The following is a 230,686-nucleotide window of genomic DNA, read 5'->3' on the forward strand; positions in this document are numbered from 1 at the left end:
AGTTGCACCAGCAGCGGATGGTCGGCCAGGTGGGTCTGGATGATCACTCGGCCCGGCTCTTCAGCCCGGCCGGCGCGGCCGGCGACCTGGACGATCAGCTGCGCCATGCGCTCGCTGGCGCGGAAGTCGCCGGAGAACAACCCGCCGTCGGCATCCAGAATCGACACCAGCGTCACCCGTGGAAAGTGGTGCCCTTTGGCAAGCATCTGCGTGCCGACCAGAATGCACGGCTGGCCTTTCTGGATGGTGGCGAACAGCTGATTCATCGCGTCCTTGCGCGACGTACTGTCGCGATCGACCCGCAGCACCGGCACGTCCGGGAACAGAATCGCCAAACGCTCTTCGGCGCGCTCGGTGCCCGCGCCCACGGGCCGCAGATCGACCTTGCCGCATTTCGGGCAGTGCCGGGGCACGCGTTCGACGTAGCCGCAATGGTGGCAGCGCAGCTCGCCGGAGCGCTGGTGCACAGTCATCCGCGCATCGCAGCGCTGACACTCGGACATCCAGCCGCAATCGTGGCAAAGCAAGGTCGGGGCAAAACCGCGACGGTTGAGAAAGACCAATACTTGCTGGCCGGCGGCCAGGGTCTGACCGATGGCTTGCTGCATCGGCCCGGAAATGCCGCTGTCCAGTGGACGGCTTTTCACATCCAGGCGCAGGAAACGCGGCTGCTTGGCGCCACCTGCACGCTCGTTCAAGCGTAGGAGACCGTAACGACCGGTGTAGGCGTTATGCAGGCTTTCCAGCGAAGGCGTGGCGGAGCCGAGGACAATCGGGATGTTTTCCTGCCGCGCACGGACCAGCGCCAGGTCGCGAGCGTGGTAGCGCAGGCCCTCCTGCTGTTTATAGGAGCCGTCGTGCTCTTCGTCGATGATGATCAGGCCGGGGTTTTTCATCGGCGTGAACAGCGCCGAACGGGTGCCGATAATAATGTCGGCATCGCCGTCCCGGGCCGCGAGCCAGGCTTCCAGGCGTTCGCGATCATTGACCGCCGAGTGGATCAGCGCGATGCGCGCATTGAAGCGCTGCTCGAAGCGCGCCAGGGTCTGCGGCCCGAGGTTGATCTCCGGGATCAGCACCAGCGCTTGCTTGCCGGCTTCGAGGGTTTCGCGGATCAACTGCAAATAGACTTCGGTCTTGCCACTGCCGGTGACGCCGGCCAGCAGGAACGCGTGATAGCTGTCGAACCCGGCGCGGATCGCCTCGTAGGCTGCGCGCTGTTCCGGGTTGAGCGGAAGTTCCGGTTGCGCCAGCCAGCGTTCGTGGCGGGCGTCGGGGGCGTGTTTGCGGATTTCGACTTGCACCAGGTCTTTGGCCAGCAACAGGTCGAGGCTGTCCTTGCTCAGCATCAATTTGCTCAGCAACTGATGAGCGACACCGTGGGGGTGCTGGGCCAGCGTGGCCAGGGCTTCACGCTGACGCGGAGCGCGGGCGATGCGCGGATCATCCAGGCTGGCGCCGGGGGCGGCGGACCAGAAGCGCTCTTGGCGGGCTTCGGCCAGTTCGCCCTGGCGCAGCAGCACCGGCAGCGCCCAGCTCAAGGTATCGCCGAGGCTGTGCTGGTAATACTGGGACGTCCACAGGCACAGCTTGAACAGCGCCGGTGGCAGCGGCGGCGTGGTATCGAGCAGGGCGATGGCCGGCTTGAGCTTTTCCACCGGCACTTCGCTGGTGTCGGTGACCTCCACCAGAATGCCGATCATCTCCCGCCGGCCGAACGGCACCCGCAGGCGCATGCCCGGCTGCAACTGGGCGCGCAGGACCCCGGCCGGGGCACGGTAATCGAACAGGCGGCGCAGGGGCGAGGGCAGGGCGAGGCGCAGAATGGCGTCGGGCACGCGAAGGTTTTCTCGATGATGGGGCGGTGAAGAAGGCAGGGAGCCTAGCAGACGGTCGGTAGAAGGGACAGCTTGCGTGATTGCAAAGGTCTGGTAGAATCCGCGGCCTAATTACGTGCGGTATTCAACAATAGTGTTGAGTGGCGGCACGCTAGCCTGAGGAATACACCATGAAAGCCGATATCCATCCAGCGTACGAAACCATTGCAGTCACTTGCAGCTGCGGCAACAAGTTCGAAACCCGTTCGAACCTGTGCAAGCCACTGGGTACTGACGTATGCAACGAGTGCCACCCGTTCTACACCGGTAAGCAGAAGACTCTGGATACTGGCGGCCGTGTACAGCGCTTCGCAGACCGTTTCGGTGCCTTCGGCAAGAAACCTGCTGCTGCAGAGTAAGGTTCAAAGGCCTTATGGGCTTTTCCTTGCTAATGAAAAAGGCGTCCCTTGTGGGCGCCTTTTTTGTGTCTGCGATTTGGCTTTCCGGCGCCCAGGCCTTTTGCCCTGCGCCGAGCGGTTTGACGCCTGTTGCCGTGCAACGGGTGGTGGACGGCGACACCCTGCGCCTGCGCGATGGCCGCAGCGTGCGCATGATCGGCCTGAACACCCCGGAACTGGGCAAGCAAGGCCGAAGCGACGAACCCTTCGCCGTGGCGGCGCGCAAACGCCTCGAAGCGTTGGTGGCTGCCAGCAAGGGCCGGGTCGGTTTGCTGCCGGGTAAAGAGGGCAAGGATCGCTACGGTCGCACATTGGCCCATGTCTACAGTGCCGACGGCGCCAGTCTCGAGGCGCAAATGCTCGCCGAAGGTCTCGGTTTTCAGGTGGCGATCGCGCCGAATGTCGATTTGGTGAGTTGCCAGCAGGCGGCGGAACGCGCGGCCCGGCAGGCGGGTCGCGGGCTATGGCGGCAATCGCCTGTACTGAAAGCGGATCAGATCAAGGCGTCCGGTTTTGCGCTGCTCAGCGGTCGTGTGAGCAAGGTTCAGCGCAATCGCGGCGGGGTTTGGATCGAGTTGCAGGATTCAGTTGTATTGCGCGTTGCACCCAATGTGCTGGGGCGGTTCGATGTGGCCGCGCTGGAACGTCTGAAGGGCAAGCAGATCGAGGCGCGTGGCTGGGTGCTGGACCGTTCGCGTCGGGGCGGACTCGAAAAAGGCCAGGCGCGATGGCTTTTACCTTTGAGTGATCCGGCTATGCTTCAAGCAGGACGCCGATAAAAAATTGTAGACATTTTTTGATGGGATTGTGAACAGTCAACCCCTTGTGTTCCGTGGCTCTTGGCCCAAAGTCGTAGGCCCGGGCGCTTGACAGGGGTGACTGGTCAGTCTTGTAGGGACTTTGCGACACGCGTATCCTCGGCGGTCCGTCTGTCCAACAGTAAAAAGCGGAATGCCCACATGTCTGATTTGAAAACTGCCGCTCTCGAATATCACGCCCATCCTCGTCCAGGGAAGCTGAGTGTCGAGCTCACCAAGGCCACCGCTACCGCCCGCGACCTGTCGCTGGCCTACAGCCCCGGCGTAGCCGAACCAGTACGCGAAATCGCCCGCGATCCTGAACTGGCCTACAAATACACCGGCAAAGGCAACCTGGTTGCAGTCATTTCCGATGGCACCGCGATTCTCGGCCTGGGTAACCTCGGCCCATTGGCTTCCAAGCCTGTGATGGAAGGCAAAGGCGTGCTGTTCAAGCGCTTCGCCGGCATCGACGTGTTCGACATCGAAGTCGACTCCGAAAGCCCGCAAGCCTTCATCGACACCGTCAAGCGTATCTCCATCACCTTCGGTGGCATCAACCTGGAAGACATCAAGGCACCTGAGTGCTTTGAGATCGAACGTGCCCTGATCGAGCAGTGCGACATTCCAGTGTTCCACGATGACCAGCACGGCACCGCGATCGTTACCGCGGCCGGCATGATCAACGCCCTAGAAATCGCTGGCAAAACCCTGGCCGACGCCAAGATCGTCTGCCTGGGCGCCGGTGCGGCCGCCATCTCCTGCATGAAATTGCTGGTGAGCATGGGCGCCAACATCGAAAACATCTTCATGGTTGACCGTACCGGTGTGATCCACTCCGGCCGTGACGACCTGAACCAGTACAAGGCTGTGTTCGCTCACGCGACTGAAAAACGCACCCTGGCTGACGCCCTGACCGGTGCAGACGTGTTCGTCGGCCTGTCCGGCCCGAACCTGCTGAGCGCCGAAGGCCTGAAGTCCATGGCGGCCAACCCGATCGTGTTCGCGTGCTCCAACCCTGATCCGGAAATCGCCCCGGAACTGGCTCACGCCACCCGTGATGACGTGATCATGGCGACCGGCCGTTCGGACTACCCGAACCAGGTCAACAACGTACTGGGCTTCCCGTTCATCTTCCGTGGTGCCCTGGACGTTCGCGCCAAGCGCATCAACGAAGAAATGAAAGTGGCTGCGGCCAACGCCCTGCGTGAACTGGCCAAGCTGCCGGTTCCTCAGGAAGTGTGCGACGCCTACGGCGGCATCAAGCTGGAATTCGGTCGTGAGTACATCATCCCGAAACCAATGGACGCCCGCCTGATCACCGTGATCTCCGATGCCGTGGCCAAAGCCGCTATCGAGACCGGCGTAGCGACCCTGCCGTATCCGAAGAACTACCCGCTGAAAAGCGTGGATGACGTGTTCAACGGATAAGAGCAGCGCCCATAAAAAACCCAGCCTAGTGCTGGGTTTTTTATGGGCTTCAAGTGACAAGCTACAAGCTGCAAGTCAAAAGCGGCGCGCATGGCTCTTGCTTCTTCTTGCCGCTTAAAGCTTGCCGCTTGTAGCTGTTTTGATCGTTCCCACGCGCAGCAAAGGAATGCAGCCCGGGACGCTCCGCGTCCCTTCTCACAGCCGAACGCGGAGCGTCCGTTGAGGCATTCCCACGCGGAGCGAGGGAACGATCATCGCAGCGCCCATAAAAAACCCAGCCTAGTGCTGGGTTTTTTATGGGCTTCAAGTGGCAAGCTACAAGCTGCAAGTTAAAAGCGGTGCGCATGGCTCTTGCTTCTTCTTACCGCTTAAAGCTTGCCGCTTGTAGCTGTTTCTCTAGAACAAATCGATCGGCGCCGCTTCGTCCGCCGGCAACGGGCTGCCCGGCGCGGTGCCGTTGCCCAGTTCGCTGGCCGTCGGTGGCGTGTCTTCGGCCTTGAACAGCTCGAAGTAGGCCCCAGGCGTGCTTGGCGTGGCCGCACGGCCGCTGACCGGGTCGACCCGCAGGCTGAGGATGCCTTCCGGCTCCGCTTGCGTGTGTGGCGGCTTATCCTTGAGCGCGGCAGCCATGTAGTTCATCCAGATCGGCAGCGCGACGGTGCCGCCGAACTCTCTGCGACCGAGGCTCTCGGGTTGGTCGAAACCGGTCCAGACCGTGGTCACGTAATCGGCGTTGTAACCGGAGAACCAGGCGTCCTTGGATTCGTTGGTCGTACCGGTCTTGCCTGCGATGTCGGAGCGGCCCAAAGCCAGTGCGCGACGGCCGGTGCCACGCTTGATCACGTCCTCCAGCATGCTGTTGAGAATGAACGTGGTGCGGCCATCGACGATACGTTCGGCCAGGGCCGGGGTTTGCGGCACCGTAGCGGGAGCGGTCGTGGCCTCGCCAGGAGGCGGGTTGACCGTGAACGTCTGGGCGACCGGTGCGGCGATGCCACTGGTCGCCGCATCGCCCTTAGGCACGCTCGGCGGATTGGCGACGAACAGCGTGTCGCCGTTGCGGCTTTCGATCTTGTCGATGATGTACGGCGTGATCTTGTAGCCGCCGTTGGCGAACGTGCTCCAGCCGGTGGCGATTTCCATCGGCGTGAGGGTCGCGGTGCCGAGGGCCAGGGACAGGTTGCGTGGCAGGTCCTGCTTGTTGAAGCCGAACTTGCTGATGTAATCGATGGTGCGATCAACGCCCAAGGCCTGCAGCAGACGGATCGACACCAGGTTACGCGACTTGTACAGGCCTTCGCGCAAGCGGATCGGGCCGAGGAAGGTGTTGGTGTCGTTCTTCGGACGCCAGACCTTGTCCAGGTACTCGTCGACAAACACGATCGGCGCATCGTTCACCAGGGTGGCGGCGGTGTAGCCGTTATCCAGGGCGGCACTGTAGACGAACGGTTTGAAGCTCGAGCCCGGCTGACGCTTGGCTTGCAAGGCGCGGTTGTAGTTGCTCTGCTCGAAAGCGAAGCCGCCGACCAGCGAGCGAATTGCGCCGTTCTGCGGATCCAGGGAAACCAAGGCGCCCTGTGCCTGCGGGATCTGGCTGAACTTCAGTGAGTTGTCCGGCTGGCGCTGCACACGAATCAGGTCGCCGACTTGGGCCACGTCCGCCGGCTGCTTCGGATTGGCACCCATGCTGTTGGTGTTGAGGAATGGCCGTGCCCATTTCATGGTGTCCCAACTGACGTGCTCGTCGCCGGTGCGGGTCATCACTTGCAGGCCATTCTTGTCGACCTGGGTAACGATGGCCGGCTCCAGGCTGCTGATGGTGCGCTGCTTGGTCAGTTCGGTGGCCCAGGCTTCGCGGGTCTTGCCCGGCAGGCGCGACTCGGGACCACGATAGCCGTGACGCTGGTCGTAGGTCATCAAGCCTTCGTGGAGCGCGGTGTTGGCCATTTCCTGCAAGTTGCTCGGCACCGTGGTGGTGACGCGGAAACCTTCGGTGTAGGCGTCGCTGCCATAGCGGCCGACCATTTCGGCGCGGGCCATTTCAGCGATGTACGGCGCATTCACTTCCGGGGTCGGCACGTGATAGCTGGCGTTCAGCGGTTCGTTGATCGCGGTGGTGTAGTCGGCTTCGGTGATTTTCCCGAGCTTGTACATGCGCCCCAGGATCCAGTCGCGACGCTCCTTGCTGCGGGCCGGGTTGGCCAACGGGTTGAAGCGCGACGGGGCTTTGGGCAGACCGGCGATCATCGCCATCTGCGCCAGGCTCACATCACGGATCGATTTGCCGTAGTAAACCTGCGCGGCGGCCTCGATGCCGTAGGCGCGGTTGCCCAGGTAGATCTTGTTGACGTACAACTCAAGGATTTCGTCCTTGGTCAACTGCCGTTCAATCTGCAAGGCCAGGAGGATTTCAGTGGTTTTGCGCGAGAAGCTGCGTTCGCTGGTCAGGAAGAAGTTCTTCGCGACCTGCATGGTAATGGTGCTGCCGCCGGACTGGATGTGGCCGCTTTTGACCAATTGGGTCGCCGCACGCATCAGGCTGCTCGGGTCGACGCCATAGTGGTTGGCGAAGTTATCGTCTTCAGCACTTAGTAACGCATTGATGAAATTGGGGGGAATGTCGGCGAACCGGATCGGCGTGCGGCGCATTTCGCCGAATTCTGCAATCAACTTGTTATCGCTGCTGTATACCCGTAGAGGAATCTGCAACTGAATGCTTCTCAGCGCCTCCACGGACGGCAAACCCGGACTAAGGTAAAGATAGGCGCCACTGAGACCTAAAAGCAGTCCGCAGAAAACGGCGACGATGGACCAACCGAAAAATTTCAGCAGACGAATCAAGGCGTTTGGACATCCAGGGTAAAGAATGAATTTGGCGTCAGGGTCTCGACTACACAGAGAACGACCCGCGCGGGCAGTAAAAGCGGAAAAAATCGCTGGGCATTATAAGCATTTTTCCGCCGGGGGCGTCATTGGCGCTTCTGTCAAGACGCAGTGATTGAACGCAATGCACATTACAGAGTCCGTAACTCACGGATAGTCATAGGGAATTGGTAGTGCTAGGACTCTTCAATAAAAAGACCAGAACGCTTCTGGGGATCGACATCAGCTCCACGTCGGTGAAGCTTCTGGAGCTGAGCCGCCAGGGCGATCGCTACCGGGTCGAGGCCTATGCGGTCGAACCGCTGCCGGCCAGCGCCGTCATCGAAAAAAACATCGCCGAGCTCGAAGGCGTGGGCCAGGCCCTGTCTCGCGTGCTGCTCAAGGCCCGCACCGGGATCCGCAATGTCGCCGTGGCCGTGGCCGGTTCGGCGGTGATCACCAAGACCATCGAGATGGATGCCGGGCTGTCCGACGACGAGATGGAAAACCAGCTCAAGATCGAGGCCGATCAATACATTCCTTACCCTTTGGACGAGGTCGCCATCGACTTCGAAGTCCAGAATGTGTCGGTGCGCAACCCCGAACGGGTCAATGTTTTGCTTGCCGCCTGTCGAAAAGAAAACGTCGAGGTCCGTGAGGCTGCCCTGGCCCTGGCCGGGTTGACCGCCAAGGTCGTGGACGTCGAAGCCTACGCCCTGGAGCGCTCCTTTGGCCTGCTGGCGCCCCAGCTCGCTTCCAATCAAGAGCGTCCGACCGTTGCGGTGGTGGACATCGGCGCGACCATGACCACCCTGAGCGTGCTGCACAACGGCCGGATCATCTACACCCGCGAACAATTGTTCGGCGGTCGCCAACTCACCGAAGAGATCCAGCGCCGTTACGGCCTGACGGTCGAGCAGGCCGGGCTGGCGAAGAAACAGGGCGGCTTGCCGGACGACTACGTCAGCGAGGTGTTGCAACCGTTCCGCGAAGCGTTGGTGCAGCAGGTCTCCCGTTCATTGCAGTTTTTCTTTGCGTCCGGCCAGTACAACGCGGTCGACTATATTCTGCTGGCCGGCGGCACGGCCTCGGTGCCCGGGCTCGATCGGTTGATCGAACAACGACTGGGCACCCCGACCCAGGTCGCCAACCCGTTCGCCGACATGTCGCTGAGCAGCAAGGTCAACGCCGGCGCCCTGGCCAGCGATGCGCCGGCCTTGATGATTGCCTGCGGTCTGGCCCTCAGGAGTTTCGACTGATGGCGCGGATCAACCTTTTACCCTGGCGTGAAGAGCTGCGCGAAGAGCGCCGAAAGCGCTTTCTGCTGACGTTGGTGGGCGTGCTGGTCGGTTCGGTGGGCCTGGTCCTGATTGCCAACCAGGTTTTCAGCAGCGCCATCAGCCAGCAAATGGCCCGCAACGATTACCTCGGCAAACAGATCGCCGTGGTCGATGAGCGGATCAAGCAAATCAGCGACCTCAAGGCCCGCCGCCAGCAACTGGTGGAGCGCATGCGCATCATCCAGGACCTGCAGGGCAACCGGCAGATCAGCGGGCGTATCTTCGAGCAGTTGGCGCGTACCCTGCCGGACGGCGTGTATTTCACCGAAGTGAAAATGCAAGGCAAGAGCCTGGCCATTACCGGCGCGGCCGAGTCGAACAACAAGGTCTCGGAGCTGATGCGCAATCTCGATGCCTCGGACTGGTTCGACGCGCCAAGCCTGACCGAGGTCAAGGCGACGACCGCCGGTCAGTTGGACCAGGCCAACGTCTTTCAGTTGACCGTGCGTCAGACCCGACCAGTCTCGATGGAGGCCGCTAAATGACGCCATCGGAATGGTTCGAAGGGCTGCGCAAGATCGACATCAATGATCTGGACACCAACAACATCGGCTCCTGGCCACCGGCAATCAAGGCGTTGGCGGGCATCCTGCTGATGGTTCTGGTGTTGGCGCTGGGCTACAACTTCTTCATCAGCGACCAGCAAAACGAGCTCGATCTCAAGCGCACGGAAGAGTCGACGCTCAAGGAGCAATTCGCCAGCAAGGCCAGTATGGCGGCGAACCTCGAGCTCTATACCCAGCAGATGAAGGAGATGGAGAACTCCTTTGGTGTACTGTTGCGCCAACTGCCCAGCGACACCGAAGTCCCCGGTTTGCTGGAGGACATCACCCGTACCGGCCTGGGCAGCGGTCTGGAATTCGAAGAAATCAAGTTGCTGCCGGAAGTCACCCAGCAGTTCTACATTGAATTGCCGATCCAGATCACCGTCACCGGCGCCTATCACGACCTGGCCACGTTCGTCAGTGGCGTGGCCGGCCTGCCGCGCATCGTCACCCTGCATGACTTTGACCTGGCGCCGGCCAATCCTGACGGCGGGACGAAGCTGCGCATGAGCATCCTCGCCAAGACCTACCGCTACAACGACAAGGGGCTGCAAAAATGAGCCCGTTGCGTTGTTTTTCGATGGGGGTGTTGTTGGCGGGGCTGGCCGGTTGCGGCGGCGACAATGGCTTCGGCGACCTGGACGCGTACCTGAACGAAGTGCGCCTGCGTCCGCCGGGCAAGATTGAACCAACGCCGACATTCCGGTCTTACCCCACGTTCACGTACAGCGCGGCGAACCTGCGCAGTCCGTTTTCCCGGCAGGTCAGGGTTGACCTGGCGGGCCAGAAGCACGGTTCACGCAACGTCAAGCCCGACCCCAATCGGGTCAAGCAATACCTCGAAGGTTTCAACATCGAGCAGTTTGAAATGGTCGGCACCATCTCCAATGCCTCCGGCTCCTTTGCGCTGCTGCGCGGGGCGGGCGGTGTGCATCGGTTGAAAGTCGGCGATTACCTGGGGCGTAACGATGGACGGATCGTCGCCATCAGCGGCTCGCAAGTCGATGTGGTCGAAATCGTTCCCGACGGCGAAGGCGCCTGGCTGGAACGACCACGGACCATCCCTTTGAAAGAGCACTCATAGTGGAACTCGAACAATGAACAGGATTTTCTCAACCCTCGGTATTTCGCTATGGATAGCGCTGCTGTCGCCGATGGTACAAGCGGCCAACCTCAATGCGCTGGATGTCGCTGCGCTGCCGGGTGACCGCGTCGAGTTGAAGTTGACCTTCGACGGACCACCGCCGCCGCCCCATGGCTACACCACGGAGCAACCGGCGCGCATTGCGCTGGATTTGCCGGGCGTGGTCAGCAAACTGGCCAGCAAGAATCGCGACCTGGGTGGCGGTAACGCCCGCACTGCCACGGTGGTGGAGGCCAAGGACCGGACGCGATTGATCATCAACCTGACCCAACTGGCGCCGTACAGCTCCCGGGTTGAAGGCAACAATCTGTTCGTGGTCGTTGGGCAAGGCGCCAAAAGCGCGGCAACCAAGCCTGTCGCGCCGCGCGTCGCCACCGCAACGCCGGCCCCGGCGAAAACCTACGCGCCGGTGGGCAAGGCCATCCGTGGCGTGGACTTTCAGCGCGGCACCCAGGGTGAAGGCAATGTGGTGATCGATTTGTCGGACCCCTCCATTGCCCCGGACATCCAGGAGCGCGACGGCAAGATCCTCCTCGGTTTCGCCAGGACCCAATTGCCCGAGCGATTGCGCGTGCGTCTCGACGTCAAGGATTTCGCCACCCCGGTGCAATTCGTCAACGCCAGTGCCACGGGCGACCGCGCCGTGATCAGTGTTGAACCCAGCGGCGCCTTCGAGTATTCGACCTACCAGACCGACAACAAGCTGACCGTCAGCATCCGTGCGGTCACTGCCGACGACTTGCAGAAGCGCAATGCTGAACGTTTTGCCTACACCGGTGAAAAGCTTTCGCTGAACTTCCAGGACATCGATGTGCGCTCAGTGCTGCAACTGATCGCCGACTTCACCAATCTCAACCTGGTGGCCAGCGACACGGTGCAGGGCGGCATTACCTTGCGCCTGCAGAACGTGCCGTGGGATCAGGCGCTGGACCTGGTGCTGAAAACCAAAGGCCTGGACAAGCGCAAGATCGGTAACGTGTTGCTGGTCGCGCCGGCCGATGAAATCGCCGCGCGGGAGCGTCAGGAGCTGGAGTCGCAGAAACAGATCGCCGAACTGGCGCCACTGCGTCGGGAGCTGTTGCAGGTCAACTACGCCAAGGCCGCGGACATCGCCAAGCTGTTCACCTCGGTGACCAGTGCCGATGCGAAAGTCGACGAGCGCGGTTCGATCACCGTCGACGAGCGGACCAACAACATCATCGCCTACCAGACCCAGGATCGCCTCGACGAGCTCCGGCGCATCGTCGCGCAACTGGATATCCCGGTGCGCCAGGTGATGATTGAGGCGCGGATCGTCGAAGCCAACGTCGATTACGACAAGAGCCTGGGCGTGCGCTGGGGTGGGTCGGTCCAGAACAAGGGCAACTGGAACACGTCGGGTGTCAGCAACGGCACCGGCGGGTCGGCCACCATTGGTACGCCTGGCGGCACGAACACCAACTCGTCGTTCGTCGACATGGGGACGGCGGCCAACACCTCGGGGCTCGGCATCGCGTTCATCACCGACAACGTGCTGCTCGATCTTGAGCTGACGGCGATGGAGAAGACCGGCAACGGCGAAATCGTCTCGCAGCCCAAGGTGGTTACGTCCGACAAGGAGACCGCGAAAATCCTCAAGGGCACCGAGATTCCCTATCAGGAAGCCAGCTCCAGTGGCGCGACTTCGGTGTCGTTCAAGGAGGCGTCGCTGTCCCTGGAAGTGACGCCGCAAATCACCCCGGACAACCGCATCATCATGGAGGTCAAGGTCACCAAGGATGAGCCGGACTATCTGAACAAGCTCAACGATGTCCCGCCGATCAAGAAAAACGAAGTCAACGCCAAAGTGCTGGTCAACGATGGCGAGACCATCGTCATTGGCGGGGTTTTCTCAAATACTCAGAGCAAGGTTGTAGATAAGGTGCCATTTCTGGGCGATGTGCCGTATCTTGGCCGCCTTTTCCGGCGTGACGTGGTTTCGGAGAAAAAATCCGAGCTGCTGGTATTTCTCACTCCGCGTATCATGAACAACCAGGCGATTGCTGTGAGTCATTGATTCTGTGCGAAATTTGATTCTTGTTGGACCGATGGGGGCTGGAAAAAGCACCATCGGCCGGTTGCTGGCCAAAGAGCTGCGCCTGCCATTCAAAGATTCCGACAAGGAAATTGAATTGCGCACGGGCGCCAATATCCCGTGGATCTTCGATAAAGAGGGCGAGCCCGGCTTTCGTGATCGCGAGCAAGCGATGATCGAAGAGCTGTGCGCCTGCGACGGCGTCGTGCTGGCGACCGGCGGCGGTGCCGTGATGCGCGAAGCCAATCGTCGGGCCCTGCATGCCGGGGGGCGCGTGGTTTATCTGCACGCCTCCGTCGAGCAGCAAGTTGGCCGCACCTCCCGCGATCGCAATCGTCCGCTGTTGCGCACCGCCGATCCGGCCAAGACCCTGCGCGACCTGCTGACGATCCGCGATCCGCTTTATCGGGAAATCGCCGATCTGGTGGTGGAAACCGATGAGCGGCCGCCGCGAATGGTCGTGCTAGACATCCTCGAACGCTTGCAGCAACTTCCGCCCCGTTAAAGCGCGGCGCGAAATGCGCTATCCTCGGCGTCCTGTCATGGCCGCCCAAGGTTGTGGCGGATGGCTATCAAATGGCGTCACACCAGCAGGCGCCGCGCACATTCGTTAACTCAAGGCAGGACGCCTGATTCCATCTTCACTGTGGGGACACATGCAGACACTCAAGGTCGATCTAGGCGAGCGCAGCTACCCGATTCATATTGGCGAAGGTTTGTTGGATCAGCCCGAATTGCTGGCCCCGCACGTTCGCGGACGGCAAGTGGCAATCATTTCCAATGAGACCGTGGCGCCGCTCTATCTCGAACGTCTGACCAAAAGCCTCGCACAGTTTTCAGTTGTCTCGGTGGTGCTGCCCGACGGCGAAGCCTTCAAGACCTGGGAAACCCTGCAACTGATTTTCGACGGTCTGTTGACCGCCCGGCACGACCGCCGCACCACGGTGATCGCCCTCGGTGGCGGCGTGATCGGTGACATGGCCGGTTTTGCTGCCGCCTGCTACCAGCGCGGCGTGGACTTCATCCAGGTGCCGACCACGCTGCTGTCGCAAGTCGACTCGTCGGTGGGCGGCAAGACCGGGATCAACCATCCTCTGGGCAAAAACATGGTCGGCGCCTTCTATCAGCCCAATGTGGTGCTGATCGATACCGCGACGCTCAATACCTTGCCGGCTCGCGAACTGTCTGCGGGCCTCGCCGAAGTTATCAAGTACGGGCTGATCTGCGATGAGCCGTTCCTGACCTGGCTCGAAGAAAACGTCGATCGCCTGCGCGCCCTGGATCAGGTCGCCCTGACATACGCCATCAAGCGCTCCTGCGAGGCCAAGGCTGAAGTGGTAGGCGCCGACGAAAAGGAAACCGGCGTGCGCGCCACGTTGAACCTGGGTCACACCTTCGGCCACGCCATCGAAACCCACATGGGCTATGGTGTGTGGCTACATGGTGAGGCGGTCGCTGCTGGCACCGTAATGGCGCTGGAAATGTCCGCGCGCCTGGGCTGGATCAGCGAACAGGAGCGAGATCGCGGTATTCGCCTGTTCCAGCGTGCCGGCCTGCCGGTCGTCCCGCCCGAAGAGATGACCGAAGCCGATTTTCTCGAACACATGGCAATTGACAAGAAAGTGATCGACGGTCGTTTGCGCCTGGTGCTGCTGCGCCACATGGGCGAAGCAGTGGTGACCGACGATTATCCGAAAGAGGTTCTACAGGCCACGCTGGGAGCGGATTACCGCGCCCTGGCTCAGCTTAAAGGTTAATAAGATCCCGATGACTAGTTTGCATGCCGACGAGGCTTTCCTCGGCCATTTCCAGTTAAGTCATGACCCTTTTGCTCCACGGGTGCCTGGCTTCAAATTTTTCCCGGCCCAGCGCAAACCGGTGCTGGGGCAACTGCATCACCTGGCGCGTTACAGCCAGTTGCTGCTGGTGGTCACTGGCCCGCAAGGCAGCGGCAAGACCCTGTTGCGCCAGGCCCTGGTGGCCAGCACCAACAAGCAGTCCGTGCAAAGCGTGGTGGTTTCCGCCCGTGGCGCCGGTGATGCCGCCGGTGTGCTGCGCCAGGTTGCCCAGGCGCTGAACGTGGCCCAGGCCGAGATCAACGCGATCCTGGCCCAGGTGGTGCAACTGGCTCTCACCGGGCAAGAAGTCTACTTGCTGGTGGATGACGCCGAGCAACTCGACGAGTCCGCGCTCGAAGCCTTGATGGCCCTGGCCGCCGGTGCACCAGAGGGTCGCCCTCATGTGTTCCTGTTCGGCGAGTCGTCGCTGATTGCGCAACTGGAGGCGTTGAGCCTCGAGGAAGAGCGCTTCCACGTCATCGAATTGCAGCCCTACACCGAAGAAGAAACCCGCGAATACCTGGATCAGCGTCTCGAAGGCGCCGGTCGGGGTATCGAACTTTTCACCGCGGATCAGATCTCTGATATTCACGAAAGCTCCGACGGTTGGCCTGGCAATATCAACCAGGTCGCCCGCGATGCGATGATCGAAGCCATGATTGCCAGCCGCACAGCGGTGAAGCGTCCAAGTATGGGGTTCAACATGCCGAAGAAACACGTATTGGCGATTTCCGCCGTAGTCGTGGTCGCGGTAGCCGCCGCCTGGTTGATGCCGGGCCGCAGCAAGACACCGACCACCGGCGCACCGGCCAACGAACAGGCCCAACTGCCACTGGGCACGCCAAAACCTAACGCTGCCGGGGGCGCGCCTTCGGTAGAGTTCGCCGGTAACACGCAGCCGATGCCGTTGCCGCTCGTCGGCCAGCAGCAACCGGTCATGCGCAGCCCACTGGCCGAAGCGGCCGGTGGTATCACTGAAGGCGACGACGGCGTGCCGGTCGAAGGCTCCAGCGCCACGCCGCCAACCGTGACCACCATCGCACCGCCGACCGGCATCCAGCCTGGCCCTGCACCGACGCCTGCCGCCAAACCGGCGCCGGCACCGACCCAGGTCGCTACCGCCAAGCCTGCGCCAGCGGCCAAGCCGGCTCCAGCGCCGGCCAAGCCCGTAGTTGCCGCCAAACCGGCCGAGAAGCCGGTTACCGTCGCTAAAGCCGCCGGCGGCACCTGGTACGCCGGGCAGCCGACGAGCAACTACGTGGTGCAGATCCTCGGCACCAGCTCCGAAACCGCTGCACAATCCTTCGTCAAGGAGCAGGGCGGCGAGTACCGTTATTTCAAGAAAGTGCTGAACGGCAAACCGCTTTACGTCATCACCTACGGCAACTTCGCCAACCGCGATGCAGCCGTTACCGCCATCAAGGCCTTGCCAGCGAAGGTTCAGGCTGGTAAACCTTGGCCTCGCTCCGTCGCCAGCGTCCAACAGGAACTGGCTACAGCTCGCTGATGATTCGGCGGCCTTACCCAGGCCGCCTCTCCCGGCACCTCAAAATTTTCCGCAAGTAGCATGCTGCCCCAGAGGCCGCGTGCCTTGTGGTGTCTGCGTTACAGTAGTCTTTGAGTCGTTGCGGTCAAAATTAAAAAAGTTTTGACTAGCACAGCAGATCGCTTTAAACCTTTCACAAATGCGACATAGATTTGCGACAGTTCGTCGTCAAATTTGTGAGCGTCTGTGTCGCTGTGTACAATGACCACCCTTTTGCCCCCGCTAAGCTGGCGTACGTTCGGCGCGGAATGCAAGTGGTTGAATTGAAAAGAAATTTGCCTCGAAAAGAGGCAGCCTGGTGAGAAAGTGTCTATGAAAGCAGGTCTGTACCAACCAGATGAATTCAAGGATAACTGCGGTTTTGGCCTGATAGCCCATATGCAGGGCGAGCCCAGTCATACCCTTTTGCAAACGGCCATTGAGGCCCTGACCTGCATGACCCACCGCGGTGGGATCAACGCCGACGGCAAGACCGGTGACGGATGCGGCTTGCTGATTCAAAAGCCGGACGTGTTCCTGCGAGCCATTGCCCAGGAAACCTTCGGCGTCGAACTGCCCAAGCAATATGCCGTGGGCATGGTCTTCTTCAACCAGGACCCGGTCAAAGCCGAAGCCGCTCGCGAAAACATGAACCGCGAGATCCTTGCGGCCGGCCTGACCCTCGTCGGCTGGCGCAAAGTGCCGATCGACACCAGCGTCCTCGGCCGCCTGGCCCTGGAGCGCCTGCCGCAGATCGAACAGGTGTACATCGGCGGTGAAGGCCTGAGCGATCAGGACATGGCGATCAAGCTGTTCACTTCCCGTCGTCGCTCGTCCGTGGCCAACGCCGCCGACGCCGATCACTACATCTGCAGCTTTTCGCACAAGACCATTATTTATAAAGGCCTGATGATGCCGGCGGACTTGACCGCCTTCTATCCAGACCTCAGCGACCAGCGCCTGCAAACCTCGATCTGCGTGTTCCACCAGCGCTTCTCGACCAATACCCTGCCGAAATGGCCGCTGGCGCAGCCGTTCCGCTTCCTCGCCCACAACGGCGAGATCAACACCATCACCGGTAACCGCAACTGGGCCGTGGCCCGTCGCACCAAGTTCACCAACGACTTGATGGACCTGGAAGAACTCGGCCCACTGGTCAACCGTGTCGGTTCTGACTCCTCGAGCATGGACAACATGCTCGAGCTGATGGTCACTGGCGGCATCGACCTGTTCCGTGGCGTGCGGATGATCATTCCGCCTGCGTGGCAGAACGTCGAAACCATGGACCCGGACCTGCGGGCGTTCTACGAATACAACTCGATGCACATGGAACCGTGGGACGGCCCGGCCGGCGTAGTAATGACCGACGGTCGTTACGCGGTGTGCCTGCTCGACCGTAACGGTCTGCGCCCGGCGCGTTGGGTCACCACCAAGAACGGTTTCATCACCCTGGCCTCGGAAATCGGTGTCTGGAACTACCAGCCTGAAGACGTGATCGCCAAGGGCCGTGTAGGCCCGGGCCAGATCTTTGCCGTGGACACCGAAACCGGTCAGATCCTCGACACCGATGCGATCGACAACCGCTTGAAGTCCCGTCATCCGTACAAGCAATGGCTGCGCAAGAATGCCCTGCGCATCCAGGCGACCATGGAAGACAACGACCACGGTTCGGCGTTCTACGACGTCGACCAGCTCAAGCAGTACATGAAGATGTATCAGGTCACGTTCGAAGAGCGCGACCAGGTGCTGCGTCCGCTCGGCGAGCAAGGCTACGAAGCCGTGGGCTCGATGGGCGACGATACGCCGATGGCCGTGCTGTCCCAGCGCGTGCGCACGCCGTACGACTATTTCCGCCAGCAGTTCGCCCAGGTGACCAACCCGCCGATCGACCCGCTGCGTGAAGCCATCGTCATGTCGCTGGAGATCTGCCTCGGTGCCGAGCGCAACATCTTCCAAGAGTCGCCGGAACACGCCTCGCGCGTGATCCTCAGCTCGCCGGTGATTTCCCCGGCCAAGTGGCGCTCGCTGATGAACCTCGATCGTCCGGGCTTCGAGCGCGCGATCATCGATCTGAACTACGACGAAAGCGTCGGCCTCGAAGCGGCGATCCGCAACGTTGCCGATCAGGCTGAAGAAGCCGTGCGTTCCGGCCGTACCCAGGTGGTGCTGAGTGACCGGCACATTGCCCCGGGCAAGTTGCCGATCCACGCTTCGCTCGCCACCGGCGCGGTGCATCACCGCCTGACCGAAAAAGGCCTGCGCTGCGACTCCAACATCCTCGTGGAAACCGCCACCGCTCGCGACCCGCATCACTTCGCGGTCCTGATCGGTTTCGGCGCCTCAGCGGTCTATCCGTTCCTGGCCTACGAAGTGCTGGGCGACCTGATCCGTACCGGTGAAGTACTGGGCGACCTCTACGAGGTGTTCAAGAACTACCGCAAAGGCATCACCAAAGGCCTGCTGAAGATCCTGTCGAAGATGGGCATCTCGACCATCACTTCGTACCGCGGTGCGCAGTTGTTCGAAGCCATTGGCCTGTCCGAAGAAGTCTGCGAACTGAGCTTCCGTGGCGTGCCGAGCCGCATCAAGGGTGCGCGTTTCGTCGACATCGAAGCCGAGCAGAAAGCCTTGGCCGCCGAAGCCTGGAGCCCGCGCAAGCCTATCCAACAGGGCGGTTTGCTGAAATTCGTCCACGGTGGCGAATATCACGCTTACAACCCGGACGTGGTCAGCACCCTGCAAGCCGCTGTGCAGCAGGGCGACTACAGCAAGTTCAAGGAATACACGGCGCTGGTGGACAACCGTCCGGTGTCGATGATCCGCGACCTGTTCAAGGTGAAGACCCTGGACACGGCGCTGGACATCAGCGAGATCGAACCGCTGGAATCGGTGCTCAAGCGCTTCGACTCCGCTGGCATCTCGTTGGGCGCCCTGTCGCCTGAGGCTCACGAAGCCCTGGCCGAAGCCATGAACCGCCTCGGTGCGCGTTCCAACTCCGGCGAAGGCGGCGAAGACCCGGCGCGCTACGGCACCATCAAGAGCTCGAAAATCAAGCAGGTTGCGACTGGCCGTTTCGGTGTGACCCCGGAATACCTGGTCAACGCTGAAGTGCTGCAGATCAAAGTCGCCCAGGGCGCCAAGCCCGGCGAAGGTGGTCAGCTGCCAGGGGGCAAGGTCAACGGTCTGATCGCCAAGCTGCGTTACGCAGTGCCGGGCGTGACCCTGATTTCGCCGCCACCGCACCACGACATCTACTCGATCGAAGACTTGTCGCAGCTGATTTTTGACCTGAAACAAGTCAACCCGAAGGCTTTGGTCTCGGTGAAGCTGGTGGCAGAAGCGGGCGTTGGCACCATCGCTGCCGGTGTGGCCAAGGCCTACGCGGACTTGATCACCATCTCCGGCTACGACGGCGGCACCGGTGCATCGCCACTGACCTCGATCAAATACGCGGGCGCGCCGTGGGAACTCGGCCTGGCCGAAACCCACCAGACCCTGCGTGGCAATGACCTGCGTGGCAAAGTCCGGGTACAAACCGACGGCGGCCTGAAAACCGGCCTCGACGTGATCAAGGCTGCGATCCTCGGCGCCGAAAGCTTCGGCTTCGGCACCGCGCCAATGATCGCCCTGGGCTGCAAATACCTGCGCATCTGCCACCTGAACAACTGCGCCACCGGCGTCGCGACTCAGAACGAGAAGCTGCGCAAGGATCACTACATCGGCACCGTCGACATGGTGGTGAATTTCTTCACCTACGTCGCCGAAGAAACCCGTGAGTGGCTGGCCAAGCTGGGCGTGCGCTCCCTCGAAGAGCTGATCGGTCGTACCGATCTGCTGGAAATCCTCGAAGGCCAGACCGCCAAGCAGCAACACTTGGACCTGACCCCGTTGCTGGGCAGCGATCACATCCCGGCAGACAAGCCTCAGTTCTGCCAGGTCGAGCGCAACCCGCCATTCGACAAAGGCCTGCTGGCCGAGAAAATGGTCGACATGGCCACTTCGGCGATCAACGACAAGAGCGGCGCTGATTTCGAGCTGAATATCTGCAACTGCGACCGTTCGATCGGCGCGCGGATCTCCGGTGAAATCGCCCGCAAGCACGGCAACCAAGGCATGGCGAACGCGCCGATCACCTTCCGCTTCAAAGGGACGGCCGGTCAGAGCTTCGGTGTGTGGAACGCCGGCGGCCTGAACATGTACCTGGAAGGCGACGCCAACGACTACGTCGGCAAAGGCATGACCGGTGGCAAGCTGGTCATCGTTCCGCCGAAGGGCAGCGTCTACAAGACCCAGGACAGTGCGATCATCGGCAACACCTGCCTGTACGGCGCCACCGGCGGCAAGCTGTTTGCCGCTGGCACCGCAGGCGAGCGTTTCGCCGTGCGTAACTCCGGTGCCCACACCGTGGTGGAAGGCACTGGCGATCATTGCTGCGAGTACATGACCGGTGGTTTCGTCTGCGTTCTGGGCAAGACCGGTTACAACTTCGGCTCAGGCATGACCGGCGGTTTCGCCTACGTGCTCGACCAGGACAACTCCTTCGTTGACCGGGTCAACCACGAACTGGTGGAAATCCAGCGGATCAGCGGCGAAGCGATGGAAGCCTATCGCAGCCACCTGCAACGCGTGCTGGACGAATACGTCGCGGAAACCGACAGCGAATGGGGTCGTAACCTCGCTGAAAACCTCGATGACTATCTGCGTCGTTTCTGGCTCGTCAAACCTAAGGCGGCGAGCTTGAAGTCGCTGCTCTCCAGTACGCGGGCAAGTCCGCAGTAATCGACGTAGCTGCAAGCGGCAAGCTTCAAGCCGCAAGCGAACAGCAGTGCGCGATGTGCCTGCAGAGTGATTTTTTGCAGCTTCAAGCTTGTAGCTTGACGCTGCTGTTATGAGGTTTTGAAGATGGCCGAACGTCTCAGCAACGACTTCCAATTCATCGATGTCGGGCGCAAAGATCCGAAGAAGAAACTGTTGCGTCAACGCAAGAAAGAGTTCGTGGAAATCTACGAACCCTTCAAACCCCAGCATTCGGCCGATCAGGCCCACCGCTGCCTGGGTTGCGGTAACCCGTATTGCGAATGGAAGTGCCCGGTGCACAACTTCATTCCCAACTGGCTGAAACTGGTGGCCGAGGGCAACATCCTCCAGGCCGCCGAGCTGTCGCACCAGACCAACACCCTGCCGGAAGTCTGCGGTCGGGTGTGCCCCCAGGATCGTCTGTGCGAGGGTGCCTGCACCCTCAACGACGGCTTCGGCGCGGTGACCATCGGTTCGGTCGAGAAGTACATCACCGACACCGCGTTCGCCATGGGCTGGCGCCCGGACATGTCCAAGGTCAAGCCGACCGGCAAGCGTGTCGCAATCATCGGTGCCGGCCCTGCTGGCCTGGGCTGTGCCGACGTGCTGGTGCGCGGCGGCGTGACCCCGGTGGTGTTCGACAAGAACCCGGAAATCGGCGGTCTGCTGACCTTCGGCATCCCCGAGTTCAAGCTGGAAAAGACCGTGTTGAGCAATCGCCGCGAAGTCTTCACCGGCATGGGCATCGAGTTCCGCCTCAACACCGAAGTGGGCAAGGACGTGACCATCGAGCAACTGCTCGCCGAATACGATGCCGTGTTCATGGGCATGGGCACCTACACCTACATGAAGGGCGGCTTTGCCGGTGAGGACCTGCCGGGCGTGCACGACGCGCTCGACTTCCTGATCGCCAACGTCAACCGCAACCTGGGCTTTGAAAAGTCGCCGGAAGATTTCGTCGACATGAAAGGCAAGAAGGTCGTGGTGCTGGGCGGCGGCGACACGGCGATGGACTGCAACCGCACGTCGATCCGCCAGGGCGCCAAGTCGGTGACCTGTGCGTATCGTCGCGACGAAGCGAACATGCCGGGCTCGCGCAAAGAGGTGAAGAACGCCAAGGAAGAAGGCGTGAAATTCCTCTACAACCGCCAGCCGATCGCCATCGTCGGTGAAGACCGCGTCGAAGGCGTGAAAGTGGTCGAGACCCGTCTCGGCGAACCGGACGCCCGTGGCCGTCGCAGCCCCGAGCCGATCCCGGGTTCCGAAGAGATCATCCCGGCGGATGCCGTGGTCATCGCGTTCGGTTTCCGTCCAAGCCCGGCGTCGTGGTTCGAACAATTCGAGATCCAGACCGACAGCCAGGGCCGCGTCGTGGCCCCGGAGCAAGGTCAATACAAGCACCAGACCAGCAACCCGAAAATCTTCGCCGGTGGCGACATGGTTCGCGGGTCTGACCTGGTGGTGACGGCGATCTTCGAAGGCCGCAATGCCGCCGAAGGGATCCTGGATTACCTGGGCGTCTGACGACGCCAGCGGCAAGCTACAAGCTACAAGCTGCAAGTCAGAAGCAACGGCGCTTTTAGACTTGCGGCTTGTAGCTTGCCGCTTGTGGCTGTCTTTCTGCGTCGCGCTCTGAGAAAATGCCCGCACTTTTTTTCCGGATGCCGACATGACTGCCCTGAAGAACGACCGTTTCCTTCGCGCCCTGCTCAAGCAACCCGTAGACGTCACACCGGTATGGATGATGCGTCAGGCCGGTCGCTACCTGCCGGAATACCGCGCCAGCCGCGCCAAGGCCGGTGACTTCATGAGCCTGTGCATGAACCCGGAGTTCGCTTGCGAAGTCACGATGCAACCGCTCGACCGCTACCCGCAACTGGACGCGGCGATCCTCTTCTCCGACATCCTCACCATCCCCGACGCCATGGGCCAAGGCCTGTACTTTGAAACCGGTGAAGGCCCACGCTTCAAGAAAGTCGTCAGCACGATGGCCGACATCGAAGCCCTGCCGATCCCGGATCCGCACAAAGACCTTGGCTACGTGATGGACGCGGTCAGCACCATCCGCCGCGAACTGAACGGCCGCGTGCCGCTGATCGGCTTCTCCGGCAGCCCATGGACCCTGGCCACCTACATGGTCGAAGGCGGCTCGTCGAAAGACTACCGCAAGACCAAAACCATGCTCTACGACAACCCGCAAGCCCTGCACTTGTTGCTGGACAAGCTGGCTCAGTCGGTCACCAGCTACCTCAACGGCCAGATCATGGCCGGCGCCCAAGCGGTGCAGATCTTCGATAGCTGGGGCGGCAACCTCTCGGCGGCGGCGTACCAGGAATTCTCCCTGGCCTACATGCGCAAGATCGTCAGTGGCCTGATCCGCGAACACGAAGGCCGCAAAGTGCCGGTCATCCTGTTCACCAAGGGCGGGGGGCTGTGGCTGGAAAGCATCGCCGACGCTGGCGCTGACGCATTGGGCCTGGACTGGACCTGCGACATCGGCAACGCCCGCGACCGCGTCGGCAACAAAGTCGCCCTGCAAGGCAACATGGACCCGACCGTGCTCTACGCCAAGCCAGAAGCCATCCGCACCGAAGTCGGCCGCATCCTCGCCAGCTATGGCAAGGGCAGTGGCCACGTGTTCAACCTGGGTCATGGCATCACCCCGGAAGTTGATCCGGAGCATGCGGGCGCGTTCCTGCGCGCGGTGCATGAATTGTCGGCGCAGTATCACGAGTGATCGTTGCCCGATAGCGAAAACGCCCGGCTTGTGCCGGGCGTTTTTTTTGTGTCGGTTTTTAGTGGCCGAGGAGTTGTTCGGCGTAGCGGGCGATGATGTGGTCGAAAGGTTTTTGATCGCAGATGTCGGTTGATCGAATCGCAGTGACGAGACGGTTGAGGTCTTCTTCACTGGCCTGCGTGGTGAATTCTTCATCGAACAGCAGCCGGATGGTGTTCTGACGCCGATTGTTCAGGTAGGCAATATCCAGCGCCAACACTTCAATCATCTTCGATGCGGGGAGGTCTTCAGAGTCTGTTGGTTGGATTTCACCAGTTCTCAGATACCGGAAGCGCAGCTCACATCGTTCATCCATTGGAGAGATATGCAGCGCTTCGTCAAACCAGTTGCCCTTGCGATGGCCGCAGTGCAACGGGTTACCGGGTTTTGTTTCGCGCAGGCAAGAGGCGTGGAGATTTTGATACTCCAGGGCCAGTTCTTCGAAGTGCTCTTGTGGCTTGAAATGTTCGATATGACTGTTGGACGCCTCTATTTCTCTACCGCAGTAGCAACAGAAGAATCCTTGTTCGGTTAACAAGTTGTTGTGAAGGTCGCGCTTTTGCGGGTTTTGCAGGGTTGGGTAAGTTGGAGTCCACTCATCATTTGCCGAGTTTTTCCATTCTGTAAATGAAGCAGGTTCAGTTCCTTTGAGCACTCGCTTCATTTTCCGAGGATCTCCTTGCGCCTCATCAGCGCTTCGGCGCCCGCAAACTCTGGGAGGTCAGGGGCTTTTTTCTTCAGCGTCTCAAGTTGGATTTTTGCTTTTTTGAGGTCGTTGTCTTCCAGCGTGGAAAACAGCTCAGAGAGCAGTTTTTCAATTTCGGGCTCGCGCTGAGTAACACCCATGACTTCCTCCAGAACACTGCTGGAATCCAGGCCATAGGTGACCCGTGGGTGGGAGGCGTCGCCATGGTTTAGCACGATCACTTCTTCGGGTTTCAGGCTGCCGATGATTTGAGGGGAGTGGCTGGCGGCGATGAACTGGACTTTAGGGAAGGCTTCTTTCAATGCCGGAACAATGTTGCGCTGCCAGGCTGGATGAAGGTGGATATCCAGCTCATCGATGATGACCACGCCTGAAGTGTTTTTCAGTACGTCCTTACCCATGTGTGGGTTGAGGATGCACATGCGGCGGGCGATATCGGCGAAGAGAGCGACCATCCCGCGTTGGCCGTCACTCAGTTCGTTAAAGGGAATGGTTTTTTGGTCGTCGATATCGATCAACAGGCTTTGCAGTCTTAGGTCGTAGCGTAAGTTTCGCGCTTTGGGTACTGCAAACTTGATAGCACTATTGACCCATGCGAGTTCGTCTTCGAAATCTACCGAGACAGGTTTTGCATCAAGCAGATTTTGCATCCGCTCAAGCGTCTTACCGATCAACCAACTTTCGAAATCGCGAAGATCGGCGACAGCGTCGAACCAGTTTATGTATCCGTCGAAACGCGATACTCGATGTTGTGCGGCGAACTCAGCAGTTACCCCCGCACCTTGCCAGCGACGATCGGACCGGTAGAAAGCGAGTACGGGTAAATCGACCTGAATAGCCAAGTTGATTTTTTGAAGTACTTTGTCTTTTTCAGCGTCGAAAATGGAATCGACCAGGTGTGGAAGGGCTTCCCCATCACGTTTCATCACCCATTCTGTTGCTTCGAACACGTCACCCATGCCGTGCACAAGTAATGGAAATTTGCGTTCGTACCGGCTTCGGCCATCAAAACGATCTATGACAAAACGTATGTCTTCATTTTTTAGGGAGGTCTGGCTAGGTTTCATCGCATTGCCGAATTCGATGAATGAAACTGCCACCGCCTGCAACAACGAAGTCTTCCCACTCCCATTAACCCCCACCACCAGATTGAAACCCGGCTGAAAGTCGAAAGTGGCATCTTCGTAGCAACGAAAATTCTGAATGTGAAGACGGTCCAGGCGCATTCTGGCTTCCCTTTACCAAGACTGACGAATGCCGTCAGTGTACCTTGGCTCGCGATTACCGCTAGGGCGCAGTTGTGGCTAGACCTGTGCGGTGCCTGGCAGCGGCGGCAACTTCGCCAGCTTCAACGCTACCAACAACGCAATCACCAGCAACCCGCCAATAAACAACCCGATCCCGTTCCACCCGCCGAGGTGCCAGAACACCCCACCCGCCGTCCCCGCAATACTCGACCCGGCGTAATAGCTGAACAGATACAGCGAAGAAGCCTGCCCCTTGGCCTTGATCGCCCGCCGCCCAATCCAGCTGCTGGCCACCGAATGCGCGCCGAAGAAGCCGAAGGTGAAGATCAGCATGCCAATGATCACCAGTGGCAGCGGTGTAAACAGGGTCAGCGCCAAGCCTGCGAGCATCAAGGTGATCGTTGCCCACAGCACCTTACGGCGGCCCAGTTTGTCGGCTAAGGAACCGATCTTCGCCGAGCTGTAAATCCCCGACAGGTACACCACCGACAGCAGCCCGACAAAGGCCTGGTCCATGTTGTAAGGCGCGGCCAGCAGGCGATAGCCGATGTAGTTGAACAGCGTGACGAACGCGCCCATCAGCACAAAAGCCTCAAGGAACAGCAGCGGCAGGCCGGCGTCGCGAAAGTGCATGGTGAAGCCGTCGAGCAGGCTGCGCGGGTGCATCGAGCGAGCGCGGAAGTTGCGTGATTCGGGCAGGATCTTCCAGAACACAGCCGCCGCGATCAGCGCCAGACCGCCGATCACCAACATCGCCGTGTGCCAGCTGACGAAGTCGATCAAAACGCCAGTGATCAAGCGTCCAGACATCCCGCCAATCGCGTTACCGCCAATGTACAAACCCATGGCCAAGCCAATGTGCTGCGGATGAATCTCCTCGCTCAGGTAAGTCATGGCGACCGCCGCCAGACCGCTCAACGACAACCCGATCAACGCCCGCATGATCAACACGCCTTCCCAGCTCGGCATCATCGCGCTGGCCATGGTGCACAGGGCGGCGGCGAACAACGCGGTCACCATCACCGGCTTGCGCCCGACCCGGTCGGAAATCGGGCCGGTGATCAACAGACCAATCGCGAGCATGCCGGTGGCCACCGACAGGACCAGGCTGCTCTGGGCCGCGTTGATCGAGTACTCGTGGGACAGCAGCGGCATCATCGGCTGCACGCAATACAGCAGGGCGAACGTCGCGAAGCCGCCGCAGAACAGCGCCAGCACCGTGCGCATGAACATCGGCGTGCCTTTTTCGATGTAGATCTCGTTCAGCTCGGCGACGACATCGTCCAGCGCAGTGGGCGTAACTTCATGGGCGAGTGGGGCGACAGCAGTTTTCACTTCGGACCTCGGGAGGGCGCAGCCGGTCAGGCAATGGAAAAAAGCATATAGCTGCCTAACGATTCAATCCAATATATTATTCGACCTGTTTAAAACGTTTTACGACCTAATGGAGTTTTCATGGAATTGCGCCATTTGCGCTACTTCATCGCCGTCGCCGAAGAACTGCACTTCGGCCGCGCCGCCCAGGTGTTGGGCATCTCCCAACCGCCCTTGAGCCAGCAAATTCAGGCACTGGAAGCCGAGGTTGGCGCACGCCTGTTCGAGCGGACCAATCGTCGGGTCGAACTCAGCGAGGCCGGTCGGCTGTTTCTGGAAGAGGCGCGGCTGGTATTGGCCCAGGTCGATAAAGCTGCGGATGTCGCCCGTCGAGCGCAACTCGGTGAACTGGGCGAGTTGAAAATCGGCTTCACCTCCTCGGCGCCGTTCAACTCAACCATTCCCCAAGCGATTTTCTCGTTTCGCCAGCGCTTTCCCGCTGTGCATCTGAACTTGCGGGAGATGAGCAGCACCCAAGTCGCCGACGCGTTAGTGGATGAGTCAATCGAGATCGGAATCATGCGACCGCTCGGGTTGCCGGATTCCCTCAGTGTGGTGGAACTGATGCGCGAGCCCCTGGTGGCGGTGCTCAGTTCCAAGCATCCATTGGCGAACGACAGCGAAGAAGGCCTGTTTCTGTCAGCCCTTGCCCTCGAACCTTTCGTCTTTTTCCCACGCAGTTATGGCAGTGGTCTGTACGCCCAGCTACTCAGCCTGGCGCGAGATGCCGGGTTTAGCCCGCACTTTGCCCAAGAGGCTGGCGAGGCGATGACCATCATTGGGTTGGTAGCGGCGGGGTTGGGTGTGTCGGTACTGCCGGCGTCGTACCAGCGGATGCGGATTGATGGCGTGGTGTATCGACCGTTGCTGGATCCGGAAGCGGTGTCGGCGGTGTGGCTGGTGCAGCGCAAGGATCAGAAATCGCCGATGGCGAAGGCGTTTGTGGAGTTGTTGACGAGGAAGGTGGAGCCCCTGAAATCGTGATGCCCTCTGTGGGACATTTCCGAAGCTATGTTCCGGAAGACTACAACGCCTTGCGGCGGAGCTTACGACAGGCTCAGAATCCGCCGGCTTGTACGCTTTGGGGGCCATCGGTAACTTGATTCGCATCACTGCTCATCAGTGATCGGGTTTAGTAGCTCGTGGTTACACGAAGCGTAATTGCGTTCCAGACAGTCAGGTATTTTCCATGCCTGTGCTTGATGGTAGCTGTACGCAGGGCGCTCTCGGGCGCGCCGGTTTCGTGTCTCCCCGGTCTACTAACCTGCGTTCAGCTGCCACCCTTTTGTTTAGTAGCAATTCGGTGACGGCTCCACTTTTTTGGAGACCGAATTATGTTCAAGGACACACCAAACCCGCCGGATGGTCATTCGGCATCTCTCGACACGTCCCCGGACGCAGAAACGCTCAATCAGTCCGCCGATAACGTAGCGCCCCTCTACAAGCGACAACCCAGCAACATCGTTTTCATCGCGCCCGAAGTCGACAACCGGACCTTGCTGGAATACGCGAGTGAATCGCTGGCATCGGCGAATGTCATGGCGAGTGATTTCGTGAGATTTCTGGAGGGATCGCAGTGCAACACACTGCTTGGGATTCAGCAGTCGATCATGTTGGGAGAGCTGGCGGTCAACCGGGTGCTGGACAACTTCGACTCACCTTGAAAACGACAGAGATGATCGTTCCCACGCTCCTGCGTGGGAATGCCTCAATGGACGCTCTGCGTCCGCATCGGCAGGGACGCGGAGCGTCCCGGGCTGCATTCCCACGCAGAGCGTGGGAACGATCAATCAACGGCGAACCCGAAAGGGGCTTGTGAGACTCTGAGGATCCTGGGTAACCAGCCATCGCAGAGCCAGACAGGTGAAGGGCGATGACAAGCCGACCTGTTTGCGAAGGGGCGCCGAAAGGCGCCCTTTGTCATTGTGGCGAGAGAACTTGCTCCCGCATGAGTGCGCAGCGCTCACAAAGATCAGCCATCATCGCCAGACGACACAATACCAACCCTGTAGGAACTGGCGCAGCCTGCGATCTTTGACGATGATCGTTCCCACGCTCCTGCGTGGGAATGCCTCAATGGACGCTCCGCGTCCGCCTCGGCAGGGACGCGGAGCGTCCCGGGCTGCATTCCCACGCAGAGCGTGGGAACGATCAACAAGCCAGCTGATCCCGAAGTCCTGGCAGGAGCAAAACCCATGACAGAACAATTCACTCGTTGGGATTCTGCCGAGTACCTCAAGACCGAAGAGGACATGGCTAACTATTTGAATGCTTGCGTGGAGGAAGCCGGGGGTGATCCTGCTTTCATCGCCAAGGCTATCGGGACTGTCGCTCGTGCTCGTGGTATGAATCAGGATTCTCAGAAAAAAACGGGCGGCCTCGTCAGGTCGCCCGTTTCTATCCTAGGCAGAGACTTGCATCTGCAATCGTCGCCCGATCACATCCATCAAATCGCAGCCATCGCGCAATGACGTCACCAATACCCGCGCCAGCTCGCTATGAATACCTTCGTTAAACGCGATGTTCTCCAATAGCTGAGTTGCGGTGCGGATGCGGTAGGCCGCTGTTTCGTGCAATACGTCCAGCGGTGCTTGTGTATCGATCACCAGCGACGCGATGGTGCAGTCGATGCCGGTGATGGGCATGTATCTATCCATGACAAAAAACCTCCAGTTGGAAAAAGTACGCGATAGCTCAGGCGTTGCTGGTGGGTGGAGGATCGCGTAGCTCTTTGGGCAACTCCAGGAGGTCCAATGCTCGGTTAACCAACAACTCGGCCATCGCGGCCAGTTGCTGGATGGCCAGCGCCACATTGCGGCGAGAGCTTTCCAGTTCGTCGGCCAGATCGGTGCTCATGACGTTCAGGGATGCCAGAGTTTCACAGGCGTGACAGAGCAGAGTCTCCTTGTCGACGGTTGGGAGGATGGCAAAGACATGGCTGACCGGATCGGGGCGGTTGGGATTGCGCAGGCGTGCGCTGACCAGGGGCTCGGTGATTTCGGAGAGTTTGGATAAATCGATGTTTTCGCTGTTTGAACTGTTGGGCGATTCAGTATCGTTGGGATCTTTCCTTTTCATGCAGGCGCTCCTTACAAGTTAAAGAGGTATAAGTCTCATGTTGTTGGTGGAGACTTGGTTGATCACTGTACTCAAGTTGGCGCGGCGGTAAAGTCATTATTATAAAATTTATTAAGCTTAATCAGAAAAGTTAACATCTGTTTAGCTAAATGATTAATTTCGGTTGCTTGGCGCTTACCTCATGCTGTGCATGGTTTGTATTCAAGCGGAATTGGGTTGTTGCGCTTTGTTTAACTTGGCTCATTTGGTTGTCGTCTTTTCTGTAAGAGAATTCCTACATTTGGCCATTAATTACGATTGTGAAATATTAGCTAACGGTTTTTCTTGTGCTTTTATGACATTGTTTTTGTGTGAGAGGCTATATATGTAGGCTCTGGCCTTGCAAAACAGGTCATCATAAATGCTAGGCTAGGGCTCGTAGTTTTTTATAACTATAAGTAGTGGTATGTTTCCCATGTATAAAAAAGAAAAATCAGAAACGTTGAAAAACAATGTCAGGTACTTGATAAAAAGTCGTGGAGAGACGCAAATATCTTTGTGCAATGCAAGTGGTTTAACTCGGACCACAATATATAATATATTGGAGGGGCGAGTAGTTAATGTGCAGCAATCCACAATTCGGAAGATTTCTGACTTTTTCGGAGTTTCGTATAAAGAAATTGAAAGTGTTGATTTTGAAGAAAGAGAAGTAGTGGAGAGTAATATTTCCTTGGAAGGGAATATGAATCCGGCTGCAGTCCCTGTCATAAAGGAAAGTCTACTGATTCAAAGTCTAGATAAAAGAATCGGTGAGTTGGCAACTACTTGTCCTTTAACCTACTATTTTGGAGTTGGCTGCAATTTGATAGGTGTGCTTCTGGAAAACGAAATTGATGGGGTGAATGAATCAGGTGACTTGTTGATAGTAAAAAAAGGACTGTCGAGCGGTGATAGAGATAAGCTGTTCTATGACAAAACGACAAGGAAGCTATTTATATCCAACCAGTGCTTTTTAACTTCTGATGTTATCGTTGTTGGGGAGGTTATAGAGGAACGGTTCAATGGTTAGCGTTAGTGAGTTAGAAAATAGCAAGTATAAGTTGTTGGGTTTTGAGAATAACAAAAGTCTTGCTGTAATTATGGTTGTTTCTACTGGGAAGGTTATAAAGGTAAAGTTGGGTGAGGTGTTGAAAAGCGAAATATTGGATAATTTAAACAGGGCAGAAATAAAAAGCATATATAAGAAGTTTTATTCCCGTGGAGACGTATTGACTGCGTATGAAATAGCAGATCGCCATGAAAGATCGTGGGTTTTGTATGTAGGGCTAAATTTATTACTTTTTACGCTTTACATTTTTGCTAATGTCGCTGCGGCAAAGCTTGTCTATTTGAAACAATTTGATATTGTCGTTACTCCGGGAGTATTTCTTTATCCGTTAACTTTTTTAGTGGTCGATTTGTTAAACGAGTTTTATGGATTCAGGCTTGCAAGAAAAGCTATATTGTTTGCGTTTGCCAGTAACGCTTTTATAGTTTTACTGTTGACTGTCACTAGCTATCTCCCAGGACTTCCTGGGTGGAAGTTAGATGCGCCTTATGGAGAGGTGATTACTTACTTCTCTTCCGTGTTGGTAGCATCTTCCATATCTTTTCTTTGCTCCGAATATATTAATTCTTATTTACTTTGCAAGATAAAAGAGCTCACAAACTCCAGATTTCTTTTTCTACGGGTTTTTTTGAGTTCGTTTTTTGCGGTAATAATAGATAGCTTTATTTTTTGCTTTATCGCATTTTATGGGGCTATGCAAAGCGCCGAAATACTGAATATAATTTATGTGCAGATAGCCATAAAAATGTGTTTTGCTGTTTTTAATATATTGCCAGCGTATGGAGCAAGAAGTTTGTTTAAAAAGCATATTGCTGGATCTCCTTCGGTATAGTAAGTGAGGGTTGGGGTGAATCCCTCACTTTAGTGGGGGCATTATTTCAATTGAAGTTTGCCTTTTAAACTATTCATCGTATTTGTCTTGTTGGCCAGGAAATCATTCAGGCCGTTCAGGCGAAGAGTGCATGCGCTACAACTGGTACAACCGCTTCCTTTTAATCCGTTGTAACAAGTAAGCGTATCGTCATAAATCAGGTCGAGCTGATTGTAATACTCTGCCAAGGCCCAGATTTCCGATTTGTTTAGCCACATGAGTGGGTTTTCAAAGCGCAGTCTATAGTCCAGCCCCAAATCAACAGATTTATTTAAGGAGCTTATAAAATCATCTCGGCAGTCTGGATAGTCGGAGAAGTCTGCCCCGCAAATTCCTGTGATTAAAGTCTGGGCGCCAACTTGATACGCATAAATAGAAGCCAGTGTTAAAAATAGAATATTTCGACCAGGTACAAAGGTATTTGGCAGGCCGTCCCCAGAGCTAGAGCTCGTTGGTACTGGAATGTTATCTCGAGTCAGGCTACTAACCGCCAACTCATTTAATAATGCCGCATCGAGAACCTTGTGCACTGTTACGCCAAGTTTTTCTGATAGTTGAAGTGCAACTTCAATTTCCGCCCGATGCCGCTGTCCATAATCAAACGTGATGCAATGTATTTCATCGTAGTTTGGCAAGGCGTGGATCAAGCAGGTCGTAGAGTCTTGGCCGCCGCTAAAAACAATTACTGCCTTTCTGGTCATATTTTCATCCCTGGAATATCCCGGCAGATCGCCGGGGCCTTGACCCTACCGGGAAGCTCAAGGTCTCGCTGTGGGATGTTTCTGAAATCGTGGACGGTGCTTTCCCTGTTTCATTTTTTTACCGGGATGGAAGCTAGCGAGATGTTCGTCCCACGTCCTTGCGTGGAAATGCCTCGATAGACGCTCCGCGTCCGCATCGGCAAGGGACGCGGAGCGTCCCGGGCTGCATTCCCACGCAGAGCGTGGGAACGATCAACGCTCCGCGTCCGATCAAAACGGGCTCAAAAAAAAGGCGCCTGAAAAGGCGCCCTTTGTCGTTTCTGGCCTTACTGAACCTTCACCAAATCCCCTTTCAACGCAACACCGGCCATGATCGCGCCGGCGTGGCACTCATAGTTCTTGGCGTCTTTACGCTCATTGCTTTTGTAGAAACTCACGATGTTGGTCACCGCATTGGCGCCGGCGCTTTTGGCCGCCTCGTGCAGGCTGATGATGGCCGATTGCGCGACCCATTCGCAGGCCACGGTGTCGGTCTTGTTGAAGGCGTTGGTTTTCTTGTTGGTCACCGAGCCCGCAGTGAGGACGGTGACGTTGCCGGCCGGATTGTTGCCCGCCAGGTAGAACTTCACGCTGCCATCGATTTTGCCGGTGCGGGTGGCTTCGGCGACGGCTTTGTCGAAGGGCAGGTACACGGCGGTGTCACGGGCCTGGCTGATGGCCGGCAGGGCGCAGATCAGCAGGGTGGCGGCGGTAGCGAGTTTCTTGAAGTGCATGGAGGTCTCCTTGACCCGGATTAGTTCGGTTACGACCAGCGGCGGAAGATCAGCGAAGTGTTGACGCCGCCGAAGGCAAAGTTGTTGTTCATCACGTATTGGTTGCTCATCTGCCGGAACTCGCCGCGCAGGTAGTCGAGCTTGCCGCAGTGCGGGTCGATCTCGTCGAGGTTGAAGGTGTGCACGTACAGGTCGCGATTGAGCATTTCGATGCTGAACCAGGACTCCAGCGCACCGCAGGCACCCAACGTGTGACCGAGGAAGCTTTTCTGCGAACTGATCGGCATGTGTTCACCGAACAGCGCACTGGTGGCCAGTGTTTCGGCAATGTCGCCCTGTTCTGTAGCCGTGCCGTGACCGTTCACGTAGCCGATGTCCGACGGCTGCAAACCGGCATCTTCCAGCGCCAGTTCCATCGCGCGGCGCATGGTCACCTGCTCGGGACGGGTGGTGTGCTGGCCGTCGGCGTTGCTGCCGAAACCGACGAGTTCGGCATGGATGTGCGCGCCACGGGCCAGGGCGTGTTCCAGCTCTTCGAGGACCAGCATGCCGCCGCCTTCACCGATCACCAGGCCATCGCGGCCCTTGTCGTACGGACGTGGGCTGGTTTGCGGCGCGTCGTTTTTCAGGCTGGTGGCGTAGAGCGCGTCGAAGACCATGGCTTCGGTCGGGCACAGTTCTTCGGCGCCGCCGGCGAGCATCAGCGGCAGGCGCCCGAACTTGATCGATTCGTAGGCGTAGCCGATGCCCTGGCTGCCGCTGGTGCAGGCGCTGGAGGTCGGGATCAGCCGGCCGGTGAGGCCGAAGAAGATGCTGATATTCGCTGCCGTGGTGTGCGGCATCATCCGCACGTAGGAGTTGGCGTTCAGGCCTTCGGCCACCGAGTTGAGCAGCATGTTGCCGAATGCCTTGATCTCGTCGGTGCTGCCGGTGGACGAACCACAAGCGACGCCCATGCGCCCGTCCTTGATCGATTCGTCGCCCAACAGCCCGGCGTCGGCCAGCGCTTGCTCAGCAGCACCCACAGCCAGGCGCGAAACGCGCCCCATGCTGCGCAGTTGCTTGCGGGTCCAGTGGCTCGGGACTTTGAAATCATCGATGGGGCCAGCCAGGCGCGTGTTGAGTTCAGTGAAGCGATCCCACTCGTCCATGCGGCGAATGCCGCTGCGGTTGGCCGCGAAGTTGCCGGCGATGGTGTCCCAATCGCTGCCCAGTGAAGTAATGCCGGCCATGCCGGTGACGACGACGCGCTTCATCAGCACAGGCCTCCATTGACGGCCAGAACCTGGCGGGTGATGTACGAGGCTTCCGCCGACATCAGGAAATTCACGGCGCCGGCCACCTCTTCGGGGGTGCCCATGCGTTGTGCGGGGATCATTTTCATCAGTTCTTCCACCGGCACGTTTTCGTCGAGCATGGCGGTGTCGATCAGGCCGGGTGCGACACAGTTGACGGTAATCTTGCGCTTGCCCAGTTCGATCGCCAACGCTTTCGCCGCGCCGATCAACCCGGCCTTGGAGGCGCTGTAGTTGACCTGGCCACGGTTGCCGATCAAGCCGGACACCGACGTGATGCACACAATCCGCCCGGCGGCGCGACGACGAATCATCGGCATCATCACCGGGTGCAACACGTTGTAGAAACCGTCGAGGTTGGTGCGCATCACCACGTCCCAATCATCCTCGCTCAGGGCCGGAAAAGCACCGTCACGGGTCAGCCCGGCGTTGAGCACCACGCCGTAATAGGCACCATGGGCTTCGACATCGGCTTCGAGAATGGCTTTGCAACTGGCGCGGTCGGACACGTCGAATTGCAGCACGCGGGCATTACGGCCCAACGCCTGAATTTCGCCTTGAACAGCGATCGCCTCGGCCATGCCGCTGCGGCAATGCAGCACGATGTCATGCCCGGCCTGGGCCAGGCGCAAGGCGATGGCGCGGCCGATGCCACGGCTGGAGCCGGTGACCAGTACGAATTCAGTCATCACTCGACTCCTTGGATTTCTTGAAGGTATTGCGCCGCTTGCGGCGGGCGGTACACGTTGAGCCGGGCGGTGGCGTGGATGCCGGGCGCGTTGATGTGGCATTCGAACACGCCCATGCCGCTGTCGTCTTCCAGCGAGCGTAGGCCGTGGATGGTCAGCTCGGTGCCGGCGGGGAAGTGTTCGACGTTGCATTCGAATTTGCGGGTGCCGAGCAAAAAGCCCAGCTCCACCGCATCGCCACGGGCCCGGGCATGGCAACCGGCGTAGGCGGCGACGCTCTGGGCCATCAGTTCGATGCCGACCCAGGCCGGCAGGCTGCCGTCGGGGCGGTTGAACAGGCCATTGGGCTTGACGGTGAGGCGAGTGTGAATCTGCTCGTCATCGAACGACAGGATCTGCTCGATGAGGATCATGTCGCCAGCGTGAGGCAGCAGTTCGGCGAGCGGCCAGGCAATCATGGGGCGTCTCCGATAATCAGGCTGACGTTATTGCCACCGAAGGCAAACGAATTGCTCATCAGGTAGCGGGGTGCAATGGACGCCAGGCGATGGGCCGGCGTCACCCAGTTCAATGGCGGCAAGTCGGGGTCGGGCTGGCCGTCCCAGAGGTGTGGTGGTAGGGCGTGCTCGGGGTTGTCCGCGCTCAGGCTCAACCAGCAGAACGCCGCTTCCAGGGCCCCGGCGGCGCCGAGGGTGTGGCCGGTCATCGGTTTGGTCGACGAACAGGGCACGCCGTCCGGGAACAGCGCAGCGACCGCCAGGCTTTCCATGGCGTCGTTGTGCTGGGTGGCGGTGCCGTGCAGGTTCAGGTAGCTGATTTGCGACGGTTGCAGAGCGGCGCGGCTCAAGGCCTTGCGCATGGCTTGCTGGGCGCCACGGCCGGTGGGTTCTGGCGCAGAAATATGGTGCGCGTCGGAGCTGGCGCCGCTGCCGAGCAGGGCAATCGATGGGCCGTCGCCCGCTTGCTTGCTCATCAAGAACAGCACCGCCGCTTCACCAATGTTGATGCCGTTGCGGTTGGCCGAGAACGGGTTGCAGCGCTGCTCGGACACCGCTTCCAGGGCCGAAAAACCATTGAGGGTCAGTGTGCACAAACTGTCGACGCCGCCGCACAGCACGGCATCGCACAACCCCAGGTCGAGCAGGCGCTGGGCACTCATCAAGGCCCGGGCGCTGGAGGTGCACGCGGTGGAAATCACATAGGCCGGGCCGCTCAATTGCAGCCAGTCGGCCAGGAAATTCGCCGGTGCGCCGAGTTCCTGCTGCCGATAATCGTAGTCGGCGGGGAATTCATGCTCACGGATGTAATGCGCCAACCCGCGACTGGCTTCGTCGATGCCCGAGGTGCTGGTGCCCAATACGATGCCGATGCGGTCATGGCCGTAGGTCTGGATCGCTTGCTCGATGTCCGGGCGAATTTGCAGCGCCGCTTCCAGCAGCAGTTGATTGTTGCGGCTGCGCTGGTCGGCCAGTTCCGGGGGAATCGGCGCGAGTTCGCCCTGCACCGCGGCCACCGGCAATGAACGTCCCGTCACCCAGCCCGCCTCGCTGCGCATGCCGGAGCAATCGCCGGCAAACAGGTTGCGCGCGACTTCCCGTTTGTCGTGACCCAGGGCGCAGATCACCCCCAAGGCGTTCAACCAGGCAGTCATGGCGTGTCCCCGTTCAGCGGCGTGACTTGGTATTTCGGGCCTTTGGGCAGGTTCAATTCAAAGCTCATCGGGCGTGAATATCGGACGTCCCAGCGCTCGGGCAAGGTTCGTTGCGCGCCATGCTGCCAGGCGACGGGATAGTTGCTCTGCAACTCACCTTCCGGCGTCAACGCAAACAACAATGCGGCGAACAGTTCCCGGGCTTCCGGGTTCGGCGGCAGCAGACCGTCGGCCTGCCAGGCGCCGTCGATCAGCTTCTGCCGGGCCTGGGGAATGCCCAGTAAATCCATCATCGACCAACGCAGGGCCGGGCCTTCTTGCTGAATCACCAACACCCAGTCCTGACGCTGGTCCGCCGCCAGACGCTGGATATGCAATTGCAGCGGCAGCGCCAGGCTCGGGCTGTGCTCGGGCAGCGGGGCGCGGCTGGCGCAGGCGCTCAGCAGCAGGACACAACCCAGGAGCAGGAAACGAATCAGTGAGAATCTCTGTGGCGAGGGGGCTTGCCCCCGTTCGGCTGCGCAGCAGTCGTGAAACCATTGCATGCGGTTAACCAGACATTTTGCGGTTGCAGGTTTTGGGGCCGCTTCGCAGCCCAACGAGGGTAAGCCCCCTCGCCACAAAAGCCCTTCAGTTGCGCCAGACATCACACAGCACCTTCAAGCGGCTTGCGCGCCACCACATTGACCAGGGTTTCTTCCCGTTGGCCAAAGGGCTTGGGCTTGCGCAAACCAAAGCGTTCAAGCAAACCGAAATCCTTGGCGCGGCTCCACCACAGGTACGGATAAGACACATTCTGCGGGCCGAATTCGAAACCCTGCTGGCGAATCATCTCCAGATACCCGGCCGCACTCTTTTGCACGTGCATCGGATGCCGGAACAGCCAGCGAATCACCCACGTATCAATGTAAGCCTCGGTGGACTCGGCGAACAGCAGATAGCCGCCGGGCTTGAGTACGCGATAGAACTCGGCCAACGCCTGGTCCTGCTCCACCAGATGATGAAAGGTCTGGTGGCAGAACAGCAGGTCGACACTGGCGTCCGGTACGTTGAGCGTCGCGCAATCGCTGCCGATCAGTTCCACGCTCATACCCTGGCGCGCCGCTTCTTCACCGCTGAGGTTCAGGCTGTGCGGATCGGCATCCACACCGATCAGACGCTGGGGCGCAAAGGTCTGGCGCAGGTACTGGAACGACTTGCCCTGGCCGCAACCGGCATCCAGCAACACCGGGTGGCTGGGTGGCGACTCGCTGAACAAACCGCGCAAATCATTGATTGCCACCCGCAGCACATGGTGCTGCCAGGTATGGCTACGCAGGAACCAGAAACCGAATTTGGTTTCCTCGACGTAGTTGTCGCTCAGGTAGCTCATGTGGCTTCCCGTGCGCAAATTTCCGAAATCACCTTCAACCGGCGTTTCGCTTCGCTGACGAACGGGTTGCGTTCATCCCAGGCGTAACCGGCGAGGATCGAGGCGATCATGCGGCGGATATCGGTGGAGCTGCCGTCGTGGAAAATCACGTCCTGGAAGGTGCCGGCGTACCAGCCTTCGACGTAGCAACGGAAGGTGTCGACGCCGCGTTTCAGCGGGTCGGCGAACTCGGTCTGCCAGTCGACGCTTTCGCCCTGCAATTGCCGATGCAATACACCGGCGGCCATGCTCGCCGAGCGCATGGCGATGGTCACGCCGGAGGAGAACACCGGGTCGAGGAATTCCGCCGCGTTGCCCAGTAGTGCAAAGCCTGGACCATGGAGGGTTTTGACGTTGGCCGAGTAGCCGCCGATGGTGCGTGCCGGGGTGTCCCACACGGCATTGTTCAGCACACCGGAAAGGCTTGGGGTTTCGGCGATAAAGCCGCGCAGGCACTCGTCGAGATCATCGGTGCGGCCTTCGAAATGTTCGGCCGCCGCCACCACGCCCACCGAGCAACGGCCGTTGCTGAACGGGATGGTCCAGAACCAGATATCGCGATGGATCGGGTGGGTGGTGACGAGGATCTTGGTGCGGTCGAAGTTCGGGTGGTCGATGTGGTCTTCGACGTGGGTGAACACCGCTTGGCGCACCGGGAAGTTCGACGGCGCTTCGAGGTCAAGCAAGCGCGGCAACACCCGGCCGTAGCCGCTGGCATCCAGCACGAAATCGGCTTCGACACGGTACTCGCTGCCATCCTCGCGCAGCACCGTCAGCTGCGGTTTCGCCAGGCTGAAATCGGCGCTGACGATGGCTTCGCCATAGCGCAATTCCACGCCTTGCAGCGCCGCTTGATCGGCCAGCAGCTTGTCGAAATCGGCGCGTTGCACCTGGAAGGTGGTCGGCTTGCCGTTGCTGAACGTGTCACCAAAATCGAAGGCACTGTACTGCTCGCCCCAGGCGAATGCGGCACCGGTTTTGAGCTGGAACCCGGCGGCGTTTACCGCGTCGAGCATGCCGGCTTCTTCGACGAAATCCAGGCAGTGGGACAGCAGGCTTTCACCGATGGAAAAGCGTGGGAAATGCTGGCGCTCGATCACCAATACATCGTGACCCTTGCGCTTGAGCAGCGCGGCGGCGATGGCGCCCGAAGGCCCGGCCCCGATGACCACTACCTGACGATGTTCCATTTCAACGATTGGCACGTGGACTCCTTGCCGGGGTGGCGATAATCAGCGGGATTCGATGCATGCCGGCCAGTGCCGGCAGCAGTGTTGCGATCAGGCCCATCAGCATCAGCGCAAAGTACAGCGCCGGGCTGATGAGGTGTTGTTGCAGCAGCAGGTTGAGAAAGACGATCTCGCTCAACCCGCGAATATTCAGCAGCAGGCTTTCGCGCCAGCGACTGGCGCCATCCACCGAAACGCCGGCCCAGCCCAGACCCAGCCAGTTGCCCAGCAGTTTGCTGGCAATCGGCAACAGCAACAGCGCGGCCAGTGGCAACCAACCGAGGCTGGCCATGGCGGCGTGCACATCGATCTGCACGATGCCGAATGTGAGGATCAGCGGGATGGCGATCCAGGTCTGCAAACGATTCATCCACAGCGCCGGCAACGGCAACACCAGCGGTATTTTGAGCGCGGCCATGCACAGCAAATAGCCGATGCCGAAAATCAGCGCGTTGAGCTTGAAGTGCTCGGCCACCACCAGCAGCGCGAAGAAGCCGCCGCTGTACAACAACGGTTGGCGCAAACCGAGCAAGCGCAACAGCACCGGCAAACAGGCGCCGGCCAAGGGCAGCAACAGACTACTCAGATGCAGGCTGCCCTGGGCGAAGCCGAACAGCGTCCAGCAGGTGAGGTCGATCAGGATCGCGGTCTGCACCAGGCGCCGGGTGGCGTCGGGCGGGTAGTTGATGTGTCGCAGGTAGAGGTACAACACCGGGATCGCGGTGATGGCGAAAACCAAACCGACGGCCAGCGAGCTGATCCACGCTTGCGGCGGCAACAGCCACACCGCCGTCGCCAACCCGCAGGCGAACGGCAGGCAGAAACTCGGCAGGGCGATTTTCAGGCTCTGGCGATCCAGCTTCAGGTCGATCACGTCGCTGAGAATGTGCCCCAGCAAGAGCGCGAAACTCAGGCTGTAGAGGTTTTTCAGCCACACCGGGGAAATCAGCGCGGCGCCGCTGAGCTGCCAGCCCGGTTCGATCCAGAAATACATCAGCAGCGGCAGGCCGAACGTCGCCAGCAGCAACTGGCTGACAATCGGGATCAAGCCGAAATGCCGACCGACGCGGGTGGCCACGGCGAACATCCCCAGGGCCATGGCCCAAAACAGCGCGATCATCATGCTGTTGGCTCCGCGACTGCCACGGCGTGGGTCTGACGGCCCGCCCATGGTGCGAGGATGAAGCTGAACGCCAGGCCGAGGCTCACCGACAGGCCGAAGTTGCTCACCGCCGGTGTGCTGGACACCGCCAGCAAACCGAACGACAGCCACGTGGTCAGCGCCGCCAGCAAGGTGCCCAGCAGGCTCACCGCGGCGCCGCCGACCTGTTCGCGCATGAGGATCGCGTAATCGACGCTGATCGCCGTGACCAGCAGCAGGCCAAACAGGCTGAACAGGGTCAGCGGCTGGCCGAGCCAACCGAGGCTGGCCAGGCTGCACAGTGCGGCGAGCAGCGGCAGGGCGACGATTCTCAAGGCGCCGATGAGGCCGAACGGCAGGATCAGCACCAGCACGATCAATACGCAGGAGGCGAGTTTCAATTCCGCCGCGCTGATCTGGGTTTCAGCGAACACCTTATTCAGTTCGCCCAGACGATCCACCAGTTCCACCCCCGGCAAGTCCAGGGCCTGGACCCGCAGCAGCGACGGATTGTTCAAGCCTTGCAGGCTGACCATGGCCGCTACGCCACCGTCATCGGTCGGCCCCAGCCACAGGGTGCGATAAGGCTCGGCCAGCGGCCCAACCAGGGCTGCGTCGATGTCTTCGGTGGGCAGCGCCTGTAACTTCGTCAACTCGGCTTGCAACGCCTCGACCGGTACACCGACGTCGAGCAACGGTTGCCAGAACTGCGGCAGTTTGGTCAGCGCGTCGCGCATTTGCTTCTGTTCGCTCGGCTGGCTGACCAATTGGTTGAGGGACAGGAAACCCTGGAGCTTGTCGAGGTTGACCAGTTGCTCCAGGCGATCACCGAGGGCGGCCTGGCGTTCGAGCAATTCTTGCTGGTTGGCGGCGCGGATCAGGAAAAACTGGCTGGTGGGCTGGTAGCCGGTGATGCGCGCGATGGCTTGCGCTTCGTCGGTCAAGTGCTGCGGCATGCCGACCCATTGGCGAATGTCGTTCTTGGTGCTGAGCTGCAACAGACCGCCGATACAGAAGGCGGTCAGCAGGGCCAGCAACACCGGCGTGCGGGCACGCTGGAGCATCGCTTCGCGCAGGTTCACCAAAAATTCGGCCACCCGCAACGGCCATTGCGCCGGACGCAGGTCAGAACCCTTGAGCAGCGCCGGCAACAGGCACACCGCCGACAGGTAGGCACCGAGCAGGCCGGCGGCGGAGAACACAGCGATTTGCGTCAACGCCGGGAACGGTGTCCAGGCCAGGGCGAGGTAGCCGATGCAACTGGTGATCAGGCTCAGGGTCAACCCCGGCAGGGTCAGGCGCAGGGCCGGCCAACTGTTCCAGGGTTTCAGGCTCCAGCTCTTGGACAGGTAGTGCAGCGGGTAATCGACGGCGACGCCGATCAGGCTCGAACCGAGTACCAGCGTCATCACATGCATATGGCCGAACAGCGCCACGCACGCCACGCCACCGAACAACATGCCCACCAATACCGGGACAAACGCGAGCAACACGCGCAAACGCCGGAAGGCCAGCAACAGCAGCAACAGAATGCCCAACGTGGCGCCGCCACCGACCCAGGTCATCTCCCGGCTCGCTTGTTGCTGACCGTTGGCCGCATAGAGCAAGCCACTGGCGGCGAGCAATTGCACGTCGCCCTGGGCGGCTTCTTCGCGACTGTGTTTGAGCAGGTCGGCCACTTGCAGCGGCAGGTTCATGTCAAAGGCGTTGCCGGTGGTGCGCGCGCGCAGCAGCACCCAACTCTTGCCGTCGGCATCGGCGATCAAGGCGCCGCTGCCGATGTCCAGTTGCACCGCGCCATGTTGTGGCTGGCTGTTCTGGATGCGCCCGGTCAGGCCCAGCCAGTCGTCCTGGCTCGGCACCAGGCTGAAACCGGTGAAGGGGTCGAACAGCGCTTGCACCCGTTGCTGGATAAAGGCGTCGGGATGTTTGATCAGTTGTTGCCGATCCGCGTCCGCGAGCATCGCCAGCCGGCCTTGCAGCAGTTGCGTGCGCAGGGCGGGCAAGTCGGCTTGCAGGGTCCACTGGACCTTTTCGAACAGGCCGCTGGCCTGCCACTGTTCGCCGAGTTTCTGCGCCATGGCCACCGCGTGCTGGCGATCGGTGTGGCCGACCAGTACCAGCATTTCGCGGTTCAGCGGTTCTTGCATGCGTTGTTCGGCGCGCAGTTCCAGCGCGTCCGGCGCCGTGCCGGGCACCAGTTCCATCAGATTGGCCGACAGCGGGGCGCCGTCACGCCATTGCCAACCGGCGAGTGCGAACACCGCCAGCAGCAGGATCAGGAACAGCCGTGGGAGCCTCCGTTCACTCGGCAAAATCATGTTGCTCCGCATCGCTTAACGGTTGGGCGCTGGTGCTGTCCTGCATGCGCATGAGGGTGCTGTCGCCCTGGGTTTCGAGCAGTTCGATGCTGTTGACCAGTTCGCCGCCGTCGATGTTGATCTGGTTGAACACCTGCTTGAGCAGCATCGAGCGCGGGGTCAGGGTCAGCTTCCATTTCTGGGCGTCGCCACTCAGCGACAGCTCGAAATCCCGTTGCAGACCGCTGCTGTCGCCTTGCAACACGGCGAGGAACAAACGGTTCTGCTCCGCGCCCGCGCTCTTGCCCGGCAGCAACTGCCAGCCGTTGGCATCCCGCCGGGCGATACCCTTGGCGGTGATGCGGTAATCCTGTTGCAGCGGGGTTTTCAGCAGCCACAGCAAGCCGTGGTTTTTCGCGAGGACGAAGCTGCCCTTGCTGACCAGCGGCTGCGGCAGCGCGCGCAGGTGTTTTTCCTGGATGAAGTGGCCGTGGATCACGTCGGGTTTGGCCAGTTGATCGCTGAGCTGTTGCAGGTCGAAGGCATTGGCGAGTGACGACAATCCGAGCAGCGCTAACGCGCCGAGGCATTTGAAAATGGTGTTCATGGCAGCATCCTTTCGACAGCATCGGTGAAGACTTTCGGCGAGGCCAATTGCATCTCGCGGCTGCTCATGTCGACGGCGACCTGCACGGTGCTGGCGCGGGTCAGGCGTTCGCCGGTTTGCTGATCGCTGATCAGATAGTTGATCTTCAACCGGTTCTCCCACTCCACCAGACTGGCGCGCACGTTGAGCGTCTGGCCGAACACCGCGCCGCGCACATAACGCAGTTGCAGGTCGATCACCGGCCAGGCAAAACCCGACTCGACCATCGCGGTGTAGTTGTGGCCGAGCTTGTCCAGCAGTGCACACCGGGCAACTTCCAGGTATTTGACGTAATGGCCGTGCCAGACCACGTGCATGGTGTCTACGTCGAAGAACGGCACGAGGATTTCCGTATCGGCGTGAAGCACTCCCTTGCTACGCATGCAGCCTCCAGTGTTGCTCGGCGATTCGTTTCAGGCACAGCCGCAGTTCGCCTTCCAGGGCGCGGTCTTCGATGACCGGCGGGAAGTCCTTGGCCAGTTCCTCGTGCATCGCCGCCAGGGACGGCGGCAGGGGGCGTGCGTCCTCGGCCTGGCCACGCAGCCACACGCCTTGATTAGCCGCGAGCAGGGTCGCGGCGGCGACTTGTTCGGTCAGCTCCAGCACCCGAACGGCATCGCGGGCGGCGATGGTGCCCATGCTCACTTTGTCCTGGTTATGGCACTCGGTGGAGCGCGAGAACACGCTGGCCGGCATCGTATTTTTCAGCGCTTCGGCGGTCCAGGCGCTGGTGCCGATCTGCACGGCTTTGAAGCCATGGTTGAGCATCGCGCGGTCGGCACTGGCGCCGGACAGGTTGCTCGGCAAACCGTGGTTGTAACGCTCGTCCACCAGCAGCGCGAGTTGCCGATCCAGCAAGTCGGCGACGTTGGCCACCAGGGTTTTCAGGCTGTCCATGGCGAACGCGATATGGCCGCCGTAGAAGTGCCCGCCGTGCAGCACGCGCTCGGCTTCGGCGTCGATGATCGGGTTGTCGTTGGCGCTGTTGAGCTCGATCTCGATGAACGACCGCAGCCAGTTCAGGCTGTCGGCCAACACCCCGAGCACATGGGGTGCGCAACGCAGGGAATAGCGGTCTTGCAGGCGATGCAGCGGCGCGGTCGGCGCGTCGATCGCCAGATCCTTGCGCAACCACGCGGCGACTTGCATCTGCCCCGGATGCGGCTTGGCGGCGAACAGGCGCTCGTCGAAATGCTCAGGATTGCCTTGCAGCGCGACCACGTTCATCGCGGTGATGCGCGTGGCCAGTTGCAGCAGGTAATCGGCGCGGGCGAAGGCCAGGCAGGCGATGCCGGTCATTACGGCGGTGCCGTTCATCAACGCCAGGGCTTCTTTGGGGCGCAACACCAGCGGCGTCCAGCCCAGTTCACGATGCACATCGGCAGCTTCGCGACGTTCGCCACGGAACATCACTTCGCGCTCGCCGGACAAGGTCGCGGCGACGTAGGACAGCGGCGTCAAATCACCGCTGGCGCCCACCGAGCCTTCTTCCGGGATCAGCGGCAGGATGTCGTGTTCGAGGAAGGCTTGCAGGCGTTCCAGCAGTTCCACGCGCACCCCGGACACGCCGTGGCACAGCGACTGCAAACGCGCCGCGAGTACGGCGCGGGTCGCTTGGGCGTCGAGCAGTTTGCCCAGGCCGCAGCCGTGGAACGTGTACAGATGACGCGGTAGCGCTTCGACGTGATGCAGCGGCACCGCGACCACGCAGGAATCACCGTAACCGGTGGTCACGCCATAGATCACGCCTTCCTTGTCCAGCAGGGAATCGAGGAATCGCGCGCCTTTGGCGATGCGCTCGCGAAATTCAGGGTCGCCCTGCAGCTGCGTCGGCGCCTGACGATTGGCCAGGGCCAGCACGTCTTCGATGCGCAAAGGGAGTTCGCCGAAGGTTACCGGCTCAAGCGTTGGCGTCGTCATCGGTCTTCCAGAAAGGGTAAAAGTTGAACCATTGTTGTGGCGCTTCAAGGCAATAGTGACCCAAGCGTTCGGCGTAGCGGGAAGCCCACTGATGAATGACCTGTTCGCGGTCGCTGCGCTTCCACTCCACAGCCTCGGCGAAGGGTTCGAGGCTTAGTCGGTAGGCGCCCGTCGGTTGCTTGAGGCACAGCAACAGATTGACCTTGCACTTGAGCAGACCGGCCAGCAGCCAAGGGCCCTGGGGGAACGCCGCCGGATGCCCGAGGAAGTCCACGATCACGCGACGCCCGCCATGCAGCGGCACGCGGTCGCCGGCAATCGCCAGCCACTCGCCGCGCTCCAGGCGTTCGTGCAGTTGCAGCATGATCACCGGGTCCAGTTCGCTGACCTGAATCAGCCGCAAATTGGTCGCCCCGGCTTCGCCGAGCAGGCGGTTGAACTGCTCGGCGTGCTTGGTGTGCACCAGCACGTTCATGGTGACTTGTTCGCCGATCTCCGCCAGCGCACGGCAGACCTCAAGATTGCCCAGGTGCGCGCCCACCAGCATCTGCCCACGGGCGCCGCGCAGTTGGGTGCGCAACAGCGCCGGGTCGTCGATTTCGATCTGCTGGATGCTCAGCTTGCCGTTCCACACGTCGAGCTTGTCGAGCATGGAATCGGCGAAGGCCATGAACTGGCCGAAGACCCGCCAATGGGTCGGGCGCAACGCTGGGCGCGCGCTGAAGTCGGCGAGGCGTTGCTGGTATTGCCAGGCGCTTTTGCGCGCGCTGCGGCCGAACAGGAAAAAGTACAAAACGATGCCGTACAGCAACGGGCTCAACAGCCGCCGACCGAGCACTTTGGCGCAGACAGCGGTGAATTTCATCAGCCAGAAACTGCCGCGCTCCTGGCGGTCGGCCCAATGCTTTTTATCCGCGTCAGTGCTCATGCCCGCCACCGTCGCCAGAGGATCACCGGAGCACGCAGCAACATGCCGAAGAACAGCCGGGTGTGCATGCTCGAAATCAAAACGTTGTCGTGGAACAGGCGAAAGTGCGAAACGCCATCCAGCGGGTAATGGACCTTGGTTTGCAGCCACTGCATCGGCAGGTTTTGCCAGGCCAGCCGCACCAGAATGTCCGAGTCGAAATCCATGCGCTTGCCGATCTTCGCCGAACTGATCAGCGCCAGGGTCGGTGGCAAGGGATAGACGCGGAACCCGCACATCGAATCGCGGATCTGCAACGACAAGGTGTTGATCCACACCATCACGTGGGTCAGGTAGCGCGCATACAAACGACCCTTGGGCACGCTGGCGTCGTACAGCGGATAACCGCAGATCACCGCGTCCGGGTGGGCGCGGGACAGTTCGATGAAAGCGGCGACGTCGGTCAGGTCATGCTGGCCGTCGGCGTCCACTTGCAAGGCGTGGCTGAAGCCCAGGCGCGAGGCTTCGCGCAAACCGGTCATGACCGCGCCGCCCTTGCCTTGATTGACGGTGAGGCGGATCAGATAGACGTTGTCCCGCAGCGCCAGTTGATCGAGCACCTTGGCGCAGGCCGGGGTGCTGGCGTCGTCCACCAGAATGCACGGCAAACCTTTGGCGAGCAGGGCATCGACCACCGTGGTGATGGCGGTTTCGTGGTTGTAGACCGGGATGATGGCGCAGGGGTTATGCATCCGCTGCCTCCAGCACAATCCGCCCGCTGGAGCAGGTGGCGGTGTCATTGCGGAAGGTGAAATACAACTTGCTGCGCACCGGGTCGAACCGCAGGTGCAGCTGGATTTCATCGCCCGGACGCACCAGTTGCTGGAATTTCAGCACTTCCATGCCGGCGAAACTGGCCGGCAGGTCCATCAGCTGTTGACCCAGGCTCAGCGCCCAATCCACCTGCACCACGCCGGGCAATACCGGCGCCTGGGGAAAGTGCCCGCTGAAGTAGGCGAGGTCCGGTGGCACAGCCAGTTGCAGGCTCCATTCGCCGTCGGTTTCGACCTGTTCCAGCACCTCCGGTCCCTTGGGACGCGGTGCCAGTAGCAGCGCTTCGACCTCGGCCTGAGGCAGTTTGCCTTGGGCGTTCAGTGGCAGTTGCCGCAGCAAGCGCCAGCGCCGAGGCAAGGCCAGGGCTTCGCAATGCTGGCTCAGGTGCTGACGCAGTTCTTGGGTGAGGGTTCGCCGCCCCTGATTGCGCAGGGCATGCAGCCCTTTTTGGCTGAGCACCAGCAGCGCACCCAGTGAGGCGCGGTTTTCCTGGACCACCCCGAGGCGCGCTTCGGCGACCCAGTCGTGGGCCATCAGCGCCTGTTCCAGCATCGGTAGCGAGATACGTTTTTCTTCCAGTTTGACGATGCGGTCCAGCCGTCCCAACAGTTCGAAACGGCCATCGGCGGCGATCCGCGCAGCGTCGGCGGTGTGTTCGACGTGGTCGACGGGCAAGTAGGGCGAGGCGATCAGCAGCGCGCCGTCGCTGTCCTGGCTCAGCAGCACGTCGGCGAACGGCTGCCACAGGTCTTGCCCCTGACGCCAGGCAATGCCACCGGTTTCCGAGCTGCCAAGGATCTCCGTCGGCCATTGCTGCAAGCGCTCGAACAGGCTTTGTGCAGCCTCGGCGGGCAGGGCGCCACCGGAGGAAAACACTCGGCGCACCGCGCTCAGGGCGGGCCAGTCGAGGTTGTCACCCATGCGCTTGAGCAGCGCCGGGCTGGCGACCCAGGCGAACACCGGGTGTTCGCGGCTGGCGCGCTGCAAGTCTTCCGGGAAGGCCAGTTGCTTGCGCACGAACGGCCGCCCGGCGCACAGCGGCCACAGCACCCGGAACAGCAAACCGTAAATGTGTTGGGTGCCGACACTGCCGATGATGCAGGCCGGGCCGAGGTCAGCGCCCCACAGCTGTTCCAGGGCTTGGACTTCATTGGCCAGCTGGCGCAGGGTTTTGTCGATGCGCTTGGGTTCGCCACTGGAGCCGGAGGTACACAGGCTGAGCTGGCAGCGATCCAGATCCAGCGCGGCGGCGGGCATTGGCGAATGCTGATAGTCGTCAAGGTGCGCATCGTCGGCCTGATCGGTCAGCCACAGATCGACTTCGCTCGACCAGCGCTGGCGCGTCTGGGCTTGCAGATCGGCCGGCAGCAGCACGCTGACCCCGGCACGCCAGGCGCCCAGCAGGGCAATCGCCAGCTCGGCGCCATCTTCAAGGTGCACGGCAATGCGCTGCACGCCCTGGGCTTGCAGGCCGGCGGCGAGGCTCAGGGCCTGTTCGCACAGTTGCGCGTGATTCAGCGCCGGTTCGGCCGTCATGGCACGTTCCGGCTGAGCCTTGAGCAGCAAATGCTCAAGTGTTATCCAATTCATGGGTGGCCTCGTACCCGTTGTCGTATCAGCCATTCAATGGCAAACATCAGGCCGATCAATCCATAGGAGATCAGGCCGGTGTACAACATCCACCAACTCAGCGGCGCCCAGAGGGTCAGCGCGGCGGCGCACAATCCGTTGCAAAGAAAAAACACGCTCCAGGCCACCGTGACCTGGCGGGTATAAACGATTGCCTTGGCCGGCAGTTGCGGTTCACGCAGACGGGCCAGGCGTTCAGCCATGGGCGGGCCATATTTCAGGCTCAGCCCGAACAGCGCGAGCATGAAGCCACTGATCAGCACCGGATACCAACGCAGCAGTTCCGGGCTATCGAACACCGCCAGCAGCAGGCAAAACACGATGGCGATAATGGCCATCCATCGACTGCCCGGGCGCCGCACGCCGGTCAGCGCACGCGCCAGCCACAGGCTGCCCAGCAGCAAGCCAAACTGCCACGGGGCAAAGTGCTCCATGCCGAAATACACCGCAAAGGGGTACAGCAGGCCCGCCAGCAGCAGGCCGAGGCCGATCAATCGGCTCATGCGGCCGGTTGAACCAGACGGTAGACCGCCTCGACCACGTCACTGACGGTACGCACCGATTTGAATTCTTCGGCGGCGATTTTCTTGCCGGTCTGGCGCTTGATGTGGTCGATCAGGTCGACGGCGTCGATGCTGTCGATTTCCAAGTCCTGATACAGGTTGGATTCCAGGCTGACACGCGCTGGGTCCAGCTCGAAGAGTTCGACCAGGGCATCGCGCAGGGTGTTGAAAATGTCGTCACGAGTTTGCATGGTCCGGTCTCAAGCTGCCTGTTTTGCAGTGACGAACGCCGCAAGGCTCGCCACGTTGGTGAAGTGATTACGGGTGTCCTTGGCGTCGGCGTCGATCTTGATGCCGTACTTTTTCTGGATCGCCAGGCCGAGTTCCAGGGCGTCTACCGAGTCCAGGCCCAGGCCTTCGCCAAACAGGGTCTGGTCGTCGCCGATGTCGTCGATGCTGATGTCTTCGAGGCCCAGGGCGTCGATGATCAGTAGTTTTATGTCACGGTGCAGATCGCTCATCTTCGGCGAGCTCCTTAATAAAGTAGTGATGCAGATAGTCGTTGAGCTTGCGCGAAGCCTGCGGGGGAGCGCCTTGCGCGGCGAAGGCTTGTGGGTCTATATCGGCACCCACACGGAAACTGAAGTGCACGCGACGTTTTGGTATCCGATACCAGGGCTCGGCCTTGGTCAATGTGCTCGGGCTGACCTTGATGATCACCGGGGTGAGGATTTTCGCACCGCGCAGGGCAATGGCCGCGGCACCCCGATGAAAGGCTGGCGCCTGGCCGGGTTGGGTGCGCGTGCCTTCGGGGAAAATGATCAGGGTCTGGCCGCTTTTGAGGGCATCGGCCGCGGCGTCGAGCATGTCCATGCTGCCATCGTTGCTGATGTATTCGGTGCTGCGCAGTGGACCGCGGGTAAAGGGGTTCTCCCAGAGGCTTTTTTTGACCACGCAGTTGGCGTGGCGCACCAGGCCGATCAGGAACACCACGTCAATCAGCGACGGGTGGTTGGCGATGATCATCTGCCCCGCACGGCCGAGTTTTTCCGCACCCTGGATGTCGTAGGTCAGCACTCCTGCACGGGCCATGAACCGGACAAAAAACCAGAAACAGCGACTGACGGTTTTGCGCGCCCGCAGCCGATGGGCCTGGGCATCGCCGGGCAGGCAGCCGAGCAGCGGAAAAACCAGCAGCCGCAGGCACAGCCCGCCCAACCCGAACAGGGTGAAGCTCACGGCGGTGGCCAGCAGGCGCCAGTAATAGGCGTCGCGGTTTTTATCGGCTACAGGTTGCGTTGCCAGGTCCATACACGATTTTTCCAGGCATGTTGGCAGGTTGACTGCTGGCCGAGCAGGGTACGCAATAGATTCAGGGCATGGGGCCAGTGAGCGTTGGACAGTGCATCCGGGTTGCTGTTCAGGGACAGCTGCCAGTCGGTGCCGGGGGTGAGCAGCAGACCGACCGCATAAGGGAAGGGCACATCGTCGATCCAGGCCGAGTAGGCCTTGGGCGGTTGTTCTTCAGTAACCACCAGCAGAACGGCGGGCGCGCCCTCGGAAAGTAGCGCCGCGGCCTCAAGCATGCCGTGTTCAAGGCCGTCGCCAGCGGCGGCCAGGGCCGTCATCTCGCTGGTTTCGCCGCGCATGATCGACCACAGACCGATGACCGCGTTATGCACAGACAGGCTGAATTGGGTCGGTGACAGCGGCTGATCGGCCGCCAGGTCACTGAGAATGTCGAAGGTGCGCGGGGTTTCGCCGTGACGGGAAATAAAGACCAACGGTAGGTCCTGCCGACCATCGGCCAACGGCCAGCCCACACTAAAGGCCATCCGCGCCAGGCGACTGAGTCGACGACGCTGCATGGCCGGCAGGAACGACACATCGGGGGCGGCATCGCTGCATGGGAGTGCGACCGGTTGTCGGCTCCAGGCCTGCCAATCGTCCACGCTTTCGAGCCCAGGGGCCCATGCGCGCCATTGGGCGATGTTGAAGTTGATCACAAAGATTCATCCCGCCCCTGCGGGCTTTCCTTGACGGGCCGGTCGCAAAATCCACAGCCGACCTGACGTGGCGCTTAACGCCGAGTGGCGCGCATTATCCCGGTGCGGCCGGCGTGTAGCAAATACTGGTTACAGTTTGCGCAAACAAATGTACCGCTTGGTTCGTGAAAAAGCTGTCGTTTGGCCATTATCCACGTTGCGGCAAGCAAGTCTGTCGTCCCTGTCTGCAATCAACCGACGAGTTCGCGGCTTTTTCGCCAGGGGATTACGTCTGACTGTGTAGTCCCCTTGCCCGCGAGGTAGCTAAGCAGCGCTTTGGACAACTACACTCGGTCATTCTTTGGTACACGGAGGTTTTGACATGCGGCGCGTGGTGTTCAATCAGAAAGGCGGTGTGGGTAAATCCAGCATCGCCTGCAATCTGGCAGCGGTCAGTGCCAGCGAGGGCTATCGCACCCTGTTGGTGGATCTCGATGCCCAGGCCAACTCCACTCAGTACCTGACCGGCCTCACCGGCAATGACATCCCCATGGGCATTGCCGATTTCTTCAAGCAGACCCTGTCTTCCGGGCCGTTCTCGAAGAAAAACCAGGTGGATATCTACGAAACTCCGTTCGATAACCTCCACGTCATCACCGCCACCGCCGAACTGGCCGACTTGCAGCCCAAGCTTGAGGCCAAACACAAGATCAACAAGTTGCGCAAACTGCTGGATGAGTTGAGCGAAGACTACGACCGGATCTACCTCGACACCCCGCCGGCGCTGAACTTCTATGCGGTGTCGGCGTTGATTGCCGCTGATCGGGTGCTGATCCCGTTTGATTGCGACAGCTTTTCACGTCAGGCGCTGTACGGCCTGCTGGCGGAAATCGAAGAGTTGAAGGAAGACCACAACGAGGGGCTGGAAGTCGAAGGCATTGTGGTCAATCAGTTCCAGGCCCGTGCGAGCCTGCCTCAGCAAATCCTCGACGAACTGATCGCCGAAGGCCTGCCGGTGCTGCCGGTGTACCTGGGCAGCTCGGTTCGCATGCGTGAATCGCACCAGGCCAATACGCCGCTGATCCACCTCGACCCGCGGCACAAGCTGACGCAGCAGTTTGTCGAGTTGCACAATTTGCTGGAAAACGCCTGACTGCCCTTTGTAGGAGCGTGGCTTGCCCGCGAAGAGGGTTTAACATTCAACGCTGTCGTTGAATGTCAGTTCGCCTTCGCGGGCAAGCCACGCTCCTACGGTTTCGCGGTGTTTTCGAGATCTCGTTCAAATCCCCTGGCTACGCAACCAGCTCATCAACTGCGGCAACGGAAACGCCCCGCTCTGGCGCGCCACTTCCCGGCCGTTCTTGAACAGAATCAGGCTCGGAATCGAACGAATCCCCAACTGCGCCGACAACTGCTGATTCGCCTCACTATCAAGCTTGGCCAATCGACACTTCCCCGCCAACTGCCCCGCCGCCTGTTCAAACACCGGCGCAAACGACTTGCACGGCCCACACCACTCCGCCCACACGTCCACCAGCAACGGCAGATCACCCTTGATCTGGCTGGCGTAATCGCCTTGCTTCAATTCGAAAGGCTTGCTCAGCAACACCCCGGCCTTGCAGCGCCCGCATTTCGGATGATCGCTGAGGCGCTCGGCGGGGATGCGGTTGAGGCCGTTGCAGTGGGGGCAGGGGATTAGCAGTGGCTCGGTCATGCGCGCGGCTCCGCAAAAATCGATAAGAAGCAGGGTAGATGGTGGCGCGCGGGCGAATATCAAGTTGCCTGAGAGATCCACTACCGTGGACTGGCGCACTCAGACTGGCAATGAGGTCCAGGGCTGGTGCGCGAAATCAGCGGTATTGTATGAACGGCGCGGTGTCTGGCAGCAACGAGCCCAGGATGCTGAGGAAGCGATCCAGCAGGTGTTCCGGCAGATGCACATCGAACCTGTCATTGCGGTCCGCCTGACACGCGACAACCCGGTTGTTTGGGCGATCGATCAGCACTCGCTGATACGAACTCCAGGGCAGCGAGATCTCCGAGCGCGCCTCAATGTCCAGCCCTAGCCAGTGGTGGATGCTGTAGTGGTGGACGGTCTTGCGGCGACCCATCATGACCCACAAGTAGCCCATGATCAGCAGCCAGGCCACGCCAAAGACGCTGTTGAACAGCACGGATTTCCCCCATGGCCGGGTGGGCCGAAGTGGCTTTCATACAGGCTGTTGGCCAGAACGACGATTCCTGGCAGAACAAGTACCGACATGGCGATATTCCATGCTCCGGTCGGCCGGGTCTGGACCTTGACCGACCAGCTCATCAGTGGGGGTGTGGTCGAATACGGGTCGTGGGTGGCGAAGTCCTTTTCGCCAGAGGGGATCATCACGACGACGGGCCGTCCTTGCGTGATTGAAACAATATCTGCCATTTATCGCTGGTGTCGACAATGGAGTACTGGTTATTGCAGGTGAGGATGACCCCGATTTTTTTGCAGAACACGACCTCGACAATGTTGTCCTTGGTCGTGCAGGCGGTAATGTCTTCGAGCGGCATAAATACTTCTGCACCTTGTATCGCGTAATGCACCTCGCCCCCCGGGTGCATCTGGTAGCCCCATCCGCCTAACGGCCCGCGTAGTTGATAAACCGCAGCTTTCGCGCCTTGCGCGGTGGCCAGTTTGTGCAGCGGCAGTTGCGTGACGCCGACCCAATCAACATAAAACCTGGCGGGACCACCAAGAAATGCGAGCGCGGCTCTTTCTTCGTCGCTTAGTTGACGAACCGGCACGGCGTTCCTGATTACGCTTCGGGTCGTTAGGGCCAAGGAAAAATACTCCCAGGCAATGGGAGTCACCTTGAGCAGCACGATCACTCCAAAACCCAGGATCAGCAGCCCTTCAAGATCGCTTTTGCTGATCACACCAATACCTCATCCTGCTGCGGGGTGTTACAGAAAGGCACGGGAACGTCCTTGTCGTGAAATTTCACGGGTTTACTGGAAAGGGATCAGTCGAAATTCATGAAGCAATCGTGCTCGGCGTAATGCCCGATTGCTTTGAGCAGTTCGGAGTCTGTCACTGACGGTTTGTGATGCAACGCGCTCATCACCACATCCTCCAGTAGTTCGTCGCTGAACCAGAACTCCAGCCCTTGGTGGACGACAAAGTCCGGGTAAATTTCTTCGTCGTTGTCGGTGATCTGGGGAAAGGCGTCGATCACGCACAAGGTCTGCAAGGTGATGGTGCTGGAGTGCTGAGCGCCATAGACACAGAAATGCAGGGTTTTTTCCTGTTTTCTGAGTATCGCGATCAGTTCGCCGACGCTGAGATGCTGTTGGTAATGCATGGAACGTCCCTGTTCATTGAGTAAGCGTTTACCTGATGGATCTCACGACGAACAACTGATCTCCAGATGCTTGCCCCACTCCGGCGGCCGCTCGGCGTAGCTTTCCATCCCGGCTTGCTCCTCGAACGGGTTGCTCAGCACCGCATGCAGGCGACGAACTTGCGAGTAGTCACCGCTCTCCGCCGCATCGATGGCCTTCTGCGCCAGGTAGTTGCGCAGGATGTACAGCGGATTAACCGCATGCATCCGAACCCGGCGCTGTTCTTGATCAAGCGGTCCTTCGCGGCCAACCCGGGCCACATACTGCTCGCCCCAGGCATCAAAGCCCTTGATGTCGACGAAGTCATCACGCAAGCGAGCGACGGCCAACTCGGCTGATTCATCGCCCAGACGACGGAAGAACAGCGTGTAATCAACGCCACTGTTCTGCATCAATTGCAGCAGACGCTCCAGCAGTTTCTGATCGTCATCTTCAGCGGTGGTCAGGCCGAGGCGGCGGCGCATCAGGTCGAGGTAGTGAGCCTGGTACAGCGGCAGGTACAGGCCGAGGGTTTCGCGCAGGGCGTCGACGCTGATGAACGGCGTCAGGGCCTGGGCGAGGGCGCTGAGGTTCCACTGGCCGATCGGCACCTGGTTGCTGAAGGAGTAGCGGCCCTGGTCGTCGGAGTGGTTGCAGATGAAGTTGGCGTCGAAGTCGTCGAGGAAGGCGAACGGGCCGAAGTCGAAGGTGATGCCGAGGATCGACATGTTGTCGGTGTTCATCACCCCGTGGCAGAAGCCGTAGGCCTGCCATTTGGCGATGAGTTCGGCGTTGCGCTCGACGATTTCGCGGAACATCGCCAGGTAGGGTTCCGGCTGCTCCAGGCATTCGGGGAAGTGCATGGCCAGCACGTGTTCGCCGAGGGCCTTTTGCTGTTCGGGGCGCTTGGTGTAGTAGAAATATTCGAAATGGCCGAAGCGCACGTGGCTCGGCGACAGGCGCAGGACCATGGCCGCGCGTTCCTGTTTCTCGCGCCATACCGGCGTATCGGAGCCGATCACGCACAGGGCGCGGGTGGTCGGAATGTTCAGGGCATGCAGCGCTTCGGAGGCGAGAAACTCGCGGATCGATGAACGCAGTACCGCCCGTCCATCGCCCATCCGAGAGTACGGCGTCTGACCGGCGCCCTTGAGGTGCAAGTCCCAGTGCTCGCCCGCTTCGTTGTACACCTCGCCCAGCAACAAACCGCGACCATCGCCCAGTTGCGGGTTGTAGGAACCGAATTGATGCCCGGAATAGACCATCGCCCGGGGTTCGGCTTCGGCCCAGAGCTTGTGCCCGCCAAACAGTTCGGCGAACACCGGCGTCTCGGCCACGGCCGGGTCCAGGTCCAGCAGCGCCATGGCGGCGGGGCTGGCGACCACCAGTCGCGGCGCAGCGATGGGCTCGGGCAGCACGTGGGTTGAGAACGCATCGCCCAGGCGGGCGAAACGATTGTCGAAGGTCAGTTCGTCGAGGGCTTTCAACGGCCATCTCCAGCAGAATGTCCGAGCATTCTGCTAGGGATAAGACGGTTAGTCGAGTTTGGTCGGAGGCGGCTCTTGTTCCGGAACGTCGGGCGTGGACTCAAGGGGCGCGTCACGGGGCGCTTCGCGGGAGATGATACTTTTGTTCTCTTCCTCGACCGGTACCAACTTGTATTCCTGGCCGTGAAGGTTCTTCAGGTACACCTCCATCTGCCGGAACGAGATGTTGATGTGCTGCTTTTTGAACTCGCGGTTGATGAAGCGGTTGACCTCATCGAGCACCGGGTTCCGGTCGCCGAGGTCGCGCACGTGCATGCGCAACTCGTGGTCGAGGGTGCTTTCGCCGAAGTTCAGGAAGTACACGTGTGGCTCGGGTTCCTTGAGCACTCGCGGGTTTTCCCGGGCGGCTTGCAGCAACAAGGCTTTGACCAGGTCCAGGTCCGAGCCGTAGTCGACGCCGAGCTTGAGGGTCACCCGGGTGATGGTGTCGGTCAGGGACCAGTTGATCAGTTGCCCGGTGATGAACGTCTTGTTCGGGACAATGATGTCCTTGCGGTCGAAGTCGGTAATGGTCGTGGCACGAATGCGGATCTTGCTCACCGTGCCGGACAGGTTGCCAATGGTGATGGTGTCGCCGATCCGCACCGGGCGTTCGAACAGGATCATGATGCCGGAGATGAAGTTGGCGAAAATCTCCTGCATCCCGAAACCGATACCCAGCGAGAGCGCGGCCACCAGCCACTGCAATTTGTCCCAGCTGACGCCGAGGGTGGACAGGGTGGAGACGAAACCAACGCCGGCGATCACGTAGGACAGCAAGGTGGTGGTGGCGTAGGCGCTGCCCTGGGCCAGGTTCAGCTTTGACAGCACCAACACTTCCAGCAGCCCGGGCAAGTTGCGCGCCAGGGCGAAGGTGATGCCGATGATGATCAGCGCGCCGAGCAAGTCGCCGATGCTGATCGGCACCATGCTCAAGTTGGCGCCCGTGCCGCTGGTGTATTCGTAGAGGGTTACGTTGTCGAGGTACGAGAACACCGAAATCAGGTCCGACCAGACCCAATACAGCGCCGCGATGAAGCCGGCCAGCAGCGCCAGGCGAATCAGGCGCAGCGACTGTTCGTTGACCTTTTCGATGTCCAGCGTCGGCTCTTCGATCACCGCTTCGCCTTCGCCAGCCTCTTTCGCCGCCTGGCGTTTGGCCAGGGCACGCTGATACGCCAGGCGCCGCGCCGCCACACTCAGGCCGCGCACGAACGTGGCTTCGATCACCAGCCAGAACATCAGCAGGTACAAGGTGTTGATCAACCGGTCACTGAGTTTCAGCGCGGTGTAGTAGTAGCCGAAGCACACGGCGACGAACAACGCGACCGGCAGGACGGTGAAAATAATCCCCACGGCCTTGCGGAACAGCGACGCGCTCTCATGGGTCGGGCTGCTGATCAGCAAGCGACCGAGCAGCCAGGCCATCAACGCGTAACAGGTCAGCACCACCGGCATGCCCAGCACGTCATCGGCCAGTGCCGCCGGTTGCAATTCGGCGACGGCCACCACCGCAACCAGAGCCATCACGACCAGCCCGAGACGCCGGACCCAGCCTTGCAGGAATTCGACCTGGGGCTTTTCCCAGCGGAAATGCAATTCGGCCACGCCACCCGGCGCGAGGATCCGGTAGGCGGTGTAGAACACCAGCCAGGCCTGGCCCATTTGCAGGAGTGCCGCGCCCATATTGGCGTTCTGCCCACGGGCGTCGATCTGCAAGGCCAGGCCACACAAGGCCAGGCCCAGCGCCACCGGCATCGCCAGCAGGATATTGATCAGGATCGCCTGGGGCGTATGCCACTGGCTGTCACGCTTGAAGTGGCCGATGTCCTGGTGAACCTTGTTCAGGCGGGCATACAGACTCTTGCGGCGCCACAGCAGGGCACCGATCAGCAACACCAGGGGCAGGAACAGCAGCGGTCGCTGAACCAGGCCATCGCTCAATTCGCTCAGGCTCGAGGTCCATGGCAGCGTGGTGACTTGCCGTTGCAGACGCTCCGGCACGGCGTGCATCCATTCCAGGTCCAGCGGTTTGTTGCTGGGGATCCAGAACATCTGCTCGTCGAGGGTCGCCCGCAGGCTTTGCGCGGTGCTGAGCAATTGTTTCTGGTTGAGTTGCAGGGTGATCGATTCGTTGAGTACCGCGCTCAATTCCCGGTTCAGGCGTTCCAGCAGGTCGGCACGGGTATTGGCCAGCTCCAGCAGGTTCTTGCGTAACTGCGGGGTGACTTGCTCCGGCGGTTGGGTAGCCAGCAGGTTGTCGACATAGGTCGCCGGGTTGCTGAGCAGTTCGCGCTGTTGGCTGACTTCAAATTGATACAGACGAATGTCGGCGATCTGGTCCGCCAGGTCGCGGTCGAGCTTGAGGCGCGGCAGGGCCTGTTTCTGTTTATAGAGAATCTTCGACAGCAGCAGGCTGCCCTTGAGCACGTTGATCTGCTCGTCCAGGGCCGAATCGCTCTGGGTCACACTGTCCAGCTGTTGCTTGGTTTGCAGGTTTTGCTGGGTGACTTCGTTGAGGCGATCGGTGCTTTTGAGCAGGTAGTCCGAGAGCTTGAGGTTGGCCGCGCTTTCGGTGGCCAGGAGGCTGCTGCTGCCGGACTTCTGCGCTTCGATGGACTGTTGGGTCACCGTCTCTTGGGACTGGGCCAGGCGCTTCTGGTTGATCAGGGTTTGCAGTTCCTGGATTTCCTGATCCTGGCGCGCGACTTTTTCCGAGAGCAAGTCGTGCTGGCTGTTGCCCAGATCCTGCAACTGGCTGTTGCCGGCCAGTTCCTGGCGGCGCAGCGGGATCAGCGCGTTGAGCGCCGCGAGTTCGGCGTTGAGCTGGTCACGCTGCTCGATGCTCAAGGCCTTGCCGTTATCTTTGCCGGCCTTGAGGATGTTGTTGATCTGCTGGATACGCGTCTGGCTGCCGGCGATCTCCGCCTGGGCGCGCTCGGGGCGGGTCTGGGCGGTGATGATCAGGCTGTTGGCGTCGGCCAGGGCTTTTTGCAGATTGCCTTGTTGGGTGGAACGCTCGGTCAGCATCTGTTCGAGTTGCTGGATCGACGAATTGGCGTAGCGTTGCTCGATCGGCACGACCTTGGTGCCCTTGAGCCGGGCCAGTTCGCGCTGGTTTTCGATGTTCTGCTTGGGCGCCGTGGCCAATTGCTGCTTCAGATCGATCAGTTTCTGATCGTAATCGCGCTTGCTGTTGAGCTGGGTCAGCGTGCTCTGCAGGATGTTTTGCAGCGCCTTTTGATCGGCTTCCGGCAGTTTGCGCTCGGCGATCCGGTCCAGGCTGCCCTGCACGGCTTCGCTGGACGGCGGTTCCGCCGCTTGCAAGGTACCGACGGAGAGACTCAAGCCCAGCAGGGCAATGGCAAACAAAGAGCGCAGGGTTGGCATAGAGACCGATCGATCAGGTGAAAAGAATGGCAGTTTAGAGGAAGAGTCCGGGACCCGGGCGACTTCCTTCGGGGAATCTGACGCCCACTTTGCCGATCTTGTTCCCTTCCATGACCGCGACCGTCCAAATGGTGTTGTTCCACTCCACCTGGTCGCCCACGACCGGTGCACCGCCGACCTTCTGGGCAATGAAGCGGCCCAGGGACATGTCCGGATCGATGCCTTCGACTTTCAACCCGTACAGCGCAGCAACCGCGGCCAACTGGGCGTCTCCTTCGAGCACGAAGTCGCCGAAGAAACGCAAATCGAGGCCCCGTTGCGGCGCCTGGCTGAAGAGTTTTCCGAGGGCCGTCAAGTTGTGTTCATGGCCGATCACGCAGAGCAAATCGTCGACTTCCAGCACCGTACTACCCGACGGATGGAGCAGTTGCTGGCCACGAAACAGCGCCGCGATACGGGTGCCTTCGGGCATTTTCAGTTCACGAAGGGGCGAGCCGATGCACCATTTCTCGGCGCCGAGGCGGTAAACGAACAGCTCCCACTCGCTGGTGACGTGAACTTCCAGCGCCGAGCGGGAGATCGGTGCCGGCTCCGGTGGGACGGTTACCTTCAGCAGTTTGGCGACCCACGGCAGGCTTGTGCCCTGTACCAGCAGCGACACCAGCACGATAAAGAACGCGAGGTTGAAATACAGCTGGGCGTGCGGCAGCCCGGCCATCAGCGGGAACACCGCCAGAATGATCGGCACCGCGCCGCGCAGGCCGACCCAGGAAATGAAGGCTTTTTCGCGACCATGGAAGGCTTTGAACGGCAGCAGGCCGACCATCACCGACAGCGGCCGCGCGAACAGGATCATCCACAGCGCCAGGCCCAAAGCGGGCAGGGCGATCGGCAGCAAGTCGTGGGGCGTGACCAGCAGGCCCAGCACCAGGAACATGCCGATCTGCGCCAGCCATGCCATGCCGTCGAGCATGTGCAGAATGCCGTGGCGGCTGCGCACCGGGCGGTTGCCGATCACCAGCCCGCACAGGTAAACGGCGAGGAAGCCGCTGCCGTGCAAGGCGTTGGTCAGGGCGAACACCAGCAGGCCGCCGGCAATCACCAGGATCGGGTAGAGGCCGTTGGCCAGGTTGATGCGGTTCACCAGTTGCAGCATGACCCAGCCGCCGCCCAAACCGATCACGCCGCCGATGCCGAATTCACGCACCAGATGACCGAGCAGGCTCCAGTGCAGGCCGGTCTGGCCACTGGCGAGCATGTCGATCAGGGTCACGGTGAGGAACACCGCCATCGGGTCGTTGCTGCCGGATTCGATTTCGAGGCTGGCGGTCACCCGTTCGTTCAGGCCCTTGCCGCCCAGCAGCGAAAATACCGCTGCGGCGTCGGTAGAGCCGACGATGGCGCCGATCAGCAAGCCCTGGATGATGTTCAGGTTGAACAGCCACGCCGCGGCCATGCCGGTCAGCCCGGTGGTGATCAACACCCCGACCGTGGCCAGCGACAGCGCCGGCCACAACGCCACGCGGAAACTGGAGACCCGGGTGCGCAAGCCACCGTCGAGCAGGATCACCGCCAACGCCAGGTTGCCGACCAGATAAGCCGTGGGGTAGTTATCGAAAATAATGCCGCCGCCGTCGACGCCAGCAACCATGCCCACGGCCAGGATAATCACCAGAATCGGGATACCGAGGCGGGACGAAAGGGAACTCACCAGAATGCTTGCACCTACCAGCAACGCGCCGATCAAGAACAGGCTGTTGATGGCCGTCGCATTCAAAGGCAATACTCCAGAAAGCTGAAAGGCGGACAAACTGACCATGCAGTCTGCGTGCCAGCGATTCTAACCTGTTGAAATGTGATGCTGTCAAAAAGGTTTTGACGGTGTGGTGTCGATCGTTGCCACGCTCTGCGTGGGAATGCCTCAACGGACGCTCCGCGTTCGGCTCTCGATGGGACGCGGAGCGTCCCGGGCTGCATTCCCACGCAGAGCGCGGGAACGATCAATCAAAAGATCGCAGCCCGGCGTACGTCCTGTAAGAGCTGCCGAAGCCTGCGATCTTTTGCTCTTGACGGATTACAGGCTAAACCGCCCAACCATGTTGTTCAGGTCCAGCGCCAACCGCGACAGTTCATTGCTCGCCGCACTGGTCTGATTCGCCCCGGTCGCCGATTGCACCGACAGATCGCGAATGTTCACCAGGTTGCGGTCAACCTCGCGAGCCACCTGCGCCTGCTCTTCGGCCGCGCTGGCGATCACCAGGTTGCGCTCGTTGATCTCGACAATCGCACTGTTGATCGTGTCCAGCGACATCCCGGCACCACGGGCAATGTTCAACGTCGACTCGGCGCGCTCGGTGCTGTTACGCATCGAATCCACCGCGTGTTCGGTGCCGCTCTGGATGCTGCCGATCATGCGTTCGATTTCGCTGGTGGACTGCTGGGTACGGTGCGCCAAGGCACGAACCTCATCCGCCACCACCGCAAAACCACGCCCGGCTTCACCGGCACGGGCCGCTTCGATCGCGGCGTTCAGGGCTAGCAAGTTGGTCTGGTCGGCCAAGCCACGAATCACGTCCAGCACTTTGCCGATGTCGCGGGATTCGTTGGCCAGATCGCCGATCAGGGTCGCGGTGCTCTGCACATCGGCGCTCATGCGTTCGATGGCGCTGACGGTTTCCTGCACCAGGTCACGGCCGTCACCGGCGGAAGTGGTGGCGTTTTTCGAGGCTTCGGACGTGCTCACCGCGTTGCGCGCGACTTCTTCCACAGCGCTGGTCATTTCATTGACTGCGGTGGCGGCCTGTTCGATTTCGTTGTTCTGCTGGGTCAGGCCACGGGCGCTTTCGTCGGTGACGCTGTTCAGCTCTTCAGCGGCGGAGGCCAATTGCGTGGCCGAGCCGGAAATCCGCTGCAGGGTATCGCGCAGCTTGTCCTGCATTTTCGACATGGCCGCCAGCAAGCGACCGGCTTCGTCTTCGCCATCGACCGTAATCGGACGTGTCAGGTTGCCCTCAGCAATTTCTTCCGCAGCGCTCAAGGCGTTGGCGATGGGCTTGGTGATGCTGTTGGTCAGCAGCCAGGCGAACAGCAGGGTCAGGCCGGTGGCGATCACCAGCAGTGTGATCACCAGGTTAAACGACGACGAATACTGATCGCTCGCCCCTTGATCGGTCGCGGCAATCTGCTGGGTATTGATCTCCAGCAGCTTCGCCAGGGCATTGTTGACCGCTTCAGAGTTGGCCAGCAGTTCGGTGTTGAGCATGCTGCGCAACTCATCGATCTGGTTGTTGCGCGACAGGCTCTTCATCCGGTCTTCGAGTTGACGGTACTGCGCCAGCAACTGCACGTACTGATCATAAGCCGCACGTTCCTGCGGGCCGTCGATCAACGGTTCGTAAACCCGCTGGGCGTCGCGGATCTGCTGGTTACGCACGTCGAACAGGTCCATGGTTTTCTGCTGCACGTCCGGTTCGCGGTTGATCAGCAAACGGTAGGACAGCACGCGCAGGCGCAGGGTCAGTTGGGTGAACTCGTCCAGGCTCTTGATGCTCGGCACGCTGGCGTTGGCGATGTCTTCGCCGGCCGAGCGGATCTTGCTCATCTGGTTCAGGGCGAACACACCCAGAATCAGCATCAGGGCGCCAATCAGGGCAAAACCGAGGAACGCGCGCGGCGCGATATTCATATTACGAAGGGACATGGTGTTTACCGTGAAAGGCGCATCCGTGCGGGGCTGAGACTGCTGTATGAGTGACTTATCGGTTCTACGACTAAAGTCTTGAGCCCCTGCGCGTATTTGTCGCACGCGGGCTGCGGCGACGAAGTGCAGGAACCAGATCCGCCAATCACAGTCTTTAAAGCTCGCGAGCAAGGTTGCCCGCCAGGAAAATCAAGGCCTTGCGCCCCAATAACCCTGGCATCCGTGGTGACTTTTCTTTATCGTACGCGCCCTTTGAAAAAGCTTGGAAAATCAAAATGTTGGAAGCATCCCTGAGTCAATTGGAACAACTGGTCAGCGACCTGGTGCAACAGAACCAGACTCTGCTCGGCACCAACCAGACCCTGAGCGCCGAACTGGCCCAGGCCAAGGATGAAAACGAAAGCCTGCAACTGAGCCTGATGGAACAGGAAGAGAAACAAGGCGCCACCGCCGCCCGCATCCAGGCCCTGGTCGAGCGCGTCAGCGCCGGCCCTGTCAGCGCATGAATCAGGGCGCCGCAGGGGTAAAAGTCGTCTCGATCCTGGGGGAGGACTATTCGATCAAGGCGCCGGCCGGGGAAGAGCAAACCCTGCTGGACGCCGCCATGATGTTGAAGGCTGCCCTGGCCGACACCAAACGCAAATACCCGACGTTGATCGGTGATCGTTTGCTGGTGCTGGCGGCGATGAATCTGTGCTCCCAGCAGATCGAAATGAAAAAGCAGCACCAGCAGGAACTCGACCGTTACCAAGAGCAAGTCAGCGCCACGGTTGAAGTAATCGCCAAGACGATCAATCAGGCCTGATCGGTTTGCGCACAACCAAAGAATAAAATTGTCGTTTGCGTTGTATACAATCGGCACGGCTGTTGCAGTGTTTCAGCCTCTTATTCTTTGGGGGTGCTCCATGCAGTTCTGGCGACGCAGTATTCAATGGCAGTTGATCCTGAGTATGGGCACCGCCCTGCTGGTCAGTATTCTGATCGTGGTTGGCGTTTATACCTTGGTGGTCAACCGTCTCGCCCAGAGCTATCTGGTCGAACAGGCGCTGCCGTCGAGCATCGAAGCGATGCGCAACGACATCGAACGCATCCTCGTGCAACCCCTCACCGCCGCCAAGGACATCGCCAGCAACAGCATGGTGCGCGACTGGTTGGCCGGGGGTGAAAACAGTGCCCAGACCGACACCTTCGTGAAGTACCTGGAAGGCATCCGCGCCGAGCACAAGGCCTTTACCGCACTGATCGTCGGCACGGCGTCCAACCACTACCTCACGGAAAAAGGCCTGGACCGCACCCTCAGCCGCTCCAACCCGAAAGACGCCTGGTTCTACACATTCCTCGACAGCAACCAGCCGCGCACCCTCAATATCGATAACGACACCGCGACCGGAGAATTGGCGCTGTTCATCGACCTCAAGGTCGAGCAGGCCGGTAAAGTCGTGGGCGTTGCGGGCTTGGGGCTGAGCATGAAAGAGCTGTCGGAGCTGATCCACAACTTCAACTTCGGGGAGCGCGGCAAGGTCTACCTCGTGCGTTCCGACGGTTTGATCCAGGTTCATCCCGAGGCGCAGTTCAGTGGCAAGCGCACGTTGGCCGAGCAAATTGGTGGCCCGGCGGCCCAAGCGGTGATGGGTCAAAAAGTTGCCACCAACAGCAGTTTTGTCCGCGATGGCGAAGATTTTCTGGCATTGAGCCTGCCGCTGCGGGATCTCGGATGGACCCTGGTGGCCGAAGTGCCTCAGTCGCAGATCTACGCCGAAGCCCGCCACGCGATGTGGACCAGCAGCGCAATCGGCCTGGCGGTGGCGCTGGTGTGCCTGATGCTGGTGGTGTTGCTGGCCCGTGGCTTGGTGCGACCGATTCGTCAGGTAACAGCGGCACTGGTGGCCATCGGTAGCGGTGGTGGAGATTTGACCCACCGGTTAGATTCCAGCCGCGCCGATGAACTGGGCGACCTGGCCCGGGGCTTCAACCGCTTCCTGGAAAGTCAGCGCGAGATGATCGGCGAAGTCTTGACCACCAGCGAACGTCTGCGCACCGCCGTCGGCCAAGTGGCGAAGGTGGTGGACAACACCGCCGAGCGTTCCGGGCGTCAGCAGGAAATGACCGACATGGTGGCCACCGCTGTCCACGAAATGGGCCTGACCGTGCAGGAAATCGCCCAGAACGCCGGCAACGCGGCAGTGGCATCGCAAAGCGCTCGCGATGAAGCGCTGCAGGCGCGGGAAGTGGTCGGTGGTTCGATCCGGCATATAGAAAGCATGTCCGATGAAATCGGTGTCGCGGCCACGGCGGTGGGCGAGTTGGCGCATCAGGTGGCGTCTATCGATCAAGTGCTGGCGGTGATTCGCGGGATTTCCGAGCAGACCAACCTGTTGGCGCTCAATGCTGCGATTGAAGCGGCGCGGGCCGGGGACATGGGGCGCGGCTTTGCGGTGGTGGCGGATGAAGTGCGCACGTTAGCCAGACGTACACAGTCGTCCACCGACGAGATTCAGCAGATGATCGGCAGCCTCAAGCAGGGCGCGGAAAACGCCGTGTCGTCGATGCATTCGGGGCAAGCCGCGACCGGCACCGGCGTCGAATCGAGCCAGCGTACCGGGACCTCGTTGACGGCGATTACCGGGCAGATCGAGCGCATCAGCGACATGAACCATCAGGTGGCGACGGCGACCGAAGAGCAGTCCGCCGTTACCGAAGAAATCAACCGCAACGTGCAGGGCATTTCCGACCTGGCACGGGCGACGGCGGGGGAGGTCAGGGCGTGTCGCGAGGATTGTCAGACGTTGCAGCGCTTGGCGGATGATTTGGCGCGGCAGATGGGTGGGTTCAAACTCACCTGACTGATCGTTCCCACGCCGAATGATCGTTCCCACGCTCCGCGTGGGAATGCCTCCTGTGACGCTCCGCGTCACGCTTTTAATGGGACGCGGAGCGTCCCGGGCTGCATTCCCACGCAGAGCGTGGGAACGATCGGCCGGTGTCAGAACCATTCATCCTGCATGCTCAGACACACATCATCCCGCGCCTCCAGAATCGCCAACTCATGGTGACAACCCGGCACTTCCCACGTCAGGAAATACCGCGCGGCCTGCAACTTGCCCTTATAGAAGCTCACATCCGCCGCATTACCCTTGGCCAGCCCTTCCTCGGCGCGAATCGCCTGCTCCAGCCAGCGCCAGCCAATCACCGTGTGACCGAACACTTTCAGGTACAGCGCCGAGTTCGCCAGGCTGCTGTTGACCTTGCCCTGGCCCAGATCCGTCAGCAGGCCGATGGTCACGGTTTGCAGGCGTGCAACCAGTTTTTCCAACGGCTCACGCAGCGCAGTCAGGGATTCGTGGGCTTGGGCGCGCTCGGCGGTGTGGGCGATCAGGCGAATCAATTGCTTGAGGCCAGCACCACCGTTTTGCGCGAGTTTGCGCCCCAGCAAGTCCAGGGACTGTATGCCGTGGGTGCCTTCATGGATCGGGTTCAGACGGTTGTCGCGGTAGTACTGCTCCACCGGGTATTCGCGGGTGTAGCCGTGGCCGCCGAGAATCTGGATCGCCAGTTCGTTGGCCTTCAGGCAAAACTCCGACGGCCAGGATTTGACGATCGGCGTGAGCAAATCCAGCAGTTCATGGGCCTGCTTGCGTGCGTCTTCGGTTTCAAGGGTGGTGGTGTCATCGAACAGCCGCGCCGCGTACAGCCCCAGGTCGAACGAACCTTCGACGTAGGCCTTTTGCGTCAGCAGCATACGTTTGACGTCTGCGTGCTGGATGATCGCCACCGGCGCGGTGTTCGGATCCTTGCTGTCCGGCACCCGGCCCTGCGGCCGCTCGCGGGCGTACTCCAGCGAGTACAGATACCCGGCGTAACCGAGCATCACCGCGCCCATGCCGACGCCAATCCGCGCCTCGTTCATCATCTGGAACATGTAGCTCAAACCGTGGTGCGGCTTGCCCACCAGATAGCCGACACACTCACCGTTATCGCCGAAGTTCAGCGCGGTGGAGGTCGTGCCGCGCCAGCCCATCTTGTGAAACAACCCGGCCAGCAACACGTCATTGCGCTGACCGAGGCTGCCGTCATCGTTGACCAGAAACTTGGGCACGATAAACAGCGAAATCCCCTTCACCCCGGCCGGTGCGTCCGGCAACTTGGCCAGCACCATGTGCACGATGTTTTCCGACAGCGGATGGTCGCCGCCGGAAATGAAGATCTTGTTGCCCTTGAGTCGATAAGTGCCGTCAGACGCCGGCTCGGCCCGTGTACGAATATCCGACAACGACGATCCGGCGTGGGGTTCGGTCAATGCCATGGTGCCGAAGAAGCGACCGTCGATCATCGGTTGCAGGAAGCGCTGCTTCTGTTCCTCGGTGCCGAAACTTTCGATCAGGTTGGCCGCGCCCATGGTCAGGAACGGATACGAGGTCGACGCCGCATTGGCGGATTGGAAGTGGGCAAAACAGGCTTGGGACAGCAGCGTAGGCAGTTGCATGCCGCCGGCGTCGAAACTTCGCGCGGCGTTGAGGAAACCAGCCTCGAGGAACGCATCCACCGCCGGTTTCACCTCAGGAATCAGAATCGCCTGACCGTTCTCATAGCGCGGCTCGTTCTCGTCGCCCTTACGATTGTGCGGGGCGAAGAACTTCTCGGCGATGTTGCGGGCGGTGCCGATGGCGGCGTCGAACGTCTCGCGATTGTGCTCGGCGAACCGCTCACGCTGGGTCAGGCCCTCGGCATCGAGGACTTCGTACAGCTCAAAAGCCAGATTGCGGGAACTGAGCAACGTCTCGGACATGTCGGCCTACCTTTAAAAAAGTATGCCGCAGTCTAGGTTGGCTTATAAAAATGGGGAAGGAAGATAGATGGGGGTGATGGGGCGGCACAAGTTACAAGCTTCAAGCTGCAAGTAAAAGCAGTTTGCTTCTACTTGCAGCTTGCAGCTTATAACTTGCCGCTGCTGCTTAGCCGATGGTCATCAAGCTGGCATTGCCTCCAGCAGCAGCCGTGTTAACGCTCAACGCCCGCTCGATCACCAACCGCTCCAGCGCAATGTTGGTCTCGCCCTGGGACAACCCGTGAACCCCGACAATCGCCCCGGCACGCTTGGCCACTTGCTGGCACACCGCACGCAACTGATCGGAATGGCCATGATGCAGGACCGCATCAAACACCACTTCGTCCTTGTTCCAGTCGGAAACCAGCTTGATCCGCGCCTGAACTTCCTTCGGCAAACGTGCGAACAAGGCCTTGGTCAAGTCAGCTTCCGGCCAGACCGCCGAACCGCCCACCGCCAATACCGCCGCCAGTTGCGTCAGCAGATCGCCTTCGACTTCCGCCAGGCACAGCACGTGTTCGCGCGGCAGGATGGCGTAGCTGTTGCGCTCGCCGGTCGGGCCAGCGAGGACGCGGGTGATCCCGCTTTGCGATTGCGCGGCGAACTGCACGCACAAGGTGCTCAGGTCGGCAAACTTGTGGCTGTCGGCCCAGGTTTGCAGGGCGGTCAGCGGCTTGCTCATGGCATCACGCAAACGCACATCCGGCGCCGCGATAGCGTCACCGCGAGCGAAGGATTGTTCGATCGCATCCGTAGGACGGGTCGACAACAGACGGTACAGGTACAGCGGGCCACCGGCCTTCGGCCCCGTGCCCGACAAACCTTCGCCACCGAACGGCTGCACGCCAACCACAGCGCCAACGATGTTGCGGTTTACGTAGACGTTACCGGCATTGACGTTGTCGATCACCTTGGCGATGGTCTCGTCGATCCGGGTGTGCACGCCCAGGGTCAGGCCGTAGCCGGACGCATTGATCTGGCCGATCAGTTGGTCGATGTCTTTGCGCTTGTAGCGAACCACGTGCAGCACCGGGCCGAAGATCTCCCGTTGCAGTTCGTCGAAGCTTTCCAGCTCGATCAGCGTCGGCATCACGAAGGTGCCGCGTTTGACTTCTTCGGCATCGGCGATAGCCACCTGGTACACGTTGCGACCTTTGTCGCGCATGGCCTGGATGTGCTTCTCGATGCCGGCCTTGGCTTCGGCGTCGATCACCGGGCCGATGTCCACGGACAGGCGCTCCGGGTTGCCGAGACGGCATTCAGCCATGGCGCCCTTGAGCATTTCGATGACACGGTCGGCGGAATCTTCCTGCAAGCACAACACACGCAGAGCCGAGCAACGTTGACCGGCACTGTCGAAGGCCGAGGACACCACGTCGATCACAACCTGTTCGGTCAGTGCCGACGAGTCGACAATCATCGCGTTCTGGCCGCCGGTTTCAGCGATCAGCGGAATCGGACGACCCTGTGCATCCAGACGACCGGCGACGTTACGTTGCAGCAAACGCGCGACTTCGGTCGAGCCGGTGAACATCACGCCTTTAACCCGATCGTCACCCACCAGACGGGCACCAACGGTTTCGCCACGGCCAGGCAGCAGTTGCAACACGCCTTCCGGAATACCGGCTTCGAGCAGCAAACGCACGGCTTGAGCCGCCACCAATGGGGTTTGTTCCGCAGGCTTGGCCAGTACCGGGTTGCCGGCGGCGAGGGCAGCAGCCACTTGGCCGCTGAAGATCGCCAGCGGGAAGTTCCACGGGCTGATGCAGACCACCGGACCCAATGGGCGGTGGGCGTCGTTGGTGAAATCGTTGCGTGCCTGCACCGCGTAATAACGCAGGAAGTCCACGGCTTCGCGCACTTCGGCGATGGCGTTGGCGAAGGTCTTGCCGGCTTCGCGAGCCAGCAGGCCCATCAGCGGCTGAATCTCGCCTTCCATCAGATCGGCGGCGCGTTCCAGGATCGCGGCGCGTTCGGCGGGCGGGGTGGCCTGCCAGATTGGGCCAGCATTCAGTGCGCACTGGATCGCGTTGTCGACGTCTTCGACGGTGGCTTCCTGGACATAGCCGACCACGTCACGCAGATCCGACGGGTTCAGGACTGGCGCAGGAGTTTCAGTGCTGGACGTGCAACCGAGCATCGGCGCGGCTTTCCAGCTGTTATGTGCGGTGGCCAGCAGGGCGCAGGACAGCGAAGCCAGACGATGTTCGTTGGCCATGTCGATGCCGCTGGAGTTGGCGCGCTCGGCACCATAAAGGTCGCGGGGCAGCGGGATACGCGGGTGCGGCAGGCCGAAGCCGCCTTCCACCGTCGCCATCTGCTCGATGCTGGCCACGGGATCGGCCACCAACGCCTGGATCGAAATCGACTGATCGGCAATCTGGTTGACGAACGAAGTGTTTGCGCCGTTTTCCAGCAGACGACGTACCAGGTACGCCAGCAGTGTTTCGTGAGTACCGACCGGTGCGTACACGCGGCACGGACGATTCAACTTGCCTTCGGAAACTTTGCCTACAACCTGTTCGTACAGCGGTTCACCCATGCCGTGCAGGCACTGGAACTCGTACTGGCCGGGGTAATAGTTCTGACCGGCAATGTGGTAAATGGCCGACAGGGTGTGGGCGTTGTGCGTGGCGAATTGCGGGTAGATGACTTCCGGCACCGACAGCAATTTGCGCGCACACGCGATGTAGGAAACGTCGGTGTACACCTTGCGGGTGTAGACCGGATAGCCTTCCAGGCCTTCGACTTGGGCGCGCTTGATTTCGCTGTCCCAGTACGCGCCTTTTACCAGGCGGATCATCAGGCGATGACGGCTGCGGCGAGCCAGGTCGATCACGTAATCGATCACGTACGGGCAACGCTTTTGATACGCCTGGATCACGAAACCGATGCCGTTCCAGCCGGTCAATTGCGGCTCGAAGCACAGGCGTTCGAGCAGATCCAGCGACAGCTCGAGGCGGTCGGCTTCTTCGGCGTCGATGTTCAGGCCGATGTCGTATTGCTTGGCCAGCAAAGTCAGCGACAGCAGGCGCGGGTACAACTCGTCCATCACACGCTCGTACTGCGCACGGCTGTAACGCGGGTGCAGGGCCGACAGCTTGATGGAAATGCCCGGGCCTTCATAAATCCCACGACCGTGGGAGGCTTTGCCGATCGAGTGGATGGCTTGTTCGTACGAGGCCAGGTACTTCTGCGCGTCGTGCTCGGTCAGTGCGGCTTCACCCAGCATGTCGTAGGAATAACGGAAGCCCTTGGATTCGAACTTGCTCGCATTGGCCAGGGCTTCGGCGATGGTTTCGCCGGTGACGAACTGCTCGCCCATCAGGCGCATGGCCATGTCGACGCCCTTGCGGATCATCGGCTCGCCGCTCTTGCCGATGATGCGGCTCAGGGACGAAGTCAGGCCGGTTTCGTTGTGGGTGGCGACCAGTTTGCCGGTCAGCAGCAAGCCCCAAGTGGCGGCGTTGACGAACAGCGACGGGCTGTTGCCCAAGTGCGGCTGCCAGTTACCGGTGCTGATCTTGTCCCGGATCAGTGCGTCACGGGTGCCTTTGTCCGGGATACGCAGCAGCGCTTCGGCCAGGCACATCAGCGCCACGCCTTCCTGGGACGACAGGGAAAATTCCTGCAGCAAGCCCTGAACAATCCCGGCACGGCCGCCGGCGCTTTTCTGATTGCGCAGTTTGTCGGCAATCGAGGAGGCGAGTTTGTTGGTGGCTTCGGCCATTGCTGCTGGCAGGCGTGCCTGTTCGATCAGCATCGGCACCACTTCCGGCTCAGGGCGACGGTAAGCGGAAGTGATTGAAGCGCGCAGCACCGATTGCGGCAGGATGCTTTCAGCGAATTCGAGGAAGCACTGATGGGCGTGATCCGTTGGCACATCGACGGCGTCGTCGGCATCCTTGGTCAAACCGCTCAGCTCGGTCAGGGTTGCACCACCCTCGAGTTTTTCCAGGTAATTGAAAATTGCCTGCTTGATCAGCCAGTGCGGCGTGCGATCAATCGAGGTCGCGGCAGCCTTGAGGCGCTCGCGGGTTGGGTCGTCAAGTTTGACCCCAAGGGTGGTGGTAGCCATATTTTTATCCTCATGTTTGCCACGACTGCGTGGCATCAGCTGGCGGCAAGATTAGCTGTGCGCTGGCAGAGGTGCAACCGGGTGCAACCCTTTTTTTGTCGGAATAATAAGCAGCTCGTCAGGAATTAAATTCCGGTACGAACGTGCCGCTTCTGCTTGGTGCTTTTGCTTCTAGTAAATGGCCAGGACTGCTCTAAAAAGGAGCAAAAACTAGGCTTTTTCACGAAAATCCGACTAGGTGCAACTTATTCTCAAGAAATGGGTTGCACCTCATTTGGGTTGTTGAATAGGATTCGCGCCCAAGGTGCAACCGGTCAAAAAAAGACAGGTGCGCCGGCTGATGGCTTTCCTGGGGAAACATCAGTCATAAATGCGCGGGGCTGAAAACCGTCTGAACAAACAGTGTCGTTTGTCGGCGTTTCACACTTCGCCACTACATAAAAACAAAGCCAGGGCAGCATTCGAATGAGCGTAAGCAATCCAACCCTGATCACGTTCGTGATCTACATCGCAGCAATGGTGCTGATCGGCTTCATGGCCTATCGCTCCACCAACAACCTTTCTGACTACATCCTGGGCGGTCGCAGCCTGGGCAGCGTCGTGACCGCGCTTTCCGCCGGCGCTTCCGACATGAGTGGCTGGTTGCTGATGGGCTTGCCCGGCGCCATCTACATGTCCGGCCTGTCCGAAAGCTGGATTGCCATTGGCCTGATCGTCGGTGCCTATTTGAACTGGCTGTTCGTGGCCGGTCGCCTGCGGGTGCAGACCGAGCACAACGGCGACGCGTTGACCCTGCCGGACTACTTCTCCAGCCGTTTCGAAGATAAAAGCGGCCTGCTGCGGATCATCTCCGCCATCGTGATTCTGGTGTTCTTCACCATCTATTGCGCGTCGGGCATCGTGGCCGGTGCCCGTCTGTTCGAAAGCACCTTCGGCATGTCGTACGAAACGGCGCTGTGGGCCGGTGCTGCGGCGACAATTGCCTACACCTTCGTCGGCGGTTTCCTGGCCGTGAGCTGGACCGATACCGTACAAGCGACGCTGATGATCTTCGCGCTGTTGCTGACGCCGGTCATCGTGCTGCTGGCCACCGGTGGCGTTGACACCACGTTCCTGGCGATCGAAGCGCAAGACCCAAGCAACTTCGACATGCTGAAAAACACCTCCTTCATCGGCGTGATTTCGCTGATGGGCTGGGGGCTGGGCTACTTCGGCCAGCCGCACATCCTCGCGCGTTTCATGGCGGCGGATTCGGTCAAGTCGATTACTAAAGCACGCCGCATCTCCATGACCTGGATGATCCTGTGCCTGGGCGGCACCGTCGCGGTAGGCTTCTTTGGCATCGCCTACTTCTCGGCTCACCCTGAGCTGGCCGCGCCGGTAACCGAAAACCACGAACGTGTGTTTATCGAACTGGCAAAAATCCTCTTCAACCCATGGGTTGCCGGTGTGTTGCTGTCGGCCATCCTGGCGGCCGTAATGAGCACCCTGAGCTGCCAGTTGCTGGTGTGCTCCAGCGCGCTGACCGAAGACTTCTACAAAACCTTCCTGCGTAAAACCGCTTCCCAGGTCGAGCTGGTCTGGGTCGGTCGCGCCATGGTGTTGCTGGTTGCCCTGATCGCCATCGCGTTGGCGGCCAACCCGAACAACCGTGTACTGGGGCTGGTCAGCTACGCCTGGGCCGGTTTCGGTGCTGCGTTCGGTCCGGTTGTGTTGATCTCGGTGATCTGGAAAGACATGACCCGCAACGGCGCACTGGCCGGCATTCTGGTCGGTGCAATCACCGTGATTGTCTGGAAACATTTCGAACTGCTGGGTCTGTACGAAATTATCCCGGGCTTCATCTTCGCCAGCCTGGCGATCTACATCGTCAGCAAGCTGGGCGCGCCGACCAAAGGCATGCTGATGCGCTTTGCGGCGGCTGAAGCGGATTTCCGCTTGAACAAGTGATGATTTAACGCCATCGCTTGTAGGAAAGCGGCCCGTCTCCTGTGGAGGCGGGCCGTTTTTTTTTGTTTGCGGGCAAGCCTCGCTCCGACAGGGTTCAGCTCACGATCCAGCGCAATCCTGTAGGAGCGAGGCTTGCCCGCGAAGGCGTCTTCAGCTTCACCACACTGCTTCCGTAGGGAAATGTCTGTAGCTAAATGCACCGATTCTTGAAGGACAATTCCCTAAAAAAGTAGGGAAAATCTGATTTCCCTGCCCTCTGCTCAAACCGCCCTGTTGCTCATGCAGAATCGCCCGCCCTCATTCTGCAGAGACACATCGGATGTTCGCGCCTGCCAATCAACCGCGTTTCACGTTGACCCTCGACGGCGTCCAGAATGAGCTCAAGGTGCTTGAGTTCACCGGCAAGGAAGCCATCAGCCAACCGTTCCGTTTCGACCTGGAACTGGTCAGCGAGCGGCCGGATCTGGAACTGGAAAACCTCCTGCACCGTCAGGCGTTTCTGAGTTTCGATGGGCAAGGTTCCGGCATTCACGGTCAGATCTATCGCATTGGCCAAGGGGATTGCGGTAAACGTCTGACACGCTATCAAGTCAGCCTGGTCCCGCGTCTGACCTACCTCGGTCAGCGCTTCAATCAGCGGATCTTCCAGCACAAAAGCGTGCCGGCGATCATCGCGCAGGTTCTCAAGGACCACGGCATCCAGCGCGATGCCTTCAAGTTTCAACTTGGCAGCGACTACCCCGAGCGCGAGTACTGCGTGCAGTACGCGGAAAGCGACCTGGCGTTCATCCAGCGCCTCTGCGCCGAGATCGGCATTCACTTCCACTTTCAACACAGCCCCGACGGGCATCTGTTGGTGTTCGGCGACGACCAGACCGTGTTCCCGCCGCTGCCCGAACCCACGCTGTACCTGCCCGGCAGCGGCATGGCCGCGAGCGCGCCGGCGATCAAGCGTTTCAACGTGCGTTGGGAAACGCGGACTACAACCGTTACACGCCGGGACTACGACTTCCACAAACCGCGCCTGCAACTCGAAAGCCGTGTCGACAGCGAACAGCTGCCGGTACTGGAGGATTACCACTTCCCCGGTCAATTCACTGATCGCGAATCCGGCAAGCAACTGACCCAGCGAGCCCTGGAGCGCCATGCGGCGGATTACCGTCTGGCGGAAGGTCGCAGCGATCAATCGGCATTGGTTAGCGGACATTTCCTGCAGCTGGCCGAGCATCCGCGTGCCGACTGGAATGTCTTGTGGCTGGTTACGGAAATCGAGCACCAGGGCCGTCAACCGCAAGTGCTTGAGGAGTCCGTCACCGACGACGGCGGATTCCAGGGCTACCGCAATACCTTTCTCGCGACGCCTTGGAGTGCGCCGTTTCGCCCACCGCTGGGGCCGGACAAGCCGCGCATGCTCGGCTATCAACATGCCGTCGTCACCGGTCCGTCCGACAGCGAAATCCATTGCGACGAATATGGCCGCGTCAAAGTCCAGCTCGCCTGGGACCGCGACGGCCAACTCAACGAGCATTCCAGTTGCTGGCTGCGGGTCGCCACCGGTTGGGCGCACGACCGCTACGGCAGCGTATTGATACCCCGCGTCGGCATGGAAGTGCTGGTGGGTTTCATCGACGCCGACGCCGACAAACCCGTGGTGATGGGCTGCCTGCCCAACGCCGCGACCCCCGTGCCGCTGGACCTTCCCGCCGACAAGACCCGCAGCATTTTCCGCAGCCAGAGCAGCCCCGGCGGCGGTGGCTACAACGAGTTGCGCATCGAGGATCGCAAAGGCGCCGAGGAAATTTACCTGCGCGCCCAGCGAAACTGGACTCAGCACGTGTTGAATGATCAACAGGTGCAAGTGGATAACGCCCGCAGCATCGTCGTCACCGGCATCGCCCGGCACGAGCTGAAGGCCGACGAGCAGCGCATCACCCACGGTCAGCGCCAAACCGAAATCCGCCAGGACGACCACCTGCTGGTGACCGGCGACCGCCACATCCGCGTGAACAGCCAGGCCCTCAACGCCAGCCAACAATTCCATGTCCGCGCCGGCCAGCAAGTGGTCATCGACGGCGGCGCCAGCGCAACCATCCAGGCGGGTGGGCAGTGGATCAACATCGGCCCCGGCGGGATTTTCAGCAGCGTGCCGATCCAGGTCGGCGGGGCACCGATGGCGGCCATGGCGGCGGTTGCGAGTTCGCCTGACGTGCCACTGAAACTCGCCGCAGCGCCAGCGGCGTTGCTCAGCGCCGCACAGATTTTCAGCCTGAAAAGTGATGCGCCGTTCTGTGAAGAATGCGAGCGCTGCAAGGAGGGTGTTTGTGCAGCCTGATCACTTGGCTCCTCGCGACTGGCTGGAGCAGCAACCGCTCAAGCCCTCGGAAAAACTCTTCGCCATTTTCAGCAATGCCAGCGCCGCTGAACCATTCGTTGCCTGGCAACGCTCGATCACCGCGCAAGCACCGAGCCCGATCTGGGCTGACACCGTGTATGCCGAGTGGGAACCGGTGATGCCCTTTGTGGGAATCGTTGCCGCTGACAGTGAGTTTTTGGAGTGGGTCGCCACCACCGAGTCTCGCGATTGGGGTTGGTTGGCGGTTTCTTCCGCGAGCCAGGAAGCGCTGGTCGAGCACTTGCGCTCCCTCACGCAAGCGCTGCTGCCCAACGGCGACTCGGTGTTTTTCCGTTTCTGGGATGGGCGTTATCTGCTGCCGATTCTGCAATCCGGCGAAGTCGATGGTGCGCAACTGCTGCCGCTGATCAGTCGTTGCCTGATCAACGGCCAGCCGCTCGAAATCGGTGGACGCGCACTGAAGAGTTCGCAGGTTTTTCCTTGGTGGCAGGTCCCCGAGGCCCTGCTGGAACAACTCGCCACACAGTCTGAAATCACCCGGATCAACAACTTACTGACGTGGCTGAGTGAGGACCGTCGTGATCTGTTCGAAGCTTTTCCCTACAGCGTTTTGCGACACAAGATCGCGAGTTTTCTTGGGGCGCCGTCCCTTCCTGGAGCACCGAAACAAGCCTTGGTGGATTACCTGACGGCGGAGCTGAATTGATGGATCAGATTGTGCGTATCGAGCAGGAGCTCGACAGTTTTCCGAACACCCTTTCCCTCTACCGTGAACAGCTTAAGCATTGGTTCAGCCGGACGGCGGACGCGGCCAGTCATGCGGCTGATTTGCCTTCGTTGATGGGGATGGAGCGGATCGTCCGGTTCGGCAATGCCAGCACCATTGTGGGCAGTGCGGACGACGACTTTATTTCCACCGTTGTGCAGTGTCCGAAGGGCGGAACGCTCGAGATCGAGAGCAAGTTCGAATCGGTTTATGACATCCCTGTAGGAAATATCCAGGTCGATGTGATTGCGGCCGATGGCGGGGAGGTGACGCCGGTCACGCTGGATGAAGACGGTAAAGGGACATTCAGAGGAGAAGAGGGCAAGTTCTACCGTATTCACGTTCACGACGAAGTCACGCCGGAGCAGGTTGAAGATCTCTTCTCTTCCTACGATGGGCTGACGAGGGAGCTGGAAACGTGGCTGCGGGATGAGTGGCAGACGTTTAAACCGAAGTGGTCGGAATCTTCTTCGGCGGCTGTAGGCAATGGACTGCTCGCGGGCAGTTGGGCGGCTATCGAAGGCGTGTGGGACGGTATCAGCCTGCTGTCGGAGATTCTCAAGGATCCCGGAAAGTTTGCCGAGCGGTTGGGCGAGAGCGCCGCAGCGCTGAAGGACCTCGCGCAAACCGCCCCGCACGTTATGGAAAAAGCCCAATTGCTGGCCAGTGACGAGGCAGCGCTGTGCTTGCTGGTGCGCAGTGCCAGCCTCTGGTTGGACATGCTGCCACCGAGCGAAATCGCCGGTAAAACCGCCGAAGCAATGTCGATGATCGTGGTGCAGTTGTTGATCGACATCCTGATCGGCATCGTCCTGACGTTCGCCGGAGCGGTTGCTGGCATCGCCTACTTGACGATGCGTCTGGCGGACCGAGGCGCGCAATTACTCAGTGCCGTGCTGCGTCTGGTGAAGGCGATCTTCACGATCATCAACACCTTCATCAGCTACGTTGACCGCTACAAAAAAATCGCCGCACGAGGCATCGCGGCCGGCATGCAAAAAGGCCGGATGCGGCTGAACTGGCGTGCCCGCCGCAACGCTTCGCTGAAGAAAGACGAACACCACGACGACGCCCCCGACCAAGCGAAAAACCCCAACGGCGACAGCGCCACCTGTGTGCCATCGACCTGCAAAAATGGCTGCCCGGTGTCGATGGTCACTGGCGAAGAACTGCTGACGTTGACCGATGGCACCCTCGACGGTGTGCTGCCGTTCGACTTCACCCGGCTCTACCGCACCAGCGCCGCCGAGATCGACAGCGGCCTCGGTTTCGGCTGGAGCCACAGCCTGGCCCATCGCCTGGAAATCGATGGCGAACACGTCATCTGGATCGACCACGAAAACCGGCGTACGACCTTTCCGCTACCGAGCAGCGAACGCCCGGCCATCCACAACAGCCTGTCGCGCGCGGCGATTTATCTCGGCGAAGAGCCTGAAGAACTGATCCTCGCCCAGGCTGGCGAAGAAACCCGTTTCTACCACTTTCATAACGGTTTTCTGACAGCGATCAGCGACGGGTATGACAACCGGTTGCGCATCACCCGCGACCACCAGGGCCGGATCAAACGCCTCGACAACAGTGCGGGCCGCGCCTTGCTGTTGCGCTATGTGCGGCGCCATTTGATCGCCATCGACTACCAGCAATTCCGCCCGGCGGCCACCCTCGAGGAGGCCTGGCACACCGAGCAAACGCTGGTCAGTTACGACTACGACGAGCGTGGCCGGCTGATCGCCGCCATCAACGCGGCCGGTGACAGCGAGCGCTACGACTACGACGACCATCACGTCATCCTGCAGCGGCAACTGACCGGTGGGGCGAGTTTCTTTTGGGAGTGGGAAAAGTCCGGCAAGGCTGCGCGATGCGTCCGGCATTGGGCGTCGTTTTCGCAGATGGACACGCGGTATGTCTGGGATAACGAAGGCAGTGTCACCGTCAAGAACATCGACGGCAGCGAGGAGGTTTACGTCCACGACGACCGGGCGCGACTGGTGCGCAAGGTCGAACTCGACGGCGGCGAACACCTCAAGTCCTACGACGAACAGGGGCGATTGATTGCCGAGCAAGACCCGCTCGGCGCGATCACCGAATACCGCTACGACGAAGTCGGACGCCTGGTGGCGCTGATTCCGCCGGAAGACGAGCCAACGGCCTACGAGTATCGCAACGGCTTCCTACACGCGCGCTATCGCGGCGACGCAGTGTGGACCTATCGCCGCAATGCCCAGGGCGATGTGACCGAGGCGGTCGATCCGGACGGGCAGGTCACCCATTACTACTACGACGTCCAAGGGCGGTTGCTGACGATCCGCTACCCCGATACCAGTCGGCACATCTTCGTCTGGAATGGTTTGGGGCAACGGGTAGAAGAGACCTTGCCGGGTGGCGGACAGCGAAAGTTTTCCTACGACGTCATGGGGCGGCGGATTACCAGCCAGGACGAACATGGCGCCGTCACCCATTACCAGTGGGACGCCGTTGGCCGACTGATCCAGACGACCCTTCCTACAGGTGCCACTCGCGCCTTCAGTTACAACGCCTACAGTCAGATCACCGCCGAGCAAGACGAACTCGGCCGCATCACCCGTTATGAATACGCCGAAGACCTGCACCTGGTCAGCCGCCGGATCAATCCCGACGGCACGCAGCTGAAATACCGTTACGACAATCCGCAACTTCTGCTGACAGAAATTGAAAACGAATCCGGCGAAAAATATCAGCTGGACTACACCGCCAATGGATTGATCCGACAGGAAACTGGATTCGACGGGCAGCGCACGGCGTATGCCTACGACCTCAATGGCCAACTGCTGGAGAAAACCGAGTTCGGTGATGACGGCTCGCGGTTGGTCACCGGTTACGCGCGGGATTCGGCCGGGCGCCTGTTGGTCAAGACCCTGCCCGATGGCGTCAAGGTCGAGTATCGCTACGACAGCCTCGGGCGCCTGGTCAGCGTCGATGACGGCCACGATCATCCACTGGAATTTTCCTACGACAAACAGGATCGGTTGATCACCGAGCACCAGGGTTGGGGAACGTTGCGTTACAGCTACGACGCCTGCGGCCAACTCAAACGCCTGCGCCTGCCGGACAACAGCAAACTCGACTACCACTACGCCAAGGGCGGTGCGCTGACGGCCATCGACCTCAACGGCGCGCGACTCACCGCTCATCAATTCCATTTCGGTCGTGAGCGTCAGCGCCAGCAAGGTTTGCTGCTCAGCGAATATGCCTACGACGATCAGGGGCGTTTGAAGGCTCACGCTGTCAGCCAACAGCAGCAACCGTTGTATCGCCGCGACTATGCCTACAGCGCCAATGGCAACCTCGACCACATCGCCGACACCCGCCACGGCCAGCGCAGCTATGGTTACGACGCCCTCAACCGCCTGACCCGCGTCCGCCACACCCGCGACGACCCACCGGAAAGCTTCGCCCACGACCCGGCGGGCAACCTGCTGATGCAGGACCGCCCCGGCGCGGCGACCATCAAGGGCAATCGCCTGCTGATGCAGGGCGACCGGCATTACGACTACGACGCTTTCGGCAACCTCATCCGCGAACGCCGTGGTACTGCGCAAAAACGGGTCACCGAATACCGCTACGACTGCCAGCACCGGTTGGTGGGCGTTACGTTGCCCGATGGCAGCTGTGCGAATTATCGCTACGACGCCTTCGGCCGCCGCATCGCCAAAACCGTCGACGGCAAAACCACCGAATTCTTCTGGCAAGGCGACCAAGTCGTCGCCGAAAGCAGCCGCGAACACCACCGCAGCTACGTCTACGAACCCGGCACCTTCCGCCCCTTGGCCATGCTCGACGGCAAAGGCCCGCGCAAAGCCTGCCCGTTCTATTACCAACTCGACCACCTCGGCACCCCGCAGGAACTGACCGACTACAGCGGCGAAATCGTTTGGTCCGCGAAATACAACGCTTACGGCAAAGTCACCCGCCTGACACGCGGGGCCGGCGAACAACTTGAACAGCCGTTGCGGTTTCAAGGGCAGTACTTCGATGCCGAGTCAGGCCTGCACTACAACCGGCATCGGTACTATGATCCGGACATTGGCCGGTACCTGACGCCTGATCCGATCAAGTTGGCGGGTGGGCTGAACCAGTACCAGTACACGCCGAATCCGACGGGGTGGGTTGATCCGTTGGGGTTGAGCTGCCCGCCACCGAAAGCGGCTGGTTGTACAGTGCCGGGTGATACGACTGGCGCTAGGGTTGATGAGGGTGAGCCTGAACTACCGAAGCCCAAGTTAAGTCCGGCGGAGCTTGCCGAGATAGAAATCAAACGTTTGGACACGAGCCAAGGCATGCATATGGTGGGGAAACATAGCCCAGAGGTTCCAGATAACAAATGGAAACAGAGAGCTATTGATGGTACGGACCCCATTACTGGTAGAAGACCCAGGAATCGACGTGGTAATCCAAGCTCCAGATTTATCAGTTGGGAGTTGATGCTGGAGGCTTACACTCTTGCAACAACGAGAACGGAGCGCGGGCTGTCTCAATTCACCGGTATAGACCGAGAGGGCAACAATATTGTCAGAATGATACTTCCGGGTGCAGGGGAAGGGTACATACCAAATGCTAATTCAAAAGAACACCCTGTACGCGTTAGCATGGACCGCTTCGAGATGAAATTCGATGATAAAGGCATACCGTTTACGTTGTATCCAATTAGGTGAGGTGAGTATGTTTGTTGATCTTGGAACTGGGCAGCCATATGTTCCGACACCTTCATATTTTTTGGGGTGTTTCGATATTTATGATCGTGAAGAAACACTTGGAGAGGAGTTGGAGAAATTTAATCCGAATGATCCGGCGGATAGGGAAGAGTTAATACTCAAGTATTGTCTGGTTAGTAATCGTACCTACCGACATCATTTTTTGCTTTATAAATGTTTGGAACAGGCGCTTCAGGACAAAAGCTACGATTTCCAGGCACTTTTTAAGTATGACCCAGAGGCATATTCCTCATTTCCCTATGGGTGGGATGAAATGGAAAATACAAGAGTTTTTTTTGAAGATATTTACCGATTGGCAACTGTCGTATGGAAAGAAGACCTTCAAAGGGCCAGTCTTGAAGATCCAGAGAGTTGGTAAAAAGTCTAGTGATTGTTAGCTTGATTGCTTTTGGCCAGAATTTGCATTTTGGGGGCTGAGACAAATAGTGTTGCGAGACCCATTTTTAGGTGAAGAGTTTCATCCAGGTTTAATGTGGATTATTGGGGTTTTTGATGTTTATGATCGTGAAGAGACGCTAGGTGCGGAGCTTTCAATCTATGATCCTAACAATAGGTGGGATAGGGGCGAGCTGATTAGAAAGTACACATTGAATTTAGGCTATTTGAACTACCGACATAAACTTGTTTTGGTGGAGTCTTTAGCAGAGAAGCTGAATGACAAAAGCTATGACTTCCAAGGTTTGTTCGATATTGATGAAGACGAGGCTGCGAGCTGGCCACGCGGTGAATGGTACGAATTAGAGAATCCTCGTGGTTTTCTTGAACATGTCTATACCTTGGCGCAAGAAGTCTGGAAAGATGAACTGCTTAAGGCAGGGTTGGAAGATCGGTCCACTTGGTGAAGAAATAATTTTGAATTGTTTTGGCAATTTAAAATGGAGTGTTAGATGTCTGATCAAAAACTAACGCGTGGGGTAATTACAGATTGGGCCTATGGGCGCACTGTTATTGATTTGGCTGAAAGTGATTGTGATGGAGACGCTGCGTGCTTTGATAATGCTGTGATGAGGGTGCTAGGGGCCAAAGGCTTATTAGAATTTGCAGCAGATCCAGCGTGCCCGAATAGAAGATATTTTGTAGATAGGTTTGTAACTCTTTTTTTAAGGATCTTTCGTTCGAATGGAAATCTTCCATTTCATTTTTCACGTTTTCTAGGAATTAAGTCCAGAGAGGAATATAGGGCTGAGATGGAAGCGCAAGCGGAAGAGATTTATGATATCTGCTTGGTTTTAGATGGTATGAGGCTTATAAAAGATCCCGCAATACAGGCTCTTTACAAACAGCTTCTTGATTTTAGACATGCCTATACAAGTAGCAATAGCGACTTTTATTACAGAAGCTTGGTAGCGTTGGATTTGGGGCTTTTTGGTGGGGAGACGATGCGTTAAGTTGTTTTATTGGGTGGTGTGTCGTTGGTAGGTCTTTAGTTGTTGCTTTTTGGTAAGAAAGTAAGAGTTTGGATTTTCAATAAAGCTGTGGGGGCTTCAAATGATAGATAAGTATGTTGTGACTGTCCTGGCAGTAAGTCTCGTCGTTGAAGAAGAAGTTTTATTGCTTGTTAATGGTGTGGAAGTTAAATGCTTTGCGAGCTGCTGCTCTGAAAAAATTCAGGTAGGGGGATCCTATGAGGCCGAGTTCGAGATAGTCCTTCCTAATGATGACTTCATTACCGTTGCAGAAAAGCGACCCGACTCACTGATTGAAGTGATAGGCGATGGATTTTCATGCTTTCTATATGGTTATTTGGACGGAAGTGTCTTCCGATCCTTTGTTGATTTTATGGATCAGGAAATCCACTGCGACAATCCAGAGTTTAACGAACAATTCGTAAAGGTCAGGGTGGATAGGATTGATGTTTCTTTCTGATCGACAAACGAATAATTTGAATGATTGAATCTTTTTCGTTTTACTTTGTTTTTTACTAAAATGACAGAATTTCCAGTTTCAGACGGCGTCATTGAAAAAAAAACATGTGGGAGAGAGAGTCTTTTTATAGAGTTTCTAGATTGGCAGGAAGAGCGCTGGATAATTACATTTGAGAATGTTCTGGGGTTTAAATCCGTTGGGGCAGTGGGGGCGGAGATCTCAGAGATGTTTGTGAAGGATGTAACGCCTTTGTCGCAGGAGCTGGCGTTGAACGACCCTGCAAAAGTAGCGTTTAGCTATTGTTTTACTTGTGCTCGCGAGTGGCATGTTGTGTTGACAGTAGTAGCTAACGGGTATGTGGCTGAAAGGCGTGCATAGCTCTGGGAGTAAATAGAGTTTTTCCATTTTTCAATTCAGGCTGTAATTACGAAGATGAAGTGCTTAAAAAGTATGGCGATTGTATTGAATAATCAGCTTCTAAAGATTGCGTTTTTTAGTGGTCATAGAAAAAGAATTGCTGCAATGAAAAATTCGGATAATCATCAAGTGGAAAATTCCGGCTCTGCAACTGAGCAGCAAACCCTTGGTCGCGAACTTCTTTTTGTAAGTAGGGAGTGGAGAGCTGTTCCAAGCTCTAAATTTATAAGCCATAGAGCGCAACTGAATGCTTACAATGAATCGATGACAAGGGAGGCTAGAAAAATGTCTCGTTTTACTGGTGAGGATAGCAAAGGAAATTTGTTAGTAAGAATGGAGGCTGAAAATGTAGGTCAGGGATATGAGCCTAATCCTTTAGATCCAGAAAATCCGCGTTTCATTCCTCAAATGAATGCGTTTGAGATGAAATTCGACTTCGAGACGTTGCAGCCTATAGCGCTTTATCCGATAGAGAAAATCTAATGCTGATGCATCCATTTCTTGAGGTTCCATATAATCCCCTCTTAGGGCATTTCCTCGGCGGGTTTGATATATATGACCGCGAGGAGAGTCTTGGTGTTGAATTGTCGGCATACGATCCAGGCTGCCCTTCGGATAGAGAATTTTTAATATCTAAATTTATTATCAAGCGCTTCGCGGGTTTGAGTTATCGGCACAAATTTGTTTTGTTTTTTGTACTGAGTGAGGCTCTTGACGGTGACTCTAGTGCTTTCTCTAAGATTTTTGAGCATGATCCGAAGGCGCATTCTTTGCTTCCTGTTGGATGGAGTGAAATGATAGATCCAAAGGCGTTTTTTGAAGATATACATCTTAAGCTATCCGAAGCCTGGTGTGATGAATTGTATAAAGCCAGCCAAGAGGATTTTTCGACGTGGTAGGTGAGGAGTATGGCGATAAAGACGGAAGCAATAAGCAGGATTTTGAAGAGTTGTTCCAGTTCTTTGGTTGTTATTTTCATCAAGACTGGATGTGCATGCATAGGACGGCAGATGAAGTAATACAGTCGTTTTTTATGGAGTCGTATGTCGACTCCATATTAGAAGTGCGTGCTCAGATGATGACCCTTTTGTCGTTTGATAAAAACGAAGTCGAACTGCGGCAATTTCTATTGAGTGATATGTGCTGCAGTTACTGTTATTGGCTCGATTGGCCGTCTGGTGAATCTTGGTTGTTACATTTATTGGATTTGTTTGATCGTCAGCTCTTGAGTCTGAAGCCTAATCGTTAGCGAAATTTCCGGACAAGGTCGTCGGAAGTTTCCTTCAGGTCGTGGCGGTTTCCATGAACTGGTGCGATGTGAGATCCGTGGATAGTCTTTGGCTGTCGCTGCGAATGCAGTGGCAGGGTGTAGGAACCCTTAGGTATTCACCGCGCATCTGCGCTGTCGTCTGATTGCGGCACTTAATTCGTGTCCGTAAGATCGTTCGCGGCGGTTGTGCGCGGGACACGCTTCGGCGTGGCTGAGTTTGGTGGGTACCTCAGTTTCCTACTCCCGCGCACGGCTGCCACCCAAGCCCGTAGGAAAGGCCGTTGGTAGCTTCAATCTATCCCCCAAGGTCTAAAAAAAATGAAAACTCTTCACCCCGACCCACCCTACGAAAAACCAGTTCCTCACCCCGACAACCGCTACATGGCACTTACCAGCAATTGCTGCGAAATGCCCACCCTGTTCGTCGATACCCACGCCCCGCTCGATGTTTTGTATGACGCTGCCAACTATCGAATCCGCGCCGTTACCCAGGTGCTGGAAAACCTGTCCATGCGCGATTCAATCGAATGTGAGTCCTTCATCCTCAGTGACTTTGCCTTGCTCTGTGCCATTCCGTTACGGGATGGGTGTGATGTGCTGGATTTGATTGGGCGGCGGTTGCGGGCTCGGTCGCCGGAGTAAGGCTGCGTGATGATCGTTCCCACGCTCCTGCGTGGGAATGCCGCCGGGGACGCTCTGCGTCACCTCGGTGTCCGGCGCGACATCGGTGGTGCAGCTGGAACGCGGAGCGTCCCGGGAGGCATTCCCACGCGGAGCGTGGGAACGATCGTGCGTCGGTGTTTTATGGTGGCTGTGCGCGGGGCGCTTTTTGAGTGCGACGGGTGTCTGACGTCCCGGTCTTCCACACCTGCGTACGGCCACCCCCATGATCGTTCCCACGCTCCTGCGTGGGAATGCAGCCCGTGACGCTCTGCGTCACCTCGGTGTCAGGCGCGACATCGGTGGTGCGGCTGAAACGCGGAGCGTCCCGGGAGGCATTCCCACGCGGAGCGTGGGAACGATCGTGCGTCGGTGTTTTATGGTGGCTGTGCGCGGGGCGCTTTTTGAGTGCGACGGGTGTCTGACGTCCCGGTCTTCCACACCTGCGTACGGCCACCCCCATGATCGTTCCCACGCTCCTGCGTGGGAATGCAGCCCGTGACGCTCTGCGTCACCTCGGTGTCCGGCGCGACATCGGTGGTGCAGCTGGAACGCGGAGCGTCCCGGGAGGCATTCCCACGCGGAGCGTGGGAACGATCGTGCGTCGGTGTTTTATGGTGGCTGTGCGCGGGGCGCTTTTTGAGTGCGACGGGTGTCTGACGTCCCGGTCTTCCACACCTGCGTACGGCCACCCCCATGATCGTTCCCACGCTCCTGCGTGGGAATGCAGCCCGTGACGCTCTGCGTCACCTCGGTATCAGGCGCGACATCGGTGGTGCGGCTGGAACGCGGAGCGTCCCGGGAGGCATTCCCACGCTGGAGCGTGGGAATGATCAGAGTGCGGAATGCCCGCTCGGCCGTGAACCCCTGACGTTCGGCTCGGTACAAGGTAAACTTCCCGGCCTTCGCAGGAGCAATCATGAATTATCGTCACGCCTTCCATGCCGGCAATCACGCCGATGTGTTCAAACACCTGACTTTGACCCGCCTCATCGCCCTGATGTCGCGCAAGGAGCAGCCGTTTGCCTATCTCGACACTCACGCCGGTATTGGTCTGTATGACCTGCAGGGTGATCAGGCGAGTCGTACCGGGGAGTACCTGGAAGGGATCGCGCGGTTGTGGGATCAGCCGGATTTGCCGGCGCTGACCGCCGATTACATGAAGGTGTTGCACGACATGAACCCGGATGGCCAGTTGCGCTATTACCCGGGCTCGCCGGAGTTGGCGCGGCGCCTGACGCGGCCGCAGGATCGGGTGATGCTCAACGAGAAGCACCCCGAGGACGGTTTGCTGCTCAAGGACAACATGGCCGGTGATCGTCGGGTGAAGGTTCACTTGGGCGAAGGCTGGCATGTGCCGCGGGCGATGTTGCCGGTGCAGGAGAAGCGGGCGGTGATGTTGATTGATCCGCCGTTCGAGCAGCTTGATGAGATGCAGCGTTGCGCGGCGTCGCTCAAAGAAGCGGTGGGGCGGATGCGTCAGACCGTGGCGGCGATTTGGTACCCGGTGAAGGACCAGCGTCTGCTGCGTCGTTTCTATCAAGACCTGGCGGGCTCGGGCGCGCCGAAGTTGTTGCGGGTGGAGTTGTTGGTGCATCCGCTGGATACGCCGAACAGCCTGAACGGTTCGGGGTTGGCGATAGCGAATCCGCCGTGGGGGCTGGAAGAGGAATTGCGTGAGTTGTTGCCGTGGTTGTCCCAGAAGTTGGGGCAGACCCAGGGTGGGTGGCAGATGGATTGGCTAATTGCGGAGTAGCAGCGGTAAGTGGCAAGCGGCAAGCGACAAGTAAAAACGGTTAGCGCAGGGCTTTTACTTGAAGCTTGAAGCTTGAAACTTGCCGCTTATAGCTATCTTCAGATCGGGCAAACCACGCCTGTACCGCCAATTCCGCAATACCCTTCAGGGTTTTTGGCCAGGTACTGCTGGTGATACGCCTCGGCGAAGTAGACCGTCGGCGCTTCGTCGATTTCGGTGGTGATGGTGCCTTTGCCAGCCTTGGTCAGTTCAGCCTGGAACACTTGTTCGCTGTGCTTGGCGGCGGCCAACTGATCCGGGTTGGTGGCGTAGATCACCGAGCGGTACTGGGTGCCGATGTCGTTGCCCTGGCGCATGCCCTGAGTCGGGTTGTGCAGTTCCCAGAACATCTTCAGCAATTCTTCGTAGCTGACTTTGGCCGGTTCGTAGACCACCAGGACCACTTCGCTGTGGCCGGTCAGGCCGGAGCAGACTTCTTCATACGTCGGGTTCGGCGTAAAGCCGCCGGCGTAACCCACCACCGTACTGACCACGCCTTCGCGCTGCCAGAATTTGCGTTCAGCGCCCCAGAAGCAGCCCAGGCCGAAAATTGCGAAATCCACATCCATGGCGAACGGGCCCAGCAGCGGCGCGTCGTGGACGAAGTGTTTTTCCGGCAGGTTCATCGGGGTTTCGCGGCCGGGCAGAGCTTGTTCTTTAGTCGGGAGCACGTTTTTGTTCACCAGAATTTCCGAGCGCAAGACCATGATCAGTCCCCTCAGTCAGGTTGAATGTAAATTGTCAGACACTCAGTTTGCCCGAGTGTTTCGCCGCTGTCAGGCGAGAGGACCGCGCGGGTAGCGTTTGAGCTTTTCGATCAGCTCGGAACCCGGGATCGGGCGGTCGAACAGGTAGCCCTGGCCGACGTCGCAACGGTGGCGCCGCAGGAACGCCAACTGCTCGGCGGTCTCGATGCCTTCGGCCACGACCTTGAGTTTCAGGTTGTGGGCCATGGCGATCACCGCGGAGGTGATTTCCATGTCGTCCTGGTTGTCCGGGATCTCGTGGATGAAGCTGCGATCGATCTTGATGATGTCGATCGGGAATTTTTTCAAGTAGCTCAGCGACGAGTAACCGGTGCCGAAGTCGTCCATGGCCAGGGTCAGGCCCAGGCGCTTGAGTTGGTCGAGCTGCAAGTGCGTGTCTTCGGTGGCTTCCAGCAGCAGGCCTTCGGTCAGTTCCAGCTCCAGCAGGTTCGACGGCAGGGCTTCTTCCTTGAGGATGCTGGCGATGGACGCCACCAGGTCCGGGTCGGAGAACTGCTTGGGCGACAGGTTGATTGCCACTTGCAGGTTGCCCAGTCCAGCAGCCGTCAATTGCTTGCTCATGCGGCAGGCCTGGCGGGCGATCCATTTGCCGATCGGAATGATCAGGCCGGTTTCTTCCGCCACGCTGATGAACTGGTCCGGGCGGATCATGCCTTTTTCCGGATGGTTCCAGCGCAGCAAGGCTTCCATGCCCAGCAGGCGACCGCTGCGCAGGCACAGCTTGGGCTGGTAGAACACGTCCAGCTCGTTCTGGGTCAGGGCGCGACGCAGGTTGTTTTCGACAAACAGCTTGTAGCTGGCCTCGGCGTTCAACGCTTCGGTGAACACCTGGACCTGATGTTTACCGTTGGCCTTGGCCTTGTGCAGCGCCAGGCCGGCGTTGCGCATCAAGGTCTGCGGGTCGCGGCCATGCAGCGGCGCGCAGGCCAGGCCCACGGAACCGGTGACGCTGATCAACTGGTTATCGACGAACATCGGCTTGTCGAGGGTCGCCAGCAACTGGTTGGCGACTTGCTGGCCGGCCGAGAGGTCGGTGTTGTCCAGCAGCACGGCAAATTCGTTACTGGCGAAGCGCGCCAGGCTGCCGCTGGAGCTCAGGCTATTGCGCAAGCGCCGGGCGAGGCTGATCAGCAGTTTGTCGCCGGTCTGATGGCCGAGGCTGTCGTTGATCCGCTTGAAGTTGTCGATGTCCACCAGCAACAGGCTGATAGGGGTATCGCTGTCTCGGGCGAAACGTTCATCCAGGTTACGGATAAACGCCGGGCGGTTGCCCAGGTTGGTCAGGTTGTCGGTGTAGGCCAGGCGCTCGATGCGCTGCTGAGCCAGTTTGGTCTGGGTGATGTCTTCGTAGATGCCGATGTAATGGGTCAGTTCGCGGTTGTCGCCATAAACCTTGGAGATCGACAACTGGCCCCAGTACGGTTCGAGGTTTTTGCGCCGGCTCTTGAATTCGCCCTGCCAGCTGTTGCTCTTGGCCAGCGCCGAGGGCGCGTCGAACAACAGTTCGCTGAGGTTCTCCAGCGCCGGCAGTTCCGACAGGCGCTGGCCGTGGACTTCTTCGGTGCTGTATTGGGTGATCGCGGTGAAGCTCGGGTTGACGTACTCGACCACGCCGTCGCAATTGACCAGCAAAAAGGCGTTGGCACTTTGCTCGACCGCACGCTGGAACAGGTGCAGGGCGCTGGTGGCGGTGCGGCGGTTGTGGTTGTTGATGACCTGGGCGAACTGATCCGCCAGCTCACCGGCAAAGGCGATTTCGTCCGATTGCCAGGCGCGGGTGGCGCCGGTCTGCTCCAGGCACAACACGCCGACCACTTGGCCATCGACGCGGATACTGGCGTCGAGCATGGCGTTGACGTCCCGTGGACGCAGGCTTTCGGCCATGTCCCGGGTGCGCGGGTCGCGGATCGCGTTGTGCGCATCGATGGCGCGGCTGGTGTGCAGGGCGTCGAGGTAATCGGGGAAACTGCTGGCGTCGATCGGCTCCGGCATCAGGTATTCCTGAGTGGCGCGGTGATAGGCCGAGATCGGCACCAACGTTGAGCCTTCGAGGTTCCACAGGCTGGCGCAGTCGATTTCGTAGATGTCGCAGGCACAGCGGGTGATCAGTTCGGCGGCTTCTTTCAGGGAATTGCCGGTGCTGTAGCGCTGGCGGGTCAGCAGCAGGATCAAGTCTTGCTGGGCACGCACCCGGTCCAGGTGCTGCAGTTGTTCCTGCTGCGCGCGCTGGTTGAGTTCCAGGGCGATTTGCAGGCGCGAGTTCTGGGTTTCCAGGTCCAGGGCCGGCAGCAGCGGCTCACCGTCGAACAAGCCATCGACGACCAGCAGGTAGCCGCGCAGCAGGTGCCGATTGTGTTGTTTGTAGGCTTCGCCGAGTTCCAGCAGGCTCAAGGTGCCGGCGGCGGTGTGCAGGGTGTAGCGAATCAGGTAATGCGGGCTGTCGGCGAGTTGCAGCTGGATCGCGTCATGCAGTTGATAGCGCGCTTCGGGCTCCATCAGGCTGGCGTAGGGCGAACCTACCAGCGCACACAGCTCCACCGCTGGCAGGCCGAACTGGCGTTCGCAATTGGGATCGAGAAACAGCAACGCCCAGCTCGCTTCATTCAGCCGTTCGAAACGCAGCATGCCGAGCCGCGAGGGCACAGGCAACTGCGTCACTACCTCGGCCACCATACGGCTGGCGGCATCGGGTTGGCTTTTCATGGGAGGGAACTCGCTTCGAATATGCTGATCGCGCCGGGCTCTCGCCCTCTTAACTGTTGCCTGCGGCAAGGTTGCATCATTGCGGCACCGACTGACAAGAGACATGAAGGCCAAGTGCTATAAGAATATGTCGGCAGGAGGGGGGATTTCTCCAGCGCGGGGGTGAAAGTAATCGTTTGGAGCCCTGTGGCGAGCGAGCTTGCTCGCGCTTGAGTGCGCAGCGCTCACAAAAATCCTGAGGCCGCTGCGCAGCCCAGCGCGAACAAGCTCGCTCGCCACGGGATTGCGAATTACCTTAAGGGAATGCTGATGGATTGCAGCAGCCCGCCCTCCCGATCGTGGTAATTGACCCGAATCTGCTCAGCCTCAACCACCAGATGCGCAAAGTTATCCTGGCTGACCACCTTGCTCGTCAGTTCGTGCTGATAGTCCCCGGCGGTTGTTTGCGCCAAAGGCTGATCGAGGATGAACGTCGATTTGTGGGCATACGGCAGCAGCTTGCTGTTGCACAGCGGCGACGAAACGATGGTGTGCACCTCGAAGTCCGGATCTTCGCTGTGGGTCAGACGACTGGTCAGCGAGCCGTGGACATCGCCGGAAACGACGATGACGTTCTGGATGCGATGCGTACGAATGGTTTCCAGCAGCCGCAGGCGTTGTTCCGGGAACGCCTTCCACGCGTCATCACCATGAAGCTTCCGATCGGGGTAGAACATCACGCTGGTGACCACGAACTTCACCCGCGCCGGGCTGTGGATCAGCCATTCAAGCAGCGCTTGCTCCTGTGCTTCATCGAGGATCCGTCGATCCTGGGCAGACAAATTGCGTCGGGTCCGGCTATCGGTGATAAACCATTCAATATCACCCTCGGCAAACTGGTACCAATACTGTTCCAGCTTCCGGCTTATTTGTCCGTTCGCCAATAGTTCATGCGCGGGGCTGTGGCTGGCCTGATACAACTCATAGGCGGCGATGGCGTTTTTATACAAGTAATCATCGTTTCCGCTTTTATTGGCCGGCCAGTTGTCTTCGATTTCATGGTCGTCGAGGATCATGTAAGTCGATGTGCCGGACATCAACTTACTGATATTGGGTTGGGAAAACGCCGCCCGGTACTTGCTGAGGATGTCCTTGTATTCACGGTCAGGGGCAATACGGTTCATGTCATCGACATAGATCTGGTCTCCGGTCATCAGCGTGGCGCTGATCGGCGGATTGGCGTGCTCCGCCAGTTGCGTGATCGAGGCAAAGATCCGGTCGCCCAGATGCGGCGCCGAGGCAATGCCCGCCGTCATGCGCAGGTAGCGGCACGAGCCGACGATATAGGCTCGGGGCTGCGCGTGCTGGCTGGAGCGAGTGCGAAATTGATAGATCTCCCGCGGCCATTGCAAGGGCAACTCCTGCACCGTTTCCACGGTATGCACCGGGTTCATCGGGCTGAACCAGCCAGCCTGATATTCGTACTCGGTATCTTCACCCAGATTATTTAATGCAATAACGTCGGACATATCCCGCAAGAGCGACAGTTTGGCAAACACGCCTTTAGTCCAGCGTTCATCGCCCGCGCGCCGGTAACGGATGCCGGCAAATACGGTGTCGCTGTCCTGTGTATTACCGCGCAAGAAAATGCGCGCGTGATGAGTTGTAGTGTGGCCAATGATCGGGCCGACAGTCGGTTTGAACATGTTTCGAATCCGTTCGAAGTAATGCTAACTAAGCTATTAAGGGTGTCAAAGTTCGTGCTGAACTTATGGCAACTAAGACTAGTTACTGGCCGGCAAAAAATATCGAGTCGAAGGGGACTGGAGTTGTAGGTGAAATCAGCCAGGAATGTAGGAAAGTGCCGAGGTTTTTACGAGGCAAAAAAAGCCCCGCCAAATTGGCGGGGTTGAGGTACGAGCGTGGCGCTCGGAAATCTTGGAACACAACAGGCCCTCCGGTGAAGGAGGGCCCATCGGTTGTTACAGCAGGATGGTGCGGATGTCCGCCAGCAGGTCGCTCAGACGCTTGGTGAAGCGTGCAGCAGCGGCGCCGTTGATCACACGGTGATCGTAGGACAGCGACAGCGGCAGCATCAGTTTCGGCTGGAAGGCTTTGCCGTCCCAGACTGGCTGGATGGTTGCCTTGGAAACACCGAGGATTGCCACTTCCGGCGCGTTGACGATCGGCGTGAAGCCGGTGCCGCCAATGTGGCCGAGGCTGGAAATGGTGAAGCAGGCGCCTTGCATGTCGTCAGCGGTGAGCTTCTTGTCGCGGGCCTTGGCAGCCAATACGGCCGCCTCAGCCGCCAGCTGCAGAAGGCTCTTCTGGTCGACGTTCTTGATGACCGGTACCAGCAGGCCATCCGGGGTGTCGACCGCGAAGCCGATGTTCACGTACTTCTTGCGGATGATCGCCTTGCCGCTTGGTGCCAGCGAACTGTTGAAGTCCGGCAGTTCCTTGAGCAGGTGCGCGCACGACTTGAGCAGCAGCGGCAGGATGGTCAGCTTGACGCCGGCCTTTTCCGCCACGGCTTTCTGTGCGATGCGGAACGCTTCCAGGTCGGTGATATCAGCCGAATCGAACTGAGTCACGTGCGGGATGTTCAACCAGCTGCGGTGCAGGCTCGACGCGCCGATTTGCATCAGGCGAGTCATCGGCACTTCTTCGGTTTCACCGAAGCGGCTGAAGTCCACGACCGGAATCGGCGGGATGCCCGCGCCGCCGGTTGCGCCAGCCGCAGCGGCCGGTGCTTCCTTGGCCTTCTGCATCATCGCTTTGACGTAAACCTGCACGTCTTCTTTGAGGATGCGACCGTGCGGACCGCTTGCGCCAACCGCGTTCAGCTCGACGCCGAATTCACGGGCCAGTTGGCGAACAGCCGGGCCGGCGTGAACCTTGGCGCCAGGCTTGGCCGGGGCAGCAGCAGGTGCGGCCGCTACCGGTGCGGCAGCAGGTGCAGCGGCGGCTGGAGCAGAAGCGGCAGCAGCGGCCGGAGCCGGTGCAGCAGCAGGCGCAGCGCCTTTGATTTTCAGCTTAAGGATCAGGTCGCCAGTACCGACTTCGTCATCCAGCTTGATGGAAACGCTTTCCACCACGCCTGCGGCAGGCGATGGGATTTCCATGCTTGCCTTGTCGGATTCCAGGGTGATCAACGACTGATCAGCGGCGACGGTATCGCCAACCTTGACCTGGATCTCGATGATCTGGGCCTTGCCCGACGAACCGATGTCCGGCACGTACACTTGCTGAACCGAAGCGGCAGCAGGCGCGGCAGCCGGAGCAGCGGCGGCAGGTGCAGCAGCCGGTTTCGCTTCAGCCTTGGCAGCCGGCGCAGCAGCGGCAGGCGCAGGGGCCGGTGCAGCGGCACCTTCGACTTCCAGCTCCAGCAGTTCGTCGCCTTCTTTCAGGCGATCGCCCAGCTTCACTTTCAGGCTCTTGATAATGCCGGCTTTCGGCGCAGGCACTTCCATGCTCGCCTTGTCCGACTCAAGCGTCAGGATGCTCTGGTCGGCTTCGATACGGTCGCCGACCTTCACAAAGAGTTCGATTACTTCACCTTCACCGCTGCCGATGTCAGGTACTCGAATGAGTTCGCTCACAGATTGTCTCCTCAGCAGTCCAGTGGGTTGCGTTTTTCCGGGTTGATCCCGAACTTGACGATAGCTTCAGCCACCACCTTAGGTTCGATATCACCACGGTCAGCCAAGGCTTCCAGGGCTGCCAACACCACGAAATGACGGTCGACTTCGAAGAAGTGACGCAGCTTTTTACGGCTGTCACTGCGACCGAAACCGTCGGTGCCCAGGACTTTGAATTCCTTGGACGGGACCCACTGACGAATTTGTTCAGCGAACAGCTTCATGTAGTCGGTAGACGCGATGACCGGACCTTTACGGCCGTTCAGGCACTCTTCGACGTAGCTCAGCTTAGGCTTCTGGCCCGGGTGCAGACGGTTGCTGCGCTCCACGGCCAGGCCGTCGCGACGCAGTTCGTTGAAGCTGGTAACGCTCCACACGTCAGCGCCGACGTTGAACTCTTCACGCAGGATCTTCGCGGCTTCGCGGACTTCACGCAGGATGGTGCCGGAGCCCATCAGCTGAACGTGGTGCGCCGCTTCGCGGGTGTCTTCTTCGAGCAGGTACATGCCCTTGATGATGCCTTCCTCGACACCGGCCGGCATGGCTGGCTGCTGGTAGGACTCGTTCATCACGGTGATGTAGTAGAAAACGTCCTGCTGCTCTTCGGTCATCTTCTTCATGCCGTCCTGGATGATCACCGCCAGCTCATAGCCGTAGGTTGGATCAAAGGTGCGGCAGTTCGGGATGGTGCCGGCCAGGATGTGGCTGTGACCATCTTCGTGTTGCAGGCCTTCGCCGTTCAGCGTGGTCCGGCCGGCGGTGCCGCCGATCAGGAAGCCACGGGTACGGCTGTCGCCAGCGGCCCAGGCGAGGTCGCCGATACGCTGGAAGCCGAACATCGAGTAGAAGATGTAGAACGGCAGCATTGGCTGGTTGTGGCTGGAGTACGAAGTACCGGCAGCGATGAAGGAGCTCATGGCGCCCGCTTCGTTGATGCCTTCTTCGAGGATCTGGCCCTTCTTGTCTTCCTTGTAGAACATCACCTGGTCTTTATCGACTGGCTCGTAGAGCTGGCCGACGGACGAGTAGATGCCCAATTGACGGAACATGCCTTCCATACCGAAGGTACGGGCTTCGTCCGGGATGATCGGAACAATGCGCGAACCGATTTCCTTGTCCTTGACCAGTTGCGCGAGGATCCGCACGAAGGCCATGGTGGTGGAAATCTCACGGTCGCCCGAGCCGTCAAGGATGGCCTTGAGGGTGTCGAGTGGCGGCGTCGGGATGTTGAAGCTTTGCGCGCGGCGCTGTGGCACGAAACCGCCCAGTGCAGTGCGGCGCTCGCTCAGGTAGCGGGCTTCGGCGCTGTTGGGTTCTGGCTTGAAGAACGGCAGATTTTCCAGCTCTTCGTCGCGTACTGGGATGTCGAAACGATCGCGGAACAGCTTCAGGCTTTCAACATCAACCTTCTTGGTGTTGTGCGCAGTGTTCTTCGCTTCGCCGGCACCGGTGCCATAACCCTTGATGGTCTTGGCCAGGATGACGGTCGGTTGTTCTTTGTGGTTGACCGCTTCGTGGTACGCCGCGTAGACCTTGTACGGGTCGTGGCCGCCACGGTTGAGTTTCCAGATCTCGTCGTCGGACAAGTCTGCAACCATCGCCTTGAGTTCTGGCGAGTTGAAGAAGTGTTCACGCACGAACGCGCCGTCTTTGGCTTTGTAGTTCTGGTACTCGCCGTCGATGACTTCGTCCATGCGACGTTGCAGGATGCCGTCGACGTCTTTGGCCAGCAGTGGGTCCCAGAAACGGCCCCAGATGACTTTGGTCACGTTCCACTGAGCACCGCGGAACACGCCTTCGAGTTCCTGGATGATCTTGCCGTTGCCGCGAACCGGGCCGTCGAGGCGCTGCAGGTTGCAGTTGATGACGAAGATCAGGTTGTCGAGCTTCTCGCGGCCAGCCAGGGAGATGGCGCCCAGGGATTCCGGCTCGTCGCACTCGCCGTCGCCCAGGAAGCACCAGACTTTCTGCTTGCCTTCAGGGATGAAGCCACGGGCTTCCAGGTACTTCATGAAGCGTGCCTGGTAGATCGCCTGGATCGGGCCAAGGCCCATGGATACCGTCGGGAACTGCCAGAAATCAGGCATCAGCCAAGGGTGCGGATAGGACGACAAGCCCTGGCCGTCGACTTCCTGGCGGAAGTTGTTCATTTGTTCTTCGGTGATGCGGCCTTCCATGAACGCACGGGCATAGACGCCTGGCGAGGTGTGGCCCTGGAAGTAGATCAGGTCGCCGCCGTGTTCGTCGGTCGGGGCCTGGAAGAAGTAGTTGAAGCCGATGTCGTACAAAGTGGCGCTGGAGGCGAAGCTGGAGATGTGACCGCCCAGGTCCGAATCTTTCAGGTTCGTACGCATCACCATGGCCATCGCGTTCCAGCGAACCAACGAGCGAATGCGGCGTTCCATGAACAGGTCGCCAGGCATGCGTGCTTCGTGGGTCACAGGAATGGTGTTGCGGTATGGCGTGGTGATGGCGTAAGGCAATTGCGAACCGCTGCGGGTTGCCAATTCGCCCATACGGGTCATCAGATAGTGAGCGCGGTCTTCGCCTTCTTTGTCGAGAACCGATTCCAGGGCGTCCAGCCATTCCTGGGTTTCGACGGGATCGAGGTCTTGCATGGCTTGCTCCAGGGCGGAAAGGCTTCCAGAATCGGTTGCCTGAGTTTGCGACTGGCCTTGTGGGCAGACGATATAAATTCTTGGATTGCCGAGAGGTTGTTCCGGCGGCGTGTAGTTTTACTACAAATCAACGGGCATTTCAGCCTTTCGAATGTATAGACGAGTAGTAAAACTACAGATGAATGGCTTGTGGCCTCCGGCTGCGTTGTGAGAATAATCGTTAAGGTTGGTCTTTTGCCAACCAGAAAAGGTGAAAGCTTGATGTTGGCTGCCAAAATAAAAGAAATTTCAGCTATTACTAACCTTTGTTCGACAGTCGGTCACGTAGCGTGTTTTCAAGAATCACTACATGCAGCCCTTCACACGCCGATCAAGGATAGACCATGACCCTGCCTTCGCTTGCCGAACTGCCCGCCATTCTTGAGCCGTTGGTCACCCGTGCCGAGCAGTCGTTCCGTGCGGCCGTTGCCTTATTAGAAGACGATCATGGTCTGTCGACCTGGACGCCAGAGCGCTGGGCGCAATTGGCCCGCGTCAGCGCCGCCAGCGACTTCGTGATTGAACAGAGCGTTCGTGACCCTTTGATGTTGCTCGCGCTGGTGCAGTCCGGTGAACTGGATCGCGCTTTTGCCCCCGGCGAACTGTGCGCGCAGATTGCGGCGGCGGTGAATGCGGCGGAAAGCGAAGATGAACTCGGTCGGGTCCTGCGCCGCCAGCGCACCCGCCAGCAAGTGCGGATCATCTGGCGCGACCTGACCCGCCAGGCCGATCTGGTCCAGACCTGCCGCGACCTCTCGGACATGGCCGATGCGAGCATCGATCAGGCCTATCAGTGGTTGTACGCGCGGCATTGCCAGCAATTCGGCGTGCCCACCGGCCGGCGCAGCGGCGAGCCGCAGCAAATGGTCATCCTCGGCATGGGCAAGCTCGGCGCCGTGGAGCTGAACCTGTCCTCCGACATCGACCTGATCTTCGCCTACCCCGAGGGCGGCGAAACCGTGGGCGTGAAGCGCTCGCTGGATAACCAGGAGTTTTTCATTCGCCTGGGCCAGCGCCTGATCAAGGCGTTGGACCCGATGACCGTCGATGGTTTCGTGTTCCGCGTCGACATGCGCCTGCGCCCTTACGGTTCCGCCGGTGCACTGGTCTTGAGCTTCAACGCGCTGGAGCAGTATTACCAGGATCAGGGCCGCGACTGGGAACGCTACGCGATGATCAAGTCGCGGGTGGTGGCCGGCGATCAAGTGGCCGGCGCGCAATTGCAGGAAATGCTGCGCCCGTTCGTTTACCGGCGTTACCTGGACTTCTCCGCCATCGAAGCGCTGCGCACCATGAAGCAGCTGATCCAGCAGGAAGTGCGGCGCAAAGGCATGGCCGACAACATCAAGCTCGGCTCCGGCGGCATTCGTGAAGTCGAGTTCATCGCCCAGGCGTTCCAGCTGATCCACGGCGGTCGCGACCTGAGCCTGCAACAACGTCCGCTATTAAAAGTCTTGAGCACCCTGGAAGGTCAGGGTTATCTGCCGGCACCGGTGATCGCCGAGCTGCGCAACGGGTATGAATTCCTGCGTTACACCGAACACGCGATCCAGGCGATTGCCGATCGCCAGACCCAGATGCTGCCGGACGGTGCACAGGATCAGGCGCGGATTGCTTACATGCTCGGCTTTGCCGATTGGGATGCGTTCCACGAGCGGCTGATGTATTGGCGCGGTCGCGTGGCTTGGCACTTCGCTCAGGTGATTGCCGATCCCGATGAAGAGGAAGGCACTGAGGCCGAAGTGGTGGTCGGTGGTGAATGGCTGCCGTTGTGGGAAGAATCCCAGGACGAAGAGGCCGCGTGCCGGCAATTGGAGCAGGGCGGCTTTGCGGATGCTTCCAAGGCCCTGAAAACCTTGGCCAGCCTGCGCGGCAGTCCGCAGTTGCGCGCCATGCAGCGTTTGGGGCGCGAACGCCTCGATGCCTTTATCCCACGGTTGCTGGCCCAGGCGGTGGAACACGCCAATCCAGACCTGGTGCTGGAACGGGTGCTGCCCTTGGTGGAAGCCGTGGCTCGGCGTTCGGCTTATTTAGTGTTGCTCACGGAAAACCCCAGCGCGCTGCGGCGCTTGCTGACCCTGTGCGCCGCGAGTCCATGGATTGCCGAGCAGATCACCCGTTTCCCGTTGTTGCTCGATGAGTTGCTCAACGAAGGCCGCCTGTTCAAGCCGCCGCTGGCGCCGGAACTGGCCGCCGAATTGCGCGAGCGCCTGACGCGGATCCCCGAGGACGACCTCGAACAGCAGATGGAAGCCCTGCGCCATTTCAAACTGGCGCACCGCTTGCGTGTTGCCGCCTCGGAAATCGCCGGCAGCCTGCCGTTGATGAAAGTCAGCGATTACCTGACCTGGCTCGCCGAAGCGATCCTCGAACAAGTGCTGGCCCTGGCCTGGCGTCAAACCGTGGCCAAATACGGCACGCCGCTGCGCACCGATGGCACCTTGTGCGATCCCGGCTTCGTGATTGTCGGTTATGGGAAGGTCGGCGGCCTGGAATTGGGGCATGGTTCGGACCTGGACCTGGTGTTTATCCACGATGGCGATCCGCAAGCGGAAACCGACGGGGCCAAGCCGATTGATGGCGCGCAGTTCTTTACGCGGCTGGGGCAGCGGATTATTCACTTGCTCACGGCGCAGACCAACTCCGGTCAGTTGTACGAAGTGGACATGCGTTTGCGACCGTCCGGTGCGTCGGGGTTGCTGGTGAGTTCCCTCGGGGCGTTTGCCCGGTATCAGGAAAACGAGGCCTGGACCTGGGAACATCAGGCGCTGGTACGGGCGCGGGTGTTGGTGGGCAGCCAGGAAGTCGGCCAGGCGTTCGAGAAGGTTCGGGCGGCGATTCTGGGCAAGGCCCGGGATCTGCCGACCTTGCGCCAGGAGGTCAGCGAGATGCGCGCCAAGATGCGCGATAACCTCGGCAGCAAGAGCACCGCCGCCGGCACCGGGGCAAATGCCTTCGAGGCCACGGCGCCGTTCGATCTCAAGCAGGACGCCGGAGGTATCGTCGATATTGAATTTATGGTGCAATACGCGGCCCTGGCGTGGTCCGAACAGCACCCGTCATTGCTGCGCTGGACCGACAACATCCGCATTCTGGAAGAGTTGGAAAAGGCAGGACTGATGCCCGTCGAAGACGCGAGCCTGCTGCGCGAGGCCTATAAAGCCTACCGCTCCGCCGCGCACCGACAGGCCTTGCAGAAGGATCCCGGGGTGATTCCAGGCGACCAGTTCGTGGACGAACGGCGGCAAGTGTCGCGGATCTGGCGTGAGCTGGGGCTAAGCTGAAGCTGACTTGGAGTGTGGCTGGCTTTTGTGGCGAGGGGGCTTGCCCCCGTTAGAGTGCGAAGCGCTCCCAAATCAGATTGCGCGGTCCGTCAGATGAAAATGCAGTGGCAGGTTTTGGGTCTGCTTCGCAACCCAGCGGGAGCAAGCTCCCTCGCCACGAGATTTATGTAAATTGACACAGATGTCATAAATACAATGTGTATAAATTGACTCGAATATGCATGAAATTGATCCGACGAGCCCCAACCGGCTCGTCCAAATGACCTGCCGGCCAAGGCTGCAGGTGCTGGATTCTCGAGGCGGGGAGGCGTATGCCTCCCCGGTTCGTTTTTGGAAACCACATGAAAATTCTGATCGTTGGGCCCAGTTGGGTCGGTGACATGGTGATGGCGCAGACACTGTTTCAGTGTCTCAAGCAACGCCACCCGCAGTGCGAAATCGACGTGCTGGCCCCCGAGTGGAGCCGGCCGATCCTTGAGCGTATGCCCGAAGTGCGTCAGGCCTTGAGCTTCCCGCTCGGCCACGGCGCCCTTGAGCTGGCGACCCGTCGGCGCATCGGCAAATCCCTGGCCGGCCAGTACGACCAGGCGATCCTGCTGCCCAATTCCCTGAAGTCGGCGCTGGTGCCGTTCTTCGCCGGCATCCCGAAACGCACCGGCTGGCGTGGCGAATTCCGCTACGGCCTGCTCAATGACGTGCGCACCCTGGATAAAGAACGCTACCCGTTGATGATCGAGCGCTTCATGGCCCTGGCCTACGAGCGTGGCGCTGAGCTGCCGCAACCGTATCCACGGCCGAGCCTGCAAATCGACCCGGTCACCCGCGAAGCCGCGTTGGCCAAGTTCGGCCTCGCGCTGGACCGTCCGGTGTTGGCCCTGTGCCCTGGCGCCGAGTTTGGCGAGTCCAAGCGCTGGCCGTCCGAGCACTACGCCAAGGTCGCCGAAACCAAGATCCGCGAAGGCTGGCAAGTCTGGCTGTTCGGCTCGAAAAACGATCACGCGGTGGGCGAAGACATCCGCGCGCGGCTGATTCCCGGTTTGCGTGAAGAGTCGGTGAACCTCAGCGGCGGCACGTCCCTGGCCGAGGCCATCGACCTGATGTCCTGCGCCGATGCCGTGGTGTCCAACGACTCCGGCCTGATGCACGTCGCCGCTGCGCTGAACCGTCCGCTGGTGGCGGTCTACGGCTCGACCTCGCCGGGCTTCACGCCGCCGCTGGCCGAGCACGTCGAGATCGTGCGCCTGGGCCTCGAATGCAGCCCGTGCTTTGATCGCACCTGCCGCTTCGGCCATTACAACTGCCTGCGTCAGTTGGAGCCGCAACCGGTTAATGAAGCCTTGCAGCGGTTGCAGGGCACTGTGGTCGAGGTCAATTAGTTTGCGGGTACTGTTGATCAAGACTTCATCGCTGGGCGACGTGATTCACGCGTTGCCAGCGTTGACCGACGCGGCGCGGGCGATCCCCGGCATCACATTCGACTGGGTGGTGGAAGAAGGCTTCGCCGAGATTCCGACCTGGCACCCGGCTGTGGGCAAGGTGATCCCGGTGGCGATCCGGCGCTGGCGCAAAAACATCTGGCAGACCATCAAGAGCGGCGAGTGGAAACGCTTCAAACAAAGCGTTCGCGCCACTAAATACGATTTGGTGATCGACGCCCAGGGCCTGCTGAAAAGCGCCTGGCTGACGCGCTACGTCAAGGCACCGGTGGCCGGGCTGGACAAGGATTCGGCCCGCGAACCGATGGCTGCGCGTTTCTACTCCCGACGTTTGTCCGTGGGCCGTGGTCAGCACGCGGTCGAGCGAGTTCGTCAATTGTTTGCGTTGGCTCTGGGCTACGACTTGCCCAAGGGCCTGGGCGATTACGGCCTGAGCGTCGAGCGCCTGGTGGAACTGCCGCGCAAGAATCCGTACGTGCTGTTCCTGCACGGCACCACGTGGGACACCAAGCACTGGCCCGAAGCCTACTGGCGCGAGTTGGCCGAGCGTGTCGGTCACCTCGGCGTGGCGGTGAAGCTGCCGTGGGGCAATCCGATCGAGAAGGCCCGCGCCGAGCGCATCGCCGCCGGTTTCCGCCATGTCGAAGTGCTGCCCAAATTGAACCTGGCCGGTGTCGGCAAGGTTTTGGCCGGCGCGCAAGCGTGCGTGGCCGTGGACACTGGCCTCGGTCACTTGGCCGCCGCGCTGGACGTGCCGACCCTGTCGCTGTTCGGCCCGACCAACCCGGGCCTGACCGGCGCCTATGGCAAGGCGCAGATTCACATCGCCAGCGACTTCCCCTGCGCGCCGTGCCTGCAAAAGAAATGCACCTATCAACCGACGGCCGAAGACGCCCGTCAGTTCGACCTGAAACGCGAGTGGCCTCTGTGCTTCACGCGTCTGAATCCCCAGCGTGTCGCCAGCCGACTGAGCACGTTGTTACTGGCTGAGGAGCTGCGCTGATGCAATTGGCTTTTGTCCTTTATAAATATTTCCCGTTTGGCGGTTTGCAGCGCGATTTCATGCGCATCGCCCTGGAATGTCAGCAGCGCGGGCATCAGATTCGCGTCTACACGCTGATCTGGGAAGGCGACGTGCCGCCGGGTTTTGAAGTGCTGGTGGCGCCGGTCAAGGCGTTCTTCAATCATCGACGCAACGAAAAACTCAGTGAATGGATGGAGGCCGACCTTGCCAAGCGTCCGGTGGATCGCCTGATCGGTTTCAACAAGATGCCGGGCCTGGACGTCTACTACGCCGCCGACGGCTGCTTCGAAGACAAGGCGCAGAACCTGCGCAACTCGCTGTACCGGCGCTGGGGCCGCTACCGGCACTTCGCCGAATACGAGCGCGCGGTGTTTGCCAAGGACGCCAAGACCGAAGTGCTGATGATTTCCGAAGTGCAGCAGCCGCTGTTTATCAAGCATTACGACACGCCGCTGGAACGCTTCCATCTGCTGCCACCGGGCATTTCCCAGGACCGTCGCGCGCCAGCGAATGCGGCTGAGATTCGCGCCGAATTCCGTCGCGAGTTCAACCTCAAGGATGACGATTTGCTGCTGGTGCAGATCGGCTCCGGGTTCAAGACCAAGGGTGTGGATCGCAGCCTCAAGTCATTGGCGGCGTTGCCCGCTGATCTGAAGAAACGCACCCGGCTGTTTGTAATTGGCCAGGATGACCCCAAATTGTTCCAGATGCAGAGCGCCACACTGGGGCTCGGCGACAACGTGACGTTCCTCAAGGGTCGCAGCGATATCCCGCGTTTCCTGTTGGGCGCCGACCTGTTGATCCATCCGGCGTACAACGAAAACACCGGCACGGTGCTGCTTGAAGCGCTGGTCGCCGGGTTGCCGGTGCTGGTCAGCGCGGTCTGCGGTTACGCCCATTACATCGCTGAGGCCGACGCCGGCCTGGTGCTGGACGACCCCTTCGAGCAGGCGCAACTCACGCAGTACCTGACCGGTATGTTGAATGACGCTCAAGCACGGGCGGCCTGGAGCCGCAACGGTCTGGCCTTCGCCGAGACGGCCGACCTCTACAGCATGCCGCAACACGCGGCCGATGTGATTCTGGCGGAGCACGCTTAATGAAGTTGATGCTGGCTGAACCGTTCAAAAGCCTGTGGGCCGGACGTGACCCGTTCGCCGAAGTCGAGGGCTTGCAGGGCGAGGTGTACCGCGAGCTTGAAGCGCGCCGGACCCTGCGCACTGAAGTGAACGGCAACGGGTTTTTCGTGAAAATCCACCGTGGCATCGGCTGGGGCGAGATCTTCAAGAACCTGCTCACCGCCAAGCTGCCGGTACTCGGCGCGGGCCAGGAATGGAAAGCCATCCAGCGCCTGCAAGACGTCGGCGTGCCGACCATGACCGCTGTGGCGTACGGCGAGAAGGGCAGCAACCCGGCGGACCAGCACTCGTTCATCGTCACCGAAGAATTGGCGCCGACCGTCAGCCTCGAAGATTTCAGCATCGATTGGGTCAAGAGTCCGCCTGAGCCGAAACTCAAGCGCGCACTGATCGCCGAAGTCGCGCGCATGACCGGCATGATGCACCGCGCCGGGGTCAACCATCGCGACTGCTACATCTGCCACTTCCTGCTGCACACCGACAAACCGGTGACGGCCGACGACTTCAAGCTCTCGGTGATCGACCTGCACCGCGCCCAGACCCGCCCGGCGATTACCCAGCGCTGGCGCAACAAGGACCTGGCGGCGCTGTACTTTTCGGCCCTGGACATCGGCCTGACCCAGCGCGACAAATTGCGTTTCCTCAAGGGCTACTTCCAGCAGCCATTGCGCCAGATCCTGGCCGAGGAAGCGGCGCTGCTTGCCTGGCTCGAAGGCAAGGCCAACAAGCTTTACGACCGTAAACTGCGATACGGGGATGCGCTCTGATGCCGGGTTGGAGACTGGAACCTGCTTACAGCGATCTGGCGGAAGATTTTGGCAGTCTTGAGGCGGTCTTCGCGCTTCAGGGCGAGCGCCTGACGCGCGACCCGTTGTCCGAGGTGATTCGAGTCGAGCGCAACGGCGTCAATTATTACGTCAAGCGCTACGTCGGCGCTGGCAAAGGCCTGCGTCGTTACCTGGGCAAGCCACGAGTGAAAGCCGAATGGCAGAATCTCAAGCGCTTCGCCAAGTGGGGCATCCCCACCGCCGAAGTGGTGGCCTGGGGCCTGGAACGTCGTGGTGCGGCGTACGACCGTGGGGCGATGATCACCCGCGAGTTGCCGCACACCGAAGACTTGTCGGCGCTGGCTGACCGGCATGACCCGAAACTGGCGGATCGCGCCTGGGTCGACGGTGTCAGTCGGCAGTTGGCGGGTTACACCCGGACCATGCACGACAATCGCTTCACTCATAACGATTTGAAGTGGCGCAACCTGCTGATCGATGACGAAGCCAAACTGTTCCTGATCGATTGCCCCAACGGCGATTTCTGGCGCGGCTTCTGGCTCAAGTACCGCATCACCAAGGACCTGGCCTGTCTCGACAAGGTGGCCAAGTATCACCTGTCCGCTACCCAGCGCCTGCGCTTTTACCTGCAATATCGCGGACGGACCCGGCTCAACGCGGCCGACAAAAAACGCATCCGGCACGTGGTGAGATTCTTCGAGGGACGCGAATGACTGATTTTCTGGCCGCTGAAGACCAGGCGCTGCTTGAGCGCCATGGTCTCAGCACCTTCGACGCCCTCTGGGCCAAGCAGCTCGACGCGGTGGATGAACCCAACACCGCGGGTGGCGGCTGGAGCAGTGTGTTTCGGCTGGACCTGGAAGGTCAGGGCTTTTACCTCAAGCGCCAGAGCAACTACCTGACGCGGACCTTGCATGCACCGTTCGGCGAACCGAGTTTTGCTCGCGAGTTTCGTAACATCACCCGCTATCAAAAGATGGGCATCCCGGCGCTGCAAGCGGCGTTCTTCGGTGAGCGCAAGGTCGACGGCGAAGTCCGGGCGATTCTGCTGACCCGTGCCCTGGATGGCTGGGATGACCTGGATTCGCTGTTGCAGCGCTGGTCGGACCTGAGCCAGGCGCAGCACTCGGCGATTCTGCACGCCTGTGGGCAACTGGCGCGGCGCCTGCATGGCGTGCGACAGGTCCACGGTTGCTTCTACCCCAAACACATTTTCCTGCGGGCCACCGGCGACGGTTACCAGGCGCAATTGATCGACCTGGAAAAGACCCGGCCCTTGCTGTTCGGCCAGCGTGACCGGATCAAGGATCTGGAACCGTTGCTGCGTCGGGCGCCGGAATGGACCGAAAGCCAGCTGCGCGAGATGTTGGCCAGCTATGTGGATCAGTCGCCAGCCAGTTCGCTGGTAGACACCTGGGTTTCACGACTCACCGCGCGGCGCAGTCACAAGGAGACGCGTTGATGCGTTTGTCCGACCTGAAAAACGCCGGCCGCAGCCCGAGCCTGCCGTTGAACATTCCATTGGCCGATGCCGCCGGGCCTGCCGAGTTGCAACTGTTGAGCCTGCTGCGGGTGTTGCCGGGGCAGCGTTATGTGGGCGCGGGCGTCTGGCGCGGTCGGCCGGTGCTGGCCAAATTGCTGGTCGGCAGCAAAGCGGCGCGGCATTTCCAGCGTGAGCGCGATGGCGTGCGTTTGCTCGCCGATCAGGGCCTGACGACGCCGCAGTTGTTGGCGGATGGGCTGAAGGATGGCGAGGGCGGCTGGCTGCTGTTCGAGTTCATCGAAGGCGCCGAGAGCCTGGGCGAGACCTGGAAAAAAGTTGAACACCAGCCAGTGCTGGCAGACATGCAAGGTGCCGTGCTGGCCGAGGCGTTGGGCGCCATTGGTCAAATGCATCGCAAAGGCCTGTGGCAGGAAGACTTGCATCTGGACAACCTGCTGCGTCAGCGCGGTCGGTTGTACCTGATCGATGGCGGCGGCGTCTGCGCCGAAACCCCTGGCCAGCCGCTGTCGCGACAGAAAGTCCTGGAAAACCTCGGGGTGTTTTTCGCCCAGTTGCCCAAGTCGCTGGAACCGTTCACCGAAGAACTGCTGGTGTATTACCTGTTGAGCAACGGCGAGCACGCGTTGCCGATGGAAGCCTTGCAGAAGCAGATCGACAAGGTTCGGCGCTGGCGCTTGAAAGACTTCCTGATCAAGTGTGGCCGCGAATGCACGCTGTTCAGCGTCCAGCGCGGGGCCTTCGGCTTGCGGGCGATTCGTCGCGAGGAAGAAGCCGCGATGGTGCCGGTGCTGGAGCAGGCCGATGCCTTGCTCGATCAGGGCCACTTGTACAAGACCGGCGGCGCGGCGAGCGTCGGCAAGGTCGAGGCGGGCGGGCGCACGCTGGTGATCAAACGCTACAACATCAAGGGCTTTGCCCATTGGCTCAAACGCTTCTGGCGCCCGAGTCGCGCCTGGCATTCCTGGCGCGAAGGCAATCGCCTGGCGTTCCTGGGTATCGCCACGCCGAAGCCATTGGCGGTGCTGGAGAAGCGTTTTCTCTGGCTGCGCAGCCGGGCTTATCTGGTGACCGAGTACCTGTCGGGGCCGGACATCATCGAGCGCTTTGCGCCGTATGTTGAGAGTGGTGCTGCGCCGGAAAATGAACTGCTGGCGCTGGATCATCTGTTCGCCGAACTGATTCGCGAGCGGATCAGCCATGGCGATTTCAAGGGTCACAACCTGTTCTGGCAGCAGGATCGTTGGGCGCTGATCGATCTGGATTCGATGTGTCAGCACGGCTCGGCGGGCAGCTTCGCCCCGGCGTATGCGCGGGATCGGGCGCGATTCATGCGCAACTGGCCTGAGAGCAGCGCGCTGTATCAGGTGATTGATCAACGATTGCCGAAGGACATCTCCAGCCCGGTCTGAATCCCGATCCGTCATCGGAGGACAAGTTCTTAAGAACTGTCCTACATGATCCACAGACCCCATGAACTGTGCCCTGAACAACCCCGATGCTAGTTTGCCTGACGATTTCGACAGGCAGATTTTGATGAAGAAAATGGCGGTTGTACTGGGCGCATGTTCACTGACCTTATCCGGCTGCGGCACCGCGCTGACGGTGCTGCAAGACGACGCCGACGCCGCTCGCGGCCTCAGGAAACAAAAGACCTATTGCCAATCCATCCCCCGCGTCTACAGCGGCCTGGCCTATGACTTCTGCGTACTGAACGCACCGCCCGACCCCACCGGGGTTCTGGTGCCGCTGGTGTTGCTGGATTTGGGGCTGTCGGGGGCCTTGGACACGGTGGTCTTGCCGTACACGATCTATCGGCAGGGCACCGACGGCAATATCGCGATTTATTGGCGGGCGGGGCGTGGGTAACCACTGACGGCAGGCTTTGGCCTGGTCCTTCTTCAGCGGCTGATAACCGCAGGGTCATTCCCGCCATGTTTACGCTATAATCCCGCCCTTTAGCTGTCTCTCGCCCCTTGCGAGGGCACATTAATTTTTGAGGCGCTTGTCGCCTGAATGCAGACTAAAGAGGCTAGACCCCTGTGGCATTGACGATTCTTGGCCTGTCCGGCGCCCTTAGCCATGATCCTTCCGCAGCCTTGTACATCGACGGCAAGCTGGTCGCGGCGGCTGAGGAAGAGCGCTTCGTACGCGATAAACATGCAAAGAACCGCATGCCCTACGAATCGGCGAAGTTCTGCCTCGAACAGGCAGGCATCAAGCCGTCCGACGTTGACGTGGTAGCGATCCCGTTCGCCCCGATCAGCCTGTTCGGCAAGGCGCGCTGGCACTATGCCAAGCGTTACTGGTACGCCCCGGACCGCGCCCTCGACGCGATCCTGATGGGCAACCGTCGCTACAAGCGCTATCGCAACAAGATCGTGTTCTGCCTTGAACAACTGGGCTTCGACCCGAAGAAAATCAAGATCGAGCCGGTCGAGCACCACCTGGCCCACGCCTCCAGCGCTTACCACTGCTCCGGTTTCAAAGAGAAAACCGCGATCCTGGGGATCGACGGCAAGGGTGAGTACGCCACGACCTTCTTCGGTTATGGCGAAAACGGCAAGATCCACAAGATCAAGGAATTCTTCGATCCGGACTCCCTCGGCGGCCTGTATGGCGCGATCACCGAGTTCCTCGGTTTCGAGATGCTCGACGGCGAGTTCAAGGTCATGGGCATGGCGCCGTACGGTGACGCCAGCAAATACGATTTCTCGCGCCTGGCGTCGTTTGAAAACGGCGAACTGGTGATCAACACCGACTACGCCAACGTCATCGGCCTGCGTCGTTATAAAGAGAAGGGCAAAGGCTTCTACTTCTCGCCGAAGCTGATCGAGTGGCTGGGTCCCAAGCGCGAAGGCGACATCGCCGACGAGCCGTACATCCACTACGCCGCCAGCATGCAAGCGCTGTTCGAAAAGATCTCGCTGCAGATGATCGACCACTACCTGGGCGACGTGCTCAAGGAAACCGGCAAGCTGGCCTTCGCTGGTGGCTGTGCGTTGAACGTCAAGCTGAACCAGAAAATCATCGCCCGCGACGACGTCAAGGAACTGTTCGTGCAGCCTGCGTCGGGTGACGCCGGTACGGCGGTGGGTGCAGCGGCCTATGTGTCCCACGCCCGTGGCGTACCGGTCGAGAAGATGGAACACGTCTACCTCGGCCCGTCCTACAGCAACGAAGACGTGATCGCCGCGTGCGCCCGTCACCCGAGCAAGCCGGCCTGGCGCAAGATCGAGAACATGCCGGAAAACATCGCCAAGATCATGGTCGACGGCAACCCGGTGGCCTGGTTCCAGGGACGCATGGAGTTCGGTCCGCGTGCCTTGGGCGGTCGTTCGATCATTGGTTGCCCGAGTGCCACCGGCGTGGCTGACCGTATCAACCACCAGATCAAGTTCCGCGAGCGCTGGAGGCCTTTCTGCCCGTCGATGCTCGACACCGTGGCCCCGCAGATGATCAAGGTCGATCACCCGGCGCCGTTCATGACCTTCACCTTTGAAGTGGCGGAGGAGTGGAAGACCCGCGTGCCGGAAGTCGTCCACGAAGACGGCACGTCCCGGGCCCAGGTGCTCAAGCGCGAATACAACCCGCGCTACTACGACATGATGAAAGCGCTGGAAGTGCTGACCGGCAACGGCGTGTCGCTGAACACCTCGCTCAACCGTCGTGGCGAGGCAATGATCTGCTCGCCGACCGACGCCCTGAACATGTTCTTCGGCTCCGACCTGCAATACCTGATCATGGAAGACATTCTGGTGGTCAAAGAAGGCGCGGACGCTTATGACACGCTCGGCTGAACGCCATGTGCTGCAGTTCTGCCACGGCTATGACGGGCCGTTCCTGGACTGCGCCCGGCAATACGCCAGCCTGTTCGCGGGGACTGGCTATCGGGTGACCACGGTCTTCTTGACCGGGGCCGCCGATAGCGAAGTCGCCGCGGGCTGCGCTTCCGACGAAGTGCTGTTCATGGAATACAGCTCCAAGGCCATTCGCGGCCTGAAGCTGGGCGCCATCGGCGATCTGCGCAAGATCGCCGCCTCGCGCAACTTCAGTTTCTGCATCGCCCATCGCTTCAAGCCGATCTACATCGCCTTGCTCGGCACCTCGTTGCCGGTGATTGGCGTGCACCACGCGTTTGGCGATTACAAACGCGGTACGCGCAAACTGTTCGCGCACATCTTCCGCAAGCGCTTGAGCCTGCTCGGCGTGTCCGATGCGGTGCGCGACGACATGCGCCAGTGCCTGCCGAAATGGCCGGCGGCGCGGATTCAGACGCTGTACAACCGTATCGACGTGCAGGCGTTGCAGGTCACTCAGGTGTCGACTCGCGAGGCCCGGGAAACCCTAGGTCTGGCGGCGGACGCCTGGGTGGTCGGCAACGTCGGGCGGCTGCACCCGGACAAGGATCAGGCCACGCTGCTCCACGGTTTTGCCGCAGCGTTGCCGGGTTTGCCGGGCAATAGCCAACTGGTGATTCTCGGTTCCGGTCGCCTGGAGCAAAACCTCAAGGACCTGGCCCGTGAACTCGGGATCGGCGATCGCGTGCTGTTCCTCGGCCAGGTGCCCGACGCCCGACGTTACTTCCGCGCTTTTGATGTATTTGCCCTGAGTTCCGATCACGAACCGTTCGGCATGGTGCTGCTCGAAGCCATGGCCGCCGGCGTACCGTTGCTCGCCACGGCCTGTGGCGGGGCGAAGGAAGTGGTCGAAGGCGTGGGCATTCTGTTCCCGCTGGGCGATGCCGAGCACCTGGCGCAAGGGTTGCAACATTTGGCCGCGATGAACGAGCAGCAACGTCGCCAGTGTGCCGAGCTGATGCTCGACCGCTTGCGTGAGCGCTTCTCCGACCGCGCGGTACGCGAGGCTTTCTGGCATTTGCCGCACGTTACCGAACTGGCACAGAGGGGCTGATGCTCAACCGATTTCAAGGCTGGCGCGAACGAGGCTGGGCGTCGGTTGACGCCTCGACGTATGCCGATGCCTGGCAGCGTTTTGGCGGCAGTGTCGCTACCCATCCCATCGTCGTCGAGCGCCTGGCCGCGCTGGCGCAGATTCCGGTGCGCTACCTGGCCTGGGAGCACGATGGCGACATCAAAGCCGCGATCCCGACCTGGGGCCGCGACCTCGCACTGTCCAAGGACGTGCTCAAGCGCAGCGGCAAAAAAGGCCTGTTCGACCTCGGCAACGCCGAGCTGATCCTGCCGGCCGCCGCCGAGACCCAGGCCCCGTTGCGTCATCGCGGGCGTTACTTGTCCGCACTGAACGAAGGCCGCTTCACCGGCATCAAGTTGCAGACCGAACAACTGGCCATGGCCCGCACGCCCGAAGAACTGTCGAAGAAGTTTCGCTACAACCAGCGTCGCGAATTGCGCCTGCTGGAAGAGGCGGGTGGCGTGGTGCGGCCGGTCAGCGAGTTTTCCAGCAGCGAACTGGCGGCGATTTACTGCGACCTGTTCCAGCGGCGTTGGGGCTTCCCGGCGACCGGCGCGGCGCGCATGGCCGAGGTGATCGAGTTGCTGCGCGAGTTGCTGATCGGCTCGGTGATATTCCTCAACGAGGCGCCGATTGCGATTCAACTGGTGTATCGCGTCGAAGCCCCGGAGTGGATCAGTGTCGAGTACATCAATGGCGGCGTCGACCCGGAAACCCGCGAGTTCAGCCCCGGCAGCGTGCTGAGTTTCCTCAATACCCAAAGCGCCTGGGAACACGCTCGCGCGTTGGGTAAACCGTTGCGGTTTTCCTTCGGTCGGGCCGACCGTGAATACAAGGACCGCTGGTGCAATCCTGTGCCGGTCTTCACCGTATGAGCCAACCCATGAGTCGCAAACAGCAACTGCTCAAGCGTCACCGTCGCAACAAGCGCATCGGCCTGCTGATCGCGCTGGCGCTGTTGATCGTCATCGGTCTGCTGGTGGCCTGGTGGTTGCCGCTGGTGCTGGCGGTCCTGGGCTGGATCGCCCACGAGGCGTGGTTTGCCGACCATTTGTTCTATTCGCCCAAAGACGATTACCAGTACAGCTTCCCGCCCTACACCCAGCGGCCCAAGGTCCATCTGGTGGGCGAGCATCTGCGGCTGGATGAAGGCGTGATGCTGGTCGACGACGCCACGCTGGTCCTGGCGTTGCGGGTCAAGAGCACCTGGCTGGGCCGTTTTATCGACCCGGTGATCGAGTTGGCGGGTGGTAACCACCCGGACCGGCAAACCTTCGAACGCGGCGTCGATGGCCTGCGCTACTTGAACCTGACGGGTCAGTCGCACGTGCTGTCCCAAGGGCAGTTGCGTTTGCGCGGGCGCTTCTGCCGGTTGCTCGGCGAACCGGTGCTCTGGGCCTTTGAACAACCGGATTACCACCGTCAGCGGGTCATGGTGATCGCGCCCCACGCCGACGACGCCGAACTGGCGGCCTACGGTTTGTACAGCCAGGCCAATGAAGCCTGGATCGTCACCCTTACCGCCGGCGAAATCGAAGCCGAACATTATCAGCAGATGGGTCTGAACAAGGTTGAAGCGGCGCGGCTCAAGGGCCGCTTGCGCGCCTGGGACAGCATCGCCGTGCCGCGTTGGGCTGGCGTGCCGCAAGAGCATTGCGTGCAGTTGGGTTATTTCTGCCTGCAACTGGCGGCCATGAAAGCGGCGCCATCGCAACCCATGGGATCACGGGAAGCGGAGCTGGGCGACACCCGCCTGTTCCGCCAGTTGAACCCGTTTACCCTGCCCGGTGACGCCGACGGTGCGCCGACCTGGAACAACCTGCTGGCCGACCTGCGTGAAGTGCTGTTGCGAGCCCGTCCGGAGGTGATCGTGCTGCCGCACCCGACCCTCGATCCGCATCCCGATCATATCTGCGCCCAGGAAGCGGTCCTCGAAGCGCTCCGTGGCCTGGACTGGCAGCCGACGCTGCTCGGCTACGCCAATCATCTGCACTACAACGATCGCTGGCCGATGGGCAATGAGGGCCATGGCGTCGCGCTGCCGCCGGCGTTCGATTCGTCCATGCCCATGCAGCCGTGCTGCCTGCCGATGTCCATTGAGCAACAGCGCGACAAGGCGATGGCGCTGGGGATGATGCATGACCTGCAACCGCCCATGCCGTTCAAGCGACGTTTGCGCCGCTGCATACAGCGACTGTTGGCGGGGCGGGTACCGCCGACTTATGGCGAGAACGAGTTCTTCCGCAAAGCGGTCAGACGCCATGAATTGTTGTGGGTTTTGAAGCATACAGATACATCTGCACAGTAAAAATGAAGCATGACGCGGTTTAGCATGGCGTCAAATCAACCAGCCGTGACTTTGTGTAATGGACCAGCGCCCGCGTATTCTTTTTCTGATTCCTTACTTCGGCCAATGGCCGTTCTGGATGCCGTTCTTTCTGGAGAGTTGCAGGCGTAACGCCGACATCGACTGGTTGCTGTTCAGTGACTGCGGCACGCCTGAAAATCTGCCACCCAATGTCACCGTCGAGGCCATGACCTTCAGTGATTATTGTGCGTTGGTCTCGCGGCGCTTGAAGATCGACTTTGCGCCCACTGCCGCTTACAAGCTGTGCGACATCAAGCCGGCGTTGGGGCATATTCATGTCGACCGCCTGCAAGGCTATGATTTCTGGGCGTTTGGCGATATTGATCTGGTGTATGGTGACCTGCGAAGTTACTTCACCCCGGATCGCTTGGCCGGTTATGACCTGTTTTCCACCCATGAGCGGCGGGTTGCGGGGCATTTGTGCCTGATGCGCAACACCGCGCGCAAGCGTGAGTTGTTCATGCAGATCAAGGGTTGGCAGAAGCGTTTTACCGACCAGGAGCATCACGCGCTGGACGAAGGGGCCTTCAGCCGTATCTTCCACTGGCGCAAGAATTTTCCCGAGCCTCTGTTCACCCTGGTGGGCAAGCTCAATCCGTGGCGTCGCCGCAGCGAGTTCACCGAGGCCTTCAGCACGCCGGGTGGCTGCATCAAATGGCATGACGGCACGGACGATTTTCCGCGTCACTGGTATTGGCGCGATGGCAGTTTGAGCAATGATCGCGATCGCGATGGCGATCGCCGGTTTCCGTACTTCCACTTCGTTTGCTGGAAACGCAACGAGTGGTCACGGTTGACCCCACCCGATCCAGCCGAGGTCAGGCGCCTCGCCGCCGAACCGGTCTGGGTCATCGATGCGACTGGTTTCCACGGGGAGAGTTATGAGTCAACGGTCAAAGGTTCTGCAACTGCAGCCTGACTACAACGTCAAAGCCCATGATTTTGCCGACCTGGCAGAGCAGATCGTCAAGGCGCTACCAAGCGATCGCTATGAGGTGACTGCCGCGTTCCTGCGCGGCAAGCCGGGGCCAGGCGAGGCGGTGAGCCGTGCCGACCGTTCGGTGTATTTCGAGTTTTCCGACAAATCCCTCAAGGGCATGCGCCTGCGTGCGATGTGGGCGTTGTACAAGTTTTGCCGCGCCGAAAAATTCGACGTGGTGATCTGCAACCGTTTCAAACCCGTGAACATGATGCTGACGCTCAACCGTTGGCTGAAAGTGCCGCTGTGCATCGGCATCTCCCACGGTTTCGGCGAGTACGACCGGTTTTACCGGCGCCGCCAGACCCAGCGCCTGGTGGATCGTCACTGGCGCTTCGTCGGCGTCTCGCCGGCGGTCAAGCAGTACCTGTTGGATGCCGACTGCGGCTTTACCGACCAGAACACCTACGCCATTACCAACGCCATCGACATCGAGCAGGCCGAAGGCTTGCAGCACAGCCGCGAGCGCGCCCGCGAGATGCTGGGCATCGATCCGTCGGTGCGACTGATCGGCGCACTGGGCCGTCTGGTGCCGGTCAAGGGTCACACCTATCTGTTGCAAGCGTTTGCCGCGCTCAAGGACAAATACCCCGACACCCAACTGGCGATCATCGGTGCCGGGCGCGAAGAAGCGAAGCTGGCGGCCGAGATCGAACGCCTGGGCCTGACCGGCCGGGCGCACCTGCTGGGCTTCAAGGAAATCGCCTTGCAGTACATTCGCGCGTTCGATGTCTGGACCATGCCGTCCCTGGCCGAAGGCCTGGGCCTGGCGCTGCTCGAAGGGATGAGCGGGCATCTGCCGGTCATCGCTTCGAACGTGCCGGCGATGCTGCCGCTGATCGAGGGCGCCGGTGGTCTGGCGATTACCCCGAAAGATGTGCCAAGTCTGGTCGCGGCGCTGGATAACTACCTCGCCCTGTCGGATGAAGAACTCAAGGCCAAGGGCGAGCAGGCGTTCCGATATCTGCAGACCGAACACGACATCGAGGTGTTCCGCCAGGAATACCTGAACCTGATCGACTCCGGCCTGGAACAGGCTCGCAAGGAACCCAAATGAACGACGCGCAACCCATCGTCACGGTCATTATCGCGTCGTACAACCACGCTCCCTACATCGAGGAAAGCATCCTCAGCGTCGTCAACCAGACCTATCCGAACATCGAATTGCTGGTGGTTGATGATGGTTCAAAAGACGACAGCGTCGAGCGCATCAAGGCGTTGCAGGCGCAGCATGGCTTCGACTTTCGGGTCCAGGAGAATCAGGGGCTGACCAACACGCTCAACGGCGCGATCGCCCGCTCCAAGGGCAGCCTGATCGTGCCGTTCGGTTCCGATGACATCATGTTGCCGGAACGCATCGCCACGCAGGTGGCGTACATGGATGGCAAGCCCGAGGTCGGCATTTGCGCCGGCAACATCGAGCTGATCGACGCCGACGGCAATCTGTACCCGGAGAAACGCCAGCGCCGGGATGTACCGTTCCGTCGTCTGGATTTCGATGACATGTTCCTGGAGCGCAAGCCCTATCCACCGGCGCCGACCCTGATGATCCGTCGTGAAGCGCTGGACAAGGTGGGCGGGTTCGATCCGAACATCCGCCTGGAGGATTTGCTGATCGAACTGAAGGTGACCCGTGCCGGTTACTTCATCGATGGCCTGAATGTGCTGATGGCGCGCTATCGCAAGCACGCCACCAATTCCTACAAGAACCACCGCTTCATGATCGACAACATCCTGCGGTCCTACGCGCTGTTCAGCGATCATCCGCTGTACGACGAGGTGCGCTACAAGTTCCTCAGCTCGATGTTCCTGAAAACCGCCAACCGCGACCGCAAACTGGCGCGGGAGCTACTGTCGCAGATCCCGTTCAAGGCCTGGAACAAGAAGACCTGGCGTGGTCTGGGGCGACTGTTCTTTTCGCCGCTGGAAAAGGACTGAATCCGCTGAGGAAGATCGCTCGATGTTATCGAGCGAACTTTTCTCTCAGGCTCTTTGTCATCCGACCCTGACGCAACCACTTCAGGACGTGCTTGCCGGCGTTGATGCCAGGCTTTTCGATGTACAGGAAGGTCGCGCTGCTGATGATGATCAGCAGGCACGCGCACAGCGCCATCATCGGCAGGAAGGTCCAGGTTTCACGCGTATCGATGGGCAGTATGTGTGGCAGACGCTGCAACATGATCCAGAGCAGGAAACCGTGCAGCAGGTAAGTGCTGTAGCTGATTTCTCCGAGCCAGCGGATGCTGCGCGGCTTCAAGGCGCCGAATAGCGTGTGCCCCGACGCCACGATCACGAAAAACACCGACATCAGCAACAGCGGAATCAGGCTGAACGCCCGGTTGAAAGCGGTAAAGGCAATCGCGAGGGCGAGCAACGCGATAATGCCCGCCAGTCGTGTTTGGCTCCAGGCCACCAGTTGCGGGCGGCGTACCCAGTACGCGGCACCGATGCCACCGAGGAAGCTGGCCAGAAAGTGCTTCTTGAGCGAATGCTCCCAGCCGACGACCTGGTACAGCGCGTAAATGCCGACCAGGCACAACACCACTTGTAGCCAGCTACCGCGATAGATGAACACCATCGCGGCCAAGGGCAGCGCCAGATAGAAAAACACCTCGTAGCCCAGGGTCCAGGTGACGTTGGAAATCAGCATGCCGGTCTGGTGGTACTGGTTGATGTCCGGGCGGTCGAAGGTCAGCCAGGCCAGAATCTGCCCGGCGAGCCGGAAGCCGGTCTCCTTCAGCTCCCAGTTCTGCATATGGAAGACGGAGACAAACACCAGCAACATCAGTGGCAGGTACAGCGGGTAGAGGCGAAACAAGCGGGAGACCGCGAAGGCCAGCCAGTCATGTTCGCGCCCTTGGGTGAGCAGTCGGCTCCAGAACAGAAAACCGGTGATCATGAAAAACAGCGCGACACTGCCCTGGCCAAGCTGCGAGTAGAAGTTGCTCGGTGGAAAATCAATCACGCCGGTGCGCAGAAAGATCCAGGTAATGATCGAGTGGTGTACAAAAACCCCAAACGCCAGATAGCCACGCAGGCCGTCGATGCTGGCAAAGCGACTTTCGCCGGAATGCTGCAGGTGCCGGGCGATTTTCGGAACGGCGCGCAGCAGTAACGCGGCGGTCACGATGGCCACCAGGTAGGCGCCCAGCGCGATGAAGGGGTTGGTTTCGGTCATCAATGAGCCTTGGCCGTGTTGCTGGCGGCCAGCACTTGCCTGTGCAGGTTGTCTACGGCGGATGTGGAGGCGGTGGCGGCGTATCCCTGGAGCAGCGCCTGGAAGTGATCCTCGAACAGCCAGCGCCGATCCTCGTTGTAGCGTTGCATATGGCGCAAATTACGTTGACGCAGCGACAGGCTCAATGACGACGGGTAGATGCGCATGTCGGCCAGATCGATCAGGCCGAACTCGCCGTCGCTGAGCACCAGTACATTGCCCAGGTGCAGGGAGCGGAAGTACACGCCTTGCTCATGCAACTGCGCCATGAACTTGCCAAAACGCTCCACCAGTGCCTGACGCACCGCCGGTGCGGTGATCCCTTGCAGGACCTGGCGCAGGGTGTTGCCGGGCAGTGGCGAGTAATGCACGGCACTGCTGCCGTCTTCGAGGCGATACAGGCCCAGGGTCTGTGGGGTTGGAATGCCCAGGGTCCGCAGTTGCTCGCTGTTGATGGCAAAACGTTCGGAATAAGGGTTGAAACTGCCCGAGGTGTACCAGCGGCGACGGCGGAACAACTTGAGGAAACTGCCATCGACCAGGCGCAGCACTTTCGGCCCGAGGCCATCCTCTTCGATTACCTGGGCATTGGCAGTCATGTGCTCGAATGCCATTGGCGTCAGCCCGTTGACCGGCGTGGCCAGCAGGCGCCTGGCGCGTTGGTTGATGCTCAGTGCGGCGATCAGCGCCAGGGGGATCCACAGCAGGAACCAGTGCTCCTTGGGACGGGAAATGATGCCGCCGCCCTCGGTCAAACCCGCACCGATGCCGAATATCAGCCAGGTAGAAGCGACGATAAACAGTGGCTGCACACGATTGCGCCAGCTGCTCAGCAGGGCCCAGCCCTGAAAGAACAGCCAGGGCAACAAGCCTAGAATGCCGACGTAATAGAGCACGCCAAGGGCAAAACTATGGGGTTCTTGCAGGTTGTAGCCGACGCCGGGGTCGAGTGACAGGCTGGCGTTGTAGCCATGGCCGATCCACGGGTGCTCGGCAATTCGCTGCAGCACCAACTGCCAGATTTCGAGGCGGAAGGAGTCGCCTCGCTCAACGATCATCCGCGAAAACAGCACGCTGACCCCGAGTCCACTGACGATCAGGGCGGCGAGCAATACGATCGAGCGACGATTCCAGCAGATGAAACTCAGCCACAGCGCTGCCAGCGTCAAGGCCACCAGTGGGGTTCTGGAGCCCGTAGCGATGACCGCGGCGAACATGATGGCCATCGCCGGAAGGCTGAGCCAGAGCATCTGCCGCCGCTTGCAGGTCATGCTCAGGCTTAACCAGTAGGCGCAGAAAAAGCCGAAGATGTGCGAGCTGAGCAACGGGTTGTCGAACGCACCGCCACCAATCAGACGCATGCCCGGCTGATAGATATGGGCAAACATGAACAGGTTGTAGACCGAGGCAATCAACCCGACCAGCGCGGCACTGAACAGCAGCGGCTGGATGATTTCGCTGCGATGGCGCACCAGCAGATAGGAACCGGCGAACAGCAGCAGCGTATGCAGCGCCGGCTTGAACTGGGCGGGGATGCTCTCGTCATCCGCCGGTCCCCAACACAGGCTCAGCAGGGCCCAGGCAGCGAACAGCAATAGCGCGACAAACACCGGCTCACGCACCAATTCCTTGAGTTCCCGCGGTCGCAGGCACAGGGCAATCAGCGATGGAATGCTAAACAGGCCATAAAACAGCTTATGGTGAAGACTGCGCCCGGGCAGAAAGAACAGCGCGCACAGGAGCAAAAGATAGCCCAGTGGAAGTATCCACAGGCAGATGAAGTCGAAAACTCGATTGGACGTGCTGTTGAAACCGCTGAGTTGCATGCTGAGAGATTCAATCCTGAAGTTGATCGGCCATTTCGGGGTGATGGCTATTTGATGCTGAATGCAGTGCCTAACAATAACAGCCTTTATGCGTTTGCCAGAACCCTGAAGAAGCTGTGCTAAAGTCAGCGTCCTTTTTATCGACATTCGCGTGATATGACCGACTCCAGTCTCTCCGCAAGCCCATCGAGCTTGAAAATCTACTTCCGTCTGCTCGGCTATGTCCGGCCGTATATCAGCCTGTTTCTGATCAGCATTGTCGGCTTTCTGATTTTCGCCTCGACGCAGCCAATGCTCGGCTACATCCTCAAGTACTTCGTCGATGGCCTGTCCAATCCGGAGGCTGTGCTGTTTCCGACCGTGCCCTACCTGCGCGACCTGCAACTGCTGCAGGCGGTCCCGTTGCTGATCATCCTGATCGCGGCGTGGCAAGGTTTCGGTTCCTACCTGGGCAACTACTTCCTGGCCAAGGTTTCCCTCGGGCTGGTCCATGACCTGCGGGTGCAGTTGTTCAACAACCTGCTGGTGCTACCGAACCGGTATTTCGACAAGCATAACTCGGGTCATCTGATTTCGCGTATCACCTTCAACGTGACCATGGTCACCGGGGCGGCCACAGATGCGATCAAGGTCGTAATCCGTGAAGGCATGACGGTGATCTTCCTGTTCGCCTCGCTGCTGTTCATGAACTGGAAGCTGACGCTGGTGATGATCGCGATCCTGCCGCTGATCGCCGTCATGGTGCGCACCGCGAGCAAGAAATTCCGCAAGCAAAGCAAGAAGATCCAGGCCGCCATGGGCGACGTGACCCACGTGTCGTCGGAGACGATCCAGGGCTATCGCGTGGTCCGCAGCTTTGGCGGCGAAGTCTACGAGCAGAAACGCTTCCTGGCCGCCAGCCAGGGCAACACCGACAAGCAACTGCGCATGACCCGTACCGGCGCGATCTACACGCCGCTGCTGCAACTGGTGATCTACAGCGCCATGGCGGTGCTGATGTTCCTGGTGCTGTACCTGCGCGGCGATGCTTCGGCCGGTGACATGATTGCCTACATCACCCTGGCCGGCCTGCTGCCCAAGCCGATCCGCCAGTTGTCCGAAGTCAGCTCGACCATCCAGAAAGGCGTGGCCGGTGCCGAGAGCATTTTCGAACAGCTGGATGTCGAGCCGGAAATCGATACCGGCACCATTGAGCGCGATGCGGTCACTGGTCGCCTGGACGTGCGCCACTTGAGCTTCACCTACCCGGACACCGATCGCCAGGTCCTCAACGACATCAGCTTCTCGGTTGAACCGGGGCAGATGGTGGCGCTGGTAGGGCGCTCGGGCAGCGGCAAGTCGACCCTGGCCAACCTGATCCCGCGCTTCTATCACCACGACAAGGGCGAGATCCTGATCGATGGTGTTGAAGTCGAACAATACAAGCTGTTGAACCTGCGCAAGCACATCGCCCAGGTCACCCAGCATGTGACGCTGTTCAGCGACACCGTGGCCAATAACATCGCCTACGGCGATCTGGCCGGCGCGCCCCGTGAAGACATCGAGAAAGCGGCGAAAGACGCTTATGCCATGGACTTCATCGCGCAGTTGCCCGAAGGCCTGGACACTCAGGTCGGCGAGAACGGCGTGTTGCTGTCCGGCGGTCAGCGCCAGCGCCTGGCCATTGCCCGGGCACTGCTCAAGAACGCACCGCTGTTGATCCTCGACGAAGCCACCTCGGCCCTTGATACCGAATCCGAGCGGCATATCCAGGCAGCACTGGACCAGGTCATGAAAGGCCGGACCACCCTGGTGATCGCTCACCGTCTGTCGACCATCGAGAAGGCTGACCTGATTCTGGTCATGGACCAGGGTCGGATCGTCGAGCGCGGCACCCATGCCGAGTTGCTTGCACAGAACGGCTACTATGCCCGCTTGAACGCCATGGGCCTCGACGCCCCGGCAGAAGACATCGCCTGACCTGCGCGAGGGTGAGCGTGTCTCACCCTCGCTCACCGCAAGTGCAAGGCTTGCGGTGATTTGTATCGGCATGCTTACCCGTCTTGACCAAACCTGAATAAATCTCTGCACCGCGCTTGTTAAGGTTCCTGAACGAACTTCTGACTTTCATCGAGGGGGTCATCCCCGTCGCGCGGGTACTGTCATGTTGCAACGCTATCTCTGGAAACTGTTGCCCAAGCAGCAGCGGGCCTTCCTGCTGGGGCGCCTGTCGGTCGTCGATCGCCAGGTTGTGAACAAGTCGATGTCAGCCAATCTGCAATTCCCCCCGTCCTTCGCCCGGCACGCCTGCCTGTTCATTCACGTCCCTAAATGTGCCGGAAGCAGTGTATGTGCCGCGCTATTCGACGACTGGAGCCCCGGGCATTTGCCGTTGTACTGGTACGAAGAGCAATTTCCCGAGGCGTTTGCCGCCAGTTTCAAGTTCGCCTTCGTTCGCCATCCGCTGGAAAGGGCCTACTCGGCTTACGCATTTCTGCGCGGCAATGAGCTGGGTCGGCGCGATCACGCTGCGCAGAAACTGGTCAATCAGTACCGCGACTTCGATGACTTCGTGGCGCGTTGGCTGCATCCGGAGACGATTGGCCGACAACTGCATTTTGCCGCGCAAACGGATTTTCTCACCGATTCCCTGGGGCATCTGGCCTTGGACTTTATCGGCTATCAAGAACATCTGGCGCGGGATTTTGCGCTGGTTTGCGAGCAGTTGAAGCATCCGGTGGCGCTGCCCCATATCAACAGTTCGCAGCAGCGTCAGCCCAGGCTGGCCCGTGACTTCTGTTCGGTGCGGACCCGGCGCCTGGTGCGCCGGGTTTATCAGCGCGATTACGAGATGCTCGGCTATGAATGAGGCCCCGTCGATGTCAGCACCCATGCCTGGGATTCGCCCCTATGGATTGGCGCTGTCGAGCCAGGCCCGGGCCGCGCTCAAGTCCCAGCGTCCGCGTTGCCTCTGGTTGACCGGGTTGTCCGGGGCGGGCAAGTCGACGCTGGCCAATGCCCTGGAGCTGCAACTCAATCAACGTGGCCTGCACACCTTTATCCTCGATGGCGACAACCTGCGCGGCGGCCTGTGCAGCGACCTGGGGATGGGGGCTGATTGTCGCCGGGAAAACATCCGGCGTATGGCCGAGGTGGCGCGGCTGATGGTCGATGCCGGGCTGATTGTGATCGTGGCGGCGATCTCGCCGTTTCGCGCCGAGCGTGAGGCGGCGCGGCAGCTGTTCGCCGAAGATGACTTCATCGAGGTCTACGTGAGCACGTCCTTCGCGGTCTGCGCGCAACGCGACCCCAAGGGTTTGTATCAGGCCGCCCTGCAAGGCCGGATCAAGGACTTCACCGGCATCGACAGCCCGTATGAGCCACCGCTGAGCGCAGAGTGCGAGATCGACACGCAGCGCCTGGCGCTGGAAGACGCCTGCGCTCGGCTATCGAGTTTTTTGCTCAATAAATGATCAAAAAAACCTGTCAATTCATCCTGTTGCAGCCGTCGCGCAAGCCTGTGCCAACCCTGTGGTAATATCGCGCCCCTGTTCATTTTGTATGTGGGTTGCTCCATGAAGTTGTCCATGCCGCGATTCGATCAAGCCCCTGTCTTGGTGGTCGGCGATGTCATGCTCGACCGTTACTGGCATGGTGGTACCTCACGGATTTCCCCTGAGGCGCCGGTGCCGGTGGTCAAGGTCGAGCAAATCGAGGACCGCCCGGGCGGTGCCGCCAACGTTGCCCTTAACATTGCCGCCCTCGGCGCCCCGGCCTCGCTGGTCGGCGTGACCGGCGACGACGAAGCCGCCGACAGCCTGGCCAACAGCCTCAAGGGCGCTGGCGTGCGGGCGTTGTTCCAGCGCATCGCGCACCAGCCGACCATCGTCAAGCTGCGGGTCATGAGCCGTCACCAGCAACTGCTGCGGATCGACTTCGAAGAACCGTTCGCCACCGACGCCCTGGCGCTGGGCGAACAGGTTGAAGAACTGCTCGAAGGCATCAAGGTGCTGGTGCTGTCCGACTACGGCAAAGGCGCGCTGAAAAACCATCAGGTGTTGATCCAGGCCGCCCGTGCCCGTGGCATTCCGGTGCTGGCCGATCCCAAGGGCAAGGATTTCTCGATCTACCGCGGTGCGAGCCTGATCACCCCGAACCTCAGCGAATTCGAAGCCATCGTCGGCGGTTGCGCCGATGAGCACGAACTGGTGAGCAAGGGCGCGGCCCTGATGCACGACCTCGACCTCGGCGCCTTGCTGGTGACCCGTGGCGAACACGGCATGACCTTGTTGCGCCCGGATCATCCGGCGCTGCACCTGCCGGCCCGCGCCCGTGAAGTGTTCGACGTGACCGGCGCCGGCGACACGGTGATTTCCACCCTGGCGGCGGCGATTGCCGCTGGCGAAGAACTGCCCCACGCGGTGGCCCTGGCCAACCTGGCGGCGGGCATTGTGGTGGGCAAGCTCGGTACGGCGTGCATCAGCGCACCGGAACTGCGCCGCGCCATCCAGCGTGAAGAAGGTTCCGAGCGCGGTGTGCTCGGTCTTGAGCAATTGCTGCTGGCGGTCGACGATGCCCGTGCGCATAACGAGAAGATCGTCTTCACCAACGGCTGCTTCGACATTCTGCATGCCGGCCACGTGACCTACCTTGAGCAGGCGCGGGCCCAGGGCGATCGTCTGATCGTCGCAGTCAACGACGATGCCTCGGTAAGCCGCTTGAAAGGGCCGGGTCGCCCGATCAATAGCGTTGACCGGCGCATGGCGGTACTGGCCGGTCTGGGCGCAGTGGATTGGGTCATCAGCTTCCCTGAAGGCACCCCGGAAAACCTGCTGCGCGAGGTCAAGCCGGACGTGTTGGTCAAGGGCGGGGATTACGGGATCGACCAAGTGGTCGGCGCAGACATCGTCAGCGCTTACGGCGGCACGGTGAAAGTGTTGGGGCTGGTGGAAAACAGCTCGACCACGGCGATTGTCGAGAAGATCCGCAATAACTGACTGCGGTTGATCGTTCCCACGCTCTGCGTGGGAATGCCTCAATGGACGCTCTGCGTCCGCTGTTGGGACGCGGAGCGTCCCGGGCTGCATTCCCACGCGGAGCGTGGGAACGATCAATCAAGAGCCGACTTTCTTGCGCGGCACGATTTTCTTCAGCAGTTGCTTCGCCTTCCCCCGCAACCGCGCCAACCCCGAATCTTTCCCCGGTGGTGCCAGCCCTTGCTGGCGCACCCAATCCTTCCAGCGAATCCGCTCATCGCATACCAGCCAGCCTTCCTGCTGGGCAAAGCTCTCCGCCAGGTACAACCCACGCGTACTCGCCGGGTACAGCTGATCCTTTTTCAGCGTGTAGAGCTCAGCCATCGGCTGGCCATCCTCCAGGGGCATCAAGTACAAGTCTGGACGCTTGCGGTCCAGCCGCGCCACCAGTTGATCGCCCTCCAGGCGCTCGTCGACATGAAACAGGCTCAGGGATTTGGCTTCCTTGGGCACGTCCAGGCGCAAGTCGTAGATCAGTTGCAACGAAGCGGTTGGCAAATGCACGTAAGCCCGAGGCCGTTCGATCAACTGCATATTGGCGCAACGCACCGGTCGCGCCGCGCCGGACAGCGGCGTCAGGCGAAACGGCAGGGCTTCGCGATAATGCAGGGCGGACGAGTAGGGCGCAGGTAGCCAGGTGTCATTGAAACGCCCGGTCAACCAGCCTTCCGGGGTTTCCAGCAGGCACTCTTCGGCAATCTCCTGGATCGCCGTGTGCAGCGGCAGGTTCAGCTCGTGGGCCGGCACGTAACCGGAAATCAGCTTAAGCACCACGTCGCCACGGTCTTGCCGACGCTGGCGCACCAGCACCCAGTAATCGCGATTCTGCCAATGCAGGGTCAGGCGCACGGAGACCCCGAGATTGGCCAGTTCCAGGGCAAAGCGCTCGGTGTCGGCCACGGCCACCGGGCGGCGACGTTGCAGGGTCTGGGAGAAATTGAGCGGCATCCCGACGCTCTGGTAACTCAAGCCTTCGGGAGTCGCTTCGACGTACAACGGCAGGGTCTTGAAGTTGCTCGGGTTCTTTCTAATGAGCGTACGCGGCATGTCGGCTCCTGCTTAAGGCCGCGTGGGCGGCGTCAGTGACTACGAAGGACCTGGGCAACGGTCGCGACGTTGTGGGCGAGGTGCAGCGGATTGATGGTCCCGACAATAGCACTGGCAACACCCGGATGTTGGAACAACAACTCGAAGCTGGCACGCACCGGGTCTACGCCGGGGCTCAGGCACACATGACCGCTGGCGAGGGCCTTCTTGACCAGGATCGCTTTGCCATGGGCAGCAGCATAGTCAATCACGGCTTTTTCGTTTTGTTCGTTCAGATTGTAGGTGACCATAGCGCAATCACCTTGTTCCAGAGCCTTCAAACCGCCTTCGACGGTTTTGCCGGAAAAGCCGAAGCCGCGAATCTTGCCCTCGTTCTTCAGCTCGGCCAGGGTGGCATAGACCTCGCAGTCGTTGAGGATCCTAAGGTCGTTGCCGTCGGAGTGCACCAGCACCAGGTCGATAAAATCCGTTTCCAGACGTTGCAGGCTGCGCTCCAACGACAGGCGTGTGTGGGCGGCGCTGAAGTCGTGGCTCGACTGGCCATCGACAAACTCTTCGCCGACCTTGCTCACGATCACCCAGTCCTGACGCTGACCGCGCAGCAATGGGCCGAGGCGTTCTTCGCTGCGGCCATAGGCCGGGGCGGTGTCGATCAGGTTGATGCCCATGTCCCGGGCGAGTTTGAGCAACATGCGCGCTTCGTCATCGTCCGGGATCTGGAAACCGTTGGGATATTTCACGCCTTGGTCGCGACCGAGTTTCACGGTGCCCAGGCCCAGGGGCGAAACCAGCAGGCCGGTGCTGCCCAGCGGGCGATGCAAGTCGTGCAGGGTTTGTACGCTCATGGCAGCAGTTGCTCCCAGGCAGGGACGCCCATCGGTGGTTTCGGCAGTTCAGGCAACGGCGCGACAGGGCCGGGTTGAATGCCGTCCCGGGCGAGGCTGGCGATGACGCGGTCGGCGAAGTCCGGCGCCAGTGCCAGTTTGGTCGGCCAGCCGACCAGCAACCGCCCCTGTTCGGCCAGGAACGCATTGTCCGGGCGGCTCAGGCCGGTTTGCAGCGGCTCGGCGCGGTCCACGCGCAAGGTTGCCCATTGCACCGTGCTGAGGTCGATCCACGGCAGCAATTGCCCAAGTTCTTTTTGCGCGGTGGCGATTTGCTCGGCGGGTTCGCGGGCCACGCCTTCGGCTTCGGCGATGTCGCCGCCCATGTACCAGACCCACTGACCATCGGCGGCCGGGTGAGTGGTCACGGTGATGCGCGGCTTGGTGCCGCCGCCCAGGCAATGGGCGTACAGCGGTTTGAGGCTCGGGCCCTTGGCGATGATCATGTGCAACGGTCGACGCTGCATGGCGGGTTGAGTCAGCCCCAACGCTTCGAGCAACGCGGCCGTGCCACCGCCGGCGCTGAGGACGATGCGCTGGGCGCGGATCTCGCGTCCGTCGACCTTCAGACCAACCAGAATGCCACCGTCCAGCAACGGCTCAATTGTTTGCCCGGCGAGCAAACCGTCACCCGCCAGATCGGCCAGGCGCTGGATCAGACTCGGCACGTCGATCACCAATTCGGCCAGGCGATAGACCTTGCCCTTGAAGCGCTTGTCTTGCAGGGCTGGCGGCAGTTGATCGCCCTTGACCTGATCGACGCGGCCGCGCACGGCTTTGCTGGCGAAGAAACTGGTGAGGTTGCCGGCGATCGTGCCGGGGGACCAGAGGTAGTGAGCTTCGGACAACAGGCGCACGCCGCTCAGGTCCAGCTCGCCGTCACCGGCCAGCGCTTCACGCCAGCGTCGTGGCATGTCGGCGATGGCCTCCGAGGCGCCGGTCAGCGCACCGTGCAGCGCGTACTTGGCGCCGCCGTGGATGATGCCTTGGGATTTCACGCTCTGCCCGCCACCGAGGCTGGCGCTTTCCACCAGCACGGTCGAAAAACCCTGGCGGCGCAGACGCGCATTCAGCCAGAGGCCGGCGACACCAGCGCCGACAATCAGAACGTCGGTGGAAATAACGGATGGCATGCAGCAACCTCGGGCTAAGTGAAGCGGCAAGTTTCAAGCTTCAAGCCGCAAGCTGCAAGCAAGAACACATCGCGCACTTGCTTGCAGCTTATGGCTTGTCGCTTGTAGCCGCTCTTAATGCCCGGCGGTTTTGGAAAAGAGCTGGATCACGACGACACCCAACACAATCAGTCCCATCCCCAATATCGCCGGCACATCCAGTTTCTGGCCATAGATAAACAGCGCCGCCACGCTGACCATCACAATCCCCATGCCGGCCCACACCGCGTACGCCACGCCCACCGGCACGCTGCGCACCACCAGGGTCAGCATCCAGAAGGCGATGCCGTAGCCGACGATCACTAGGATCAGCGGCAGGGGTGTGCTGAAGCCTTTGACCGCTTTCATCGAAACAGTGGCGATCACTTCGGCGCAGATGGCAATGGCCAGGTAGTAGTAGGCGGTCATGGGGTAATCCTCGAATGAAGTGTTGCTCTCTGAGGTCGGCATTCTAGAGATTCCCCAGATGCGGTAAAGTCATTACCTATCTGCCGTAGAGATGGGTTGAGCCATGAACATGCAATGGAATCTGGAACAGCTGCGTTTGTTTGTCAGCGTAGCGGAACAGCGCTCGTTTTCGGCGGTGGCGCGGGACCAGCGCAAGGCGCAGTCGGCGGTCAGCAGTTCGATTGCGTTGCTGGAGGAAGACCTGGGCGTGAGCCTGTTCGACCGCAGCAGTGGCCGCCAGCCGAAGCTGACCGAGGCCGGCGGTGCGCTGCTGGAAGAGGCGCGGGAGGTGCTGCGTCAATGCGAACGCCTGAACGGTCGGGCGCTGGCGATGATGCGCGGTCAGGAAGCGCGTCTGCGGGTAGCGCAGGACGAGGCGATGCCTTATCAGCCGATCATCGAAAGCTTCGAAGCCCTGGCGGAAAAATTTCCCAGCCTCGAAGTGCAACTGACCAGCGCCGCCCAAGGCGATGTGGCGCGCAAACTGGTGGAGCGCCGGGCCGACCTGGGGCTGCTGTTCTTCCATGATCAGATTCCCGAAGCGCTGGAGCGCCGCGTCGTCGGCAGCGTCGAAATGGTCACCGTGTGCGGCAAGGGCCATCCGCTGGCGGCCATGGGCGAAGTCGATTGCCAGCAATTGGCGCAGCACCGGCAATTGCTGATGTCCACCGAGTCCAGCGTTTACCCCGGTAGCGAGCCCGCCAGTCCGCAAGTCTGGCGCGCCGACAGTTTTTATGTGATGGCCGAATGGCTGGTGCGCGGCCTCGGCTGGGCCTGGCTGCCCCGGCATGTGGTGCAGTACCCGACGTATCAGGATCAGATGGTCGAACTGGTCAGCGAATGGACCCCGCCGGCCCTGGTGGTGGAGCTGGTCTGGCGCCGCGACGAGCCGCTGGGTCCGGCGGCGCGTTGGTTGGCCGAACGTTTTGCCGTGCACTTGCAGGCGATCGGCTTAAAAACCGATAAACTCCGCCGCCATGAATAGAACTCTCTACACCGCGCTGTTTTACCTGGGGCTGCCATTGGTAGCGATTCGGCTATGGCTGCGTTCGCGCAAGGCGCCGGCGTATGCCAAACGCATTGGCGAGCGCTTCTCCTACGGCTTGCCGACGATGCAGCCGGGCGGCATCTGGGTGCACGCCGTGTCCGTGGGGGAGAGCATTGCGGCGGCGCCGATGATTCGCGCCTTGCTGCAACGCTATCCCGCGCTGCCGATCACCGTGACCTGCATGACCCCGACCGGCTCGGAGCGCATCCACGCCTTGTTTGCCAACGAGCCACGCATCCAGCACTGCTATCTGCCTTACGACTTGCCGTGCGCAGCGGCGCGGTTTCTCGATCGGGTTCAGCCGAAACTGGCGGTGATCATGGAAACCGAGCTGTGGCCCAACCACATCCACCAATGTGCCAAGCGTGGGATTCCTGTGGCGCTGGCTAATGCGCGGCTGTCCGAGCGCTCGGCCAAGGGCTATGGCCGCTTCCACAAACTGACCGGGCCGATGCTGGCCGAGATGAGCCTGTTCGCGGTGCAGACCGAGGCCGAGGCCGAGCGTTTCCGTACACTCGGTGCGCGTGCGGAAACGGTCGAGGTCACCGGTTCGATCAAGTTCGACCTGACCATCGACCCGCAATTGCTTGAGCGCGCCGCCGAGTTGCGCGGGCAATGGCAGGCGCTGGAGCGTCCGGTATGGATCGCCGCGAGTACCCACGAAGGTGAAGACGAAGTGGTGCTGGCCGCCCATCGCCGGTTGCTGGCCAATCACCCCGATGCGTTGCTGATCCTGGTGCCGCGTCACCCGGAGCGTTTCAATTCGGTGTTCGAGTTGTGCAAGCAGCAGGGTTTCGCCACGGTGCGCCGCTCCACCGGCGAGCCGGTCACCGCCGATACGTCGGTGCTGCTGGGCGACACCATGGGCGAGTTGCTGTTTCTTTACGCACTGGCCGACAGCGCGTTTGTTGGCGGCAGCCTGGTGCCGAATGGCGGGCATAACCTGCTGGAACCGGCAGCACTGGCCAAGCCTGTTTTGAGCGGCCCGCACCTGTTCAACTTCCTCGAAATCGCCGCGCAATTGCGCAGCGCCGGGGCGTTGGCGGAAGTCGATGATGCCGAAGGGTTGGCGGTGGCGGTGCAGCGGTTATTCGAATTGCCGCGGGATGCGCAGCGGATGGCGGAGGCGGGGTTGAAGGTGATGCGCACCAATCAAGGCGCATTGCAGCGGTTGTTGGATGGGTTGGGACGGTTGATCGACAAATCCTGATCCACCGCTGATCAACCTGTGGGAACAAGCTTTTGTGGCGAGGGAGCTTGCTCCCGCTCGGCTGCGCAGCAGTCGTAAAATCAGCCAATGCGGTTTACCTGACAGACCGCATGCTCAGGGTTTGGGGCTGCTTCGCAGCCCAGCGGGAGCAAGCTCCCTCGCCACAGGTAAGCGTCGCTACAACATTCACGTTTGCCCTTAGGGCCGGGCCTTCAATTGCTCGGCCGCAGCCTTGGCCAGATCCGGCGGCAGGAAGTCTTTATCGGGGTTGTAGTCAGCCTTGAGATAACGCGACAAATCCTGCAAATCCCCCGGGTTTAACGTGCCCGCTGCCTGCTTCAAACGCAGGTTGTCGAGGATGTAGTCGTAGCGGGTGTTGTTGTAGTTGCGCACCGAGGTGTACAGCTGACGCTGGGCGTCGAGCACGTCGACGATGTTGCGCGTGCCCACCTGGTAACCGATTTCGGTGGCTTCCACCGCGCTCTGGTTAGAGATGATCGACTGCTTGCGCGCCTGCACCTGCTCGACATCGGTGTTCACCGCGCGGTGCAGGTTGCGGGTGTTTTCCACCACTTGCCGGCGCAGTTGCTCGCGCTGTTGCTCGGTTTGATCCAGGCGTGAATACGACTCGCGCACCTGGGAGTTGATCAGGCCGCCGCTGTAGATCGGGATGTTCACTTGCAAACCGACGGTGGTCTGCTCGACGTTGCCGCCGTAAGGCTGGCCGAAGGCGCTCGGGTTGCTGAAGCCCAGCGCGTCGTTGTCACCCTTTTCGTACTTAGCTACCGCATCCAGCGTCGGCGCGTGGCCGGCCTTGCGTTGCTTGAGGGTTTCTTCGGCGGCGCTGACCGCGTAGTTGCTGGCCAGCAGGTTGAGGTTCTGTTTGGCGGCGGTGTCGACCCAGGCCTTGGCGTCGTTCGGCGCTGGCGGCAGGATCGGCAAGGTGTGGACGATGCCCTGGATCGCGTTGTACTGACGGTTGGTCAGGGTGATCAGGGCTTCGAACGCATCATCCACCTGGCGCTGGGCGAGGATCCGATTGGCTCGGGCGGTGTCGTAGCTGGCCTGGGATTGCAGCACGTCGGTCTTGTCCGACAGGCCGACATCGAAGCGCTCGTTGGACTGGTCGAGCTGACGCTTGAACGCCGCTTCTTCAGCCTTGGTCGAGGCCAGGTTGTCCTGGCTGCGCAGCACGTTGAAATAGCTTTCCGCCGATTGCAGGATCAGGTTCTGCTCGGTGGCTGACAGTTGCAGCGAGGCTTGCTCGTTGACGTCCTTGGCGGCCTGGAACTGGAACCAGCGATCGGCACGGAACAGTGGCTGGGCCAAGGTCGCCTGATAGGAATGAGCGTTGCGGTTGGCGGTGCCCGACGGTTGATCGAGCTGGGTGCGCACGGAACTCAAATTGGCCCCGCCCGACAGGTTCGGCAGCAGCCCGGCGCGGGCCTGGGGCACGACTTCTTTCTGGGCGCCATATTGGGCGCGGGCGGCCGCCAGGTCGGCGTTGTTGTCCACCGCTTCCTGGTAGACGCTGACCAGATCGGTCTTGGTGGATAAGGGCGCTTCTGCTGCCCAGGCCATTCCATTGGAAGCACAAGACACGGCAAGGGCCAGTGAGAGTTTGCGCAGCATGCGGCCATCCCTAAAAAATTACGCTGATAATTTGAGCGCCAAAGGTAAGGCGCGGCCCGCGCAGCGTCAAGGCGCAGCACGGCGTAGCGAGTGTAGTTGCACGGGCGTACCGCAACAATCTGGTAATTGCGCCATTCATCATGGTGTTTACCGCGGTGTTGGCGTTCTTTGCCAGTTGTGTCTAGACTGGCCGGGTTCTTGTCGGGGTGCCTTGCTATGAGGCTGAGATCGAATAATTTCGGATCCCGTTGAACCTGATCAGGTTAGCGCCTGCGTAGGGAACAAGATTTCTCGTCACCCGGCGAGTCCTCTTGTGCTTCGTCCGGGATGTTGTTCGACAATCGAACACCCCTCGAGCACTGAGCACAGCACCAACGGCATTTCTATCGCTGATTGGTCGCGTCCATTCGTTACAGGTTCACTCCGACAAAATTCCACTGCCTGGATGCTGTCTGGAGAGCCCGTGATGACGATAAAACTAAAAAATACGACGAACCTGAGTGATTCGGCCCAAGTCGATCAACAATCGGTTCAACCGTTTACCCGCTCGCAAAAAATCTATGTCCAGGGCTCCCGCCCGGACATCCTCGTGCCAATGCGCGAAATCAGCCTCGACGTAACTCCGACCGATTTTGGCGGTGAGATCAACGCGCCGGTCGTGGTGTACGACACCTCGGGCCCGTACACCGACCCCAACGTCATCATCGACGTGCGCAAAGGCCTGGGCGATATTCGCTCGCCGTGGATCGAGTCCCGTGGCGACACCGAGCGCCTGCCGGGCCTGAGCTCCAACTTCGGCCAGGAACGCCTCGCCGATGCCGAATTGACCAAGCTGCGTTTCGCCCACGTCAACAACCCGCGTCGGGCCAAGGCCGGGGCCAACGTCAGCCAGATGCACTACGCGCGCAAAGGCATCATCACCGCCGAGATGGAATACGTCGCCATCCGCGAAAACATGAAGCTCGAAGTGGCCCGTGCCGCCGGGCTGCTGGACCAGCAACACGCCGGTCACAGCTTCGGTGCCAGCGTGCCGAAAATCATCACCCCCGAATTTGTCCGTGACGAAATCGCCCGCGGTCGCGCGATCATCCCGGCCAACATCAACCACACCGAACTGGAACCGATGATCATCGGCCGTAACTTCCTGGTGAAGATCAACGGCAACATCGGCAACAGCGCTTTGGGTTCGTCCATCGAAGAAGAAGTGGCGAAACTGACCTGGGGCATTCGCTGGGGTTCGGACACGGTCATGGACCTGTCCACCGGCAAGCACATTCACGAAACCCGCGAGTGGATCATCCGCAACTCGCCGGTGCCGATCGGTACCGTGCCGATTTATCAAGCGCTGGAAAAAGTCGACGGCGCCGCCGAAGACCTGACCTGGGAGTTGTTCCGCGACACGCTGATCGAGCAAGCCGAGCAGGGCGTCGACTACTTCACCATCCACGCCGGCGTGCTGTTGCGCTACGTGCCGCTGACCGCCAAGCGCGTGACCGGCATCGTGTCCCGTGGCGGTTCGATCATGGCCAAGTGGTGCCTGGCGCACCACAAGGAAAACTTCCTCTACACCCATTTCGAAGACATCTGCGAAATCATGAAGGCCTACGACGTCAGCTTCTCGCTGGGCGATGGCCTGCGTCCGGGTTCGATTGCCGACGCCAACGACGCCGCGCAATTCGGTGAGCTGGAAACCCTAGGCGAGCTGACCAAAATCGCGTGGAAACACGACGTGCAATGCATGATCGAAGGCCCGGGCCACGTGCCGATGCAGTTGATCAAAGAGAACATGGACAAGCAGCTTGAGTGCTGCGACGAGGCGCCGTTCTACACCCTCGGCCCGCTGACCACCGACATCGCGCCGGGATACGACCACATCACCTCCGGCATCGGTGCGGCGATGATCGGCTGGTTCGGTTGCGCCATGCTTTGCTACGTCACGCCGAAGGAACACTTGGGCCTGCCGAACAAGGATGACGTGAAGACCGGGATCATCACCTACAAGATCGCGGCCCATGCCGCCGATCTGGCGAAGGGGCATCCGGGCGCGCAGATTCGCGACAATGCCTTGAGCAAGGCGCGGTTCGAATTCCGCTGGGAAGACCAGTTCAACCTCGGCCTCGACCCGGACACCGCCCGTTCGTATCACGATGAAACCCTGCCGAAGGATTCGGCCAAGGTCGCGCACTTCTGCTCCATGTGCGGGCCGAAGTTCTGTTCGATGAAAATCACCCAGGAAGTCCGCGAATACGCGGCCAACCAGCGGATCGAAACCATCGATGCCGAAGTCGCCCAGGGACTGGCGGACCAGGCAGAGCGGTTCAAGCAGGAAGGCAGTCAGCTGTACAAGAAGATCTAAGCGGCAAGTTGCAAGCGGCAAGCGGCAAGTTAGAAGCAAGGCTGGATCTGCTTTTCCTTGAGGCTTGCCGCTTGAAGGTAGTAACCCATGTTGCAGCCCGGAACGCTCCGCGTCCCCGAACGGCGTGACGCAGAGCGTCACAGGAGGCATTCCCACGCGGAGCGTGGGAACGATCAAAAGATCTAAGCGGCAAGTTGCAAGCGGCAAGTTAGAAGCAAGGCTGGATCTGCTTTTCCTTGAGGCTTGCCGCTTGAAGGTAGTAACCCATGTTGCAGCCCGGAACGCTCCGCGTCCCCGAACGGCGTGACGCAGAGCGTCACAGGAGGCATTCCCACGCGGAGCGTGGGAACGATCAAAAGATCTAAGCGGCAAGTTGCAAGCGGCAAGTTAGAAGCAAGGCTGGATCTGCTTTTCCTTGAGGCTTGCCGCTTGAAACTAGTAACCCATCTTTCCCTCGAGATACCTGACTTGAACACCTATTCCCCTGACACAGCCGTACCCGCCGATAGGCGCGTCTTCGGCGGTCGCGATCTGTTTTCCCTGTGGTTTTCCCTCGGCATCGGCCTGATGGTCTTGCAGACCGGCGCATTGCTCGCGCCGGGCCTGGGCCTGTCTGGCTCGTTGCTGGCGATCTTCCTCGGCACGCTGGTCGGCGTTTTGCTGCTGGCCGCCGTGGGCGTGATCGGCAGCGACACCGGCCTGTCGTCGATGGCCGCGCTCAAGCTCAGCCTCGGCAAACATGGCGCGAGCCTGCCGGCGGTGCTGAACCTGCTGCAGCTGATCGGTTGGGGCTCGTTCGAAATCATCGTCATGCGCGACGCCGCCAGCCTGCTCGGCGCCCGGGCGTTCAGCGAAGGCAGCTTGCTGTCGAACCCTTTGCTCTGGACCGTGTTCTTCGGTGGCTTGGCAACCTTGCTCGCCGTCAGCGGCCCGCTGACGTTCGTGCGGCAGATCCTGCGCAAATGGGGTATCTGGTTGCTGCTGGCCGCGTGCCTCTGGCTGACCTGGAACCTGTTCGCCAAAGCCGATCTGGCCGCGTTGTGGGCTCAGGCCGGTGACGGTTCGATGCCGTTCGCCGTGGGCTTCGACATTGCGATTGCGATGCCGCTGTCGTGGCTGCCGCTGATTGCCGACTACTCGCGTTTCGGCAAACGCGCGAAAAACGTGTTCGGCGGAACGGCGTTGGGCTTCTTTATCGGTAACTTCTGGCTGATGAGCCTGGGCGTGGCCTACACGCTGGCGTTCGCGCCGAGCGGTGAAGTGAATGCCTTGCTGCTGGCGTTGGCCGGGGCCGGCCTGGGGATTCCGCTGCTGCTGATTCTGCTGGACGAGTCGGAAAACGCTTTCGCCGATATTCACTCGGCGGCGGTGTCGAGCGGGATTCTGTTGCGCTTGAAAGTCGAGCATCTGGCGTTGGCCATTGGTGTGATTTGCACACTGATCGCCTGCCTGGCGCCATTGGCCCAGTACCAGAACTTCCTGCTGTTGATCGGTTCGGTGTTTGCGCCGCTGTTCGGCGTGGTGCTGGTGGATCACTTCATCCTGCGCAAACGCAGTGCCCAGGTCGCGTCAGCCGCGTTGCGCTGGCCGGCGTTGCTCGCCTGGCTGGGCGGGGTGAGCACTTATCATCTGCTGGCGAATCTGTATCCGGATGTCGGCGCAACCCTGCCGTCGCTGGTACTGGCAGGGCTGCTGCAACTCGTGCTCGGTCGAGCCTTCAGTTACGGCCGGGAAACAGCTCGGGCCTGAGAATACCGTTCAGGCGCGGGTAGGGGATCTTCAGTTCGATGTGGCCCAGGGCGTAAGGCGCGATGGTGCTCACTTCGTACTTGAGGATCACCCCGCCGTAGGTCAGCGCCACGTTCTGGGTTTTCTGGAAATGCCAGTTCTTCAGGAAATCCGGCTCCTGATCGAGTTTGGTGCTGATCAGCCAGCTGTTGTGTGCCACCTGCGCGGCTTTCCAGAACGCCTCTTCCTGCCCCGGCAGCAACATGTCCGACAACGTCAGCACTTTGTGCTGCTGGCGCGAATAGTTGATGAAGCTGCGGCCCGGCGTGCCATGGGCGCCGCCGGTGTCCAGGTAGCTGGAAAACTCGACGATCACCAAGCCGTCATGCTGTTCACGTACTTTGGCCTGCAAGTAGCTGCTGGAGCGCGGTGCCGCGGTGCGCAGGAACTGATCGCGGTAGGCGGCCAGGGTCGGCGCCGCCGGAGCGTCCGGGGTGCGGGTCAATTGCAGCAGGTTCTTTTCAACGATGCCGTCCAGTTGTGGCTCGGCGGGGAATGTCAGGGTATCGATGTTCACCAGTGGGCAGTCAGGCGTGGTGCAACCCGGTTTCAGGATTTCCGAAGCATCGCGGGTGGTTTCCAGCGGCGTGCGGTAGTTGGGTTGGAACAGGCTCTGGCAAGCGCCCAGCGTCAGGGCGATAGCGGCCACGGAGGCGATTTTAAAAAGCGACATGGGCGTCCTTCATAAAACAGGGAAAGGCGAAAAGTTACCGCTTCGACTGTCAACGAAGCAGTCAGTTCGCCACTAAGCTAATTAGAGTTGGTTTCGCCCTCACCGTCTATCCCGCTGAAGGTAAAGGGGCTGCATCAAACATCAACGGCGCGTTAGGATGGCGCGAAGTCGAGGCTGCCAGGTACAAAAAAGGCGCCTCGTAACGGATTGCAGTAAACGAGGATTGTCATGACTGATTTTGCCAACGCCATTCCGACCACCGTTGAGATCGTTCGGCGCGAGCAGTGCTACGCGGGCTTCTACAAGCTCGACCGCCTGCATTTGCGCCATGAATTATTCGCCGGCGGCATGAGTCGCGAGATCAATCGTGAAGTGTTCGTGCGCCACGATGCGGTGTGCGTGCTGCCCTACGATCCGCAACGCGATGAAGTGGTGTTGATCGAGCAGTTCCGGGTCGGCGCCATGGGCAAGACCAGCAACCCGTGGCTGATCGAGCTGGTCGCCGGTCTGATCGATAAAGACGAAGAACCGGAAGAAGTTGCTCACCGTGAAGCGCAGGAGGAAGCTGGGCTTGTGTTCGGGGCGCTGTGGCCGATGACCAAATATTTTCCATCGCCCGGCGGCAGTAACGAATTCGTGCATTTGTACCTGGGGCGTTGTGAAACCAACGGAGTAGGCGGCCTGCATGGACTGGCAGAAGAAGCGGAAGATATCCGCGTCACGGTCTGGGCGTTCGAAGATGCGCTGCAAGCCGTACGCGACGGACGAATTGCCAACGCGGCCAGCATCATTGCTTTGCAATGGCTTGCTTTGAACCGCGCTGAAGTGAGGGGGTTATGGTCGTAAACAAGCTGCGCGATCGCTATCGGGTGGACCTCGTGGGGCTGCAAGCCTCCTGCGAGGCGAACTATGCGCGTTTGATGCGACTACTGCCCGACATGCGCAGCGAACCCGAGGCCCGGCGCATCGCCGTGACCCAGGGCGAGCAGATGCTGGGCGTGCTGGCCCTGGAAGTGCTGCAAGTCAATCCGTACACCACCACCCTGCAAGTGCGCCAGGAACACAGCCTGCCGTGGTTGCCGGTGCCGCAACTGGAAGTCCAGGTCTACCACGACGCGTGCATGGCCGAGGTCGTCAGCGCCGAACATGCAAGACGCTTCCGGGGCATCTATCCTTACCCGAACGCCGCGATGCATCAGCCGGATGAAAAGGCGCAGCTCAATCTGTTCCTGGGGGAATGGCTGAGCCACTGTCTGGCGTGTGGGCACGAGTACGCCGTCGTGCGATAGATGTGAACTGCGTCCGGTTCACAGGTTTCCTCTTTTGACCGTCCCCCAGCATAATTGCGGCCTCTATCCAACCCCGTGATTCACCCCTGGGAGAACGCCTTGCCGAGCGTATCCACATTGACCACCGCCGATCCGGCGTTGCTGGTGCAAATCTCCGACAGTCATTTGTTCGCCGAGGCGGATGGCACGTTGCTGGGCATGAATACCCGCGAGAGCCTGCAAAAGGTCATTGAACTGGTGCGTGTGCAACAGCCGCGAATCGATCTGATCATTGCCAGTGGCGACCTGTCCCAGGACGGCACGCTGGAGTCGTATCAGCTTTTTCGCGACCTGACCCGGCAGCTCGATGCCCCGGCGCGCTGGATTCCCGGCAATCACGATGAACCGCGGATCATGGCTGAAGCGGCGGTGCAGAGTGCGTTGCTGGAGCCGGTGGTGGACATCGGTAACTGGCGGGTGACGTTGCTCGATTCCGCTGTGCCGGGGTCGGTGCCGGGGTATTTGCAGGATGAGCAGTTGCAGTTGCTGGCTCGTTCGCTGAGCGAGGCGCCGGAGCGGCATCATCTGGTGTGTTTCCATCATCATCCGGTGTCGATCGGGTGTGCGTGGATGGAGCCGATTGGGTTGCGCAATCCTGAGGGGTTGTTTGCGGTGCTGGATCGGTTTCCTCAGGTGCGCGCCGTTTTGTGGGGGCATGTGCATCAGGAGATCGATCAGATGCGCGAGGGGGTGCGGTTGATGGCTTCGCCTTCGACTTGCATTCAGTTTGAGCCGGGGAGTGAGGATTTCAAGGTCGGGGAGCAGGCGCCGGGGTATCGGTGGTTGCGGCTTTTGCCTGATGGCCTGATTGAAACTGGGGTTGAGCGTGTTACTGGTTTCGAGTTTACGGTTGATTACGGTTCCAACGGTTACTGAGACTTGGCGGCCTTTGGGCCGACCATACTCTTGGTTGGTGTACATATCCATTTCTGCGGTAACGGCGGCTTATGGTTCCGCTCTTACAGCGGGTCACTTTTGGCAAACGCCCCAAAAGTAACCAAAAGGTCTCGCCCCAGCGTCCGGCCCCTCGCTGAGGCTCGGCGTTCCTTCGCTCCGGTGTCCATCTGGGGGCATCGCCTCCGGTCGGCTTCGCTTCGACCTCCTCTCGATGTGTGCGGCTTCGCCGCACGGCGCTACGCGCCCACCCCCAGATGAACACCTCCACTCAGCCTCCCGAAGGGGCGGGTAGAGCAAGATCAAAAGCAGGCGAGCTAACGCTCGGCCTAATGAGTGGTGAAGAGCGGGGCGGTGTACATCAATCCTGTAGGAGCGAGGCTTGCCCGCGAAGGCGTCCTGACAGACGACCGATCCGTCCCGGATGCAACGATTCTGTACGTGACCGTGTTCATTTCGATGGATGCTGGCGCCAACATTCCTCGTCTCCCTGTAAACTGCGCCTCTTTACCCGACGCCCAGGGAGTTCAAATGTCCGGTTCGATCCTTTATATCCACGGTTTCAACAGTGCGCCGGCCTCGAAGAAGGCCTGCCAGTTGATCAATGTGATGGAGCGCCTGGGCTTGAGCGATCAGTTGCAGGTTCCGGCCTTGCATCACCACCCACGTGAGGCCATCGGTCAGTTGAACCGGGCGATCGAGGAGCTTGGGCGGCCGCTGCTGGTCGGAAGCTCACTCGGCGGCTACTATGCGACTCACTTGGCCGAGCACCATGGCCTCAAGGCCCTGCTGATCAACCCTGCCGTCAGTCCGCACCGGATGTTTGACGGGTATCTGGGGACGCAGAAAAACCTGTATACCGATGAGGCCTGGGAATTGACCCACGACCATGTGACGGCCTTGGCCGAGCTGGAAGTGCCGGCGCCCCGGGACCCGCAGCGTTATCAGGTGTGGTTGCAGACCGGCGATGAAACGCTGGACTATCGCCTCGCCCAGCAGTATTACCGCGCCTGTGCCTTGCGCATCCAGGCCGGCGGCGACCATAGTTTCCAGGGTTTTGCCGGGCAATTGCCGGCCATGTTGAGTTTTGCCGGCATCGGCGCAGATTTGTATCAGTCGATTGATTTCACCGCACTGTGAATCATCGCCCCCCATTTAAACGAACACTGACGACGAGACCCCATGGCCACTCCCAGCGCTAGCTCTTATAACGCAGACGCCATCGAAGTCCTCTCGGGCCTCGACCCGGTGCGCAAACGCCCCGGCATGTACACCGACACCAGTCGGCCGAACCACCTCGCCCAGGAAGTCATCGACAACAGCGTCGACGAAGCCTTGGCCGGGCACGCGACTTCGGTGCAGGTCATCCTGCACGCCGATCACTCCCTGGAAGTCAGCGATGATGGCCGTGGCATGCCGGTGGACATTCACCCGGAAGAGGGCGTGTCGGGCGTCGAGCTGATCCTCACCAAGCTTCATGCGGGCGGCAAGTTTTCCAACAAGAACTACCAGTTCTCCGGCGGTTTGCACGGGGTGGGTATTTCCGTGGTCAACGCCTTGTCGAACGAAGTCCGGGTGCGCGTAAAGCGTGACGGCAACGAATACCAGATGACCTTCGCCGACGGTTACAAGAAAACCGAGCTGGAAGTCATTGGCACCGTCGGCAAGCGCAACACCGGCACCAGCGTGTTCTTCGCGCCGGACCCGAAGTACTTCGATTCACCGAAATTCTCCATCAGCCGCCTCAAGCACGTGCTCAAGGCCAAGGCTGTTCTGTGCCCGGGGTTGCTGGTCAGTTTTGAAGACAAGGCCACCGGCGAAAAAGTCGAATGGCATTACGAAGACGGCCTGCGCTCCTACCTGGTGGACGCGGTCAACGGCTTCGAACGCCTGCCGGACGAGCCGTTCTGCGGCAGCCTGGCCGGTAATAAGGAGGCGGTGGATTGGGCGCTGCTGTGGTTGCCGGAAGGTGGCGACAGTGTGCAGGAAAGCTACGTCAACCTGATCCCGACGGCCCAGGGCGGTACCCACGTCAACGGTTTGCGCCAGGGCTTGCTCGATGCGATGCGCGAGTTCTGCGAATTCCGTAGCCTCTTGCCACGGGGCGTGAAGCTGGCGCCGGAAGACGTCTGGGAACGCATCGCCTTCGTGTTGTCGATGAAGATGCAGGAACCGCAATTCTCCGGCCAGACCAAGGAACGCCTGTCGTCCCGTGAAGCGGCGGCGTTCGTCTCCGGCGTGGTCAAGGACGCGTTCAGCCTGTGGCTCAACGCCAACCCGGAAACCGGCATGCTGCTGGCGGAACTGGCGATCAACAACGCCGGCCGTCGCTTGAAGGCGAGCAAAAAGGTCGAGCGCAAGCGCGTCACTGCCGGTCCGGCACTGCCGGGCAAACTCGCCGATTGCGCCGGGCAGGACCCGATGCGTTCCGAGCTGTTCCTGGTCGAAGGTGACTCCGCTGGCGGTTCGGCCAAGCAGGCGCGGGACAAAGAGTTTCAAGCGATCCTGCCGTTGCGCGGCAAGATCCTGAACACCTGGGAAGTCGACGGCAGCGAAGTGCTGGCCAGCCAGGAAGTGCACAACATCGCCGTGGCCATCGGCGTCGATCCGGGCTCGGCGGACATCGCCCAGCTGCGCTACGGCAAGATCTGCATCCTCGCCGACGCCGACTCCGACGGCCTGCACATCGCCACACTGCTCTGCGCGTTGTTCGTCCAGCATTTCCGGCCGTTGGTGGATGCCGGTCACGTCTACGTCGCCATGCCGCCGCTGTACCGCATCGACTTGGGCAAAGAGATTTACTACGCCCTCGACGAAGCCGAGCGCGATGGCATCCTCGATCGCCTGGTGGCCGAGAAGAAACGCGGCAAGCCGCAGGTCACACGATTCAAAGGCCTGGGTGAAATGAACCCGCCGCAGCTGCGCGAAACCACCATGGACCCGAACACGCGGCGCCTGGTGCAGCTGACGCTGGACGATTTCGAAGCAACTTCGGAAATGATGGACATGCTGCTGGCGAAGAAACGCGCCGGTGATCGCAAATCCTGGCTGGAGTCCAAGGGCAACCTGGCCGAGGTTCTGGGCTGATGCGGTTTGGCTTTGCCCTGGCGTGTGCGTTGCTGCTGACCTCGTTTTCGGTGTCTGCCGAGCCGGCGCCGGAGCTGCGCGTGTTGTCCGAGCATGCCGTCGATGGCATGCGCGGCGGCAACCTGTCGGGGCTGGCCCAGTGTGGCAAGGACCTGTGGACCGTTTCCGATCGCGACGACGATCAAATCTACCGCCTCGATACGACCGCCAGCACCTGGCAAGCCGAACCCGTGCACATCGATGTGCCCGAGGTGCCGGATACCGGTTTGCCCTGGGGTTTGCGTTCGCGGACCTGGGCGGCGTCTTTCGTGCGCGGCGGGGACCTGGATTTCGAAGGCATCACCTGCGACAGCGCCGGCAATCGTTACATTGTCAGCGAAGGCCATGCGGCCGTCTTGCAAGTGCCGCCAACGGGCCCGGCGAACTGGCTGAAAATCTCGCCCATGATGGTTCGCGAAGCACGGGCTCGGGGCATGTTGCTGCAATTCAATGCGATATTCGAAGGCCTGGCGATCAATCCGGCAGGCGACCAGATGTGGCTCGCCGCCGAGCGTCAAAGCCGGGGCTTGCTGCTGATCAAACGTCAGCAGACCGTGTGGGATTGCGACGGTCGCTGTGTGCTGTTGAGTGAAGCCGGCAAGGAAATGCAGCCGCCGCAGTTTCCCAAGGCCCGCGCGGTTGACCGGGATTTTTCCGACCTGTCGTTGTTCGAGGGCAAGCTGTTTACCCTTGAGCGCAACGCCTATCAGATTTGTCGCCGCGACCCGCAGACGGCCAAGGTCGAGCGCTGCTGGTCGTATGCCGCTGAGCTGTTGCAGGAAAACCGGCGTTATTCGCAGAACTTTGGTTTGGAGGAAGCATTGATCATCGACGCCGATGGCGCCTGGATCGGTGTCGACAACAATTTCGGCCCTCGCGCCGATGGTGAAGTCCGCCCGGTTGTCTGGCGCTTCGCCGCGCCGGAAGGTGGCTGGAGCGCCAAGCCATGAGCCAGCAACCGCCGGGTAAACGTGCCGGTCGGGTGTTTATGGTGTTGGCCTGGTGCGCGGCGCTGTTTTTGGCCACGCGGTTTTTCGGGCAGTGGGAACAGCGTCAGCAAAACCCCAATGCGGTGGTCACTTCACAGCAGGGCGAAGGATTTGTCGAAGTGAAACTGGTCAGTAACAGCCAGGGTCATTTCGTCGCCAGCGGCCAGATCAACGGCCAGCCGGTGGATTTCATGCTGGATACCGGGGCGACCGATGTGTCGATCCCGGCCAGCCTGGCCGAACGGCTGAAACTGGAGGAGGGCTTCGGGGTGACCCTGAGCACGGCCAACGGTTTGAGTCAGGGTTACCGAACCCGCATCGACCGGCTGCAACTGGGCGATATCGTGCTGCGTGATGTTCGCGCGCTGGTCGCGCCAGGGCTGGATGGCAATCAGGTGCTGCTCGGCATGAGCGCACTGAACAAACTTGAATTTACCCAGCGCGGTGGCACCATGCTGCTGCGCCAGACAACGAACCGATGAGGCCCGCATGAGCGACTCCCTTGATCTCAGCCTGGACGGTGTAGAGCGCCGGTCACTGGCTGACTTCACCGAAAATGCCTACCTCAACTATTCCATGTACGTGATCATGGACCGTGCCTTGCCGCATATCGGCGACGGCCTGAAACCGGTACAGCGGCGCATCATCTATGCGATGAGCGAGTTGGGGCTGGACGCCGATTCCAAGCACAAGAAATCGGCGCGTACCGTCGGTGACGTGCTCGGTAAATTCCACCCCCACGGCGATTCGGCGTGCTACGAAGCCATGGTCCTGATGGCCCAGCCGTTCAGCTATCGCTACACGCTGGTGGACGGCCAGGGCAACTGGGGTGCGCCGGATGATCCCAAGTCCTTCGCCGCCATGCGTTACACCGAAGCGCGGTTGTCCCGTTATTCCGAAGTGCTGCTCAGCGAATTGGGCCAGGGCACCGCGGACTGGGGCCCGAACTTCGACGGCACCCTCGACGAGCCTCTGGTGTTGCCGGCGCGTTTGCCGAACATCCTGCTCAATGGCACCACCGGTATTGCCGTGGGCATGGCCACCGACGTGCCGCCGCACAACCTGCGGGAAGTCGCGACGGCGTGTGTGCGTTTGCTCGATGAGCCGAAAGCCACGGTCGAACAGCTCTGCGAACACATCCAGGGCCCGGATTACCCGACCGAAGCGGAAATCATCACCCCCCGCGCCGACCTGCTGAAAATGTACGAAACCGGCAAGGGCTCGGTGCGTATGCGCGCCGTGTACCACATCGAAGACGGCGACATCATTGTCACCGCGCTGCCGCATCAGGTATCTGGTGCCAAGGTGCTGGAGCAGATCGCGGCGATGATGCAGGCCAAGCCGTCCAAGGCCCCGCAAATCGCCGACCTGCGTGACGAATCGGACCACGAAAACCCGTGCCGGATCGTGATCATCCCCGGCGCGCGCAAGAACTTTGACCACGATGCCTTGATGACCCACCTGTTCGCCAGCACCGAGCTGGAGTCGAGCTACCGGGTCAACATCAACATCATTGGCCTGGACGGCAAGCCACAGCTGAAAAACCTGCGGGCGTTGCTGGTCGAGTGGCTGGAGTTCCGGGTGCAGACCGTGCGTCGTCGCCTGCAATTTCGCCTCGACAAGGTCGAGCGTCGCCTGCACCTGTTGGACGGTTTGTTGATTGCTTACCTCAACCTGGATGAAGTGATCCACATCATCCGCACCGAGGAGCACCCGAAAGCCGCGCTGATCGCCCGTTTCGCCCTGAGCGAAATCCAGGCCGACTACATTCTCGACACCCGTTTGCGTCAGTTGGCGCGACTGGAAGAGATGAAGCTGCGTGCCGAGCAAGATGAACTGCTCAAGGAACAAGCCAAGCTGCAAGCCTTGCTGAGCAGCGAAGCCAAGTTGAAAAAACTGGTCCGCACCGAGCTGATCAAGGACGCCGAAACCTATGGCGACGACCGCCGTTCGCCAATCGTCGAACGCGCCGAAGCCAAGGCCCTGACCGAACACGACCTGCTGCCGAACGAAAAAGTGACGGTGGTGCTGTCGGAAAAAGGCTGGGTTCGCTCGGCCAAGGGGCACGAGATCGACGCCACCGGGCTGTCGTACAAGGCCGGGGATGGCTTCAAGGCGTTGGCGCCGGGGCGTTCCAACCAGTTTGCGGTGTTTATCGACTCCACCGGTCGCAGCTATTCGGTGCCGTCGCACACCTTGCCATCGGCCCGTGGCCAGGGCGAACCGTTGACCGGTCGTCTGACGCCACCGCCAGGCGCGACCTTCGAATGCGTGCTGATGCCGGAAGACGACTCGCTGTACGTGATCGCCTCCGACGCCGGTTACGGTTTTGTGGTCAAGGGTGAAGACTTCCAGGCCAAGAACAAGGCCGGCAAGGCGCTGCTGAGCTTGCCGAACAATTCGAAGGTCATCCTGCCGCGGCCGGTGGCTGATCGTGAGAACAACTGGCTGGCTTCGGTCACGACCGAAGGTCGCCTGCTGATCTTCAAGATCAGCGACCTGCCACAATTAGGTAAGGGCAAAGGCAACAAGATCATCGGCATCTCCGGTGAGCGTGTTGCCAGCCGCGAAGAATACGTCACAGACATCGCCGTTCTGCCGGAAGGTGCCACCTTGGTGCTGCAGGCCGGAAAACGTACCTTGTCACTGAAAGCAGACGATCTCGAACACTACAAAGGTGAGCGAGGACGTCGTGGTAACAAATTGCCACGTGGCTTCCAGAGGGTAGATGCGCTGCTCGTCGAAAACCTCAATTAGGCGTGCTAGAGGCGCGGATCTACGATTTAACCCGTAGATCGGCGCTTTGCCGCTGGAGTCGGAACGCATATTCACGGATGATATGGCCTTTCAAGCGCCGGCGTGGCCGAGCGTTCTTCATATTTATTGAGTATTTTCACTGTGGTTAGCCTTGTGGCAACCACCTGGATGGGACGATGACTGCTCTGCGCCTTCCGTTAATTTTGATGCTCGCTGGCGTTCTTGGCCTGGCGGGTTGCAGCGTTCACCAACCGGTGTCGCTGTATCAGCTGGACAGCGGAAGTCCGGCTCAGCCTGCGCAAAGCGCGGGCATGGCTGTACTGCTTGGCCCGGTAACCATTGCCGACTACCTGCAACGCGAAACCTTGCTGCAGCGTCAGCCGGATGGCAGCCTCCAGGCTTCGTCCGATGGGCGTTGGGCGGGCAGCCTGTCTTCGGACATCGATCAGTTGCTGCTGCGTCAGGTTGCCGGTCATCTGGACAGTCAACGCGTAGTGCTGGCACCGGCAACCTTGGGGTTTACCCCGGATGTTCAGGTGCTGCTGACGATCACGCGCCTGGATTCGGGTGAGTCGCAACCGGCGATCCTGGATGCGCAATGGCGCTTGATCGACCGTCGTGGCCAGGTTCGCGATAACCGCATCATTCATCTGCAAGAGCAACATGCAGGCGGGACGGCGGCGCAGGTTCAAGCGCAAGGTGTGCTGGTGCAGCGTCTGGCCGAGCAATTGTCAGTGGCGCTGAAGCCATTGGCCAACCAGCCGCCGATTGCCGAGGCACCGCGTAAAAAGGAGCCCAAGCCTGTGGCTCCGGCCGCCGAGCAAGACAAACAGCCGAAGATCCCGATGGCCTCGCCGATTCGGACCGATATGGAAGTGTTCAGGTTCTGAGCCTGGATTGATCCGACACAAAGCCTGCAGAGATGCGGGCTTTGTTGTTTCTGCGGATTGGAGAGCTGATCGTTCCCACGCTCTGCGTGGGAATGCAGCCCGTGACGCTCCGCGTCACATCGGTACCGGACGTCGCCTATGAGGTGAGGCTGGAACGCGGAGCGTCCCTGGAGGCATTCCCACGCAGAGCGTGGGAACGATCAGTGAACCCTGTAGGAGCGAGGCTTGCCCGCGAAGGGGCCAGCGAGAACAACAAAAAAGCCCGCCGACAATCACTTGTCGGCGGGCTTTTTCACAGCAGGGCTTTTACGCCCGGCGCTCATGCATCCGCGCCAGTTGCCGCTCCAGCATCGACGGATAAGGCTCCATCAACCGCTCGACACAGCAAGCCCCCTCAGGGCTGGCGATCGGCCGGATCCGCGCACGCTGGCGGATCAGGGCGTCGTCGCCGATCTTGCGCTCCACCAGCAGCAGGTTGCGGCTGTGTTGCGACAGGGCCAGGGCGTCCTGGGCCGACTCGGTCAGCAGCAGGTCGATCTGGCTCAGGCCGAACAACTCGTCGCCCAGGGTCAGGCCCAGTTGCAATTGCAGGGTGATGCCGCTGTCGGCGACTTCGATCTGCAACTGGTGGCCCAGGGCGCGCAGCAACTCACCGCAGCAGATCGCGTTGGTCAGGTAGTCGTCGCCGCTGTCTTCGGTGTGGAACAGCATCAGCGTGCTGCCATCGTTCAGGGTGTGCAGTTCGCTCTGATACAGCGACGCCGCCTGGTCAAGGCAGTCACGGTAACGTTTGAGCAGTTCCTCAAGGCGCGTGCGGGGCAGGCGACGCAGTTGATCCTGAGCGCCCAGTTGCACGGCGAGCACCGCGCTGTGCTGCGGCACGTTGGAAACCGCCGGTTTGGCCAGGGTGATCGGCGCGTTGTCTGCCGACTCGTCACGCAGGTCGGCGAACGCGTCATCGTCGTCATCGTCTTCGACGGTGCTGACACTGCGCTTTGGCGCAGGCTTAAGGCTGGCCACCGGCTTGGTTTCATCAAAACTTGGATCGCGCAGGTTACGCACTTCGAAGGCTGGATCAGCCTCTTCGTCGTAATCGACGTCGTCGAATTCAGGCTCCGGCACGGGCTCAGGCTCGGCCGGCTCCGGGGCGAAGTTGGCGTGCAACTGACGGGCGAGATCGCCGATTTCATCCTGACGCTCGATGGCCGGGGTGTATTCGTCGATATTGCGCAGCCACACCCGCAATTGCATCAGCGGCGTGGAGATGTGGCGACCCAGGCGCAGGCTCAAGGCCAGGGACAGTGCCAGCAAAATCGCACTCAGGATGCCCATGCTTTGCAGACTGATGGTCATCGGCTGCTGGAACTGATCCATGTCCAGGCTGATGCGCAGTTGCCCGGCGGTCACGTCCTGGAAGGTGATTTTGCTCTCATACATGCCTTCGGCTTCGCCCAACAGGCTGTGCTTGGGGCGCTGGCCGGACTCGGCGAGGATGCGGTTGTCCACGCTGTAGATAGCGGCGTGGGCCACCAGCTTGTTCTTGGTCAGGTTGTTGAGCAGCACGTTGAGGCTGAGGATGTCGTTGGACACCAGCAACTCGGTGGCCGAGGTGGCGGTCTGCGTGGTCAGGCTTTCGCCCAGCGCATCGGCCTGCTCGTGCATGGCCTGCTTGAACTGCAAACCCATCACACAGGCATAAATCACCAGGGCCAGAGCGACCAGGATCACGTTATGGCTGGCAATGCGCAATGCAATCGGTACACGGCGGTGGCGCAGTGCCCGGAAGATCAGCAGGAAGAAGTTATCGGTTTTTACTGGCGTGGGCCGGTTCACTTGAGCTCGGCTCTTTTGTCCGTGAAGTTGACGCGCAGTATAGCGACAGGCCCTAGACCGGCAAAGCGCTGACGGTGCCCGATGGTCACTGAAAGTGGGTAGAATGCGGTTTTTTTCCACCTGCGGGGGTGCGCCTTGCGCGAAATCGTCCTGATAAACATCACGGGAGTCGACCGACCGGGTCTGACTGCGGCCATTACCGGCGTTCTGGCCCAGGGTGGTGTGAACATTCTCGACATTGGTCAGGCGGTGATCCACGACACCCTGTCGTTCGGCATCCTGGTTGAAATTCCTGACACCGAGCAAGGCAAGTCGGTGCTCAAGGACATCCTGTTCAAGGGTTACGAACTCGACCAACAGGTGCGTTTCACCCCGGTGTCCGAAGAGGATTACCAGCAGTGGGTCGGCAATCAGGGCAAAAAACGCCATATCGTCACCCTGTTGACCCGCAAGGTCACCGCCGGGCAATTACAGGCTGTGAGCTCGATCACCGCCAAATACGGGCTGAACATCGACCATATCGATCGCTTGTCCGGGCGCATGCCCCTGGACACCCCGGCCGACAAGGGCAAGGGCTGCATCGAGTTCTCCGTGCGTGGCGAAGCGGCCGATCCGCAGGCCCTGCGCGCTGAATTCCTCAGCGTCGCCCAGGAACTGAACGTCGACATCGCCTTCCAGGAAGATTCGCTGTTCCGCCGTAACCGGCGCCTGGCGGTGTTTGACATGGACTCGACCTTGATCGAAGCCGAAGTCATCGACGAACTGGCCAAGGCTGCTGGCGTGGGCGATCAAGTCTCCGAAATCACCGAGCGGGCCATGGCCGGTGAACTGGACTTCCGCGCCAGCTTCAAGGAGCGCCTGGCCCTGCTTAAAGGGCTGGACGTTAGCGTGCTGGACTCCATCGGCGCCTCGCTGCGCCTGACCGAGGGCGCCGAAACCCTGTTCGCCGAACTCAAGCGCCTGGGCTACAAGACCGCGATCCTGTCCGGCGGCTTCACCTACTTCGCCAAGCAGTTGCAGGCGAAATTGGGCATCGACTACGTGTTCGCCAACGAGCTGGAAGTGGTGGACGGCAAGGTGACGGGCGTGGCGGTCGAGCCGATTGTCGATGCCCAGCGCAAGGCCGATCTGCTGAAAGAGCTGGCGCACAAGGAAGGTTTGCGGCTGGAGCAGACCATCGCGGTCGGCGACGGCGCGAATGATTTGCCGATGCTGGCGATTGCCGGGTTGGGCGTGGCGTTCCGCGCCAAGCCGTTGGTGAAGCAGTCAGCGAAGCAGGCGATTTCGACGCTTGGGTTGGATGGGGTGTTGTATTTGTTGGGCTTCAGGGATCGTGATGGGCAGCTCTGAGTTCTTGGTTTCCTGAGCGGTCCTCTGTGGCGAGGGGGCTTGCCCCCGTTCGGCTGCGTAGCAGACGCAAAACCTGTAAATGCGTTGTGCCTGAAATAACTCGATGGCAGGTTTGGGGCCGCTTCGCGACCCAACGGGGGCAAGCCCCCTCGCCACAGGGGTTTATGTCTCTCTTAAAGCGACTTCCACAACGAATCAAAATCCTCTTCCGCCCCGACCACGCCGCTCCCCGGGTTGTTTTCGGTTTTGCTCGCCTCCAGCGAGCGATAAGCAAACTGGTTGAAACTGTTGGTGCTCGACACCCGCCGATCCAGCCCGGCGCGGCGTTCCTGGCCGTTGGTGTTGATCAGCACCTTGTTGCCTTCCTGGAACGGCAAACGCGGGGCCAGCAGGGTGGCGGGCAGATCAATCGCGCTGATCGCCGGTAGCAACAAGCCGCGCAGATACTGACTGTGATCGTCCCGGGTGCGCACCAGTTGCAAGCCGCAGGGCTCGGCATACGGCGCGACCTGCTCGATGCCCATCTGGGTCCCTCCGCCCCGCACCTGGCGAATCCAGCGCACCACGGCGATGCTCCAGCCCTGGCCAGCAGCGTCTTCGATGCCGACCATTTCCCCGGCTTGCAGCTCGGGCGGCACGGCGCCGGGCCATGCCAGGCAATAACCGCCGGGGCTGTGGTTGATCACCGGCAAGGCGTAGGTCGGGAAGTGCCGGTTGCGGTCGGCGGCTTCGTGGCTGTCGTCGTTCTGCAACGTCGGGTATTCGATTTCTTCGTAGGGCAGCAGGTCGTTAGCGGTGCCATTGGGCCCGGCGTCGAACGCCTGACTCCAGTTGTCCTTGCCGCCGGCCGGTGCCGTCGCCGCAAACTGCGCCAGTCGCCCGGCGGGGTTTTTCAGGATGTCGCTGAACGAACGTTGCCCGCCCAGGTAGAAGTGCAACGCGCTCATGCCCACGCACAGGGTCAAGGTGCCGTTGCCGGCGGTGCGCTGGAAACTGCGCTCGGCGGCCTGGCCCCAGGCGGCGTTCAAGTGTTGCAAGGTATCGAGGTTCAGCCCGGTCGGGACGGGCAACGCGGTGTCGGTCGGGTTCAGCAGCCGGGCCTCGATGGCGGCCACCAGCGGCTGCGGATCAATTCCCAGCAAACTCGCCTGCTGCTCGGCGCGGAACTTGGACCGATAGCGTGGCCCGACATCGAGTTCCGGCGCCACCGCAAACAGCTCATTGCCCGGTTTGCCGGGGTGCAACTTGATCCATTTGCTCCAGGGTTCCAGCACCTCGGCGAGGCGGGCGATCTGGTTCTGGCGCAGTTGATTGCAGCGTGAGGCGCCCAGCAGCAGGGCGGCCACGTAGGTCTGCTCGATGCTCAGGTCGGGGGTCTCGCTGGCCAGTTCATCGCGCACGCTGATGTTTTGCAGCCGATGCTCGCAGCCGATTCGATACAACTGATGCAGCTCCAGCCACACCCCTTCCGGCACCGGGCAATACAGCTGGGTAGCGCGGATCAACGGGCCGTTCAGGCAATGGATCGCCCGTTGCAACGCCTGGGTCAGCAGCGGCGCGCGGTCCTTGCTGAAGCGTGGGGCGATGCGCATGACGATCTGTTTGTAGCCGATTGCCAAATGACTTTGCAGCGCCTGGCAGAGGTTGGCGATCTTGCGCGAACGCTCGTCGAGGACAATCGCCTGATGCAGGAAATGCCGCTCCAGGTGCTTGCAGACGTAATACACCTCGGGGCGCAGCAGTTCGAGCAATTGCAGGCGATTATCGCTGGGGGTCAGCAATTGATTGAGTTCGCTCAAGCCTTGATACAACTGGCGAGCGGTTTCGCCAATGTTGGCTTTGGGCAGGTTGGCGATCCAGCGCTTGAGGTCGCGCGGGGTGGCTTCGCAGAACGACAGGCGCAAGCCGGCGGGGATCGGTGCGCGCAGCAACAGTGTGGGCTTGTTCTCATTCATGCCGTGGAAAAACTCCAACCGGGAAATGGGCAGTGAATGGTCTGACTGTAGCACTTGCTGGTCGTTACCGTTTGTCTGCCAATTGAGTGAGGGCCGAGCGTCCGACTAATCTCTCAGGCGTGCGACTGGATACGCACAGTCGTACGGCCTGCTGCCTACGCAGAGCAGGTCTCTTTGTAACTTCAAGGAGATGAGGTTCATGTCTAGATACGTAGTGGCAAATCAATGGGGCGGTAGTTCGGCACCCTGGCATCCCGGTGGAGACTGGACGCTGGGCGCGCGGGACAACCAGAACGTTGTCGCGATCGAGATCAAGTCAGGCGATGGCGGCAAGAGTTTCACCGGCACCATGACGTATGCGGGTGAAGGTCCCATTGGCTTCAAGGCTCAGCGCACGGGCCAGAACCAGTACAACGTTGAAAATCAGTGGGGCGGCAACGACGCTCCATGGCACCCGGGTGGCAAGTGGGTCATCGGTGGTCGCGATAATCAGAACGTTGTGGCGTTGAGCGTGACCTCCAGCGATGGAGGGAAAAACCTCAGTGGCACCAATACCTACGCCAACGAAGGGCCGATCGGCTTCCGTGGACAGATAGAGTAACGGCACCACCGAGTGGTATCCGCCCCTTCGAAGACGTTCGAAAGGGCGGAACTGTGGTGAATGCCAGTCAGTGTAGAAGTGGAGCGCCGCAACCCATGTAGGTGCGAGCTTGTGTGGCGAGGGGGCTTGCCCCCGTTCGACTGCGAAGCAGTCGTAAAACCAATCGGTGCTTCTATATTTAGATCGCGTTGACTCGTTTTCAGGTGCGCTTCGCGCCCCAACGGGGGCAAGCCCCCTCGCCACAAAGGCTCGCCCGCAGGTTCTTCATTCGGCCATCCGGGATCAGGCGTTCGGCAAACCCAAAGCCTGGCCCATCTGCACCGGCGACGTCGCGCCGAGGCCTTCGACCCATTTCACTTGATCCGGCCCGAACAGCACGACCGCCGTCGAACCCAGTTTGAAGCGACCCAGTTCCGCACCTTTCTCCAGATGGATTGGCGCACGGGCGGCTTCGTCGTAGCGGAAAGTTTTCAGCTCGCGTTTCGGCGGCGTGACCAGCCCGGCCCACACGGTTTCAATCGATGCCACGATCATCGCGCCCACCAGCACCACGGCCATCGGCCCGCGTTCGGTGTCGAAGATGCACGCCACACGCTCGTTGCGGGCGAACAGCTCGGGGACGTTTTCGGCGGTGGTCTGGTTGACCGAGAAGATCCGGCCCGGGATGTAGACCATCTCGCGCAGGGTGCCGGCCAGCGGCATGTGCACGCGGTGGTAGTCCTTCGGCGACAGGTAGATCGTCGCGAAATCACCGCCCATGAACGGCGCGGCATTCGCGGTATCGCCACCCAGCAATTCCAGCACGCTGAAGCTGTGGCCCTTGGCCTGGAAGACGCGACCGTGTTCGATCGGGCCGAGTTGGCTGACCGCACCGTCGGCCGGGCTGAGGATCGCGCCCGGGGTTTCGTCCAGCGGCCGCGCGCCGTCTTTCAAGGCGCGGGTGAAGAACGCGTTGAAGTGCTCGTAGGCGGTCAGGTCTTCGACCAGCGCCTGGGACATGTCCACCTGATAACGCTTGGCGAACCACGCGGTGAAGGCATTCTTGAACCAGCGCACGCGGCATTCGGCGACGCAGCCGGCCAGTCGCGAGAGCAAGTGGTGAGGCAGCAGGTATTGGCTGAGGATAAACAGACGCTTATTCATTAACTGTCCTTAAAAACCTTAAATCTCTACGGGGGTGTCGGGATGGTTGCCCCATTCGCCCCAGGAGCCGGCGTAGCCTTTGACCCGCGGATAACCGAGGGACTTGGCCACTAGATAAGTGAAGCCAGAGCGGTGGTGGGTCTGGCAGTGAGTGATGATTTCTTTGTCTTTGGTGATGCCGAGTTGTTCGAGGATCTTCGGCATGTCGGTACGGATGCGCAGGTGACGCGACTGATCCATGCCGGCGGTCCATTCAAAATTGACGGCGCCCGGAATGTGCCCGGCCTTGGCCGCCAGCACTTTCTCGCCGGAGTACTCCAGCGGTCCACGGGCATCCCAGATCGCCAGGTCGGCGGCGCCGAGACGGCTTTGCAGGTACTCGCGGGTGGCGGTGGGTTCGTCGTGCAAGGTCAGTTTGACCGGGCCGCCGACCGGGGCCGGGACCTGGATCGACATCGGCAAGCCCGCCGCCAGCCAGGCTGGCAGGCCACCGTCGATGTAGTGATATTTGTTGTGGCCGATCACATCCAGCAACCAGATGAAACGCCCGGCCCAACCGCCGCCTTCGTCGTCATACACCACGTAGACCGCATCGGGGTTGTGGCCCAGTTCGCCGAACAATGTTTCAAGGGCCGCGTGGGTCGGCAGCAAGCCAGGCGCCGGAGCCTGGCCGAGCTGGGTGCGTTTCGGATCGACAAACCGCGCGCCGGGCAAATGCCCTTCGGTGTAGCGGGCGCTGCTGGTCAGGTCCACCAGAATCAGTTCGCGGGCGTCGAGGCGCGGGAGCAAGTCGCTCGGCTCGATCACCAGCGGCAAGCCAGAGAAGTCAGACATGTGAGGTCTCCAGGGCGAAAAAGGGAGGATTGTAGCGCAGCATCATTGGCCGCGGCTGCTAAAGGTACTCAGTGCCTTTTCGATGCACTGCGCGGTTTTGCCAAAGGCTTGCACGGTAATTTCCGAGAACGGCCCGCCACCCTGGTCCGCCACCACAATCATGATCACCCGGCCATTGTTGACCAGTGAGCGCAACAGCAAGTGTTCGCCGCTGAACTGCGAACGCAGGCTGGCGGGCAGCAGGGCGGAGAACTGGGCATTGTTGGCCGGCGTCAGGCGTACTTGGGCCTGCTGCGAGAGCAAACGCTGCAACACGCTGCTCTGGCTGACCAGGAAATTCAGGCCGGCGGCTTCTTTCGGCAACCCGGCGGTCTGGTGCACCCGCAGATTGGCGTGGGTGCGGTCGGCCATCAGGATCATCACCCGTCGCATGCCGCAGGCCACCAGTGCATCCCGGGCCGAGGTGGTCAGGTGCATCGCGTTGGAGAAGCGGCTCGGTTCCACCAGCAGCTCGGCGCATTGTTTGCGCCAATGGCTCAAATCTTCAGTGGTCGGTGCCGGGGCCGGCAGCAACCCGGCGTGAATACGGTTCATGCCCCACGGCCACAGCAGCGAAACCGCCGGGTGCCACAGATCCGGCATCGCATGCTGGCGGGCGCTGTTGGCGGCCTGTTGGTGCAACTGTTGCTGTACTTCGTCCATCGATATTTGCAGATAAAGACTGGTCAGGTACTGCCAGCGCTCAGCGTGCGGACAGTCCCAGGCCTGTTGCGCCGACAGCGCCAGACCGTTGGCCAGCAGCACGGTGTTGGCCGGCTGATTGAGCCAGCGGCGCAGGGTAGGATCGTCGTCGAGGCGGTTTTGCTGACGCAGCGGGTGCTCGCTGTCCCGGGCGATGCGCAGCACTTTGACCAATTCCCGCTGCTCGTTGAGCAGCAGGCGATAACCCTGTTGCACCCAGATCGGCAGCCGCCAGAGGTCCACCAGTGCCAGGCAGATTTCCAGCAGGCGTACGCCGAACAACTGCTTTTCGACTTTGCGCGCCGACTCGCCTTTATGGATGACCCGCAGTTCCCACTCTTCGAGCAAATGCGGGTGCGTCAGCGCCATTGGCCACAGCGGCGAGAGAAACAGCAGGCTGCCCCAATGAATGTCCTGCCACAGCCGCGCCAGGCGATTGGCGAAGAAGCCGTTGGCCTGTTGCGTCGCGTGCTGGCTGATCAGTTGCAGCTGGCGCAGGGCCTTGGGGATCTCGGATTGCGGTTCGGCGGGCAGGCGATCGAGCAGTTCTTCGGTGCGTTTCAGGCCGAGGCGATTGAGCGCCACGTCGAGGTTTTCCGCCGGCTCCGTCATGCTGCCGTGGGTGTGGCGGTTGGCCTCGCGAATCACGCTCAAGGCCAGGGCCGGGCTTTCCTGCATCAATTCGGCAATGTCGCGCAACGAGCTGCGGTTATTGCGAATGGCTTTGCAGACCCGGTCGTGACTCTCTTGCGGAACCGGCAGGCGCACGCCATCAAGAAGCTTGACCCAGCCTTCGAGAGTGGTCGGTTTTGGAGGTGGAACGTTCGTTTCGTTAGCCATGGCTGGACGGGATCATCATTGGCTGTAAACACGCCCGGCGCGGGCTAAATTGGCTTTTCGCCTGAACTGGCTATAGTCTGGCGCAGTTTTGCCGATAAGTAGAAGAAGAGATTTTTTAACTTCCGAATATGACCTTGAACCCGACTCAGTAAGTGCTCTCCTACCTATGGCTAAAATAATCGGCATCATCGTCGTATTCGCGAGCGTGCTCGGCGGATACGTGCTTTCCCATGGCAAAATCGCCGCCCTGATTCAGCCCTTCGAGGTGATGATCATCGGTGGTGCGGCCCTCGGTGCATTCCTGCAGGCCAACCCCGGCTACATGACCATGCACGTGCTCAAGAAATCCTTGAGCATGTTCAGTTCGCGTTTCAACCACACCTTCTATCTTGAAGTGCTGGGCCTGATCTACGAGATCCTCAACAAGAGCCGTCGCGAAGGCATGATGGCCATCGAAGGCGACATCGAAGATGCCGCTGCGAGCCCGATCTTCGCCAAGTACCCGACAGTCTTGAAAGACGAACGCATGACCGCGTTCATCTGCGACTACCTGCGCATCATGTCCTCCGGCAACATGGCTCCCCATGAGCTGGAAGGCCTGTTCGACATGGAACTCTACAGCCTCAAGGAAGACCTGGAGCACCCGTCCCACGCGGTGAACGGCATTGCCGACGCCATGCCCGGTTTCGGTATCGTCGCGGCGGTACTCGGTATCGTGGTGACCATGGCCTCCCTGGGCGAAGGCGACCAGAAAGCCATCGGCATGCACGTAGGTGCGGCGCTGGTCGGTACCTTCTTCGGTATTCTCGCGGCCTACGGTTTCTTCGGCCCGCTGGCCCATTCCCTGGCCCACGATGCCAAGGAAGAACTGAACGTCTACGAAGCCATCAAGGCCTCGCTGGTTGCCTCCGCTTCCGGCATGCCGCCATCGTTGGCGGTGGAGTTCGGGCGCAAGGTTCTGTACCCGGCGCACCGTCCTAGCTTCGCTGAGCTGGAACAAGCGGTTCGCGGTCGTTAAGCCATGGAAAATAACCAGCCGATAATCATCAAGCGCGTCAAGCGCATCGCCGGCGGGCATCACGGGGGCGCCTGGAAAATCGCCTTCGCTGACTTCGCCACGGCGATGATGGCGTTCTTCCTGGTGTTGTGGCTGCTGTCCACCGCCACGCCGGAACAGAAGATCGCCATCGCCGGTTACTTCAAAGACCCGGTCGGCTTCTCCGAAAGCGGCACGCCCTACATCATCGACCTGGGCGGCACGCCGACCCTGGCGCCGGAGAACACCCTCAACCCCGAGGTGAAATCCCAGCCCCAACCGGACAAAGTGACCGTCGATACCGATCAGGTCGAAGGCATGGCCGAACAGGTCGAGAAAGAACGCCTGGAATTGCTGCTGCAAGAACTGCAGAACAAGGTCGAAGAGAACCCGCAGTTGCAGAAGTTCAAGGACCAGATCCTGTTCGAGATCACGCCGAACGGCTTGCGCATCCAGATCATGGACGCGGATAACCGGCCGATGTTCGACTCGGGTTCGGCGCGCCTGAAACCGTATTTCGAAGACATCCTGCTGGCCATGGCCGACACCATTAAAGCGGTGCCGAACAAGATCAGCATCAGCGGCCATACCGACGCCAAGCCGTACACCGGCACCGGTGATTTCGGCAACTGGGAATTGTCGGCCAACCGCGCCAACGCCGCGCGCCGTGCCTTGGTGGCTGGCAGCTATCCGGAGTCGCAAGTGGCGCGGGTGGTGGGTTATGCGTCGTCGGCGTTGTTTGATCGGGAACATCCGTTCAACCCGGTCAATCGCCGGATCGACATTGTCGTGCTGACCAAGAAGGCACAGGCGGCCATCGAAGGGGCGCAAGGTGCCGATCCAACGACGCCGCCGGGGCAGGGCGCGCCGGGTGAAGCGCCAAACGCGCCAGCCACACCGGTTGATCCGAATGCGTTGCCTGCGGACAAGCAGCCGGTGCCGGCCCATGAGCTTCGCGAGCGGTTGAATCTGTTCGAGGACGCGGCGCCGAAGCCGGGTGATCCGGCTAAACCGGCGGAGCCACCCAAGCAATAACCTCAAAAAAGCCACGGTAATCGTGGCTTTTTTGTGTCTGGCGGCGTCACCACTGCACGTTTTTTTAGAATCAGGGAAGATCAGAGATGGAAAGACTCAAAGCCTATTTCCAGCGACACGGCAATGCGCCCTTCAAATTCGGTGAAGGCCGGGTCAGTGGCTACATCTCGGCCACGCTCGGGCTGCTGAGCCTGCTCGCAGTATTCTGCTTCCTGTTTCCCGAGTGGCTGACCACCGCCGAATTGCGCAAGGTCTACGACGAGCAGTTCGCACGCACCACGCTGTTGCTCGGGCTGGTGCTGTCGTTCAGCCTCGGCACCCTGAATATCCTGCTCAACAAGCGCAAGCGCCTGGGGATCACCGGGTTGGTGGCCTCGGGGCTGGCGGTGTTCCTCGGCGGCACCAATGTGCAGATCAGCTCGATCGGGCAGACCCCTTACTCGCTGGGGCTGGACTGGTTCGTCCTGGCCCTGCTGGTGTCGGCCATCGTTTTCATCCCCCTGGAAAAACTCTATTCCAAGGACCCCGAGCAAAACATCCTGCGCCCGCACTGGCGAACCGATCTGACCTATTTTTTCGTCAGCCACATGCTGGTGCAATTCATCCTGATCTTCATCACCGCCTCGTCGAGCTACGTGGCGGGTTGGGCGATGTCGTCGGATCTGCAGGCCAGCGTGCAAAGCCTGCCGCTTGTCGTACAGTTCTTCCTCGCCGTGCTGGTGGCCGACCTTGGTCAGTATTGGTTGCATCGTCTCTATCATGTGGTGCCGTGGCTGTGGCGCATCCACGCGGTGCATCACTCGAGCACGCACATGGATTGGCTTGCCGGTTCGCGGGTGCACTTTATCGAGATTCTGCTGACCCGTACCGGCGTGCTGGTGCCTCTGATGCTGCTGGGCTTTGCGCCGCAGGCGTTGAATGCCTATGTGATTCTGGTCGGCGTCCAGGCTGTGTTGGCTCATGCCAATGTGCGGATCAATGGTGGCTGGCTGAACTACGTGATGGTTTTGCCGCGTTATCACCATTGGCACCATGCGCGGCACAAGGATTACATCTACAAGAACTACGCGATTCACACGCCGTTGGTGGACATGCTGTTTGGTACGTTCAAGTTGCCCCCCAAGGAATGGCCGGTGCGCTACGGGGTGTTTGGCAAGGAGTTGCCGGGTGGGATTGTGCGTCAGCATCTTTATCCATTTCAGAAGCCTGAGCCGAAGGTCGTTGCGCCGAAGCCGCCGGCGGCGGTTTCCTGAGTTAGCGATGAAGCCGACAGTGATGTCGGCTTTTTTGTGCTTCTTCATTTTTCAACGTGGGCACGATCCCTGTAGGAGCGAGGCTTGCCCGCGAAGGCTTTGTGTCAGGCGCCGTGGTTTTTTGGGGGGGTACATATCCATTCCTGCGGTAACGGCCGCTTATGGTTTCGCTCTTACAGCGAGTCACTTTCGAGAAGCGCGAAAGTAACCAAAGCGCTTTTGCCCCTTTCGTTCGGTGCCTCGCTGTGGCTCGGCATGCCCTCGCTCCGGTCCTGCTTCGTGGGCCCGCCGCCATCGGCCATCCATGGCCGGGGGCGGCTAACCCGGCATCCATGCCGGGTTGCCCACTGCGCAGAACCTCCACTCGGCCTCTCGAGGGAGCGTGCACCGCAACAGCGCCGCGAGGCGGCCTGATAGCCGACCTGACTAGGGCGCGTGCGTTCTGCTGATCCATTTTCAGCGTGGGCACGATCCCTGTAGGAGCGAGGCTTGCCCGCGAAGGCTTTGTGTCAGGCGCCGGAGGATTTGGGGGGGTACATATCCATTCCTGCGGTAACGGCTGCCTATGGTTTCGCTCTTACAGCGAGTCACTTTCGAGAAGCGCGAAAGTAACCAAAGCGCTTTTGCCCCTTTTGTTCGGTGCCTCGCTGTGGCTCGGCATGCCCTCGCTCCGGTCCTGCTCCGTGGGCCCGCCGCCATCGGCCATCCATGGCCGGGGGCGGCTAACCCGGCATCCATGCCGGGTTGCCCACTGCGCAGAACCTCCACTCGGCCTCTCGAGGGGGCGCACATCGCACCGCGAGGCGGCCTGATAGCCGGCCTGGTTCGGGCGCGTGCGTTCTGCTGATCCATTTTCAGCGTGGGCACGATCCCTGTAGGAGCGAGGCTTGCCCGCGAAGGCGGCCTGGTAGCCGCCCCATCTTTTGCAGATGTACATCGATCAACTGTGGGAGCGAGCATGCTCGCGAAAGCTTTGTGTCAGGCACCGGGGGATGTGTACATATCCATTCCTGCGGTAACGGCTGCTTATGGTTTCGCTCTTACAGCGAGTCACTTTCGAAAAGCGCGAAAGTAACCAAAGCGCTTTTGCCCCTTTCGTTCGGTGCCTCGCTCCGGTCCTGCTTCGTGGGCCCGCCGCCATCGGCCATCCATGGCCGGGGGCGGCTAACCCGGCATCCATGCCGGGTTGCCCACTGCGCAGAACCTCCACTCCGCCTCTCGAGGGGGCGTGCACCGCAACAGCGCCGCGAGGCGGCCTGATAGCCGACCTGACTAGGGCGCGTACGTTCTCCTGATCCATTTTCAGCGTGGGCACGATCCCTGTAGGAGCGAGGCTTGCCCGCGAAGACGGCCTGATAGTCGACCTTATTGTCGGAGGGGCGCGTTTTCCTGTTGGATGCGGTTTGCTGGCGAGATGAGTGGTTGTAGGAACGGTCTGAAATTGCGGTTCGGGGTTCTCAGTCCTGCGAGCATCTGCCTATAGTTTCGCCCGTTGCTGCCAGTGCGGTGACCGATCTTAGCCGGTCGAATTACAGATGATATCTCTCGACCGTTAACGGAGTTTTGACCCCATGGCTAAGTACCACCCGCTCCAAGGCAATTTCAGCGTCGGCCCGACGCTGTACATCGACACCGAAGCCAAAGTCACTGACCTCCTCGAAACCGCCACCCACCGAATCAAAGCTGCCCGCAATCTGCTCAGCAGCGTCACCTGCCTGTGCGTCAAAGACGCTGAAGGTCACGATCTGGAGCATTTTGCCAATGCTGCGCATATGTTGATTCAGGATGGCTGTGACGCCTTGGATGCATTGGGTTGGAAGCTGGAAAAAGCAGTGCTTTGAAAACCAGAAAGCCGCGAGATGATCGCGGCTTTTTAGTGTTTGCTGGAAACGGCTGATCATTTTCATGGCATCACGAAAATGATCATGGCTACTTAGTAACTGGTTTCCGGCAAACTCGCGATGATCGAGCGATAGCTGTTCATCCGTTGCTGCTGCACACGCCCATCTTCCAACGCTTTGAGTAACGCACACCCCGGTTCACGATCATGTTTGCAATCGCGGAAGCGGCAGGTGCCGATCAAGTCGTTGAACTCGATGAACCCGGCTTCGACGTCGGCGCGGCTGACGTGGCCGAGGCCGAATTCGCGGATGCCCGGGGAGTCGATCAGTTCACCGCCGCCGGGGAAGTGGAACAACCGCGCGGTCGTCGTGGTGTGGGTGCCCTGGCCGGACAGTTCGGACAGCGGGCCGACGCGGGTTTCGACTTCCGGCAGCAGGCTGTTGACCAGCGAGGACTTGCCGACGCCGGACTGGCCGACGAAGACGCTGATGCGTCCGTCCAGTTGTTCCTGCAATTGCTCCATGCCGTTGCCGTGGTGGGCCGACACTTCGAGCACCGGGTAGCCGAGTGTGCGGTAGACCGCGAGCAAGGCGTTCAGGGCCGGGGCGTTCTGTTCGTCGATCAGGTCGAATTTGTTGAGCAGCAGCAGCGGACGAATCCCGGCGTGCTCAGCAGCGACCAGATAGCGGTCGATCAGGTTGGCGTGGGGCTCGGGCAGCGGGGCGAAGACGATGACGATCATGTCGACGTTGGCCGCTACGGGTTTGAGCTGGCCACGGCTGTCCGGGCGGCAGAGTTCGGTTTTACGCGGCAGTTGCGCCACGATTACACCGATGCCCTGGTTGCCGGCACGCCAGACCACCTGATCGCCGGTCACCAGCGCGGGCAGGTTGGCGCGCAAGTGGCAACGGAACACTTCGCCGGCCAGCTCGCCTTCAAGCGCTTCGACTTCGACCTGCACACCGAAGTGCGCGATCACCAGGCCCGTCTGTTCCGGACCCAGGTCGCCGCCCTCAAGTGCCTCGACAGCCGAGGACTCGCGTTTGGCGGCGCGGGCAGCGCGTTCGCCCTGAATTTTTTCGATGCGCCAGTTTTGACGACGATTGAGTTGGCGTTTGGCCATGGGTGTTCCGTATCAAGAATGCAGCGATTAGGTAAAACGGCCGCGAGTTTAGCACGCCCGGCCACTTGCCTAGGCTAAACTGCGCAGCATTGCCTAGGAGCCGACACATGCAAAACCCGCAGAATCTGATCTGGATCGACCTGGAAATGACCGGTTTGAACCCTGATACCGACGTCATCATCGAGATGGCGACCATTGTCACCGACAGTGACCTGAACACCCTGGCCGAAGGCCCGGTGATCGCGATCCACCACAGCGACGCGATCCTGGCCGGCATGGACGAGTGGAACACCCGTCAACACGGCGGCTCGGGCCTGACCCAGCGCGTGCGCGACAGCCGCATCAGCATGGCCGAAGCCGAGGCCGAAACCATCGCCTTCCTGGAAAAATGGGTGCCGAAGGGCAAGTCGCCGATCTGTGGCAACAGCATCTGCCAGGACCGTCGCTTCCTTTATACGCACATGAAAGCGTTGGAAAGCTACTTCCACTACCGCAACCTCGACGTGTCGACCCTCAAAGAACTGGCTGCACGCTGGGCGCCGGACGTGCGCGACAGCTTCCAGAAGGGCAGCACGCACCTGGCGCTGGACGATATCCGCGAGTCGATTGCTGAGTTGCAGCATTACCGTAAGCATTTCATCAAGTTCTGATCCTGCGGTGCCTTTGTGGCGAGGGGGCTTGCCCCCGTTCGGCTGCGAAGCAGTCGTAACACCTGAGAATGCGGTGTGACTGGCGGAATGCAGGGGAGTGCTTCGCACTCCAACGGGGCCAAGCCCCCTCGCCACAGGTCCCAGTGGTTTCTGTTGCCCCCTTTTGGTGCCGCGACTAAATGGCTAGACTGCGCGCCTTCCTGCCAGGACCGCCACCATGTTGCTGATGCTCTACCTGATTGCCATCACCGCCGAAGCCATGACCGGCGCCTTGTCTGCCGGCCGTCGGGGCATGGACTGGTTTGGTGTGGTACTGATCGCCTGCGTCACGGCGTTGGGCGGCGGTTCGGTGCGTGACGTGTTGCTCGGCCACTACCCCCTGACCTGGGTCAAGCACCCGGAATACCTGATCCTGACCTCGGTCGCCGCGATGTTCACAGTCTTCGCCGCGCGCTGGATGCGGCACCTGCGCTCACTGTTTCTGGTGCTCGATGCCGTGGGTCTGGTGGCGTTCACCCTGATCGGCTGCATGACTGCGCTGGAAATGGGCCACGGCATGTTGGTGGCCTCGGTCAGCGGTGTGATCACCGGGGTATTCGGCGGCATCCTCCGGGATATCTTCTGCAACGATATCCCGCTGATCTTCCGTCGCGAGCTCTACGCCAGCGTCTCGTTCGCGGCCGCGTGGTGCTACATGCTCTGCATCTATCTGGAATTACCGGGGGAGCAGGCGATCCTGATCACCTTGTTCGGCGGGTTTTTGCTGCGGTTGCTGGCGATCCGGTTTCATTGGGAAATGCCGAAGTTCGTCTACAACGACGAAGCCTGATTTACACAGGGTCCCTTTAGGAGCTGCCGAAGGCTGCTCCTACGCTAGACCGTGTTGTTTCAACGCCCACTCCACATGTTCGCGCACCAACTCTGACGGATATTCCCGGCGCGCCTTCAACGCCTCCAACACCGGAATACTCGACGGCGCATTACCCAACCCCACCGCCAGATTGCGCAACCAGCGCTCATAACCGGCGCGGCGTAACGGTGAACCTTCGGTACTGCTGAGAAACTTGTCTTCGTCCCACATGAACAACTCGGCCAATTGCGCATTGTCCAGATTGTGCCGTGGCTTGAAGTCGCTTTCCCCGGACGGACGGGCGAAGCGGTTCCACGGGCAGACGATCTGGCAATCATCACAGCCGAACACCCGATTGCCGATCAGCGGTCGCAAGTCTTCCGGGATCGCGCTTTTCAGTTCGATGGTCAGGTAGGAAATGCAGCGCCGGGCGTCCAGTACGTAAGGGCCGACGAAAGCGTTGGTCGGGCAAATGTCCAGGCAGGCGGTGCAGCGGCCACAGTGTTCGGTGCTGTGGGGCGGGTCTTCCGGCAGCGGCAGATCGACAAACAGTTCGCTGAGGAAGAAGTAACTGCCGGCCTTGCGATTCAAGACCAGGGTGTTTTTGCCGATCCATCCCAGGCCAGCCTTCTCGGCGATGGCTTTTTCCAGCACCGGGGCGCTGTCGACGAAGGCGCGGAAACCGAAGGGGCCGATCTCGGCCTGAATTTTATCCGCCAGTTGTTGCACACGTTTACGGATCAATTTGTGGTAGTCGCGGCCCAAGGCATAACGCGATACGTAGGCTTTTTCCGGTTGGGCGAGTAATTGCGCCATTTGCGTGTCGCCGGGCAGGTAGTCCATGCGCAGCGACACTACACGCAAAGTGCCGGGCACCAGTTCTTCCGGGTGCGAGCGTTTGCTGCCGTGGGCGCCCATGTAGTCCATTTCGCCGTGGTAGCCGGCTGCGAGCCAGCGCTCCAGGTGCTGCTCATGCTCGGCGAGGTCCAGGCCGCTGATGCCGACTTGCTGGAAGCCCAGCTCGCGGCCCCAGTCCTTGATGGATTGGGCGAGGGCGGGCAGGTCTGTAGTAATAGCGGGCATGAGACGAGAGAAACCGGAGCTGAGGTGCGTATAATTCTGCCAGACATCGGAGCCCGAAGACGCATGCCGCACACTAAAGATGATTTACCCGACGCGCTGTACAGCGCCGCGCAAGTGCGAGGGCTCGATGCGAGCCTGATCGCGGCCGGCACGCCGGGCTTCGAATTGATGCAGCGGGCGGCGCGAGCGACGTGGCGGGCGTTGGTCCGTCAGTGGCCGACGGCCAACGAATTGACTGTGCTGGCGGGTCACGGCAATAACGCAGGCGACGGTTATCTGGTGGCGGTATTGGCCCAGCGTGCCGGATGGCAAGTGCGGGTGCTGGCGGTCGGTGAGCCCCAGCGATTGCAAGGTGATGCGGCGCGGGCTCATGCCGAGGCCTTGAGCGAGAGCGTAATTATCGAAGCCTGGACTGCCGACACCGAGTTGCGCGGCATCATCCTCGATGCCTTGCTCGGCACCGGCCTGACGGGCGAGGTCCGTGAGCCCTACGCCAGCGCCATTGCCGCGATCAATGCCAGTGGCTTGCCGGTGGCGGCGGTGGATATCCCATCGGGACTGTGCGCCGATACCGGTCGCCTGCTCGGCGCGGCGGTTCGGGCGGATCTCACCGTGACGTTTATCGGCTTGAAGCTGGGCCTGTTCACTGGTGATGCGGCGGACGTGGTCGGTGAACTGGTGTTCAACGATTTACACGCCGATCCGCAAATTCTTGAGAGCGCCGCGATCAGCGCCCGTCGTTTAGGCGCTAATAACCTGCCGCTCCTGGCCCCTCGGGCACCAACCTCCCATAAAGGCAAATTCGGTAATGTGCTGCTGATCGGCGGTGATCGCGGTTTTGGCGGCGCGATCCTGCTGAGTACGCAAAGTGCGCTTCGCAGTGGCGCGGGCATGGTGTCCGTGGCCACTCGCAGCGAACATGTGCCCGCTGCGTTGGCGAGAATCCCGGAGGCGATGGTGCTTGGCACCTCGTCATCCAATCAGCTGATGGGTTTGCTGGAAAAAGTATCCGTATTGGTGGTCGGCCCCGGTCTCGGTCAGGCCGGTTGGGGCCGCAGCCTGCTGTCCGCAGCGGCCAGCGCGCCGTTGCCGCAAGTCTGGGACGCCGATGCGCTGAACATGCTCGCCGAAGAACAGGTGAAACTGCCCATCGATTGCATCATCACCCCGCATCCGGGCGAAGCGGCGCGTTTGCTCGGCATCAGCACCGCACAAGTACAGGCCGACCGTCCCGCCGCCGCACACGCATTGAGCAAAAAATACACAGCAGTAGTCATTCTGAAAGGCGCCGGCAGCCTGATCGCCAGTCCCGACGGGCGGTTGTCGGTGTGTCATCAGGGCCATCCGGCGATGGCTACGGCTGGGTTGGGCGATGTGCTGGCCGGTCTGGTCGGCGCCTTGCTCGCCCAAGGCATGAACGCTTTCGATGCTGCCTGCCTGGCGGTCTGGCTTCACGCCAATGCCGGCGCGCAACAAGGTAAATCGGGCCGTGGGCTGGCGGCCAGTGATCTGATTCCGGCCATTCGTCAGTTGTTGGAGGAGCGAGCACCGTGTCTGAAGTAACCCTGTACCTGGCTGATGAAGAGGCGATGACCGCATTCGGTGCTCGCATAGCAAAAACCACACAAGGGCACGGTCTGATTTTTCTCGAGGGCGATCTGGGCGCGGGCAAAACCACGCTGTCCAGGGGCATCATCCGGGGCTTGGGGCATGTGGGCGCGGTAAAAAGTCCGACCTTCACCCTGGTCGAGCCCTACGAGATTGGCGACATCCGTGCCTTCCATTTCGACCTGTATCGACTGGTCGATCCGGAGGAACTGGAATACCTCGGCATCCGCGATTACTTCGATGACGATGCCATGTGTCTGATTGAATGGCCCCAGAAGGGTGCAGGCTTTTTGCCAAAGCCCGACCTGACCATTACCATTAGCCCGCAAGACAGCGGGCGTTCGCTGAAAATTTTGTCCCAGGGCTCGCGTGGCGAGTCGTGGTGTGCCGCTTTGGCATTGGAAACTAATTAAATGATGGGGTCAGGTATGCGCTTTCGCGCGATGGTAGCTGCCGTAGGATTGTTGTTTTTGGCGGTGACCGTCGACGCTGTGGCCGAAACGAAGGTCAACAGCGTTCGCCTGTGGCGAGCTCCGGATAACACACGACTGGTGTTCGACCTCTCGGGGCCGGTACAACACAGCGTTTTCACCCTGACTTCGCCGGATCGGCTGGTCATCGACATCAACGGCGCGACCCTCGGTGCGCCGCTCAACGTCAACGCCTCCAACAGCCCGATCACCGCCATGCGTTCGGCCCAGCGCACGCCGACCGACTTGCGGGTGGTCATCGACCTGAAAAAAGCCGTCACGCCGAAAAGCTTCACCCTGGCGCCGAACGGCCAGTATGGCAATCGTCTGGTGGTCGACCTGTTTGATAGCGCCGAAGCCGCTGCCCCGATTCCGCCGCCGACCAACGTCGCGACCGTGGCCCCGGTGCCAGTGACCCCGATCGATCCGCCGGTGAAACTGCCGCCGGCTCCGGCGGGCAAACGCGACATTATTGTGGTGATCGATGCCGGCCACGGCGGCGAAGACCCGGGCGCTTCGGGCTCGCGCGGTCAGCATGAGAAAGACGTGGTGTTGGCCATCGCCCGTGAGTTGCAGCGCCAGGTCAACGGCATGAAAGGCTTCCGCGCCGAACTGACCCGCACCGGCGACTACTTCATCCCGTTGCGTGGCCGTACCGAAATCGCCCGCAAGAAAGGCGCCGACCTGTTCGTCTCGATCCACGCCGACGCCGCGCCGTCTTCGGCGGCCTTCGGTGCCTCGGTGTTTGCCCTGTCGGATCGCGGCGCCACGTCGGAAACGGCCCGTTGGCTGGCCGACAGCGAAAACCGTTCCGACTTGATCGGTGGTGCCGGCAGCGTCAGCCTCGACGATAAGGACCGCATGCTGGCCGGCGTACTGCTCGATTTGTCGATGACGGCGTCCCTGACGTCCAGTCTGAACGTTGGTCAAAAAGTCTTGAGCAACATCAGCCGCGTCACGCCGTTGCACAAACAACGGGTGGAGCAGGCCGGGTTCATGGTGCTGAAATCGCCGGACATCCCATCGATCCTGGTGGAAACCGGCTTCATCTCCAATACTAACGAAGCGAACAAGTTGTCCGGGGCGAGCCATCAGCAGGCCCTCGCGCGTTCCATCAGCGCCGGTGTTCGCCAGTTCTTCCAGCAGAATCCGCCACCGGGCACCTACATCGCCTGGCTGCGTGATTCCGGCAAGATCGCCCAAGGCCCACGCGACCATCGCGTCAGCCCCGGCGAAACCCTGGCGATGATCGCCGTGCGTTACCAGGTGTCCCCAGCGACCCTGCGCAGCGCCAACAACCTGAAAAGCGATGAGCTGAAGATCGGTCAGACTCTGACCATTCCCGGCACTGAACTGGCGGCCAAAGAATGAATCAGGCGCTGACCAATACCGCTCGTATCGAGCTGCTCAGCCCGCGACTGGCGAACCAGATTGCCGCCGGTGAGGTGGTTGAGCGCCCGGCTTCGGTGATCAAGGAATTGCTGGAAAACAGCCTCGACTCCGGCGCCAAACGCATCGACGTCGATGTCGAGCAGGGCGGCGTCAAGTTGCTGCGAGTGCGCGACGACGGCAGCGGCATTTCCGCCGATGACCTGCCGCTGGCCCTGGCGCGACACGCCACCAGCAAAATTCGTAACCTTGAAGACCTCGAACAGGTGATGAGCCTCGGGTTTCGCGGCGAAGCGCTGGCGTCGATCAGCTCCGTGGCGCGACTGACCCTGACGTCTCGCACCAAAGATGCCGATCAAGCCTGGCAAGTCGAAACCGAAGGCCGGGACATGGCGCCGCGCGTGCAACCGGCGGCTCACCCGGTCGGTACTTCGGTGGAAGTGCGCGACCTGTTTTTCAATACCCCGGCCCGGCGCAAGTTTCTCAAGACCGAAAAAACCGAATTCGATCACCTGCAAGAAGTGATCAAGCGCCTGGCCCTGGCACGCTTCGACGTGGCGTTCCATTTGCGCCACAACGGCAAAACCATCCTCAGCCTGCACGAAGCCCATGACGACGCGGCCCGCGCCCGGCGTGTGGCGGCGATTTGCGGCTCGGGGTTCCTGGAGCAGGCGCTGCCGATCGAAATCGAGCGCAATGGCCTGCATTTGTGGGGTTGGGTCGGCTTGCCGACGTTCAACCGCAGTCAGGCGGACTTGCAGTATTTCTTTGTGAACGGCCGTGCGGTGCGCGACAAACTGGTGGCCCACGCGGTGCGCCAGGCGTATCGCGACGTGCTGTTCAACGGCCGGCATCCGACCTTCGTGCTGTTTTTCGAAGTCGATCCGGCGGGCGTCGACGTCAACGTGCACCCGACCAAACACGAAGTGCGCTTCCGTGACGGGCGCATGGTTCACGATTTCCTCTACGGCACCTTGCACCGCGCCTTGGGCGATGTGCGGCCGGAAGATCATCTGGCGGCGCCGGTGGCGACGGCCATTGTTCGGCCTACCGGCATCGATGCCGGCGAGTTCGGTCCACAGGGCGAAATGCGCCTCGCGGCCAATGCTTTGCTGGAACAGCCCCAGGCGCAGCCGACCTTTAATACGACGGCGGGCTCGGGTGCTGGCGCCGGTTATCAATATCAGTACACACCAAAGCCTCAATCCGGCGTGCCGGTGGCTGAGGCTCAAGCGGCGTATCGCGAATTTTTCGCGCCGTTGCCGGAAGCCAATGCAGTTGCGCTGCCGGCCGGGCAAGATGATATTCCGCCGTTGGGTTACGCACTGGCGCAGCTCAAGGGCATTTATATCCTGTCGGAAAACGCCCAGGGCCTGGTGCTGGTGGACATGCACGCCGCCCACGAGCGGATCATGTATGAACGCCTGAAAGTGGCCATGGCCAGCGAAGGCTTGAGCGGCCAACCGCTGTTGGTGCCGGAATCCCTGGCGGTGAGCCAGCGCGAAGCCGATTGCGCCGAAGAGAACGTCGCGTGGTTCCAGCGCCTGGGCTTTGAATTGCAGCGCCTGGGCCCGGAAACCCTGGCGATCCGGCAGATCCCGGCGTTGCTCAAGCAGGCCGAAGCCAATCGCTTGGTCAGCGACGTACTGGCCGATCTGATGGAATACGGTACCAGCGACCGGATCCAGGCGCACTTGAACGAACTGCTCGGCACCATGGCCTGCCACGGTGCGATCCGGGCCAATCGGCGCCTGGCGATACCCGAAATGAACGGTCTGCTGCGGGACATGGAAAACACCGAACGCAGCGGTCAATGCAACCATGGCCGACCGACCTGGACCCAATTGGGCCTGGACGATCTGGACAAACTGTTCTTGCGCGGTCGTTGATGAGCCAGCTCCCTCCAGCGATTTTCCTGATGGGCCCGACCGCAGCGGGCAAGACCGACCTGGCCATCGAGCTGACCAAAGTCTTGCCGTGCGAGCTGATCAGTGTCGATTCGGCGCTGGTCTACCGAGGCATGGACATCGGCACTGCCAAGCCTTCCAAAGAAATTCTGGCCGAGTTCCCGCACCGGTTGATCGATATTCTCGACCCGGCCGAGAGCTATTCCGCCGCGGATTTCCGTCGAGATGCCCTTGAGGCGATGGCCGAGATCACTTCGCGGGGAAAAATTCCGCTGCTTGTAGGCGGCACGATGCTCTACTACAAGGCTTTGGTCGAAGGACTGGCGCAAATGCCGGCGGCCGATCCCGAGGTTCGCGCGCAAATCGAAGAAGAGGCTGAACGCCTTGGCTGGCAAGCCTTGCACGACCAATTGGCAGTAATTGACCCGGTTTCTGCGGCGCGCATTCACCCGAACGATCCCCAACGCCTCAGTCGAGCGCTGGAAGTTTATCGCGTGAGCGGTCAGAGCATGACCGAGCTGCGCCTCATACAATCTGCGCAAAGTACTGAAGCAGCCGCTTCGGGACTGCAACAATTGCCCTATACTGTCGCGAACTTGGCTATCGCCCCGGCAAATCGCCAGGTACTGCACGAGCGTATTAAACAAAGATTCACAAATATGTTGGAACAGGGATTCATCGACGAGGTCGTAGCCCTGCGTACGAGAAGTGACCTGCATTCAGGGTTGCCATCCATACGCGCTGTAGGGTACCGACAAGTTTGGGACTACCTGGATGGCAAGCTGACGCAAGCCGAGATGCAGGAGCGTGGAATCATTGCCACGCGCCAATTGGCAAAGCGCCAGTTCACCTGGCTGCGCAGTTGGGCTGATTTACATTGGTTGGACAGCCTGGATTGCGACAATCTGCCGCGCGCCTTGAAATACCTCGGGACCATCTCCATATTGAGCTGAGTCCTTGCAATTGCCGTCTATCCTTGGGGGTGTGACGGCCACAAGCCATCTGTTTACCTATTTTTTATATTGAATCCTTAAAGGAGTGCGGCACATGTCAAAAGGGCATTCGCTACAAGACCCTTACTTGAATACTTTACGTAAAGAGAAAGTTGGGGTGTCCATCTACCTGGTCAACGGGATCAAACTGCAAGGCACGATCGAGTCTTTCGACCAGTTCGTCATCCTGCTGAAAAACACCGTTAGCCAAATGGTTTACAAGCACGCTATCTCGACAGTGGTACCGGTTCGTCCAATTCGTCTGCCTAGCGCAACCGAATCGGAAGCGGGTGACGCTGAGCCAGGTAACGCCTGATAGGAGTCTCCTTTGTTCTTTGAGCGCCACGGTGGTGGTGAACGAGTGATCCTCGTTCACTTGGATGGACAGGACCCTGAGGCGCGCGAAGATCCGCAGGAGTTTCAGGAATTGGCTAATTCGGCTGGCGCCGAGACCGTTGCGTTTTTTAACGTGCCGCGTCATCGGCCAACTGCCAAATTCCTGATTGGCAGCGGCAAGGTCGAGGAACTGCGCGACCTGGTCCATGCCAAAGAGGCCGATCTGGTCATCTTCAATCACATCCTCACGCCCAGTCAGGAACGTAACCTCGAACGTGTTTTCGAGTGTCGCGTGATCGACCGTACCGGTCTGATTCTCGATATTTTTGCCCAGCGCGCCCGTACCCATGAAGGCAAGCTCCAGGTCGAACTGGCCCAGCTTGACCACATGAGCACACGGCTGGTTCGTGGCTGGACTCACCTTGAGCGTCAGGGTGGCGGTATCGGTATGCGTGGCCCGGGCGAAACCCAGTTGGAAACCGACCGCCGTCTGCTGCGTGTTCGCCTGCGACAGATCAAGGGTCGGCTGGAAAAAGTGCGCAGTCAGCGGGAACAGTCGCGACGCGGCCGCACGCGTGCGGATATTCCTACCGTGTCCCTGGTGGGGTATACCAACGCCGGCAAATCCACGCTCTTCAATAACGTGACGAAATCCGACGTGTACGCGGCTGACCAGTTGTTCGCCACGCTGGACCCGACCTTGCGCCGTCTGGAACTCGACGACCTGGGGCCGATTGTCCTGGCCGACACGGTGGGTTTCATCCGCCACTTGCCGCACAAACTGGTCGAGGCATTTCGGTCTACGCTCGAAGAGTCGAGCAACTCGGACCTGCTGTTGCACGTGATCGATGCGGCCGAACCGGATCGCATGTTGCAGATCGAGCAGGTGATGGTGGTGCTGGGCGAGATTGGAGCCCAGGACTTGCCGATCCTTGAGGTCTATAACAAACTCGATTTGCTTGAAGGCGTTGAGCCACAAATCCAGCGTGATGAAAACGGCAAGCCCCAGCGGGTCTGGCTGTCGGCGCGTGATGGCAGTGGTCTGGAATTGCTTGAGCAAGCCATTGCCGAGTTGCTGGGCGGTGATTTGTTTGTTGGCACCTTGCGCTTACCGCAACGTTTTGCTCGACTGCGTGCGCAGTTTTTCGAACTCGGTGCGGTACAGAAAGAAGAACACGACGAAGAGGGCATCAGCCTGCTGGCCGTCCGCTTGCCTCGGGTCGAGTTGAATCGACTGGTGAGCCGCGAAGGCCTGCAACCGATGGACTTCCTCGAGCAACACACTTTGCAATAAAAGCCTGAGAAAGCGGTTGTGCCGTGGTGACAGGCATTCTGTAGCATTGGTCGGCGCGCCGTGGGTGCGTCTTTGCTTTATCAGATGGAGAGCGCTATGGCTTGGAATGAGCCGGGTGGCAACTCGAATAATCAGGATCCTTGGGGTGGCAAGCGCCGCAATAACGGCGACCGCAAGGGGCCACCGGATCTCGACGAGGCCTTCCGAAAGCTGCAGGAAAGCCTGAACGGGTTGTTCGGTGGTGGTAAAAAACGCGGTGATGACGGCGGTGGTTCGGGCAAGAGTGGCGGCTTCGGCGGCCTGCTCGGCATCGGCCTGGTCGTGCTCGCTGCCGTCTGGCTGTACAGCGCGGTCTACGTGGTCGACGAGCAGGAGCAAGCCGTGGTGCTGCGCTTCGGCAAGTACTACGAAACCGTCGGCCCGGGCCTGAACATCTACTTCCCGCCGATCGACAAGAAGTACATGGAAAACGTCACGCGTGAGCGTTCGTACACCAAGCAAGGCCAGATGCTGACTGAAGACGAGAACATCGTCGAAGTGCCGCTGACCGTGCAGTACAAGATCAGCAACCTGCAGGACTTCGTGCTGAACGTCGACCAGCCGGAAATCAGCCTGCAGCAAGCGACCGACAGCGCCTTGCGTCATGTGGTGGGTTCCACCGCCATGGACCAGGTCCTGACCGAAGGTCGTGAGTTGATGGCCAGCGAAATCAAGGAACGTTTGCAGCGTTTCCTCGATACCTATCGCACCGGTATCACCGTCACCCAGGTCAACGTACAGAACGCAGCCGCACCGCGTGAAGTCCAGGAAGCCTTCGATGACGTGATCCGAGCCCGTGAAGACGAGCAGCGTTCGCGCAACCAGGCTGAAACCTACGCCAACGGCGTCGTGCCGGAAGCCCGTGGCCAGGCCCAGCGTATCCTTGAAGATGCCAACGGTTACCGCGACGAAACGGTCTCGCGCGCCAAGGGTGAGGCGGATCGTTTCACCAAGCTGGTCGCCGAGTACCGCAAGGCCCCTGAAGTTACCCGCGAGCGTCTGTACCTGGACACCATGCAAGAAGTCTTCACCAACACCAGCAAGGTTCTCGTGACCGGCAACAAGAATGGTCAGAGCAATCTGCTGTACTTGCCGCTGGACAAGATGATCGACAGTGGCCGCAGCACCAGCGCACCGGTAACGGGCGCGGCAGCCAGCAGCAATGAAGCGAATGCCCGTGCAGCCGCTGATCTGCAACAACAGCAAGCACGTACCAGGGAGAGTCGCTGATGAGCAATAAATCGCTGATCGCCCTTATTGTCTGCGTCGTCGTGGCGATCGCAGCCTGGAACTGCTTCTACATCGTGGGTCAGACCGAGCGTGCGGTAATGCTGCAATTCGGTCGTGTGGTCCAGGCCGATGTTCAGCCGGGCCTGCATGTGAAGGTGCCTTACGTTAACCAGGTGCGCAAATTCGACGCACGCCTGATGACGCTGGATGCACCGACACAACGCTTCCTGACGCTGGAAAAGAAAGCCGTCATGGTCGATGCCTACGCCAAGTGGCGCGTGAAAGATGCCGAGCGCTTCTACACCGCGACATCCGGCCTCAAGCAGATTGCCGATGAACGTCTGTCCCGTCGTCTGGAATCGGGCCTGCGTGACCAGTTTGGTAAGCGCACCCTGCACGAGGTGGTTTCCGGTGAACGTGACGCGCTGATGGCTGACATCACCGCTTCGCTGAACAAGATGGCGGAAAAAGAGCTGGGTATCGAGGTTGTCGATGTCCGGGTCAAGGCCATCGACCTGCCGAAAGAAGTAAATCGCAGCGTGTTCGAACGTATGAGCACCGAGCGTGAGCGTGAAGCTCGCGAGCACCGCGCCAAGGGTAACGAGCTGGCCGAAGGCATCCGTGCCGACGCCGATCGTCAACGCCGCGTGTTGCTGGCCGAAGCCTATCGTGAATCCGAAGAGGTTCGCGGTGACGGTGACGCCCAGGCGGCTTCGATCTACTCCAAGGCCTACGGCCAGGACCAGGAGTTCTACGCGTTCTACCGTAGCCTGCGTGCCTACCGTGAAAGCTTCGCGAACAAAACCGACGTCATGGTCCTGGACCCAGGCAGCGACTTCTTCCGTTACCTGGAAAAAGCCAAGCCTTGATACGGCGTTGACCTGAATCATCCCCCGCCTGGCGGCTAAAACCTCGGGCGGGGTGATCCTTTGGGAAAACGTGTGTATGATGCGGCAGCCGGGAAATTCCCGGCTTTTTTGCGTCTGCACGTTTGATTGTGGTTTTTTGCAGGCGCCCGAGTTGAAAGACTCGACAGGTTTTTCGAGGAAAGTGGTTGGCGAAGCCGGTTTCAGGCTTTTCGCCACGTCGTTCATGCGCGTTGTTTGCACATGGGCCGATCATTTTCTGCTTCACTCAAGGCTCGCCCAACGGCTGGCCGCCCGGATCATAGGGGAATGGCGTAATGGCAACGGTAGACCGCTGGCTGCTGCCAGATGGCATCGAAGAAGTACTGCCACCAGAAGCGGCGCGCATTGAAGTCGCGCGTCGTCAGGTGTTGGATCTGTTCCAGAGCTGGGGTTACGAGTTTGTCGTGACTCCCCATATCGAGTACCTGGAATCCCTGCTGACCGGCGCGGGCCAGGACCTGGATCTGCGTACCTTCAAGGTCATCGACCCGCAATCGGGCCGGCAGATGGGTTTCCGTGCTGACATCACGCCGCAAGTGGCGCGCATCGATGCGCACACCCTGCGCCGCGAAGGTCCGAGCCGTCTGTGCTACGCCGGTAGCGTGCTGCATGCGCAGCCGCGGGCCTTGTCGTCGTCGCGCAGCCCGATCCAGTTGGGCGCCGAGTTGTACGGCGATGCCAGCCCGAGCAGCGACGTGGAAGTCATCAGCCTGATGCTGGCCATGCTGCAACTGGCCGATGTGCCGGATGTGCACATGGATCTCGGCCATGTCGGCATCTACCGTGGCCTCGCTCGCGCCGCCGGTTTGTCCGGTGAAACCGAGCAGCAATTGTTCGACGCATTGCAACGCAAGGCCATCGACGAGGTCATTACCTTGACCGAAGGCCTGCCCGCCGATCTGTCGGGCATGCTGCGGGCGTTGGTCGACCTGTGTGGCGGGCGTGAAGTATTGAGCGCTGCCCGTGAGCGCCTGGCCAATGCGCCGGCGCCGGTACTCGCTGCGCTGGAAGACTTGCTGGCCATCGCCGATCGTCTGTCCACGCGTTTCCCGGAGTTACCGCTTTACTTCGATCTGGGTGAATTGCGCGGCTACCACTACCACACCGGTGTGGTGTTCGCCGTGTTCGTGCCGGGTGTTGGCCAGTCCATTGCCCAGGGCGGTCGTTACGACGACATCGGCGCCGACTTCGGTCGTGCCCGTCCGGCAACCGGCTTCTCCACCGATTTGAAAACCCTGGTGACCCTGGGGCGTGCTGAGATCGAGCTACCGTCTGGCGGTATCTGGATGCCTGACAGTACGGATGCGGCACTCTGGCAGCAGGTTTGCCAGTTGCGCAGTGAGGGTCAGCGTGTCGTCCAGGCTTTGCCTGGGCAACCATTGGCCGCCGCCCGTGAAGCGGACTGCGACCGGCAATTGATTCAGCAGAACGGGCTTTGGCAAGTATTGCCGCTGGCTTCTTGAGTTTTCCTGCCGGCGGCTGCCGGCACCAAGTTTGCGCGAATGAGGACAAGTGTTATGGGTAAGAATGTCGTAGTCCTGGGCACCCAATGGGGTGATGAGGGCAAAGGCAAGATCGTTGATCTGCTGACCGAACATGCTGCCGCCGTAGTGCGCTACCAAGGTGGCCACAACGCGGGTCACACCCTGGTGATCGACGGCGAGAAAACCGTCTTGCACCTGATCCCGTCGGGCGTGCTGCGCGAAGGCGTGCAGTGCCTGATCGGCAACGGCGTGGTGGTTGCACCGGACGCTCTGCTGCGCGAGATCATCAAGCTGGAAGAGAAAGGCGTACCGGTGCGTGAGCGCCTGCGTATCAGCCCGTCCTGCCCGCTGATCCTGTCCTATCACGTCGCGCTGGACCAGGCGCGTGAAAAGGCCCGTGGCGAGCTGAAGATCGGCACCACCGGTCGCGGCATCGGCCCGGCTTACGAAGATAAAGTTGCCCGTCGCGGCCTGCGCATCGGTGACCTGTTCCACCGTGAGCGTTTCGCCGCCAAGCTGGGCGAGTTGCTGGATTACCACAACTTCGTCCTGGTCAATTACTACAAAGAGCCAGCGATCGACTTCCAGAAGACACTCGACGAGTGCATGGAATACGCCGAGCTGCTCAAGCCGATGATGCTCGACGTCACCGCCGAGCTGCACGAGCTGCGTCGCGCTGGCAAAGACATCATGTTCGAAGGCGCCCAAGGCTCCCTGCTGGACATCGACCACGGTACCTACCCGTACGTCACCAGCTCCAACACCACCGCGGGCGGCATTGCCACCGGTTCGGGTTTCGGTCCGATGTACCTGGATTACATCCTCGGCATCACCAAGGCCTACACCACTCGTGTCGGTTCGGGTCCGTTCCCGACTGAGCTGTTCGACGACGTTGGCGCGTTCCTGGCCAAGCGTGGCCACGAGTTCGGTGCTACCACCGGCCGTGCCCGTCGTTGCGGCTGGTTCGATGCCGTCATCCTGCGTCGCGCTATCGACGTCAACAGCATCTCGGGCCTGTGCCTGACCAAGCTGGACGTGCTGGACGGCCTGGAAACCATCAACATCTGTGTCGGCTACAAGAACCAGGATGGTGCAGTGATCGACGCACCGACCGACGCCGACAGCTACATCGGCCTCGAGCCCGTGTACGAAGAGATGCCAGGCTGGACCGAATCCACCGTCGGTGCCAAGACCCTGGAAGAGCTGCCGCAAGCCGCTCGCAACTACATCAAACGCGTTGAAGAGTTGGTCGGTGCGCCGATTGACATTATTTCGACGGGCCCGGACCGCAACGAAACCATCGTTTTGCGCCATCCGTTCGCTTAATAAGTCGTTGATGTAAAACGCAAAGGCCCCTCATTTGGGGCCTTTGTCGTATCTGCCTGTCGGACGGCACGACCTTTGCTGTGATGTTGATTAAAAGCATCGCTTCCAGTGCGCCATCAATTTAATGGCGCCAAGCAGAGGGATTTTAAGTGTCAGCCATTCTCTCACTGTTACAAAGCCGTCTTCTGCGGCCTGTGTTCGTTACCCTAGGTATCGCCCTTTTGGTGCAAGTGCTGGTTGCCGTCGCCCTGACTCGGAGCACGGTGACTGCACTGGAAGCCGATCTCGGTGTACGCCTGGGGGCTGACAGTCAAAAGCTCTCCGGTGAACTGGAGCAGGCGGGGCGTGAAGTCACGTCGAGCCTGGACAGCCTGTCGACCAACACCCGTCAACGACTCACCGCCGGTTTGTCCTCGCGTCTGAAGGACGAGCAGGCGCAGTTGCGTGGGACATTGGAAAAAGACCTGAAGGACTCCGCCAATGACATGGCGCAGCTACTGGCTTCGGTCGCACCTCGCGCTATGTGGGACAGCGACGTTCCAACCCTGTCCGAATTCGCCCGCCGGGCCCAGCGCAATCCCAACGTGTTGTTCGTGATCTACGACGACGCCACTGGCCAGCACCTGACGCGTTATTTGAACCGTGAGAACCCGATCAACAAGGCGCTGCTGGAGAAAGGCCAGGGCGAGCGCGCTCTGGACAAAGTGCTGGATGCGGCGAAGACCGATCCATCGGTCTACTACCTCGAAGCTTCGATCAGCCCCAATGGTGTGGAAATCGGCAAAGTCTTGATGGGCGTCTCCACGGCGTCGGTGGAAGTCGACCTGGCGGCCCTCGACAAGCGCTTCTCGGCGCTGATCGCCAGCAGTGATCAACTGGTCGGCGACAGCCTCAAAGGCGCGGCGGCGGACAGCGCAGCAGCGATGGGCGCGCGTCTGAAGTCGGCGCAGTCCACGGCTTCGCAAATGCAGGCCAATACCACCAGCACCGTGCAGGAAGCGGCGGGCACCTTGCGCTGGCGCATCGGCATGGGCCTGGCGGTGGTGGGTTTCGGCGTATTGCTGTTGCTGGCCGTGGTGCTGGGGCGTCGTGTGGTCAATCGCCTGAAGCTGCTGATTGCGGCCATGGATGATCTGGCGGCGGGCGAGGGCGATCTGACCAAGCGTGTGCAGATCAACAGCAAGGACGAAATCGGCGACATGGCTTCGGCAGTCAATCGCTTTGTGGATAAGTTGCAGCCGATCGTGCGCGAAGCGGGCGACGTGGCCCAGCGTACTGGCGTGGAAATCGGCGCCATGACCTTGCGCAATGCCGGGGCCGATAAAGCGGCGGGCATGCAGCGTGATGAAGTCGCCGAGAGCCTGCGTGCGTTGTCGCAAATGGCCGATGAAGCGCAATCGGAAAGCCATGCGATGCAGGCCGCCTTGCAGCAAGTGGTGGATATCCGTTCGGCGACTGATGAGAACACCCGGACTTCGGCCAAGGTCGGCAGCCTGATCGAGGCGTTGGCCGGCCAGGTCGATACCGGCGCGAAAGTTATCGAGCGTCTGGCGCAGCAGAGTGAACAAATTGAAGTGGTGTTGACGGTGATTCACGGGATCGCCGAGCAAACCAACCTGCTGGCGCTGAACGCGGCCATCGAAGCGGCGCGGGCGGGCGAGACCGGTCGCGGGTTTGCCGTGGTGGCGGACGAAGTGCGGGCGCTGGCGAGCAAGACGCAAAGCTCTACTGGCGATATCCAGGCGCACATTGTTGCCTTGCAGCAAGGCGCGCGTGAGGCCGTTGCCGCGATTGGGCAGGCCGGGCGTCAGGCCAGTGAAGGTTTGCTGGTGTTGCGTGACAGCGCGCGGTTGCAGCAGTCGGTGCAGGCCTCGGTCGAGCAAGTGCATGCGGCAATCGGCCTGGCGACCCAGGCAGCGGCGCATCAGGCGCAAGGTGCGCAAGCGGTGCGGGGTCGGGTTGAGACGATTCATGCACAGGCGGAGAAAGCGGCTCAGGCGGTGGTGGAAACCACGGCCAGCGGCAAAGTGCTGGATGGGTTGGCGGCGCAGTTGAAGGCGAGCCTGGGGCAGTTCAGGGCTTAGGATTTGTATTGACGGGGCTGGCGCCTTCGCGGGCAAGCCTCGCTCCTACAGGGGATTGCGTGATCCTTGTAGGAGCGAGGCTTGCCCGCGAAGCTTTTCAACGGCTCAAATACATTCGAGTTGTTAACAGGTACACCGGCAACCCCGACACCAAAATCAACAACGCCGCATAAGGCGCCGCCGCCGCAAACTCCACGTTCGCGGTATGCGCCCACACTTCCGTCGCCAACGTATTCAGCCCGGTCGGGCTCAGCAGCAGCGTCGCCGTCAGTTCCTTCATCGCATCCAGAAACACCAGCGCAAACGCCGCGCCCAATGCGGGGAAGATGATCGGCAAGGTCACCCGGCAAAACGCGCTGAGAGACGACGCGCCCAGCGTGCGGGCCGCCTCTTCCAGTTGCGGTGCTGCCTTGTTCAGCGCCGTACGAATCGGCGCCTGGGCCAGCGGCAGAAACAGCAGCGCATAAGCGATCAGCAGCAACGTCGACGTCTGGTACAGCGCCGGCACGTAGTGCAGGGCGAAATACACCAGGGTCAGCGCAATCACCAGGCCGGGGAGCGCGTGCAGCAGATACGGCAAGCGCTCGGCCCAGATTGCCAATTGGCCTTTGTAGCGCACCACCAGCAAGCCCACAGGCACTGCCAGCACCAGGCACAACGCTGCGCCGCCCAGCGACAGCGCGAGCGACGACAGCAACGCTTCGCTGATCGCCGCCACCGGGAAGGCTGCTGACGAGCCGACTGCCAGCCAATACGCCAACATCCCCAGCGGAATGCCGCTGCCGATGATCGCCAGCGCCAGGCAGTAAACCTGTCCGGCGGCGGCCCACGGCCCTAATCGAACTTGTTCTGCATGTCGCGCGGCGCCTTGGCCGGTCCGCACATGTCGACCCTTGCCACGCACTCGCAGCTCCAGCCACAGCAGCACCAGGCACAGCGCCAGAAGCACCGCCGACAGCATCGCCGCATTGGCGTTGCTGAATTCCAGTTCGAACTGTTGATAGATCGCCGTGGTGAAGGTTTGCAGGCCGATGATCGACAACGCGCCGAATTCCACCAGCATGTGCAGCGCAATCAGCAGTGAGCCGGCCAGTAAGGATGGCCAGAGCAGCGGCAAGGTGATGCGGAAAAACACGCCCCAGCGATTCTGCCCCAGGGTGCGGGCGGATTCTTCCAGCGAGGGATCAAGATTGCGCAGGGTCGCCGCCACTGGCAGAAACACCAGCGGATACTTGGACAGGGTCATCACCAGAATCGCCCCGCCTAACCCTTCGAAGTGCGAGCTGAGGGACACCCAGGTAAAGCTGCTGACGAATGCCGGAACGGCAAACGGCAAGCACAGGATCACACCCCAGATTCGCCGGCCCTTCAGATTGCTGCGCTCCAGCAGCCAGGCCAGGGACAACCCGATCACCCCGCAAGCCAGCGTCACGCCAATCATCAGCGACAACGTGTTGCGCAGCAGGCCAAACACATATGGCCGCCACAGCAGATGCAACGCCTCGGCCCAGCCCGCCTGCCAGGTCTTGAGCCCGACATAGGCCAGCGGCAACAGGCTGAGCACCACCAGCAGCAACACCGGCAGCAGCAACCAGATCGGCGGCCGTTTACGCCGTGGCACGTAACGCCCGCGCGAGGCGGGGGCGGATAGCGATGCGCTCATCAGTTCAAGCCAACGTCACGTTCCAGGTCCAGGGCTTCTTCGGCGTTGCCGAGGTCGGCCGGGGTGACTTTCGGCGCTTGGAGTTCGCTGAACGGCTTGAGCCCGCGATCCGATTCCATGCCTTTGTGCAGCGGGTATTCGGCGGTGGTCTGGGTGATCACGCGCTGACCTTCTTCGCTGGCCATGTAGGCGAGCAATTGCTGGGCTTCTTTTGGATGCTTGCTGGATTTCAGCACGGCGGCGCTGGAAACGGTGATCAAGCCACCGACATCGCCGCCGGTGAAGTAATGCAGTTTCGAATCGAGCTGGCCTTTTTCGCGCTGCAAGGCGAACCAGTAGTAGTTGTTCACCAATACGGTGGCGACTTCGCCGTTTTCCACGGCTTTGAGCGCAACCATGTTGTTGCTGTAGATCTTGCCGAACGCGCGCAGGCCGGTCAGCCATTCTTCGGCAGCGTCCATACCGTGGGTCTTGATGATCGCCACGGCTTGTTCCTGGAAGGCGCCGCTGGTGGGTACGAAGCCGACCTTGCCTTGCCATTTTGGATCGGAGAATTCCATCACCGATTTGGGCAGGTCTTTTTCGTCGATCAGTTTCGGGTTGAAGGCGACCACGCGGACCCGGGCGGTGATGCCGATCCAAGTGCCATTGCCGGCGACATAGTCTTTTGGCAGGACAGCCAGGGTGGCGGCGTCGGTCTGGGCCAGCAGGCCTTGTTCGCCGAGTTTGTTCAGTGGCGGCGATTCTTCGGTGTAGATCACGTCGGCGGGGGAGCGGTCGCCTTCTTCGACGACCTGGCTGGCGAGCTGGTTGCTGCTGCCCTTGCGCACATTGACGTGAATCCCGGTCTTGGCTTCGAAGGCTTTGGCGACAGCGTCACCGACTTCCTTGTGTTGGCCGTTGTAGAGTGTCAGGGAAACCGGGTCGGCGGCTTGGGTGAGGGGAGTGGCGAGTGCCAGGCCGAGCAGGGTAAAGGTCAGACTACGGCGCAGGGTATTTCGAAACGTCATTCGCAGGGTTCCTCACTGTCGCATTGCAAAAACTTGCAACAATGATAAACGATATTGTTTCTCAAGTGCGCCTCCCAAAATCCGTATGCCTGACCTGTAGGAGCAAAGCTTGCTCGCGATGGCGATCTCAAGGGCGCCATCGCGAGCAAGCTTTGCTCCTACAGGGGATACATCCGGATATTGGGGGGGCCAGAAACGCAAAAACCCGCTTTCGCGGGTTTTTGTGAAATTCCAGATCGACTCTGAAATTTGAATTGGTGCCCAGAAGAAGACTCGAACTTCCACGACCTTGCGGTCACCAGCACCTGAAGCTGGCGTGTCTACCAATTTCACCATCTGGGCAGTATCAGCAACGTCGCCGCTGTTGATGTGGCGCACTATACGGAGCGCTTTTAAATCTGTAAACCCCTGATTTGGTTTTAATAAATCAGAAGCCCTGAATGCAAAAAACCCGCTTTCGCGGGTTTTTGTGTGAGCCTTGAAATTGATCTAATCTCAAGCTCTAAATTGGTGCCCAGAAGAAGACTCGAACTTCCACGACCTTGCGGTCACCAGCACCTGAAGCTGGCGTGTCTACCAATTTCACCATCTGGGCAGTATCGGCAACGCTAGTGCGTCGTCGATGGCGCGCACTATACGGAGCGTCTTTTTAACTGTAAACCCCTGTCGCTAAAAAAACCTGGAAAATTTCGCCAGCGGCATTTAAATCAGCTTTGCGGTGTCAATAAAGGGCTTTAGATGGGCTGTCACAGTCTGAAATTTCCCGTTTCATTACGCCTATGCCAAACTAACCCGCATATAGACAAGGTGAAAACTCTCTAATGGCCGATTGGCAGTCCCTCGATCCCGAGGCCGCTCGTGAAGCGGAAAAATATGAAAACCCTATTCCTAGCCGCGAATTGATCCTTCAGCACCTTGCTGATCGAGGTTCGCCTGCTAACCGCGAGCAGCTGGTCGAGGAGTTTGGTCTGACCACAGAAGACCAGATCGAAGCCCTGCGTCGCCGCCTGCGCGCCATGGAGCGCGACGCTCAACTCATCTATACCCGTCGCGGCACCTATGCGCCTGTGGATAAGCTCGACCTGATCCTGGGCCGCATCAGCGGTCACCGTGACGGTTTCGGCTTCCTGGTGCCGGACGACGGCAGTGACGACCTGTTCATGAGCCCGGCGCAAATGCGTCTGGTGTTCGACGGTGACCGTGCACTGGCACGTGTTTCCGGCCTGGACCGTCGCGGTCGCCGCGAAGGCATGATCGTCGAAGTCGTTTCCCGTGCCCACGAGACCATCGTCGGCCGTTACTTCGAAGAGGGCGGTATCGGCTTCGTGGTTGCCGACAATCCGAAGATCCAGCAGGAAGTGCTGGTCACGCCGGGTCGCAATGCCAATGCCGATATCGGTCAGTTCGTCGAAGTGAAGATTACTCACTGGCCGACGCCACGCTTCCAGCCGCAAGGCGACGTGGTTGAAGTCGTGGGCAACTACATGGCGCCGGGCATGGAAATCGATGTCGCCCTGCGCGCATACGATATCCCGCATGTATGGCCTGAGGCGGTGTTGAAAGAAGCCGCCAAGCTCAAGCCTGAAGTCGAAGAAAAAGACAAAGAGAAGCGCATCGACCTGCGCCATCTGCCGTTCGTGACCATCGACGGTGAAGATGCGCGCGACTTCGATGACGCGGTGTATTGCGAATCCAAGCCAGGCAAGCTGCGCCTGTTCTCCGGTGGCTGGAAGTTGTACGTGGCGATTGCCGACGTCTCCAGCTACGTGAAGATCGGTTCGGCGCTGGACAACGAATCCCAGGTTCGCGGCAACTCGGTGTACTTCCCCGAGCGCGTCGTGCCGATGCTGCCTGAGCAGCTGTCCAACGGCCTGTGCTCGCTGAATCCGCACGTCGATCGTTTGGCCATGGTTTGCGAGATGACCATCTCCAAATCCGGCGAGATGACCGACTACTGCTTCTACGAAGCGGTGATTCACTCCCACGCTCGCCTGACCTACAACAAAGTCAGCGCGATGCTGGAAACGCCGAAACTCACCGAAGCCCGTCAGCTTCGCGGCGAGTACACCGACGTTCTGCCGCACCTCAAGCAGCTTTACGCACTGTACAAAGTGTTGCTGGGCGCTCGTCACGTGCGTGGCGCGATCGATTTCGAAACCCAGGAAACCCGGATCATCTTCGGCACCGAGCGCAAGATTGCCGAGATTCGTCCGACCGTGCGTAACGATGCGCACAAACTGATCGAGGAATGCATGCTCGCGGCCAACGTGGCCACGGCTGAATTCCTGAAGAAACACGAAATTCCTGCGCTGTATCGCGTGCACAACGGTCCGCCACCGGAGCGTCTGGAAAAACTGCGCGCCTTCCTCGGTGAACTCGGCCTGTCTCTGCACAAAGGCAAGGACGGCCCGTCGCCGAAGGATTACCAGGCATTGCTGGCGAGCATCAAGGACCGTCCGGATTTCCACCTGATCCAGACCGTCATGCTGCGTTCGTTGAGCCAGGCGGTGTATAGCGCCGATAACCAGGGCCACTTTGGCCTGAATTACGAAGCCTATACCCACTTCACCTCGCCGATTCGCCGCTACCCGGACTTGCTCACGCACCGGGCGATCCGCAGCGTGATCCATTCCAAGCAAGACACGCCGCACGTTCGCCGTGCCGGCGCGATGACCATTCCGAAAGCGCGGATCTATCCGTACGACGAGGCGGCCCTGGAGCAACTCGGCGAGCAGTGCTCGATGAGCGAGCGCCGTGCCGACGAAGCGACCCGCGACGTAGTGAACTGGCTCAAGTGCGAGTTCATGAAAGACCGCGTGGGCGAGTCGTTCCCGGGTGTGATCACCGCCGTGACCGGTTTCGGCCTGTTCGTCGAGTTGACCGACATCTACGTCGAAGGCCTGGTGCACGTCACCGCGCTGCCGGGGGATTACTACCACTTCGATCCTGTGCACCACCGCCTCGCCGGTGAACGTACCGGTCGCAGCTTCCGCCTGGGCGACACCGTTGAAGTGCGCGTGATGCGCGTTGACCTCGATGAACGCAAGATCGACTTCGAGATGGCTGAAAAGACCATCAGCGCGCCGATCGGTCGCAAGAAACGTGGCACTGAAACCACTGCACCTGCGGCTTCTGCTGCAAAAACAGGCGCCAAAACCGCTGCAGAACCGGCCCCGGCAAAAACCGGTCGTCGTCCTGCCAAGGAAAAAGCGCCCGAAGCCTATCGCCCAAGCGATGCGGCGGCAAAAAACGCCGAGCTGCGCAAAAGCCGTGAACTGAAGCAGGCGTTGCTGTCTGAAGCGAAAAGCGGCGGTAAAGCGGCGTCTGGGGGAAAGACCGGACGGTCGGCGCCTGAAAAGGCTTCCGGCAGCAAGCCGAGCAAACACCGTAAAGGCCCGCCAAAAGCGGGCTCGGCCCCAGCCAAAAGCGGCGGGGCGCGTAAACCTAAGGCCAAGTCATGAGTCAGTTGGAAAAAATCTACGGCGTGCACGCGGTAGAAGCATTGCTGCGTCACCACCCCAAACGCGTCAAGCAGATCTGGCTGGCTGAAGGCCGCAGCGAGCCGCGTGTACAGGCGCTGATCGCGCTGGCGAATGAAAATCGCGTGCCCGTCGGCAACGCTGAGCGTCGTGAACTCGATGCCTGGGTTGATGGCGTGCACCAGGGCGTGGTGGCGGACGTGAGTCCGAGCCAGGTCTGGGGCGAGGCAATGCTCGACGAACTGCTCGATCGCTCCGAAGGCGCACCGCTGTTGCTGGTGCTCGACGGCGTGACCGACCCGCACAACCTCGGCGCTTGCCTGCGTTCGGCCGATGCGGCCGGTGCGTTGGCGGTGATCGTGCCGAAGGACAAGTCAGCCACGCTGACCCCAACGGTACGTAAGGTGGCCTGCGGCGCGGCGGAAGTGATTCCGTTGGTCGCCGTGACCAACCTGGCGCGCACCCTGGAAAAGCTCAAGCAGCGCGGCTTGTGGGTTGTCGGCACGGCGGGCGAGGCTGAGCAGAGTCTGTATCAGCAAGACATGACCGGCCCGACCATCCTGATCATGGGCGCCGAAGGCAGCGGCATGCGTCGCCTGACTCGCGATCTGTGCGACTACCTGGTGCACCTGCCGATGGCCGGTAGCGTCAGCAGTCTCAACGTTTCCGTGGCGACGGGCGTTTGCCTGTTCGAAGCCCAGCGCCAGCGCAGCGTGAAGGCGAGCGCTTCGCGCAAGTCCTAAGCGTCAAGCTGCAAGCTGCAAGCCTCAAGCTAAAAGCAGCCTGCTTGCAGCTTGAGGCTCGAAGCTTGCAGGCTGCTGTTCAAATAATCACCAATTGCCTTGCACCTCTTCTGTCCCTTCTCTACAATTGCGCCCCTTGCTGTGACGGCAGGCACGCATGTGTCTATCGCAAGCAAGTCCATAAGTGTCATTCACTCCTTGTCTGACCGTTTTTGAACGGCAGGCTACAACCCGTAAGGAGCATTCATGCGTCATTACGAAATCATCTTTTTGGTCCACCCGGATCAAAGCGAGCAAGTCGGCGGCATGGTAGAGCGTTACACCAAGCTGATCGAAGAAGACGGCGGCAAAATCCACCGTCTGGAAGATTGGGGCCGTCGTCAACTGGCCTATGCAATCAACAATGTTCACAAGGCTCACTACGTGATGCTGAACGTTGAATGCACTGGCAAGGCCCTGGCCGAGCTGGAAGACAACTTCCGCTACAACGATGCAGTGATCCGTAACCTGGTCATCCGTCGCGAAGAAGCCGTTACCGGCCAATCCGAGATGCTCAAGGCTGAAGAAAACCGCAGTGAGCGCCGTGAGCGTCGCGACCGTCCTGAGCACTCCGACGCCGAAGGCGTTGACAGTGATGACAGCGACAACAGCGATAACGCTGACGAGTAATCCACGGACCTTTTGAGGAGCCTATTACATGGCACGTTTCTTCCGTCGTCGTAAATTCTGCCGCTTCACCGCTGAAGACGTGAAAGAGATCGATTACAAAGATCTCAACACTCTGAAAGCCTACGTATCCGAGACCGGCAAAATCGTTCCAAGCCGTATCACCGGTACCAAAGCACGTTATCAGCGTCAGCTGGCCACCGCTATCAAGCGCGCCCGCTTCCTGGCCCTGCTGGCCTACACCGACAGCCACGGCCGCTGAGACCGGGCAGTCGACAAGTAAGTAAGGGATCGAATGCATGCGTGCCTTAGCTGAATTCATCATGCGGGGACGGGTGCAGGCCACGCTGGTTGTGGCCGGATCTGCGGCATTGCCGCTGTTGTTCTGGTTGAGTGCCGCTGCAGGTTGCCTTGTGCTCCTGCGGCGCGGTTCGGACGCCTTGAGCGTCCTGGGTCTGGGAGTGTTGTCAGCGTTAGTGAGCTGGCACTACCTGCATGACCCGACGGCATTAATCGTGCTGCTCGGGACTTGCAGTCTGGCGTTGGTTTTACGCGCCGGCCATTCCTGGAATCGCGTGCTGCTGGTCAGCGTGGTCGTGGGAGTGTTATTTGCGGTGATTCTGGGGACTGTATTCAGTTCCTTCATCGAGTCACTGGCGCAGACGTTTGAACAAGTCCTGCCGCTGGCGATGGGTGAGGTCTACGAGAAGTTTTCGGCAGACCAGAAAGCGTTTCTCACGGCATTGGCTGTTCCACTGTCGATCATTTCAACTGCGGTTTCGTTGCAGGTTTTTAGCGTGCTGTGCCTGATTCTTGGGCGCTATTGGCAGGCGTTGTTGTATAACCCCGGCGGTTTTGGTCGCGAGTTTCGCGCCATCCGACTGCCCAAAGGCGTTGCGCTGTCGCTGCTGGCCGTCATGTGTGTTGCCCCGTTTTTCGGGTTGCATGCCTTGATCCTGTTGCCGTTGTGCAGCGTACCGCTGTTTTTCGCCGGTCTGGCCCTGATTCATGGGTTGGTGGCGCAGAAACGGTTGGCCGGTTTCTGGCTGGTGGGGATATACGTCACGCTCGTGCCTTTCATGCACTTGCTCGGTCCGTTACTGGTGGTCTTGGCCATCGTCGACAGCCTGATTGATTTTCGCGGTCGTCTCGCGTCGAAAGACGCCGATAACGCGAACGGTGAAGGTTAAAAGTTAAGAGGATTTTCACATGCAACTGATCCTTCTGGAAAAAGTCACCAACCTGGGCAACCTGGGTGACAAAGTGAACGTTAAGGCTGGTTACGGTCGTAACTACCTGCTGCCTTACGGCAAAGCGACCGCTGCGACCGCTGCCAACGTGGCTGCGTTCGAAGAGCGTCGCGCTGAGCTGGAAAAAGCCGCAGCAGACCGTAAGACTTCGGCTGAAAACCGCGCCGCCCAACTGGCTGAGCTGGAAGTGACTATCACTGCCACCGCTGGTGACGAAGGCAAGCTGTTCGGTTCGATCGGTACTCACGACATCGCTGATGCACTGACCGCCTCCGGCGTTGAAGTGGCAAAAAGCGAAGTTCGTCTGCCGAACGGCACCATCCGCAACGTAGGCGAATTCGACGTAGCCGTGCACCTGCACGCTGAAGTTGAAGCCACCGTACGCGTTGTCGTGGTAGCAGCTTAAGCAGCACTTGTCGGCTGGCACCCTCGGGTGCTTGCCGGTAACATCGGGCACGATCCTGTTTACAGGTCGTGCCCTTTGTCTTTCTGCAGTTCCTGATTTTCACAAACCTATTCAAGTGGCCATGAACGATATCTCCGCTCCTGAGCAATACGATCTGCAAACCGCTGCCCTGAAGGTGCCACCGCACTCCATCGAAGCCGAACAGGCTGTGCTCGGTGGTTTGATGCTGGACAACAACGCCTGGGAACGCGTGCTCGATCAAGTGTCGGACGGCGACTTCTATCGGCATGACCACCGCCTGATCTTCCGTGCCATCGCCAAACTTGCGGACATGAACTCGCCCATCGACGTCGTGACCCTGGCCGAGCAATTGGACAAGGAAGGTCAGACTTCGCAAGTGGGTGGCCTCGGTTACCTCGGTGAACTGGCGAAAAACACGCCGTCCGTCGCGAACATCAAGGCCTATGCCCAGATCGTCCGCGCGCGGGCCACCTTGCGCCAACTGATCGGCATCGCCTCGGAAATCGCCGACAGTGCCTTCAACCCCGAAGGCCGTACTGCAGAAGAGATTCTCGACGAAGCCGAACGGCAGATTTTTCAGATCGCCGAGGCCCGGCCAAAAACCGGCGGCCCGGTGAGCGTGAATGACCTGCTGACCAAGGCCATCGACCGCATCGACACCTTGTTCAACACCGACAACGCCATTACCGGCCTGTCCACCGGCTACACCGACCTCGACGGCATGACCAGCGGCCTGCAACCGTCTGACCTGATTATCGTCGCCGGCCGTCCGTCCATGGGTAAAACCACCTTTGCGATGAACCTGGTGGAAAACGCCGTGTTGCGCAGCGACAAGTGCGTCCTGGTTTACTCGCTGGAGATGCCAGGTGAATCGCTGATCATGCGTATGTTGTCGTCCCTGGGCCGCATCGACCAGACCAAGGTCCGGGCCGGTCGCCTCGACGACGACGATTGGCCGCGCCTGACGTCGGCGGTCAATTTGCTCAACGATCGCAAGCTGTTCATCGACGATACGGCGGGTATCAGTCCCTCGGAGATGCGCGCGCGGACCCGACGCCTGGTGCGCGAGCACGGCGATGTCGCCCTGATCATGATCGACTACCTGCAATTGATGCAGATTCCAGGTTCCGGCGGCGATAACCGGACCAACGAGATTTCCGAAATCTCCCGTTCCTTGAAAGCCCTGGCCAAGGAATTCAACTGCCCGGTGGTGGCGCTGTCGCAGCTCAACCGTTCCCTGGAGCAGCGACCGAACAAACGCCCTATCAACTCCGACCTCCGGGAATCCGGAGCGATCGAGCAGGATGCTGACGTGATCATGTTCGTGTACCGGGATGAGGTGTATCACCCGGAGACCGAACACAAGGGCATCGCCGAGATCATCATCGGTAAACAGCGGAACGGCCCGATCGGCACGTCGCGTCTGGCGTTTATCGGTAAGTACACCCGTTTTGAGAACCTGGCGCCGGGTAGTTACAACTTCGACGACGAATAAGATATTCGGCGTTTGATAGGGCCTCATCGCGGGCAAGCCTCGCTCCTACAAGGGTTCACACACGACCTGTAGGAGCAAAGCTTGCTCGCGATGAACGATAACGCGGTCCTTGTTTTTGCTCCGCGTTTGGGCCAACACCTATTTCCGACCATAGCCGTCGGAATTGGTTATTTTTTGTGCTATATTCCGCGCCCGCGAAATTCAATGAAAGCCAACACCGGTTATCGACATGATGCAAGCAGCCAAGCCGTTATTTGACTATCCCAAGTACTGGGCCGAATGTTTCGGGCCAGCGCCATTCCTGCCCATGAGCAGGGAGGAGATGGATCAGCTTGGCTGGGATTCCTGCGACATCATCATCGTCACCGGCGATGCGTACGTTGACCATCCGTCGTTCGGCATGGCGATCATCGGCCGGCTGCTGGAGTCCCAGGGCTTCCGCGTCGGGATCATTGCCCAGCCGAACTGGCAGTCCAAAGACGATTTCATGAAGCTCGGCGAGCCGAACCTGTTCTTCGGTGTCGCGGCCGGCAACATGGACTCGATGATCAACCGTTACACCGCCGACAAGAAAATCCGTTCCGACGACGCCTACACCCCCGGTGGCCTGGCGGGCAAACGTCCGGACCGCGCGAGCCTGGTCTACAGCCAGCGCTGCAAGGAAGCCTACAAAAACGTGCCGATCGTGCTCGGTGGCATCGAAGCTTCCCTGCGTCGCATCGCTCACTACGATTACTGGCAGGACCGGGTGCGCAACTCGATCCTGATCGACGCCTGCGCCGACATCCTGCTTTACGGCAACGCCGAGCGTGCGATCGTCGAAGTCGCCCAGCGTCTGTCCTACGGTCACAAGATCGAAGACATCACCGACGTGCGCGGCACCGCGTTCATCCGTCGTGACACGCCGAAAGACTGGTACGAAGTCGATTCCACGCGCATCGACCGTCCGGGCAAGGTCGACAAGATCATCAACCCGTACGTCAACACCCAAGACACCCAGGCCTGCGCCATCGAGCAGGAAAAGGGGCCGCTTGAAGATCCGGAAGAAGCCAAGGTCGTGCAGATCCTGGCCAGCCCGAAGATGACTCGCGACAAGACCGTGATTCGTCTGCCGTCGGTTGAGAAAGTTCGTGGCGACGCCGTTCTGTATGCTCACGCCAACCGCGTGCTTCACCTGGAAACCAACCCGGGCAACGCCCGTGCGCTGGTGCAGAAGCATGGCGAAGTCGACGTCTGGTTCAACCCGCCGCCGATTCCGATGACCACCGAAGAAATGGACTACGTGTTCGGCATGCCTTACGCACGGGTTCCGCACCCGGCGTACGGCAAGGAAAAAATCCCGGCCTACGACATGATCCGCTTCTCGGTGAACATCATGCGTGGCTGCTTCGGCGGCTGCACCTTCTGCTCGATCACCGAGCACGAAGGCCGGATCATCCAGAACCGTTCCGAAGAGTCGATCATTCGCGAAATCGAAGAGATCCGCGACAAGGTCCCCGGCTTCACCGGCGTCATTTCCGACCTCGGCGGCCCGACCGCGAACATGTACCGCATCGCCTGCAAGAGCCCGGAAATCGAATCCGCGTGCCGTAAGCCGTCGTGCGTGTTCCCCGGCATCTGCCCGAATTTGAACACCGACCACTCGTCGTTGATCCAGCTCTATCGCAGCGCCCGTGCCTTGCCGGGTGTGAAGAAGATCCTGATCGCGTCCGGCCTGCGCTACGACCTCGCGGTCGAGTCGCCGGAATACGTCAAGGAGCTGGTGACCCACCACGTCGGTGGTTACCTGAAGATCGCCCCGGAACACACCGAGGAAGGTCCGCTTAACCAGATGATGAAGCCGGGCATTGGCAGCTATGACAAGTTCAAGCGCATGTTCGAGAAGTACACCAAGGAAGCCGGGAAAGAGCAGTACCTGATTCCGTACTTCATCGCGGCCCACCCGGGTACCACCGACGAAGACATGATGAACCTGGCCTTGTGGCTCAAGGGCAACGGTTTCCGCGCCGACCAGGTGCAGGCGTTCTACCCGTCGCCGATGGCCACCGCCACCGCGATGTACCACTCGGGCAAGAACCCGCTGCGCAAGGTCACGTACAAGAGCGACACGGTGACCATCGTCAAGAGCGAAGAGCAGCGTCGCCTGCACAAGGCGTTCTTGCGTTATCACGACCCGAAAGGCTGGCCGATGTTGCGCGAAGCGCTGACCCGAATGGGCCGCGCCGACCTGATCGGGCCGGGCAAGACTCAGTTGATCCCGCTGCATCAACCGGCCACCGACAGCTACCAGAGCGCCCGTCGCAAGAACTCGACGCCGGCTGGCAGCCATAAAGTGGCAGGCGAGAAAACCACCAAGATCCTCACCCAGCACACCGGCCTGCCGCCGCGTGCCAGTGACGGTGGTAACCCGTGGGACAAACGCGAACAGGCCAAGGCTGCGGCGTTCGCCCGCAACCAGCAAGCGGCCAAGGATCGCAAGGACGCGGCCAAAGGCAAAGGGCCGAAGCCTGCGCGTAAGCCGGTAGTACCGCGCTAAACGCTGATCGCTGACAACAGAGCGCCAACCTTCGGGTTGGCGTTTTGCTAACCGTTGCTGATCGTTCCCACGCTCTGCGTGGGAATGCCTCTGGGGACGCTCCGCGTCCAGTGACGCGGAGCGTCACGGGCTGCATTCCCACGCAGGAGCGTGGGAACGATCCAGTTTGCAGTCTTTCAACTTCAAGGAAGAACACCGTGTCCCGTCGCAAGAAATCCCCCGCGCCACCCACCGCCGCCGACAAACTCATGCAGTTGAAATTCGCCCACTGGCTGGCCTGGCAACCGTATGTGCGGCGCTACGGCTGGATTCATGTGGCGGTCATGATGATGACGATTTTTGCCATGTCGTTGACCGGCTCGGTGTTCGGTACGGCATTTTTCCCACATGACTACCCGATGATGGAGTACGTCCTCTTCGTCATGTTCGGCGGGTGTCTGGTGATGTGCCTGTGTTTCATCGCGCTGCTTCGCGGTTACCCCAAGGCGGTCTGGGGCTTGTTCACGATGCTGGTGTTCTGCCTGTCGATCACCTTGCTGGTGATGCTTGAAGCGAATCATGTGGGATTTGCCTGGATCGCGGCGGTGCCGGCGCTGATCGGTTTGTATTTGATGAGCAAGCGTCGCTATCAGCGTGGGATCAAGGTGCTGCAGGTGGGCGACCGCATCCGTCGGCGGATCAAGCGGCTCGAAGCGAGCCTGAAGCACACGCTGTGAGGCTCACACCGTAGCGGCTTGCAACATTTGCGTGCACCTGGCCCAAACCAATTTCCCGCGTCGCCCGATTTTGGTGCTGTACTGCCCTAAGCAATCCATGAAAGCGCCAGCGCTGCGCGATGGCATAAGTCTTGCGCGCTTTCGAATACGCTTAAGGCTCGCAGGAGGCACGCCGTGTCGATTCATGTCGCATTGCATCACGTCACGCACTACCGCTACGACCGCGCCGTCGAGCTCGGTCCGCAGATCGTTCGTCTGCGCCCGGCGGCCCACAGTCGCACGCGGATTTTGTCCTATGCGCTGAAAGTCTCGCCCGAGCAGCACTTCATCAACTGGCAACAGGACCCCCAGGGCAATTACCTGGCGCGGTTGGTGTTCCCGGAGAAAACCGATGAGCTGCGCATCGAGGTCGACCTGCTGGCGGAAATGGCGGTGTTCAATCCGTTCGACTTCTTCCTCGAGCCCTACGCCGAAAAAATCCCGTTCACTTACGCCGCCGATGAGCGCAAGGAACTGGCGCCGTACCTGGAAACCTTGCCCCTGACGCCGAAGTTCAAGGCCTATCTGGACGGCATCGACCGCACACCGCTGCCCAGCGTGGATTTCCTTGTCGCCCTCAACCAGCGTCTGAGCGAAGACATCGGTTACCTGATCCGCATGGAGCCCGGCGTCCAGACCCCGGAACACACCCTCGTACACGCCTCCGGTTCCTGCCGCGACTCGGCGTGGCTGCTGGTGCAATTGCTGCGCAACCTTGGGTTGGCGGCGCGTTTTGTTTCCGGCTACCTGATTCAACTTACTGCCGACGTCAAAAGCCTCGACGGCCCCTCGGGCACCGAGGTGGACTTCACGGACTTGCACGCCTGGTGCGAGGTCTACTTGCCCGGCGCCGGCTGGATCGGCCTGGACGCGACCTCAGGGCTGTTTGCCGGTGAAGGACATATTCCGTTGGCGTGTAGTCCCGATCCGGGCTCTGCGGCGCCGATCAGTGGCTTGGTGGAACCGTGTGAGTGCGAATTCACCCACGAAATGTCCGTGGAGCGGATTTGGGAAGCGCCACGGGTCACAAAGCCCTACACCGAAGACCAGTGGCTGGCGATCCAGGCCCTGGGCCGGCAGATCGACGCCGACCTGCTGGAAGGCGACGTGCGCCTGACCATGGGGGGCGAGCCGACCTTCGTGTCCATCGATGATCCGGACGGCGCCGAATGGAACACCGCCGCCCTCGGCCCGGACAAGCGGCGTCTGTCCGCCGAACTGTTCCAGCGCATGCGCAAGCACTACGCGCCCAAAGGCCTGGTGCATTTCGGCCAAGGCAAGTGGTACCCCGGCGAACAACTGCCGCGCTGGTCGCTGAACTGCTACTGGCGGCGTGACGGCGTGCCGATCTGGCACAACAGCGCGCTGATTGCCGATGAGCAAGAAGACTACGGCGCCGATGGCGAACTGGCCGGGCGTTTTCTCGCGAGTGTCGCCGAACGCCTGAAAATTCCGACACGCTTTGTGTTTCCGGCTTACGAAGACAATTTCTATTACCTCTGGCGCGAAGGCGCGTTGCCGCAGAACGTCAGCGCCGAAGACTCGCGCCTGGAAGAGCCGCTGGAGCGGGCGCGACTGCGCAAAGTCTTCAGCCAAGGGCTGGACAAGGTCATCGGCCAGGTCCTGCCGCTGGCGCGCACCGCCAAGGGCGATCAATGGCAGAGCGGCCGCTGGTACCTGCGCGACGAACACTGCCGGTTGGTGCCGGGGGATTCGCCGTTGGGTTATCGCTTGCCGCTGGGCTCGCAGCCTTGGGTGAAAGCGGCCGAGTATCCCTTCATCTACCCCAACGACCCGAACCAGGAATTCCCGGCGCTGCCGGACACTCAGCAATTGAACAGCCCGGGCACGCCGGCCGAAGCGGTTGAACGGGATATCGAGGTCGACGAATCCGCTGACTGGCTGACCCGCACCGCGTTCTGCGCCGAAGCGCGGGAGGGCCGCTTGTACCTGTTCATGCCGCCATTGGAACGGGTCGAGGATTACCTGGAACTGGTCGCCGCCATCGAAGCCACGGCTGAAGAACTGCGGTGCCCGGTCTTGCTGGAAGGCTACGAGCCGCCAAGCGATCCGCGCCTGAGCAACTTCCGCATCACCCCGGATCCGGGCGTGATCGAGGTCAATGTGCAGCCGTCCGCGACGTGGGATGAATTGGTCGAGCGCACCGAATTTCTCTATGAAGAAGCGCGACAGACCCGCCTGACTACCGAGAAATTCATGATCGACGGCCGCCACACCGGCACCGGCGGCGGTAACCATTTCGTCCTCGGTGGCGCGACGCCGGCGGACTCACCGTTCCTGCGCCGTCCCGATCTGCTGCGCAGCCTGATCAGTTATTGGCATAACCATCCGTCCTTGTCCTACCTGTTTTCCGGACTGTTCATCGGCCCGACGTCCCAGGCGCCGCGAGTGGACGAAGCGCGCAACGATTCCCTATACGAACTGGAAATCGCCTTCGCCCAGATGCCGAAACCGGGGGAAGAGTGCGCGCCGTGGCTGGTGGATCGCTTGCTGCGCAACCTGTTGATCGACGTCACCGGCAACACCCACCGCGCCGAGTTCTGCATCGACAAACTCTACTCACCGGACGGCGCCACCGGGCGTCTCGGTTTGCTGGAGTTGCGCGCGTTTGAAATGCCGCCCCACGCGCGCATGAGCCTGGCCCAGCAATTGTTGCTGCGGGCGCTGGTGGCGCGGTTCTGGCGCGAGCCGTATGCGCCGCCGAAACTGGCGCGCTGGGGCACCGAGCTGCACGATCGTTTCCTGTTGCCGCACTTTATCGAACAGGATTTCGCTGACGTCATCGTCGATCTGAATGCCGCCGGTTATCCGGTGCGAGCCGAGTGGTTTGCCGCGCACCTGGAATTCCGTTTTCCCAAGGTCGGCGATTACGCCGTCAGTGGTATCGAACTGGAAGTGCGTCAGGCCCTTGAGCCTTGGCATGTGCTGGGCGAGGAGGGCGCGGTCGGCGGCACGGTGCGATATGTGGATTCGTCCCTGGAGCGCTTGCAGGTCAAGGTCACGGGGCTGGCGCCACAGCGTTACCTGTTGACCTGCAACGGCATCCCGGTGCCGCTGCAACCGACCGGTCGAGTTGGCGAGTTTGTCGCGGGCGTGCGCTTCCGTGCCTGGCAACCGTTCAACTGTCTGCAACCAACCATCCCGGTCCACGCACCGCTGGTGTTTGATCTGCTCGACACCTGGATGGAACGTTCCCTGGGCGGCTGTCAGTACCACGTCGCCCATCCGGGCGGGCGCAACTACGACAGCCTGCCGGTGAATGCCAATGAAGCGGAGAGTCGGCGCATGGCACGCTTCTTCCGAATCGGACACACCCCGGGGAAACTTCCTATACCTAACGTGACGATTAACGACGAGCTGCCGATGACGCTCGATTTACGACGTTTCTAAGCCCTACACGACGCTCGGATTTTTCGTATATCCGGGCGTCATGAGCCTGCGTTAGTCTGACCGTTCTTTGCTGTCTGCCGAGCTTTCCATGCCTGACCTGCTTGACCGCTACCCGCTGACGGCGGGCACTTATCACGAACTGCTCGACGACAGCGGCGCGGTGCGCCCGCACTGGCGTCGGCTGTTCGACCAATTGCAACGCAGCACCCCGACGCAACTGGTGCAGCGCCAGGCATTGCTGACCCGGCAAATCCAGGAAAACGGCGTGACCTACAACGTCTACGCCGATCCCAAGGGGGCCGACCGACCCTGGGAACTGGACCTGTTGCCCCATGTAATAGCCGCCGATGAGTGGCAGCATTTGTCGGCCGGAATTGCCCAGCGGGCGCGTTTGTTGAATGCGGTGCTGGCGGATTTGTATGGCCCGCAACGGCTGATCGCGCAAGGTTTGTTGCCGGCTGAGCTGGTGTTCGGGCACAACAATTTTCTATGGCCTTGTCAGGGGATTTCTCCGCCTGACGGCGCCTTTCTGCATCTGTACGCCGTGGATCTGGCGCGCACGCCGGACGGTCGTTGGTGGGTCACTGCTGACCGGACCCAGGCGCCGTCCGGTGCTGGTTACGCGCTGGAAAACCGCACCATCGTGTCCCGGGCCTTCCCCGAGTTGTACCGGGATTTGAAGGTGCAGCACCTGGCCGGGTTCTTCCGCACCTTGCAGGAAACATTGGCCCGCCAGGCACCCTGTGACGATGAAGCGCCGCTGGTGGTGCTGCTGACGCCGGGGCGCTTCAACGAAAGCTATTTCGAACATTTGTACCTGGCGCGTCAGCTCGGTTATCCACTGGTGGAGGGTGGCGATCTGACGGTGCGCGATGCCACCGTCTACCTGAAAACCCTGAGCGGGCTGCGCCGGGTCCACGCGATCATGCGCCGCCTCGACGATGATTTCTGCGATCCGCTGGAGTTGCGCACCGACTCGGCCCTCGGCGTGCCGGGGTTGCTGGAAGCCGTGCGCCAGGGCCGGGTGCTGGTGGCCAATGCCCTGGGCAGCGGCGTGCTGGAGTCGCCGGGGTTGCTGGGCTTCCTGCCAAGGATCAATCAATTCCTGTTCGGCGAAGAACTGATCCTGCCTTCCATCGCCACCTGGTGGTGCGGTGAAGCGCCGGTACTGGCCCAGGCGTTGGAAAAACTGCCGGAATTGCTGATCAAACCGGCGTTCCCGTCCCAGAGCTTTGCGCCGGTGTTTGGCCGGGACTTGAGTGAAAAACAGCGCCAGGCCCTGGCCGAGCGCATGCAAGCGCGGCCGTATGCCTATGTCGCGCAAGAACTGGCTCAGTTGTCCCAGGCGCCGATCTGGCAGGCCGAGGACGGTCAATTGCAACCCCGGGCGATCGGCATGCGTGTGTACGCGGTGGCCAGTCGTGAGGGTTATCGAGTGTTGCCCGGCGGCCTGACCCGAGTGGCCGCCGAGGCCGACGCCGAAGTGGTGTCGATGCAACGCGGTGGCGCGAGCAAGGATACGTGGGTGCTCGGTGAGCGTGCCCCCAGCGGCGAACAATGGAAAACCCAGCGCACCATCGGTGTTCATGACTTGGTGCGGCGCGATCCGTATCTGCCCTCGCGGGTGGTGGAGAACCTGTTCTGGTTCGGCCGTTACTGCGAGCGCTGCGATGACAGCGCGCGGCTGCTGCGGGTGATGCTGGCGCGCTACGTCGATGGCGACGACCCACAAGCGCTGGAAGCGGCGGTCGACCTCGGTGAACGCCTGCACCTGTTGCCCGACGAAGGCGAACTGCCGGAGCGCTTACTCGCTGCGTTGCTGGGCGATGACTGGCCGTTCAGCCTGCGTTCCAATTTGCAGCGCTTGCAGTGGGCCGCCTCGCAAGTGCGCGGCAAGCTCTCCCGGGAAAACTGGCAGGCGCTGGTGGAGTTGCAGCGCGAGGCACTGGAACTGGAAACCGAAGAACCGGATTTCGGCGAGTTGCTGGATTTCCTCAACCGATTGGTGATGTCTTTGGCGGCGCTGTCCGGTTTTGCCCTGGACGACATGACCCGGGACGAAGGTTGGCGCTTCTTGATGATCGGCCGGCGAATCGAGCGCTTGCAGTTTCTCAGTGGCAGCCTCGCGGCGTTTCTGCGCGGTGCCGGGGCCTTCGATCAGGCTGGGCTGGAATGGTTGCTGGAGCTGGGTAACAGCAGCATCACTTATCGCTCGCGGTATCTGGCGGTGGCGCAGTTGATCCCGGTGCTCGACCTGTTGCTGCTGGACGAGCAGAACCCCCATGCGGTGCTGTTCCAGTTGAAACTGGTGACGCGGACCTTGAAGCGCCTGAACGACGATTTCGGCGCCCCGCGCGAGGCTGGGTTGCCGCGGTTGGTGGAGCGCTTGATGCATTTCGATCTGGGCTGTCTGGAGAATTCGTTGTTTGGTGAAGCCAGCGTCCATGCGGCCATCGAGGGCCTGGCTGATCTGCTGCAAGAAATCGCTGATGCCAGCGGCCAGGTCTCGGATCGCCTCGCCTTGCGCCATTTTGCCCATGTCGATGATGTTAGCCAGCGCACGGTGTCCGTCTGATGAATGCCCGTTACCAGATTTTCCACGACACCCATTATCACTACGACAGCCCGGTGTCCCTGGCGCAGCAACTGGCACATCTGTGGCCGCGCGTCTGTGATTGGCAGCGTTGCACCGCCCAGGCGTTGTTGATCAGCCCGGAACCGACGACCCGCCGGGATGAACTGGACGTGTTCGGCAATCCGCTGACCCGCTTGGCGTTCGAACGGCCCCACGATGAATTGCTGGTGAACGCCGAGCTTACGGTCGAGGTGCTGGCCCGTCCGATCCTGGATTTCACTCAATCGCCGGCCTGGGAAGCAACCCGCAATGCGCTGACCTACAGCAGTCAGCCGCTGTCACCGCAGGTGCTGGAGGCTTGCCGCTACCGTTTCGAGTCGCCGTACGTGCACTTGAAGCGCAACTTCGTCGAATTCTCGGAAAGCTGTTTTCCTCCGGGGCGGCCGCTGCTGTTGGGCGTCCAGGCGTTGATGGAGAAGATCTTCAGCGAATTCACCTTCGATGCCGAAGCGACCCAAGTGGCCACGCCGCTGGTGGAAGTGCTGGAGCGGCGTCGCGGCGTCTGTCAGGACTTCGCGCACCTGATGCTCGCGTGTGTGCGCTCTCGTGGTTTGGCCGCGCGCTATATCAGCGGTTATCTGCTGACCCAGCCACCACCGGGCCAGCCGCGGTTGATCGGCGCCGACGCGTCCCATGCCTGGGTCTCGGTGTTTTGTCCGGTGCTGGGCTGGGTAGACTTCGACCCGACGAACAATGTGCAACCGGCGCTGGAACACATCACCCTGGCCTGGGGCCGGGACTTTTCCGATGTCTCGCCGCTGCGTGGGGTGATTCTTGGCGGCGGCAACCACGATCCGGAAGTCCGCGTCACCGTAATGCCACTGGACTGAGCCGATCGTTCCCACGCTGCGCGTGGGAATGCAGCCCGGGACGCTCCGCATCCCAAAGCGGACGCAGAGCGTCCAGTGAGGCATTCCCACGCAGAGCATGGGAACGATCATTACAGGAGGAATTCAATGTTCCCGGTTTCAATCAAAGGCGTCCTGCAATCCCCTGAAGGCCAGATCGTGCTGATGCTTAACGAGCGCGACGAATGGGAATTACCCGGTGGGCGAATCGAACTGGGCGAGACGGCGCCGGGCTGCCTGGCACGGGAAATCGCCGAGGAGCTGGACGTCGAGGTGGAGGTGGGGGAGCCGCTGGATTCGTATCTGTTCGAGGTGATCCCTGGCAAACACGTGTTCATCTCGACTTACCGCTGCCAATTGCTGGGCGGTTTTGTGCCGAAAATCAGTCATGAACACAAGGAGATCGGGCTGTTTGATCCGGCGGACTTGCCGGCCAACTTGCCCAAGGGGTATCGCGATTCGATTCACAACGCGTTGGGCCTGTGAGGGTCAGCAGCGGGGCTGCTGACCCTGGACACAGATCCGGTGAGCCTGATCAGATCATCGGGCCCTGAGGGTCTCAGGCGTCGGGCGCCTGATCTTTCGGTGCTTCTACATCGTCTTCTGGCGCCACTTCACCTTCTGCATCCGGGTTCAGTGCTGCTGCTTCTTCTTCAGCTGTAGCTTTCTTGCGCTGAAGCTTTTCCTCTTTCTTCTGCTCCTTGGCCAAGTCTCTCTGACGTTTGGCGAAGGAATAATTAGGTTTAGCCATGGGCGATCCTCTGGGGTCGAAGGTGAGGTTGAGCGGCGCATATTCTGCCTTGTATCGGTGCCTAGCCGTTAGCTGGGTTTTTGCTCGGCCCATTTTGGCAGGACCGAGGGTTGCCAGGCGTCCAGGGCATCGAGCAGAGTTTGCGGCGATTCGCTCACTTGCAGCATGTCACGGTGTGGTTCGCGAACGAAGCCTTCGCCGACGATATGATCAAGAAAAGCGGTCAATTGGCCATAGAAACCGTTTACTTCGAGCAAGCCGAGGGGTTTGCCGTGGTAGCCGAGCTGGCCCCAGGTCCAGACTTCGAACAATTCTTCCAGGGTGCCCAAGCCACCAGGCAGCGCTACAAACGCGTCGCTGAGTTCAGCCATCCGCGCCTTGCGCGCATGCATGCCGTCGACCACTTCCAGACGGGTCAGGCCACTGTGGCCGATTTCCTTGTCCTTGAGGCTTTGCGGGATGATGCCGATCACTTCACCGCCCGCCGCCAGTGCCGCGTCAGCCACGATCCCCATCAACCCGACGGCGCCGCCGCCATAGACCAGGGTCAGCTTGCGCTCGGCCAGTGCGCGCCCCAGGGCGACAGCCGCTTCACGATAAGCCGGGTTGGTGCCAGTGCTGGCACCGCAAAATACACAAACGGATGCGATAGACATGCCTTACTCCAGGGTCAGGATGGCCACAGAGTAAAGGCAGGTACACCTCGATCCAAGGGCTAAACCTCGCGTTGGGGTGTTTCATAAGTGCCGCTGGCGCCAGAGGCGTAGGCGGCGAGCAAACTGCGCAATAAGCTGTTGATGGACATGACAGACGCTCCAGATGAGTGATGACGACCTGAGGATAGGGCCGGAACAGACGCCTGGCTGTTAGATTGTTTCGATGAGTGTCATAGCCCGAAAGTTGTATACAATTTTTGATTCAGGTCATAGGAACTTGCGAAGTTTTCAGGCAGTCTTCTGTCCATTCGCGATTTGTTAACCCTGCCTTGGAGATTCACCATGTTTGCCAAACTTGTTGCGGTATCCCTCCTGACTCTGGCCAGCGCCCAGTTAATGGCTGCGGAGTGCAAGACCACCATCGACTCCACAGACCAGATGACCTACAACACCAAGGCCATCGAAATCGACAAGAGCTGCAAGACCTTCACCGTGGAACTGACCCACTCCGGCAGCCTGCCGAAAAACGTCATGGGTCATAACTGGGTGCTGAGCAAAGAAGCTGACATGCAGCCAATCGCTACCGCTGGCCTGGCCGCGGGCATCGACAAGAACTACCTGCCGGAAGGTGATGCACGCATCATTGCTCACACCAAAATCATTGGTGCCAAAGAGACTGATTCGGTGACATTCGATGTTTCGAAGCTTGATGCTGCTGAAAAGTACGGTTTCTTCTGCTCGTTCCCGGGCCACATCTCGATGATGAAAGGCACGATTACCCTGAAGTAACTCTTGCAGGACCTAAAAGAAGACGCCCGCACAGGCGTCTTTTTTTCGCCTGTCAGAACCCGACCATTGGTCCGAAAGCTAGGTTGACCTGTTATTTATGACAGTAGGCAGGGCTTCAATTCCAGGCGTCAAATCGCTCTTGAGTTCTCCGCTATCGCGGTGATGCCATCGAGAGAGCATCGGATCATGTCGAATCGAAACGTTGTGCCTGAAATTACGTCCATCACCGACGCTGAGGGACGCCCGATTCTTGACGGGGGAGCCACCAGCTCCACCACGCTGAACCTGAGCGGAACCGCAGGGATGGACGATGTTGTTGACGTTCTTGTCGACGGGCAAAAACGAGGGGTAGCCCAAGCAACAGATGGCAAATGGGACTATTCCCTGGAAAATTTGACCAGAGGCAGGACGTATGGCATCAGGGCTTCTGCCTACGGGGTGCCTTCGCTTGCCTGGCAGGTTCGGGTAGAAGAGATACAACCCTTGATTTTGGAGGTCGTGGACACTGAGGGACATTCGGTTCCTGACGGCGGCGTTACCGCCTCCACCACTCTAGTGTTTAAAGGCTCAGCCGCTGTTAATGGCTACGTCGAATTTTTTGTCGGGGATTCACATTGGGGTGGAGCGTATTCTCCAAAGGGTAACTGGGCTTTCATAGTGACGGACTTGAACCAGGACACGCAATATGCGTTCAAGGCAGTGAGCCGCGAAGTATCGTCCAACATCTGGCACGTGACCGTGGAAGCTGTGAAAGGGACGGTCTGGATCAGAGCAATAAAAGACCGCGACGGTTATGACATTCCACCCGCTCGTTACACGGCTTCGACGACAGTGGACGTCATAGGCACCGCTTCACCGCGTCAGTTGGTCAGGGTTTTCCCCGCCAGCGGTGAAGAAAAATCTGAAATGGCCGATCCTGAGGGTAACTGGAAAGTACGATTGGAGGACCTCACTCAACAGCTCTATGTCGTCAAGGTGGCTGATTCCATTGCTGGTCATAATCGTGTATTTCGCTGTGTGGATCAGCGCCTGCCAATCATTCGACTGGCGAGAGACTCCACGGGCAATCCTATTCCAATCAATGGGACGACGAGGGATCGTTCGATTGTATTGACCGGTACTGGTGCCGCGGGAGAAGAACTCAGCGTTACAAATAGAACGGATCTGGTGGGCAATCCGATCGTCGATGCCCTCGGTGTTTGGGAACTGCAGCTCCGAGATTTAGCGAGCGATACTCACGTGTTCCATGTAGAAGGAAGCTATGACTCTGGGCTAGTGAGGGAAAGCTACTCTTTCCAGGTGGTATGAACACAGCACTGCCTTCGGCATTCGGAGAATGCTGAAGGCAGGTATTACGGCTTACGGCGCAAACGGCATCACCCGCTTGTGATGCGTCTTCCTGTACGTATCACAGATGATCTTGAACGCGTCCTCACGCACTGGCTCGCCGTGCAGGAACGCGTCAATCTCGGCATACGTCACGCCATGGGACGCTTCGTCCGGCTTGCCCGGCGACAGGTCTTCAAGGTCCGCTGTCGGGACCTTCTCCACCAACGACTCCGGCGCACCGAAGCTGCGGGCAATCGCCCGGACCTGGTTCTTCACCAACCCGCTCAACGGCGCCAGATCGCAGGCGCCGTCACCGAACTTGGTGAAGAAGCCCATCACGGCTTCCGCCGCGTGGTCAGTACCGATCACCAGCCCCTGTGCCGCGCCGGCGATGGTGTACTGGGCGACCATGCGCATCCGCGCCTTGGTGTTGCCGAGCACGAAATCCACCGACACCGCATGCTTGCCTTCAAACGCCGCGACTTCACTGGCCAGGGATTTGACCGCCGGGCCGATGTTCACGGTGTGGCGTTCGTCCGGCGCGATGAAGTCCACCGAAGCCTGGGCATCGTGTTCATCGAACTGGGTTTCGTACGGCAGGCGCACGGCGATGAACTTGTAACTGTCGTCACCGGTGCGGGTGCGCAGTTCGCGCATGGCACGCTGGGCCAACAGCCCGGCAGTCAGGGAATCGACGCCGCCGCTGATGCCCAGTACCAGGGTCTTGAGACCAGAATTGACCAGGCAATCCTGGATAAAGGTAATCCGCCGGGCGACTTCAGCCTCGAGGGCGGCCTGGTCGGCGAACGGCGGCTGGACGTTGAGCTGTTCAGCAATCTCACGCTGTTCGGCTTGCATGAATTCACTCCTTGCTAGGAATACTGGAAAGGGCAGGGACTTTGAACACGTGTCGCAAGTAGGCGACGAAATTCGGGTCTTTGCAGTGAGTCTTGCCAGGCTCATCGGAAATCTTGGCCACGGGCTGACCGTTGCAGGCGGTCATTTTAAGCACGATGCTCATCGGTTCAACACCTGGTATGTCACAGGTCAGGTTGGTGCCGATGCCGAAACTGACATTGATCCGACCGCGCAGCGCACGGAATATTTCCAGGGACTTGGGCAGCGTCAGGCTGTCGGAGAACACCAGGGTCTTGCTCATCGGGTCGATGCCGAGCTTGTGGTAATGGGCGATGGATTTTTCCGCCCACAGCACCGGGTCCCCGGAATCGTGGCGCAAACCGTCGAAGAGCTTGGCGAAATACAGGTCGAAATCGCCGAGGAAGGCATCGGTGGTGATGCAGTCGGTCAGGGCGATCCCCAGCAAACCGCGATACTCGCGAACCCAGCAATCGAGGGCCGCAATCTGACTGTCGATCAACCGTGGGCCGAGTTGTTGATGGGCCATGATCCACTCGTGGGCCATGGTGCCCAAGGGTTTCATGTTCAGCTCCCGGGACAGGTGCACGTTGCTGGTGCCGACGAAACGCCCGGGGAAATCGTGCTTGAGCACGTTCACCACTTCTTCCTGCACTCGGTACGAAAACCGGCGCCGAGTGCCGAAATCGGCGACCTGCAATTCGGACAATTCGTCGCTGCTGGCGTTGGCGGTCAGCCAGTCGAACTTGCGGTAGAGCTGCTCGCGCGCCTGTTCCAGAACGACTTCGCGGTAGCGATAGCGGTTACGCACTTCGCTGACAATCGCCAGCATCGGCACTTCGAACAGAATCACATGCAGCCACGGCCCGCGCAGGCGGATAAACAGCTCGCCGTTTTCGATGCCGGTGTGGACGTAACGCAGGTTGAAGCGGAACAAGCCAAGAAAGCGCAGGAAATCCGGCTTCATGAAGCTGATGCGTTCCAGGAAACTCAACTGGTCGGCGCTCAGGCTCAACTCGGCCAGACGCTCGATCTGGTAGCGGATCTCCGCCAGGTACGGGCGCAAATCCTCACTGTTACGGCAACGAAACTCCCATTCGACTTCCACGTTAGGGTAGTTGTGCAGCACCGCCTGCATCATCGTCAGTTTGTAGAAGTCGGTGTCGAGCAGGTTCTGCACGATGCGATCGCCGAATACGCTCTCGCTCATAAGGGAATCTCCAGGCTGGCCGCGGCCCGTGCTCGCGACGTTTCAGCTGTATTAATGAATGGGGCTAGTGGCGCATATCAGAGGTGCGGATTGCCAGCGATTTTTTAGACCGCGGCCGATTCCTGTGGGCGCGAGCCTTTGTGGCGAGGGGGCTTGCCCCCGTTCGGCTGCGCAGCAGTCGTCGATTTCAGGGCCGCTTCGCGACGCAACGGGGGCAAGCCCCCTCGCCACAGGTATCGCATGCGGACTTAATGTTGCGGCGCATCCGGGCTATCAATCTGCTCCAACATCCACTTCACAAAATCCCGCACCTTGGGCACTTCCGCCGAATGCTCGGGGTACGCCAGGTAATAAGCGTCGGAACTGGGCATCGCATGCTTCCAAGGAATCACCAGTTTGCCGTCCGCCAATTCCTCCTCCACCAGAAACCGTGGCAACAACGCCACGCCACAGCCAACCTGTGCGGCACGGATGCACATATAAAAGGTTTCGAAGCGTGGGCCGTGGTAGCTGTGTTCGGTGTGGTAGCCCTGGTTGTCGAACCAGTCGTGCCAGGCCTGGGGCCGGGAGGCGTTTTGCAGCAGGACCAGGTCGGCGAGTTGCGTCGGGTCGGTGAAAGGCTTATCCGGCAGGCTGCCCGGTGCACACACAGGAACAAGCTCTTCGCCAAACAGCTTCAGGCTTTCGGTGCCGGGCCGCGAGCCTTGGCCGAAGTAGAACGCCAGGTCGCTGCGTCCTTGCAGCAGGTCGTCGGCTTCCTGCTCGCTGCACAAATCGAGATGAATCGAGGGGTGACGCAGGCGCCAGCCTTTCAGACGCGGCACCAGCCAGCGGGCGCCGAAGGTCGGCGGCGTCGACACGCGCAGGACTTCGGTATCACCGCCGTAGGAACGCAGGTAGTGGGTCGACATCTCCACTTGCGTGAGGATTTTTCGCACTTCCACCAGGTACAAATCACCGGCCGGGGTCATTTGCAGGCGTCGGCGCACCCGGCGGAACAGCAGGTGCTGCAGCAATTCTTCCAGCTGCGCCACCTGCTTGCTGACGGCGCTCTGGGTCAGGTTCAGCTCTTCGGCGGCCCGGGTGAAGCTCAAATGCCGGGTCACGGCCTCGAAACACTGCAGGGCGGTGATCGACGGCAAGTAGCGTTTATTCAGCATGGGTGGTCCTTTTTCTTGTTGCTCTATGCTTTTCTTTTACCGACAGATGCGAAGCATGAATAAACGGAATGATATCTCGCTTAATGGTCGTTTGTTGGCTCGTCTGAGTGGCGCTACAACTACAGGCCTGATCAGCCGTGATATTCCGGCTGCACGATTTCCGTTTTTTGCTTGAGGAGTGACCCATGGTTGCCGCATTGCTTGATCGTCTTGGTGTAAACCCGGCCCTGTACCAGAACGGCAAAGTGCCGGTGCATTCGCCGATCGATGGCAGCCAGATTGCCAGCGTGAACTGGGAAGGCGCTGCCGAAGTCGAGCAACACATCAGTCGCGCAGATCATGCGTTCGAACTGTGGCGCAAGGTCCCGGCACCGCGCCGTGGCGAACTGGTGCGCCAATTGGGCGACATCCTGCGTGAATACAAGGCTGATCTCGGTGAGCTGGTGTCCTGGGAAGCCGGCAAGATCACCCAGGAAGGCCTGGGCGAAGTTCAGGAAATGATCGATATCTGCGACTTCGCCGTCGGTCTGTCCCGCCAGCTGTACGGTTTGACCATCGCTTCCGAGCGTCCTGGCCACCACATGCGTGAAACCTGGCACCCGCTGGGCGTTGTCGGCGTGATCAGCGCGTTCAACTTTCCGGTCGCGGTCTGGGCCTGGAACACTGCGCTGGCGCTGGTCTGCGGCAACCCGGTGATCTGGAAACCGTCGGAGAAAACCCCGCTGACCGCCCTGGCCTGTCAGGCACTGTTCGACCGCGTCCTGAAAAACTTCAGCGATGCACCGCCGCACCTGAGCCAAGTGATCATCGGCGGCCGCGATGCCGGCGAAGCCCTGGTCGATGACCCGCGTGTCGCGCTGATCAGCGCCACCGGCAGCACCCGCATGGGCCGCGAAGTGGCGCCGAAAATCGCCGCCCGTTTCGCTCGCAGCATCCTGGAGCTGGGCGGCAACAACGCCATGATTCTTGGCCCAAGCGCCGACCTGGACATGGCCGTTCGCGCGATCCTGTTCAGCGCCGTCGGCACCGCCGGTCAACGCTGCACCACCCTGCGTCGCCTGATCGCTCATGAATCGGTAAAAGAAGAAATCGTCACCCGCCTGAAGGCTGCCTACGCCAAGGTGCGCATCGGCAACCCGCTGGAAGGCAATCTGATCGGCCCGCTGATCGACAAAAACAGCTTCGAAAACATGCAGGAAGCGCTGGAACAAGCCTTGAGCGAAGGCGGCCGGGTGTTTGGCGGCAAGCGTCAACTGGAAGACAAATTCCCGAATGCTTACTACGTTTCGCCGGCCATCGTTGAGATGCCGGAGCAAAGCGACGTGGTGTGCAGCGAAACCTTCGCGCCGATCCTCTACGTGGTCGGCTACACCGATTTCAACGAAGCGATGCGCTTGAACAACGCCGTACCGCAAGGCCTGTCCTCGTGCATCTTCACCACCGACGTGCGTGAAGCCGAGCAGTTCATGTCGGACGTGGGCAGCGACTGCGGCATCGCCAACGTCAACATCGGCCCGAGCGGCGCGGAAATCGGCGGGGCATTTGGTGGCGAGAAAGAAACCGGTGGCGGTCGTGAATCGGGCTCCGATGCCTGGCGCGCCTACATGCGCCGCCAGACCAACACCGTGAACTACTCGCTGGAGCTGCCGTTGGCCCAGGGGATTACGTTCGATTAAAAGCAGCCTGCAAGCTGCAAGCCTCAAGCTTCAAGCAGACTGGCTTGCAGCTTGTGTTGATCGTTCCCACGCTCTGCGTGGGAATGCCTCAATGGACGCTCTGCGTCCGCTTTTGGGACGCGGAGCGTCCCGGGCTGCATTCCCACGCAGAGCGTGGGAACGATCAGTGTGTGATGGTTAGGTTTCTGATTGGAGTCTGGCAATGCCGTTACGCGAAGAGTGTCTGTGGGAAAAACTGACGCCGCAAAGGCCCGACAATACGGCGCTCAAGGGTGAAGTGAAGGTCGATGTCTGCGTTATCGGCGCCGGTTTCACCGGTCTGTCGGCGGCGGTGCATCTGTTGGAAGCAGGTAAAAGCGTCTGCGTGGTGGAAGCCCATCGCGCCGGCCATGGTGGCTCGGGGCGCAACGTCGGGCTGGTCAACGCCGGGATGTGGATTCCACCGGACGAGATCGAAGCCGGGTTCGGCGAAGCGGTGGGCAGTCAGCTCAACCGCATGCTCGGTGCCGCACCGTCCCTGGTGTTCAGCCTTGTGGATAAGTACAACATCGATTGCCAACTGCGCCGCGAAGGCACGCTGCACATGGCGCACAACAGCCGTGGCGAAGCGGATCTGCGCAGTCGTGAAGAACAATGGAAGCGCCGTGGGGCGCCGGTGGAACTGTTGACCGGCCAGGCCTGCGAACAAGCGACCGGGACCAAAAAAATTGCCGCCGCGCTGCTGGATCGACGTGCCGGCACTATCAATCCGATGGCTTATACGACCGGGCTGGCCAAAGCGGCCATCAACCTCGGCGGTCAACTGTTCGATCATTCCCCGGTGACCCGGCTGGAACGTCAGGGCCAGCGCTGGTCGGTGCAAACCGCCCAAGGCTCGGTGCTCGCCGATCAGGTGGTGATCGCCTCCAACGCCTACACCGAAGGCGACTGGACAGAACTTCGGCGCAACTTTTTTCCCGGTTATTACTACCAAGTGGCCTCGGTGCCGCTGACCGATGACGCTGCGCAACAGATTCTGCCCGGCGGCCAGGGTTCGTGGGACACCCGCCAGGTTCTGAGCAGCATCCGTCGCGATAAGGACGGGCGTCTGTTGCTCGGCAGCCTCGGTAATGGCAATCAGAAACCGACCTGGTTCTTGAAAGCCTGGGCCGACCGCGTTCAGCAGCATTACTTTCCCTACCTGAAACCGGTGGAATGGGAGTGCACCTGGACTGGCTGCATCGCCTTTACCCCCGATCACCTGATGCGCCTGTTCGAACCGGCGCCCGGAATAGTGGCAGTTACCGGTTACAACGGCCGGGGCGTGACGACGGGCACGGTGGTCGGCAAAGCGTTTGCCGACTATTTGTGTAACGGAAATCCTCAAGCACTACCGATTCCGTTCGCACCGATGCAGCCCCTGGCGGGTGTCGGCTTGCGCAGCTGTCTGTATGAGGCCGGTTTTTCGCTGTATCACGCAGGCCAGTGCTTGCGGATCGTGATTTGATTGTTGAATTTTGTTGCGGGGGAGCGGCGCTTTTTCGCGCAGCGACTAGCCTGTAGTGGTGCGGGTTGTAGCAGTTGCGCACCACGAGTGTGCACTTCGGTGACGCAGGCTGTTACAGGCTGGTTGCACGTCGTTTGGCGCCGCGGTTGCAATGATGGCGCGTGCGGGTTGCGCCTTTTGAAATAAATGGTTTCACCTTCCGCGGTTTAGACGGTTGCACGCCCAATGAAAATGGGATCGAAACAGTCGAAATAACAATAAAGCAGCGACTTTTTTCAGAATAAAAAACCGATGGCACGGCGCTTGCTCTGAGCAACCACAGAAGTCGCAGTGCCAACTAAAAAAAAACCTTGGAGCACCACCTCATGTCCCAGACGTTTTACAAGAAAGGCTTTCTGGCCCTCGCAGTGGCAACTGCGTTGGGTGTTTCTGCGTTTGCACAGGCTGATGTGAAAATCGGTGTGGCAGGTCCAATGACTGGCGCCAACGCGGCATTTGGCGAGCAGTACATGAAGGGTGCACAGGCAGCAGCCGATGCGATCAACGCATCGGGCGGCGTCAACGGGGAAAAAATCGTACTGGTCAAGGGCGATGACGCCTGCGAACCGAAACAGGCTGTGACGGTCGCCAAGGACCTGACCAACCAGAAAGTCGCCGGCGTCGTCGGTCACTTCTGCTCCTCATCCACCATTCCGGCTTCCGAGATCTACGACGAAGCGGGCATCATCGCGATCACTCCAGGTTCCACCAACCCACAGGTGACCGAGCGCGGCCTGAGCGCCATGTTCCGTATGTGCGGGCGTGACGACCAGCAAGGCATCGTGGCCGGCGACTACATCGTCGACGTACTCAAGGGCAAGAAAGTCGCCGTACTGCACGACAAAGACACCTACGGCCAAGGCCTGGCGGATGCCACCAAGGCTCAACTGATCAAGCGCGGTGTAACGCCAGTGCTGTACGAAGGCCTGACCCGCGGCGAGAAAGACTTCAGCGCCGTGGTCACCAAGATCCGGGCGGCCGGTGCCGACGTGGTCTACTTCGGTGGTCTGCACCCAGAGGCTGGTCCACTGGTTAAACAACTGCGTACCGAAGGCCTGAAAGACGTGAAATTCATGTCCGACGACGGCATCGTGACCGACGAACTGGTGACCACCGCTGGCGGCCCGCAATACGTCGACGGCGTGCTCATGACCTTCGGCGCCGACCCGCGCCTGCTGCCAGACAGCAAGACCGTCGTGGACGAGTTCCGCAAGAAAGGCACCGAGCCTGAAGGCTACACCCTGTACGCCTACGCGTCGGTCCAGACCCTGGCTGCTGCCTTCAACGGCTCCAAGTCCAACAGTGGAGAAAAAGCTGCCGAGTGGCTGAAGAAAAACCCGGTCAAGACCGTCATGGGCGAGAAGACCTGGGACAGCAAGGGCGACCTGAAAGTCTCCGACTACGTGGTTTACCAGTGGGACAAGGACGGCAAATACCACCAGCTGGAAAAACAGAAGTGATATGAACCGCTGATTGCCCGGTGCCTGGTGCGCCGGGCAGTCAGAGAACATGTCCGTGCAGTACCTGTCTTTTCTCGTAGAGCTGCACACAACCGTGTTGCACTGGCGGCTGAACCCCGGTCCGTTGCAACCCGCTTCTGTGCAGTCTCTCAAATGCGTGAGATTGCGTTATGGATGGTATTTTCCTGCAGCAACTGGTCAACGGTCTGACCCTCGGGTCGGTCTATGGCCTGATCGCCATCGGCTACACAATGGTCTATGGCATCATCGGCATGATCAACTTCGCCCACGGCGAGGTTTACATGATTTCCGCTTACCTCGCGGCAATCAGTCTGGCTCTGCTGGCTTACTTCGGTATTGAATCCTTCCCTCTGCTGATGCTCGGCACGCTGGTCTTCACCATCGTAGTCACGGCGGTGTATGGCTGGGTCATCGAACGCGTCGCCTACAAACCGCTGCGCAACTCCACACGACTGGCACCGCTGATCAGCGCCATCGGTATTTCCCTGATCCTGCAAAACTATGCACAAATCGCCCAAGGTGCGCGGCAACAGGGTGTACCCACACTCCTGACCGGCGCATGGCGCGTGGATGTCGGCACTGGCTTCGTCCAGTTGACCTACACCAAGATCTTCATTCTGGTCGCAGCGTTCGCCGGGATGGCCCTGCTGACCTATGTCATCAAGTACACCAAGCTCGGCCGCATGTGCCGTGCCACCCAGCAAGACCGCAAGATGGCCTCGATCCTGGGGATCAACACCGACCGCGTGATTTCCTACGTATTCATCATCGGTGCAGCGATGGCGGCCCTGGCCGGCGTGCTGATCACCATGAACTACGGCACGTTCGACTTCTACGCAGGCTTCGTCATCGGGATCAAGGCGTTCACCGCCGCGGTACTCGGCGGCATCGGTTCGCTGCCTGGGGCGATGCTCGGCGGGATCATCCTCGGGATTTCCGAGTCGCTGTTCTCGGGCCTGGTGAACTCGGACTACAAAGACGTTTTCAGCTTCTCGCTGCTCGTTCTCGTTCTGGTCTTTCGGCCCCAAGGCCTGCTCGGCCGTCCTCTTGTGTCGAAGGTGTAAGCGATGTCTTCAACCACTAAAAAAACCATTGATCTCAAAAGAAGCCTGGTTGACGCGATTCTTGCCGGCCTCGTTGCCCTGATTGTGTTCGGCCCGATTGTCGGCGTGGTCCTCGACGGCTACGGCTTCAACCTGCAACCGACCCGTGTGGCGTGGATTGTCGCCATCGTCATGGCTGGCCGTTTTGCCCTGAGCCTGTTCCTGCAAACCCCCAAGGGCCTGAAAATCCTCGAAGGTTTTGAAAACACCGGTTCCGGGGTTCATGTACTGCCGCCCGATTACAAAACCCGCTTGCGCTGGATCATCCCGCTGGTAATCGTCATTGCCGTGGTGTTCCCGTTCTTCTCCAACTCCTACCTGCTGGGCGTGGTCATCCTCGGTTTGATCTACGTGTTGCTGGGCCTGGGCCTGAACATCGTGGTCGGCCTGGCCGGCTTGCTTGACCTGGGTTACGTGGCGTTCTACGCCATCGGTGCCTACGGCCTGGCGCTCGGTTATCAATACCTGGGCCTGGGTTTCTGGACGGTGCTGCCGCTGGCGGCGATCACGGCGGGACTGGCCGGGTGCATTCTCGGTTTCCCGGTGTTGCGCCTGCACGGTGACTACCTGGCGATCGTGACCCTGGGCTTCGGTGAAATCATCCGCTTGATCCTCAACAACTGGCTGTCCCTGACCGGCGGCCCGAATGGCATGGCGGCGCCACTGCCTACCTTCTTCGGCCTGGAATTCGGCAAACGCGCGAAGGACGGCGGGGTGCCGTTCCATGAGTTCTTCGGCATCGCCTACAACCCGGACGTGAAGTATTACTTCATCTATGCGGTGTTGTTTCTGGTGGTCCTGGCCGTGCTGTACATCAAGCATCGCCTGGTCAAAATGCCGGTCGGCCGCGCCTGGGAAGCCCTGCGTGAAGACGAAATCGCCTGCCGCTCCATGGGCCTGAACCACGTACTGGTCAAGCTCTCGGCGTTCACCATCGGTGCCTCGACCGCCGGTCTGGCCGGGGTGTTCTTTGCGACCTATCAAGGCTTCGTCAACCCGACCTCGTTCACCTTCTTCGAATCGGCCCTGATCCTCGCCATCGTGGTACTCGGCGGCATGGGGTCGACCATCGGCGTGGTTATCGCTGCCTTCGTGCTGACCGTGGCCCCGGAACTGCTGCGTGGCTTCGCGGAATACCGCGTGCTGCTGTTCGGCATCCTGATGGTGTTGATGATGATCTGGCGACCGCGCGGCCTGATCCGGATCAGCCGTACCGGTGTGACCCCGCGTAAAGGAGTAGCGCCATGAGCGAAGTCGTACTCTCGGTCGAGAAGCTGATGATGCACTTCGGCGGCATCAAGGCGTTGAGCGATGTCAGCCTCAAGGTGCACCGCAACTCGATCTTCGCCCTGATCGGCCCCAACGGCGCCGGCAAGACCACGGTGTTCAACTGCCTGACCGGGTTCTACAAGGCCTCGGGCGGCAAGATCGAACTCAATGTGCGCGGCGAGCAGACCAACGTTATCCAGTTGCTGGGCGAGTCCTTCAAACCGGTGGATTTCGTTTCGCCGAAATCTTTCCTTAGCCGGATGTACTACAAGATGTTCGGCGGTACCCATCTGGTAAACCGTGCCGGTTTGGCGCGCACTTTCCAGAACATTCGCCTGTTCAAGGAAATGTCGGTGCTGGAAAACCTGCTGGTGGCCCAACACATGTGGGTCAACCGCAACATGCTCGCGGGCATCCTCAACACCAAGGGCTATCGCAAGGCTGAAAGTGATGCGCTGGACCATGCGTTCTACTGGCTGGAAGTGGTGGACCTGGTGGACTGCGCCAACCGTCTGGCGGGCGAGCTGTCCTACGGGCAGCAACGTCGCCTGGAAATCGCCCGGGCCATGTGCACGCGGCCGCAGATCATCTGCCTCGACGAACCGGCCGCCGGCCTTAACCCTCAGGAAACCGAAGCACTGAGCGCGATGATCAGGCTGCTGCGCGACGAGCACGACCTGACCGTGGTGCTGATCGAGCACGACATGGGCATGGTCATGAGCATTTCCGACCACATCGTGGTACTGGACCACGGCATCGTCATCGCCGAGGGCGGGCCTGATGCCATTCGCAACGACCCGAAAGTGATTGCGGCCTACCTGGGCGCTGATGAAGAGGAAGTGGTGCTATGAGCCAACCCATCCTCGAACTGAAGGATCTGGATGTGTTTTACGGGCCGATCCAGGCCCTGAAGAAAGTCTCGCTGCACATCAACGAAGGCGAAACCGTCAGCCTGATCGGCTCCAACGGCGCCGGCAAGTCGACCCTGCTGATGTCGATCTTCGGCCAGCCTCGCGCCGCTGACGGGCAGATCATCTATCAAGGGGTGGATATCACCCACAAGTCGTCCCACTACATCGCGTCCCACGGCATCGCGCAATCGCCGGAAGGGCGGCGGGTGTTCCCCGACATGACCGTCGAGGAAAACCTGTTGATGGGCACCATCCCGATTGGCGACAAGTACGCCAAGGAAGACATGCAGCGCATGTTCGAGCTGTTTCCACGGCTCGAAGAGCGGCGCACCCAGCGGGCCATGACCATGTCCGGCGGCGAACAGCAAATGCTCGCCATCGCCCGGGCACTGATGAGCCGGCCGAAGTTGTTGCTGCTTGATGAGCCGAGCCTGGGCCTGGCGCCAATCGTGGTGAAACAGATTTTCGCGACTCTGCGGGAACTGGCAAAAACCGGCATGACCATCTTCCTGGTCGAGCAGAACGCCAACCACGCGCTCAAGCTCTCGGACCGGGCGTACGTGATGGTCAACGGCGAGATTCGCCTAACAGGCACCGGCAAGGAGCTGCTGGTGAACGAGGAGGTGCGTAACGCGTATCTCGGCGGGCACTAAGCCTTCGGCCCCATAAAAAACGCCCTGACGCACTCCACGTCAGGGCGTTTTTTTATGCCCACACAAATCCCCCGTAGGGGCTGTCGAGAGAAACGAGGCTGCGATCTTTTGATCTTGCTTTTAAACCGCAAAAGCAAAAGATCGTAGCCTTCGGCGGCTCCTATACGGGGCCGCGATTCAAGGCAAATGGAAATTGTGGAAAACAATATTCGCAAGCTCTCAAACCGCGACATAAAGCCGCTGCAAATAGTTGTTTTGTCACGGTTTTGACTTGTCCCCGTTTGCTGTGGAGCTGGCTGTGAATAACGTGGGAGTAGCTGGCTGAGAGCCTTTGAAACCGTGGCTTGCAGACTTGTGGTTGTTTTTTGATCAGGCATTTTTCCCGGACCATCAGCTGTCGTTGTCAACCTTTTTGTTGTGGGCGAAAACGGCAGGAATGCAGATGTGCCAGCCTGTGGATAAGTCTGTGGTTAAACTCTGGAAAGACTTGGCTGAGGGCCGTCGTTACTGGCTTGGCGCCATCGTTCTTGGGTGTGGCCAATCGTGCAAAATGCCATGGGGCTACACGGCGAGCGGTCGAGGGTCAAGCAAAAAACTTTCTGTGCTGCTCGCAAAGCCTTATACACAGCGGCTTGCAGCTTTTGCACTTGCCCCCAAAGACTGTGGACCGGCCTGTGGATAACGTGCGCGCACATGGCTGCAAGCCACGGTGGGTAAGGCGCCGCTTCGGCTGGTTGTTTTTTGTACAGAAAACACCGGGGAACGAGGTTGCCGGTCAGCGCCGCGCCGGGCATGCTGGCTGCTGATTTTCTATTCCAATGGCTGCCGATCAGCCGAAGCAAGGAGAACACGATGTCCAACACCCTGTTTATCACCGGCGCAACGTCCGGTTTTGGCGAAGCCTGTGCCCGTCGTTTTGCCGAGGCGGGTTGGAAACTGGTGCTGACGGGCCGTCGTGAAGAGCGCCTCAACGCCCTGTGCGCCGAGTTGTCGAAGCAGACCGAGGTCCATGGCCTGGTGCTCGACGTGCGTGATCGCAAGGCCATGGAGGAGGCGATTGCCAATCTGCCGCCGTCCTTCGCCAAGCTGCGCGGGCTGATCAACAACGCCGGCCTGGCCCTGGGCGTGGACCCGGCGCCCAAGTGTGACCTGGACGACTGGGACACCATGGTCGATACCAACATCAAAGGCCTGATGTACAGCACTCGCCTGCTGCTGCCGCGCCTGATCGCCCACGGTCGTGGCGCCGGCATCGTCAACCTCGGCTCCATCGCCGGCAACTACCCGTATCCGGGCAGCCACGTGTATGGCGCGAGCAAAGCGTTCGTCAAACAGTTCTCCCTGAACCTGCGCTGCGACCTGCAAGGCACGGGCGTACGCGTCAGTAACATCGAGCCGGGGCTGTGCGAAAGCGAGTTCTCCCTGGTGCGTTTCGCCGGTGACCAGGAGCGCTACAACGCCACCTACGCCGGGGCCGAGCCGATTCAGCCGCAGGACATTGCCGACACCATTTTCTGGGTCCTCAATGCCCCGGCGCATATCAACATCAACAGCCTGGAGTTGATGCCGGTGAGCCAGACCTGGGCCGGGTTCTCCATTGAGCGTAATGGTGGCAAGGCGTAAGACCGCGTAACGGCCATCGCGGGCAAGCCTTGCTCCTACAGGATTCATGTGCGTCACGAACGACACAGAACCTGTAGGAGCAAAGCTTGCTCGCGATGGGGCCAGGCTAGGCAAAACCGGACATAAGGTAGACTCCCGCCCAACAACCCCACCGCACCCCGCGGTTTCCAGGGTTTTCAGAGGAGGCTACGTGAGTAACCGAGGTGAGCAGTCACTGCTCAAACAATCGACCATCCTGATGTTCGCCGTGGCGATCGCCGGGATCGTTACCGGTTTTGTTTCGGGTGCCCAATCCATCCTGTTCGATGGTTTTTTCTCGTTGATCGCGACCTTTATCAAGGTCTTGATGCTGATCACCGCCAAACTGATCGCCAAAGAAAGTAACCACCGCTTCCAGTTCGGCTTCTGGCACCTGGAGCCCATGGTGTTGCTGATCGAAGGCAGCTTCCTGTTCCTGATCGCGATCTACGCCTTTCTCAACGGTGTGTTCGGCATCATCAATGGCGGCCGCGAGATCGAGCTGGGGTTGGTGATCATCTATGCGGCGGTGTTTACCGTCGTTGAGTTCGCCTATTTCTTCTACGTGCGCCATCGCAATCGCAAGCTCAAATCGACGCTGATCCAGTTCGACAACATCAGTTGGCTGGTGGACGCGATGCTCTCGGTGGGCCTGTTGGTCAGTTTCCTGACCGCGCTGCTGCTCAAGTCCCAGGGCTATGGCGAGTGGGCGGTGTATGTCGACCCCTTGATCCTGATTCTGCTGGCCCTGAGCATGCTGCCACCAGCCTTCAAAATCCTGCGTCCAGCGCTGCGCGATGTACTGGGGATTGTCCCGGATCAACTCAACGACAAGGTGCGCCAGGTGATGGACGCGGCGAAGGTCGAGCATGGTTTCGACGACTACATTTCCTACGTGCAGAAGCACGGACGGGCGCGGTTTATCGAAATTCATGTGGTGTTGCCGGCGGACTATCCGCTGCACGGCGTGGGGCAGCTGGATGTGTTGCGCGAGGAGATTTCCGCGAAGTTGGGCAAGGCGGATGCGGCGCGATGGCTGACCATCAGTTTTACCGGGGATCGGAAGTGGATTGCTTGATTAGACGGTGACCGCTTCAAGGCCATTCGCGGGCAAGCCTCGCTCCTACAGGTTATGTGTCGTTCGCATTACCGCGTTCAAACATAAATCCTGTAGGAGCGAGGCTTGCCCGCGAAAGCGATCTCGAACTCAGCGCAAATATTCAACCAAGCCACGATAACAAGTCGCCAAGTGATAAGGCGTAGTCGAAGGCATGTCCTTGCGGCTGACTTCGCCTTCCTCATCCCGACACTCATACCAACCGCCAACATGCAGAAACCGCTGCTGCAACGCCTGCAATTGGCGCAGCACCGCTGCCTCGCCGTCCGGCCGCAACGTCAGTGCCCGCAGGTATTCAGCCTGGGCCCAGATTCTTTCAGTGCCGTCCTTCGCGCGGCCATCCAGATCGAGCATCGCTCGAACAGCGTTTGTCTGTGGATCCACACCCAGGTGCTCAGTGAAAGCAAAGGCCCGGTCCAGCGAGGCATGCAGCTTCGATCCGCGCAGCAATGGCGAGGACTCCAGCAGGAAATACCATTCGAATTGATGCCCCGGTTCAAACCAGTTATCCACAGCCCCCAGCGGTTTTTCCATCAACACACCGGTCTGTGGATCGATGAACCGCTTGTGCATGGCTGTGCATAACTTGACGAGCGCCGCTTGGGCGCCAGCGTCTTCGCGTACCGACAGGGTGGCGAGGAAGGCTTCGGCCAAGTGCATCAACGGGTTTTGTAGCGGGCCGGTGTCGAGGGATGACCAGTCGCGCTCAAGGCACGCTTCATACAGACCGTCGTCCGTGGCGAAGCGCTGGGCCACGACTTCCAGCGCGGCATTGAGCACCGATTCCACCAGCGGTTCGCGCACCTTGTCCCAGTAATGGGCGCAGGCGAACAGGATGAAGGCGTGGGTATAGAGGTCTTTGCGCTGATCCAGCGGCGCGCCTTGCGGGTCGATGCTGTAGAACCAGCCACCGTGCTCGGCATCGTGGAAATGCTGCTGCAAGGAACGGAACAACGCTGCCGCGCGTTCTTCGGCCGCCGGCACCTGGCCGATCAGGCTGGAAAACAGATACAGCTGGCGGGCGCAGGCCATGGCTCGATAGCGTTGTGGCGCCAGCGGTTGATGCCCGGCGTCCAGCGCTTCATACGGCAGCGCCATGTCGGCGTTCCAGCCGGGGCCTTGCCAGAGCGGCACGATCACGTCCTGGAAATGCTGTTGCACCGAAGCGAACAGGGCGGTTAATTCAGGCTGGGAGGCAGAGCGGGAAGCATGGGGCATTGGCTGGCGTCGTCACGGCAGGGGCGATTGCGCGACATGGTAGCAGAGTGAGCGGGTCGATCGTTCCCATGCTCCGCGTGGGAATGCCTCTAGGGACGCTCCGCGTCCAGTGACGCGGAGCGTCACGGGCTGCATTCCCACGCGGAGCGTGGGAACGATCTCTGGGGGCTTAGCCCGCCAACAACCAGACCCCGGTCGCCGCGGAAGCCGCACCCGCGACGCGAATCAACGGCGCCGCCGCCTGAGGCAGCACGCGCACCACCGCATAACCGGCTGCATGCAATGCCGCCGTCGCCGCCACAAACCCTGCGGCATACGCCCAAGGGCTGGACATGTCCGGCAATTCCAGACCATGGGCCACGCCGTGGAACAGCGCAAACAACGCCGTCGCACCCACCGCGACGCTCAACGGTGGACGCACCGCCAAGGCCACGGCCAGGCCCAGCGCCAGCACCGAGGCCGCAATCCCGCTTTCCAGCGCCGGCAGGTTCAGCCCTTCAAACCCCAGTAAGCCGCCGATCAGCATGGTGCCGACAAAGGTGCATGGCAGAGCCCAACGCGCCGCGCCTTTTTGCTGCGCGGCCCACAAACCCACCGCGACCATCGCCAACAGGTGATCGATGCCGCCAATCGGGTGGCTGATGCCGGCGATCAAACCGTTGTCGCCATGCCCCGGGTGGGCGAAGGCGATGGCGGGGGTCAGCAGCAGGGCCAAAGCGCCCAGGATGCGTTTGAGTGTCATGGATAAGCTTCCTTGTTGATAAGTCGTGATCAGGCTGCGATCAGCAGGCCTTGGCGTTCGATGAAGGCAATGATGTCTTCCAGGCCCAGGCCGGTTTTCTGGTTGCTGAAGACGAATGGCTTGCCGTTGCGCATGCGTTTGGTGTCGCTGTCCATCAGTTCCAGCGAGGCGCCCACCAGCGGCGCGAGGTCGACCTTGTTGATCACCAGCAGATCGGATTTACAGATCCCCGGCCCACCCTTGCGCGGCAGTTTGTCGCCGGCGGAAACGTCGATCACGTAGATGGTCAGGTCGGACAGTTCCGGGCTGAAGGTCGCCGAGAGGTTGTCGCCACCGGACTCGACAATGATCAGGTCCAGCCCCGGAAAGCGCCGGTTCAACTGGTCCACGGCTTCGAGGTTGATCGAGGCGTCTTCGCGGATCGCCGTGTGCGGGCAGCCGCCGGTTTCCACGCCGATGATGCGTTCCGGTGCCAAGGCTTCATTGCGCACCAGGAAGTCGGCGTCTTCGCGGGTGTAGATGTCGTTGGTCACCACCGCCAGGTTGTAGCGGTCGCGCAGGGCCAGGCACAGGGCCAGGGTCAGGGCGGTTTTGCCGGAACCGACCGGGCCGCCGATGCCGACGCGCAGGGGTTGAGTGTTCATATGCTTCTCCAAAATAAAGGGCCCTAGGAGCGAAACAGACGGCTGTACTGGCGTTCATGGGCCATGCACGCCAGGAACAGGCCGAAAGCGGCGCTGCCATAGTGTTCGGGGTTGATTCGAGTGGCGTGCTGCTGGGCTTCCTGCAGCAGCGGCAGCAATTGGCTGGTCAGGCGCTGGGCGGCTTGCTGGCCCAGGGGCAGGGTTTTCATCAGCACGGCCAATTGGTTTTCCAGCCAGCTCCAGAGCCATGCGGCCAGCGCATCCTGAGGACTGATGCCCCAGGCGCGAGCGGCCAGGGCCCAGCCGAGGGCGAGGTGCGGTTCGGGGCGTTGTTCGAGAAAGGCCCTGGCCGGCGCATCGAGTTCGGGCAAGCCGTTGAGCAGTTGCTGCAACGAATAGCCCATCTGCCGGCTTTCCTGATGCAACTCGCGGGTTTCGCGGCTGGCGCGATGTTCTTCGCAGCGTTGCAGCAGCCCTGCCCAGTTTTCGTCCGCCGCCGCTGTGCAATGGGCGAGCAGCAAAGGCGCTTCGAAACGCGCCAGGTTGAGCAGCAATTGATCGCTGATCCAGCGTCGCGCGCTGTCGGCATCCGTCACCCGCAAGTTATCCACCGCCATTTCCAGGCCTTGGGAATAGCTGTAGCCGCCAATCGGCAATTGCGGACTGGCCAGGCGCAACAGCGCCCAGGCTGGGTTCATAAGCGCACGCCGAACTGGTGCAGTTTCGGCGGGTAGTTGAAATCTTCATCGCCGTGGCGCGAGTGGTGATGGCCGCCGCCATAGGCCCCGTGTTCCGGCTGGAATGGCGCCTCAATGTTTTCCACCTTGGCATCCAGCTGTTCGAGCATGGCCTTGAGCACGTAGTCGTCGAGCAGGCGCAGCCAGCCGTCACCGACTTGCAGGGCAACGTGGCGATTGCCCAGGTGATAAGCGGCGCGGGTCAGTTCGAAGGCATTGGCGCAGGTGACGTGCAGCAGTTGCTCAGGACGGGCGCAGACGCGGACGATGCGCCCGTCTTCGGCCTGCAGGCATTCGCCGTCATACAGCGGCGGCTGGCCGCGCTCCAGAAACAACCCGACGTCTTCTTGTTCGGCACTGAAACAGCGCAAACGGCTTTTGCTCCGGGCTTCGAAGGTCAGGTGCAACTCGGCGGCCCAGACGGGTTGAGGCTCGATTCTGCGATGAATCACCAGCATCGGAATGCTTCCAGCAAAGGACAATGCTCAGGCTAGAGCAAGGGGCTTGCCAATCGGGGTGATGCGTAGGAAAACCCTGTCGGAGCTTAGTAGTTGTTGCAGGATGTTGCGGGGTTTTGGTGCATGTTGGTGCGTGAAGGATTCTTTATGCACCAAATTGGGGGGGGGGTGGGCTTGTGGGGCGAGGGGGCTTGTCGGAATGCCGCACCACCCGGTTCGGCTGCGAAGCAGTCGTAAAATCTGAGAAACGCGGTGCGCTGATAGGACGCGAGGGAGCGCTTCGCACTTCCACGGGGCAAGCCCTCTCGCCACACAAGCCGCTCTCACAGAGGATGTGTGTTATTCCGTACTGCCGAGCCCCTGCCAATGCTTCAACCCAATAAAGATAAAACGCAGTTGCTGAGTGATCTTCGCCTGGGGCGTCAGATGCTCCGGCAACGCTTCCACCGGCGGATCGATAATGTCCGGCAACGTGGCAAATACGCTTTTAACGATCAGGTCGGCCATGACGCTCAGCCCGTCGATGCCCAGATGCTGCAATTTCGGCATCAGCGATAAATCGGAGGCCAGGTCGGAACTGATGCCTTCGCGCAAACGGCCAATGGCCTGGCGCACCGGCTGCGAACCACCGTACTGCTCGCGGGCCAGAAACAGGAATTGCGAGCGATTGGCGCTGACCACATCGAGAAAGATCCGCACCGACGCATCAATGATGCCGCCCATGACGAATTCGTTGTGGCGTACCAGGCGGATGGTTTCGCGGAAGGTCTGGCCGACTTCGCTGACCAGCACCAGGCCCAGTTCGTCCATATCGGCAAAATGCCGATAGAAACCGGTGGGGACGATCCCGGCGGTTTTCGCCACTTCGCGCAGGCTCAGGCTGCCGAATCCTCGGCCGCATTCCATCAAATGGCGGGCGGCGTCCATCAGGGCGTTGCGGGTCTGTTGTTTCTGTTCGGCGCGGGGCAGCATCGCAAGGGTGTTTTCTGGACAGGACAGCGGCGCACTCTAGCAAATCGGCTTTGCCGGCGTCGAACGGGGATCAGGGATCAGGGATTCAAGCGAGGAAGAAGGGCGCTGCTGTAAAAGTCAAAAGCCCAATCCAGTGATTGGGCTTTTTTTCAGGGCCGCCACAGGCTCAGCTCACAGCGCTGTTGCGTTCGATAACACGGTCACCACCACCTTCGGCAACGGCTTGGCCTTGTGGGGTTTTGTCGTAGCCATCTTCAACCAGGCCTTTTTCTTCAAGACGGTTGCGGCCGTTTTCAGCGAGTTGGCCTTGTGGGGTTTTATCGTAACCGTCTTCGGCTACAGCCTGACCTTGTGGAGTTTTGTCGTAGCCATCTTCAGTGATCAGGCCTTTCTCTTTCAGGCGATCATTACCACCTTCAGCAAGGGTCTGGCCTTGTGGAGTGCGGTCCGAACCATCGGCGGCAACGGTTTGGCTGAATACAGAGTGACTGTCTTTGACTTGCGGAGTGGCCTGATCAGCGGCTGGCAGAGCAAAAGCGGTGCTGGCTAGCATCGAGAGGGTCAGGCTAAGCAATAATTGGCGTTTCATGATGGGTTGCTCCTTGGGAGGGCGATAAAGTGGGTACGAGGGCAATGCTACTCTCGATAAGTCGATATAAAAGTTCATAAACGCAATGGTAATAATCAACAGAATTGATTGTTCTGCGTAGAGGCTCTAGATCGGGCTTCTCCGGCCGGTGGTTTTGCACCGAGGTGGGTATTTTCGACCCACTCGTGCCGCACAAAAGTGCGGGACCGGTAACGTCGGTAGCGGGCGCACTGTGTCGCCGGACGATTATTTGAGCGTTAAGGAGACTTTCGGTTAAACCTGCGAGCCGTTTTCCAGTCGTAGATTTCATGGCGCGCCGCTTCTGGCCCGCCGTTTCAAACGTGCGTCGCAGTCAGGGCGCTCAGTCGTATTCAGGAGCCCTGTGCAATGACGCGCACTGCAAAAATAATCAGCTGGACCGTCGCCAGCCTTGTTGTACTGCTGGCGGTACTGGTTCTGGTCATCGTGTTCTTCGATTGGAACCGGATCAAACCCACCCTCAACACCAAAGTATCCGAAGAGCTGCACCGTCCGTTCGCCATTAATGGCAACCTCGCGGTGGTCTGGCAGCGTGAGCCCGATGAGGGCGGCTGGCGGGCCTGGGTGCCATGGCCGCATGTGGTGGCCGAGGACTTGAGCCTGGGCAACCCGGACTGGTCGAAAAAGCCGCAGATGGTCACGCTCAAGCGCGTCGAACTGCGGATTTCGCCGCTGGCCTTGCTGGCGCAGCGCGTGGTCATCCCGCGCATCGACCTCACCGAACCCAATGCCGATCTCCAGCGCCTGGCCGACGGCCGCGCCAACTGGACCTTCAAGTTCGATCCGAAAGACCCGAACGCCGAACCGTCGAACTGGGTGGTGGACATTGGCGCCATCGGCTTCGACAAAGGCCACGTGACCCTCGACGACCAGAGTCTGAAGACTCAGCTCGACCTGTTGATCGATCCACTGGGCAAACCGATTCCGTTCAGTGACATCGTCGGCGACAAAGCGGCAAAAACCGCGGTCGAGAAGGGCGGCGCCCCCCAGGACTACGCCTTCGCAATCAAAGTGAAGGGCCAATACCACGATCAGAAACTCGCCGGCGAAGGCAAGATTGGCGGCCTGCTGGCCTTGCAAGACGCGGCCAAGCCGTTCCCGCTGCAAGCCCAGGTCAAGATCGCCGACACCAGCGTCGAACTCGCCGGCACCCTGACCGATCCGCTGAACCTCGGCGCGTTGGACCTGCGCCTGAAACTGGCCGGCAGCAGCCTGGCCAACCTGTATCCACTGACCGGCGTAACCCTGCCGGACTCCCCGCCCTATGCCACCGACGGTCACTTGATCGCCAAACTGCATGACGCGGCAGGTGCACAGTTCCGCTACGAAGGTTTCAACGGCAAGATCGGCGCCAGTGATATCCACGGCGACCTGGCCTATGTCGCCAGTCAGCCACGGCCGAAACTCAGTGGTGCGCTGGTTTCCAATCAATTGCTGTTTGCCGACCTCGCGCCGTTGATCGGTGCCGACTCCAACGCCAAGCAAAAGGCCCGTGGCGGTGAAAGCAAACAGCCGACGGACAAGGTGTTGCCGGTCGAGGAATTCAAGACCGAGCGCTGGCGCGATATGGACGCCGACGTCGAATTCACCGGCAAGCGCATCGTTCACAGCGAGAAGCTGCCGTTCACCGACCTCTATACGCATCTGGTGCTGACCGACGGCGTGCTGAGCCTCGAACCCCTGCGTTTCGGCGTCGCCGGCGGCAAGCTCGACGCACAGATTCGCCTCAATGGCCGCACCGAACCGCTGGAAGGCCAGGCCAAACTCACCGCGCGCGGTTTCAAACTCAAACAGTTGTTCCCGACCTTTGAACCGATGAAAACCAGTTTCGGCGAGTTGAACGGCGACGCTGATATCGCCGGTCGCGGCAATTCAGTGGCCAAGCTGCTGGGCACAGCCAACGGCAAGCTGAAAATGCTGATCAATGACGGCGCCATCAGCCGCGAGTTGATGGAGCTGGCCGGGCTTAATGTCGGCAACTACGTGGTCGGCAAGATCTTTGGCGACAAGGAAGTGAAGATCAACTGCGCGGCGGCGGATTTCGACATCAAGACTGGCCTGGCGACCACGCAGTTGTTCGTCTTCGATACCGAGAACGCGATTATCTATATCGACGGCACGGCGAACATGGCGACTGAACAACTGGACTTGACCATCACCCCGGAATCCAAGGGCTGGCGTTTGATTTCCCTGCGCTCGCCGCTGTATGTGCAGGGCAAGTTCATCAAGCCGAGCGCGGGCGTGAAAGCCGTGCCTCTGTTGTTGCGCGGGGCCGGGATGGTTGCGCTGGGCGTGATTGCCGCGCCGGCGGCGGGGTTGCTGGCGTTGGTGGCGCCGAGCGGTGGCGAGCCGAACCAGTGTGCGCCGTTGCTGGAACAGATGAAGCAGGGCAAGGCGCCGGTGACCGTCAAGCCCACCCGATAAATGTGCGGCGTCTACAAGATCGTTCCCACGCGGAACGTGGGAACGATCAGGGGTTAGAGGTCTTTCAGAATGTCGGCCATATCATCCGCATGCTCTTCTTCCTGGGCCAGGATGTCTTCGAAGATGCGGCGGGTGGTGGGGTCTTTTTCGCCGATGTACTGAATGATTTCGCGGTAGCTGTCGATGGCGATCCGCTCGGCCACCAGGTCTTCGTAGACCATTTCCTTGAGGTCTTTCCCGGCCACGTATTGGGCGTGGGAGTTTTTCGACAGCAGGTCGGGGTTGAATTCCGGCTCACCGCCCAGTTGCACGATGCGCTCGGCCAAGCGGTCGGCGTGTTCGGCTTCCTGGGTCGCGTGTTCAAGGAACTCGTCGGCGGCCACATGGGCCTTGAGGCCGTTGGCCATGAAGTAGTGGCGCTTGTAGCGCAACACGCAGACCAATTCGGTGGCCAGCGATTCGTTGAGCAGGCGCAGCACTTCTTCGCGGTCGGCGCTGTAGCCTTCGGTCACGGCGCCGTTCTCGACGTTCTGGCGGGCTCGTGCGCGAAGGGTGGTTACATCAGACAAATGCATGTCGCTCATCTCGATCTCCTGGAGGCTAATCCGGTGGGCGTCACGCCTCTGGGGACGTGATCGCTACTTAAGATGTGAGTAATGAGCGTCGCGAAAAGTTTGATGTATTTGACGGGCGTGAAAGATCGCAGCCTTCGGCAGTTCCTACGGGGAGGTGCGTTGAGCCTTTGATCTTGGCAATAGACCAGACGCCGCTGCTTCTTCCTGCAACCACGCAAAAAATGCGCGTACCGGTGGATGCCGTTCACGCCCCGGCACACACAACGCGGCATAGCCGGCGCCATCCACTTGAACCTCGCCCTTGTAAGGCACCAGCAAACCGCTGGCCACGCTTTCGGACACCAGGATATTGCTCGCCAGCACCAGCCCTTGCCCGGCAATCGCCGCTTGCAGGGCGTAATGCTCTTCGTCGTATTCACGCACCGCCGGTCGCCCGGCCAGCCAGGTTTCGCCGGACTTCGCGCACCAGGATTCCCAACCGTGGGCGTAGAGCTTGGAGTTATGCCAACGCACGCTGATCAGCGTCGGCACCCGACTGGCCGCCGACGCTACCTGCTCGGGAGAGCCATAAACGCCGAAGGATTCATCGAACAGGCACAGCCCATACAGGTTCGGGTAATCGTCGAGGCTGTAGCGCAGCACCAGATCGACGCTGGCGTCCTGATGCAAATCGATGACTTCGCAATGGGTATCGAGCCGTAGGCTGATGGTCGGGTGCCGGGCATAAAAGCGCCCGAGTCGCGGGACCAGCCACAACGCGGCGAAGGCGGCGGTAGTGGAGAGCGTCAGGCTGGCGCCGCTGCGTTGCGGGCGCAGGGTGTCGACGCTCTGCGCCACTTCCAGCAAGGCACCGTGCAGGCTCTGGAACAAACGTTCACCGCCATCAGTCAGGCGCACCTGACGCGGCAATCGCTCGAACAGCGCAATGCCAAGCCAACTCTCCAGCGAACGAATCTGATGGGAAATCGCCGTGGGCGTTACCGAGAGTTCTTCGGCGGCGGCCTTGAAACTCAATAGGCGCGAGGCGGACTCAAAGGCGCGCAGGGCGGTTAGCGGCAGTGAGGCAAACATGGGAACTCCATGGATGAAATGAATTCATCCTGACTGACTTTTGTTCATTTGAAGAGGAACAGCTACGAGCTGCAAGCTGCAAGCCTCAAGCAGTTTAGCCATTAAGGAGTTTTCAGATGAGCACAGTTCTTGCAGTTCACGCCAGCCCCCGTGGTGAGCGTTCCCATTCCCGGCGTCTGGCCGAGGTGTTTTTGTCGGCGTGGCAGGCCCGTCATCCGCAGTCGCAGTTGACCCGTCGGGAGGTCGGTCGGGCGTTGATCCCACCGGTCAACGAGGCGTTTGTCGCGGCGGCGTTTTACCCCGAACCCGAGGCCCGGCCGTTGTCGATGCAGGCCGATCTGGCCTTCAGCGATGAACTGGTGGGTGAATTGCTCGGCCACGATGTGCTGGTGATTTCCACGCCGATGCACAACTTCAGTGTGCCCAGCGGCCTCAAGGCCTGGATCGATCAGATCGTGCGGCTCGGGCTGACCTTCAATCACACTCTGGACAATGGCGTGGCGCAGTACGAACCGTTGGTGCGGGGCAAGAAAGCCCTGATCGTCACCAGTCGCGGCGGCTTCGGTTTTGGCCCGGGTGGTGAACTGGAAGCGATGAATCACGCCGATCCGTTGTTGCGCACCGCGCTGGGTTTCATCGGCATCACCGACATCACGGTGGTCGCCGCCGAAGGTGAAGAGTCCGCCGAACGTACTTTCCAGATCTCCGCCGCCGAGGCCGAACAGCGTCTGTTGGCGCTGGCCAGGGAGTTCTAGATGGCCTGGGTGTTTCTGCTGATCGCCGCCGGCTTCGAAGTGACCTTCGCCATGGGCATGAAGTACGCCGAAGGTTTCACCCGGCTCTGGCCGTCGCTGATCACGGTGGCGGCTCGGTCGGCGGGATTTATTTCCTGACCCTGGCCATGCGCGAGTTGCCGGTGAGCATCGCCTACCCGATCTGGACCGCCATCGGGTCGCTGGGCACGGTGTTTCTCGGGTTTGCGCTGCTGGGCGAGAGCCTGACGGCGCTCAAACTGGTCTCGGTCGGGTTGATCGTGGCGGGGGTGGTGGGCTTGAAGTAACACGGATGTCATAGACTGGTCACGTTCGGTGGCGATGCTTGGCTGATGTCTTGCATCCCGCCTTGCGTCATCTCACCGATCACAAGGATGTCCGCCCATGTCGCAAGGTTCCGCCACGCGTTACCCGTTGGTGCTGGTTCCCGGAATGCTCGGGTTCATCCGTTTGCTGCTGTATCCGTACTGGTTCGGGATCGTCGCGGCGTTGCGCCGTGGGGGTGCGGTGGTGTTTGCGGTGCAGGTGTCGCCGCTCAATTCCAGCGAAGTGCGCGGCGAGCAGTTGCTGGCGCGG

Annotated in this window: 192 protein-coding genes, 2 tRNA genes, 3 pseudogenes and 1 riboswitch (2 of these 198 only partly in view); of the genes and pseudogenes, 119 read left to right on the forward strand and 78 right to left on the reverse strand. The window is 60.3% G+C overall.

Annotated elements, in window-relative coordinates; translation table 11 throughout:
* Nucleotides 1–1,838, reverse strand: partial view of a primosomal protein N' gene (locus ACY4LX_RS03335; protein WP_463259162.1) — the 5' portion only. The gene continues 382 nt to the left of window position 1, outside the view; 1,838 of the gene's 2,220 nt are visible here — the first part of the coding sequence; the start codon lies at nucleotides 1,836–1,838; the stop codon falls past the left edge of the window.
* Between the two features lie 170 nt (nucleotides 1,839–2,008).
* Between ACY4LX_RS03335 and rpmE the strand changes: the two genes are divergently transcribed.
* The 3 genes from rpmE to ACY4LX_RS03350 all read left to right on the forward strand — a co-directional run bounded on the left by rpmE (nucleotide 2,009) and on the right by ACY4LX_RS03350 (nucleotide 4,503).
* Nucleotides 2,009–2,236, forward strand: a complete 228-nt coding sequence (gene rpmE / locus ACY4LX_RS03340) for a 50S ribosomal protein L31 (RefSeq protein WP_123511093.1) — start codon at nucleotides 2,009–2,011, stop codon at nucleotides 2,234–2,236.
* Nucleotides 2,237–2,250: 14 nt separating this feature from the next.
* On the forward strand, nucleotides 2,251–3,054 hold the full coding sequence (locus ACY4LX_RS03345) for a thermonuclease family protein (protein ID WP_463259163.1): 804 nt from the start codon (nucleotides 2,251–2,253) through the stop codon (nucleotides 3,052–3,054).
* Nucleotides 3,055–3,234: 180 nt separating this feature from the next.
* Nucleotides 3,235–4,503, forward strand: coding sequence for a malic enzyme-like NAD(P)-binding protein (locus ACY4LX_RS03350; RefSeq protein WP_054054610.1), 1,269 nt, complete (start codon nucleotides 3,235–3,237; stop codon nucleotides 4,501–4,503).
* Between the two features lie 396 nt (nucleotides 4,504–4,899).
* On the opposite strand, the gene ACY4LX_RS03355 is transcribed toward ACY4LX_RS03350, so the two are convergent.
* Nucleotides 4,900–7,341, reverse strand: a complete 2,442-nt coding sequence (locus ACY4LX_RS03355; protein WP_372242345.1) for a penicillin-binding protein 1A — start codon at nucleotides 7,339–7,341, stop codon at nucleotides 4,900–4,902.
* A 218-nt stretch (nucleotides 7,342–7,559) separates the two neighbouring features.
* Here ACY4LX_RS03355 and ACY4LX_RS03360 point away from each other — a divergent pair, with 218 nt between their 5' ends.
* From ACY4LX_RS03360 to hemE, 11 genes are all read left to right on the forward strand, one after another.
* A complete protein-coding gene (locus ACY4LX_RS03360; RefSeq protein WP_463259164.1) occupies nucleotides 7,560–8,624 on the forward strand; it encodes a pilus assembly protein PilM in 1,065 nt (354 codons plus the stop codon).
* Nucleotides 8,624–9,190 carry a PilN domain-containing protein gene (locus tag ACY4LX_RS03365; RefSeq protein ID WP_149659170.1) on the forward strand — a complete coding sequence of 189 codons (567 nt, stop codon included), beginning with the start codon at nucleotides 8,624–8,626 and terminating at the stop codon, nucleotides 9,188–9,190. The genes ACY4LX_RS03360 and ACY4LX_RS03365 overlap by 1 nt, the downstream gene beginning before the upstream one ends.
* The gene (gene pilO, locus ACY4LX_RS03370; protein ID WP_149659171.1) at nucleotides 9,187–9,810 is read left to right on the forward strand and encodes a type 4a pilus biogenesis protein PilO; all 624 of its coding nucleotides are present in this window, start codon (nucleotides 9,187–9,189) and stop codon (nucleotides 9,808–9,810) included. Before ACY4LX_RS03365 ends, pilO begins: the two co-directional genes overlap by 4 nt.
* Entirely contained in the window at nucleotides 9,807–10,334 is a 528-nt protein-coding gene (locus tag ACY4LX_RS03375) for a pilus assembly protein PilP (protein WP_149659172.1), read from the forward strand. The genes pilO and ACY4LX_RS03375 overlap by 4 nt, the downstream gene beginning before the upstream one ends.
* Before the next feature lie 13 nt (nucleotides 10,335–10,347).
* Nucleotides 10,348–12,429 carry a type IV pilus secretin PilQ family protein gene (gene pilQ, locus ACY4LX_RS03380; RefSeq protein ID WP_149659173.1) on the forward strand — a complete coding sequence of 694 codons (2,082 nt, stop codon included), beginning with the start codon at nucleotides 10,348–10,350 and terminating at the stop codon, nucleotides 12,427–12,429.
* A 4-nt stretch (nucleotides 12,430–12,433) separates the two neighbouring features.
* Complete coding sequence (aroK, locus tag ACY4LX_RS03385) at nucleotides 12,434–12,952, forward strand: shikimate kinase AroK (RefSeq protein WP_149659174.1); 519 nt, start codon at nucleotides 12,434–12,436, stop codon at nucleotides 12,950–12,952.
* 151 nt (nucleotides 12,953–13,103) lie between these two features.
* The gene (gene aroB / locus ACY4LX_RS03390) at nucleotides 13,104–14,204 is read left to right on the forward strand and encodes a 3-dehydroquinate synthase (protein ID WP_213940125.1); all 1,101 of its coding nucleotides are present in this window, start codon (nucleotides 13,104–13,106) and stop codon (nucleotides 14,202–14,204) included.
* A 10-nt stretch (nucleotides 14,205–14,214) separates the two neighbouring features.
* Complete coding sequence (locus ACY4LX_RS03395; protein ID WP_463259165.1) at nucleotides 14,215–15,792, forward strand: AAA family ATPase; 1,578 nt, start codon at nucleotides 14,215–14,217, stop codon at nucleotides 15,790–15,792.
* A gap of 351 nt (nucleotides 15,793–16,143) precedes the next feature.
* Nucleotides 16,144–20,589 carry a glutamate synthase large subunit gene (gene gltB / locus ACY4LX_RS03400; RefSeq protein WP_463259166.1) on the forward strand — a complete coding sequence of 1,482 codons (4,446 nt, stop codon included), beginning with the start codon at nucleotides 16,144–16,146 and terminating at the stop codon, nucleotides 20,587–20,589.
* Nucleotides 20,590–20,712: 123 nt separating this feature from the next.
* Nucleotides 20,713–22,131: an FAD-dependent oxidoreductase gene (locus ACY4LX_RS03405; RefSeq protein WP_463259167.1), complete on the forward strand. Its 1,419-nt coding sequence runs from the start codon at nucleotides 20,713–20,715 to the stop codon at nucleotides 22,129–22,131.
* A gap of 145 nt (nucleotides 22,132–22,276) precedes the next feature.
* Nucleotides 22,277–23,344, forward strand: a complete 1,068-nt coding sequence (hemE, locus tag ACY4LX_RS03410; protein WP_133837894.1) for a uroporphyrinogen decarboxylase — start codon at nucleotides 22,277–22,279, stop codon at nucleotides 23,342–23,344.
* Nucleotides 23,345–23,402: 58 nt separating this feature from the next.
* On the opposite strand, the gene ACY4LX_RS03415 is transcribed toward hemE, so the two are convergent.
* From ACY4LX_RS03415 to ACY4LX_RS03425, 3 genes are all read right to left on the reverse strand, one after another.
* Nucleotides 23,403–24,047 carry a retron system putative HNH endonuclease gene (locus tag ACY4LX_RS03415; RefSeq protein WP_463259168.1) on the reverse strand — a complete coding sequence of 215 codons (645 nt, stop codon included), beginning with the start codon at nucleotides 24,045–24,047 and terminating at the stop codon, nucleotides 23,403–23,405.
* Nucleotides 24,044–25,315, reverse strand: a complete 1,272-nt coding sequence (locus ACY4LX_RS03420) for an AAA family ATPase (protein ID WP_463259169.1) — start codon at nucleotides 25,313–25,315, stop codon at nucleotides 24,044–24,046. Before ACY4LX_RS03420 ends, ACY4LX_RS03415 begins: the two co-directional genes overlap by 4 nt.
* 78 nt (nucleotides 25,316–25,393) lie before the next feature.
* The gene (locus ACY4LX_RS03425) at nucleotides 25,394–26,623 is read right to left on the reverse strand and encodes an MFS transporter (RefSeq protein WP_463260559.1); all 1,230 of its coding nucleotides are present in this window, start codon (nucleotides 26,621–26,623) and stop codon (nucleotides 25,394–25,396) included.
* A 168-nt stretch (nucleotides 26,624–26,791) separates the two neighbouring features.
* On the opposite strand from ACY4LX_RS03425, the gene ACY4LX_RS03430 reads away from it, so the two are divergent.
* The 3 genes from ACY4LX_RS03430 (at nucleotide 26,792) to ACY4LX_RS03440 (ending at nucleotide 29,181) form a co-directional block, all read left to right on the forward strand.
* Entirely contained in the window at nucleotides 26,792–27,694 is a 903-nt protein-coding gene (locus tag ACY4LX_RS03430; protein ID WP_149659181.1) for a LysR family transcriptional regulator, read from the forward strand.
* A gap of 350 nt (nucleotides 27,695–28,044) precedes the next feature.
* Nucleotides 28,045–28,374 carry a DUF6124 family protein gene (locus ACY4LX_RS03435; protein WP_178129119.1) on the forward strand — a complete coding sequence of 110 codons (330 nt, stop codon included), beginning with the start codon at nucleotides 28,045–28,047 and terminating at the stop codon, nucleotides 28,372–28,374.
* Between the two features lie 531 nt (nucleotides 28,375–28,905).
* Nucleotides 28,906–29,181 carry an addiction module antidote protein gene (locus ACY4LX_RS03440; RefSeq protein WP_463259170.1) on the forward strand — a complete coding sequence of 92 codons (276 nt, stop codon included), beginning with the start codon at nucleotides 28,906–28,908 and terminating at the stop codon, nucleotides 29,179–29,181.
* Here ACY4LX_RS03440 and ACY4LX_RS03445 read toward each other — a convergent pair.
* The gene (locus ACY4LX_RS03445; RefSeq protein WP_133837898.1) at nucleotides 29,113–29,367 is read right to left on the reverse strand and encodes a hypothetical protein; all 255 of its coding nucleotides are present in this window, start codon (nucleotides 29,365–29,367) and stop codon (nucleotides 29,113–29,115) included. The two genes, ACY4LX_RS03440 and ACY4LX_RS03445, sit on opposite strands and share 69 nt — an antisense overlap.
* A 37-nt stretch (nucleotides 29,368–29,404) precedes the next feature.
* Nucleotides 29,405–29,788: a DUF6124 family protein gene (locus ACY4LX_RS03450; protein WP_463259171.1), complete on the reverse strand. Its 384-nt coding sequence runs from the start codon at nucleotides 29,786–29,788 to the stop codon at nucleotides 29,405–29,407.
* A 454-nt stretch (nucleotides 29,789–30,242) separates the two neighbouring features.
* Here ACY4LX_RS03450 and ACY4LX_RS03455 point away from each other — a divergent pair, with 454 nt between their 5' ends.
* A complete protein-coding gene (locus tag ACY4LX_RS03455; protein ID WP_463259172.1) occupies nucleotides 30,243–30,836 on the forward strand; it encodes a helix-turn-helix transcriptional regulator in 594 nt (197 codons plus the stop codon).
* Nucleotides 30,829–31,707, forward strand: a complete 879-nt coding sequence (locus ACY4LX_RS03460) for a queuosine precursor transporter (RefSeq protein WP_463259173.1) — start codon at nucleotides 30,829–30,831, stop codon at nucleotides 31,705–31,707. Before ACY4LX_RS03455 ends, ACY4LX_RS03460 begins: the two co-directional genes overlap by 8 nt.
* A 41-nt stretch (nucleotides 31,708–31,748) precedes the next feature.
* Here ACY4LX_RS03460 and queC read toward each other — a convergent pair whose 3' ends face one another.
* From queC to ACY4LX_RS03570, 22 genes are all read right to left on the reverse strand, one after another.
* A complete protein-coding gene (gene queC, locus ACY4LX_RS03465; protein WP_463259174.1) occupies nucleotides 31,749–32,447 on the reverse strand; it encodes a 7-cyano-7-deazaguanine synthase QueC in 699 nt (232 codons plus the stop codon).
* A gap of 326 nt (nucleotides 32,448–32,773) precedes the next feature.
* Entirely contained in the window at nucleotides 32,774–33,220 is a 447-nt protein-coding gene (locus tag ACY4LX_RS03470) for an excinuclease (protein WP_149659183.1), read from the reverse strand.
* A 29-nt stretch (nucleotides 33,221–33,249) separates the two neighbouring features.
* Nucleotides 33,250–34,476: a beta-ketoacyl-ACP synthase gene (locus ACY4LX_RS03475; RefSeq protein WP_149659184.1), complete on the reverse strand. Its 1,227-nt coding sequence runs from the start codon at nucleotides 34,474–34,476 to the stop codon at nucleotides 33,250–33,252.
* Complete coding sequence (gene fabG / locus ACY4LX_RS03480) at nucleotides 34,476–35,204, reverse strand: 3-oxoacyl-ACP reductase FabG (protein ID WP_149659185.1); 729 nt, start codon at nucleotides 35,202–35,204, stop codon at nucleotides 34,476–34,478. The genes ACY4LX_RS03475 and fabG overlap by 1 nt, the downstream gene beginning before the upstream one ends.
* Complete coding sequence (locus ACY4LX_RS03485) at nucleotides 35,204–35,662, reverse strand: hotdog family protein (RefSeq protein WP_149659186.1); 459 nt, start codon at nucleotides 35,660–35,662, stop codon at nucleotides 35,204–35,206. The genes fabG and ACY4LX_RS03485 overlap by 1 nt, the downstream gene beginning before the upstream one ends.
* Nucleotides 35,659–36,855 (reverse strand): beta-ketoacyl-[acyl-carrier-protein] synthase family protein, encoded by a 1,197-nt coding sequence (locus tag ACY4LX_RS03490; RefSeq protein WP_463259175.1) that lies wholly within the window; start codon nucleotides 36,853–36,855, stop codon nucleotides 35,659–35,661. The genes ACY4LX_RS03485 and ACY4LX_RS03490 overlap by 4 nt, the downstream gene beginning before the upstream one ends.
* Nucleotides 36,852–37,334, reverse strand: coding sequence for a hypothetical protein (locus ACY4LX_RS03495; RefSeq protein ID WP_463260560.1), 483 nt, complete (start codon nucleotides 37,332–37,334; stop codon nucleotides 36,852–36,854). Before ACY4LX_RS03495 ends, ACY4LX_RS03490 begins: the two co-directional genes overlap by 4 nt.
* Before the next feature lie 167 nt (nucleotides 37,335–37,501).
* A complete protein-coding gene (locus ACY4LX_RS03500) occupies nucleotides 37,502–38,227 on the reverse strand; it encodes a class I SAM-dependent methyltransferase (protein WP_149659188.1) in 726 nt (241 codons plus the stop codon).
* Nucleotides 38,224–39,471 carry an NAD(P)/FAD-dependent oxidoreductase gene (locus ACY4LX_RS03505; RefSeq protein WP_149659189.1) on the reverse strand — a complete coding sequence of 416 codons (1,248 nt, stop codon included), beginning with the start codon at nucleotides 39,469–39,471 and terminating at the stop codon, nucleotides 38,224–38,226. The genes ACY4LX_RS03500 and ACY4LX_RS03505 overlap by 4 nt, the downstream gene beginning before the upstream one ends.
* Entirely contained in the window at nucleotides 39,458–40,618 is a 1,161-nt protein-coding gene (locus ACY4LX_RS03510; protein ID WP_463259176.1) for a cation:proton antiporter, read from the reverse strand. The genes ACY4LX_RS03505 and ACY4LX_RS03510 overlap by 14 nt, the downstream gene beginning before the upstream one ends.
* Complete coding sequence (locus ACY4LX_RS03515; RefSeq protein WP_463259177.1) at nucleotides 40,615–42,957, reverse strand: MMPL family transporter; 2,343 nt, start codon at nucleotides 42,955–42,957, stop codon at nucleotides 40,615–40,617. The genes ACY4LX_RS03510 and ACY4LX_RS03515 overlap by 4 nt, the downstream gene beginning before the upstream one ends.
* The gene (locus ACY4LX_RS03520; RefSeq protein ID WP_463259178.1) at nucleotides 42,941–43,543 is read right to left on the reverse strand and encodes an outer membrane lipoprotein carrier protein LolA; all 603 of its coding nucleotides are present in this window, start codon (nucleotides 43,541–43,543) and stop codon (nucleotides 42,941–42,943) included. Before ACY4LX_RS03520 ends, ACY4LX_RS03515 begins: the two co-directional genes overlap by 17 nt.
* Nucleotides 43,540–43,965 (reverse strand): acyl-CoA thioesterase, encoded by a 426-nt coding sequence (locus ACY4LX_RS03525; RefSeq protein WP_149659193.1) that lies wholly within the window; start codon nucleotides 43,963–43,965, stop codon nucleotides 43,540–43,542. The genes ACY4LX_RS03520 and ACY4LX_RS03525 overlap by 4 nt, the downstream gene beginning before the upstream one ends.
* Nucleotides 43,958–45,502 (reverse strand): HAL/PAL/TAL family ammonia-lyase, encoded by a 1,545-nt coding sequence (locus tag ACY4LX_RS03530; RefSeq protein ID WP_149659194.1) that lies wholly within the window; start codon nucleotides 45,500–45,502, stop codon nucleotides 43,958–43,960. The genes ACY4LX_RS03525 and ACY4LX_RS03530 overlap by 8 nt, the downstream gene beginning before the upstream one ends.
* On the reverse strand, nucleotides 45,483–46,430 hold the full coding sequence (locus ACY4LX_RS03535; protein WP_463259179.1) for an LpxL/LpxP family acyltransferase: 948 nt from the start codon (nucleotides 46,428–46,430) through the stop codon (nucleotides 45,483–45,485). Before ACY4LX_RS03535 ends, ACY4LX_RS03530 begins: the two co-directional genes overlap by 20 nt.
* Nucleotides 46,427–47,161, reverse strand: coding sequence for a glycosyltransferase family 2 protein (locus ACY4LX_RS03540; RefSeq protein WP_149659196.1), 735 nt, complete (start codon nucleotides 47,159–47,161; stop codon nucleotides 46,427–46,429). The genes ACY4LX_RS03535 and ACY4LX_RS03540 overlap by 4 nt, the downstream gene beginning before the upstream one ends.
* A complete protein-coding gene (locus ACY4LX_RS03545) occupies nucleotides 47,154–48,833 on the reverse strand; it encodes an AMP-binding protein (protein WP_463259180.1) in 1,680 nt (559 codons plus the stop codon). The genes ACY4LX_RS03540 and ACY4LX_RS03545 overlap by 8 nt, the downstream gene beginning before the upstream one ends.
* Nucleotides 48,830–49,375 carry a COG4648 family protein gene (locus ACY4LX_RS03550; protein ID WP_149659198.1) on the reverse strand — a complete coding sequence of 182 codons (546 nt, stop codon included), beginning with the start codon at nucleotides 49,373–49,375 and terminating at the stop codon, nucleotides 48,830–48,832. The genes ACY4LX_RS03545 and ACY4LX_RS03550 overlap by 4 nt, the downstream gene beginning before the upstream one ends.
* Nucleotides 49,372–49,626, reverse strand: a complete 255-nt coding sequence (locus ACY4LX_RS03555; protein ID WP_007947135.1) for an acyl carrier protein — start codon at nucleotides 49,624–49,626, stop codon at nucleotides 49,372–49,374. The genes ACY4LX_RS03550 and ACY4LX_RS03555 overlap by 4 nt, the downstream gene beginning before the upstream one ends.
* Before the next feature lie 9 nt (nucleotides 49,627–49,635).
* Nucleotides 49,636–49,896: a phosphopantetheine-binding protein gene (locus ACY4LX_RS03560; protein WP_149659199.1), complete on the reverse strand. Its 261-nt coding sequence runs from the start codon at nucleotides 49,894–49,896 to the stop codon at nucleotides 49,636–49,638.
* A complete protein-coding gene (locus tag ACY4LX_RS03565) occupies nucleotides 49,877–50,686 on the reverse strand; it encodes a lysophospholipid acyltransferase family protein (protein ID WP_149659200.1) in 810 nt (269 codons plus the stop codon). The genes ACY4LX_RS03560 and ACY4LX_RS03565 overlap by 20 nt, the downstream gene beginning before the upstream one ends.
* On the reverse strand, nucleotides 50,662–51,387 hold the full coding sequence (locus ACY4LX_RS03570) for a beta-ketoacyl synthase chain length factor (protein ID WP_149659201.1): 726 nt from the start codon (nucleotides 51,385–51,387) through the stop codon (nucleotides 50,662–50,664). Before ACY4LX_RS03570 ends, ACY4LX_RS03565 begins: the two co-directional genes overlap by 25 nt.
* 355 nt (nucleotides 51,388–51,742) lie before the next feature.
* On the opposite strand from ACY4LX_RS03570, the gene ACY4LX_RS03575 reads away from it, so the two are divergent.
* Complete coding sequence (locus ACY4LX_RS03575; RefSeq protein WP_054053184.1) at nucleotides 51,743–52,513, forward strand: ParA family protein; 771 nt, start codon at nucleotides 51,743–51,745, stop codon at nucleotides 52,511–52,513.
* 126 nt (nucleotides 52,514–52,639) lie between these two features.
* On the opposite strand, the gene trxC is transcribed toward ACY4LX_RS03575, so the two are convergent.
* The 9 genes and pseudogenes from trxC to ACY4LX_RS03620 form a co-directional block, all read right to left on the reverse strand.
* On the reverse strand, nucleotides 52,640–53,074 hold the full coding sequence (trxC, locus tag ACY4LX_RS03580; protein WP_463259181.1) for a thioredoxin TrxC: 435 nt from the start codon (nucleotides 53,072–53,074) through the stop codon (nucleotides 52,640–52,642).
* A gap of 136 nt (nucleotides 53,075–53,210) precedes the next feature.
* The gene (locus tag ACY4LX_RS03585; RefSeq protein ID WP_463259182.1) at nucleotides 53,211–53,534 is read right to left on the reverse strand and encodes a hypothetical protein; all 324 of its coding nucleotides are present in this window, start codon (nucleotides 53,532–53,534) and stop codon (nucleotides 53,211–53,213) included.
* Between the two features lie 205 nt (nucleotides 53,535–53,739).
* Nucleotides 53,740–54,276: a hypothetical protein gene (locus ACY4LX_RS03590; RefSeq protein ID WP_463259183.1), complete on the reverse strand. Its 537-nt coding sequence runs from the start codon at nucleotides 54,274–54,276 to the stop codon at nucleotides 53,740–53,742.
* A gap of 86 nt (nucleotides 54,277–54,362) precedes the next feature.
* Nucleotides 54,363–54,701 (reverse strand): DUF7716 domain-containing protein, encoded by a 339-nt coding sequence (locus tag ACY4LX_RS03595; protein ID WP_149659205.1) that lies wholly within the window; start codon nucleotides 54,699–54,701, stop codon nucleotides 54,363–54,365.
* 42 nt (nucleotides 54,702–54,743) lie between these two features.
* Nucleotides 54,744–56,207: a protein adenylyltransferase SelO gene (gene selO, locus ACY4LX_RS03600; protein ID WP_463259184.1), complete on the reverse strand. Its 1,464-nt coding sequence runs from the start codon at nucleotides 56,205–56,207 to the stop codon at nucleotides 54,744–54,746.
* Between the two features lie 48 nt (nucleotides 56,208–56,255).
* The gene (gene mscK, locus ACY4LX_RS03605; protein WP_463259185.1) at nucleotides 56,256–59,636 is read right to left on the reverse strand and encodes a mechanosensitive channel MscK; all 3,381 of its coding nucleotides are present in this window, start codon (nucleotides 59,634–59,636) and stop codon (nucleotides 56,256–56,258) included.
* Nucleotides 59,637–59,670: 34 nt separating this feature from the next.
* Nucleotides 59,671–61,413 (reverse strand): potassium/proton antiporter, encoded by a 1,743-nt coding sequence (locus tag ACY4LX_RS03610; RefSeq protein WP_463259186.1) that lies wholly within the window; start codon nucleotides 61,411–61,413, stop codon nucleotides 59,671–59,673.
* A 297-nt stretch (nucleotides 61,414–61,710) separates the two neighbouring features.
* Entirely contained in the window at nucleotides 61,711–62,583 is an 873-nt protein-coding gene (locus tag ACY4LX_RS03615; protein WP_371925560.1) for a methyl-accepting chemotaxis protein, read from the reverse strand.
* A pseudogene (locus tag ACY4LX_RS03620) lies at nucleotides 62,566–63,336 on the reverse strand (MCP four helix bundle domain-containing protein); the annotation flags it as partial. The gene ACY4LX_RS03615 and the pseudogene ACY4LX_RS03620, both read right to left, overlap by 18 nt.
* Before the next feature lie 275 nt (nucleotides 63,337–63,611).
* Here ACY4LX_RS03620 and ACY4LX_RS03625 point away from each other — a divergent pair.
* From ACY4LX_RS03625 to ACY4LX_RS03640, 4 genes and pseudogenes are all read left to right on the forward strand, one after another.
* Nucleotides 63,612–63,842: a hypothetical protein gene (locus ACY4LX_RS03625; RefSeq protein WP_008149645.1), complete on the forward strand. Its 231-nt coding sequence runs from the start codon at nucleotides 63,612–63,614 to the stop codon at nucleotides 63,840–63,842.
* Nucleotides 63,839–64,141: a cell division protein ZapA gene (locus ACY4LX_RS03630; protein WP_123402505.1), complete on the forward strand. Its 303-nt coding sequence runs from the start codon at nucleotides 63,839–63,841 to the stop codon at nucleotides 64,139–64,141. Before ACY4LX_RS03625 ends, ACY4LX_RS03630 begins: the two co-directional genes overlap by 4 nt.
* Nucleotides 64,142–64,286: 145 nt before the next feature.
* A pseudogene (locus ACY4LX_RS03635) lies at nucleotides 64,287–65,315 on the forward strand (HAMP domain-containing protein); the annotation flags it as partial.
* Nucleotides 65,316–65,447: 132 nt separating this feature from the next.
* Nucleotides 65,448–66,179: a methyl-accepting chemotaxis protein gene (locus ACY4LX_RS03640; RefSeq protein ID WP_463260561.1), complete on the forward strand. Its 732-nt coding sequence runs from the start codon at nucleotides 65,448–65,450 to the stop codon at nucleotides 66,177–66,179.
* Between the two features lie 140 nt (nucleotides 66,180–66,319).
* On the opposite strand, the gene ACY4LX_RS03645 is transcribed toward ACY4LX_RS03640, so the two are convergent.
* Together ACY4LX_RS03645 and putA are read right to left on the reverse strand one after the other, a co-directional pair.
* A complete protein-coding gene (locus ACY4LX_RS03645) occupies nucleotides 66,320–68,122 on the reverse strand; it encodes an acyl-CoA dehydrogenase (RefSeq protein ID WP_348133068.1) in 1,803 nt (600 codons plus the stop codon).
* Nucleotides 68,123–68,288: 166 nt separating this feature from the next.
* Nucleotides 68,289–72,239: a trifunctional transcriptional regulator/proline dehydrogenase/L-glutamate gamma-semialdehyde dehydrogenase gene (putA, locus tag ACY4LX_RS03650; protein WP_463259187.1), complete on the reverse strand. Its 3,951-nt coding sequence runs from the start codon at nucleotides 72,237–72,239 to the stop codon at nucleotides 68,289–68,291.
* Nucleotides 72,240–72,704: 465 nt separating this feature from the next.
* Between putA and putP the strand changes: the two genes are divergently transcribed.
* From putP to ACY4LX_RS03720, 14 genes are all read left to right on the forward strand, one after another.
* On the forward strand, nucleotides 72,705–74,189 hold the full coding sequence (putP, locus tag ACY4LX_RS03655; RefSeq protein ID WP_463259188.1) for a sodium/proline symporter PutP: 1,485 nt from the start codon (nucleotides 72,705–72,707) through the stop codon (nucleotides 74,187–74,189).
* Between the two features lie 319 nt (nucleotides 74,190–74,508).
* Nucleotides 74,509–76,521, forward strand: coding sequence for a type VI secretion system Vgr family protein (locus ACY4LX_RS03660; RefSeq protein ID WP_463259189.1), 2,013 nt, complete (start codon nucleotides 74,509–74,511; stop codon nucleotides 76,519–76,521).
* The gene (locus ACY4LX_RS03665; protein WP_463259190.1) at nucleotides 76,511–77,248 is read left to right on the forward strand and encodes a DUF4123 domain-containing protein; all 738 of its coding nucleotides are present in this window, start codon (nucleotides 76,511–76,513) and stop codon (nucleotides 77,246–77,248) included. The genes ACY4LX_RS03660 and ACY4LX_RS03665 overlap by 11 nt, the downstream gene beginning before the upstream one ends.
* A complete protein-coding gene (locus tag ACY4LX_RS03670) occupies nucleotides 77,248–81,999 on the forward strand; it encodes an RHS repeat-associated core domain-containing protein (protein ID WP_463259191.1) in 4,752 nt (1,583 codons plus the stop codon). The genes ACY4LX_RS03665 and ACY4LX_RS03670 overlap by 1 nt, the downstream gene beginning before the upstream one ends.
* A 7-nt stretch (nucleotides 82,000–82,006) precedes the next feature.
* Entirely contained in the window at nucleotides 82,007–82,417 is a 411-nt protein-coding gene (locus tag ACY4LX_RS03675) for a hypothetical protein (protein WP_463259192.1), read from the forward strand.
* 67 nt (nucleotides 82,418–82,484) lie between these two features.
* Nucleotides 82,485–82,901 (forward strand): hypothetical protein, encoded by a 417-nt coding sequence (locus ACY4LX_RS03680; protein WP_463259193.1) that lies wholly within the window; start codon nucleotides 82,485–82,487, stop codon nucleotides 82,899–82,901.
* Between the two features lie 45 nt (nucleotides 82,902–82,946).
* Nucleotides 82,947–83,447 (forward strand): hypothetical protein, encoded by a 501-nt coding sequence (locus tag ACY4LX_RS03685; RefSeq protein ID WP_463259194.1) that lies wholly within the window; start codon nucleotides 82,947–82,949, stop codon nucleotides 83,445–83,447.
* A gap of 100 nt (nucleotides 83,448–83,547) precedes the next feature.
* A complete protein-coding gene (locus tag ACY4LX_RS03690; protein WP_463259195.1) occupies nucleotides 83,548–83,925 on the forward strand; it encodes a hypothetical protein in 378 nt (125 codons plus the stop codon).
* 24 nt (nucleotides 83,926–83,949) lie between these two features.
* Nucleotides 83,950–84,303, forward strand: coding sequence for a hypothetical protein (locus ACY4LX_RS03695; protein ID WP_463259196.1), 354 nt, complete (start codon nucleotides 83,950–83,952; stop codon nucleotides 84,301–84,303).
* Between the two features lie 72 nt (nucleotides 84,304–84,375).
* Nucleotides 84,376–84,825, forward strand: a complete 450-nt coding sequence (locus ACY4LX_RS03700) for a hypothetical protein (protein ID WP_463259197.1) — start codon at nucleotides 84,376–84,378, stop codon at nucleotides 84,823–84,825.
* Entirely contained in the window at nucleotides 84,825–85,241 is a 417-nt protein-coding gene (locus ACY4LX_RS03705; RefSeq protein ID WP_463259198.1) for a hypothetical protein, read from the forward strand. Before ACY4LX_RS03700 ends, ACY4LX_RS03705 begins: the two co-directional genes overlap by 1 nt.
* Nucleotides 85,235–85,591, forward strand: coding sequence for a contact-dependent growth inhibition system immunity protein (locus ACY4LX_RS03710; RefSeq protein ID WP_463259199.1), 357 nt, complete (start codon nucleotides 85,235–85,237; stop codon nucleotides 85,589–85,591). Before ACY4LX_RS03705 ends, ACY4LX_RS03710 begins: the two co-directional genes overlap by 7 nt.
* Nucleotides 85,592–85,930: 339 nt before the next feature.
* Nucleotides 85,931–86,254, forward strand: a complete 324-nt coding sequence (locus ACY4LX_RS03715; protein ID WP_463259200.1) for a hypothetical protein — start codon at nucleotides 85,931–85,933, stop codon at nucleotides 86,252–86,254.
* 937 nt (nucleotides 86,255–87,191) lie between these two features.
* On the forward strand, nucleotides 87,192–88,028 hold the full coding sequence (locus ACY4LX_RS03720; RefSeq protein ID WP_123402494.1) for a 23S rRNA (adenine(2030)-N(6))-methyltransferase RlmJ: 837 nt from the start codon (nucleotides 87,192–87,194) through the stop codon (nucleotides 88,026–88,028).
* A gap of 98 nt (nucleotides 88,029–88,126) precedes the next feature.
* Here ACY4LX_RS03720 and msrA read toward each other — a convergent pair whose 3' ends face one another.
* From msrA to aceE, 5 genes are all read right to left on the reverse strand, one after another.
* Nucleotides 88,127–88,774: a peptide-methionine (S)-S-oxide reductase MsrA gene (gene msrA, locus ACY4LX_RS03725; protein ID WP_149659220.1), complete on the reverse strand. Its 648-nt coding sequence runs from the start codon at nucleotides 88,772–88,774 to the stop codon at nucleotides 88,127–88,129.
* Between the two features lie 69 nt (nucleotides 88,775–88,843).
* The gene (locus ACY4LX_RS03730; RefSeq protein WP_149659221.1) at nucleotides 88,844–91,537 is read right to left on the reverse strand and encodes a sensor domain-containing phosphodiesterase; all 2,694 of its coding nucleotides are present in this window, start codon (nucleotides 91,535–91,537) and stop codon (nucleotides 88,844–88,846) included.
* A 290-nt stretch (nucleotides 91,538–91,827) separates the two neighbouring features.
* On the reverse strand, nucleotides 91,828–93,222 hold the full coding sequence (locus tag ACY4LX_RS03735) for an alkaline phosphatase D family protein (protein WP_463259201.1): 1,395 nt from the start codon (nucleotides 93,220–93,222) through the stop codon (nucleotides 91,828–91,830).
* A gap of 276 nt (nucleotides 93,223–93,498) precedes the next feature.
* Nucleotides 93,499–95,118 (reverse strand): dihydrolipoyllysine-residue acetyltransferase, encoded by a 1,620-nt coding sequence (aceF, locus tag ACY4LX_RS03740; RefSeq protein WP_463259202.1) that lies wholly within the window; start codon nucleotides 95,116–95,118, stop codon nucleotides 93,499–93,501.
* An 11-nt stretch (nucleotides 95,119–95,129) separates the two neighbouring features.
* Complete coding sequence (aceE, locus tag ACY4LX_RS03745; protein WP_133837944.1) at nucleotides 95,130–97,775, reverse strand: pyruvate dehydrogenase (acetyl-transferring), homodimeric type; 2,646 nt, start codon at nucleotides 97,773–97,775, stop codon at nucleotides 95,130–95,132.
* 383 nt (nucleotides 97,776–98,158) lie between these two features.
* Here aceE and glnE point away from each other — a divergent pair, with 383 nt between their 5' ends.
* The 16 genes from glnE to ACY4LX_RS03825 all read left to right on the forward strand — a co-directional run bounded on the left by glnE (nucleotide 98,159) and on the right by ACY4LX_RS03825 (nucleotide 117,206).
* Entirely contained in the window at nucleotides 98,159–101,098 is a 2,940-nt protein-coding gene (glnE, locus tag ACY4LX_RS03750; RefSeq protein ID WP_463259203.1) for a bifunctional [glutamate--ammonia ligase]-adenylyl-L-tyrosine phosphorylase/[glutamate--ammonia-ligase] adenylyltransferase, read from the forward strand.
* Nucleotides 101,099–101,439: 341 nt separating this feature from the next.
* On the forward strand, nucleotides 101,440–102,474 hold the full coding sequence (waaF, locus tag ACY4LX_RS03755) for a lipopolysaccharide heptosyltransferase II (RefSeq protein WP_463259204.1): 1,035 nt from the start codon (nucleotides 101,440–101,442) through the stop codon (nucleotides 102,472–102,474).
* A 1-nt stretch (nucleotide 102,475) separates the two neighbouring features.
* Nucleotides 102,476–103,537, forward strand: coding sequence for a lipopolysaccharide heptosyltransferase I (gene waaC / locus ACY4LX_RS03760; RefSeq protein ID WP_149659226.1), 1,062 nt, complete (start codon nucleotides 102,476–102,478; stop codon nucleotides 103,535–103,537).
* Entirely contained in the window at nucleotides 103,537–104,658 is a 1,122-nt protein-coding gene (locus ACY4LX_RS03765; protein ID WP_463259205.1) for a glycosyltransferase family 4 protein, read from the forward strand. The genes waaC and ACY4LX_RS03765 overlap by 1 nt, the downstream gene beginning before the upstream one ends.
* Complete coding sequence (gene rfaP / locus ACY4LX_RS03770) at nucleotides 104,658–105,464, forward strand: lipopolysaccharide core heptose(I) kinase RfaP (protein WP_463259206.1); 807 nt, start codon at nucleotides 104,658–104,660, stop codon at nucleotides 105,462–105,464. The genes ACY4LX_RS03765 and rfaP overlap by 1 nt, the downstream gene beginning before the upstream one ends.
* On the forward strand, nucleotides 105,464–106,198 hold the full coding sequence (locus tag ACY4LX_RS03775; protein ID WP_149659229.1) for a lipopolysaccharide kinase InaA family protein: 735 nt from the start codon (nucleotides 105,464–105,466) through the stop codon (nucleotides 106,196–106,198). Before rfaP ends, ACY4LX_RS03775 begins: the two co-directional genes overlap by 1 nt.
* Nucleotides 106,195–106,947, forward strand: a complete 753-nt coding sequence (locus tag ACY4LX_RS03780; RefSeq protein WP_463259207.1) for a lipopolysaccharide kinase InaA family protein — start codon at nucleotides 106,195–106,197, stop codon at nucleotides 106,945–106,947. Before ACY4LX_RS03775 ends, ACY4LX_RS03780 begins: the two co-directional genes overlap by 4 nt.
* Nucleotides 106,947–108,398 carry a lipopolysaccharide kinase InaA family protein gene (locus tag ACY4LX_RS03785; protein ID WP_463259208.1) on the forward strand — a complete coding sequence of 484 codons (1,452 nt, stop codon included), beginning with the start codon at nucleotides 106,947–106,949 and terminating at the stop codon, nucleotides 108,396–108,398. Before ACY4LX_RS03780 ends, ACY4LX_RS03785 begins: the two co-directional genes overlap by 1 nt.
* Before the next feature lie 121 nt (nucleotides 108,399–108,519).
* Nucleotides 108,520–108,855 carry a YceK/YidQ family lipoprotein gene (locus ACY4LX_RS03790; protein WP_178129125.1) on the forward strand — a complete coding sequence of 112 codons (336 nt, stop codon included), beginning with the start codon at nucleotides 108,520–108,522 and terminating at the stop codon, nucleotides 108,853–108,855.
* Between the two features lie 173 nt (nucleotides 108,856–109,028).
* The gene (locus ACY4LX_RS03795; protein ID WP_133837954.1) at nucleotides 109,029–110,786 is read left to right on the forward strand and encodes a carbamoyltransferase family protein; all 1,758 of its coding nucleotides are present in this window, start codon (nucleotides 109,029–109,031) and stop codon (nucleotides 110,784–110,786) included.
* Nucleotides 110,770–111,900: a glycosyltransferase gene (locus ACY4LX_RS03800; RefSeq protein ID WP_149659233.1), complete on the forward strand. Its 1,131-nt coding sequence runs from the start codon at nucleotides 110,770–110,772 to the stop codon at nucleotides 111,898–111,900. Before ACY4LX_RS03795 ends, ACY4LX_RS03800 begins: the two co-directional genes overlap by 17 nt.
* On the forward strand, nucleotides 111,900–112,796 hold the full coding sequence (locus ACY4LX_RS03805) for an antimicrobial resistance protein Mig-14 (RefSeq protein WP_463259209.1): 897 nt from the start codon (nucleotides 111,900–111,902) through the stop codon (nucleotides 112,794–112,796). Before ACY4LX_RS03800 ends, ACY4LX_RS03805 begins: the two co-directional genes overlap by 1 nt.
* 8 nt (nucleotides 112,797–112,804) lie before the next feature.
* On the forward strand, nucleotides 112,805–114,229 hold the full coding sequence (locus tag ACY4LX_RS03810) for a PIG-L deacetylase family protein (RefSeq protein WP_463259210.1): 1,425 nt from the start codon (nucleotides 112,805–112,807) through the stop codon (nucleotides 114,227–114,229).
* A 58-nt stretch (nucleotides 114,230–114,287) separates the two neighbouring features.
* The gene (locus tag ACY4LX_RS03815; protein ID WP_149659236.1) at nucleotides 114,288–115,208 is read left to right on the forward strand and encodes a DUF6625 family protein; all 921 of its coding nucleotides are present in this window, start codon (nucleotides 114,288–114,290) and stop codon (nucleotides 115,206–115,208) included.
* Nucleotides 115,171–116,325, forward strand: a complete 1,155-nt coding sequence (locus tag ACY4LX_RS03820) for a glycosyltransferase family 4 protein (protein ID WP_463259211.1) — start codon at nucleotides 115,171–115,173, stop codon at nucleotides 116,323–116,325. The genes ACY4LX_RS03815 and ACY4LX_RS03820 overlap by 38 nt, the downstream gene beginning before the upstream one ends.
* The gene (locus tag ACY4LX_RS03825; RefSeq protein WP_463259212.1) at nucleotides 116,322–117,206 is read left to right on the forward strand and encodes a glycosyltransferase; all 885 of its coding nucleotides are present in this window, start codon (nucleotides 116,322–116,324) and stop codon (nucleotides 117,204–117,206) included. The genes ACY4LX_RS03820 and ACY4LX_RS03825 overlap by 4 nt, the downstream gene beginning before the upstream one ends.
* Before the next feature lie 25 nt (nucleotides 117,207–117,231).
* Here ACY4LX_RS03825 and ACY4LX_RS03830 read toward each other — a convergent pair whose 3' ends face one another.
* On the reverse strand, nucleotides 117,232–118,446 hold the full coding sequence (locus tag ACY4LX_RS03830; RefSeq protein ID WP_463259213.1) for an acyltransferase family protein: 1,215 nt from the start codon (nucleotides 118,444–118,446) through the stop codon (nucleotides 117,232–117,234).
* Entirely contained in the window at nucleotides 118,446–120,311 is a 1,866-nt protein-coding gene (locus ACY4LX_RS03835) for an O-antigen ligase family protein (RefSeq protein WP_463259214.1), read from the reverse strand. The genes ACY4LX_RS03830 and ACY4LX_RS03835 overlap by 1 nt, the downstream gene beginning before the upstream one ends.
* Nucleotides 120,312–120,467: 156 nt before the next feature.
* Between ACY4LX_RS03835 and msbA the strand changes: the two genes are divergently transcribed.
* The 4 genes from msbA (at nucleotide 120,468) to hldE (ending at nucleotide 125,287) form a co-directional block, all read left to right on the forward strand.
* Nucleotides 120,468–122,270, forward strand: a complete 1,803-nt coding sequence (gene msbA / locus ACY4LX_RS03840; protein WP_463259215.1) for a lipid A export permease/ATP-binding protein MsbA — start codon at nucleotides 120,468–120,470, stop codon at nucleotides 122,268–122,270.
* A gap of 184 nt (nucleotides 122,271–122,454) precedes the next feature.
* Nucleotides 122,455–123,159 carry a sulfotransferase family 2 domain-containing protein gene (locus tag ACY4LX_RS03845; protein WP_463259216.1) on the forward strand — a complete coding sequence of 235 codons (705 nt, stop codon included), beginning with the start codon at nucleotides 122,455–122,457 and terminating at the stop codon, nucleotides 123,157–123,159.
* Entirely contained in the window at nucleotides 123,152–123,763 is a 612-nt protein-coding gene (gene cysC / locus ACY4LX_RS03850) for an adenylyl-sulfate kinase (RefSeq protein ID WP_149659243.1), read from the forward strand. The genes ACY4LX_RS03845 and cysC overlap by 8 nt, the downstream gene beginning before the upstream one ends.
* Nucleotides 123,764–123,865: 102 nt before the next feature.
* Nucleotides 123,866–125,287: a bifunctional D-glycero-beta-D-manno-heptose-7-phosphate kinase/D-glycero-beta-D-manno-heptose 1-phosphate adenylyltransferase HldE gene (gene hldE / locus ACY4LX_RS03855; protein WP_463259217.1), complete on the forward strand. Its 1,422-nt coding sequence runs from the start codon at nucleotides 123,866–123,868 to the stop codon at nucleotides 125,285–125,287.
* 117 nt (nucleotides 125,288–125,404) lie between these two features.
* Here hldE and ACY4LX_RS03860 read toward each other — a convergent pair whose 3' ends face one another.
* The 4 genes from ACY4LX_RS03860 to ACY4LX_RS03875 all read right to left on the reverse strand — a co-directional run bounded on the left by ACY4LX_RS03860 (nucleotide 125,405) and on the right by ACY4LX_RS03875 (nucleotide 128,837).
* Nucleotides 125,405–126,373: a metal ABC transporter ATPase gene (locus ACY4LX_RS03860; protein WP_463259218.1), complete on the reverse strand. Its 969-nt coding sequence runs from the start codon at nucleotides 126,371–126,373 to the stop codon at nucleotides 125,405–125,407.
* Between the two features lie 32 nt (nucleotides 126,374–126,405).
* Nucleotides 126,406–127,218, reverse strand: coding sequence for an aldo/keto reductase (locus tag ACY4LX_RS03865; protein ID WP_463259219.1), 813 nt, complete (start codon nucleotides 127,216–127,218; stop codon nucleotides 126,406–126,408).
* Nucleotides 127,215–128,390, reverse strand: a complete 1,176-nt coding sequence (locus ACY4LX_RS03870) for an NAD(P)/FAD-dependent oxidoreductase (protein WP_463259220.1) — start codon at nucleotides 128,388–128,390, stop codon at nucleotides 127,215–127,217. Before ACY4LX_RS03870 ends, ACY4LX_RS03865 begins: the two co-directional genes overlap by 4 nt.
* A 114-nt stretch (nucleotides 128,391–128,504) precedes the next feature.
* Nucleotides 128,505–128,837 carry a DMT family transporter gene (locus ACY4LX_RS03875; RefSeq protein ID WP_463259221.1) on the reverse strand — a complete coding sequence of 111 codons (333 nt, stop codon included), beginning with the start codon at nucleotides 128,835–128,837 and terminating at the stop codon, nucleotides 128,505–128,507.
* A gap of 103 nt (nucleotides 128,838–128,940) precedes the next feature.
* On the opposite strand from ACY4LX_RS03875, the gene ACY4LX_RS03880 reads away from it, so the two are divergent.
* Nucleotides 128,941–129,861, forward strand: a complete 921-nt coding sequence (locus ACY4LX_RS03880; RefSeq protein ID WP_149659248.1) for a LysR family transcriptional regulator — start codon at nucleotides 128,941–128,943, stop codon at nucleotides 129,859–129,861.
* Nucleotides 129,854–131,134 carry a lipid IV(A) 3-deoxy-D-manno-octulosonic acid transferase gene (gene waaA / locus ACY4LX_RS03885; RefSeq protein WP_463259222.1) on the forward strand — a complete coding sequence of 427 codons (1,281 nt, stop codon included), beginning with the start codon at nucleotides 129,854–129,856 and terminating at the stop codon, nucleotides 131,132–131,134. Before ACY4LX_RS03880 ends, waaA begins: the two co-directional genes overlap by 8 nt.
* 198 nt (nucleotides 131,135–131,332) lie before the next feature.
* Here waaA and ACY4LX_RS03890 read toward each other — a convergent pair whose 3' ends face one another.
* Entirely contained in the window at nucleotides 131,333–132,766 is a 1,434-nt protein-coding gene (locus ACY4LX_RS03890) for a TolC family outer membrane protein (RefSeq protein ID WP_463259223.1), read from the reverse strand.
* A 192-nt stretch (nucleotides 132,767–132,958) separates the two neighbouring features.
* Nucleotides 132,959–133,064, forward strand: a riboswitch (TPP riboswitch).
* 168 nt (nucleotides 133,065–133,232) lie between these two features.
* On the opposite strand from ACY4LX_RS03890, the gene thiC reads away from it, so the two are divergent.
* Nucleotides 133,233–135,122, forward strand: coding sequence for a phosphomethylpyrimidine synthase ThiC (gene thiC / locus ACY4LX_RS03895; RefSeq protein WP_149659251.1), 1,890 nt, complete (start codon nucleotides 133,233–133,235; stop codon nucleotides 135,120–135,122).
* 468 nt (nucleotides 135,123–135,590) lie between these two features.
* Nucleotides 135,591–136,871, forward strand: coding sequence for a putative hydroxymethylpyrimidine transporter CytX (gene cytX, locus ACY4LX_RS03900; RefSeq protein ID WP_463259224.1), 1,281 nt, complete (start codon nucleotides 135,591–135,593; stop codon nucleotides 136,869–136,871).
* On the opposite strand, the gene ACY4LX_RS03905 is transcribed toward cytX, so the two are convergent.
* Nucleotides 136,840–137,583 carry an RsiV family protein gene (locus ACY4LX_RS03905; RefSeq protein ID WP_463259225.1) on the reverse strand — a complete coding sequence of 248 codons (744 nt, stop codon included), beginning with the start codon at nucleotides 137,581–137,583 and terminating at the stop codon, nucleotides 136,840–136,842. The genes cytX and ACY4LX_RS03905 overlap by 32 nt on opposite strands.
* Nucleotides 137,584–137,811: 228 nt before the next feature.
* Here ACY4LX_RS03905 and ACY4LX_RS03910 point away from each other — a divergent pair, with 228 nt between their 5' ends.
* From ACY4LX_RS03910 to ACY4LX_RS03950, 9 genes are all read left to right on the forward strand, one after another.
* A complete protein-coding gene (locus tag ACY4LX_RS03910) occupies nucleotides 137,812–138,429 on the forward strand; it encodes an NUDIX domain-containing protein (RefSeq protein ID WP_133840563.1) in 618 nt (205 codons plus the stop codon).
* Complete coding sequence (locus ACY4LX_RS03915) at nucleotides 138,420–138,872, forward strand: DUF1249 domain-containing protein (protein ID WP_149659255.1); 453 nt, start codon at nucleotides 138,420–138,422, stop codon at nucleotides 138,870–138,872. The genes ACY4LX_RS03910 and ACY4LX_RS03915 overlap by 10 nt, the downstream gene beginning before the upstream one ends.
* A 99-nt stretch (nucleotides 138,873–138,971) precedes the next feature.
* Nucleotides 138,972–139,787, forward strand: coding sequence for a 3',5'-cyclic-AMP phosphodiesterase (cpdA, locus tag ACY4LX_RS03920; protein WP_463259226.1), 816 nt, complete (start codon nucleotides 138,972–138,974; stop codon nucleotides 139,785–139,787).
* 549 nt (nucleotides 139,788–140,336) lie between these two features.
* A complete protein-coding gene (locus tag ACY4LX_RS03925) occupies nucleotides 140,337–140,945 on the forward strand; it encodes a YqiA/YcfP family alpha/beta fold hydrolase (protein ID WP_463259227.1) in 609 nt (202 codons plus the stop codon).
* Nucleotides 140,946–140,987: 42 nt separating this feature from the next.
* Nucleotides 140,988–142,892, forward strand: coding sequence for a DNA topoisomerase IV subunit B (parE, locus tag ACY4LX_RS03930; RefSeq protein WP_054053318.1), 1,905 nt, complete (start codon nucleotides 140,988–140,990; stop codon nucleotides 142,890–142,892).
* Nucleotides 142,892–143,881: an esterase-like activity of phytase family protein gene (locus ACY4LX_RS03935; RefSeq protein WP_463259228.1), complete on the forward strand. Its 990-nt coding sequence runs from the start codon at nucleotides 142,892–142,894 to the stop codon at nucleotides 143,879–143,881. The genes parE and ACY4LX_RS03935 overlap by 1 nt, the downstream gene beginning before the upstream one ends.
* On the forward strand, nucleotides 143,878–144,402 hold the full coding sequence (locus ACY4LX_RS03940; protein ID WP_149659259.1) for a retropepsin-like aspartic protease family protein: 525 nt from the start codon (nucleotides 143,878–143,880) through the stop codon (nucleotides 144,400–144,402). The genes ACY4LX_RS03935 and ACY4LX_RS03940 overlap by 4 nt, the downstream gene beginning before the upstream one ends.
* A gap of 7 nt (nucleotides 144,403–144,409) precedes the next feature.
* The gene (gene parC / locus ACY4LX_RS03945; RefSeq protein WP_169371899.1) at nucleotides 144,410–146,677 is read left to right on the forward strand and encodes a DNA topoisomerase IV subunit A; all 2,268 of its coding nucleotides are present in this window, start codon (nucleotides 144,410–144,412) and stop codon (nucleotides 146,675–146,677) included.
* 176 nt (nucleotides 146,678–146,853) lie between these two features.
* Nucleotides 146,854–147,567 carry a PqiC family protein gene (locus ACY4LX_RS03950; protein ID WP_133840556.1) on the forward strand — a complete coding sequence of 238 codons (714 nt, stop codon included), beginning with the start codon at nucleotides 146,854–146,856 and terminating at the stop codon, nucleotides 147,565–147,567.
* 306 nt (nucleotides 147,568–147,873) lie between these two features.
* On the opposite strand, the gene ACY4LX_RS03955 is transcribed toward ACY4LX_RS03950, so the two are convergent.
* Nucleotides 147,874–149,400 carry an AhpA/YtjB family protein gene (locus ACY4LX_RS03955; RefSeq protein ID WP_149659261.1) on the reverse strand — a complete coding sequence of 509 codons (1,527 nt, stop codon included), beginning with the start codon at nucleotides 149,398–149,400 and terminating at the stop codon, nucleotides 147,874–147,876.
* Nucleotides 149,401–149,535: 135 nt separating this feature from the next.
* Here ACY4LX_RS03955 and serB point away from each other — a divergent pair, with 135 nt between their 5' ends.
* Entirely contained in the window at nucleotides 149,536–150,750 is a 1,215-nt protein-coding gene (gene serB, locus ACY4LX_RS03960) for a phosphoserine phosphatase SerB (RefSeq protein ID WP_054053330.1), read from the forward strand.
* A 173-nt stretch (nucleotides 150,751–150,923) separates the two neighbouring features.
* Here the strand turns inward: serB and ACY4LX_RS03965 are convergent, their stop codons facing one another.
* The gene (locus ACY4LX_RS03965) at nucleotides 150,924–152,705 is read right to left on the reverse strand and encodes a molecular chaperone (protein WP_149659262.1); all 1,782 of its coding nucleotides are present in this window, start codon (nucleotides 152,703–152,705) and stop codon (nucleotides 150,924–150,926) included.
* Between the two features lie 199 nt (nucleotides 152,706–152,904).
* On the opposite strand from ACY4LX_RS03965, the gene ACY4LX_RS03970 reads away from it, so the two are divergent.
* The gene (locus ACY4LX_RS03970) at nucleotides 152,905–153,306 is read left to right on the forward strand and encodes a lectin OAA family protein (RefSeq protein ID WP_042932429.1); all 402 of its coding nucleotides are present in this window, start codon (nucleotides 152,905–152,907) and stop codon (nucleotides 153,304–153,306) included.
* Between the two features lie 282 nt (nucleotides 153,307–153,588).
* Here ACY4LX_RS03970 and asd read toward each other — a convergent pair whose 3' ends face one another.
* From asd to ACY4LX_RS03985, 3 genes are read right to left on the reverse strand one after another with little or no spacing between them, the layout of a single operon-like run.
* Nucleotides 153,589–154,449 (reverse strand): archaetidylserine decarboxylase, encoded by an 861-nt coding sequence (gene asd, locus ACY4LX_RS03975; RefSeq protein WP_149659263.1) that lies wholly within the window; start codon nucleotides 154,447–154,449, stop codon nucleotides 153,589–153,591.
* Between the two features lie 18 nt (nucleotides 154,450–154,467).
* A complete protein-coding gene (rhdA, locus tag ACY4LX_RS03980) occupies nucleotides 154,468–155,283 on the reverse strand; it encodes a thiosulfate sulfurtransferase (RefSeq protein WP_463259229.1) in 816 nt (271 codons plus the stop codon).
* A gap of 42 nt (nucleotides 155,284–155,325) precedes the next feature.
* Complete coding sequence (locus ACY4LX_RS03985) at nucleotides 155,326–156,864, reverse strand: HDOD domain-containing protein (protein WP_463259230.1); 1,539 nt, start codon at nucleotides 156,862–156,864, stop codon at nucleotides 155,326–155,328.
* A gap of 166 nt (nucleotides 156,865–157,030) precedes the next feature.
* Here ACY4LX_RS03985 and motA point away from each other — a divergent pair, with 166 nt between their 5' ends.
* From motA to ACY4LX_RS04005, 4 genes are all read left to right on the forward strand, one after another.
* Complete coding sequence (gene motA, locus ACY4LX_RS03990) at nucleotides 157,031–157,882, forward strand: flagellar motor stator protein MotA (RefSeq protein ID WP_149659266.1); 852 nt, start codon at nucleotides 157,031–157,033, stop codon at nucleotides 157,880–157,882.
* A gap of 3 nt (nucleotides 157,883–157,885) precedes the next feature.
* Nucleotides 157,886–158,935: a flagellar motor protein MotB gene (gene motB / locus ACY4LX_RS03995; protein WP_463259231.1), complete on the forward strand. Its 1,050-nt coding sequence runs from the start codon at nucleotides 157,886–157,888 to the stop codon at nucleotides 158,933–158,935.
* A gap of 86 nt (nucleotides 158,936–159,021) precedes the next feature.
* The gene (locus ACY4LX_RS04000) at nucleotides 159,022–160,188 is read left to right on the forward strand and encodes a sterol desaturase family protein (protein ID WP_463259232.1); all 1,167 of its coding nucleotides are present in this window, start codon (nucleotides 159,022–159,024) and stop codon (nucleotides 160,186–160,188) included.
* A 1,571-nt stretch (nucleotides 160,189–161,759) separates the two neighbouring features.
* Entirely contained in the window at nucleotides 161,760–162,029 is a 270-nt protein-coding gene (locus ACY4LX_RS04005) for a hypothetical protein (protein WP_463259233.1), read from the forward strand.
* A gap of 92 nt (nucleotides 162,030–162,121) precedes the next feature.
* On the opposite strand, the gene rsgA is transcribed toward ACY4LX_RS04005, so the two are convergent.
* Entirely contained in the window at nucleotides 162,122–163,153 is a 1,032-nt protein-coding gene (gene rsgA / locus ACY4LX_RS04010; RefSeq protein ID WP_123402441.1) for a small ribosomal subunit biogenesis GTPase RsgA, read from the reverse strand.
* Between the two features lie 107 nt (nucleotides 163,154–163,260).
* Between rsgA and orn the strand changes: the two genes are divergently transcribed.
* A complete protein-coding gene (orn, locus tag ACY4LX_RS04015) occupies nucleotides 163,261–163,803 on the forward strand; it encodes an oligoribonuclease (protein WP_123510830.1) in 543 nt (180 codons plus the stop codon).
* Between the two features lie 217 nt (nucleotides 163,804–164,020).
* Complete coding sequence (locus tag ACY4LX_RS04020) at nucleotides 164,021–164,632, forward strand: trimeric intracellular cation channel family protein (protein ID WP_133839442.1); 612 nt, start codon at nucleotides 164,021–164,023, stop codon at nucleotides 164,630–164,632.
* Between the two features lie 39 nt (nucleotides 164,633–164,671).
* On the opposite strand, the gene queG is transcribed toward ACY4LX_RS04020, so the two are convergent.
* Nucleotides 164,672–165,736, reverse strand: a complete 1,065-nt coding sequence (queG, locus tag ACY4LX_RS04025) for a tRNA epoxyqueuosine(34) reductase QueG (RefSeq protein WP_149662211.1) — start codon at nucleotides 165,734–165,736, stop codon at nucleotides 164,672–164,674.
* Between the two features lie 63 nt (nucleotides 165,737–165,799).
* On the opposite strand from queG, the gene ACY4LX_RS04030 reads away from it, so the two are divergent.
* The 12 genes from ACY4LX_RS04030 to ACY4LX_RS04085 all read left to right on the forward strand — a co-directional run bounded on the left by ACY4LX_RS04030 (nucleotide 165,800) and on the right by ACY4LX_RS04085 (nucleotide 180,803).
* Entirely contained in the window at nucleotides 165,800–167,299 is a 1,500-nt protein-coding gene (locus tag ACY4LX_RS04030) for an NAD(P)H-hydrate dehydratase (RefSeq protein WP_463259234.1), read from the forward strand.
* The gene (gene tsaE / locus ACY4LX_RS04035) at nucleotides 167,287–167,757 is read left to right on the forward strand and encodes a tRNA (adenosine(37)-N6)-threonylcarbamoyltransferase complex ATPase subunit type 1 TsaE (protein ID WP_123402435.1); all 471 of its coding nucleotides are present in this window, start codon (nucleotides 167,287–167,289) and stop codon (nucleotides 167,755–167,757) included. Before ACY4LX_RS04030 ends, tsaE begins: the two co-directional genes overlap by 13 nt.
* Nucleotides 167,758–169,185, forward strand: a complete 1,428-nt coding sequence (locus tag ACY4LX_RS04040; RefSeq protein ID WP_463259235.1) for an N-acetylmuramoyl-L-alanine amidase — start codon at nucleotides 167,758–167,760, stop codon at nucleotides 169,183–169,185.
* On the forward strand, nucleotides 169,182–171,092 hold the full coding sequence (gene mutL / locus ACY4LX_RS04045) for a DNA mismatch repair endonuclease MutL (RefSeq protein WP_463259236.1): 1,911 nt from the start codon (nucleotides 169,182–169,184) through the stop codon (nucleotides 171,090–171,092). The genes ACY4LX_RS04040 and mutL overlap by 4 nt, the downstream gene beginning before the upstream one ends.
* Nucleotides 171,092–172,063, forward strand: a complete 972-nt coding sequence (gene miaA / locus ACY4LX_RS04050; protein ID WP_149662215.1) for a tRNA (adenosine(37)-N6)-dimethylallyltransferase MiaA — start codon at nucleotides 171,092–171,094, stop codon at nucleotides 172,061–172,063. The genes mutL and miaA overlap by 1 nt, the downstream gene beginning before the upstream one ends.
* Before the next feature lie 94 nt (nucleotides 172,064–172,157).
* Nucleotides 172,158–172,418 (forward strand): RNA chaperone Hfq, encoded by a 261-nt coding sequence (gene hfq / locus ACY4LX_RS04055; protein ID WP_007902656.1) that lies wholly within the window; start codon nucleotides 172,158–172,160, stop codon nucleotides 172,416–172,418.
* A 12-nt stretch (nucleotides 172,419–172,430) separates the two neighbouring features.
* Entirely contained in the window at nucleotides 172,431–173,732 is a 1,302-nt protein-coding gene (gene hflX / locus ACY4LX_RS04060; protein ID WP_149662216.1) for a ribosome rescue GTPase HflX, read from the forward strand.
* A gap of 96 nt (nucleotides 173,733–173,828) precedes the next feature.
* A complete protein-coding gene (gene hflK, locus ACY4LX_RS04065; RefSeq protein WP_054053363.1) occupies nucleotides 173,829–175,001 on the forward strand; it encodes an FtsH protease activity modulator HflK in 1,173 nt (390 codons plus the stop codon).
* Complete coding sequence (gene hflC / locus ACY4LX_RS04070; RefSeq protein WP_348135032.1) at nucleotides 175,001–175,870, forward strand: protease modulator HflC; 870 nt, start codon at nucleotides 175,001–175,003, stop codon at nucleotides 175,868–175,870. The genes hflK and hflC overlap by 1 nt, the downstream gene beginning before the upstream one ends.
* A gap of 314 nt (nucleotides 175,871–176,184) precedes the next feature.
* Nucleotides 176,185–177,372: an ATP phosphoribosyltransferase regulatory subunit gene (locus ACY4LX_RS04075; RefSeq protein ID WP_133839431.1), complete on the forward strand. Its 1,188-nt coding sequence runs from the start codon at nucleotides 176,185–176,187 to the stop codon at nucleotides 177,370–177,372.
* Between the two features lie 54 nt (nucleotides 177,373–177,426).
* Entirely contained in the window at nucleotides 177,427–178,719 is a 1,293-nt protein-coding gene (locus ACY4LX_RS04080; RefSeq protein ID WP_010464193.1) for an adenylosuccinate synthase, read from the forward strand.
* Nucleotides 178,720–178,868: 149 nt separating this feature from the next.
* Nucleotides 178,869–180,803 carry a methyl-accepting chemotaxis protein gene (locus ACY4LX_RS04085; protein ID WP_463259237.1) on the forward strand — a complete coding sequence of 645 codons (1,935 nt, stop codon included), beginning with the start codon at nucleotides 178,869–178,871 and terminating at the stop codon, nucleotides 180,801–180,803.
* Between the two features lie 97 nt (nucleotides 180,804–180,900).
* Here the strand turns inward: ACY4LX_RS04085 and ACY4LX_RS04090 are convergent, their stop codons facing one another.
* From ACY4LX_RS04090 to ACY4LX_RS04105, 4 genes are all read right to left on the reverse strand, one after another.
* A complete protein-coding gene (locus ACY4LX_RS04090; RefSeq protein ID WP_463259238.1) occupies nucleotides 180,901–182,466 on the reverse strand; it encodes an ABC transporter permease in 1,566 nt (521 codons plus the stop codon).
* The gene (locus tag ACY4LX_RS04095; protein WP_463259239.1) at nucleotides 182,466–183,476 is read right to left on the reverse strand and encodes an extracellular solute-binding protein; all 1,011 of its coding nucleotides are present in this window, start codon (nucleotides 183,474–183,476) and stop codon (nucleotides 182,466–182,468) included. The genes ACY4LX_RS04090 and ACY4LX_RS04095 overlap by 1 nt, the downstream gene beginning before the upstream one ends.
* A 255-nt stretch (nucleotides 183,477–183,731) precedes the next feature.
* Nucleotides 183,732–183,818: transfer RNA gene (locus ACY4LX_RS04100), tRNA-Leu, on the reverse strand.
* Nucleotides 183,819–183,984: 166 nt separating this feature from the next.
* Nucleotides 183,985–184,071: transfer RNA gene (locus ACY4LX_RS04105), tRNA-Leu, on the reverse strand.
* A 226-nt stretch (nucleotides 184,072–184,297) separates the two neighbouring features.
* Between ACY4LX_RS04105 and rnr the strand changes: the two genes are divergently transcribed.
* The 13 genes from rnr to ACY4LX_RS04170 all read left to right on the forward strand — a co-directional run bounded on the left by rnr (nucleotide 184,298) and on the right by ACY4LX_RS04170 (nucleotide 202,207).
* Nucleotides 184,298–186,937: a ribonuclease R gene (gene rnr / locus ACY4LX_RS04110; protein ID WP_463259240.1), complete on the forward strand. Its 2,640-nt coding sequence runs from the start codon at nucleotides 184,298–184,300 to the stop codon at nucleotides 186,935–186,937.
* Nucleotides 186,934–187,698, forward strand: a complete 765-nt coding sequence (gene rlmB, locus ACY4LX_RS04115) for a 23S rRNA (guanosine(2251)-2'-O)-methyltransferase RlmB (protein WP_149662222.1) — start codon at nucleotides 186,934–186,936, stop codon at nucleotides 187,696–187,698. Before rnr ends, rlmB begins: the two co-directional genes overlap by 4 nt.
* A 246-nt stretch (nucleotides 187,699–187,944) precedes the next feature.
* Complete coding sequence (gene rpsF, locus ACY4LX_RS04120; protein WP_007939579.1) at nucleotides 187,945–188,367, forward strand: 30S ribosomal protein S6; 423 nt, start codon at nucleotides 187,945–187,947, stop codon at nucleotides 188,365–188,367.
* Nucleotides 188,368–188,395: 28 nt separating this feature from the next.
* Nucleotides 188,396–188,626 (forward strand): 30S ribosomal protein S18, encoded by a 231-nt coding sequence (gene rpsR / locus ACY4LX_RS04125; RefSeq protein ID WP_002551829.1) that lies wholly within the window; start codon nucleotides 188,396–188,398, stop codon nucleotides 188,624–188,626.
* 37 nt (nucleotides 188,627–188,663) lie between these two features.
* Complete coding sequence (locus ACY4LX_RS04130; protein ID WP_149662223.1) at nucleotides 188,664–189,554, forward strand: YybS family protein; 891 nt, start codon at nucleotides 188,664–188,666, stop codon at nucleotides 189,552–189,554.
* Between the two features lie 19 nt (nucleotides 189,555–189,573).
* Nucleotides 189,574–190,020 (forward strand): 50S ribosomal protein L9, encoded by a 447-nt coding sequence (gene rplI, locus ACY4LX_RS04135; RefSeq protein ID WP_054044100.1) that lies wholly within the window; start codon nucleotides 189,574–189,576, stop codon nucleotides 190,018–190,020.
* 121 nt (nucleotides 190,021–190,141) lie between these two features.
* A complete protein-coding gene (gene dnaB / locus ACY4LX_RS04140) occupies nucleotides 190,142–191,536 on the forward strand; it encodes a replicative DNA helicase (RefSeq protein WP_054044099.1) in 1,395 nt (464 codons plus the stop codon).
* Nucleotides 191,537–191,768: 232 nt separating this feature from the next.
* On the forward strand, nucleotides 191,769–194,072 hold the full coding sequence (locus ACY4LX_RS04145) for a YgiQ family radical SAM protein (protein ID WP_169374258.1): 2,304 nt from the start codon (nucleotides 191,769–191,771) through the stop codon (nucleotides 194,070–194,072).
* Between the two features lie 197 nt (nucleotides 194,073–194,269).
* Nucleotides 194,270–194,788: a hypothetical protein gene (locus ACY4LX_RS04150; protein WP_463259241.1), complete on the forward strand. Its 519-nt coding sequence runs from the start codon at nucleotides 194,270–194,272 to the stop codon at nucleotides 194,786–194,788.
* Nucleotides 194,789–194,962: 174 nt separating this feature from the next.
* Nucleotides 194,963–198,238: a transglutaminase family protein gene (locus tag ACY4LX_RS04155; RefSeq protein ID WP_463259242.1), complete on the forward strand. Its 3,276-nt coding sequence runs from the start codon at nucleotides 194,963–194,965 to the stop codon at nucleotides 198,236–198,238.
* 88 nt (nucleotides 198,239–198,326) lie between these two features.
* Nucleotides 198,327–200,813: a circularly permuted type 2 ATP-grasp protein gene (locus tag ACY4LX_RS04160; RefSeq protein ID WP_463259243.1), complete on the forward strand. Its 2,487-nt coding sequence runs from the start codon at nucleotides 198,327–198,329 to the stop codon at nucleotides 200,811–200,813.
* The gene (locus tag ACY4LX_RS04165; protein WP_149662226.1) at nucleotides 200,813–201,703 is read left to right on the forward strand and encodes a transglutaminase family protein; all 891 of its coding nucleotides are present in this window, start codon (nucleotides 200,813–200,815) and stop codon (nucleotides 201,701–201,703) included. Before ACY4LX_RS04160 ends, ACY4LX_RS04165 begins: the two co-directional genes overlap by 1 nt.
* A gap of 126 nt (nucleotides 201,704–201,829) precedes the next feature.
* Entirely contained in the window at nucleotides 201,830–202,207 is a 378-nt protein-coding gene (locus ACY4LX_RS04170) for an NUDIX hydrolase (protein ID WP_149662227.1), read from the forward strand.
* A gap of 73 nt (nucleotides 202,208–202,280) precedes the next feature.
* Here the strand turns inward: ACY4LX_RS04170 and ACY4LX_RS04175 are convergent, their stop codons facing one another.
* A complete protein-coding gene (locus ACY4LX_RS04175) occupies nucleotides 202,281–202,472 on the reverse strand; it encodes a hypothetical protein (RefSeq protein WP_149662228.1) in 192 nt (63 codons plus the stop codon).
* Between the two features lie 68 nt (nucleotides 202,473–202,540).
* A complete protein-coding gene (locus tag ACY4LX_RS04180) occupies nucleotides 202,541–203,128 on the reverse strand; it encodes an LOG family protein (RefSeq protein WP_149662229.1) in 588 nt (195 codons plus the stop codon).
* 342 nt (nucleotides 203,129–203,470) lie between these two features.
* Here ACY4LX_RS04180 and azu point away from each other — a divergent pair, with 342 nt between their 5' ends.
* Together azu and ACY4LX_RS04190 are read left to right on the forward strand one after the other, a co-directional pair.
* A complete protein-coding gene (gene azu / locus ACY4LX_RS04185) occupies nucleotides 203,471–203,917 on the forward strand; it encodes an azurin (RefSeq protein ID WP_463259244.1) in 447 nt (148 codons plus the stop codon).
* Nucleotides 203,918–204,103: 186 nt separating this feature from the next.
* The gene (locus ACY4LX_RS04190) at nucleotides 204,104–205,225 is read left to right on the forward strand and encodes a hypothetical protein (RefSeq protein WP_463259245.1); all 1,122 of its coding nucleotides are present in this window, start codon (nucleotides 204,104–204,106) and stop codon (nucleotides 205,223–205,225) included.
* A gap of 51 nt (nucleotides 205,226–205,276) precedes the next feature.
* On the opposite strand, the gene nadE is transcribed toward ACY4LX_RS04190, so the two are convergent.
* The 3 genes from nadE to ACY4LX_RS04205 form a co-directional block, all read right to left on the reverse strand.
* A complete protein-coding gene (gene nadE / locus ACY4LX_RS04195) occupies nucleotides 205,277–206,104 on the reverse strand; it encodes an ammonia-dependent NAD(+) synthetase (protein WP_149660592.1) in 828 nt (275 codons plus the stop codon).
* A gap of 4 nt (nucleotides 206,105–206,108) precedes the next feature.
* Nucleotides 206,109–207,332 (reverse strand): nicotinate phosphoribosyltransferase, encoded by a 1,224-nt coding sequence (gene pncB / locus ACY4LX_RS04200; protein WP_149660593.1) that lies wholly within the window; start codon nucleotides 207,330–207,332, stop codon nucleotides 206,109–206,111.
* A gap of 248 nt (nucleotides 207,333–207,580) precedes the next feature.
* Nucleotides 207,581–208,492: a LysR family transcriptional regulator gene (locus ACY4LX_RS04205; protein ID WP_149660594.1), complete on the reverse strand. Its 912-nt coding sequence runs from the start codon at nucleotides 208,490–208,492 to the stop codon at nucleotides 207,581–207,583.
* Nucleotides 208,493–208,677: 185 nt separating this feature from the next.
* Between ACY4LX_RS04205 and amaB the strand changes: the two genes are divergently transcribed.
* From amaB to ACY4LX_RS04250, 9 genes are all read left to right on the forward strand, one after another.
* A complete protein-coding gene (gene amaB, locus ACY4LX_RS04210) occupies nucleotides 208,678–210,168 on the forward strand; it encodes an L-piperidine-6-carboxylate dehydrogenase (RefSeq protein ID WP_149660595.1) in 1,491 nt (496 codons plus the stop codon).
* A 202-nt stretch (nucleotides 210,169–210,370) separates the two neighbouring features.
* Nucleotides 210,371–211,654, forward strand: coding sequence for an L-pipecolate oxidase (gene amaA, locus ACY4LX_RS04215; RefSeq protein WP_463259246.1), 1,284 nt, complete (start codon nucleotides 210,371–210,373; stop codon nucleotides 211,652–211,654).
* 365 nt (nucleotides 211,655–212,019) lie between these two features.
* Nucleotides 212,020–213,153: a branched-chain amino acid ABC transporter substrate-binding protein gene (locus ACY4LX_RS04220; RefSeq protein ID WP_463259247.1), complete on the forward strand. Its 1,134-nt coding sequence runs from the start codon at nucleotides 212,020–212,022 to the stop codon at nucleotides 213,151–213,153.
* Between the two features lie 170 nt (nucleotides 213,154–213,323).
* Complete coding sequence (locus tag ACY4LX_RS04225) at nucleotides 213,324–214,238, forward strand: ABC transporter permease subunit (protein WP_123402406.1); 915 nt, start codon at nucleotides 213,324–213,326, stop codon at nucleotides 214,236–214,238.
* 3 nt (nucleotides 214,239–214,241) lie between these two features.
* Nucleotides 214,242–215,525 carry a high-affinity branched-chain amino acid ABC transporter permease LivM gene (gene livM / locus ACY4LX_RS04230; RefSeq protein ID WP_463259248.1) on the forward strand — a complete coding sequence of 428 codons (1,284 nt, stop codon included), beginning with the start codon at nucleotides 214,242–214,244 and terminating at the stop codon, nucleotides 215,523–215,525.
* Nucleotides 215,522–216,397 carry an ABC transporter ATP-binding protein gene (locus ACY4LX_RS04235; protein WP_213940975.1) on the forward strand — a complete coding sequence of 292 codons (876 nt, stop codon included), beginning with the start codon at nucleotides 215,522–215,524 and terminating at the stop codon, nucleotides 216,395–216,397. The genes livM and ACY4LX_RS04235 overlap by 4 nt, the downstream gene beginning before the upstream one ends.
* Nucleotides 216,394–217,110 carry an ABC transporter ATP-binding protein gene (locus ACY4LX_RS04240; protein ID WP_123513958.1) on the forward strand — a complete coding sequence of 239 codons (717 nt, stop codon included), beginning with the start codon at nucleotides 216,394–216,396 and terminating at the stop codon, nucleotides 217,108–217,110. The genes ACY4LX_RS04235 and ACY4LX_RS04240 overlap by 4 nt, the downstream gene beginning before the upstream one ends.
* Before the next feature lie 852 nt (nucleotides 217,111–217,962).
* A complete protein-coding gene (locus ACY4LX_RS04245) occupies nucleotides 217,963–218,733 on the forward strand; it encodes an SDR family oxidoreductase (RefSeq protein WP_054044081.1) in 771 nt (256 codons plus the stop codon).
* 190 nt (nucleotides 218,734–218,923) lie between these two features.
* Entirely contained in the window at nucleotides 218,924–219,829 is a 906-nt protein-coding gene (locus ACY4LX_RS04250) for a cation diffusion facilitator family transporter (protein ID WP_463259249.1), read from the forward strand.
* Between the two features lie 129 nt (nucleotides 219,830–219,958).
* Here ACY4LX_RS04250 and ACY4LX_RS04255 read toward each other — a convergent pair whose 3' ends face one another.
* From ACY4LX_RS04255 to ACY4LX_RS04285, 7 genes are all read right to left on the reverse strand, one after another.
* Nucleotides 219,959–221,086, reverse strand: a complete 1,128-nt coding sequence (locus tag ACY4LX_RS04255) for an AGE family epimerase/isomerase (RefSeq protein ID WP_463259250.1) — start codon at nucleotides 221,084–221,086, stop codon at nucleotides 219,959–219,961.
* A gap of 169 nt (nucleotides 221,087–221,255) precedes the next feature.
* Nucleotides 221,256–221,828 (reverse strand): HupE/UreJ family protein, encoded by a 573-nt coding sequence (locus tag ACY4LX_RS04260; RefSeq protein ID WP_463259251.1) that lies wholly within the window; start codon nucleotides 221,826–221,828, stop codon nucleotides 221,256–221,258.
* A 29-nt stretch (nucleotides 221,829–221,857) separates the two neighbouring features.
* Nucleotides 221,858–222,472, reverse strand: a complete 615-nt coding sequence (gene ureG, locus ACY4LX_RS04265; RefSeq protein ID WP_463259252.1) for an urease accessory protein UreG — start codon at nucleotides 222,470–222,472, stop codon at nucleotides 221,858–221,860.
* A 23-nt stretch (nucleotides 222,473–222,495) separates the two neighbouring features.
* Nucleotides 222,496–223,170 carry an urease accessory protein UreF gene (locus tag ACY4LX_RS04270; RefSeq protein ID WP_463259253.1) on the reverse strand — a complete coding sequence of 225 codons (675 nt, stop codon included), beginning with the start codon at nucleotides 223,168–223,170 and terminating at the stop codon, nucleotides 222,496–222,498.
* Complete coding sequence (gene ureE, locus ACY4LX_RS04275; protein ID WP_149660606.1) at nucleotides 223,167–223,667, reverse strand: urease accessory protein UreE; 501 nt, start codon at nucleotides 223,665–223,667, stop codon at nucleotides 223,167–223,169. Before ureE ends, ACY4LX_RS04270 begins: the two co-directional genes overlap by 4 nt.
* Nucleotides 223,668–224,006: 339 nt before the next feature.
* Nucleotides 224,007–224,639, reverse strand: a complete 633-nt coding sequence (locus ACY4LX_RS04280; protein ID WP_463259254.1) for a TetR family transcriptional regulator — start codon at nucleotides 224,637–224,639, stop codon at nucleotides 224,007–224,009.
* A gap of 166 nt (nucleotides 224,640–224,805) precedes the next feature.
* On the reverse strand, nucleotides 224,806–225,228 hold the full coding sequence (locus ACY4LX_RS04285) for a hypothetical protein (protein WP_463259255.1): 423 nt from the start codon (nucleotides 225,226–225,228) through the stop codon (nucleotides 224,806–224,808).
* A gap of 387 nt (nucleotides 225,229–225,615) precedes the next feature.
* On the opposite strand from ACY4LX_RS04285, the gene ACY4LX_RS04290 reads away from it, so the two are divergent.
* Nucleotides 225,616–227,691 (forward strand): AsmA family protein, encoded by a 2,076-nt coding sequence (locus ACY4LX_RS04290; protein ID WP_463259256.1) that lies wholly within the window; start codon nucleotides 225,616–225,618, stop codon nucleotides 227,689–227,691.
* Nucleotides 227,692–227,744: 53 nt separating this feature from the next.
* On the opposite strand, the gene ACY4LX_RS04295 is transcribed toward ACY4LX_RS04290, so the two are convergent.
* The gene (locus ACY4LX_RS04295) at nucleotides 227,745–228,275 is read right to left on the reverse strand and encodes a ferritin-like domain-containing protein (RefSeq protein WP_149660609.1); all 531 of its coding nucleotides are present in this window, start codon (nucleotides 228,273–228,275) and stop codon (nucleotides 227,745–227,747) included.
* 135 nt (nucleotides 228,276–228,410) lie between these two features.
* Entirely contained in the window at nucleotides 228,411–229,337 is a 927-nt protein-coding gene (locus ACY4LX_RS04300) for a LysR substrate-binding domain-containing protein (protein ID WP_463259257.1), read from the reverse strand.
* Between the two features lie 116 nt (nucleotides 229,338–229,453).
* On the opposite strand from ACY4LX_RS04300, the gene ACY4LX_RS04305 reads away from it, so the two are divergent.
* The 3 genes and pseudogenes from ACY4LX_RS04305 to ACY4LX_RS04315 form a co-directional block, all read left to right on the forward strand.
* Nucleotides 229,454–230,092 carry an FMN-dependent NADH-azoreductase gene (locus ACY4LX_RS04305; RefSeq protein WP_149660612.1) on the forward strand — a complete coding sequence of 213 codons (639 nt, stop codon included), beginning with the start codon at nucleotides 229,454–229,456 and terminating at the stop codon, nucleotides 230,090–230,092.
* Nucleotides 230,093–230,397 (forward strand): annotated as a pseudogene (locus ACY4LX_RS04310) (DMT family transporter).
* Nucleotides 230,398–230,494: 97 nt separating this feature from the next.
* On the forward strand, nucleotides 230,495–230,686 hold the 5' portion of the coding sequence (locus ACY4LX_RS04315) for an esterase/lipase family protein (RefSeq protein ID WP_149660614.1). It continues 699 nt past the right edge of the window; the window shows 192 of its 891 coding nt (coding positions 1–192); the start codon lies at nucleotides 230,495–230,497; the stop codon falls past the right edge of the window.

It is taken from the genome of Pseudomonas sp. Emmai, assembly GCF_055179735.1.

Excerpts from the sequence above, each read along its gene's own strand:
- ACY4LX_RS03475 (WP_149659184.1), bottom strand. The coding sequence starts at position 34,476 with ATGAAGCGCGTCGTCGTCACCGGCATGGCCGGCATTACTTCACTGGGC.
- ACY4LX_RS03775 (WP_149659229.1), top strand. The coding sequence starts at position 105,464 with ATGCCGGGTTGGAGACTGGAACCTGCTTACAGCGATCTGGCGGAAGAT.
- ACY4LX_RS04255 (WP_463259250.1), bottom strand. The coding sequence starts at position 221,086 with ATGCCCCATGCTTCCCGCTCTGCCTCCCAGCCTGAATTAACCGCCCTG.
- ACY4LX_RS04305 (WP_149660612.1), top strand. The coding sequence starts at position 229,454 with ATGAGCACAGTTCTTGCAGTTCACGCCAGCCCCCGTGGTGAGCGTTCC.
- ACY4LX_RS03935 (WP_463259228.1), top strand. The coding sequence starts at position 142,892 with ATGCGGTTTGGCTTTGCCCTGGCGTGTGCGTTGCTGCTGACCTCGTTT.
- ureE (WP_149660606.1), bottom strand. The coding sequence starts at position 223,667 with ATGCTGGTGATTCATCGCAGAATCGAGCCTCAACCCGTCTGGGCCGCC.
- ACY4LX_RS03460 (WP_463259173.1), top strand. The coding sequence starts at position 30,829 with ATGGTTAGCGTTAGTGAGTTAGAAAATAGCAAGTATAAGTTGTTGGGT.
- ACY4LX_RS03615 (WP_371925560.1), bottom strand. The coding sequence starts at position 62,583 with ATGTCGAAAATGCAGGACAAGCTGCGCGATACCCTGCAGCGGATTTCC.
- trxC (WP_463259181.1), bottom strand. The coding sequence starts at position 53,074 with ATGACCGAGCCACTGCTAATCCCCTGCCCCCACTGCAACGGCCTCAAC.
- ACY4LX_RS03525 (WP_149659193.1), bottom strand. The coding sequence starts at position 43,965 with ATGCGTAGCAAGGGAGTGCTTCACGCCGATACGGAAATCCTCGTGCCG.
- ACY4LX_RS03925 (WP_463259227.1), top strand. The coding sequence starts at position 140,337 with ATGTCCGGTTCGATCCTTTATATCCACGGTTTCAACAGTGCGCCGGCC.
- livM (WP_463259248.1), top strand. The coding sequence starts at position 214,242 with ATGTCTTCAACCACTAAAAAAACCATTGATCTCAAAAGAAGCCTGGTT.
- putA (WP_463259187.1), bottom strand. The coding sequence starts at position 72,239 with ATGGCTACCACCACCCTTGGGGTCAAACTTGACGACCCAACCCGCGAG.
- ACY4LX_RS03405 (WP_463259167.1), top strand. The coding sequence starts at position 20,713 with ATGGCCGAACGTCTCAGCAACGACTTCCAATTCATCGATGTCGGGCGC.
- ACY4LX_RS03420 (WP_463259169.1), bottom strand. The coding sequence starts at position 25,315 with ATGCGCCTGGACCGTCTTCACATTCAGAATTTTCGTTGCTACGAAGAT.
- rlmB (WP_149662222.1), top strand. The coding sequence starts at position 186,934 with ATGAGTCAGTTGGAAAAAATCTACGGCGTGCACGCGGTAGAAGCATTG.
- ACY4LX_RS03690 (WP_463259195.1), top strand. The coding sequence starts at position 83,548 with ATGATAGATAAGTATGTTGTGACTGTCCTGGCAGTAAGTCTCGTCGTT.
- azu (WP_463259244.1), top strand. The coding sequence starts at position 203,471 with ATGTTTGCCAAACTTGTTGCGGTATCCCTCCTGACTCTGGCCAGCGCC.
- ACY4LX_RS03550 (WP_149659198.1), bottom strand. The coding sequence starts at position 49,375 with ATGAGCCGATTGATCGGCCTCGGCCTGCTGCTGGCGGGCCTGCTGTAC.
- ACY4LX_RS03835 (WP_463259214.1), bottom strand. The coding sequence starts at position 120,311 with ATGCAACTCAGCGGTTTCAACAGCACGTCCAATCGAGTTTTCGACTTC.
- ACY4LX_RS04090 (WP_463259238.1), bottom strand. The coding sequence starts at position 182,466 with ATGAGCGCATCGCTATCCGCCCCCGCCTCGCGCGGGCGTTACGTGCCA.
- ACY4LX_RS03515 (WP_463259177.1), bottom strand. The coding sequence starts at position 42,957 with ATGATTTTGCCGAGTGAACGGAGGCTCCCACGGCTGTTCCTGATCCTG.
- hflC (WP_348135032.1), top strand. The coding sequence starts at position 175,001 with ATGAGCAATAAATCGCTGATCGCCCTTATTGTCTGCGTCGTCGTGGCG.
- ACY4LX_RS03545 (WP_463259180.1), bottom strand. The coding sequence starts at position 48,833 with ATGAATTGGATAACACTTGAGCATTTGCTGCTCAAGGCTCAGCCGGAA.
- aroB (WP_213940125.1), top strand. The coding sequence starts at position 13,104 with ATGCAGACACTCAAGGTCGATCTAGGCGAGCGCAGCTACCCGATTCAT.
- ACY4LX_RS03540 (WP_149659196.1), bottom strand. The coding sequence starts at position 47,161 with ATGCATAACCCCTGCGCCATCATCCCGGTCTACAACCACGAAACCGCC.
- ACY4LX_RS04285 (WP_463259255.1), bottom strand. The coding sequence starts at position 225,228 with ATGAAACGCCAATTATTGCTTAGCCTGACCCTCTCGATGCTAGCCAGC.
- ACY4LX_RS03500 (WP_149659188.1), bottom strand. The coding sequence starts at position 38,227 with ATGAGCTACCTGAGCGACAACTACGTCGAGGAAACCAAATTCGGTTTC.
- ACY4LX_RS03735 (WP_463259201.1), bottom strand. The coding sequence starts at position 93,222 with ATGTTCAAACCGACTGTCGGCCCGATCATTGGCCACACTACAACTCAT.
- orn (WP_123510830.1), top strand. The coding sequence starts at position 163,261 with ATGCAAAACCCGCAGAATCTGATCTGGATCGACCTGGAAATGACCGGT.
- ACY4LX_RS03430 (WP_149659181.1), top strand. The coding sequence starts at position 26,792 with ATGGAATTGCGCCATTTGCGCTACTTCATCGCCGTCGCCGAAGAACTG.
- rpsR (WP_002551829.1), top strand. The coding sequence starts at position 188,396 with ATGGCACGTTTCTTCCGTCGTCGTAAATTCTGCCGCTTCACCGCTGAA.
- ACY4LX_RS03965 (WP_149659262.1), bottom strand. The coding sequence starts at position 152,705 with ATGAATGAGAACAAGCCCACACTGTTGCTGCGCGCACCGATCCCCGCC.
- ACY4LX_RS03875 (WP_463259221.1), bottom strand. The coding sequence starts at position 128,837 with ATGACCGCCTACTACTACCTGGCCATTGCCATCTGCGCCGAAGTGATC.
- ACY4LX_RS03375 (WP_149659172.1), top strand. The coding sequence starts at position 9,807 with ATGAGCCCGTTGCGTTGTTTTTCGATGGGGGTGTTGTTGGCGGGGCTG.
- parC (WP_169371899.1), top strand. The coding sequence starts at position 144,410 with ATGAGCGACTCCCTTGATCTCAGCCTGGACGGTGTAGAGCGCCGGTCA.
- ACY4LX_RS03630 (WP_123402505.1), top strand. The coding sequence starts at position 63,839 with ATGAATCAGGGCGCCGCAGGGGTAAAAGTCGTCTCGATCCTGGGGGAG.
- ACY4LX_RS04000 (WP_463259232.1), top strand. The coding sequence starts at position 159,022 with ATGGAAAGACTCAAAGCCTATTTCCAGCGACACGGCAATGCGCCCTTC.
- ACY4LX_RS04020 (WP_133839442.1), top strand. The coding sequence starts at position 164,021 with ATGTTGCTGATGCTCTACCTGATTGCCATCACCGCCGAAGCCATGACC.
- ACY4LX_RS03890 (WP_463259223.1), bottom strand. The coding sequence starts at position 132,766 with ATGCTGCGCAAACTCTCACTGGCCCTTGCCGTGTCTTGTGCTTCCAAT.
- miaA (WP_149662215.1), top strand. The coding sequence starts at position 171,092 with ATGAGCCAGCTCCCTCCAGCGATTTTCCTGATGGGCCCGACCGCAGCG.
- ACY4LX_RS03705 (WP_463259198.1), top strand. The coding sequence starts at position 84,825 with ATGCTGATGCATCCATTTCTTGAGGTTCCATATAATCCCCTCTTAGGG.
- ACY4LX_RS03365 (WP_149659170.1), top strand. The coding sequence starts at position 8,624 with ATGGCGCGGATCAACCTTTTACCCTGGCGTGAAGAGCTGCGCGAAGAG.
- ACY4LX_RS03625 (WP_008149645.1), top strand. The coding sequence starts at position 63,612 with ATGTTGGAAGCATCCCTGAGTCAATTGGAACAACTGGTCAGCGACCTG.
- ACY4LX_RS03940 (WP_149659259.1), top strand. The coding sequence starts at position 143,878 with ATGAGCCAGCAACCGCCGGGTAAACGTGCCGGTCGGGTGTTTATGGTG.
- mutL (WP_463259236.1), top strand. The coding sequence starts at position 169,182 with ATGAATCAGGCGCTGACCAATACCGCTCGTATCGAGCTGCTCAGCCCG.
- ACY4LX_RS04235 (WP_213940975.1), top strand. The coding sequence starts at position 215,522 with ATGAGCGAAGTCGTACTCTCGGTCGAGAAGCTGATGATGCACTTCGGC.
- ACY4LX_RS03395 (WP_463259165.1), top strand. The coding sequence starts at position 14,215 with ATGACTAGTTTGCATGCCGACGAGGCTTTCCTCGGCCATTTCCAGTTA.
- ACY4LX_RS03440 (WP_463259170.1), top strand. The coding sequence starts at position 28,906 with ATGACAGAACAATTCACTCGTTGGGATTCTGCCGAGTACCTCAAGACC.
- ACY4LX_RS03450 (WP_463259171.1), bottom strand. The coding sequence starts at position 29,788 with ATGAAAAGGAAAGATCCCAACGATACTGAATCGCCCAACAGTTCAAAC.
- ACY4LX_RS03455 (WP_463259172.1), top strand. The coding sequence starts at position 30,243 with ATGTATAAAAAAGAAAAATCAGAAACGTTGAAAAACAATGTCAGGTAC.
- ACY4LX_RS03435 (WP_178129119.1), top strand. The coding sequence starts at position 28,045 with ATGTTCAAGGACACACCAAACCCGCCGGATGGTCATTCGGCATCTCTC.
- waaA (WP_463259222.1), top strand. The coding sequence starts at position 129,854 with ATGAATAGAACTCTCTACACCGCGCTGTTTTACCTGGGGCTGCCATTG.
- ACY4LX_RS04260 (WP_463259251.1), bottom strand. The coding sequence starts at position 221,828 with ATGACACTCAAACGCATCCTGGGCGCTTTGGCCCTGCTGCTGACCCCC.
- ACY4LX_RS04160 (WP_463259243.1), top strand. The coding sequence starts at position 198,327 with ATGCCTGACCTGCTTGACCGCTACCCGCTGACGGCGGGCACTTATCAC.
- hfq (WP_007902656.1), top strand. The coding sequence starts at position 172,158 with ATGTCAAAAGGGCATTCGCTACAAGACCCTTACTTGAATACTTTACGT.
- ACY4LX_RS04270 (WP_463259253.1), bottom strand. The coding sequence starts at position 223,170 with ATGAACCCAGCCTGGGCGCTGTTGCGCCTGGCCAGTCCGCAATTGCCG.
- pncB (WP_149660593.1), bottom strand. The coding sequence starts at position 207,332 with ATGAGCGAGAGCGTATTCGGCGATCGCATCGTGCAGAACCTGCTCGAC.
- ACY4LX_RS03520 (WP_463259178.1), bottom strand. The coding sequence starts at position 43,543 with ATGAACACCATTTTCAAATGCCTCGGCGCGTTAGCGCTGCTCGGATTG.
- ACY4LX_RS04165 (WP_149662226.1), top strand. The coding sequence starts at position 200,813 with ATGAATGCCCGTTACCAGATTTTCCACGACACCCATTATCACTACGAC.
- amaB (WP_149660595.1), top strand. The coding sequence starts at position 208,678 with ATGGTTGCCGCATTGCTTGATCGTCTTGGTGTAAACCCGGCCCTGTAC.
- ACY4LX_RS03575 (WP_054053184.1), top strand. The coding sequence starts at position 51,743 with ATGCGGCGCGTGGTGTTCAATCAGAAAGGCGGTGTGGGTAAATCCAGC.
- motB (WP_463259231.1), top strand. The coding sequence starts at position 157,886 with ATGGAAAATAACCAGCCGATAATCATCAAGCGCGTCAAGCGCATCGCC.
- fabG (WP_149659185.1), bottom strand. The coding sequence starts at position 35,204 with ATGACTGAATTCGTACTGGTCACCGGCTCCAGCCGTGGCATCGGCCGC.
- ACY4LX_RS03765 (WP_463259205.1), top strand. The coding sequence starts at position 103,537 with ATGCAATTGGCTTTTGTCCTTTATAAATATTTCCCGTTTGGCGGTTTG.
- ACY4LX_RS04295 (WP_149660609.1), bottom strand. The coding sequence starts at position 228,275 with ATGAGCGACATGCATTTGTCTGATGTAACCACCCTTCGCGCACGAGCC.
- ACY4LX_RS03800 (WP_149659233.1), top strand. The coding sequence starts at position 110,770 with ATGACACGCTCGGCTGAACGCCATGTGCTGCAGTTCTGCCACGGCTAT.
- gltB (WP_463259166.1), top strand. The coding sequence starts at position 16,144 with ATGAAAGCAGGTCTGTACCAACCAGATGAATTCAAGGATAACTGCGGT.
- msbA (WP_463259215.1), top strand. The coding sequence starts at position 120,468 with ATGACCGACTCCAGTCTCTCCGCAAGCCCATCGAGCTTGAAAATCTAC.
- thiC (WP_149659251.1), top strand. The coding sequence starts at position 133,233 with ATGACGATAAAACTAAAAAATACGACGAACCTGAGTGATTCGGCCCAA.
- ACY4LX_RS03870 (WP_463259220.1), bottom strand. The coding sequence starts at position 128,390 with ATGCCATCCGTTATTTCCACCGACGTTCTGATTGTCGGCGCTGGTGTC.
- queG (WP_149662211.1), bottom strand. The coding sequence starts at position 165,736 with ATGCCCGCTATTACTACAGACCTGCCCGCCCTCGCCCAATCCATCAAG.
- ACY4LX_RS03985 (WP_463259230.1), bottom strand. The coding sequence starts at position 156,864 with ATGGCTAACGAAACGAACGTTCCACCTCCAAAACCGACCACTCTCGAA.
- hflK (WP_054053363.1), top strand. The coding sequence starts at position 173,829 with ATGGCTTGGAATGAGCCGGGTGGCAACTCGAATAATCAGGATCCTTGG.
- ACY4LX_RS03660 (WP_463259189.1), top strand. The coding sequence starts at position 74,509 with ATGTTCGCGCCTGCCAATCAACCGCGTTTCACGTTGACCCTCGACGGC.
- ACY4LX_RS04130 (WP_149662223.1), top strand. The coding sequence starts at position 188,664 with ATGCGTGCCTTAGCTGAATTCATCATGCGGGGACGGGTGCAGGCCACG.
- ACY4LX_RS03845 (WP_463259216.1), top strand. The coding sequence starts at position 122,455 with ATGTTGCAACGCTATCTCTGGAAACTGTTGCCCAAGCAGCAGCGGGCC.
- hemE (WP_133837894.1), top strand. The coding sequence starts at position 22,277 with ATGACTGCCCTGAAGAACGACCGTTTCCTTCGCGCCCTGCTCAAGCAA.
- ACY4LX_RS04190 (WP_463259245.1), top strand. The coding sequence starts at position 204,104 with ATGTCGAATCGAAACGTTGTGCCTGAAATTACGTCCATCACCGACGCT.
- ACY4LX_RS04030 (WP_463259234.1), top strand. The coding sequence starts at position 165,800 with ATGCCGCACACTAAAGATGATTTACCCGACGCGCTGTACAGCGCCGCG.
- ACY4LX_RS03730 (WP_149659221.1), bottom strand. The coding sequence starts at position 91,537 with ATGAAAAGCCAACCCGATGCCGCCAGCCGTATGGTGGCCGAGGTAGTG.
- ACY4LX_RS04300 (WP_463259257.1), bottom strand. The coding sequence starts at position 229,337 with ATGTTTGCCTCACTGCCGCTAACCGCCCTGCGCGCCTTTGAGTCCGCC.
- ACY4LX_RS03675 (WP_463259192.1), top strand. The coding sequence starts at position 82,007 with ATGTTTGTTGATCTTGGAACTGGGCAGCCATATGTTCCGACACCTTCA.
- ACY4LX_RS03490 (WP_463259175.1), bottom strand. The coding sequence starts at position 36,855 with ATGACTGCCTGGTTGAACGCCTTGGGGGTGATCTGCGCCCTGGGTCAC.
- ACY4LX_RS03715 (WP_463259200.1), top strand. The coding sequence starts at position 85,931 with ATGAAAACTCTTCACCCCGACCCACCCTACGAAAAACCAGTTCCTCAC.
- ACY4LX_RS03915 (WP_149659255.1), top strand. The coding sequence starts at position 138,420 with ATGGTCGTAAACAAGCTGCGCGATCGCTATCGGGTGGACCTCGTGGGG.
- ureG (WP_463259252.1), bottom strand. The coding sequence starts at position 222,472 with ATGAACACTCAACCCCTGCGCGTCGGCATCGGCGGCCCGGTCGGTTCC.
- rsgA (WP_123402441.1), bottom strand. The coding sequence starts at position 163,153 with ATGGCCAAACGCCAACTCAATCGTCGTCAAAACTGGCGCATCGAAAAA.
- ACY4LX_RS03555 (WP_007947135.1), bottom strand. The coding sequence starts at position 49,626 with ATGCAAACTCGTGACGACATTTTCAACACCCTGCGCGATGCCCTGGTC.
- ACY4LX_RS03910 (WP_133840563.1), top strand. The coding sequence starts at position 137,812 with ATGACTGATTTTGCCAACGCCATTCCGACCACCGTTGAGATCGTTCGG.
- ACY4LX_RS04005 (WP_463259233.1), top strand. The coding sequence starts at position 161,760 with ATGGCTAAGTACCACCCGCTCCAAGGCAATTTCAGCGTCGGCCCGACG.
- ACY4LX_RS03905 (WP_463259225.1), bottom strand. The coding sequence starts at position 137,583 with ATGTCGCTTTTTAAAATCGCCTCCGTGGCCGCTATCGCCCTGACGCTG.
- ACY4LX_RS04220 (WP_463259247.1), top strand. The coding sequence starts at position 212,020 with ATGTCCCAGACGTTTTACAAGAAAGGCTTTCTGGCCCTCGCAGTGGCA.
- ACY4LX_RS03810 (WP_463259210.1), top strand. The coding sequence starts at position 112,805 with ATGAGTCGCAAACAGCAACTGCTCAAGCGTCACCGTCGCAACAAGCGC.
- ACY4LX_RS03565 (WP_149659200.1), bottom strand. The coding sequence starts at position 50,686 with ATGGACCTGGCAACGCAACCTGTAGCCGATAAAAACCGCGACGCCTAT.
- asd (WP_149659263.1), bottom strand. The coding sequence starts at position 154,449 with ATGAATAAGCGTCTGTTTATCCTCAGCCAATACCTGCTGCCTCACCAC.
- ACY4LX_RS03970 (WP_042932429.1), top strand. The coding sequence starts at position 152,905 with ATGTCTAGATACGTAGTGGCAAATCAATGGGGCGGTAGTTCGGCACCC.
- pilO (WP_149659171.1), top strand. The coding sequence starts at position 9,187 with ATGACGCCATCGGAATGGTTCGAAGGGCTGCGCAAGATCGACATCAAT.
- parE (WP_054053318.1), top strand. The coding sequence starts at position 140,988 with ATGGCCACTCCCAGCGCTAGCTCTTATAACGCAGACGCCATCGAAGTC.
- ACY4LX_RS03780 (WP_463259207.1), top strand. The coding sequence starts at position 106,195 with ATGACTGATTTTCTGGCCGCTGAAGACCAGGCGCTGCTTGAGCGCCAT.
- ACY4LX_RS03345 (WP_463259163.1), top strand. The coding sequence starts at position 2,251 with ATGGGCTTTTCCTTGCTAATGAAAAAGGCGTCCCTTGTGGGCGCCTTT.
- dnaB (WP_054044099.1), top strand. The coding sequence starts at position 190,142 with ATGAACGATATCTCCGCTCCTGAGCAATACGATCTGCAAACCGCTGCC.
- hldE (WP_463259217.1), top strand. The coding sequence starts at position 123,866 with ATGAAGTTGTCCATGCCGCGATTCGATCAAGCCCCTGTCTTGGTGGTC.
- ACY4LX_RS03645 (WP_348133068.1), bottom strand. The coding sequence starts at position 68,122 with ATGTCCGAGACGTTGCTCAGTTCCCGCAATCTGGCTTTTGAGCTGTAC.
- ACY4LX_RS04290 (WP_463259256.1), top strand. The coding sequence starts at position 225,616 with ATGACGCGCACTGCAAAAATAATCAGCTGGACCGTCGCCAGCCTTGTT.
- ACY4LX_RS04075 (WP_133839431.1), top strand. The coding sequence starts at position 176,185 with ATGGCAACGGTAGACCGCTGGCTGCTGCCAGATGGCATCGAAGAAGTA.
- rpmE (WP_123511093.1), top strand. The coding sequence starts at position 2,009 with ATGAAAGCCGATATCCATCCAGCGTACGAAACCATTGCAGTCACTTGC.
- rnr (WP_463259240.1), top strand. The coding sequence starts at position 184,298 with ATGGCCGATTGGCAGTCCCTCGATCCCGAGGCCGCTCGTGAAGCGGAA.
- ACY4LX_RS03860 (WP_463259218.1), bottom strand. The coding sequence starts at position 126,373 with ATGCCGCGTACGCTCATTAGAAAGAACCCGAGCAACTTCAAGACCCTG.
- ACY4LX_RS03880 (WP_149659248.1), top strand. The coding sequence starts at position 128,941 with ATGAACATGCAATGGAATCTGGAACAGCTGCGTTTGTTTGTCAGCGTA.
- ACY4LX_RS04095 (WP_463259239.1), bottom strand. The coding sequence starts at position 183,476 with ATGACGTTTCGAAATACCCTGCGCCGTAGTCTGACCTTTACCCTGCTC.
- ACY4LX_RS03640 (WP_463260561.1), top strand. The coding sequence starts at position 65,448 with ATGGTGGCCACCGCTGTCCACGAAATGGGCCTGACCGTGCAGGAAATC.
- ACY4LX_RS03670 (WP_463259191.1), top strand. The coding sequence starts at position 77,248 with ATGGATCAGATTGTGCGTATCGAGCAGGAGCTCGACAGTTTTCCGAAC.
- ACY4LX_RS03510 (WP_463259176.1), bottom strand. The coding sequence starts at position 40,618 with ATGATGATCGCGCTGTTTTGGGCCATGGCCCTGGGGATGTTCGCCGTG.
- ACY4LX_RS04175 (WP_149662228.1), bottom strand. The coding sequence starts at position 202,472 with ATGGCTAAACCTAATTATTCCTTCGCCAAACGTCAGAGAGACTTGGCC.
- ACY4LX_RS03560 (WP_149659199.1), bottom strand. The coding sequence starts at position 49,896 with ATGAGCGATCTGCACCGTGACATAAAACTACTGATCATCGACGCCCTG.
- ACY4LX_RS03595 (WP_149659205.1), bottom strand. The coding sequence starts at position 54,701 with ATGCATTACCAACAGCATCTCAGCGTCGGCGAACTGATCGCGATACTC.
- rplI (WP_054044100.1), top strand. The coding sequence starts at position 189,574 with ATGCAACTGATCCTTCTGGAAAAAGTCACCAACCTGGGCAACCTGGGT.
- glnE (WP_463259203.1), top strand. The coding sequence starts at position 98,159 with ATGACCCTGCCTTCGCTTGCCGAACTGCCCGCCATTCTTGAGCCGTTG.
- pilQ (WP_149659173.1), top strand. The coding sequence starts at position 10,348 with ATGAACAGGATTTTCTCAACCCTCGGTATTTCGCTATGGATAGCGCTG.
- ACY4LX_RS03865 (WP_463259219.1), bottom strand. The coding sequence starts at position 127,218 with ATGAGCGTACAAACCCTGCACGACTTGCATCGCCCGCTGGGCAGCACC.
- aceE (WP_133837944.1), bottom strand. The coding sequence starts at position 97,775 with ATGCAAGACCTCGATCCCGTCGAAACCCAGGAATGGCTGGACGCCCTG.
- ACY4LX_RS03445 (WP_133837898.1), bottom strand. The coding sequence starts at position 29,367 with ATGGATAGATACATGCCCATCACCGGCATCGACTGCACCATCGCGTCG.
- queC (WP_463259174.1), bottom strand. The coding sequence starts at position 32,447 with ATGACCAGAAAGGCAGTAATTGTTTTTAGCGGCGGCCAAGACTCTACG.
- ACY4LX_RS04245 (WP_054044081.1), top strand. The coding sequence starts at position 217,963 with ATGTCCAACACCCTGTTTATCACCGGCGCAACGTCCGGTTTTGGCGAA.
- rpsF (WP_007939579.1), top strand. The coding sequence starts at position 187,945 with ATGCGTCATTACGAAATCATCTTTTTGGTCCACCCGGATCAAAGCGAG.
- msrA (WP_149659220.1), bottom strand. The coding sequence starts at position 88,774 with ATGGTCTTGCGCTCGGAAATTCTGGTGAACAAAAACGTGCTCCCGACT.
- mscK (WP_463259185.1), bottom strand. The coding sequence starts at position 59,636 with ATGCCAACCCTGCGCTCTTTGTTTGCCATTGCCCTGCTGGGCTTGAGT.
- ACY4LX_RS03470 (WP_149659183.1), bottom strand. The coding sequence starts at position 33,220 with ATGCACTTCAAGAAACTCGCTACCGCCGCCACCCTGCTGATCTGCGCC.
- ACY4LX_RS03720 (WP_123402494.1), top strand. The coding sequence starts at position 87,192 with ATGAATTATCGTCACGCCTTCCATGCCGGCAATCACGCCGATGTGTTC.
- ACY4LX_RS03700 (WP_463259197.1), top strand. The coding sequence starts at position 84,376 with ATGGCGATTGTATTGAATAATCAGCTTCTAAAGATTGCGTTTTTTAGT.
- ACY4LX_RS04180 (WP_149662229.1), bottom strand. The coding sequence starts at position 203,128 with ATGTCTATCGCATCCGTTTGTGTATTTTGCGGTGCCAGCACTGGCACC.
- ACY4LX_RS04145 (WP_169374258.1), top strand. The coding sequence starts at position 191,769 with ATGCAAGCAGCCAAGCCGTTATTTGACTATCCCAAGTACTGGGCCGAA.
- ACY4LX_RS03350 (WP_054054610.1), top strand. The coding sequence starts at position 3,235 with ATGTCTGATTTGAAAACTGCCGCTCTCGAATATCACGCCCATCCTCGT.
- rhdA (WP_463259229.1), bottom strand. The coding sequence starts at position 155,283 with ATGTCTGACTTCTCTGGCTTGCCGCTGGTGATCGAGCCGAGCGACTTG.
- ACY4LX_RS03785 (WP_463259208.1), top strand. The coding sequence starts at position 106,947 with ATGCGTTTGTCCGACCTGAAAAACGCCGGCCGCAGCCCGAGCCTGCCG.
- ACY4LX_RS03805 (WP_463259209.1), top strand. The coding sequence starts at position 111,900 with ATGCTCAACCGATTTCAAGGCTGGCGCGAACGAGGCTGGGCGTCGGTT.
- ACY4LX_RS04205 (WP_149660594.1), bottom strand. The coding sequence starts at position 208,492 with ATGCTGAATAAACGCTACTTGCCGTCGATCACCGCCCTGCAGTGTTTC.
- amaA (WP_463259246.1), top strand. The coding sequence starts at position 210,371 with ATGCCGTTACGCGAAGAGTGTCTGTGGGAAAAACTGACGCCGCAAAGG.
- waaF (WP_463259204.1), top strand. The coding sequence starts at position 101,440 with ATGAAAATTCTGATCGTTGGGCCCAGTTGGGTCGGTGACATGGTGATG.
- ACY4LX_RS03535 (WP_463259179.1), bottom strand. The coding sequence starts at position 46,430 with ATGAGCACTGACGCGGATAAAAAGCATTGGGCCGACCGCCAGGAGCGC.
- ACY4LX_RS04240 (WP_123513958.1), top strand. The coding sequence starts at position 216,394 with ATGAGCCAACCCATCCTCGAACTGAAGGATCTGGATGTGTTTTACGGG.
- ACY4LX_RS03485 (WP_149659186.1), bottom strand. The coding sequence starts at position 35,662 with ATGATTGCCTGGCCGCTCGCCGAACTGCTGCCTCACGCTGGCGACATG.
- ACY4LX_RS04225 (WP_123402406.1), top strand. The coding sequence starts at position 213,324 with ATGGATGGTATTTTCCTGCAGCAACTGGTCAACGGTCTGACCCTCGGG.
- ACY4LX_RS03830 (WP_463259213.1), bottom strand. The coding sequence starts at position 118,446 with ATGACCGAAACCAACCCCTTCATCGCGCTGGGCGCCTACCTGGTGGCC.
- ACY4LX_RS04040 (WP_463259235.1), top strand. The coding sequence starts at position 167,758 with ATGATGGGGTCAGGTATGCGCTTTCGCGCGATGGTAGCTGCCGTAGGA.
- ACY4LX_RS03415 (WP_463259168.1), bottom strand. The coding sequence starts at position 24,047 with ATGAAGCGAGTGCTCAAAGGAACTGAACCTGCTTCATTTACAGAATGG.
- ACY4LX_RS03950 (WP_133840556.1), top strand. The coding sequence starts at position 146,854 with ATGACTGCTCTGCGCCTTCCGTTAATTTTGATGCTCGCTGGCGTTCTT.
- ACY4LX_RS04080 (WP_010464193.1), top strand. The coding sequence starts at position 177,427 with ATGGGTAAGAATGTCGTAGTCCTGGGCACCCAATGGGGTGATGAGGGC.
- ACY4LX_RS04280 (WP_463259254.1), bottom strand. The coding sequence starts at position 224,639 with ATGCTGCCCCGCGCCGAACAGAAACAACAGACCCGCAACGCCCTGATG.
- ACY4LX_RS03685 (WP_463259194.1), top strand. The coding sequence starts at position 82,947 with ATGTCTGATCAAAAACTAACGCGTGGGGTAATTACAGATTGGGCCTAT.
- nadE (WP_149660592.1), bottom strand. The coding sequence starts at position 206,104 with ATGCAAGCCGAACAGCGTGAGATTGCTGAACAGCTCAACGTCCAGCCG.
- rfaP (WP_463259206.1), top strand. The coding sequence starts at position 104,658 with ATGAAGTTGATGCTGGCTGAACCGTTCAAAAGCCTGTGGGCCGGACGT.
- ACY4LX_RS03820 (WP_463259211.1), top strand. The coding sequence starts at position 115,171 with ATGAGTCAACGGTCAAAGGTTCTGCAACTGCAGCCTGACTACAACGTC.
- putP (WP_463259188.1), top strand. The coding sequence starts at position 72,705 with ATGAGCGTAAGCAATCCAACCCTGATCACGTTCGTGATCTACATCGCA.
- ACY4LX_RS03825 (WP_463259212.1), top strand. The coding sequence starts at position 116,322 with ATGAACGACGCGCAACCCATCGTCACGGTCATTATCGCGTCGTACAAC.
- ACY4LX_RS04170 (WP_149662227.1), top strand. The coding sequence starts at position 201,830 with ATGTTCCCGGTTTCAATCAAAGGCGTCCTGCAATCCCCTGAAGGCCAG.
- cysC (WP_149659243.1), top strand. The coding sequence starts at position 123,152 with ATGAATGAGGCCCCGTCGATGTCAGCACCCATGCCTGGGATTCGCCCC.
- motA (WP_149659266.1), top strand. The coding sequence starts at position 157,031 with ATGGCTAAAATAATCGGCATCATCGTCGTATTCGCGAGCGTGCTCGGC.
- ACY4LX_RS03815 (WP_149659236.1), top strand. The coding sequence starts at position 114,288 with ATGGACCAGCGCCCGCGTATTCTTTTTCTGATTCCTTACTTCGGCCAA.
- ACY4LX_RS03530 (WP_149659194.1), bottom strand. The coding sequence starts at position 45,502 with ATGACGACGCCAACGCTTGAGCCGGTAACCTTCGGCGAACTCCCTTTG.